Source organism: Roseovarius sp. AK1035 (genome assembly GCF_003288315.1).
GTDB lineage: Bacteria > Pseudomonadota > Alphaproteobacteria > Rhodobacterales > Rhodobacteraceae > Roseovarius > Roseovarius mucosus_A.
The window spans coordinates 1,817,501-2,045,897 of sequence record NZ_CP030099.1 but is presented as its reverse complement, the minus strand read 5'-3'; the positions used below and the strand labels follow the sequence as shown (position 1 = coordinate 2,045,897).

The window sequence follows — 228,397 nt, the reverse complement described above, 5'->3', positions numbered from 1 at the left end:
TCTCGCCCTTTTTCAGCGCCTCCTCGACCCGGCCATTATAGCCGTCGATATTGCGCACGCCCATCTTGGACATCTTGCGATAGCGGTCCTCCATCTCGGCCACCACCCATTTGAGCGCAACCACCGCCTTTTTCGGATCGGTCACAACAGGGGATAGCAGATGCGGAATGCCATCATAGACGCTCAGTTCCAGCATCTTGGGGTCAATCATGATCAACCGGCATTCTTCCGGCGTCAGCTTGTAGAGCAGGCTCAGGATCATCGTGTTGATCGCCACCGATTTGCCCGATCCCGTGGTCCCCGCAATCAGCAAATGCGGCATCTTGGCAAGGTTGGCCACAATGGGATCACCGCCAATATCCTTGCCCAAGGCCAAAGGCAGCTTTTGATTGCCATCGCCATAGGCCCGGCTTGACAGGATTTCCCGAAATCCAACCATCTCGCGGTTGTCATTGGGCAATTCGATCCCGATCACCGATCGCCCCGGCACGGTGGATACCCGCGCTGACAGCGCCGACATCGACCGCGCGATATCATCCGCCAGACCAATCACCCGGCTCGCCTTTAGGCCCGGTGCCGGTTCCAGCTCATACATCGTGACCACGGGGCCGGGGCGCACGCTGACGATCTCGCCCTTCACGCCGTAATCATCCAGCACATTCTCCAGCATCCGAGCGTTTTCTTCCAGCGACTCGTCGCTCAGATGATGGCGCTGAATATGCTCGGGGTCCGCCAATAGGCTGAGCGGCGGCAACTCATAAACCGGCTGCGCGGGGGCCTCAAAACGCAGCGCCGGCTGCGCTTCGGCCATGGCCCGCGACGACGGCTGCAAGGGCTTGCGCGGTGCATGTTGCACAACCTTGCGCGGCTCAGGCATCGGAATGCGCGGCGCAGGTGCCGCCATCTCGGGCGCATCATCTTGCCCAAATGCCTCGATCATCGCGTCGAAATCGTCGTCCTCCGTCACCTCCAACATGGGCGCGGCCATGCTCACCGGTGCGGCGGCGGCGCGCAGTAACGGCTCGGCCCTCAGCGGCGTTTGCACCACATGACGCGCCGTCAGCGGCGGCTCGGGCGGCAAAACACCACGCGGCGCAGTGTTCAGGATCAAAGGATCAGGCCCACGCCCCCGGCCCTTGGTCAGGGGGGCCACAGATGCGATCTGCACCGCCGGGCTTTGACGCACCCGCGCCTTGATCACATCGGAAATCTTGGCCCGGATCCGGTCATCACCGGGCATCTCGGCCTCGCCCTCATAGGTCGCGGCTTCTACCAATTCCGGCTCGGGCATGACCTCGGGCTTGCGCATCAGCATCGGCATCCGCGCCAATAGCCCACCGGGCTTGTCCACCGGCTGCGCAGGCTTGGGTGCGACCGGCGCGTGCCGCTGGGCTGTCAACGGAACGGGATCTGCGCGTCGCACCCGCGCGCCGTCCAGCGCAGGCTCTGCCCGCAGCGGCACCGCCGCGCGCGCAACAGCCGCCTCACCCCGACGTGCGCGCCGTTCCGCCATCATGGCCTGCATGACCTGCCCCGCTTGGGCTGCACCACCCGCGCCGCGACCCATCGCTTTCATCAGCGCGGCATAGCACAGGATCACCCCCACCAGCAGAAAGCGGCCCATGCGCTGCAACTCTACCCGTGTAAAGCCCAGCACGAACGCCCCCATCCCAAGCACGCCAACCCCCAGCACCAACGACAAAAGCTTGAGCCCCACACTCGCCCCGACCGGCAGAATACCCAGCAAGGCCCCCAAAACCGTGTCACCAAAAAGCCCGCCCAAACCGAAACTATGGGTCTGCGCCCACTCCGCCCCCGGCGTCAACGACGCGGCATAGAGCGCCAGTATCGCAAGCCAGATCGGCGCGAAAATAAGCCGACCCATCGCCCGGTCCTCGCCCCGGTGCAGCGCCATGCGCGCGCCCCAGACCCCCAGAACAATGGCAAATCCCCAGGATCCCCAACCGATGATCATGAACAGCGGCGCCGCCACCGACGCGCCCAAACGGCCCATCCAGTTCTGCACCGGCGCATCCGTGGCCGACATCCAGCTTGGATCGTCCGGAGTGTAAGAGACCACCATCGCCGCCGCCATCAGCGCCACCGCCATCAGCACAAGACCCAGCAATTCCTTGCCGCGTTTCTCGATTGCCTCAGCCATGTTGCTGTCCAGCAAGGGGTCGCGCCCGCGCGTCTGATATGCCATCTCGTCCCTCGTCCTCAATCATCCATAGAGACAGGCGCGCAGCCGTCTCAAACCATCTGCCATCTCATCCTTGGGGGCCACCATCGCGACCCGAATATACCCCTGACCGGGGTTCACGCCGCCTGCCTCTTGGCTCAGATAGGCCCCCGGCAACACCCGCACGCCGGTTTCCTGCCAAAGCCGCAGCGTCGCCGCCTCGCCATCCTCGACCGGCAACCACAGGAAAAATCCTGCCTCCGGGCTGCGATAGCCGGGCAGATTGCCCAGAATCTCATCGGCAATCTCATATTTCTCGCCATAAAGACGGCGATTTTCGATCACATGCGCCTCATCCGCCCAGAGCCGCGCGGCCGCATGCTGCAACGGCATCGGCAAGGGCGATCCGGCATAATTGCGCAACTGCTTCATCTGCGCGATATTCTTGGGGCCAGAGGCAACAAAGCCCGAGCGCAGCCCCGGCAGGTTCGACCGCTTCGACAGGCTGTGAAACGCCACGATCCGCTCAGGATCAGCCCCCATCTCCTGCGCGACCTCCAGAATACCCACCGGCGGCGTATCGCGGTAAATCTCGGCATAGCATTCATCGGCGAAAATGCGGAAATCATAACGCTCCGCCAGCCCGATCAACTCGGCCCAATAGGCGCGGCTCGCCACTGTGCCCTGCGGATTGGCGGGCGAACACAGATAGGCCACCGTGACGCGGTTCAACACCTCTTCGGACAGCGCCGCGAAATCCGGCAAATGCCCGGTTTCATGGGTGGCGTTCAGGAAAATCGGCTCCGCCCCCACGCTCAGCGCCGCCACCATATAGACCTGATAAAACGGGTTCGGTGCCAGCACGACCGGGCGCTTGCCGCCCTTCACTTCGGGGCTGAGCGCCATCATCGCATTATAAAGCCCCTCGCGTGTGCCGTTCAGCGCCATGATCCGGCTTGCCGGATCAAGCGTCACGCCATAGCGCCGCCCCACCCAATCGCCGGCCGCCTGCAACAACTCAGGCATGCCCTCATTGACGGGATAAGAGTTAAAGCCATCGGCATTTTCTGCAATGACATCAACGATCCAGCGCGGAAACGCGTGCTTTGGCTCGCCAATCGTCATATGCACGACCTCGCCGCCGGGCGCATGAGCGTCAAGCAGGGTCCGCAGACGCGGAAACGCATAGGCCGGTAGGTTCGCAAACCGCTCGGGAAACATCTGATACTGCCTCAAGGTTCGGGATCATTCGCGTCCCGTTTCCCTGAATCTACCCAAGCCCTGCCCTCAGGTCCAGCAAAACCAAGGGCCTAGCCCCCGAATTGTGGCATTTTTGGCAAGGCGCTCAGCTTTCATCGTTCTGAAAAACCGCATTGCGACCCGGCCTCATGCGCTCTGGCCACGGTATGAGCGCTTAGGCCGCCGTTAATTGCCCGCCCTGCCAGCCCGTGACACGCGCCCGCACAATCTGGCCTTCGGGGTGATCGCGGTCGAAAACCACCTCGGTGAATTGCTCGGTCCGGCCCATGCGCGGGGCCTCCATCAGCACGGCATGCTCGCGCCCCTGCTGTGCGGCCAGATGGGCGGCAACCCGCCCCTCACCGGCGGCCCGCAACCGCGCGGCGCGTGCCTTGATCGCCGGGCCTTTGACTTGCGGCATCCGGGCGGCTGGCGTGCCGGGGCGAGGCGAATAGGGAAACACATGCAGCCATGTCAAATGACACTCCTCGACCAGCCGCAGCGAGTTTTCAAACGCCGCTTCGGTCTCGGTCGGAAAGCCTGCGATAATATCCGCGCCAAAGGTCATCTCGGGCCGCAAGCGCCGCGCCTCTTCGGCAAAGCGGATGGCATCGTCACGCAAATGCCGCCGCTTCATCCGCTTGAGGATCAGATCATCGCCATGTTGCAGGCTCAGGTGCAGATGCGGCATCAGGCGCGGCTCTGTGGCAATCGCCTGCATCAGGTTTTCATCCACCTCGATGGAATCAATCGACGAAATCCGCAGGCGCGGCAAATCTGGCACCAGCCGCAAAATCCGCATCACCAGATCACCCAGTTTGGGTGCCGCGGGCAAATCCGCCCCCCAGCTTGTCAGGTCCACGCCGGTCAGCACAACCTCGTTATACCCCGCCCCCACCAAGCGCTTGATCTGCTCGACCACGACACCGGCGGGTACAGAGCGCGAATTGCCCCGGCCATAGGGGATGATGCAGAATGTGCAGCGGTGATCGCAACCGTTTTGCACCTGCACATAGGCGCGGCTGCGGCTGCCGAATCCGTCAATCAGATGCCCCGCCGTTTCGCGCACCGACATGATGTCATCGACCAGCACGCGCTCGGTCTCGCCGATAAAATCGCCCGCCAGCCGCGCCCATGTGTCCGCCGCCATCTTTTCGGTATTGCCGATGACCGCATCCACCTCGGGCATTGCCGCAAAGGTTTCCGGCTCGGTCTGCGCGGCGCATCCGGTCACGATCAACCGCGCCTCCGGGTTCTCGCGCCGCAAGCGCCGGATTTCTTGCCGCGCCTTGCGCACCGCCTCGGATGTCACAGCACAGGTGTTGACGATGACGGCATTGCCCAGCCCCGCTTGGCCCGCCAACTCCTTCATCGCCTCGGTCTCATAAGCGTTCAGGCGACAGCCCAGCGTGGTGAATTTCGGCGCTTGGCTCATCTCTGCGCCGCCAGAAACGCGGGCGTGAACACGCCGCTTGCCACATGCGCGGTCTCGCCGGTCATCCAGACGCCATCCTCGCGCCAATCCACATGGATCGTGCCACCATCCAGATCAACCCGTACCGCGCGCCCCGTTAGGCCCCGCCGCGCCGCCGCCACCGCCGTCGCACAGGACGACGAGCCAGAGGCCAGCGTCACCCCAACCCCCCGCTCCCAGACCCGCATGCGGATATGGTCGGGGCCAATCACCGTGGCCACCTGCACATTGGTCCGCTCAGGGTAAAGCGGGTGATGCTCATAGCGCGGCCCGAATTGCGCCAGCGGCACCGCCTCGGCATCAGCCACGAAAAACGTGCAATGCGGATTGCCCATGCCCGTGGCCACCGGCCCGCCCTCGATGGGCAATTCCAGCGTATCCATCGCCTCAGCCAGCGGGATCTCGGCCCAGTCAAGCTGCGGCTGCCCCATGTTCACCGATGTCAGCCCGCCACCGGCATCCACCGCCACCAGCGCGCCGCGCGCCGTGCTCAGCTCCAGCCGCGCCTTGCCGCTCTCGTCCATCAGGTGCCGCGCGATACAGCGCGTGGCATTGCCGCACGCCGCAGAGGTCGAACCGTCGGCGTTGTAAAAGGTCAAATGTGCATCGCCCATGCCTTGAGAGATCACCGCCAATTGATCGAATCCAATGCCCCGATGCCGGTCGGCGATGGCCATGATCAACGCAGGCGTCAGCCCCAGATCGCGGCCACGCCCATCCAGCACGACAAAATCGTTTCCCAGCCCATGCATTTTGAAAAAGGGCAGCCCGGTATGATCAAGTTGGTCCATGCTCTCGCATATAAACCGCGCCTCGCGACGAATCCAGCAGATCGCGGAATAATCTTGCACTTTCGGGGTTGACCCCCCGCCCCGCTCTTTCTAGATAGCGCGTCTAGTGGGCCGTTAGCTCAGTTGGTAGAGCAACTGACTTTTAATCAGTGGGTCGCAGGTTCGAATCCTGCACGGCTCACCACTACTCAAAAAATGGGCGTAAGAAACCCGATGCGATATGCCGTTCAGCGCGCGTGCAATAGCGCTGAATGGCCAAGAGCGGCGACCGTTAAGTCGCCGCCCTCGCGTGGTTTTTTTTTGGGCCTATCGGCTCAATCTGGGGCGCAGATCTGCGCCACGCCCCATATCGCCGCCCTAAGCCAGATCAATCGTCCAGACGCTCGACCACGGTTGTTGCATAGGCATCGACCAGGGCCGCGTAGAAATCGTCTTGCGACGGCTCGATCGTGACCCAACCTTCGGGGGCCGGGGTATCGCCGCTGACAGCGGTCATTTGCAACGCATAGCTGCCGATCTGTTCATCGGGATTCTCCAGGCTATCGGCATTGGTGGCAACGGCATCGTTAAGCCCCTCAAAGGTCGAAACCGTCCCTTCCAACTGGTTGAACTCGCCGGTATCCGGCAGGATGGTATCGCCATCAATCGCCACTTTGTTGATCTCAACTGCGATTCTTGGCGCGTCAGCGGTATCATTCAGCGTCACTTTCGACGCAATCGCCGTGGCAAGGTCCGCCTCAAGGGTCGGCCAATATTTCAGGACATTGTTGTCCGCGTAAGCGCTGAGGTCCACCTTGACGTCAAGGCCCGAGAGGGTCTTGTCCATGGCCAGAACTGGGCCAACGCTGGCCAAAGTCATCCCGGTGAAAAGTGCTGTCGTAAGAAGCCGTTTCATTGCAAAGTCTCCTTCTATGGGTCGTATCAAACCCGCAATGCATCAGATGCGGCGGGCCGGTGACACGCACGCCTGTGTGGCGTGATGTGCTCAAAGAACGCGCGCCCTCTGGTATGGTTCCCAAAAACCTGAATACTCCGCCAAAACCGATGCATACCGGACCCACCCAACGCCGGAACCACAGGGCCACCACGGCGTTATTCTTCCAAACAACGACTACAGGCCAGAGCAGGAGCACAGCGCCAGACATGCCAAAGGATGCAGCACCGGATCATGAAACAGCGGCCGATCTGGTCGAGCAGGGATGGGATGCGCTGACCGGGGATTACACCAGCGTGGGGGATATCGTGGATACCCTCGGCCGCGCCAATTTCGCACCTCTGCTGATTCTGCCCGCCTTGGCGCTGGTCTCGCCCCTCAGCGGGGTGCCCGGCTTTACCACCCTGTGCGGGCTGATCATCGCGGCGGTCTCTTTGCAGCAGATGGTCCACCGCTCATCGCTCTGGCTACCACGCTGGAGCCGCGCTGCCCGCCTGCGCACAAGCCGGGTGCGAGAGGTCTATCGCTGGTTTCGCATCCCCGCGCGCTGGCTTGACCGGGTCACGCGTCGGCGGCTGCACATTCTGGTGACAGAACCGCTGGTGATCCTGCCACAGCTGTTCTGCCTGATCTTGGGCGCGGTGATGCCATTCCTCGAACTGATCCCCTTCACCTCGTCGATCTTGGGCGTGGTGATTACCGCGCTCGCCGTTGGCATGTTTGTCGGCGACGGTCTCTTGGTCTTGCTCGGGATGCTCTTGGCCATCGGGGTCGCGACCGGCGTCGCAACCCTCGTGATGTCGTGACCGTGGCCCGCCCCTGAATGCACCTGAGGCGCCCATCAACCCGATGCGCGCCTCATATGTCTTGCAGGGTCGGATCAAACGGTCAGCTCTGCACATCCTGCGATGCACCCGTCACCGCCTGTCCGGCATCCTCGATGTCGCGACCGGCACCCTCGACCGTCTCGCAGCCTGCCAGAACGCCCATAAAGAGCAGCGAAATGAGGGAAAGTTTTGCACGTGTCATTGCGTTCTCCGTTTGATTTCTTGTGCAATGACAACGCAGCACGGCCTATTCGGTTCCCTCCGCTCCGCATGTTTCCGGCAAACTCAGGCGTCGTCCTCGTCTTGGGTGGGCCATGTCATCGGAAAGACAACATGCAGCTCATACCGGTCCGGCTGCGGCGAAATCTCAAGCGTGCCGTTCAACTGGGCCACAAAGGATTCAATCAGCTTCGATCCCAGCCCCGACCCATCAATCGGCGTGACCTCAGCCCCCTCCGCAGGCTGCCCATCTGGCGCGCGCGAATTCACAACGCTCAGGCAAAAACGATCCCCCGAGACCGCTTTCAACGCGATGTTGATCCAGGCATCGGTGCCGCTGGTCATGCCGCAATACTTCACGGCATTGATCGCAGCTTCTGTCGTCAAAAGAGACAGGGGCACCGATTGATCCGGGCTGATTTCCACAGGCTCCAGCGCGGTTGTCACCGCGATCTGCCGCCCCCTATCGTCCAAGGTTCCAACGATAACCAATTGCTGAATGATATCTTCAAGCAGCTTGTCGGCCCGCACCAGCGACAGCTTGCGCGCCAGATAAAGGTATCGGTGGATCGCCGACAGCGCCATCACCCGATCCTGCACCCGCCGCAAAAGATGCTTGGCCTCAAGACTGCCCGTCGCGCGGATCTGCATGTTGAGCATGCTTGAGATAAGCTGAAGATTGTTTTTGACCCGGTGATGCACCTCGCGCAACAGCACGGTTTTCTCGTTCAGGTCTTCTTCCAGCCGCCGCTCCTGCTCTGACAGCCGCCGCGTCATCGCCCGAAATGCCTCAGCCACCACCTCCAACTCTTCGGGCGCATTGTCCAGCCGGGCCTTGTCCAGATCGCCACGCCCCGCCGCGTATAGCCGCATCCAGGATCGCAGCCGGCGCACATGCCGGATCACCAGATGATTGACCCCGATATAGGCCACGATGATCGTGATCACCCACATCGCCAGCGGCAGATAAAGCGCAAAGGTGCCCTCATACCCCGGCAGCAATCCGCTCCTGTGTCGCGGCTCCCAACTGCCCAGCGCCAATACCCGGTCGCCCACAATCGGCACCACCGCAAAATCGCGGGTATTGCCATCCTGATTCACATCGCGAAACGTCTGCCGCCCGGTATCGGCCAGATCCTGCAACCCATGCGAGGCCGGCAAAACCGAGCGCCGAAAATCCGAAAACTCCGCCGTGGCGACAATCTCGCCCTCGGATTGAAACAGCACCAGATCAACATCGGGCACCACCGTCGACAGCTGGTCATTCAAGGCGCTGATCGGCACCGCGATCCAGACCGTTCCCCGAAATTGCCCCGCCGCGAACACTGGAACCGCCACGCTGACCGTGGCAATCCCCCCAATGAACTCCAGCGGATGCATCAAAATCTCGGTCCGCCGCCCCGTAAGCTCAGAGCGGATGGACGCAAGATTGCTCAGGTCCTGCCGCCCGCCGTTCGAGGCACAGACCAGCGACAGCGCGTCATCGACAAACCCCGCAAAACTATAGATCGGGCTCTCTTCCACAACCCGCGCCATCACCGCATCGCAGGTCGCCTCAGCGGTATCAAAGACCGATACCGTGATCGCCAGCGTCTCGGCTGTGCTCAGCGCGGATTGGATGATGTCGCGGCTCTCTGACACGGCCTGCTGGGTCTGCTCCAAAAGCGCGGTTTCCGACAGGGCCTGCCGTTCTTCCAGAACCTTATAGGTCTGATAGACTGACACAAAACCAAGCGGCAGAATGGCAAGGCTCAACCCAATGCCCAATTGCAGCGCCAGATTAGGCGTCCAGAGCCCGCTCAGCGCGGCCAGACGCAACCTCATGCAACAGAGGTTCCAGTTACGACGGCCATCGTCGCGGCATCGGTCATCGCCAACTCATCCTCATCGTCCAGATGCATCAACTCCGCCAGCCGTTTGCGCGCGCGGTTGGTGCGGCTCTTGATCGTGCCCACCGCACAGCCGCACATTTCGGCGGCCTCCTCATAGGAAAACCCTTCTGCGCCCACCAGAACCAGAACCTCGCGCTGCTCATCGGTCAATTGCGCAAAGGCCGCGTGGAAATCCGTCATCGCCAGATGCCCGTCATGCGCGGGCTTTTCCGACAATTGCCCAGCCATCTTGCCATCGGGGTCTTCAACCTCGCGGCGGCGCTTGCGATACAGGGAATAATAGGTGTTGCGCAGAATGGTGAACAACCACGCGCGCAGATTGGTGCCGGGCTTGAACTTGTCAAAATTGCCCCACGCCTTGACCACTGCATCCTGCACCAGATCATCCGCCGTCGCGGAATTGCGCGTCAAGTTCAACGCAAAGGCGCGCATCGCAGGCAAATGCCCGATCAATTCGTCGCGCGGGTCCATTTGGGGCGCCTGAGAATCCATCACGAGTCGTCACCAGACGGCTTTTGCTTCTCGCCCGACTGCTCGCGCAACTGCTCCAGCAGCTTGATAAAGCGGTCCGGTACGGGCTCCTTGGCCGTGTCCGCATAGGCACGCCGGAGATTCTCGTCGATCGTTTGCGTCAATTTCTTGGTCCTGCGATTCTTTTCCATTTCGCCTATTCATCTGCCACTAAGAGAACGGCACTTTTCTGCACCCGGTCGGGAACATAACACGCAGCTCGGCGTTTGGTTCCCTCAAAGGATACATTTTTGAGGACAGACATGACGGACACACCGCGCCAGCCAGACCTGAGCACTCAGATCGCCGAACACCTCCCCTATCTGCGCCGCTATGCGCGCGCCCTGACCGGCAATCAGCAGACGGGCGATCACTACGCGCTCGCCACGCTCGAGGCCCTGCTCGAGGATCGCACTGTCTTCAATGCCGGTCTTGCGCCGAAACCTGCGCTCTTCCATGCCTTTCATAAGATATGGATGTCCTCCGGTGCCCCCATCGCCGAGGCTGACAGCGCCTCTTCCCCCGAGGCACGCGCGCAATGGCGGCTGTCCACCCTCACCCCGAACACCCGCGAGGCGCTGTTGCTGCACAGCATCGAGGGGTTTCGCGTCTCGGATATCGCCCAGATCATCGGCGGCACCGCAGACGAGGTCAGCACGCTGCTAAGCATCGCCCGCACCGAAATGACCAATGCGATCAGCGGGCGGATCATGATCATCGAGGATGAGGCGATCATCGCCATGGATATCCGCGCCATTGTCGAAGATATGGGCCATGACGTCACCGGCATTGCCCGCACCCGCGATGAGGCCGTGAAACTCGCTCGTCGCGACCCGCCCGATATGATCCTCGCCGATATCCAACTGGCCGATAAATCCTCTGGCATCGACGCGGTCAATCACATCCTCAACGAACTGGGAGAGCGGCCCATCGTCTTCATCACCGCCTTCCCCGAACGGCTCTTGACCGGCGAACGGCCAGAACCGGCCTTTCTGATCACCAAACCCTATAGCGAGGAACAGGTGCAATCCGCCGTGAGCCAAGCCATGTTCTTTGCCAGCACCGAAACCCTTCAGGGCTGATCTGGCCAGAAAAAGACCCCGCGCAATGGGCGCGGGGTCTTATGCCGTCTCACTCACGGCGCGCGGCCACGCAAGGCCCGTGCGATCATCGCCACGACAAACAACACAAGAAAGACCACGAACAGGATCTGCGCAATCCCCGCCGAAGCCGAGGCAACGCCACCAAACCCCAAAACACCGGCGATCAGCGCGACCACCAAAAAGACAAGCGCCCAATACAGCATTGGAATCTCCTTTCAAAGCAACATGGTTTCGATTGCTAACCCAACGGTCACAGCCCTGTTTGGTTCCCGCCGCCCCGTCTTTTCCCTCAGAAACCGCTTTTTTCCAGAATTACCGGAACCTCGCGCGCCCCTCCGCGTTGACCCATCGTAACAACATGAAAGGACGCCCCAATGGCACAGGCAAAATCCGCCGACACATCGCCGCAAGACGAGATGGATCACCTCTCCCAGCAGATTTCGACCTTGCGAGAGGATATTTCGGCCATTTCCGAAACCCTCGCAGGCCTTGGCGGCACCACCCGCGATGCGGCGGTGGATGGCGCACGCCGCAAGGTGTCACAGCTGCGCGACGCCAGTTCCGAACAGCTGCACGCCGCACAGCACCGCGCCGAAGACATGGGCCAACAGGCGGCCGACGCCGTGCGCAACCAACCCGCAGCCGCGGTTGGCCTTGCGGTCGGGGTGGGCTTTTTGCTCGGGTTCCTCACAGGCCGGAAATAACCGATGAGCGGCCTTGTCTCTCACTTCCGCCGTCGGGCGCGCCATGCGGCGCGCGCGGCGGCCTTTACCGTCGCAGGCGTGATTTTTGGGATGGCGGGATTGGCCTTTCTGACCGTGGCGCTCTGGATTCTGATCGCCACCTATGAGAGCGCGCTTGTCGCCCATGCCGTGATCGGGGCTCTCTATCTGCTCCTTGGCATCTGCTTTCTGGCCTTTGGCGGTCAGTCCACCGGCGCAGAGACCGCCCCGCAGCCCGCCGCCCCCAAAGAACCGCTGCTCCAGGTCGCCGAGGCCTTTGCCGTGGGTTTGAACGCCGGTCGCGCCGCGCGCGGCCCACGCTCCTAGGCGCGTCACGCACCCTTGACCAAGGGCTGCAACACACCGCGCACCATGTCATCGGTAAACGGGCGCACAAGCATGGCCCAGCCTTGCTTGACAACCTTGATCTCGTCGTCTTCGCCCATGGTCAGCACGATCCGCGCGCCCCGCAGGGCAAGCGCGCGGTCCAGCTCCGCCTCCAGCACCTGATCATAGCGCATTTCCAGAAACGCCGCCGAAATACGCGCCTCTCCGTCCAGCACGCGAATCAACTCATCCGGGTGCGGCACATTGAGAACACGACAGGGGCCCGCCGCCTGCAGCGACCCGCAAAGATCCTCTGCAATCAATATGTTGCTGTCCATGACGATATAAACCGGCGGCTCCGGCGGCGTCGTCTCATCATAGGGCATAAGGGGCTCTTTCATCGTATCAGGTCCAAACATCCCTCATTCTGGAACATATTCCGACCTTCTGCATTAAACTATGACATCTCGACGGAGTTTTCCCATGGTTACAGATTGTCAGAATTGCCCGCTGCGCAGCCGCGCCATCTTTGCGCCAATGACGGACGCAGAGGTGGCCTTCATGCAAAGCTTCAAAACCGGCGAGCTTGAGGTTGAAGGCGGCGCCACCCTGATGATGGAGGCCTCCAACAGCCCGCAACTCTACACCGCCCTGCGCGGCATGGGCCTGCGTTACAAGACCCTGCTCTCGGGCGAACGACAGGTCATCAACTTCGTGATGCCCGGCGATTTCATCGGGCTACAGGCGGGGGTGATGCAGGAAATGCAACATTCCGTCGAGGCGACAACAGATATGAAACTCTGCGTCTTTGACCGCAAACGCCTTTGGGCCTTGTTTCGCGACCATCCCGACCGCGCCTATGACCTGACCTGGATCGCTGCCGTCGAAGAACACCTTCTAGGCGAGAGCCTTGCGATCCTCGGTCATATGAGCGGGATCGAGCGCATCGCGCGCGCCTTTGTGCGCCTTTTTGATCGCGGCGCGGCGATTGGCCTGACCCGTGGCGCAGACATGCCCCTGCCCTACCGGCAACAGGATCTCGCCGACGCGCTTGGCCTCTCGGTGGTGCATGTCAACAAGATGCTCAAACGCCTGCGCGAACAGGGGGCCGCCACATGGCAGAACGGTCGACTGACGCTGCATGATCGTGACCGTCTTTGCGATATTGCCCAACTTGACCGCGACCGTACCCCGATGACCCGCCCGCTGATCTAAAACCGTCACAGGTTCATTTTCCTGCACCACGGAACCAATCGCACGCTCATGCGTTCTCATCGTCATGCACAGATTATTCGTCAACGATGATCCGACTCTTCGCATGGCGGTGATCGTGATCGCCCTCATCCTCAGCTTTGCCGCCCTCAAGATCGGCGGGGATATTTTCGCACCGATGACCTTGGCCATCGTCACCGGGGTCATGCTCGCCCCTGTCACGGATGTCTTCGAGAGGATCGGCTTTTCCACAGGTCTCGCCGCCTCAACCGTGCTGATCCTCGGGGTCTCGGCCATTGGCATCTTGGCCATCCTGGCCGAACCCGTGATCTGGCAGATCGCCGAAGAATTGCCGCGCATCCAATACGAACTCCGCTCGATCATCGCGGAATTCAGCAACCTCATTCGCGGTCTGCAAGAAATCAACCGAGAGGTCGAAGCCGCACTTGGTGCCGCTCCAACCCCCGCAAAGGACGCCGGAGAAGGCGGCAGCCTCCCAAGCATCACAAGCGCGCTCTTCATGGCCCCTCTGGTTCTGGCGCAGGCGCTGGTTTTTTGTGGTACGCTTTTCTTCTTTTTGCTGACCCGCAAGGGCATGTATGCATGGCTGTCGCTCTGGATCGGCACCCCGGACGATACCGCCGACATTCTACGCCGCTTTACCAATGCCGAACGGCTGGTGGCCCGCTATTTCCTTGCAATTTCCAGCATAAACGCCGGCCTTGGCGCGGCCTTGGGCGGGGCGCTCTTGTTGATCAACCTGCCGGGGCCTTTCGTCTGGGCCATGGTCGCGGCCTTACTTAACTTCGTGCTCTACGTCGGGCCGATGACCGTAACTGCGGGGCTGCTCGTGGCAGGCATCGTGGCCTTTGACGATCTGATGGTTCTGGCCCCCCCGGCGATCTTTCTCGCGCTCAACATGCTTGAGGCCCAGTTTGCAACGCCCGCCCTTGTCGGACGCCACATTTCTGTAAACCCGCTCCTGATCTTCGTGTCACTGGTGTTCTGGCTCTGGCTATGGGGGCCCATCGGCGGCATCATCGCCATTCCGGTTCTGGTTATCGCCCTGGCCCTGCTCGACATCTTCGCAGTCGATGGGGAACCAGACAAGAGCGGGCCTTAAACCACCTCTTCGGGCATGCCCGGCAGGGGCATGGCAATCGCCTTGGCAACATCGGAATCGTAATCCACCAGAAATCCCTCACGATGCCGGGGCGGCAACACGCTATTGCTGCCAACCATGCCCTGCCACGCGCCAAAGGCCGTTTCGAGATCCAGAAACGAGGCATCCGCCTCTTTTGGCAACCAACAGCCCATGACCTTTGCCCGAATCTCGGCCACCTGATCGCGCCGGGTCACATGCAGCCCCGCTTCCGTGTCCCATCTCATGCTGCGCCCATTGAGATTGGCCGAAGACACAATTGCCTCCGCCTCATCAAAGATCGAAACCTTGGAATGCACATAGATCAGGGGCGCGCCCTCCAGCGCATCCCGCGCGGCGCTGTCGCTGGCGCGCGGCTGCACCGGCGACGCGATCACCAAACGCTCCGGCCCGAACGCCGCCTTGAGATAGGCCAGCGCGCGCGCCTGCTGATGCTCGCCAAACCGCCCATCCAGCCCCGGATCACTCGAAAACGCCACCTCCTCGGGGGCCGCCGGCAGCACAAGGATCAGGCGCAGCTCCGGGCATTGCCGCGCCCGCCGCGCCAAGGCCCGCGCCAGCGGCACATACCGAAAATACTGCGTTTCCAGATAAATCAGCCGCTCCGCCTTGGCGATGGCCGCCAAATGCGCGCTCTCGATCTCGCGCAGCACCGTATGCGGTGACAACCGCATCGGCGCGCTCAACCGGCGACGCGACAGCGTGCGCAAAAATCCCGGCACCGAGGGCGGCGGCGCGGATTTACGCGCAACCGCCGCCAGAAACCCCTCCAGATGTGCCTGTGCTGCCTTGGCAACCGGGCCCGTCGCCAGAACCTGCACATCATGCCAGGTCTGGTTCGGCTCTTGGCGATGTTGCTTGGTATCATACCGCCGCTCATTAAGATCGAGACCCCCGATATAAACCAGACGGCGGTCGAACACCGCCAGCTTCTGATGATGTGTCGCCGGGTGCAGGTCCATCAACCGCGCCGGAAAACACAGTTGATCCCGGTCATCCACCCGGCAAAGGCTGCGCAAGCGCGGCGTCTCAACCCGGAACCGCTCGCGTTCCGGCTTGGTCATGTGGCACCAGCGGTCCACCATCTCGCGGATTTTCATCCGCACCAGCGGATAGAACAGCACGCGGGGGAATATCCCGCTCTTGGCCTCATGCAATGCCACGGTAAAGTCGAGCCGCGCCTCTGGCTGCGCCATTTCCCGCACCGCCGCGATCTGGCGCAGTGTTTGCGACGCCAACCGATGCAGATGCACCGCCGCGATAGGATCGAAATCGGAAACCAGCAGACGGATCGACACCCCACGATCAAGCGTGTGAACGACAAGATCAAACCACGTCGCGCCAATCGCGCGCGCCTCGTCCGAGCGCAGCCGCGTCCGCAAATCAAACACCCGAAAACAGGCCGAAATCTCTGTCTGCGCCTCCAAAAAAGCACGCTCCAAAGCCGGATACGCCTCTTCTGCGGTAATCAGAACCTTGAGGTCTGTAATCGCATCTGCCGCTGTATCACCCTGCGCGGGCCTGCTCTGGGTCATGGTCCTGCCGATCAGAGGTTGAATCCAAGGCCGGTTTCCCGGACGATCTGTCGTAAATGCCCCCGCCGGGACAGGCGGGGGCAAGCACCCTAGGGACACGGGCCGGGTGCGGCAGAGCTTGGCTTGCATCTGGGGGATGACAGTCAGGCTCCGGACAGTCAGCGCCTCACGCTGACCATGCTCTTCTAACGCGCCTCTCCCCGTTCGGTTCCCTGAAAAATTCGGCAACACCAAAGACAAGCGGCCCTCGGCCTTGGCACAAAGACGGCGTCACACCCGCCCAGACCGCGGCCCGAACAACAACCACAGAATAAAGCCCAAGAGCGGCAGCAACAGGATCAACACAACCCAAAGCACCTTCTTGCCTGTCGTCGCCCCCGACCCAACAACGGAAATGATAGCCCAAATATCGAGGATCAACAGAATGATCCCGCCAATGCCGGTAATCTCAAGCATGTTCAAAACTCCAATCTTGCAGGGCGCGCCACATCTGGAACCCGCCAAGGCCAGCCCGCAGCAGGCGGGGGCACGTCCCCGAGGAACGCACAAAAGCCCTCAAAGTTCCCTCAGAATCACAAGTATATTTTGACCGTTTTTTGAAACCTTCTGCGCCTCTGACGGTTGGATTGACAGGGCGCCGCTTCTCTGCGGCCTCTCATCACAGCAGGACAAAGGAGTTCCTCCATGAAACGCATTCTCGCAACCACCGCAATCGTCGCACTCAGCGCAATGCCGGTTCTGGCGCAGTCGGACACCACCGATCAGACCGCCCCAAGCGCGACCGAATCCTCTGACATGACCACCGGCCAATCGGGGGCCAACTCGACCCCAGAGGCCAAAACTGGCGCCACGTCAGACACAACCACCAATGCCGACGCCGCAACCATGCCGGAACTGTCCGGCGAGGAACGCGCGGCCCTCACCGCCGAGGATCTGCAAGGCGTGGCGCTCTATGACAGCGCAGACGAGCATGTCGGCGAAATCTCGGACATTGTCGTGACCGATGATGGTCAGGTCGAGCATGTCATCGTCGATGTTGGCGGCTTTCTCGGGCTGGGCGAAAAGCCGGTCGCCGTAGACTTTGACGACATCACCCTGACCCATGACGCGGACAGCGTGACGTCTTCGATCCAGGCCACGACCAGCCTCACGGTCGAGGACTTCGAGACCATGCAAGAATGGCAAGGCTAACCCCCTCGCCACATCCTCTCTTGGTCGGGCCGGGCATCTTTGCCCGGCCCTTTTTCTTGACGCGGCGGCTTTCCTAAACCGTGACCCACATTGGCCTCAAAACGGCACCGCCGCCCGAAACTTGACGCCGGCACCGCCATCCGGATGGCGCAGACGCAATTCCTCGGAATGCAACATCAGGCGCGGATGCTCCCGCGCCGCGCCGCTCGCATAAAGAGGGTCACCCAAAATCACATGGCCCAGCGCCAGCATATGCACCCGCAACTGATGGCTGCGCCCGGTCTTGGGGCTCAGCCGCACCCGGCTTTCTTCGTCGCTCGCGCGCAGCACCCGCCATTCCGTCAGCGCCGCGCGCCCGGTCTCATGGCACACCTTCTGCAACGGGCGGTTGGGCCAATCCACGATCAAGGGCAGATCAACCACGCCCACCTCCGGTTCCAGCCGCCCCCAGACCCGCGCCACATAGGTCTTGCGCGTCTGCCGCTTTTCGAATTGCAGGCCCAGATGCCGCTGCGCATGCGGCGTCAGCGCAAAAATCATCACGCCCGATGTATCGCGGTCCAACCGATGCACCAACAGCGCGGTGGGAAACACATCCCGCACCCGCGCCATCAGACAATCGGCCAAATGCTCGCCCTTGCCCGGCACACTCAAGAGGCCCGCAGGCTTGTTCACCACGACGATCTCATGATCGTCATGCAGCACCTCGAGCGGATCGGTTGGCGGATCATAGTCACTCATGGCCGCGCCTTACACGACCCGCCCCGCCATGACCACTCCCACATTCATCTGGCCCGAAATACCTCGGGGGGCGTGGGGGGCTGGCCCCCCACCCTGCTCAGGCCTTCACGCGCTCGGATTTGGGATCATACATTGGTTTCAGTGACGCCTCCGCCTTTACCCGCACCCCGGCCACATCGACCTCATAGCTCGAGGCCAAAACCTGCTCCGCGCTCTCGCCCGCGCAGGGCACATAGCCCAGGCCCATCGCGCCCCCCAGATGATGGCCGTAAGCCCCCGAACTCAGATAGCCCACGATCTCCCCATCCCGCAGCAAGGGCTCATTGTGATAGAGCATCGGCTCAGGGTCCGTCAGGCGAAACTGAACCAAGCGCCGCTCCAACCCCGCCGCGCGCTTGGCCAGCACCGCCTCGCGCCCGATGAAATCGGCCTTTCCTGTCGCCACGGCAAAGCCAAGCCCGGCCTCCAGCACATGATCCTCGCAGGTGATATCATGGCCGAAATGCCGGAATGCCTTCTCGATCCGGCAACTGTCCATCGCGTGCATCCCGCACAGGCGCAGGCCATGATCCGCGCCCGCCGCATGCAGCACCTCGAACACATGGCCGCACATATCGGCACTTACATAGATCTCCCAACCCAACTCTCCCACATAAGAGACGCGGTGCGCCCGCGCGACCCCCATGCCAATCTCTATCTGCCGCGCCTGCCCAAAGGGATGCGCGTCGTTCGAGAAATCATCAGGCGAGACCGCGCGCAAAAGATCGCGCGCGTTCGGGCCCATCACCGCCAACACGCCCTCGCCCGCCGTTACATCGGTGATCACCACCGGGTGAGCCCCGACATGCCGCCGCAGCCATGTTTCATCCGCCAGCCGCGTTGCGGCCGGTGTCACCACCAAATAGGCCGTCTCGCTCAGCCGCGTCACCGTCACATCCGCCTCGATGCCGCCCTTGGCATTCAGGAACTGCGTATAGACAATCCGCCCCGGGGCCACAGACATATCCGCCCCGCAGACATGGTTAAGAAAGGCTTCGGCACCGGCTCCCTCAACCCGCAGCTTGCCGAAACTCGACATATCATAGAGACCGACAGCCTCGCGAAGGGCGCGCACCTCGGCTGCCGTGTTCTCAAACCAATTCTGCCGCTTCCAGCTATAGCGATACTCCCGCTCCTGCCCGGCCTCGGCATACCAATTGGCCCGCTCCCAGCCTGCCAATTCGCCCATGACAGCACCTTGGGCCAAGAGTTGCGCATGAAACGGCGTGCGCCGCACACCGCGCGCCGTGGCCTTTTGCCGGTAGGGGTAGTGATCGGCATAAAGCAGGCCCAGCGTCTCCTTGGAGCGCTCGAAAAGATACGTCTTATTGCCCTGAAAGGGCTGCATCCGTGCCACATCCACATCGCCCAGATCAAACGGTCGCTCCCCCGCATCCATCCAGAGCGACAGCGCATGCCCTGCCCCCCCGGCCGACTGAATACCGATCGAGTTGAACCCGGCCGCCACCCAGACATTGTCCATCTCGGGGCAAAGCCCCAGATGATAGGCATCATCAGGGGTAAAACTTTCCGGACCGTTAAAGAACGTGTGAATTCCCGCCTCGGCCAGCATCGGCATCCGGTTCACCGCCGCCTCCAAAATCGGCTCGAAATGGTCGAAATCCTCGGGCAGCTGGTCAAACTCAAAACTCTCCGGGATGCCCTTCATCCCCCAGGGTTTCGAGACGGGCTCGAACGCGCCCAGCATGATCTTGCCGGCATCTTCCTTGTAATAGGCGCATTCATCCGGCACCCGCAGTACCGGCAATTGGCGAAGGCCCGCAATCGGCTCGGACACGATATAGAAATGCTCGCAGGCATGCAGCGGCACATTGGTGCCCGCCATCCGGCCCACCTCATGCCCCCACATGCCCGCGCAATTGACGATCATCTCGCAGGCGATATGGCCGGCACTGCCATCCTCGCCCTGCCAATCCACGCCTGTCACCCGGCGGCCCGCACGGGCAATCCCCGTGACCTTCACGCGCTCCTGCACCCGTGCGCCCCGGTTGCGCGCGCCTTTGGCCAGCGCCAGCGCGATATTGGCCGGGTCCGCCTGCCCATCGGTGGGCAGCCAGACACCGCCCGTGACCCCGTCAAGGTTGAGATGCGGATAGCGCGCGTTGATCTCGGCCGGGCTCATTTCCTCGACCGGCACGCCAAAGGCGCGCGCCATCGCGGCATTGCGCTTGAGTTCCTCCAGCCGCTCGCCCGTCAGCGCGACCGACACCGATCCCACCTGCCGAAACCCGGTGGCGACGCCCGTCTCGGCCTCAAGCCCGGTGTAAAGCTCTGCCGAATAGCGCGCGAGCCGCGTCATATTGGCCGTCGCGCGCAACTGCCCGATCAGCCCCGCCGCATGCCAAGTGGTCCCCGACGTGAGCTGCTTACGCTCCAAAAGAACCACATCGCGCCAGCCCAGCTTGGTCAGATGATAGGCCACAGAACAGCCCACGACGCCGCCGCCGATGATGACCACACGGGCCTGAGTTGGAAGATCGGTCATTCATAACCCCATGAAACGATGATGAAAGATACGAGGGTGGGGGCGCTGCCCCCACACCCCCGAGGTATTTTCGGCCAGATGAACGCCTCAGACGATGTCATGCCCAGCCGCCCGCAACCGCCGCGCCAGTTCCTCGATATGCGCAGGCCCCACTTCGCAACAGCCGCCCACGATACTGGCCCCTTGATCCACCCACCCCATGGCAAACTCGGCATAGGCAGCCGGGGTCAGATCATGCCGCTGCTCCAGCGCGTCGACCGTGGGTGCCGCCCCAAGAAAGCCCGCGCTGATACAGGTGAACCCATTGGCATAGGCCCCAAAGGGCAGGCCAAACCCCTTCACGATCTCCAACCCCGCCGCCACCGATTCAGGCCGCGTGCAGTTGATCAACACCGCCTCGGGGCCAAACTCGGCCACCAGCGCCGCCAGATCCCCCAACGCCTCGCCCGAGCGCAGCCGCGTGCCGTCATCATCCATGACCGTCACCCCCAGCCAGACCGGCAAACCACTCAGCCCCGCCGCCATCAACCCGCCCCGCGCCTGATCGACCGAGGACATGGTTTCCAGCAGGATCAGGTCCACCCGATCCTTGAGCAGCGCAACATTCTCGGCATAAAGCGCCGCCGCTTCGGACGCAGGTGGGCAGAGATCGGGCCGATAGGATTGCACCAGCGGCCCGATGGCCCCCGCCACCCGGCCTGACCCATGCGCATCGCGCGCAGCCACTGCCGCCCCCACCGCAACATCCGTGAGCCGCGCCACCTCATCCTGCAATCCCACGCGCGCCAAACGATCCCGCAGAACCGCATAGGTATTGGTCGAGGCCACCGTGGCCCCCACCGCAAAATAATCGTCATGCACCAGGCGCACGATCCCGGGATGGTCGATCATCACCTGCGTCGACCAGAGCGGCGTCGCCCGGTCACCCGAGCGTTTCACCAATTCCTGCCCGATAGAGCCATCGAGCAGCGTGATTTCGGTCATTCTTTGTCCTCCGGGGGTAAAAGCACCAATTTCCCAGCATGGGTCTTGGCCTGAAAATCCGCCTGCGCACGGGCGATGTCGCGCAACGGGTAGGTGGCGGCGATCCGGGGGCGCACGCGCCCCGCGCGCGCCATCTCGATCAGCCGGGCAAAGACCTGCGGTGCCTGATAGGTGCAGCCATGCAGCGTGATATCGCTCAGGTAAATCCGTCGCAGATCAACCGTGATCATTGGCCCGGCAATCGCCCCCGCCACGGCATAATGCCCGCCGGGACGGAGCGCATCAATCAGCGCGACAACCCCCGCCCCGCCCACTAGGTCAATCACCGCGTGAAAATGGTCCTGCGGCAACGGCGCGTCGCGCGCGATCACCGCTGCTGCACCGTCAGCGCGCACCATCGCCGCCTTGGCAGGCGCGGCGATGCCGGTGACGCGCGCGCCCATCGCCGCTGCAATCTGCACCGCCGCAAGGCCGACATTGCCCGAGGCCCCGGTGATCAGCACCTCTTGACCCGGCCCCACACCCGCCCGCTCCAAGAGGCCCAGCGCCGTGCCAAACCCACAGGGCAAGGCCGCAATCTCGATATCCGAAAGCGGCACATCGCTCACGTCATAAAGATCAGACGCCGCCATCAGGCAATATTCGGCAAAGGCCCCGTCAATCTCGGACCCGAGCGCGACAAAACCCACCGGGTTTTCCTCGGTCGGGCGCGGGATGTTGATGGGGCAGGTCACACGCGCGCCCAGCGCCGGGGTCTCAACCCCCGGCCCCCGCGCCACCACAACGCCGCACAGGTCACCCCCTTGGATGCGCGGAAACCCCAGCGCGCCCGCCCAGCCGCCACGCGCCACACCATCCGCCGTTTCGCCCGTGGCCCCTGTCACCTCTGCCGCATACCACCCCTCGCGGGTGTTGATATCGGTGTTGTTGACGCCCGCCGCCCGTACCTGCACCAAAACCTCACCGCGGCCGGGCCGTGGCAGCGGGATATCCTCGCGCCATTCCAATGCCTCGGGTCCTCCATGACGGGTGAGGATCACACCGCGCATGGTCGCGGGCAGGGTCATGCCCGCAACCGTTCATTCTCAGGGTCCCAGAGCGGTGCATCCGCCTGCACCACAGCAGCGCAACGCTCGCCGTAGATTTCCACCTCGATCCGCGTTCCCTGCACCGCCAGATCGGCGCGCAACATGCCCAAGGCCACGCTGGCATTCACCCGGTAGCCCCAAGCGCCACTCGTGGTCTCGCCCACGATCTGCCCCTCATGCCAGAGCGTCGACATATAGGGCGCATCCGCCGCCTTGGCCTCGACGATCAGCGTGACAAAACGCTTCTTCACGCCCGCCTGTTTCTCGGCCAAAAGCGCCGCCTTGCCGGTAAACTCCTGCGGCTTGTCGAATTTGACGAACCGCTCCAGCCCGCCCTCCAACATCGAATAATCGGTGCTCAGATCGCCTTTCCACGCGCGATAGCCCTTCTCGATGCGCAAGGAATTCAGCGCGAACATGCCAAAGGGTTTCACACCTGCGCCAATCAACGCCTCATAAATCGCGGGGATCGCCGCGTTTTCGGCATGGATTTCCCAGCCCAACTCGCCGGTAAAGCTGACCCGCGCCAGAAACGCCTTTTGCCCCGCAACACTCGCATGTTGATGGCTCAGCCACGGCAGGCTCAGATCGGCATCGGTCAGCCCCGTCAGGATCTCGCGGCTTTTCGGCCCCGCCAGGAGCAGCGCATCGCGCTCCGCCGTTGTCTCGCGCAGGCTCAGCCCCTCGGGCAAGGCGCGGCGTACCAATTCGCCGTCATGCCATTGCGCGGTCGAGGCCGTGATCAGCACGAAACTATCCTCTTGCAGACGGATGCAAGAAAACTCCGTCACGATGCGACCGCGTTTATCGGCCACGTAAACAAGGTTCATCCGCCCGACCTTAGGCAACCCGCCGGTCACAAAGCCGCGCAGCCAGTCATCGGCCCCCGCCCCCTCGATCCAGAGCCGGGTGAACCCCGGCAGATCGAGCACGCCGCAGGCATCACGCACCGCCTCGCATTCCTCACGGATACGCGCCTCCCAGGGCCCCGCGCGGTCCCAGGTCTGCGTTGCCGCCTCTGACGTATCATCGCCCGGCTGCGCAAACCAATTGGCCCGCTCCCAGCCGTTATAGACGCCCATCACGCCACCCAAGGCCTTAACCTTGTCATGCACCGGCGACATCTTGCGATCCGGTGCCGCAGGCCAGCGATGCCACGGGAAATGCATCGCATATTCATGCCCATACACCTCCATCCCCTTGGCCACGCAATACTCTGGATCGGTGTAATCGGTGTAGCGGCGCGGATCACAGGCCCACATATCCCATTCCGTCGCGCCTTCCGTCACCCATTCCGCCAGCACCTTGCCGGCCCCCCCGCCCTGCGCGATGCCAAAGGTAAAGACACAGGCCTCGAACGCATTCGGAACCCCCGGCATCGGGCCAATCAGCGGCAGACCATCGGGCGCATAGGGGATCGGCCCGTTAATGACCTTGGAAATCCCCGCCTGTCCCAGCAACGGCACCCGCGCCATCGCATCCTCGATATACCACTCCAGCCGCTCCAGATCGTCGGGGTAAAGCTGAAAGCTGAAATCCTCCGGCATCGGATCCTCGGGCTTCACCCAATGCGCCTTGCAATTGCGCTCATAGGGCCCAAGGTTCAGCCCGTGCTTTTCCTGCCGCAGGTAATAAGAACTGTCGACATCGCGCAAAAGCGGCAATTTATGCCCCTGCTCCCGGCTCCACGCCTCTAATTCCGGGATTTCATCGGTCAAGAGATACTGATGGCTCATCACCATCATCGGCACGGTGCGCCCGCCATAGGGCTTGAACCATTCGCCAACCCGCTGCGCATAATATCCGGCGGCGTTGACCACATACTCACACCGGATCTCGCCCTTCTCGGTCGCAACAATCCATTCCCCGTTTTCGCGCCGCACCCCGGTCGCGGGCGTGAACCGCAGGATCGTCGCCCCCATGTCGCGCGCCCCCTTGGCCAGCGCCTGCGTCACCTGTGCGGGATCAATATCGCCGTCATTGGGATCATAGAGCGCGCCTTGCAGATCATGCGTTTCCAGAAACGGATAGCGCGCCGTGATCTCATCCACGCCCAGAATATCAAGGTTCATCCCCTGATACTTGCCCATCCCCCGCGCGCGCTGAAATTCCTGCATCCGCTCGCGGCTATGCGCCAGACGGATTGACCCCGTCTGGTGATAATTCATCGGATACTCCACCTCGGCCCCCAGCCGCGCGTAAAGCTCGGTGGAATAGCGCTGCATGTTCATCACCGACCAACTTGTCGAGAACGTCGGCACATTGCCCGCCGCATGCCAGGTACTCCCGGCGGTCAATTCGTTCTTTTCGAGCAGCACACAATCCGCCCACCCCGCCTTGGCCAGATGATAGAGGCAAGACGCGCCCACCACGCCCCCACCGATGATCACAACCCGTGCCGTGCCCGGAAACTCCGCCATGTCCCTCTCCCTCAATCCGTTTGCGGCACGCCGTCCGCGATATCGTAATAATCACCCTTGTCCTTGACAAAGATGTGCTTCTCCAACCGCAGCCCGGTCGGCGCCTCCAGCGCCCCTAGCGCGAAACTGATGGTGTCCTCCGCGTGCGCGGCCCAGAACAGGAACGCGCCGCATTTGGGGCAAAACCCGCGCTTGGCGATGTCACTCGCCGCATACCAGCTCACCGGTCCCGAAATGCTCAACTCCGCCCGCGCCACATAGGCCGAGGCCCAGACATGCCCCGATTGCTTGCGGCATTGCCCGCAATGGCAGGCACTCGCCCCTTCCGGGGGTGCGGTCACAACAAATGTCACATCTCCACACAGACACGATCCCTTGTGCATCATCCTCTCCCCGGTGTTGCGGCGCTGCCCAAGGCCACGCCATAGATCACGAAACAGGCGGCCATGCCCCGCCGCAGCCAGACATTGAACACAGCGCCCAGCGCGGCACGCCCCAGCCCTGCGCCCAAGGCGCAATAGCCCACATAACTCAGCGTCGTCAGGCTCAGCGCCGTGGGAAAGATCACCCACATCTGCGCGCCAATCGGCACATCGGGCTGCACGAATTGGCTGAATGCCGCGAGATACCCCGCCACGCTCTTGGGGTTGATCGTGGCAATCGCCAAGGCCCGCCAATAGACCGAGCCTTTCGGGGCCTCCCCCGCCTCAACAGGCCGCCGCGCCATGATCCAGCCGCGCACGCCAAGGTAAATCAAAAACCCCGCCCCGATCAGCTTGGCCACCTGAAACGCCACCGGCGAGGCCGCGATCAGCGCCGTCACCCCCGCCGCCGACAGGCTCAGGAACAGCGTCGCCTGCGTCAGGATCGCCAACACCCCCCACAGGCTGCGTCGAAACCCGATCGTCATCCCATTGGTGATGCAATTGACCGCATTCGGCCCCGGCGTGGTGACAAACACCACCCAGAACAACGCAAAGACGGTCCAGGCGTGATAGCTCATGCGCGCGCCCTCAATACACCGGCGGGGCGATCACCCAAATCGCCACGCACGGGATGTCATAGGGATTGGCCCAAGCATAGGGCTCACCGCGAAACCGGAAACTGTCGCCGGGGCCAACGGTGAATTTCCGCGCGCCGATGCTCAGGTCCAGCCGCCCCGACAGGATATACCCCACCTCCTGCGTCGGACGCTGCGCCGGGCGCTGCATCTTGGACCGGGGGCGGAATGTCGAATGGATCACCTCGAAATCATCGGTCAGGTCCGGCGAGAGCAACTCCTCGATCAACCCTTCCTCGCCCGATCCCATCGGCCGTCGCGCGCCCGCGCGCACCACATAGCCCTGTTCCTCGGCCGGCGCGCTCGCATGGCCAAAGAGCAGCGACATCGGCACGCCCAACACCTCGGCCACCTGCCGCAGATCGCTGATCGACGGTTCCGACAGATCACGCTCGACCTGTGACAGCCACCCGACCGACCGCCCCAGCATTTCGGCCAGTGCCGCCAGCGTCAGCCCGCGCGCCTTGCGCAAGGCGCGCAGGTCCGCGCCAAGGCTGCGCATCGCGTTGATCTCGGTCTGCTGCATGGAGGGTCTCGTGAAAATTTCCGCTCAATTTTCACGCTGCGCCGATTCCGTGAAAAAATCAAATGAAATTTCACGGGCGCATCGGCTTTCCTTCAGCCGCGCGGTCGCCGACCCGCGGGGTGGCGATCCGACGCGTGTGAGGGGCAGTTTATCTCGGCAAAGCCTGCCCTACGTCCGTGGGTGCCAAAACCTCAGCCAATCGCCGCCCCGGGGGGCGGGTCGGCGATCGCGCGGCGGCCTTCGGCCTTGTTCCGCGCGAAGAAAAACGCCGACCTTACAAAATCCCCTTACAAACCTTACGAATCGTAAGGTCTAGGCCTTCGCCGTCACCTTAGGCCGCAACACATGCGGCATGACCGGATCATAGAGCGCGCTATCCTTGAAATCCGTGATCTCGCCCAGAACTTTTCCTACCATAATCAAGGCAGTACGGGTGATTTTCTCGGCGCGAACCTTGGCGTGAATATCCGCAAGCGTACCCCGGATAAACATCTGATCCGGCCACCCCACCCGATAGGCCACCACAACGGGGCAGTCATCGCCATAGTAAGGTGCCAAAATTCTGTGTATTTCCCGTAGGTTACGGATACCAAGGTGGATCGCCAGCGTCGCCCCGGTGCGCGCGAAATTCTCCAGCGTCTCACCCTCTGGCATCGACGTGGACTTCATGGAAACCCTTGTTAAAACAATGCTTTGCGCGATTTCCGGCACGGTCAATTCCTGCCCCAGTGCCGCCGCCGCCGCCGCATAGGCCGGAACCCCCGGAATGATCTGATAATCAATCCCATCCGCCCGAAGTTTACGAATTTGTTCCGCAATCGCACCATAGAGTGACGGATCGCCTGAATGCACCCGCGCCACGTCCAAGCCCTTGGTATGGCTGTCTAAAATGACCGCATGGGTATCCTCCAGCGTCATCGGCGCGGTGTCCATCACCAGCGCGCCCTCGGGCGCACCGGCCACAACCTCGGCTGGCACAAGGCTCCCGGCGTAAAGGCACACGGGGCATTGCCCGATGATGCGCTCTGCCTTCTTGGTCAAAAGCTCCGGATCACCCGGCCCTGCACCGATGAAATAGACAGTCATTTCAATGCCTTCCCTGTTCTGACCTCAGCCAGATCACCATCAATCTTGCGCGCATAGCCGCGCGGCGTGAACATGCGCGGCCCTTCGCCCAACTGCGCCAAACGGCTGTTGGACGACCCCACCAGCACCACCGTTAACATATCCACCTCATCCACCTGCAAATCGGCCAAACGCCTGTAACGCAAGGATTCTTCCGGTCGCCCCAGCGAGCTTGCCAGTAGCACTGGCGTATCCGCCGGGCGGTGTTTGAGCAAAATATCCCGCGCCTCCGACAATAAAGTGCGCCGCGTCTTGGATACAGGATTATAGAAAGCGATCACAAAATCGCCCTCCGCCGCAGAATTCAACCGCCGAATGATATCTTCGCGCGGCGTTAATAGGTCACTTAGCGAAATCGTACAGAAATCATGCCCAAGCGGGGCCCCCGCCCGCGCTGCCGCCGCCTGAAGCGCCGACACACCGGGCGAGCACACAACCTCCACCCGCCGCGCCGCGTCACTCACGCCTTGCGCCTCCGGCCCTCGGTCGAGCAACTCGAAAACCAGCGCCCCCATCGCGTAAATACCTGCATCTCCTGAACAAATTAGCGCAACACTCTTTCCCTGCCCCGCCTGTTCCAACGCATATCGGCACCGCGCCTCCTCGCCTCCCAGCGGAAAATCACTGCGACTCTTACCCGCCGCCAAGGGTCCTAGCAGGTCGATATAAAGGCCATAGCCCACCAACTCATCCGCCTCAGCCACAAGCCGCGACACCTCCGGTGTCCGCCAGCTTGCCTGACCGGGGCCTATACCCAGCACGCTCAACCGTCCCCGCGCCCGCCCCGGCATCTCTGTAATGACTGCCTCAGAGCGGCTCAGCGCACAGGTTGCATTGGCAGTTTTCCGTTTTTCTACAACCAGTTGCCCACCACAAGCCAGCGCCGCCCCCTCAGACACGCCATGGCATCCGACCTCGGCAAAGACCACCTCGGATGGGTTCGCCAACTGCCCGGCATAGGCCTCCAACTCTGCCGCCGAGAACAGGCGAAACGGCACACCCAAGCGCCGCGCCACCGCATTCATCGCCGCCTCATCGGCCTTGAGATCAATTGACGCCACACAAGCAATCGCCCCCGGTGCAATCCCGCTCTCCTCCAGCGTCCGACAGACCAAATCCCACAGTTCCTCGGTCGCGCATCCCCGCGCACAGCCAAGGCCAAGCGCATAGCGCTGCGGATGATAGACCAGCCGCCGATCATTGCCCGCAACCGGTGCCTCGCTCACAACCAACTCAACAGCACCGCCCATATCCTTGATATCAAAGATATTCTCTCCAGTGACCCGGACACCTTCCCCCGCCAACATCGCCGCCATCGCCGCCTTGGCGTCGCCGGGATTGGCCAGCCGGTAACCCAGAGGGGGCGCATCGAGCGCCACGCCCATCGCCACATCGCCCGCCGTCGTCACCGCCGCCACGGCCCCCAACCCTCCGGCGATCACCGCCGCCAACCGATTGGCCCCCCTGTGCCCGCCCAACAGCGGCACCACAACCGCCCCGTCGTCACTGACCGACACCACCGGCGGCTCGCCGCGTTTATCGCTCAAGAGCGGCGCCACCGCCCGGATCAAGATGCCACTGGCACAAACCCCCACCACCGGAACCCCGGCGGCAAATAGATCGCGCGCGTGATCCAGCGCATTGGGAAACCACGCCGCGGCGTGGTCTACTCGCCCGTCGCGCCCATGCACATCGCCGTCAATCAACGCGGCTACACGGTGCGCGACGGCTTCACCCGACCGGCTCAGCACCAGAACAACAGGTCTCACAGCCATGGATCGGCCCCTTTCGTAAGCAGAATCATTGAAAAATATGGTGCTTTTTCCGGTGCTTGCGCCAAGGGGCAGACAATTTCCTCGGCAAGGCTCGCGCGTTCGACATAGACAGCCTCGGCAGTCAGGCCCAAACCTTCGATCACCCCCCGGATCTTGGACAGATGCCGCCCCACCTTCATGATGGCGACACTCTCGGCCCCTTCGATCCGTGCCCGCAACTCGGCCTCGGGCAAGGGGCCGGGCAACACCGTCAAGCGCTCGTTGCGCGCCACCAATGGTCGCCCCGCCCGCGCCGCACAAGCGGCGATCGAAGTGACACCGGGCACGACTTCGACCTCGTAGCGCCCGCTCAGCCGAGCAAAGAGATACATGAACGAGCCATAAAAGAAGGGGTCGCCTTCACAAAGGCACACCACATTGTCGCCCCCGTCAAGCGCGTCAGCTATTTCCGCGGCTCCCCGATCATATGCCGCCTGCGCCGGAGCGCGCTCGACACTCATCGGCACATCCATCACGATCTCGCGTGCGCCCGGCGCAATTGCGCCCGCGGCAATCGCCCGCGCGAAACTCTCGCCGCCCGCCAATGCCGGATAGGCCACCACTGTCGCGCCAGCAATCAGCCGATGCGCCCGCAGCGTCATCAACTCGGGGTCCCCCGGCCCAAGGCCCACGCCATAAAGCTTACCGGCCATGCGAGACCCTGCCTTTCATCGTTCCAGAACTACTCAAATCCGACGCCCACCGTTCATCGCTTCACCAGGCTCCATTGCGTGACCGGCATAAGGGGGCGCCAGCCGGTCAAGCCCCCCACCGGTTCGGCCCGGCTGATCTGCAACTTGACCAATTCGCCGCCGTGTCGCTTGTAGAGCGCCACCAGCACCGCCTCGCTCTCGAGCGTCACGGCATTGCACACCAGCCGCCCCAAGGGGCGCAACGCGGCCCAAGCGGCGTCAAACACCGCCTCGGTCAGCCCGCCACCGATGAAAACTGCATCAGGTGCCTCGAGACCGTCCAATGCCTCGGGCACGCGGCCTTCGATCAGTTCCAACCGTGGCACACCGAGTGCCAAGGCATTCGCCGCCGCCATCGCGCGCCGATCCGCGCGCGGCTCAATCCCGATCGCGCGGGCATAGCGCGCGCCGCGCATCCATTCCACCGCAACCGAACCACAGCCGGTGCCGATGTCCCACAGTAGCGCGCCGCGCATCGGCATCAGCTTGGCCAGCGTGGCGGCCCGCACCTCACGCTTGGTCATCGTGCCATCATGCTGAAAGAGGTCATCCGCCAGCCCCGGCACCCGTGGCATCAGCGCGGCATCAGGGGCGGCCACACAGTCGACGGCCAGCGTGTTGAAAGGCGGCACCACATGCGCCCAACTTTCGGCCAGCCCGTCAAACCGCGCCTCCTCAGCCCCGCCCATATTGGCCAGCACTGTCATCCGCGATTGTCCAAACCCCCGCTCGGTCAGAAACCGGGCGATCTGTGCGGGCGTTTCGGCCCCCGTGGTCAGGATCAAAAGCCGGGCATCGGGTTGAATAAACGCGATCATCTGCTCGACGGGGCGCCCATGCACCGTCAATGTCTCAAGGTCCGCCATGCTCCAGCCCATGCGCGCGGCCGCCAGTTGAAAGGCCGAAAGCTGCGGATGATACACGATCTCGGAGGGTGGCAAAGACCGCCCGATGCGCGCGCCGACCGAGAACCAGAGCGGGTCGCCCGTGGCCAGCACCACGACGCGCCGCCCCCGCAATCCCGCCAATAGGCCTGTCAGCGCGTCAAAAGGCGAGGGCCAAGCGATCCGCTCTGCCGTCACAGCCTCGGACAAAAGGTGATGCCGCTCACCGCCGACGATCACCTCTGCGGCCTCTAGAATGGCGCGGGTTGCGGGCAAAAGTCCGGCCATCCCATCCTCGCCAATGCCCACAATATGCAGCCAAGGTTCCGCTGTGGTCGTCATGCGCCCACCTCCGGCAAACCGGCAGACAGCGCATTGACCGCCGCACTTGCCATCGCCGATCCGCCGCGCCGCCCGCGCAGAGCGACAAATTCGCAGCCGCGCGGATTGTCTGCCAGTTCGGCCTTGCTCTCGGCTGCCCCAACAAATCCCACAGGAAAGCCAAGGATCAGCGCCGGACGCGGTGCCCCCTGATCGAGCAGTTCCAAAAGGTGGAAAAGCGCCGTGGGCGCATTGCCAATCGCGACCACGGCCCCCTCTAGCCGCTCTGCCCACAATTCAACTGCCGCTGCTGAACGTGTATTGCCGATCTCCGCCGCGATTCCCGGCACCCGCGGATCGTTCAGCGTGACAATCACCTCATTGTTGCAGGGCAGATAGCGGCGGATGATCCCGGCGCCAACCATCTCGCAATCACACAACACGGGCGCACCGGCCTGCAAGGCGGCATGGCCCGCGGCATAGGCCCCGCTGGAAAACGCCAGCCGATCCGCCACCTCGACCATTCCACAGGCATGAATGAGCCGTATCGCAAGGCTCTCCATCCCTGGGCCAAACCGATCCAGCCGCGCCTCTTGGCGTACCGTGGCAAAGCTCATCTCATAGATGGCCGAGGGGTTCTTTTCGTAGGGGCGCAAAATCAACCCTTTGCGATTGCGGCCGGTGTCGGAGCCTCCGGCGGGAGTATTGTCACCAAGAAGAAACGCAGTCAGGCCTTGGTCCGCCGCGCGCTTTCGGGCCCATGCGGATGGCGGGCATGGGGATAGGGCGCGTGGTGATGGTCGTGATCATGGTCATGGTGGTCATGGGGATGATCGTGATCATGGTGGTGGTGATGCCCGTGATCATGGTCATGGTGGTGATGCTTCGCCTGCGCCTCCAACCGACACAGACCGGTGCAGAAGGTGTCGCACAGCGTGCAATCCGCCACGTTCGAGCCAGGCGCAGAGGCCCCCTGCCCTTCGACATGGTGGTGATGGCTTTCTTGCACAGCGCCAACCTCGGCCTCAAAGCCCAGGATTTGCGTGCGATATTTACACATGACGCATGTGGGCGGCGGCACATCGCCAAAGGCCGGATGCCCGGTGCCCCGTGCCTCGGCCAAAGCGGCGCGCTGTTCGGGCGTGATCCGCTGCACCGCGCCACCCTCGATGGCGAGGATCTGCGTGCGATACTGACAGGTGCCACAATTGGGGGGCGGCACGGCGCTCAATTGCTCTGTCACACGCTCGGCAAAGGTTTCCAGCACCTTGGGATGGTCGCCCAAATACCCTGCTTTGACAAATTGCATGCCCGGATGTTCATCGGCGACGCGGTCGGTAAAGCCATAAATGCGGTCTATCAAGATGCCGGAAAAGAGGAAGTAGGGGAACACCACAACACGCTTGTAGCCCAGTTTGACCACATGTTGCAGGCATGGCTCGACCAGCGGGAAGGTGACACCGGAATAGCCCACTTCGCACCAGCCAAAGCCGATACCCTCATGCAAAAGGCGCGCAATCTTGGCGACATTGGCATTGGCATCGGGATCAGACGCGCCGCGCCCAATCACCACAAGGCACGTGTCATGCACCCCGACCTCGCCGTATTTCACATTGGCGCGGTCAATCGCTTCGCGTATCCGTGCCCCTGCGGCGGCGATCATCTTGGGGTCCACCCCCAATTCGCGACCATAGCGCACCTCGATACCATGCGTTGCGGCATAGGTATTAAGCACGGTGGGTATATCGTTTTTGGAATGCATCGCCGCAAAGAGCATCCCCGGCACAGCCAGAATTCGCTCGCAGCCAGCCGCGCGCAACCGGTCAAGACCGTCACGGATCACCGGATTGGCAAATTCGAGATAGCCATATTCCATCAGCCAGTCATCCGGCAGATAGCCCGGCAGTTTATCCGCCAATACGCTGAATTCATCCACCGCCGATTGACTGCGCGACCCGTGTCCGCAGATCATCACACCCGTCTTGACCATGCTCATGCCTCCTGCGGCGCCTCGTCGGCGGCCTCATCTTCGTTCTCTTGCGTCTCTGCCCGCTCTTTGCGCGCGCGCAAACCGGACCAGAGGCCAATGGCAATCGCGGCCCCAAGTGCGGCTGCTCCCAACCAGTGGCCATGCCCCGCAACCTCTGCCAGATGGCCCGGATGGGCATAGGCGGCAGTTCCGCTCAAGAGCGCGGTCAGAATGGTGGCAAGTCGCATGGCAGTCCCCTTATCCTCGGTCGCGCAACAGGGCGAAAAGGGGCGATCGGGCCAAACGGCCCCGACGACGCGCGATCTGCCCCCGACATGGGTCAGCCGATCCGTGCACACCTTTCCGGCCCGGTTGCGGGCTTCGTCATAGGCCGTGTATAGGCGCAGCGCCCCAAGGCTGCAAACGAAGAAACGAAGCCCCCGGCCCCGTTCGCGACATGTGCAGCCCTGCACGGGCGCTGCGCGGTGCTGCGGATTACTGGGGCCAGCCCATGCCCCTAGATTAATGCCAAAGAGGAGTAATCACATGGGTCAACTGGTCAACGGTAAATGGCAAGACACTTGGTATGACACCGAATCAACGGGCGGAAAATTCGTGCGCTCGACCGCGAAATTCCGCAACTGGATCACCGCCGACGGCACGGCTGGCCCCTCGGGCGACGGCGGCTTCAAGGCGGAAAGCGGGCGTTATCACCTCTATGTCTCGCTGGCCTGCCCCTGGGCGCATCGCACGTTGATCTTTCGCGCGCTCAAAGGGTTGGAAGATCACATCGACGTCTCAATCGTGCATCCCGATATGCTGTCAGAGGGTTGGGAATTTCGCACCGATTTCCCCGGTGCAACCGGCGACCGTCTTTATGGTCTGCCTTACGCACGTGACATCTACCTCAAGGCCGACCCCGACATTTCCGGTCGTGTCACCGTACCCATCCTGTGGGACGCAGAGCGTGAAACTATCGTCTCGAACGAGAGCGCCGAAATCATCCGGATGTTCAATTCTGCCTTTGACGATATCACCGGCAACACACTCGATTTCTGGCCAAAAGATCTGCGCGCCACCATCGAGCCTGTGAACGCGCGTATCTACGACACCGTGAACAACGGCGTTTACAAGGCCGGTTTTGCCACCAGCCAAGAGGCCTATGAGAGCGCCGTGCACCCGCTTTTCGACAGTCTCGACTGGCTCGAAGGCCGTCTTGGCCAACACCGCTACGTGATGGGCGACAACGCGACCGAGGCCGACTGGCGGCTTTTTACCACGCTCATCCGGTTTGATCCGGTCTATCATTTGCATTTCAAATGCAACCGGGCGCGTATCGTCGACTATCCGAACCTATGGGGCTATCTGCGCGACCTTTACCAATGGCCGGGCGTGGCGGGGACGGTCAATTTCGAGCATATCGTACGCCACTATCACTATAGCCATGACACCATTAATCCCAACCGGATCATCCCGATCAATCCGGTGCTGGATTTTGATGCGCCACATGGTCGGGGCTGAGCATCGCCCCGACCAAGGCAAAAAGGCTCAGGATGACGGCGGCCAAACGAAATCAGGGCGCAGCGCGGCATAGACTGGGCGGCCATCGCTGGGCTTGGGTACGCCTGTGGCCGGATCATAGAACGCATGATAGCTTGCGGCACCGATCTGGTCACCATAGCCCATCAGGTTGGGCACGATCACCCGGATGCGATGCTGCTTGTCATCCAGCATGATGGGCGCGCCGCACGTCCCGCAAGTGCAAAGCTCGAGCGGACCATCGGGATTGTTAGCATTGAACGGCTGGCGGTTCATCCCCGCCTCATTGTCCGCAACAACATCACCATGGTTGTAAAACACCACATGCGTGGTGTCTTGACCTGTCACGTTCTTGCAGACGGAACAGTGGCAGGTGTGATTGTCGATCGGCGCGTGTTTGGTATGGGTGTGAATGTGGTCGCAACCACCAGAACATTGGTCAGACATCGGCCTTCCTCCTCAAAGCGATGCGGATGGGTGATCCAAGGCGAAAGCCCTCGGCTCAACCCCGGCTCTGAACCTATCACGCTCCACGTCCGAGCCCGGCGCTGATTCTGGTGGGACGCGACTAAAGGATGACAGCGGCGCAAAATGCAAAACGCCCCGATCCTCTTGGACCGGGGCGCTTTTGTGCGATGGGCTGGGATACTCCAGCCGGAGCGGATTTAGCCGCGCTCTTCGATGATCTTAACCAGATGCGGCAGCTTGTTGACCATGCCACGCACCGAGGGGGTATCCTCGAGCTCGCGGGTCTTGTGCATCTTGTTGAGTCCCAGACCGATGAGGGTCTGACGCTGATCTTGAGGGCGACGGATCGGGCTGCCGATCTGCTTGACGACGATGGTTTTTGCCATTTGTCCGGTTCCTTACGCTTCTGCCGCTTCAGCAACCGGCGCTTCGTCACCCTTTTTCAGGATGTCAGCCACCTTCTTGCCACGGCGCTGCGCCACCATACGCGGGCTGGTCTCTTTGCGGAGACCATCGAGCGTGGCGCGGATCATGTTATAGGGGTTTTGCGACCCGGTCGATTTCGCGACCACGTCCTGAACGCCCAACATCTCGAACACGGCGCGCATCGGACCACCGGCGATGATGCCGGTACCATGCGGAGCTGTGCGCATCACGACTTTGCCGGCGCCATGGCGACCTTCCATGTCGTGGTGCAGGGTGCGGCCCTCGCGCAGCGGCACGCGGATCATTGCGCGCTTGGCAGCTTCGGTGGCCTTGCGGATCGCCTCGGGAACTTCCTTGGCTTTACCTTTGCCAAAGCCGACGCGGCCCTTTTGATCGCCCACGACCACCAGCGCCGCGAAGCCAAAGCGCTTACCGCCCTTGACTGTCTTGGACACACGGTTGATCGCGACGAGACGATCGGCGAACTCCGGGGCTTCCTCGCGTTCGCGACGGTCGCGGCGGTTGTCTTCTCTTGCCATTCTCTCGTCTCCTTAAATCTTCAGGCCAGCTTCACGCGCGGCGTCGGCAACTGCCTTGACACGCCCGTGAAACAGAAAGCCGCCCCGATCGAAATAGGCCTCGGTGATGCCGGCCTTTTGGGCCCGCTCGGCAATCGCGGTGCCAATCTTGGTGGCCGCCTCGACATTGCACTTGCCCACCAGGCCCAGATCCTTTTCGAGGGTCGAGGCCGCCGCGAGCGTCACACCGTTGACGTCGTCGATCAGCTGCACGCTGATGTTCTTGTTGGAGCGGAAAACGCTCAGGCGCACGCGCCCTGCATTGACCTTGCGGAGTTTGTTCCGAACGCGCAGGCGGCGTTTGAGGAACAGTTTTCTTTTGCTGTTTGCCATCTGTCGCGTCCTTACTTCTTCTTGCCTTCCTTCTGGAAGATGTACTCGCCTTTGTAGCGGATGCCCTTACCCTTGTAGGGTTCGGGACGCCGCCAGTCGCGGATATTTGCCGCGACCTGACCAACGAGCTGCTTGTCCGTGCCTTCAACCACAAGCTCAGTCTGCTTGGGTGCGGTCACGGTTACACCGTCCGGAATGGGGAAATCGACATCATGGCTGAGGCCGAGGTTCAGCTTGAGCACGTTGCCCGCCATCTGGGCACGATAGCCCACACCACGGATTTCCAGCTCTTTCTTGAAGACATCCCGAGCGCCGTGCACCATGTTGGCGATGACCGTACGGGTCATCCCCCACTGCTGGCGCGCGCGCTTGGATTTGCCGCGCGGCATTACCGAGATCGCATTTTCCTCGATGGTGATGGTGACATCATCCGTCGCGGTAAAGGTCTTGGTTGCCTTGGGGCCTTTGACTTCGATCTTCTGTCCCGACAGCGTCACAGTGACGTCGGAGGGCAGGGGTACGGGTTTCTTGCCGATACGTGACATGTCTGGTCTCCTTAGAAGACAGTGCAGAGCACTTCGCCGCCAACATTGGCTGCGCGCGCGGCTGCATCCGACATCACACCCTTGGAGGTGGAGACAATCGACACACCCAGACCCTGACGGACCTGCGGAATGTCATCGACGCCCAGATAGACGCGACGACCGGGCTTGGAAACCCGCTTCATTTCGCGAATGACAGGCGTGCCTTCATAGTATTTCAGGCTGATCTCGATGGCAGGATGGCCATTGGCATCCTGTGTCATCTCATAGCCACGAATGTAGCCCTCGGAGGCCAACACATCGAGAACGCGCACGCGCATTTTCGAGGCGGGGGTCAACACCGTGGACTTGCCACGCATCTGCGAGTTGCGGATACGGGTGAGCATATCGCCGATAGGATCGTTCATATCTCTGACCTCCTCACCAGCTCGATTTCACGACGCCGGGCAGCTGCCCGCTCGAGCCGAGCTCGCGCAGCATGATCCGGGACACTTTAAGTTTGCGGTAATACGCATGCGGACGGCCCGTAAGCTGGCACCGGTTGTGCAGCCGTGTGGCCGAGCTGTTGCGCGGCAGTTCCGCAAGCTTGAGAGAGGCGCGGAAACGCTCTTCCATCGGCTTGCTCTGGTCATTGATGATCACTTTCAGAGCGGCGCGCTTCTTGGCGAAACGGTCAACCAGCACCTGACGCTTCTTCTCGCGCTCGATCATTGATTTCTTAGCCATAGATCTATCCTCCCCCGGCTCAGCTGTTGAAGGGCATGTTGAAATGCTTCAACAGCGCCTTGGCTTCAGCGTCGGTCTTCGCCGTGGTTGCGATGACAATGTCCATCCCCCAAACTTCGTCGACCTTGTCGAAGTTGATCTCGGGGAAGATGATATGTTCCTTGATGCCCATGGCATAGTTGCCACGACCATCGAACGACTTGCCCGAAACCCCGCGGAAGTCGCGGATACGCGGCATCGCAATGGTGATCAGACGGTCAAGGAAATCATACATACGGTCGCCACGCAGCGTGACCTTGGCCCCAAGCGGCATGTCTTCGCGAACGCGGAAACCGGCGATGGAGTTGCGGGCCTTGGTGACGACAGCGCGCTGACCAGCGATCGTGCTCAGGTCTTCCTGAGCCGACTTCGCCTTTTTCGAGTCGCGCACAGCCTCGGCACCGCAGCCGATGTTGAGCACGATCTTTTCCAGACGCGGGATCTGCATGTCGTTCTTGTAGCCAAACTCTTCTTTCAGAGCAGGCTTGATGGCCTCACGGAAGTGGGCTTTCAGGCGCGGGGTATAGGTTGCGGTATCAAGCATCGATCACGTCCCCCGTGGTCTTGGCGTAACGGACTTTCTTGTCGCCTTCGATCTTGAAGCCAACGCGGGTCGGTTTGCCGTTCTTGTCAACAATCGCCAGATTGCTCAGGTCGATGGGCATCGCCTTGGGGATGCGGCCACCTTGGCTGGTCTGGCTCTGACGGGTGTGGCGGATCGCCATGTTCACGCCTTCAACCACGGCCTTGCCGGATTTCGGGTCAACATTGGTGATCGTACCTTTTTGGCCCTTGTCCTTGCCGGACAGAACGACCACGGTGTCACCTTTTTTCAGTTTAGCAGCCATCTTACAGCACCTCCGGGGCGAGCGAGATGATTTTCATGAAGTTCTTGGCGCGCAGCTCGCGAACGACCGGCCCGAAAATACGGGTACCAACCGGCTCACCTGCGTTGTTCAGGATCACGGCGGCGTTGCGGTCAAAGCGAATGGCGGTGCCATCTTCACGACGGACTTCCTTGGCGGTGCGCACGACGACGGCCTTACGGACGTCGCCCTTCTTCACGCGACCGCGCGGGATGGCTTCCTTGACCGAGACGACAATGATGTCGCCCACGGATGCGTATCTACGCTTGGAACCACCCAGAACCTTGATGCACTGAACTCGGCGAGCGCCGGAGTTGTCAGCAACATCCAGGTTGGTCTGCATCTGGATCATTTGGTTTCTCCCGACCTATGGGGGGCGATGCACTGCCTTGTCCCCAGGGTTTCGATTAATGCCAAAAGGCGCTAAAGGCTTATGCCTCCAGCACCTCCCAGCGTTTCGTCTTGGACTTGGGCGCGCATTCGATGATCCGAACGGCATCGCCCACTTTGAACGTGTTGTTCTCATCGTGAGCCCGGTATTTCTTGGACTTACGAATGGTTTTCTGAAGCACGGGGTGCTTGAAACGACGCTCGACCGATACGGTTACGGTCTGGGCGTTTGCGTCAGAGGTCACGACCCCTTGAAGAATACGTTTAGGCATATCTCGGGCTCCTTACTCTGCTGCCGCGTTGGCTTTTTCGTTCAGAATGGTCAGCACGCGCGCGGCGTCGCGGCGGGCAATACGCATTTGAGCGGGATTTTCCAACTGGCCGGTAGCCGCCCGAAAACGCAGATTGAACTGCTGCTTCTTCAGGTTGGTGAGTTCTTCCCGGAGCTGATCCGGGGTCTTGTCACGCAGTTCCTTGGCGTTCATCGCCTTTTCCTTTCTCAAAACACCGGCCAGCCCCTGACGGTTTGCTCAGGGTAACTCGAAACCCGGTGGATGAATTGCAAATACCCGAATCCCCAGACTGGCCGGGGTGTGCGGATTGGGGCTCTATACGGGAGGCGGTGGCAGAGGGCAAGCGAAACATCCGACAATCGCAAAACACTCAAATCCGTTTCCGCATAAAGAAACGGCCCCGGGTTTCCCCGAGGCCGTTCCCATCAGTTCAGATCGCTTATGCGAGCTGGAGGTTCGACGCGCTCTCACGGCCGTCACGGCCGGATTCGATGTCGAAGGTCACTTTCTGATTGTCGGCGAGGCCGGTCAGGCCTGCGCGCTCAACAGCGCTGATGTGGACGAAAACGTCCTTGCCGCCATTGTCGGGCGCGATAAAGCCGAAGCCTTTGGTGGAATTGAACCATTTCACGGTGCCGTTGGCCATCGTGATGTCTCCTCTGGTAGTGCTGCCCGCGGGAATGCGGCAGTCGCGGCGTGGTCGGTCTGGATCGAGATACTGACAGCCGGTTTAGAGGAGCAGATGATCGAAATAGAATAACGTTAGCACCCTGCACATGGGGGAGTTTGCCGCGTTTTACAAGGGGAAATCCCAAAAGACCGTAGATTCGGCGGAAAACGGGTGTTTTTGCACCCTCAATTCCAAGAATAATTGAAGCTGACGCTGATCCGGTCGTCTTCCGACATGTTCATCGGAACCTCATGACGCAGCCATGATTCCCACAACAGCACATCCCCTACCACCGGCTTGGCGTAGATAAAGGTGCGCAATTCCTGTCTCGCGTCTTTCCGGCGGACAGGGGCCGCCATCATCCGGGCCGACCTTGGGTCTTCCAGCTTGAGCGCGCTGGCGCCGTCAGGCATCGCCACATAGGTTGTGCCGGAAATCACGGAATGCGGATGGATATGGCTGGCGTGCATCCCGCCTTCGGGCAGGATGTTGATCCATATGTCCTCTAGCTTCAATTCCTTGCCGTCGAGATCGAACTCCAGATCCTGGGCGAAGGCCGCCACATGGGCATCCAGCACCTTGACCAGATCGGCAAAGATCGGGAACCGCCACGGCAGGTCGCTGAGCGAGGCATAAGAGGTATAGCCGGGATAGCCATTCTCGTCGCACCACTCCTGCCCCGCCTCGTCATCCTCGGCGATGGAATAGCAAGACGCCTCCAATTCCTTGGCATCAATGGCGGGGGCGTGCTCGCTCAGGGCGGCACGATAGAGGCGGGTCACGAAGAGGGAATCGATATTGGGCATGGCTCGCTCTTAGCGTGGTGCCAAGCAAGTGGCAAAGAAAAACCCCCGCGCGATCTCTCGCACGGGGGCCATCCGTAAGGCAGGTGTGAACCCGCTGATCTTACCAGTCTTCGCGGACCACGACGCGGGTTTTGATCGGCAATTTCATCGCCGCCAGACGCAGCGCTTCAAATGCGATCTCTTCGCTCACACCGTCGATCTCGAACATGACCCGGCCCGGCTTGACCTTGCAGGCCCAGTAATCGACCGAACCCTTACCTTTACCCATCCGAACCTCGGTGGGCTTGGACGAGACCGGTACATCCGGGAAAATCCGGATCCAGACACGGCCCTGACGTTTCATGTGGCGCGTCATGGCACGACGAGCGGCCTCGATCTGACGGGCGGTGATACGCTCGGGCTGGGTGGCCTTGAGACCGAAAGTGCCAAAGTTCAGATCAGAGCCGCCTTTGGCTTCGCCTTTGATCCGGCCCTTGAACTGCTTGCGGAATTTAGTGCGCTTTGGTTGAAGCATCTTTCATTCCTCCTTAACGGCGGCCGCCGGCGCCACGGGGCGCGGGACCATCCTGGAGTTCCTGGGCCTTGCGGTCACGGGCACCGGGATCGTGCTCCATGATTTCACCCTTGAAGATCCAGACCTTGATACCAATGATCCCATAGGCCGTGGTGGCCTCGACGGGAGCATAGTCGATGTCCGCACGTAGCGTGTGCAGCGGCACGCGGCCCTCGCGATACCATTCGGTCCGCGCAATCTCGGCACCGCCAAGACGACCCGAAACGTTGACCCGGATACCAAGAGCACCCATGCGCATTGCGTTCTGCACGGCGCGCTTCATGGCGCGACGGAAGGACACACGACGCTCAAGCTGCTGTGCAATGCTCTCGCCCACAAGGGCCGCATCCAGCTCGGGCTTGCGCACTTCGACGATATTGAGGTGCAATTCGCTTGCGGTCATTGCCGCCAGCTTCTTGCGCAGACCCTCGATATCGGCGCCTTTCTTGCCGATGATCACGCCCGGACGTGCGGTGTGGATCGTGACGCGGCACTTCTTGTGCGGACGTTCGATGATCACACGGCTGATCCCGGCCTGTTTGCACTCTTCGCCGATGAACTTGCGCATCGCAAGATCTTCGAGCAGCAGATTGCCATAGTCCTTGGTGTCGGCATACCAGCGGCTATCCCAGGTACGGTTCACCTGAAGGCGCATGCCAATCGGATTGACTTTGTTACCCATTAGGCTTGCTCCTCAATTTCACGAACCTTGATCGTCAGCTCCGAAAACGGCTTTTTCAGCGCGCCAAAGCGACCACGGGCACGCGGACGGCCCCGCTTCATCACAAGGTTCTTGCCGACATAGGCCTCTGCCACGATCAGACCATCCACATCGAGATTGTGGTTGTTCTCAGCATTGGCAATTGCGGACTGAAGACACTTCTTGACGTCCTGCGCGATGCGCTTGTTCGAGAAAGTGAGATCGGTCAGCGCCTTGTCGACCTTCTTGCCACGGATCATCGCGGCAACGAGGTTCAGCTTCTGCGGGCTGGTACGAAGCATGCGCAACTTGGCCATTGCTTCGTTGTCTGCCACGCGGCGGGGGTTCTTTTCCTTGCCCATGACTTACTTCCGCTTCGCTTTTTTGTCTGCGGCATGACCGTAATAGGTCCGGGTCGGTGAATATTCACCGAACTTCTGACCGATCATGTCTTCGCTGACGTTGACAGGGATATGCTTGTGGCCGTTGTAGACGCCAAACGTGAGACCCACGAATTGCGGCAGGATCGTCGAACGACGCGACCAGATCTTGATAACTTCATTACGCCCCGACTCGCGCGCTGCCTCGGCCTTTTTCAAGACATAGGCATCGACAAAGGGGCCTTTCCATACAGAACGTGCCATGTGTTAGCGGCCCTTCTTCTTGGCGTGACGCGAGCGCACGATGAGATCCTGCGACGCCTTGTTCTTGTTGCGGGTGCGCGCGCCTTTGGTGGGCTTGCCCCAAGGCGTAACCGGGTGACGACCACCCGAGGTCCGACCCTCACCACCACCATGGGGGTGGTCGATCGGGTTCATAACCACACCACGCACAGACGGGCGGATGCCCTTGTGGCGCATACGGCCCGCTTTGCCGTAATTCTGGTTCGAGTTGTCGGGGTTGCTGACGGCCCCAACAGTGGCCATGCATTCCTGGCGCACCAGACGCAGCTCGCCCGAGCTCAGACGGATCTGAGCATAGCCACCGTCGCGGCCCACGAATTGCGCATAGGTGCCAGCGGCGCGTGCAATCTGCCCGCCCTTGCCGGCCTTAAGCTCGATGTTGTGAATGATCGTGCCGATGGGCATGCCCGAGAACGGCATCGCATTGCCCGGCTTGATGTCGGCCTTGGCCGACGCGATGACCTTGTCACCAATCGCCAGACGCTGCGGCGCCAGGATATAGGCTTGCTCGCCATCTTCATATTTGATCAGCGCGATAAATGCGGTCCGGTTCGGGTCATATTCGATCCGTTCCACGGTTGCCGAGATATCAAATTTCGTCCGCTTGAAATCGACGATACGATAGAGGCGTTTCGCCCCGCCGCCTTTGCGACGCATCGTGATCCGTCCGGTATTGTTCCGGCCGCCATTCTTGGTCAAACCCTCAGTGAGAGATTTGACCGGACGTCCTTTCCACAGCTCCGAACGGTCGATCAGCACCAGCCCACGCTGGCCCGGCGTCGTCGGCTTATACGACTTGAGTGCCATGCTTTCTGTCTTCCGTTTGCTTACGGCAGGTAAACCCGCCTATGTTATAGCCCCCCGAGGGTGGCCAAGGTATGAGGCCCCGTAGGTCCCCGGTTAGAGTTGCCCTTGCGAACAACAGCGAAGCCCCGGACGAATCCGGGGCCTTGCGGATGGGGTCTGATAAGGGAGGCCACATGCGCGGTCAAGGGGTTTGCCCAAGATTTACAGGCGGAAACCACCAGTGATCAAAGGCCCAGACCGATCATCACCTCGTCCAGTGCCTCTGGCATTTTACGCATCAGCCTTGTTTAGCATAACGCGGCGTGTTTTCGGGGGCGAGTCGAGATCTGTCAGTGTGCCGAACGTCTCCAGCTTTTCGGCCTGCACCTTCGCCGTGCTCCGGCGCAGATCGAATATCGCAGCCCCACCGGGACGCAAAACCTTGTCGAGAAATGGCAGATACATATCCACAGGATAGTGGAACCCGCAGGAGAGAAAGCTGACAACCAGATCGACGGACTTGGCCGTCTCAGCGGGCTTTGTCATTGGATTGAGCGTTTCAATTCTGTCAGCCTTGATCCCGTTCGCCTTGAGCAACCCTTTGGCGCGGCTCAGCGAGGAATAGGCGGCACCTTCGGTGTTGAACCCGAAATGACGATGCGTGTTCTCCTCTAAGTCGATCAAGAGCACCTTGCACCCCAGATCCTGCGCCGCAAATAGATCAAAGAACCCATAGCCACAGCCAATATCCGCGATCCGCTTGGGATTGATATCCTGTAGGAGGCTCTTGATTAACTTGTATTCGGCGTGAATAACGCCTGCCGCACGACGCGATATCGTGTCGCCCATCTCATCCACCACGGCTTGGATCGGGGCATCGTCGCCCTCCTGCCAGGCTTTGATGATCCGCCCCGATTTGGGCCGATCAAACATCACCTCAGAACGCTGCAAGATCAGGTTCACATAATCGCCGCGATCAAAGCAGGTAAGGTCAAGTGACGCGATCCGATCCTCCATTGCCTCGGCGGCAATGTCTATTTCAAGCTGCATGTCGATCCTACTCTCTGCAACGCCGCCAACTTGCAGATAAATGCCAGCATTCCAGAGGAAAGTCGCCCCTTTTCGACAAGCGAAAAGCGATCAAAAGGGTCATACAAGACCGTGAAAAGCGAAACCCCGGCCACCTCTCGGCAGCCGGGGTTCACATATTAATGCGTAGCGTGGGTGCTAACCCACCACGATCAGAGACCGGTGGTCACGTCGATCGTGTTGCCTTCGGCAAGCGTCACATAGGCTTTCTTGACGTCATTGCGACGGCCAAGCTGACCCCGGAAGCGCTTTTGCTTGCCCTTGGTGATCGTGGTGTTCACAGCCGTCACCTTTACCCCAAAGAGCGCCTCAACGGCCTCCTTGATGGCAGGCTTGTTGGCGTCCATGTGGACTTCGAACACCACAGCCCCATTTTCCGAGACCATGGTGGCCTTTTCGGTGATGATCGGCTTGCGGATCACATCGTAATGTTCAGGTTTCGCGCTCATTTCAGACGAGCCTCCAGTGCTTCGACACCCGCTTTGGTGATCACGAGCGTGTCACGCTTGAGGATGTCATAGACGTTTGCGCCCATCGACGGCAGCACATCGAGACCCTCGATATTGGCTGCGGCACGGGCGAATTCTGCATTCACCTGTGCGCCGTCGATCACCAGCACGCGCTTCCAGCCGAGGTTCTTGACCTGCTTGGCCAATTCCCCCGTCTTGCCGTTCGAAGATGCCTCGTCAAGGATGACAAGCGCGCCTGCCTTGGCCTTGGCCGAGAGAGCGTGCTTGAGACCAAGCGCGCGAACCTTCTTGGGAAGGTCATGGGCGTGGCTACGCGGGGTCGGACCCTTGTAGATACCACCGTGGCGGAAGATCGGCGCGTTCTTGTCACCGTGGCGTGCGCCGCCGGTGCCCTTTTGGCGATAGATCTTCTTGGTGGAATAGCTGGTTTCCGACCGGGTCTTGACCTTGTGCGTGCCGGCCTGCGCCTTGTTGCGCTGCCAACGAACGACGCGGTGCAGGATGTCTGCGCGCGGCTCCAGGCCGAAGATGTCTTCGCCCAGATCGACCGAGCCGGCCGTCCCGCCGTCCAGTTTGATCACGTCGAGTTTCATTCTTCGCCTTCCTTCTTCTCAGCCTGAATGCTGGCCTCAGCCTCTTTCAGTGCAGCCTCCTCAGCGGCGGCGGCCTCTTCGGCCAGACGCTTGGCTTCAGCTTCTGCTTCAGCCGCAGCAGCAGCGGCCGCAGCCTCAGCAGCTTTGGCAGCCTCTTCAGCAGCAGAGCGCAGAGCAGCGGGCAGAATGGCGTTCTCGGGGAACGGCTTTTTCACCGCATCCTTGATCGTCACCCAACCACCTTTGGACCCCGGAACAGCGCCCTTGATCATGATAAGGCCACGGTCGGCGTCGGTCTTGACGACCTGAAGGTTCTGCGTGGTGACACGCACAGCCCCCATATGCCCGGCCATTTTCTTGCCCTTGAACACCTTGCCCGGGTCCTGACACTGACCCGTCGAGCCGTGCGAACGGTGGCTGATCGACACACCGTGGCTGGCCCGCAGACCGCCAAAGTTGTGACGCTTCATCGCACCGGCAAAGCCTTTACCGATCGAGGTGCCCGAGACATCCACGAACTGACCTTCAAAGTAATGGTCAGCAGTGATTTCCTCGCCCACATTGATCAGGGCCTCAGGCGCTACGCGGAATTCCGCGATCTTGCGCTTGGGTTCAACTTTGGCTGCGGCGAAGTGGCCACGCATGGCCTGCGTCGTCCGCTTGGCCTTGGCGGTTCCCGCACCGAGTTGCACGGCCGTGTAGCCGTCTTTCTCAGGGGTGCGCTGTGCCACCACCTGAAGTTTGTCCAATTGAAGAACGGTCACAGGAACCTGTTTGCCGTCTTCGAGGAAAAGCCGGGTCATGCCGACTTTTTTCGCGATCACACCAGAGCGCAACATCTCTTGCTCTCCTTAAACCGAAATCTGCACGTCCACGCCAGCGGCGAGGTCGAGCTTCATCAGCGCGTCCACCGTCTGCGGCGTGGGGTCGACGATGTCCAAGAGACGCTTATGCGTCCGGATCTCGAACTGGTCGCGGGATTTCTTGTTCACGTGCGGACTACGCAGAACCGTGAATTTCTCGATCTTGTTCGGCAGCGGGATCGGCCCACGCACCTGGGCACCGGTCCGTTTGGCGGTATTGACGATTTCCTGCGTGCTGGCATCCAGCACACGGTAATCAAACGCCTTGAGCCGAATGCGAATATTTTGGCTTTGCATTTGTCTTAGCCTTTCGCGGCATTGGAGTTGATAGGAGGAAGGCCGGACCATCCGGCCTCCCTCGTCGAACCCTTAAAGGTTGTTACTCGATGATCTTCGACACGACGCCGGCGCCGACGGTGCGGCCGCCTTCGCGGATGGCGAAGCGCAGGCCGTCTTCCATGGCGATGGGCGCGATCAGCTCAACCGTGAACTTCAGGTTGTCGCCCGGCATCACCATTTCGGTGCCCTCGGGCAGCATCACCGTGCCGGTCACGTCCGTGGTGCGGAAGTAGAACTGCGGGCGGTAGTTGGCAAAGAACGGCGTATGACGGCCACCCTCTTCCTTGGTCAGGATATAGGCCTCGGCCTCGAACTTGGTGTGCGGCTTGACCGAACCGGGCTTGCACAGCACCTGGCCGCGCTCGACACCCTCACGGTCCACACCGCGCAAGAGTGCGCCGATATTGTCGCCCGCTTCCCCACGATCCAAGAGCTTGCGGAACATCTCGACGCCCGTGCAGGTGGTGGTCTTGGTGTCGCGGATGCCCACGATCTCGATGCTGTCGCCGACGTTGATCACGCCACGCTCGATACGACCGGTCACAACCGTGCCACGGCCCGAGATCGAGAACACGTCTTCGATCGGCATCAGGAACGGCTGGTCCACGGCGCGTGCGGGCGTCGGGATATAGCTGTCAACCGCTTCCATCAGCGCGCGGATCGAGTTCTCGCCGATCTCCGGCTGGGTGCCGTTCATCGCATGCAGCGCCGAGCCGCGCACGATCGGAATATCGTCGCCGGGATAGTCGTAGGAGGTCAGCAGCTCGCGGATCTCCATCTCGACCAGCTCGAGCAGCTCTTCGTCATCCACCTGATCGACCTTGTTCATGTAGACGACCATGAAGGGGATGCCCACCTGACGACCAAGCAGGATGTGCTCGCGCGTCTGCGGCATCGGGCCGTCAGCCGCGTTCACAACCAGGATCGCGCCATCCATCTGGGCGGCACCGGTGATCATGTTCTTCACATAGTCGGCGTGGCCGGGGCAGTCGACATGCGCATAGTGACGCGCTTCGGTCTCATACTCCACATGCGCGGTCGAGATCGTGATCCCGCGCGCCTTCTCTTCAGGCGCCCCGTCAATCTGGTCATAGGCCCGGAACTCGCCGAAATACTTGGTGATCGCCGCCGTCAACGTCGTCTTGCCGTGGTCAACGTGACCAATCGTGCCGATGTTCACATGCGGCTTGTTACGTGCAAACTTTTCCTTTGCCATTGTTCTGGCTCCTTCTTGGTTCGAATGCGGTGCGCGATGGCGCACCCTACAGGGGTGGTAGGGTGGGCAAATTGCCCACCGCCGTTATGCGTATTTCTTCTGGATCTCTTCAGAGATGTTGTGCGGAACCGGCTCATAATGCGAGAATTGCATGGTGAACTGGGCGCGTCCCGAAGACATCGAGCGCAGCGTGTTGATATAGCCGAACATATTGGCCAGCGGCACGTTTGCATTGATCGCAATCGCGTTGCCGCGCTGCTCCTGACCCGAAACCTGCCCACGCCGCGACGTAAGATCGCCGATGACGTTGCCGGTATATTCCTCGGGCGTCACGACTTCGACCTTCATAACCGGCTCGAGCAGCTTGGCACCGGCCTTCTTGAGACCTTCGCGCATGCCCATCCGGCCAGCAATCTCGAACGCCATGACCGAAGAGTCCACGTCGTGATACTTGCCGTCGATCAGCGCGACCTTGAAGTCGATCACCGGAAAGCCAGCGAGCGGGCCGCTGTCCATCACCGAACGGATACCCTTTTCAACACCCGGGATATATTCCTTGGGCACGGCACCGCCAACGATCTTGCTTTCAAAGCTAAAGCCTTCGCCCGGTTCTGTCGGCGTGATGACCAGCTTGACCTCGGCGAACTGACCCGAACCACCCGACTGTTTCTTGTGGGTGTAGGTATGCTCGACCATATGGCTGATGGTCTCACGGTAAGCCACTTGCGGCGCACCGATATTGGCCTCAACCTTGAACTCGCGACGCAGACGGTCAACCAGAATGTCGAGATGCAGTTCGCCCATGCCCTTCATGATCGTCTGACCGGATTCAATATCGGTCTCGACGCGGAAGGAGGGGTCTTCTGCCGCCAGACGGGCCAGACCCGCCGACATTTTCTCTTGGTCGCCTTTGGTTTTGGGTTCAACCGCGATCTCGATAACCGGATCGGGGAAGGTCATGGTTTCCAGAACAACCGGCTTGGTCGGATCGCAGAGCGTGTCACCCGTGGTGGTCTCTTTCAGACCGGCCAGAGCGATAATGTCGCCTGCAAACGCCTCTTCGATCTCTTCGCGGTTGATGGCATGCATCATCATCATCCGGCCAACGCGCTCTTTCTTGCCCTTGGTCGAATTGAGCATCGCGTCACCTTTTTTCATTTGACCCGAGTAAATCCGGGTAAAGGTCAGCGATCCCACGAACGGGTCGTTCATGATCTTGAACGCGAGTGCCGAGAACGGCTCTGCATCGTCGGCATGGCGCGCGATGTTACGGGTCTCGGTCTCGTCATCCGGGCTAAAGCCCATATACGGAGGAACGTCGAGCGGCGACGGCAAGAAGTCGATCACGGCATTCAGAAGCGGCTGCACGCCCTTGTTCTTGAAGGCAGAGCCAACCAGAACGGGAACAAAGCTGAGAGACAGCGTGCCCTTGCGGATCAGCGAACGCAGCGTTGCCTCATCGGGCTCTTTGCCTTCAAGATACCCTTCCATCGCGTCGTCGTCCATTTCGACAGCGACTTCGATCAGGTTGGCACGCCATTCGTCGGCCATATCCTTGAGGTCGTCACGGATCGGCTGGCGAACCCAGGACGCGCCCAGATCTTCGCCCTTCCAGACCCATTCTTCCATCTTGATCAGGTCGATGATGCCTTCGAGTTGATCTTCGGCACCGATCGGCAGAGCCACAGGCGCGGGGATAGCCCCGGTGCGGTCCTTGATCATCTTGACGCAGTTGAAGAAGTCAGCGCCGATCTTGTCCATCTTGTTGACGAACACGAGACGCGGCACCTTGTAGCGGTCAGCCTGACGCCACACGGTTTCGGTCTGCGGCTCGACACCGGCGTTCCCGTCCAAAAGACAGATCGCGCCATCGAGAACCGCCAGCGAACGCTCGACTTCAATGGTAAAGTCGACGTGGCCGGGGGTGTCGATGATGTTGAAGCGGTACTTGGTATCCGACGCACCCTCTGCGCCCGGGTCTTCCTGACGCTGCCAGAAGGTCGTGGTCGCAGCCGAAGTAATGGTGATACCGCGTTCCTGCTCCTGCTCCATCCAGTCCATCGTTGCGGCGCCGTCGTGGACTTCGCCGATTTTGTGGGACTTGCCGGTGTAGAACAGAATGCGCTCGGTGGTCGTGGTCTTGCCCGCATCGATGTGGGCCATGATCCCGAAATTCCGGTAACGCTGGAGGGGATAGTCGCGTGCCATGATTCAAATGCCTCTGAGGTTTACCAGCGGTAGTGGCTGAACGCTTTGTTTGCGTCTGCCATCTTGTGGGTGTCTTCGCGCTTTTTCACGGCCGAACCGCGGCTCTGGACTGCATCAAGCAGTTCGCCTGCCAGACGCTCTTCCATCGTGTTCTCGTTGCGCGAGCGCGACGCGTTGATCAGCCAGCGGATCGCCAGTGCTTCACGACGCTCGGGGCGAACTTCGACGGGCACCTGATAGGTGGCACCACCGACGCGGCGCGAGCGCACTTCGACCGACGGTTTGATGTTGTCGAGCGCTTCGTGGAACACTTCCACGGGGGCGCGCTTGATCTTGCCTTCGACGCGCTCGAGCGCGTTGTAGACGATCGTTTCGGCGACGGATTTCTTACCGTCGATCATCAGGTTGTTCATGAACTTGGTCAGAACCCGATCACCATACTTGGCATCGGGCAGGACTTCGCGTTTTTCTGCGGCGTGACGACGAGACATCTGTGATTCCTCTTACTTCGGACGCTTCGCGCCATATTTCGAACGGCGCTGCTTACGATCCTTGACGCCTTGCGTATCGAGAACGCCGCGCAGGATGTGGTAACGCACACCGGGAAGGTCTTTTACACGGCCGCCACGGATCAGAACCACAGAGTGCTCCTGAAGGTTGTGGCTCTCGCCGGGAATATAGCTGATGACCTCAAAGCCGTTGGTCAGGCGCACCTTGGCAACCTTACGCATGGCCGAGTTCGGCTTCTTCGGCGTCGTCGTATAGACGCGCGTACAGACGCCACGCTTTTGCGGGCAGCCCTGAAGATGCTGTGACTTGGTGGTTCTGACTTTCGGCTGCCGCGGCTTGCGGATCAGCTGTTGGATCGTTGGCATTCCGGTTATTTCCCCGTCTCTCAACACATGTGTCTGCACAAGGACCAGCCCCATGCGGTTAATCAAAAGCGAATCACGCGTCCGCAATACGCAAAGACCGCAATCGCACCCTATCAATCGGGTCCGACGCGGTGGGTTTCCAGAGGATCGGGGCGCATTCGCCCGGATCTTGACCACTACAGTTCTGATACAGGCGACGGGGCGACCCCCTCAGCCATGGATGGGGCGCGTATAGGGGGAGTCGCGGGGGTTGTCAACAGGTCCAGACTTGCGTTCACAGCAGGCCAATGCCACAGTCGATAGCGGCAGTCTAAAGCATGCAGGGCAGGATGGAAAATGCAAATTCGCAGGTGATCGGCCTGTGCCGGTTTTCCTATCCAGCCCTTGGCGGATTTCAGGTCGAACATACTGAAACCGCCGAGCGTGAGGCCTATCTTTACGCCCCCGAACGGATGCAGGAACGCTTTCGCCTGTTTGAGCAGTTCACCCTGCCGCCCCTGCGCGCACAGAGCGATCCGGAATTCACCCTACTGGTGGTCATCGGCCCCAATATGCCGCGTCAGGACCACGCCCGCCTGATGGACAATCTCAGCGGCCTGCCACAGGCGCGCGTCATCGTCCGTGCCCCGGGGCGCCACCGCGACGTGATGCGAGAGGTCATCAACGAGGCCCTTATCGACAGCGATTTGCCATCGCTGCAATTCCGCATGGATGATGACGATGCGGTTTCTGTGCATTTTGTCGAACGGCTGCGCAAACTGGCCACCAACGCACGTGGGCTTTTGCGCAGCAATCGCCACGTCGCGATTGATTTCGTCAATGGATTTGTCGCAACGCCCACGCCCGATGGAATTCTGGCCTCGGCCACGTTTCAGCACATGTGGACACCGGCCCTTGCCCTTTCGGTGCGCCCCGGTGTGCGTCATACAATCATGAACTATTCCCACGCCCGCCTCTGGCAGAATGTGCCCACGCTTTCTTGGCCAGAGGAACCGATGTTCGTGCGCGGGCATAACGGCTATAACGACTCGCGCCAGAAAGAGGGGGTCAGAATGCCCAAACTGTCGCTGTTGGATGCCGAGGGCGAAGCACTCTTTCGCGCACAGTTTCATATTGATGCGGACAACGTCCGCGCCAGCTTTCGCTAGAGGTCAGGACAGGGCATGCGCGTGATCGGAATCTGCCGGTTTTCCTATCCCGCCTTGGGCGGGTTCAAACGCATGCATGACACTGTCAAAGAGCGCGAGGCCTATCTCTATGCCCCCGCCCGGATGGAGCTGCGCTTTCGCCATTTCGAATGCCTCACCCTGCCCTCGATTGCCGCCCAACAGAACCCCGATTTCACCTTCCTGGTGATGATCGGGCAGAACATGCCGAAACCCTACCTGGACCGGCTGCATGACCTGACCGCCCCGGTGCCCCAGATCAAGATCATCGAAAGCGAACCGATGAAGCATCGCCTCGCCATGCAACTGGCGATCAAGGAAGAACTGGGCGAGGATACAGACCTTTCCATGCAATTTCGCCTGGATGATGACGACGCGGTCGGCCTCAGCTTTGTGCGCAGCCTGCGCTGGTTCGAGAAACACACCCGCACCATGCGCAAGAGCTGGCGGCATTTGGCCATTGACTATAACCGGGGCTATTCCGTCACCCTCTCAGACCGCGGGATCATCGCCGAAGAGCTTCAGGCACCCTTTTGGGCCTGTGGCCTTGCGGTATTGTTTCGCCCCGGTGATCCGCTGACCGTTATGAACTTCGGCCATCACAAGCTGCATTTTGATATGCCCACGCTGATCCAGCCCGGCCCGCATATGTACTTGCGGGCCAAACATAGCGACAACGACTCGCATGCCAAATACCAGACCGGCCCGATGCATCCGATCGACGCACGCGAAGCGGCGTTCTTCAAGTCTCAGTTCAACGTGGACGAGGACCAAGTGAAAGCTGTCTTTTCAAATCCGCCTTGGCCCGTCGGCTGATCTGCGCCTCGCGGTAGAGGGTGAAAAGACCACTCGCCACCACGATTCCGGCCCCGACCAAGGTCAAGGTCTGCGGCCAGTCTCCAAAGGCCAGCCAGCCGAGGATCAGCGCCCAGATCAGGCTGGTATAGCGGAACGGGGCCACAAAACTGATCTCGCCCACGCGCATCACCATGATCGAAAACAGATAGCCGCCAATAATCATCACCGCGGCACCGCAAATCAAAAGAGCGGCCCGACCATCCAACGCCACCCATTCTCCGGTCAGGCTTCCCAGACCGAAAAAGGCCATGATGAAGAACGAATTGAACAGCGTCACCAGCATAGAGGGCACATCACGCGATAACCGCCGCGTTGCCAGATCGCGCAGCGTGACAAAGGCCACCGCCGCCAATCCATAAACCGAATAGATGTTGAACCCTTCGGTTCCCGGCCGCACGATCAGCATGACGCCGATGAACCCCGCCATGATCGCGGCCATCCGCCGCCAACCCACCGGCTCGCGGAAAAAGAGCGCGGCAGCCAGCGTCAGCGTCAGCGGCAGGGCCTGCATGATCGCGCTGATATTGGCCAGCGGCATGTGATAAAGCGCTGTGACAAAGAAATAGGCCGATCCGATCTCGCCCACCATGCGCCAGAACACCGGCCCCCAGTCCTCGCGCGGCAAATGCCGCTTGAGCGCGCCCATCTTCCAGGCAATCAACGCGACCAGGATCGTCGTCACCAATCCGCGCAGGAACATCACCTGAAACAGCGGCACCTGCCCGGCCAACGCCTTGATCATGGCGTCGTTCAGCGTAAACGCCGCCATAGAACCCATCATCAAGAGGGCGCCGGTCAGATTGTCGGAGCGGGGCATGATGTGCCTGTTTTTTGATCCTGTCGCCTGCGCATTAGACGTGGATCGCCGCTGGGTGCAAGGGGCATCACCCCGCCAATGCGGCGTGCAAAGCTCCGTGCAGCACCGGGTTCGCGGCCAAAACACCATCCACCATCGGCACCGGATTGTTGAACCGCAGCGGTGCGGCGCGGCGGTCGGAGGTCATCGCGCCTGCCTCGCGCAAAATCAGATCGCCCGCCGCGATATCCCATTCCCAGGACGGGCGCAGCGTCATCATCGCATCATAGCGCCCCTCCGCCACAAGGCTGAGGCGATAGGCCAAAGACGGCCGAAAGGCGCGCGCCACCTCGGGCACGCGGCCATCACGCCAATGCTCGGGCGCATAATTCGGCTTGGAGGCCAGGATAGACGCCCCCACCAGATCGGCCCGGCCCGTGGCCCGGATCGGCAGACCATTCAACGTGGCCCCCTCACCCGCAGCCGCGGCATAGAGTTTATCGCGCATCGGCAGATAGATCGCGGCGGCCACCACCACACCGCCCTGCGCCACAGCGAGCGAATGCGCCCAATTGTGATTGCCTTCAATGAAACTGCGCGTGCCGTCGATGGGATCGACAATGAACACCCGATCCGCCGCCAATCGTGCGGTCGTATCCTCGCTCTCTTCCGACAACCAACCATAGCCGGGCCGTGCGCTGCGCAATTGCTCCGCCAGCATCGCATTGACTGCGAGATCCGCCGCCGTCACCGGGCCTGCCCCCCCGGCCTTGTCCTGCACCTCTAATGGCCCACCGACATAGGCGGTCGCGATCCGGCCCGCCTCACGCGCAGCCTCGATCAAGAGTGCGAGGTCATTCCCCGGCAAGCGTCAGCCCCTCGATCAACAGCGATGGCACAACCCGCCCCAAATGCGTGCGCGCGTCATTGGCCGGAATCAGGCGGCGCAACATCTCTGGCAGACTGCCCGCGATCGTGCATTCATTGACCGAATAGGCAATCTCACCATTCTCAACCCAAAACCCCGCCGCCCCCCGCGAATAATCGCCGGTGTTGGGATTGATCGTCGAGCCGATCATCGACGTGACCAACAGGCCCGTTCCCATCGCGCGGATCAGATCATCGCGGCTCTGCGCGCCCTGCGTGAGAGCGATGTTCCACGTCCCCGGCGAGGGCGCAGAGGATGTGCCGCGCGTGGCATTGGCGCTGCTCTGCATCCCCAGCTTGCGCGCATTGGCCAGATCAAGCGTCCAGCCCATCAGCATGCCGTCCTGCACAATCGCCCGCTTGGCGGTCGGCAACCCCTCGGCATCAAACGGGCGCGACCCGCTTACGCGCGTACGGTGCGGGTCTTCCATCACCGAGAGCGCCTTGGGCAGCACCTGCTCGCCCAACCGCCCCCGCAGCCATGACGACCCCCGCGCCACCGACGCGCCATTCGCCGCAGCCAAGAGATGCCCGATCAACGTGCCAGAAATGCGCTCGTCAAACAGCACCGGATAGGCCCCGGTGCGCGGACGGCGCGCGCCCAGACGCTCCACCGCGCGCAGACCGGCCCTTTGCCCGATCTCCGCCGCATCCCGTAAATCGCTGGCGAAAATCCGGCTATCGCCATCATAATCGCGCTCCATACCGGTGCCTGTCCCCGCTATCGCCACGCAAGAGAGGCCGGTATCGCTGCGGGCATAGCCACCCGAAAACCCGTTGCTTGCCGCAATATGCACCGCGCGGTGGCTGTAACCTGCCGTCGCGGATTGCACCTGCGTCACACCATCAACCGCCAAGGCCGCCGCCTCTGCCTCCTGTGCCATCCGTGCCAAGGCATCGGGCGCAGGCTCGGGTGCCGGATCACACAGTTCCAGCGCCGCCACATCCCAATCTTTCGCCAGCTGCCCCGCATCGGCCAGCCCGGCATAGGGATCAACCGGGGCTTCCCGTGCCATCGCCACCGCCCGTTCGGCCAAGGCCGCAATCGTCATGGCCCCGGTATCCGAGGCTGAAACCGTCGCCTGCCGGCCCCCGATCAAGACCCGCAAACCGATGTCCACGCCCTCGGCCCGCTCTGCCTGCTCTAGCGTGCCACCGCGCATGTCGATTGTGATCGACTGCCCGCGCAGGGCTATCGCATCCGCAGACTCTGCCCCCGCCTTCAGCGCCGCATCAATCAGCGCGTGGGTCAATTCATCGAGCGCTTTCGCCATGGGCATCTCCTTGTTGCCGCCCTGAGGTAGACCGCCGCCCCCCCACGCGCAAGCCCGCGTCCAAGCAAAAGGGCCACGCGCCTGCGCCCGTGGCCCCTCTGTGCGATAATTTTCGCGTTATTTCAGACGCTGACCGTTGGCCAGAACCTGCCCGTCCTCGGTCACTTCGATGCGCGAGGTCAGCTCATCCTCGCCCGCCCCCGTGCGCGCAAACATGCCGGCCATCATCCGCACCATCATCGCCTGATCCTCGGCCACAAAACCCATGCCGATCAGCGTATCCAGCAGACCATTGCCCCCGACCAAACGCAGATCAATCGCGCCTTCCGGTGCGGGCACCCCGTCAAAGCTGGTCAAGTCCGACTGATCAAAGGTAAACGCCCCTGCCCCGGTCAGCTTGGCACCCGCAAGCTCCACCGTCAGGTCATTCAGAACAAGGCTTTCAACCTCGCCCGGCACCTCGTCGCTTTCCTCAAGCTTGGTCATCTGTTCCGGGTCCAGCAGATCGAAAAAGAGCCGGCCCTTACCCGACAGGTCGACATTGATCGTCGCGGGATCGCGCGGCAGCTGCGCAGCCGGATCGAACATCGCCCAAAGCGAGTCGGCCATGGTAAACCCGCCGAATTCCAGCCCCAAGGCGAAATCCTGCGTTTCGTCGCTCTTGGACACAGGCATCAATAGGTTGAACCCCATCCGCGCCATTTCGGCCGTCACCGGAAATGGCATCGCGCTGCCCTCCAAGGCCATGCGCACGTCGCGCCCCTCGCCGCCATAGAGCAAGCCGTCCGGCCCCATACCCACGCGCAGCTGACCGCCTTGCGAACTTTGCGTTCCCTCGACAACCCCGTCCTCACTGGTCAGCGTGTAGGCCGTGTTCCCCTCTTCATAGTCGATTAGGCTGTCCACCCGAAACCCGGCGCGCAAGGCCGCCGCCATGTCGGTGGTGTCAACGCCATCGACCATATCGCCATCCCCGGTCATGCTCAGCCGCGCCATCGTGCCTTGAATTTCGGCGCGCCCACCTTCCTCGGTGTCGGTGAAATCAATCTCATAGACCACTGGACCAGCCGTCAGCTCTTGTGTGACGGCGCGCATGCCCCCGTCCAGCACGCTCTGATGCCGCCCCGCCATATCGGCCATGCGGACCTCGGCAATGCCAATTTCAAGCGTATCCGCCCCGGCAACGGCATCATTGAGCGAAAAGGCCACCTCTTGCGCCGCATAGTCATAGGTCATGGCGCTTGGGTCCCCCGTCACGACCATTTCCATGCCTTTTTGCGCAACCTGCATCGTGATCGCCACCTGCTCGCCGGTCTCGTCCTTGAGGTCCATCGCAATCGGCATGACCTCGGGCAGGATCACGGCCACCGATCCGTCGCCTTGCTCGACCAGTTGCATCTCTCCCATGCGCAGCTCGACCGTGCCGCCCTCTTCGGGGACGGCCAACCGCATCGCCAGATCGCGGATCGTCAGCGTGTCGCCCGCCTGCGCGGTCTGGGCCGTCACGGTATAGCCATTGCTTTCCAGATAGCTCTGCCAATCCTGCCAGACTTCGGCGGCGGTTAGATCAGCAAATCCAGCTGTCGCCGACAGGCAAAGAACAGAGGTAGAAGCGGCAAGCGTGCGCATATAGGACATCGAGAGCACCTTTTTGAAAATCGGAGTTACCGACAACTTCGGTTGTCCCGGCATCATGGTCAAGGGATGATCTGACTGGAACTTGGCCCACCCCGGCGTTAGGACGGGGGCACTGATGAAGGGGAATACTATGGATATGCAAGGCAAATGCGTTCTCATCACCGGCGCCAGCAAAGGGATCGGTGCCGCCGCTGCGCGGGTTTTTGCCGCTGCGGGCGCGCAGGTGGCACTGGTCGCGCGCAACGCCGAGGCGATTGCCGAACTGGCCGGCGAAATTGGCCCTTCGGCCATCGCCATCCCCTGCGATGTCAGCCGCTACTGGGAAATGGAGGCCGCCGTCGCCGCCTGCCACACGGCCTTTGGTCAGTTGGATGTGCTCATCAACAATGCAGGCGTGATCGAGCCGATCACCAGCCTGTCAGAGGCCGACCCAGAAGCATGGGCGCGCGCCATCGACATCAACCTCAAGGGCGTGTTCAACGGCATGCGCGCGGCCCTGCCCGGCATGATCACGCGCGGCTCGGGCAGCATCCTGACCGTCAGCTCTGGGGCAGCCCATAGCCCGCTCGAGGGATGGAGCGCCTATTGCGCCTCCAAGGCCGGGGCCGCGATGCTCACCCGCTGCGCGGATCTTGAGGCCGCATCCGCTGGTGTGCGCATCATGGGTCTCTCGCCCGGCACCGTCGCCACCGACATGCAGCGCGAGATCAAGGCCAGCGGCGTGAATCCCGTCAGTCAATTGGACTGGTCCATACATATCCCCGCCGACTGGCCCGCCCGTGCCCTTTTGTGGATGTGCAGCCCTGATGCCGCTGAGTTTGCAGGACAAGAGATTTCCTTGCGTGACGAGGCCATCCGCCGCCGGGTCGGCCTGGTATGACCACGGCCCCTCTGGTCACGCTCGAACGCGACGGCGGGCTTTGGATTGCCATCCTCAACCGCCCGGACAAGGCCAATGCCCTGACCGAAGCGATGCTGACCGACTTGGCCGAAATCGCCGAAGCCGCGCAAGCGGCCCGCGTATTGATCCTGACCGGCGCAGGCCGGGTGTTTTCCGCCGGGGCCGATCTTGAGGCCGTGCATAGCGGCCTTGCCACCAGCCCGGTTTGGGAACGCCTTTCAGGCGCTATCGCGGCCCTGCCCGGCCTCAGCATCGCCGCACTCAACGGTACGGTCGCAGGCGGGGCCATGGGCATGGCGCTCGCCTGTGACATCCGTATCGCCGCCGAAGGCGCGGGCGCATTCTATCCGGTGATGAAACTGGGATTTCTGCCGCAACCCAGCGACCCGGCCCGCCTTGCCGCCCTGATCGGTCCGGCGCGCGCCCGGATGATCCTTTTGGCCGGGGCGCGGCTCAGCACGGAAGAGGCGCTCGGCTGGGGCTTTTTCGACCGCGTGGTCCCGCGCGACGGCGTATTGGCAGCCGCGCAGGAATTGGCCGCACCAGCCCTCTCCGCCTCAGCCGCCCATGCAACCACCCTCAAGGCGATGTGTCGCGTGATGGTCTGATCACCCGACCACAGGCATAGGAAATGGCCTGAGCCGTGTATCCTTGCGCAGGTAAAGCGGATGTTTGGCCGATCCGTCCTTGTTCAACCCAAGACACATCAGCGGCTTGCCCGTCGCGGCAATCTCGCACAGGGCCTGCCGCACAACCCCTTGATACCGCGCGTGAAGTTTCCCAAACGCCAGCACAACCACTTCGCATTGCTCCGCCATTGCCACCAGTGCCGGGATATTCGCTTCGCTGCACGCCTCATTGGGATCACGTGGCAGGTCTTTGGGCGAGGTCGCCCGCCAATCCAGCATGTTGCCCTTGAAATAAAACGAGTATCCCCAATCCTTGGCGAACATCACTTCTCGATGACAGGTCGGATCAGAGACCTCGGCGCTCGCGACTGACGGGTTCATCCCCACGAATAGCACCCGTCGCGGGGCCACCCCGTCAGCCGTCCAATCGCGGCTCAAAACCTGCCGATACCGCCCGCAGGCCGAGTATTCCGCCCCGCCGACCACCCCGTCAGGCAGGCGCAAGCGCACCTTGCCGCCCGGATCATGCAGATGATCGGGGGCAGTCCCACTCATTGATTAAACACCCGGCTAGGATGCAGTTCCCCCGCCTTGTAGCGCCCGACAGCCACAGCCTTGCCGTCAATCGCGGCCCAGCATTCGTCGCCATATTCAATGCCCTGCGCGATCACCATGCCGGGGTTGCCATTGCGCAGGCGCGCCGCGCCCTCGGGCGTGGCCGCAACCATGGGCACATCCGCGAGCCCCTCTTCAAGCGGGCGTACATGCGCCTCCAACTCCGGCGTGTGCGCCAGCTTGTCGATGTCCTCGATGCTCAACCCATCCTCGGCCTCGAACGGGCCCGACCAGACGCGCCGCAACCACGCCACATGGCCGAAACAACCCAGCTTCTCGCCCAGATCCCGTGCCACCGAGCGCACATAACCGCCCTTGCCACAGGTCATTTCCAACACCGCATGATCCGCATCAGGCCGGTCCACGAGCAGCAATTCCTCAACCCACAGAGGCCGCGCTGCCACTTCGAATTCTTCGCCCTCACGCGCCAACTTATAGGCGCGTTGCCCGTCAATCTTGACGGCGGAATACTTCGGCGGCACCTGCATCACATCCCCGACAAAGCTACCAAGCAGCGCCTTGATGTCCTCATCCGTGGGACGGCGGTCGCTCTCGGCGATCACCTCGCCCTCGGTGTCATCGGTGTTGGTCGCCTGCCCCAATCGCACGCAAAACGTATAGGCCTTGAGCGCGTCGGTGATATAGGGCACCGTCTTGGTCGCCTCGCCAAGCGCTACGGCCAAAACCCCCGTCGCCTCAGGGTCGAGCGTGCCGGCATGGCCCGCCTTTTGCGCCTGCAACGCCCATTTCACCTTGTTGACCACGGCGGTCGAGGTCATGCCAGCGGGCTTGTCCACCACCAGCCACCCCGAAATCTCGCGCCCTTTGCGTTTGCGTGCCATGCCCGGCCCTTTGCCTGTTGCCTAAGCCAGCAGCGCCTAATCCACCGCAGCATCCGCGTCAATCACCGCGCCCACCATCGGCCCCAGAGGAAAGCCGATGTCAGAGCGCCCCAATCCCGGCGCGAACAGACGCGATACCTTGCCATCAAAGTAAAGCGCTTGGCGCACTCTCAGGTGATCGCGAAAAAATCGCCCGAATGTGTGAAAATTCACCGCCCGGTCAGAGATCACGAACCAGGCCCGCCGCCCGTCTTCCGACGTGCCTACCCCGTTGCGGATATAGCGGCTGTCGCTTTCCACCAGAAACCGCGGATGCAGCGCGCCATCAATCACCAGCATCGGACCCGATTGGCTGGCATCACGACAGTGCGGACGCTCGCGCGCAAACCGCAGGGTCTCGATCACATCGGCGCGGCCATCACGGATGCAAAACACCCCATTGGGCAACAGCCCGAAATTGCCGGGGCCATCGCGGGTGACAAGGCCGCGCATCTCTTGGCCCGCCTCCACATACAGCCCCACCGGGCTGCGATCTGCGTGGTACATCCCTGCATTCATCGCAAAGACCAGCGTTTTGCCCTCGGCCTTCAGCTTGCCTTCAATTGCTCCAAAGCTGCCCAGCGGCGTGCCGGACTCGGCGCTGTTTAGAAAAAGCCGAAGGTCATCGCGCACCATGTCCACTGCGCAAACGGTATAGCTTTCGCCCTCGAACCGTTCGGCACGGCACTCTGCGGCCTGCCCTGCGCCAGAGCCGAACACCGCCACAAGCAAAAGACCGAGCCTAGCCTTCCACATCCCGACGCACCGTATCTTGATCAAAGAGGCGTCGCGTCTCATCCATCTGGTCAAAGGTCTCGTCCAGCCGAAACCGCAGATCGGGCGCGTATTTCAGCCCCACCTTCTTGCCGATCATGCGCCGCAACTCGTTCTTGTTGCGCGCAAGGAGCGCGATCAGATCGTCTTGCCCCTCGCCCCCCAACGGCATCACATAGGCCGTCGCGATCTTCAGATCCGACGAGGTGCGCACCTCGCCCACCGTCACCGAAATACGGTTGAGGTCGGGATCGTGGATGTCGCCGCGCATCAGCACCTCGGACAGCGTCCTGCGGATCAACTCGCCCACGCGAAGCTGCCGTTGCGAAGGGCCGGGCCCATCATGAAACTTGTTCTTTGCCATGCCCCGCATCTAATCGCTTGGACCAGCATTTCCAAGCAGAGAAATCCGCCCAGCTTCTTCTTGGCTGAAATACTCCTGCCCAGACCGTGCCGTCACCCGCGCCCTTGCCGCTTCAAGCCCGGCGCGCTATGCAGGCCCGCAATCACCACCAAGGAGCCACCAATGACCGACCTGCCGGGCATCGTGATCACAGGGGCCTCGGGCCGTATGGGCCAGATGCTGATCCGCACGCTGGCTGAGAGCCCGCGCGCGCAGCTGATCGGCGCGTTGGAGCGACCCGGACACGATTGGATCGGGCAGGATGTGGGCCGCGCCATGGGCGGGGCCGAGATCGGCGTCACAGTGACCGATGACCCGCTCGAGGCAATCGCGCGCGCCCATGCGGTGATCGACTTTACCGCGCCTGCCGCCACACTGGAATTCGCCATTCTGGCAGCTCAGGCGCGGGTCGTGCACGTGATCGGCACAACCGGGTTTGAGGCAGAGCACTTGCCGAAGCTGGACGCCGCCGCGCGCCATGCGGTCATTATTCGCGCGGGCAACATGAGCCTTGGTGTCAACCTGCTTACCCAACTGACCAAGCGCGTGGCAGCGGCCTTGGACGAGGATTTCGATATCGAGATCGTCGAGGCGCATCACAATCAAAAGGTCGATGCACCCTCGGGCACGGCGCTCATGCTGGGCGAAGCGGCGGCAGAGGGGCGCGGGGTGGCGCTCGAGCGGGCCAGCGACCGCGCCCGCGACGGCATCACCGGCAAACGCACGCGCGGGCATATCGGCTTTTCCGCCATTCGCGGCGGCGACATCGTGGGCGAGCATGACGTGATCTTTGCAGCGGCGGGCGAGCGGATCGTCCTGCGCCACATCGCCACCGATCGCGCGATATTTGCGCGTGGCGCGCTCAAGGCCGCACTCTGGGGGCTGGGGCGCAAACCGGGTAGCTATGACATGATCGACGTTCTGGGCCTCGGCGATAACTGATCCGATCCCGGCACTCCTGCGTAACCACCTTAGAAACCAACTTGGCTATGGTGTCCCGATGCGTGTTGCCCTTGCTGTTCTTTTGATCCTCGGCCTTGCCGCCCCTGCCATGGCAGAGGGCTTTGCCCCGGTGACAAAACGCGACCGCTTCGTTTCTCTGATCGAGGGGCGCGATCTAACGCGGTTCGGCATCACCTTGAACGTGACCTCAGATGGCCAGATCAAAGGCCGTGCCTTTGGGCGCGACGTGACCGGCGCATGGCGCTGGAACGGAGATTATTTCTGCCGTGATCTTTATTGGGGCAGCATGGATCTTGGCCCCAACTGTCAGGCCGTGCGGGTGCAGGGCAACACGCTGCGCTTCATCTCGGATCAGGGCGCTGGACAATTTGCCGACCTCAGCCTGAGATAACGCCGCGCGCCAGCCCCCTCAAAAGTCGATGGCAAGGCCCTTCTTCTCCCAATCGCCGTAGCGCACGGGTTCCAAACCTTCACGCCGGCCGCCCAATTCGCGTGGCAGGTCCAGTGCTTCGGCCGCTTTGCGCCGCGCCTCGGCTTCGGCAAGCGCACGCTGTGCTGCAGGGGGCAAATCACGGGACGGCGTCTGTGTATCATCGGTCATGGACGGGCTTTCCTTGGCAAGACCCCCCTGATATATCGCACAGCCAACCCTTCGCCAAGGACATGGCCCATGAAAAAGCCCAAGCTCACCGCCCGCTCCGCCGCGGCGCATCTGCTCGACCGCGTGTTGGGCGAGGGGCGGCTTATGTCCGATCTCATCGCGGGCGGCGCGCTTGAACCGCTTGCCCCCGCCGACCGCGCTCGCGCGCAACGGCTGGCCTCCGAAACATTGCGCGGGCTGGCGCGCGCCGACCGCCTCTTGTCGCGTCACCTGCGCAAGGGGCCTCCCCTGCCCGTGCAGAACGTGCTGCGTCTGGCAACCGTAGAGCTGGCACAGGGCGGCGAGTCGCATGGCGTGGTCAATGACGCTGTAGACATTATCGGCCAGAGCCCGCGTCATGCCAATCTCAAGGGGCTGGTCAACGCCGTGCTGCGCAAAGTGGCCGAAGAGGCCCCGCGCAGTTGGAACGACCTGCGCCAGCCCGGCCTGCCCGATTGGCTACGTGGCCCATTGGTCGAGGCTTGGGGCAAGGGGGCTGTCACCGCGATGGAACGCGCACATTTCGCCGGGGCAGCGCTCGACATCACCGTGAAATCCGATCCGCAGGGCTGGGCAGACCGTCTGGGTGCCACGCTTTTGCCTACGGGTTCCCTGCGACGCAGCGATCCGGGGCAGGTCTCGGCCCTGCCCGGCTATGCCGAGGGCGCATGGTGGGTGCAGGACGCTGCCGCCGCTCTGCCGGTGCAGGTTCTGGCTCCGCAGCCCGGCGAGACAGTGCTGGATCTCTGCGCCGCACCGGGGGGCAAGACGCTGCAACTGGCCGCGGCAGGGGCCGAGGTGACAGCGCTGGACCTGTCAGAGCGCCGCATGGCGCGTGTCGCCGAAAACCTTGCGCGCACCGGGCTTGAGGCCACCTGCCGTGTCGAGGATGCTCGCGCCCATCAGGGGGGACCCTATGACGCAATTCTGCTCGACGCGCCCTGTTCGGCGACCGGCACCATTCGGCGGCATCCCGACCTGCCCCATGCCAAGGACGGCTCAGACTTTGGCGCGCTCATCACCCTTCAGGCTGAGATGCTGGATCATGCGCTGACCCTCCTGAAACCCGGCGGGCGGCTTGTCTTTTGCACCTGTTCGCTTTTGCCAGACGAGGGCGAATGTCAGGTAGAGGAAGCGCTGGCGCGTCATCCCGGCCTCACAGTAGACCGCGCGGCCCTTGCGCAGCCGGGGATTGATCCCGCGTGGATCACCGAAGAAGGCGGGCTGCGTCTGCGGCCCGATTACTGGGCAGACTTGGGTGGAATGGATGGATTCTATATCGCCTGCCTCCGGTTTTAAGGCCAGAAAAGCCAACAAAGAAACGGTGACTTGATTCCCCCCCACCGCTATAGTGTGCTCATCAACGCCGCGAGAAGCGTCCAGAGGCACGGCATATGTCCACATCCGATCCCTTGCCAGAACGCTGGCCAGAGCGCTGGTCGCGCCTGCTGAACCGGCTGGCGGCACGCCGCGCCGCGCTCAGCCGCCCTGCCACCGCCTTTCTGTCGCAGCCGGAACCGCGCAGCATCGGCTATCTCGCGCGGGGCCGTCAGCTGTGCGCAGGAAATTTCGTCTTTGCGGGGCACCTCATAGAGGCCCCGGATACGCTCATCTGGAAACTTGACCCGCCCGACGCGGGTTTTGCCGCGCAACTGCACGGCTTTGGCTGGCTCGACGATCTGGCGGCGGCGGGCGATGCGGCGGCACGGGCGCGCGCGCAAGAATGGCTCTGGGCTTGGATCGACCTTTACGGCAACGGCACCGGACCGGGCTGGACCCCGGATCTGACTGGCCGCCGCCTGATTCGCTGGATCAGTCAGGCGCTTTTCGTGCTCAGCGGCCAGCCGTCACAGGCGTCTGGCCCCTTTTACCGCTCTTTGGCGCAGCAGACCGCCTTTCTTGCCCGCCGCTGGCAGGCCGCCCGCCCCGGTCTGCCTCGGTTCGAGGCGCTGACCGGGTTGATCTATGCCGGATTGTCGCTTGAGGGGATGCACCCGCATCTCGATCCGGCGCTGACGGCGCTGGCGCGAGAATGCGAGACGCAGATCGACGCGCAGGGCGGCGTGCCCACCCGCAACCCAGAAGAGCTGCTAGAGGTCTTTACCCTGCTCACATGGGCCGCCATGGCGCTCAGCGAATCCGGCAGGACCGCAGGCGAGGCGCATTGGCGCGCCATAGAACGGATCGCCCCCACGCTGCGCAGCCTGCGCCATGCTGATGGCGGGCTGGCCCGATTTCACGGCGGCGGGCGCGGGCTGGAAGGGCGGCTTGACAGCGCGCTTGCCACCAGCGGGGTCAAGACCCGGCGCACGGACGGGTTCGCCATGGGCTTTGCGCGGCTTGGCGCGGGCCGCACCAGCGTGATCATCGACGCGGCCCCGCCACCCACCGGCGCGGCGTCCTCGGGGGCGCATGCCTCGACCCTTGCGTTGGAACTGACCTCGGGCCGACGCCCGCTGATCGTCAATTGCGGCTCAGGCCATAGTTTTGGGCCAGAATGGCGAAGGGCAGGCCGGGCCACGCCCTCGCATTCGACGCTGGTGCTGGCCAATGGCTCCAGCGCGCGATTGAGCAATGACAAACGCCACCCCGACTGGCTGAGCGAAGCGCCGCGCCATGTGCCGGTCAACCTGACCAAGGCCCCCGACGGGCTGCGCTTTGAAGGGGCGCAGGACGGCTATCTGCGCGGTCATGGCCTTACCCATGTGCGTCAACTCGACCTTACCTTGGACGGGCGCGCGCTGGTGGGTGAGGATATGCTGCTCGCCATCGAAGAGACGGACAAACGCCGCTTTGACCGCGCCCTAGACGAGACCCGCATGAAGGGCATTGCCTATGATATCCGCTTTCATTTGCACCCGGATGTAGATGCCTCGGTCGATATGGGGGGGGCCGCCATCTCTCTGGCGCTGCGCAGCGGCGAAATTTGGGTGTTCCGCAGCGACGCGCGCGCCGCTTTGTCCTTGCAACCGAGTGTGTATCTTGAAAAAACGCGCCTCAAACCGCGTGCGACCAAACAGATCGTTTTATCCGGTCGCGCGATGGACTATGCGACCCATCTGAGATGGTCACTGGCCAAGGCGCAAGATACCCCGGTCGGCATCCGCGATGTCGAGGAGGAGGCGCTTGATCCCGTGGCCGATGAGTGAACCGACAAGGCAGGACCGCCCGATATGACCGATCACGCGCCCATCACCCGCGCCCTTCTTTCTGTTTCCGACAAGACCGGGCTTCTCGAGCTTGGCCAAGCGCTGGCCGCGCGCGGGGTCGAGCTCTTGTCCACTGGCGGCACCGCCAAGGCGCTGCGCGACGCCGGTCTTGCGGTGCGTGACGTGGCCGAGGTGACAGGCTTTCCAGAGATGATGGACGGGCGCGTGAAAACCCTGCACCCGATGGTGCATGGCGGCCTTTTGGCGCTGCGCGACAATCCAGAGCATCAGGCCGCGATGCAGGCGCATGGGATTGGTCCGATCGACCTTTTGGTCGTCAACCTCTACCCGTTCGAGGAAACCGTCGCCCGCGGTGGCGACTATGAGGACTGCGTCGAGAATATCGACATCGGCGGCCCGGCGATGATCCGCGCCGCGTCCAAGAACCACGGCTTTGTCACCGTGGTGGTGGATGTGGCCGATTACGCGCCGCTTCTGGCAGAGCTGGACGCGCATAACGGCCAGACCACACGTGCCTTCCGTCAACGACTGGCGCAAATCGCCTATGCCCGCACCGCCGCCTATGACGCAGCGGTCAGCACATGGCTGGCCGGGGCCATCGAAGATGCCGCGCCGCGCCGCCGCGCCTTTGCTGGCACGCTGGCGCAAACCCTGCGCTATGGCGAGAACCCGCATCAGGCAGCAGCCTTTTACACCGATGGCTCGGACCGGCCCGGCGTGGCCACCGCCCGGCAGGTGCAGGGCAAGGAACTGAGCTATAACAACATCAACGACACAGACGCGGCCTTTGAACTGGTAAGCGAATTCGCCCCGGCCGATGGCCCTGCCTGCGCCATTATCAAACACGCCAACCCCTGCGGCGTGGCGCGTGGCGCGACCCTGCTTGAGGCCTATAAACACGCCTTTGATTGCGATCGCACCTCGGCCTTTGGCGGCATCATCGCGCTCAATCAGCCGCTGGATGCCGCCACCGCAGAAGAGATTGCAGAAATTTTCACCGAGGTGGTGATTGCCCCCGGTGCCGACGCCGGTGCCATGAGTATTTTCGCCAAGAAGAAAAACCTGCGCCTCCTTTTGACATACGGGCTGGCTGATCCCGCCACGGCGGGGCGGATGATCAAGCAGGTGTCCGGCGGCTATCTGGTACAGGACAAGGATACCGGCCATATCGCCGCAGGCGACCTCAAGGTCGTGACCAAACGCGCGCCCGACCCGCGCGAATTGGCGGATCTGCTCTTTGCGTGGAAAGTGGCGAAACACGTCAAATCCAACGCCATTGTCTATGTCAAGGATGAGGCCACCGTCGGCGTGGGCGCAGGCCAGATGAGCCGGGTCGATAGCTGCCGCATCGCTGCGCGCAAGGCGGTGGACATGGCCGAAACCCTTGGTCTGGCGGCCCCCCTGACCCAAGGCAGCGTCGTGGCCTCGGATGCGTTCTTTCCCTTTGCAGATGGCCTGATGACCGCCGCAGAGGCGGGTGCCACCGCGATCATTCAGCCCGGCGGCTCGATGCGCGACGACGAGGTGATTGCAGCGGCGGATGCGGCGGGGTTGGCGATGGTCTTCACCGGCATGCGCCATTTCCGGCACTGACGCGCCGATGCGGATTGTTTTCTGGACAGCATTCTGGATCTTCCTGCTGGATCAGGCCACGAAATATCTTGTGGTACATGCGATGGACCTGCGCAGTCTCGGGGCGATTGACCTGTGGCCGCCGTTTATCAACCTCCGCATGGCGTGGAACTACGGCATCAATTTCGGGATTCTCGCCGGTGATGATCCGGTCACACGCTGGGTGCTGATCGCGGTAGCGCTGGTCATCGCAGGCGCAGTGCTCTGGTGGGTGCATACCGAACCCCTGGGCCGCTGGCACCGCTTGGCGGCGGGGCTGCTGGTTGGCGGCGCTCTCGGTAATGTGATCGACCGGCTGATCTATGGCGCGGTGGCGGATTTCCTTAATATGTCTTGCTGCGGCTTTACCAATCCTTATGCGTTTAACGTGGCCGACATTGCGGTTTTCGTCGGGGCCTTTGGTATGGTTCTGCTGCCGTCTGGCAAAAAGCCCTCGTGACCTCGGGCTTTGAATGCGATAAGGCTCCCATGACCTTGCAGGAGAGTGGCGATGGCGATGCCGCGAAAAACAGTTCTGACCCTTCTTGTGGCCACTTTCGTGGCCGGGTGCGGCGGGCGCGACGACGTCACGCTCAGCAAGATTCGTCATACCGGAAACGGGCCTGACGAGTTTTCCATTATTCCCGGCAAGCCCTTGCAAACACCCGAGGATTTGGCCAGCCTGCCTGCCCCGAACCCCGGTGGCGCAAATCTGACGGATCAAAACCCGCTCGCCGATGGTTTGGCCGCCTTGGGGGGCAATTCGGCAGGTGGGGTCGCAGGCAATGGCGCGCTCGTCAATCACGCGAACCGTTACGGGGCCACCCCCGCCATCCGCCAGACCCTCGCCGCCGAGGACAAGGCCCTGCGTCAGGCGCATGGCCGCGTCGACGTGCTGCGCTTCCTGCCCGGCGACGATTATGTTCAGGCCTACCGCCGCGAATGGCTGGATGCCTATTCAGAGGAACAACGTCTGCGCAACCGCGGCGTTCTCACCCCGGCAAGCCCGCCCCCGCCAGAGTGAACACCCAACCGCTTGAAACGGCGCGGCCAAGGCGTATCTACTTGATCAAATGCGACTTAGACCGGAGACCGTAAATGCGACATTTCCTTGCCGGGCTGACGCTGGCCCTCTTACCGCTCGCGGCCCCAGTATCAGCCTCGACCACCGATCAGGTGACGCATTTCACGCTCGACAACGGGCTTGATGTGGTGGTGATCAAGGATCACCGCGCCCCAGTCGTCACGCAAATGCTGTGGTATCGCGCCGGGTCTGCCGACGAAACGCCGGGCGTCTCGGGCGTTGCACATTTTCTTGAACATTTGCTCTTCAAGGGCACCAAGACCATGGAACCCGGCGAATTTTCCGCCACCGTGGCGCGCAATGGCGGCTCGGACAACGCCTTTACCAGCTATGATTACACCGCCTATTTCCAGCGTATCGCCGCCGACCGGCTGGAGTTGGTCATGCGGATGGAATCGGACCGTATGACCAATCTGCAGCTCGACGAGGCCGATATCCTGACCGAGCGCGATGTGATCATCGAAGAACGCAATCAACGGGTCGAAAACAGCCCCGGCGCGCTGTTCCGTGAGCAAAAGAACGCGACGCAGTATCTCAATCACCGCTACGGTGTGCCGATCATCGGCTGGCGGCACGAGATGGAGGCCCTCGATCTTGACGCGGCGCTTGACTTCTATCGAACATTCTACGCCCCCAATAACGCCATCCTGATCATCGCGGGTGATGTCACGCCTGACGCGGTGCGCGCTCTGGCCGACACCTATTACGGCCCCATCCCTGCCAATCCTGCCCTGCCCGAGCGCGCCCGCCCGCAAGAGCCGCCACAACTTGCCGAGCGGCGGATCACGATGCGCGACGCGCGCGTGTCGCAACCCTATGTGACCCGCTCCTATCTCGCCCCCGAGCGTGACAGCGGCGCACAGGAAAAGGCCGCAGCGCTGACCCTGCTGGCCGATATTCTGGGTGGCGGTCAAACATCCCTTCTGGCCGAGAAACTGCAATTCCAGAACCAGACAGCGGTGCAGGTTGGCGCGTCTTATTCGGGCCTGTCGCTGGATGACACCACCTTTGACCTCTTTGTCGTGCCCGCCCCCGGTGTCACACTGGAACAGGCCGAGGCGGCGATGGACGAGGCGCTTCTGACATTCCTGGAAACAGGCGTGGATGCCGAACAGCTTGAGCGTATCAAGACGCAATTCCGCGCCTCGGAAACCTATGCCCGTGACGATGCCGGCGGCTTGGCCAATCGCTATGGTCAGGCGCTGACACAGGGGCTGACCGTGGCCGATGTGCAGGCGTGGCCCGCGATCCTTCAGGCCACAACCGAAGAAGACATCCTGCAGGCCGCACGCGACGTGCTGGATCGCACGCAATCTGTCACAGGCTGGCTTATGGCACCGGAGGTCACGCAATGATCCGTTTCGTTCTGAGTTTCGTTCTTTTGCTGGCTGCGCTGCCCGCGCGCGCTGAAATCGAGGTCAGGGAAATCACCACGCCCGGCGGGCTTGAGGCTTGGCTGGTCGAGGATCACTCGATCCCCTTCGTGGCGCTTGAATTGCGCTTTCGCGGCGGCGGCTCTCTTGATCCGGAGGGCAAGCGCGGCGTGACCAATCTCATGGTCGGCCTGCTTGAGGAAGGCGCCGCCGAGATGGACGCGCAGGGCTTTGCGCGCGCCTCTGAATCCCTCGCCGCCGATTTCCGCTATTCCGTCAATGACGACCGCGTCAGCGTCTCAGCCCGGTTTCTGACCGAAAACCGCGATCAAGCGGTGGATCTCCTGCGGTCAAGCCTCGTAGAGCCGCGCTTTGATCCCGACGCCATCGAGCGTGTGCGCGCCCAGATCCTGTCGATCATCAACGCGTCGCAAACCGATCCGCGCGATATCGTCGGACAAGCGTTTGACAGCCTCGTGTTCGGCGATCATCCCTATGGCTCATCGCTTGACGGCACCATCGAGAGTGTCACGGCCCTTACCCGCGACGATATTTTGGCCGCACATCAGGGCGCTCTGGCCCGTGACAGGCTTTATGTCTCTGCCGTGGGCGACATCACCGAGGCAGAGCTTGCCGCCCTTCTCGATAGCCTGCTTGGCGACCTGCCCGAAAGCGGCGCACCGCTGCCGGGCAATGTCGCGCCCAATCTGCCGGGCGGTGTGAAGGTCACGGATTTTGCGACACCGCAATCCATTGTCGCCTTTGCCCAACCTGGCATCGACCGCGACGATCCCGATTTCTTTGCCGCCTATATCCTCAACCACATCCTTGGCGGTGGCGGCTTTGAAAGTCGGTTGATGAGCGAGGTGCGTGAAAAGCGCGGCCTGACCTATGGCGTCTATTCCTATCTTGCGGACAAGGACGCGGCCCAACTCTGGATGGGGTCTGTCGCCTCTGCCAACGACCGCGTCGCCGAGGCGATCACTGTCATTCGTGACGAGTGGGACCGTATCCACACAGAGGGTGTCACACCTGAAGAGCTGGAAAACGCCAAAACCTATCTGACCGGCGCCTACCCTTTGCAGTTCGAGGGGAATGGCCCCATCGCCGACATCGCCGTCGGCATGCAGATGGAGGGGTTGCCGACCGATTACATCGTAACGCGCAATGACAAGGTGAATGCCGTCACGCTCGACGATATCAACCGTGTCGCGCGGGAATTGCTCGATCCGGAAACGCTGACCTTTGTGGTGGTGGGTCAGCCTGTTGGATTGGACAGCACCCTCAACTGACGGATCATTTGTCCTGACGCAGCCCCACCTGCGTCAGGGCCGCATCCAACGGCGCAAGGTCTGGCACCTGCAAGCGCATCGGCAGGCTTAGCACCTTGCGCCGGAACGCCAGTGGTAACCGCACGGCATCCTCTTCTGTCGTCACCAGTTGGGCGCGGCGCAAAGACGCCTCTCGCTCCAACCGCGCCAATAGGCCCGGACCATAGGCTTCCTTGGTGGCCAACGCCTCAAAGCGCACAGGCTCTGCCCCAAGCCCCCGCAACATGGCAAAGAAAAGCGCCGGATCTTCGCCCCCCGCAAAGGCCAAGACCCGCGCGCCCGCCCAATCCATGCCCGTTTCCAGCGGTTGCAATTCGCCCGCCATCACCGGCGATGAAATCCGCGCGCCCCATAGCGCTGCAAACCGCGCCTGCGCGGCATGCGGCCCCACCGTCAGCATCAGGTGAACCCGCGCCAACCCAGCCTCCAACGGCTCGGCAAGTGGCCCAGCCGGACGACACCGCCCATTGCCAAAGCCGCGCACGGCATCGACCACCCCAATGGACAGGTCCTTGATCAACGCGGGATCGCGCAGCCCGCCCATCATCACCAGACAATCGGCAGACCCCTCCGCCAAGGCCGCCCGCGCGCCCTCAGCCCAGTCGGGCGCAACCCAAGTTGGCGCAAAATCGGCCGCAAGCAGCGCAGCGCCCCCAACCTCCTCTGCACCATGGCGGCGCGGATCAATCCGAACCGGCCCCGCCGCCCCGCGCGCAAGGATCACGGGCGCAAACCCAAGCCTCTGCACCTGCCCGATCACCGCCAGCACCGCAGGCAAATTGCCCACGCTCCCCGCCGCCAACATATCGACCGAGATCACCGGCACCGGCGCACGCCAGCCAACCTGATCTGCCCCCCCGCGCCGCGCACGCCAGAGCGCCCAAGGGGTCAAAAGCCGCGCGCGCAAACCGGGCCGATCCGGTGGCGTGAACCAATAGGCGGGCAGGCTCATCGCGCGGCGTCCAGCCTGTCCAGCCGATCCAGCAGCATATCTTGAATACGGTCAGTCACAGCCGCCCCACGCGAGGCCACATCCCACGCCGCATGCGCCATCACCGCCGCCTGATCCGGCGCAATCAACCGCTGCACCGCCGCTGTCAGCGTCGGGCTGTCGCGCACAATCCGCGCCGCCCCCGCCTCGGCATAGCGCGAATAGCGATTGAGATAGCGGCCCACATTGGGGCCGTAAAGGATTGCCGAGCCATGCGCGGCAGGCTCATTGGGATCGCGCCCATGTTGTCCAGACACCAGCGACGAGCCCATGAACGTCACCGGGGCCAGACGATACCACAGCCCCATCTCGCCCCGCGTATCGGCCAGAATCACCTGCGTTGTCTCGCTTGGGATCTCGCCCTCGGACCAGACCGCCACCCGCCAACCCTGCGCCTCCAGCGTGGCGCGCATCTCGGTGCAGTCCTGCAAATCGTCCGGCACAAGGATCAGTACGCTGCGATGCGCCAGACGGCTGACTTCACGGTGGGTTTCCAGCACGGTTGCCAATTCATCGCGGTGGATGCGCGAGGCCAACCAGATCGGGCGACTGCGCAAAAGGCCCGCCATCTCTTCGCGCTCGGCGGCATTAAACGGCAGCGTCATCGCGCCTTCTTGGAACGCGCCCGTGACGGTCACGATCCGTTCGGGTGCCCCAAAGCGGCGCACCAGCCGTGCCGCCGCTTCGGTCCGCGTCAGGATTTCCGTAAATAGCCCCAGCACCGCGCGCGGCATGTCGGGAAACCAACGCCAGCTTGCCCGGTCCAGATTTTCCTCGTCGGCATCAACCAGATAAAGCGGGGTCGCCATCCGCGAGGCACAGATCAGCAGCGCAGGCCGCAAATCGCCGCCCGTCCACACGCAGATATCAGGCCGCCAATGGGCCAAAAATGCCTCAGCGGCGGGTAGGTTATCCTCGGGCACTGTCTGCCAGATGACCGATGCCGCCATGTCGGTCCGGGCCGGGGTCGTGCTTGATGTGGTCAACAAAAGATGCAAGCCGCGCCGCTGCGCCGCCAACCGCTCCGCAAGATGCACCAGCGTGTCCGCGCGCGCCGCATCGACCGCATGCGCCCAAATCAAGGGTCCGGGCGGGCGCACCTGATCCGGCACAGGGCCCGCGCGCCCGGCGCGGCGCGCATAGGCCAAATAGGCCGATAGGCTAAGCGACCGGCTCACGCCAGCACCCCGGCAAGCGCCGCCAAGGCCGATGCAGTCAGACTTTCAGGCGCGACATGCTCGACCGGCGCCCCATGCTCTCGCAGCGCCCCGGCAAGGCCCTCTGCTTGTGATCCATCCGCAATCAGCACCACGCTTTGCCCCAGCCAATAGGGCCGCGCCGCCGCCAATTCCGCCGCCAACAGATGCCCGGTGATCGCGGCTGAATCCCCGCGCACCTCCGCCCCCCGCAGATGCGCCGCCAATCGTTCCGGACGGCTGAGCGTATCAGCCATGGCCTCAGCAGAGGGCAGCACCGCACCGCCCAAAAGACGCACCAGCCGGGGCGTCACAAAGCTCTGGCAACTCACCGCCTCGCCCGCGCTCAGATGCACCCAATGGCTCAGGTCGCGCCCGACCACCCAAGCCACCCCATCCCATTGCGCCCGCGCCTGCAAAAGACCGATCAGCAAAAGGCGCACCCAAGCGTCAATCACATCGGGCGGGGTGTCCTGAACCAGCGGGGCCAGACCCCGCCCACCTTGGGGGATCACCTGCGTGGGCAGGTGATCCCCCTGCCCCTCACCGATGCGAAACACCCGCTGCGGCATCGACAGCAGCTGCGCCCGCGCAGTTGCTTGATCCGGGGCTGCGGCCTGCTCGACGATCCGCGCGCCCTGCATCACAAAGGCGCGCGCGCACGCTCCGTCATGGCCGATGGCGGCCCAATCGGTCATTGTCGGCGTTCAAGCTGCGCCACAAGACCGGACATGTCATAGCCCGCCTTCGCGGTCGCGCGCAGGATCTCGTCCGCACCCAAGTCTTCGAACCGCGTGATGCTCCACAGCATCGTGCAGCGCGTGCCAGAGCGGCAATAGGCAAGGATCGGCTTGGGCATCTCCTCTAGCGCCACGCGAAACTCGTCCAGCGCAGCCTGCGTCATCTGCCCAGAATGGATGGGCACCCACCGCACCGCCAGCCCCGCCGCTTCTGCCGCCGCCGCAACGGCATCAAACGCAGGCTGCCCATAATCCTCGCCATCCGGTCGGTTGCACAGGATCGAACGATATCCGGCATCGACGAGAGCGGCCACATCCGCCACCTCGATCTGCGGGGACACAGTGAAATCTTGGGTAATCAGGCGCAAGTCCATGAGGCTCTCCAGCAGGGTTTGCCCCATCTATGCGCAAATCCCCCGCCGGATTCAATGGGACAGACGTCACCGTGACAGAGCGGCGCGCGGCGATACGCCACGCACGCAACTCTGCATCAAAGCCGAAGATTCTTGCAGGACATCCCGATTTTTGCCGAAATTTACAGCGTTCGGCCTGCAAAACCGGGAAATCCGGGAAAACCGCAGACGTAACCTCTGGTAGAGTAACCTACCGGGCGCCGTCAGGATGCCCGGACAAGCAACAACAACGAGGGAGATCCTGTCATGTCTGGAAAGTTCGTCGTCGGCTACGACGGCAGCGTGTCATCGCGACGCGCCTTGGAATTCGCGGTAGACCGCGCACGCGCTCAGGGCGGCACCATCGTTCTGGCGCATGTGCTTGAATGGTCGCCCTATTCCTTCCTGACCGCAAGCGAACTGGAAGAGCGCCACAAACGCCGCCGCGAAGAAATGGAACGCGCCGAAAAGGCGATCACTTCCACCGTCGTGGCCGAATTGCAGGACAGCGGGATGCCGGTTGAGACCATGATCCGCTACGGCAATACCGCCGATCTGCTCTGCCGTATCGCCAAAGAGGTGAACGCCGTTCAAATCGTGATCGGGCGCGATGGTCAGTCGGCGATTGGCGCGCGGGTGTTCGGATCAGTCGCCGGTGCGCTCGTGCAGACAGCGCCGGTGCCCTGCACCATTGTTCCATAAAATATAGAAACAACAGGGATGATAAAAATGAAACGATACGCATTTCCTGCGGCGGCTGCGGTCGGGGCGGCATTGCTTGCCATGCCCGCCCATGCACAATCCGTTGATGAAAAGGTCAATCAGATCTTCGCAAGTTCAACCGGCTGGTTCGTCAATCTGATCTTTTCCAACTTTCCGGGCACCTCCTTTCCTTGGATCGTGGCTTGGTTGGTGATTGGTGCCACCGTGTTCACGCTCTATTTCGGCTTTATCCAGTTTCGCGCGATCGGCCATTCCATTGCATTGGTCAAAGGCGACTACTCCGACCCCAACGATGCCGGTGAGGTCAGCCATTTTCAGGCCCTCGCGACGGCCCTCTCGGGCACTGTCGGCCTTGGCAATATCGCAGGCGTCGCCGTTGCGGTCAGCATCGGTGGCCCCGGTGCCACCTTCTGGATGATCCTTGCGGGCCTCATGGGCATGGCGTCTAAGTTTACCGAATGCACCTTGGGCGTGAAATACCGCAACGAATACCCCGACGGGCGCGTTTCCGGCGGCCCGATGTATTACCTGACCAAGGGCTTTGCCGAACGCGGCGTGCCGGGTGGCAAAATCCTCGCCGTGCTCTTCTCGATCTTTTGTATCCTTGGCGCGCTTGGCGGCGGCAATATGTTTCAGGCCAATCAGGCGCATCAGCAGATTGCGGGCATCGTCGGCGCATATCCGGGCTGGATCACCGGCGTGATTTTTGCCGGTGTGGTCTTTGCGGTGATCGTGGGCGGCCTGAAATCCATCGCGCGGGTCACCGAAAAGGTCGTGCCGTTCATGGGTATCCTTTATGTCGGCACGGCGCTTATCATCATCGTGATGAACGCGGATCAGATCGGCTGGGCTTTTGGCCAGATTTTCGAAGGGGCCTTTACCGGGCTTGGCGTTGCGGGCGGCATGGTCGGCGCGCTCATTCAGGGCTTCAAGCGCGCCGCCTTCTCGAACGAGGCTGGTGTTGGTTCGGCGGCCATCGCCCATTCGGCGGTGCGCACCAAGGAACCAATCACCGAAGGGTTCGTATCGCTGCTTGAGCCTTTCATCGACACCGTGGTGATCTGCACCATGACCGCTCTTGTGATCATCATCACCGGGCAGCTTGTTGCAGGACCGGATGGCAATTACCTGCTCAACGAAGCGGGCACCGCGATCCAAACCGTCGGCGGCACTTCGGGCGTTGGTCTGACCTCCGCTGCCTTTGGCAGTGCGATCAGCTGGTTTCCTTATGTTCTGGCAATCGCCGTCGTGCTCTTTGCCTTTTCCACCATGATCAGCTGGTCCTATTACGGCCTCAAGGCCTGGACCTATCTCTTTGGCGAAGGCGAGACCAAGGAACTGGTGTTCAAGGTGATCTTCTGCATCTTCGTGGTGATCGGTGCCGCCGCCAATCTTGGCCCGGTGATCGACTTCTCGGATGCGGCGATCTTTGCCATGGCAGTGGTCAATATCATCGGGCTCTACATCCTGATGCCCATCGTCAAACGCGAGTTGGACAGCTACCTCAGCCGGCTTAAATCGGGCGAAATCAAGAAGTTCGAGTAACTTTTCACCCGATTTGACAATCATGGGGGCCAGCGGATGTCCGCTGGCCCCTTTGGATTCATAGAGATCATGCATAGGTAGACGTCAGAACGACACGACGATTTTCCCTCAAGGAGGACCCGTTATGGACAAAGAGACATACCAGAACAAGCTGCAAGCCCAACTCGATCAATGGAAAGCCGAAATCGACAAGCTACAAGCCCAGTCGCGCGAGGCGTCTGCCGACATGCAGATCAAGTATCAGGAGCAGATCAAAGAGCTGCGCGAAAAACGCGCCGAGATGGCAGCCCAGTATGACAAGATCGAGGCCGCCAGCATCGAAGCGTGGAAAGATTTCAAGACCGGCGCAGACGAGGCTTGGGACAACATGTCCAAAGCCATGAAATCAGCATGGGGTCGGTTTGGCTGACTGTCTGCCCAGCCTTTTCAACTGCCGCCACGCAAGCGCCATAACAGGCGCTTGCGTGCTTTTTCAGAGGTAGAATGGCCTGCTCAGGCTGCCGCAAACCCGGCATCAAGCGCCGACAGGATCACGTTCACCTCAGCCTCGGAAATCACCAGAGGCGGCGACATCAGGATATTATGCGCCCCCAGACGCACCATCGCCCCCGCCTCATACGTCGCCTGATGCACCCGCTTCATGGTCGCGGCATCCATGGGCGTCTTTTTCGCGCGGTCGCTGACCAGCTCGATTCCCATCATCAAGCCATGACCGCCACGCACATCACCGATGATGTCGTATTTTTCGGCCAGCTTCTTGACCCCTTCATAAAGCTGCGTGCCGCGCACAGCGGCATTGCTCTTGGTATCCAGCCGCAGCGTTTCTGACAGGCAGGCCACCACCGCCGCCGCCCCCACGGGATGCGCCGAATAGGTGTAGCCGGTCCAGATGCTGCCCTCTGGCCCTGCCTTTTCAAATACCTCGGCGACCTTGTCGCCCAGAACCACGCCGCCCACAGGGAAATATCCACTGGTGATGCCCTTGGCGATGGTCATCATGTCGGGCTTGACGCCCCAATGCCGGGCTCCGGTCCAATCTCCCGTGCGCCCAAAGCCGGTGATCACCTCGTCCGAGATCATCAGAATACCGTAGCGGTCGCAGATGTCGCGCATATGCTTCATAAAGGACGCATCCGGCACGATCACACCGCCAGCGCCTTGAATAGGCTCCATGATAAAGGCGGCAATCGTGCTGGGGTCCTGAAACTCGATCTCATCCACCATGGCGGCGGCGATCTTTTCCGCCAGTTTGGCCCCATCGGTCTCATCGAACGGGTTGCGATAGGTATAGGGGCTGGGCAGATGAAAACAGCCCGGCAACAGCGGCTCATAGGTGATCCGGAACCGGTTGTTGCCATTGACCGACGCGCCACCCCAATGGGTGCCGTGATAGCCCTTTTTCAGGCTCAGGAACTTGGTGCGCGTGGGTTCCCCCCGCAGGCGGTGATATTGCCGCGCCATGCGCAGCGCCGTGTCCACGCTATCCGACCCGCCCGAGGTGAAAAAGACGCGCGTCATCCCATCCTCGGCAAAGAACTCCTGCACCGCATAAGAGGCTTCGATGGCCGCGGGGTTGGTGCTGCCGGCAAAGGCAGAATAATAAGGCAATTGCCAAAGCTGATCGGAAATCGCCTGCTTCACCACATCGTTGGAATAGCCAAGGTTGACGCACCACAGGCCCCCCACCGCATCCACCGGATCATGCCCGTCGATATCGGTGATCCGCACGCCTGCGGCACTTTTGATGATTTTCGGTGCATTGGCCTGCTGCTCACCGGGATGCCCCATCGGGTGCCACAGATGGCGCGCGTTCATCTCACGCAGGAAATTGTCGTCTTTCATGGGGTGCTCCGGCAGGTAGAGGGAATTTGATCAAATTCTGCCACTGCCGTGCGAAACTGTCCAGAGGGATAAACGGGCCGGGATACGCAATCCCGACCCAACCCCGCCCGGTGGATCACTCCGCCAGCTTTTCCTCGATGATCGCCTTGAGATCGTCATAGGCCATGTTGGCATATTTCTGCTCGTTGATCACCAGCGTCGGCGTCGACTCGACGCCATGGGCCTCGGCGTTCTCTTGATACCACGCGACCAGCGCCTTGGCCTTTTCGGTGTCATTGAGACAGGCTTCAACCGCATCCGGCTCCAGCCCTGCAACCTTGCCGATCCGGCGCAGGTTGTCGGCAATCGCGGCAGGCTCGCCTTGGGTCCATTCCCCCTGCTGCTCATAAATCATGTCCGAGATGCCAAAGAATTTCTCTGGCCCGCCACAGCGCGCCACCATCGACGCCCATAGGCCGAACCGGTCAAAATAGACATCGCGATAGATGAAATGCACCTTGTCCGTGTCGATATACTCAGCCTTCAACTGCTTGAGCGGCCCCTTGTGAAAATTGGCACAATGCGGACAGGTAAAGGACGCGTATTCGATGATCGTCACCTTGGCATCCTCTGGCCCCATCGTCATTTCGACGATTTGCGATGTATCCGGGGCCGCCTCTTGCGCCACGGCGGGGCCGGTAAGCATGGCAAGGGCCAGCGCCCCGGTTGCGATCAAGTGTTTCATATCATTATCCTTGGTCTGATGGGTCAGTCAGTGTTGTGACTTTGTTAACACGTTGCGCGCCAGCCTTTCCAGCGCCGCCCGCAATCCATCGTCGGTCACAGGTGCGGCAAGGCTCGTGGCGGTTTGCAACGTCTCGGGTGCCACGACGGGCAGGGCCGCCACTTTGGGCCGATGGGTGAACTCCACCTGCCCCTCTGCAAAGCCCACGGGCGCGGTCTGAGTGATGCGGATACGCGCGATGGCATTGTAGCCATAGACGGCATTGACCCGCTCGCGCAGCTTTTCGTTCTGCATCTCCAGCATCGGGGCCTGCGCGCCGGTCGTGAGCAGCGTGAGCGTCGCCCCCATCCCCTGCCGCGCATAGGACACTTCGACGGGCCGCGCGATGGCGGCGATGTCGTCGCCCACCACTTCGGCCCAATGCGTCAATAGCCGCGATTGCGCAAACCCACGGCTCTCGGAGGCGCGGCGTATGCTGGTCTGCAGCAACGCCGAGGTGCGTTTGAACCCGTATGTCGCGGCCTTGCGGCTGGTCATGGTTGGCGCTCTCCTCACTGGCGCTAATCTATGGCATGTGACAGGGGATACCAGAGCCGATTGCGCGGCAAGGGGGTAAACTATGCGTTATTTCGCCGAGGCCGAAAGCCTGCTTGCGTGGTATGATACCCATGCCCGCGACCTGCCTTGGCGGATCAGCCCCGCAGCCCGCGCGGCTGGTGCCCATCCCGATCCCTACCGTATCTGGCTGAGCGAGGTGATGCTCCAACAGACCACCGTCGCGGCGGTCAAATCCTATTTCCTGCGCTTCACCACGCTTTGGCCCACCGTCGCCGATCTTGCAGCGGCCGAGGATGCGCAGGTCATGGGGGAATGGGCCGGACTGGGCTATTACGCCCGCGCCAGAAACCTTCTGAAATGCGCGCGCGTTGTGGTGCGCGATCATGGCGGGCGATTTCCCGACACGCTTGACGGCCTGCGCGCCCTGCCCGGCATCGGGCCTTATACCGCCGCCGCCATTGCCGCGATTGCCTATGATCAGCCGCATGTGGTGGTGGATGGCAATGTCGAACGGGTGATGGCCCGGCTCTATGATATCCATACCCCCCTCCCCACCGCCAAGCGCGCGTTGACCGAGGCGGCAGCGCGCCTTACCCCCCGCTTGCGGCCCGGCGATTATGCTCAGGCGGTGATGGATCTTGGCGCCACCATTTGCACGCCCAAATCCCCCGCCTGCGGTCTTTGCCCGTGGCGTGCGCCCTGTGCGGCCCGCGCCGCAGGCACCGCCCAACATCTCCCCCGCAAACAGCCCAAAACGCCCAAGCCGGTGCGCCATGGTCACGCCTATGTCGCCCGTCGCGCCGATGGCGCGTGGCTCTTGGAACGCCGCCCCGATAGCGGCCTCTTGGGCGGCATGCTGGGCTGGCCCGGCAGCGACTGGGGCGAATCTCCGCTCCACACACCGCCCATCGCCGCCGACTGGCAGCAGCTAGAGGCCGAAGCGCGCCACACTTTCACTCATTTCCACCTCCGCCTCACCGTCCACGTGGCCATTGTGCCCGATGGCGTGCCCCCCGAACGTGGCATGTTCCTATCTGACGCAGCGTTTCGCCCCACAGAGCTGCCAACCCTCATGCGAAAGGTCTTTGACCTCGCGCGGGCTGCGCTAAACTATGCCCCATAACGCAAGAGCGAAACTTCTCAGGACCGTTCCATGATACCCGCCGACAAGGTTGCCCAACTGCACCGCGCCCTGCCCTTCTGGATGTCGCTTATCTTACTCCCTGTGGCCGTGCTGGGCGCATTGCAAGGCGGCTGGACTGTGCTTTTGTTGCCTATGACCACATGGTATTTTTTCTCGATCCTCGACGCCTTTCTCGGGCTCTATACCGAGAATGCCGATCTTGAGACGCGCGACGATCAACTGACCTGGTATCGCGCGATCACCCTGATCTGGGCACCGTTGCAATTTGGCCTGCTCTATTGGTTGATCTGGTATGTCACAGGCCCGGGCGACGCGCATCTCAGCCCGCTGGAAACCATCCTTCTGTTTTTTGGGGTGGGGGTGATCACCGGTACTGTGGGCATCAACTATAGCCATGAACTCATGCACCAGAAAAACCGAAGCGAGCGATTTCTTGGCGATGTTCTGCTCGCCATGGTGCTTTATTCGCATTTCCGGTCAGAGCATCTTTTGGTGCACCACCGCTACGTCGGCACCCCCCGCGATCCCGTCACGGCCCGCTATAACGAGGGGTTTCACCGCTTTTTCCCGCGCGTGCTGCGGCAAAGCTGGCAGTCAGCCTTCAAGGCCGAGGCCGAGATGCTCGCCCGCCGCAACTTGCCTTGGCACGACCTCAAGAACCCGTTTTTCAAATACTGGGCACTCCAGGGGTTCATGGCCCTTCTGGCCGTTCTGATCGGCGGCTGGATTGGGCTTGGCCTGTTTTTCTGGCAAGCCTTTGTCGCGATTTGGCAGCTAGAGCTTGTAAACTACATCGAACATTACGGCCTCACCCGCAAACATCTTGGTGGTGGCAAATACGAGCATGTTCAACCGCGCCATAGCTGGAACGCGGCACACAAGGCGTCAAATTGGCTGTTGATCAACCTGCAACGCCATTCGGATCATCACTATAAACCCGATCGCCGCTTTCCGCTCTTGCAGAACTATACCGAGGCGGACGCGCCGCAATTGCCCTATGGCTATCCGGTCATGACCATGGCCGCCATGGTTCCGCCCATTTGGCGGCGGGTGATGAACCCCCGCGTGCGCCGCTGGCGCGAGATGTATTACCCCGAGATCACCAATTGGCGGCCCTATAATCGCGCCAGCACCCCGATGCCGCGCTAGACGCAGATGGGCCGGGGCCAAAGGCCGCGCGCGTCGTGTCGTCATTGAAGTAAGCGGTATCCAACGGGTCAAACTGATGGAGTTTGACAAGGATCGTGCAGCCCTCTGAGAAAGAACTGCATGGATGCGCTTGGCGGCCCCTCTTGCACGTCAGAGAGGCAACGCACCGGCCAGGTCAAGCGCGCTCGATCACCGCCTGTGCCTCGGCAAAAGACAACAACCGGCGTCCCTGTTCATCCCACAGGTGGAGCCGCGCATTGGCGAGGCTCTCGCGGATGGTCATCCGGTTGATTTCCGCCAATTGCGCGTGATCGCGCAACGCCTCAGGCAGCCGATAAAACGGGATACGGCTGTTGACGTGATGCACGTGGTGAATCCCGATATTGGCGCTCAGCCATTGCAGCCAGCCGGGCAACACGTAATGCGAACTGCCCTCAAGGGCGGCATCATGCAATTGCCAGTTTTCCTCGGCCTCCCAATGGGTGGTCTCGAATTGATGCTGCACGTAGAACAGCCACACCCCCGCCGTCGCCGCCAGAACGGTCGAGGGCAAAAAGATCAAGAGGATCGGCATCAGCCCACCGAACCAGCCCACCAAACCCAGCACCAGCAACAAAGCGGCATTGGTGGCCATTGCGCTAACCCAATAGCGCGCCTTGCCCATGAAGCCGAGCGGCAGACGGTTTTCCAGCAAAAAGATATACCCCGGCCCCAGCCCGAACAGAACCAGCGGGTTGCGGTAAACCCTGTATTTCAGGCGCTGAAACGGCGTCAGCGCAGCATATTCCGCAACCGTCAGCGTGTCGATATCGCCAATCCCCCGCCGCCCCAGATTGCCCGAGGAACTGTGGTGGATCGAATGCGAATGCCGCCACACGTCATAGGGCGTAAGCGTCACAACCCCAAGCACCCGGCCAAGCCAGTCATTCATCGACCGGCTCTTGAAAAAGGCCCCGTGGCCGCAATCATGCTGGATCGCAAAGAGGCGCAACAGGAACGGCGCGGCACAAAGCGCCAGCACGACACTCAGCACATAACTCAGCGACAAAGCCCACCAAGCCAGCCCCCAAAGTGCGAGGAACGGACCAACGGTCACGGCCAATTCGAATGCAGCACGGGGCGAACTCGGCTCGCGGTATTTCGCAAGGAGTTGAGCCCATTCCCTGCCAGCACGTGTTTCGGGTGGCAGCGGGGCGGGGTGGGGTTGATCGAGCATGTGCCTGTTTTTTTTGGTACCGATTGCCAAACTCATAGAGGATTGACCAGCGTTTGCAAACGTTGCGTCACCCTAACCCCTGCGCTATTTGACCACGTTTGAGAAATTTATGACCCTACGTCACGCAAAAGCCCCGCAAGACGACCTTGCGGGGCTTTGCAGTTCATAAAATGGGTCGACTCACTCAGCTTGTCTTCTTGCCCTTGATCGGCGCCCAGATCCGCTTGTTGGTCAGATAGAGCAATACCGACAGGATCGTCAGAAAGATCACCCCGGTCAGGCCCGCATGCTTGCGCGCCATCATCTTGGGTTCTGCGGTCCACATCAGAAAGGCCGCAACATCCTCGGCCTGCTGTTCCAGCGTGGCAACGGTGCCGTCGTCATATTCGACATCGTCACCCCAGAGCGGCTGACCCATGGCGATCCAGCTACCGGGCACCGTGTGATGACCATCCTCATCCTTGCACTCGTCCGGATAGCCACCGGCGGTGAAGGCCGCGTTATACGTGCCGGTGAAATCCTCCGGCGCGCATTCCGGCGCTTCGTGATACCCGACCATCAGCGAGTATATATATTCCGCCCCGCCCATGCCGTTGAAAAGCTGGCTCAGACCGGTGCCGTAGGGGCCATGAAACCCCGCACGCTTTTTGGCCATAAGGCTCAGGTCCGGCGCACTGGCAGAGGTGACAGCCGGAAAATGGTCGGTCGGGGTGGCGGGCCGGAAATCGTCAAGCTCCGGGTCGAACACCTCGAACTGCTCGGAATAGGCAAAAACCTGATCCTGAGGCAGCTGCGGCCCCCCCTCGTCCCCCAAGGTCCGAAGCGGCACATATTGCAGGCCGTGGCACGCCGCGCAGACCTGCGTATAGACCTTCAGACCGCGCTGAAGCTGGTTCTGGTCAAACTTGCCGAACGGACCTTCAAAGGAAAAGGCGACGTCCTCGATATGCCCCTCGCCCCCGGCGGCCAATGCGCCGCCAGTCGAGAGGGACAGGGCCACAAGGGCCGCAATGCCTGTTGTCTTGAACATTGTCATCCGTCCTTTCTTATTCGGCGGGCGTGTGGGCCTTGCCATAATGCGCATCGAAGTCTTCCTCGATGGTGGCAGGCTGGGCCTCAGGTTTCTCGATCACGCCCAAGAGCGGCAGGATCACCAGGAAATAGGCGAACCAATAGGCCGACGCGATCAACGAGATGGTCGAATAGGGCGGCTCGGCGGGCATTGCGCCAACCCAGGTCAACACCACAAAGTCGATCACCAAAAGCCAGAACCACCACTTGAACATCGGACGATAGCGGCCCGACCGCACCGAAGAGGTATCAAGCCACGGGGCCAAAGCCATGACCGCAATCGCCCCGAACATCGCCAACACACCAAAGAACTTGGCGTCGATGATGCCACCGGTGATCCAGCTGGCGAACATCACCACCCAGACATCGCCGGTAAAGGCGCGCAGGATCGCGTAGAACGGCAGGAAGTACCATTCCGGCACGATATGCGCAGGCGTGACCAGAGGGTTCGCTTCGATATAGTTGTCGGGGTGGCCAAGGTAGTTGGGCATAAAGCCGACAACCGCAAAGAACACCACCATGATCACGGCAAGCGCGAACAGGTCCTTGATCACGAAATAGGGCCAGAACGGCACAGTATCGCGAGCGGCCTCATCCTTGGACGTGCGGCGCACATCAACCCCGGTTGGGTTGTTGTTGCCGGTGGTGTGGAACGCCCAGATATGCAGCGCAACCAGTGCGGCAATTACGAAGGGCAGCAGATAATGCAGCGAGAAGAAGCGGTTCAGCGTGGCATTGTCCACCGCCGGCCCGCCCAAAAGCCAAGTTTGGATCGAGTCGCCGATGAACGGGATCGCACCAAAGAGACCGGTGATCACCGTGGCCCCCCAGAACGACATCTGGCCCCAAGGCAGCACGTAACCCATGAACGCCGTACCCATCATCATCAGATAGATGAGCATGCCGATGATCCATGTCACCTCACGCGGGGCCTTGTAGGACCCATAGTAGAGGCCGCGGAAAATATGCAGATAAACCGCAACAAAGAACAGCGACGCGCCGTTCATGTGCAAATAGCGGATGAAGTGGCCGCCATTCACGTTGCGCATGATATGCTCAACGCTGGCAAAGGCCAGATCGACATGCGGCGTGTAATGCATCACCAGAATGATGCCGGTAACGATTTGCAGCACCAGACAGAAGGTCAGAACGATCCCCCAAATCCACATCCAGTTCAGGTTCTTGGGCGTGGGGATCATGATGGTGTCATAGAGCAAGCCGACGATGGGCAGGCGCGAATGCAGCCATTTCTCGCCGCTCGTCTTGGGCTCGTAGTGATCGTGCGGAATTCCGGACATTTGCGCGTTTCCTTATCCCAGTTGGATCGTGGTTTCGTCGAGGAATGTGGCGACGGGAATCCACAGGTTCTCAGGCGCCGGACCTTTGCGGATACGGCCAGCCGTGTCGTAATGCGACCCGTGGCAAGGGCAGAACCAGCCGCCAAAATCGCCCGATCCGTCGCCAATCGGCACGCAACCCAGATGGGTGCACACGCCGATCATCACGAGCCATTCGCCCGCCTCATCCAGCGTGCGGTTCTGGTCCGACGCATCAAGCGCGAGGTCATTACGGTTCTGTGCATTCTGGTCCGGCAGTTCCGCCAGCTCAACGGCACGGGCAGCTTCGATCTCTTTTTCCGTGCGGCGACGGATGAAAACCGGCTTGCCCAAGAATTTGACGCTGATCTGCGTGCCGGGCTCAACACCCGAAACATCGACGCGGATCGAGGACAGCGCCTGCACATCCGCCGAAGGGTTCATCTGGTTGATGAGCGGCCAGATGGCCGCACCTGCGGTCACGGCACCGACGCCTGCGGTCGCATAATAGAGGAAATCCCTCCGGGTGCCTTCGTGATCTTCTGCGTGGGACACGAGAATTACTCCCTATATATCAGAGCCGCAATCGGCCTCATACGATGTTAGGCCACGGGATTCCCATGGCCAGTCTGTGCGGCTATTTAGCGGGGCTTTGGGGGGCCGTCCAGCCTGCATTACCCCAAGATTTGGTCAGAGCGCGCATCTGTCGCGCTTGACCGGCTTCTATCGCGAAATCAGACAGCGCAATGGCCCCCCTCTCTCGCCTGTTGGCGGGGCTTATGCGGGGGCTGTTCGCATCATGCTGTCGCGCGCGGCCATCTTGGCATACCACGCCTCCAGCGCCGGATGCCCAACCCGCCAGCCGCGCGCATCATGGCGGAAATCAAGATAGCCCAGTGCACAGCCCAGCGCGATATGGCTCATATCGAGCGGCCCCGCGAGATGGCTCATCCAGCGGCCCTCAACGGCCTCCAGCGCCCGTGCAACCTTGGCCCATTGCCCCTCGACCCAAGGGGCATAGCGGATCTCTTCGGGCCGGAACCGCGCCTCATAGGTCATCGCAAGCGCCGCCTCCATGATCCCTTCGGCAATCGCCTCCAGCGTCAGCACCTCCCAGAGCCGCGCCTCGGGATAAAACCGCCCATCAGCGCGCGCATCCAGATAGCGGGTGATCACCCGGCTGTCATGGATCGCCGGGCCGTCCAGCCGCACCAGCGCCGGTATCTTGCCCAGCGGATTGGCCGCCGCCGCCTGCGGATCGGTCTCAAGCGGTGTGGTGGTCACATCGACCACCTCAACCTGATCGTCCAACCCGGATTCCAGCAAGAGCACGCGGACCTTGCGCACAAAGGGGGACAATGGCGAGGAAATCAGTTTCATGGCGCGCTCCTTTAGATGTTCGCCGCGACCCTAGGCGCAGCCCCCAACGCTGTAAAGCCGCTCAGGCAGGCGGCGCGCGCATCCACTCCGCCAACAAGTCACTCTCTTGCCCCTGCCCCGCCGGCCCCAGATGATCGGCGGCGCGCAGGCGCACCTCCTCGGGCTTGTTCTGCCCCAATTTCCACGTGCCTGCGATCTCGTCCACGCGCATCGCACAGGGCACGATCTGCCGCATCATCCGCTCCAGCACCTCGGGTGTCATCTTCTCGGCCCGCCATTCCGGCTTGGGCGCAAGCCGCGCCTCGAACTCCGCCGATTGCCGATCCAAAAGGTCGCGCATCCCCTCCTGCGGCTGCAACGTGACCTCGCCCACCAGATGCACAGCCACGTAATTCCACGTGGGCACCTGATCCTCGACCCCATACCAATCGGGCGAGACATAGGATTGCGGCCCCTCTATCGCCAACCGCGCGCGCAACGGCCCACTCAAAAGCCGCGCAATCGGGTTTGACCGCACCAGATGAAATTCGGCCCGCGTGCCATCGGCATTCAAAAGAAACGGAATATGGCTCATCAGCGGCCCCTCGGGGCTGCAAACAGCCAGAATGCCAAAGCCCCGCGCGCGGGCAAATTCTAGATTGCGCTCGCTCGGTGTCTGACGAAAAGCAGGATTGGGATGCATGGCCTTAGTCCTCGCGCCGGGGGCAGAGAATATCCTCAACGGCCTGCGCCACCCGCAACAGCCGCTCTTCGCCATAGGGCTGACCGCAGAGCATCAACCCACAGCTTGGCACCCCTGTGGGCAGCGTCACGGCACACAGCCCCAAAAGATTGCCCACCCGCGTATTGCGCAGGGTCAGCAGATTTTCGGTCACGTAATAGTCAGGGTCCGCCAAAAGCCGCGCCTGATCCGGCGGAAGGTTGGGGGCCGAGGGCATGAGCACCGCATCATAGCCCGCAACCCGCGCGGTCCACGCCGCCCGCAGCGCCTCTAACTTGCGCCAGCCCGCCACATAATCCGCCGCACTTATATCTTTGCCACTGCGGAACCGCTCCAGAATCGGCGCAAACATCTTGTCCGGGGCCGCCTCGATCACCTCGCGCCACAAACCATAGGCCTCGCCCGTGAACAGCACCGGCGACAGCGGTAGCGCCTCGGCCACCTCTGGGGCTTCGATCTCGTCGATCACCGCGCCCGCATCGCGCAGCATCTCCAGCGCCGCCGCATGCGCACGCGCAGGTTCGGGGCGAATATCCTCCATCACGCCCGTGCGCAGCACCGCAAACCGCAACCCCAAGAGCGAAGCCCCACGCAAATCGGCCGCTTTGCGCCCGTCCAGCGCCGCCAACATCAGTGCGCAATCCTCGACCGAGCGCGCCAGCGGTCCCACCGTGTCGAACCGCAGGCAGAGCGGCACCACCCCTTGCAAAGACACCCGCCCCGACGTGGTCTTTAGCCCGACCAGATCGTTCCACGCCGCAGGGATGCGCACCGACCCGCCAGTGTCCGACCCGATCCCGCAAGGGGCCAAATCAAACGCCACGCTCGCCGCCGCCCCCGAAGATGATCCGCCGGGCACAGCGTCGGGATCGTTCACGCAAGGCGGCGTTGCCGTCACCGGGTTCAGCCCCAGACCGGAAAACGCCAATTCGCTCATATGTGTCTTGCCAAGGCACACCAGCCCCGCCGCCGTGCCATTGCGCAACACCTCGGCATCTCGTTCCGGCACCCGGCCCTTCAACAGCGCCGATCCCGCCTCGGTCGCGACACCCGCGCTGTCAAAGAGGTCCTTCCAACTGACCGGCACCCCGTCCAGCAGGCCCAGACGTTGCCCCGCCTTGGCCCGTGCCGATGCCGCCGCCGCCTCAGCCCGCGCGCGGCTCTCTGTCACAGCGCTGTAGATGCGATCGCGCAGCGGATGGGCGGTGATCGCCGCCAGATAGGTCTCGCAGAGCGCCTCGGGGTCAATCTCGCCGCGCGCAATGCCGCGCCCCAGATCGCCCGCCGTCATCCTGAGCCAGTTCTGCATCGCGTCCCCCTATCCGTTCAAAAACCATTGCTAGCGGCAGAGCGGCGCATGGACAATCCCGCGCGCACGCACATATTGGGCGGCATGACACATGACAGCGATCTTCTCATCGTCGGCGGTGGCCTGAATGGCCCCGCTCTTGCGCTTGCCGCAGCACAGGCCGGGCTTTCCAGCACCGTGATCGACGCCCTGCCCGAACCGACCCGCAAAAACGCGGCCTTTGACGGGCGGTCCTATGCTTTGGCGCTCGCCTCCGTGCGGCTCTTGCAAAACCTCGGGATATGGGACCGTGTGGCCGAGCATGCCCAACCGATGTTGGAAATCAAGGTCTCGGACGGGCGCGCGGGCGAAGGGCCATCGCCCTTCTTTCTGCATTTCGACCATGCCGAGATCGAAGAAGGCCCCATGGGCCATATGCTTGAAGACCGCTTTTTGCGCCGCGCCCTGATCGAGGCCATGGCAGAGCAACCACTGATCACCCAAGTTTCCAACGACACGGTGACAGCCCAAGAAAGCGTCGCCACCGGCGTTACCCTTACGCTTGCCTCGGGCAAAACCCTGACCGGGCGGCTTTTGATCGGGGCCGATGGGCGTAGCTCAGGTACCGCCGCGCGCGCAGGTATCCGGCGCACCGGCTGGGGCTATGGTCAAACAGCACTTGTCGCCGCCATCGAACACGAATTACCGCATCACGGCATCGCGCATCAATTCTTCATGCCCCCCGGCCCGCTTGCCATCCTGCCGCTGCCCGGCAATGTCAGCTCGATCGTCTGGTCTGAAACAGACGCCACCGCCGCCCGGTTCGCAGCCCTGCCCGATGCAGATTTCATGGAGGTGCTGCGCCCCCGCTTCGGCGATTTTCTGGGCGCGATCAAGCTGCGCGGCGCGCGCTATACCTACCCGCTCAGCCTGACGGTGGCCAACAGCTTTGTCGCCGAACGCCTCGCTCTGATCGGCGACGCCGCCCACGGTATGCACCCGATTGCCGGTCAGGGGCTGAACGCAGGCCTGCGTGATGTGGCCGCCTTGGCGCAGGTGATGACCGAAGCCAACCGCCGGGGCGAGGATATCGCCGCACCCGATGTGCTTGCCCGGTATCAACAATGGCGGCGGTTCGATACCGCGACACTGGCCTTGGCCACCGACCTCACCAACCGGCTCTTCTCCAATGACAACCCGATCCTGCGCACCGCCCGCGACCTTGGCATGGGCGCGATCAGCCATATGCCACGCCTGCGCCGGGGCTTCATCCGCGAGGCCGCAGGGCTGACAGGGGATTTGCCAGAGTTGATGAAAGGGTAAGAGGGGCTGCCCATATTTGCACTGAGCCGCGCCGTCGCTGGGCCGGGGACTAGCGAAGCAACGGTCATGGCTGCCACTTTATAGCAGCAAAGTCCGTATGACCCGCCAGAGCAGCGCCACACCTCCAAATCGCTGGTCCGCGGGACGGCCCAGCGATCCGCGCGGCGGCGCTACGCGCCTTGATTCCGCGCGGGGCACATGGGGCAAAAGTCGGCATCAACCTACCTTACCCGCGCTCCAGAAACCGGATCATCGTATCGCCATAGCGCCGCTCTTCGATCATCCGCATCCCTTCAGGCGGGGTGATTGCAGCACTTTCCTCCCAGACAATCAGCGCCCCGTCAGAAATCCATCCCCCCTCCAGCGCCGCTGCCAGCGCCTCCTCGCCCAAGCCCTTGCCATAGGGCGGATCGAGAAAGACCAGATCATGCGGCACCATGGGATTATTCCCCGGCTTGCGCGCATCTAGAGGGAATACGCGCGTCTCCTCCTCTGCCCGGCAGAATGCAATGTTTTGCCGCAAGAGCGACTGCGCCTTGCGCCCGCTTTCGATGAAACTCACAGCCTGCGCCCCGCGCGACAGCGCCTCAAGCCCAAGCGCCCCGGTGCCCGCGAAAAGATCAAGCACCCGCGCGCCCGTCACGGGATCGCCATAGCCCCCGGCCAAGACGTTGAACAGCGCCTCGCGCACCCGGTCTGACGTGGGCCGCAAATGCGCCGCCACATCGCCCTTGCCGACACTGGCCAGAGCCCGCCCGCGATGCGCCCCGCCGATGATCCTCACCCCAGCAACACCTTGAGATCGGCACCCGCATCCGCGACCACCGCCGGATCGGCGGTCTTGCCCGCATCAATCAACCGCTTGCCCACCATATAGGCGCGTGGATCGTTCATCGCGTCCACCGCCAGCAACTGATCCCCCCGGAAATACCAGAACGACACCGAAGCCGCCCCATCGCGCGTCACGATCCGGTCATAGCCGGTGCTCAGCCCCGCAATCTGCAACTTTACATCATATTGATCCGACCAGAACCACGGCTTGGGCACATAGGCCACAGCGGCCCCCAGGATATTGCCCGCCACACAATCGGCCATGTCGATGGCATTGGGCACGCTCTCGAGCCGTAAACGCCCCTCGCCATGGGGAAAAGACGCGCAATCGCCAACGGCCCAGATTGTGGGATCAGACGTGCGCCCTTGGGCATCTACCGCGATGCCGTTGTCAATCTCTAGCCCCGCCGCCTCGGCCAGCGCGGTATCGGGCACGATCCCCACGCCGACAATCACCATATCCACGGCCACCTCGGTCCCATCGGTCAGGCGCGCACCGCTGACCTGGCCATCGCCAAGAAGCCGCTCCAAACCCACACCCTCGCGGATATCCACCCCGTGCCGCCCATGCAGCGCGCGGAAATAATCCGAAGTCTCTTTGGCCGCCACCCGTTGCAAGATACGCGGGGCCATCTCGACCAATACCACCTGCATCCCGCGCGAGGCCGCGACCGCCGCCGCCTCAAGCCCGATATAGCCGCCGCCCACAATGAGCACGCGCGCCCCCTGCACAAAACCCGGTGCCATCGCATCCACATCCGCCAGCGTGCGCACCACATGCACGCCCCCCAATTCCCCCCCAATCGCCGCAGGCAGGTGGCGGGGGCGCGATCCCGTGGCCAGCACCAGATGCGCATAGCCCAGCCGCTCGGTGCCGATGACAACCTCTTGCGCCGCGCGGTCAATCGCCGTGACGCGCGCATTCAAGCGCAGATCAATACCCGCTTCGGCATAATAGCTTTCGGGCCGCAGATAGAGCCGCTCCAGCGCCATATCGCCCAGCAGGTATTTCTTGGACAGGGGCGGGCGCTGATAGGGCGGCACCGGCTCTTCGCCGATCAGCGTGATGGGGCCGTCATAGCCCTCACTGCGCAGCTTTGCCACCAGCGAGGCCCCCGCCTGCCCCGCTCCGATCACCACGACACCCGTCATCTTGCTTTCCCCTTCTTTGGCATGGTCACTTGCCTATCACCGGCCTATACCTACATCCATCCCGAAACCCTCGACAGACAAGGAACGACCATGACCCTTTCTTCCGGCGACAAACTGCCCGATGCAACCCTTCTGAAACTGGGCGAAAAGGGCCCCGAAGCGGTCGATCTCAAGAGCCTGACCGCGGGCCGCAAGGTGGTGATCTTTGCTGTGCCCGGTGCCTATACGCCCACCTGTTCCGCGGCGCATGTCCCCAGCTTCATCCGCACCAAGGCGCAGTTCGACGCGGCAGGCGTGGATGAAATCATCTGCGTCTCGGTCAATGATCCCTTCGTGATGAAGGCCTGGGGCGAGGCCACCGGCGCCACAGAGGCCGGAATCACCATGCTCGCCGATGCCGAAAGCGCCTTCACCAAGGCCATCGGCCTTGATTTCGACGCGCCGCCCGCTGGCCTCTTGGCGCGCTCCAAGCGCTATGCAATGGCGGTCGAGGATGGCACCGTGACGGTGCTGCATGTCGAGGAAAGCCCCGGCACCTGCGAAGTGACCGCCGGCGAATCGCTGCTCGCGGCGATGTAAAGCGGGCCAAGGGTGCGAGGGGCCAGCCCCTCGCGCTCCCCGGAGTATTTGGGCCATAAAGAAACAGCCACGCCCAAACCCTACAGTCCCGGTGGCGTCAGGATGTGACGCAAGAGCGCCAGCGGATGCGCCCGCAGGCTGAGGCGCAGGGCGGTATAATCCTCGACCACCTCCTCGCCCAGCGTCATGGCGGGCAGATGCGCCGCAGGCTCGACAATCCCCTCTCCATCAATATCGCGCGCGAATAATGGCAAGGGCCGCTCTGCCCCAATCGCCCGCGCCTGCCAGAGTGCGTCGCGCCGCGAAAGCCCAAGCGCGGCAAAGACATCCGCCTCGGCCAGACGTGTCAGCGCCGCCGGGGCCACCCCCGCCCGCCGCCAGACATCCTCGGGGCCCACATAGCCATTGCCCCGCGCCGCCGCGATCCAGTCTGCCTCGTCCTGCGCCACGCCCTTGATCTGGCGAAACCCCAGACGCAGCGCCAACCGTCCCCGGCTGTCCGGCTCGATGGTATTGTCCCAATACGAGGCGTTGATACAGACCGGGCGCAGCGTCACGCCATGTTCGCGCGCATCCCGCACGATCTGGGCGGGCGCATAAAACCCCATCGGCTGCGAATTCAGCAGCGCACAGGCAAAGATCGCCGGGTGATGGCATTTGAGCCAGGCGCTCGCATAGACCAGATGCGCGAAACTGGCGGCATGGCTTTCGGGAAACCCATAGCTGCCAAAGCCCTCGATCTGGGAAAAACAACGCTCGGCGAAATCGCTGTCATAGCCATTGGCCTGCATGCCACGCAGAAACCGCGCGCGAAATTCACTGACATTGCCGTGCTTCTTGAAAGTGGCGAGCGACCGGCGCAAACGGTCCGCCTCTTCGGGGGTGAACCCCGCGCCGATGATGGCGATCTGCATCGCCTGTTCCTGAAACAGCGGCACGCCCAGCGTCTTGCCCAGCACCCGGCCCAGATCATCCGAGGGAAAGCTGACCGCCTCTTCGCCATTGCGACGGCGGATGAACGGATGCACCATATCGCCCTGAATGGGGCCGGGCCGGATGATCGCCACCTGAATCACCAGATCGTAAAAGGTGCGTGGGCGCATACGCGGCAGGAAATTCATCTGCGCCCGGCTTTCGACCTGAAAGACCCCCAGACTGTCGGCGCGGCTCAGCATCTCGTAGACTTGGGCGTCCTCGGGCGGCAGGGTGGCCAGGCTATAGACCTGCCCGCGATGCTGCCCCAAAAGGTCAAAGGCTTTGCGGATACAGGTCAGCATCCCCAGCGCCAGCACATCGACCTTGAGAATACCCAGCGCGTCGATGTCATCCTTGTCCCAGCAAATGACCGTGCGCCCCTCCATGCTGGCATTCTCGATGGGCACCAATTCATCCAGCCGCCCCTCGGTGATGACAAAGCCGCCGACATGCTGGCTCAGGTGCCGGGGAAAGCCGATGATCTCGCGGATCAGCGCCAGCGTTCGCGCCAGACGCGGATCGCGCGGATCAAGCCCGATCTCGGCCAGGCGCGCCGGCTCCAGCGCGCCCTCACCGCCATGCCCCCAGATCTGCGAGGTCATCGCGCCCAGCAAATCCTCTGACAGGCCCATGGCGCGGCCCACCTCACGGATCGCACGCTTGGTGCGGTAATGGATCACCGTGGCGCAGAGGCCCGCGCGATGCCGCCCGTAACGCTCATAGATCCACTGGATCACCTCCTCGCGGCGCTCATGCTCGAAATCCACGTCGATATCGGGCGGCTCGTCGCGCGCCTCAGAGACAAAGCGCTCGAACACCATCGTGCCGATCTCGGGGCTGACAGAGGTCACGCCAAGGCAATAGCAGACCACCGAATTGGCCGCCGATCCGCGCCCCTGGCACAGGATGCCGCGTGAGCGTGCAAAGGCAACCACGTCATGCACGGTCAGGAAATAGGGCTCGTAGCGCAGCTTGGCGATCAGGGCCAATTCATGCTCCATCATGCCACGCACCCGCGCAGGCGCCCCGCCCGGATAGCGCCACTCAAGCCCCGCCTCCGCCAACCGCCGCAGCCGCTGCGCGGGGGTCTCATTCTCGGCAACCTCGCTGGGATATTCATAGCGCAATTCATCCAGCGAAAAATCCAGCCGCGCCGCCAGTGCCGCCGCACGGCTGACCGCCCCCTCATGCCCCGCAAAAAGGCGGCGCATCTCCTCCTCTGACCGCAGGCGCTGTTCGGCATTGCGCAGCGCATGACGGCCCAGCCGGTCCACCGTCACCCCCAGGCGGATCGCGCTCAGCACATCGGCCAGACGGCGGCGATAGCCGCGATGCAGGATCGGTGCCGCCGCCGCCACCGTCGGCAGGCCCAGCCGCGCCGCCAGCCCCGTCAACCGCTCGAACCGCGCCGGATCGCGCCCGTCATAGCGCGGGCTGAGCAAGAGCGCGACAGAGCCCCCCCAGCGCGCCGCCAATTGCAGCACCTGCGCCTGCCACGCGCGCCCCGGTGCCGGGTGCACCAACAGATGCAGCCCCGCCGCCCCCGCCAGCACATCCGCCAACCCCAGATCGCACGCGCCCTTTATCGCCCGCTGCCGCCCAAGGCTGATGAGGCGACAAAGGCTGGCCCAGCCGCCGCGATTCACCGGCAGGGCGGTGATCTCGATCCCCTCGCGCAGCACCAGCCGCGCGGCAGGAATGAGGCGCGGGCAATTGGCCCAATCGGGCGGTGCTGCAGGCTGCGGCGCAGGTGGCCCGATGGGCCCCTGCCGTGCCTCCAGTGCCTGCCGCGCGGCGACCTCGCGCGCAATCTCGCGCGCTGCGGCATGGGCGCGCACGATGCCCGCAACCGAATTCACATCGGCAATCGCCACACCCGACAGGCCCAGCGCCGCGGCATGGCGGATATACTCCTCAGGATGCGACGCCCCGGTGAGAAAGGTGAAATTCGACGTGGCAGAAAGCTCGGCAAAGGGCATGGCGGCACTGATTCCCAGACCCATGCAGTATGTTCACTTTTTGTTCCAATTTCCAGCCCTGCTATGGCCGCCCTCAGCGGCGCTCCGCTGTGCAAGCGCCCCCTTGCAGACAGCGCAGCGCCTTGTCCAGCATCGCAGGCGTCGGCTCTGCATGGCCCATGCCGCCGCAAGGGTCCACCGCCAGCACATAACCGCCGTCCCGCCGCTCCAGAAATCCCAGATACTGGGTTCCCGGCACCGCCGAGGCGCACCACGGGCCAAAACATTGCACATCAAGCGTGATGGCACGATCAAACGCCTGATCGAACCCACCCTTTGTCAGCGCCTGCCCCGTCAACCGCGCCGGAATAAGCGTATGCGCGGGCTTTTGTTGCGGGATCATATCCGTGCTGGGCAGGCGCGCCGGATCAAAGGCCAACCGCCCATGCACCACGATATAAGTCTCCGCCGCCTCTGCCGCGCGCCGATAGGTCTCGGCCACATCCTGTGGAAAGCAACTCAGCGCAACCGCCGGTCCCGCCAACACCAAGCCCAGCGCAAGAACCGCCGCCCGGATCACAGCAACGCCCCGAATTCGTCCAGCACACGGGAATAAACCGCGCGCTTGAAGGGCACGATATTGGCCTCCAAATCACTGGGCGGCAACCAGCGCCATTCGGAAAACTCCGGGTGATCGGTGGCGATATTCACATCTGTATCTTGGCCCAGAAACCGCATCAGCACCCATTTCTGTTCTTGCCCCCGATACCGCCCCTTCCAGATGCGCGGCACCATCTCCTGCGGTAAATCATAAGTCAGCCAGCCGGTTGTTTCCGCCTCAACGCGCACCTTGTCCGCTGTAACGCCGGTTTCTTCCCACAACTCGCGCAGGGCGGCTTCGGTCACGCTCTCGCCCTTGTCGATCCCGCCCTGCGGCATCTGCCAGGCGGGAACCTCATTGTCGATCCGCTGGCCCACAAACACCTGCCCCGCCGCATTGACCAGCATCACGCCCACGCAGCGGCGATAGGGCAGTTTCGCAATCTCTTCGGGCGTCATCGTCGGGCCTCTCAGCTTGGGTCGCGGGCAGAGTGCGGCGTGCAGCCGTAGGCGTCAAGAGGCCAGCCCCCTCACACCTCGCGCGTGCCGACCATGCCCATGATCTCATAGGTCTGGCGCAGGATCGGCGCGGCAATCGTGCGCGCGCGCGCCGCACCATCCGCCAAAATCCGGTCAATCTCGGACAGGTCCTGCATCAGCCGCGCCATTTCCGTGGAAATCGGCGCGATGCGGTCAACGGCCAGATCCGCCAGCATCGGCTTGAACTCGGAAAAGGGCTTGCCGCCCGCCTCGGCCATCACCTGATCCACCGTCATATCAGCCAGCGCTGCATAGATATTCACCAGATTGCGCGCCTCTGGCCGCCCCTCCAGCCCCGCCGCCTCAGAGGGCAGCGGCTCGGGGTCGGTCTTGGCCTTGCGGATTTTCTTGGCGATGGTGTCGGCGTCATCCGTCAGATTGATGCGGCTCATGTCCGACGGATCGGATTTCGACATCTTGTTCGATCCGTCGCGCAGGGACATCACCCGCGTCGCCGCCCCTTCGATCACCGGCTCGGGGATCGGAAAGAACTCAACGCCGTAATCATGGTTGAACTTGATCGCAATGTCGCGCGTCAATTCCAGATGCTGCTTTTGATCCTCGCCCACCGGCACATGCGTGGCGTGATAGGTCAGGATATCGGCGGCCATCAGCGCCGGATAGGCAAACAGACCAAGCGAGGCGTTCTGCGCATTCTTGCCAGCCTTGTCCTTGAACTGCGTCATGCGTTGCATCCACCCCATGCGCGCCACACAGTTAAAGACCCACGCCATTTGCGTATGCTCGGCCACCTGAGACTGATTGAAGAGAATGGACTTGGCCGGATCAAGACCAGAGGCAATGAACCCCGCCGCCAATTCCCGCGTTGCACGGGCCAGATCAGCCGGGTTTTGCCAAACCGTGATCGCATGCAGGTCTACCATGCAATAGAGCGTCTGGATGCCCTTGTTCTGCGCCTCGGCAAACCGCTTCAATGCACCCAGGTAATTGCCCAGATGCAGGTTGCCCGAGGGCTGGATTCCCGAAAACACGCGGGGGGTAAAGGCCGCCTCGGTCATGACGCAACTCCGTGGTGGATTTCTCTGCCCGCCTCGCTTACCCATGCGCCACAGCCCCGTCAAGGAGAGGTGCCATGCCCGACCAAGGACCACCCGCCCCCGTCAACCCCCTGCCGCCCTTCCTGATCGCCCTCTTTCTGGTGATCATGGGGGTCGAAGCCGCCTTTACCTTGGGCGCGCGCGGGCTTGTGGGCGGCCCGGATGCCGTGGGCTGGCGCGCGGCGGCGATTCAGGATTACGGCTTCAACGGCGAAATCCTTGGCTGGATGCTGGAACACCATGCCTATCCGGCGGAACATCTGCGCCGCTTGCTCAGCTATGCCTTCATCCATGGCAGCTTTACCCACGCACTCTTCGCGGGCGTGCTGCTTCTGGCGATGGGTAAATTCGTCTCGGACGTGTTCCGTCACTGGGCGGTTCTGGTTCTCTTCGCGGTCAGCACAGTGGTGGGGGCCGTGATCTTTGGCCTTGTGGCACCGGGGCGGCCCTGGCTCATCGGGGCCTTTCCCGGCGTTTACGGCCTGATCGGCGGCTTTACCTATATCATGTGGCTCAGGCTGGGGCAGATGGGCACCAATCAGGTCCGGGCCTTCACCCTCATCGGCGTGCTGATGGGGCTACAACTGGTGTTTGGCCTGTTGTTCGGCGGCAATGCCACTTGGATCGCCGATGTCAGTGGCTTTGCCAGCGGATTTCTGGCGTCCTTCGTGCTCAGCCCCGGCGGCTGGTCCCGCCTGCGGGCCAAGCTGCGTCACGACTGAGGCGGCATTGCCCGCGCGGAATCAAGGCGCGAAGCGCCGCCGCGTGGATCGCTGGGCCGGGGACTAGCGAAACAACAGGCGTGGCTGCCACTTTATGCCTGCCAAGTCCGTATAATCTCTCAGCGAACCGCGCCTTCTCAAAATCGCTAGGCCGCGGGACGGCCCAGCGATCCGCGCGGCGGTGCCTACGGCACCTTGATTCCGCGCGTGAAGACGACCCCCTTACCGCCTCAACCTGCCCCGGATTTCCTGTATCCGAAACGCCCCCAGCCCTTGCCCAAAGAGCGCATAGGCCAGCGTCCCCACCGCGATCAGCACCAACAGCGCCAGCCACCGCCAGCCCCCCATGCCGAAAAGCGGCCCAAGCACCACACCCGCACCCCAGAGCACCGCCCCCATCAGCACCGAGGCCAGACAGATTCGCCACAACCGACGCCGGAATTGCGCATCAAACCGCGCCACCTCGCCAAACTGCCGCGCCCCGGCGGCCAGTTGCACCACCATGATCCATGCCGCGATTGTCGTGGCAATCGCCGCCGCAATCCAGCCGATCAGCATCGCCAGCCCCACCGCCAAAACCCCATTCACCGCCATCGCCCAAACCGCATAGCGGAACGGGCTGCGCGTATCCTCGCGCGCGAAAAACAGCGGTTGCAGGATCTTTTGCAACACGAACGCCGGCAGGCCCAACCCGTAAATCGCCACCGCCAAGGCAGTCGCGGCACTGTCATCCGCGCCAAACGCCCCGCGCTCGAACAGCACCGACACCAGTTGAATGGGGATCACGATCAGCGCCACGGCACAGGGAATGGTCAGCGCCAAGGCAATTTCGCCCGCCCGCGACAGCGCCATGCGCGCGCCCACATCATCCTGCGCCTTCAGCCGCCGCGAGAGATCAGGAAGCAGCACGATGCCCACCGCAATCCCCACAACCCCCAAGGGCAATTGATAGAGCCGGTCGGCAGAATAAAGCCAGCTCACCGCCTTTTCGGTGTTCGAGGCCACCAATTGCCCGACCACAAGGTTGATCTGCACCACCCCGCCCGCCAAAGCCGCCGGAATGGCAATCCGCACCAGTTGCGCCATCTCTGGCGTCCAGCGGGGCCGCACCAAGGGCAGGCTCAGCCCAGCCCGTCGCGTCGCATGCCACACGAGCGCCAGTTGTGCGACCCCAGCCACCGGAATGGTCCAGACCAGCGCCTGCGCCACCGCCCCGCCCGTCACAGCAGCAAAACTCATCGCGCCGATCAACAAGACATTCAGCAACACCGGCGCCGCCGCCGCCGCCGCGAAATGCCCCGCCGCATTGAGCATCCCTGAAAACAACGCCGCCAATGAGATGAAAAAGATATAGGGAAACACGATCCGCCCGAACTCGACCGTCAGGTCGAACCGCGCATCACCCACGAATCCCTCTGCCGTGGCCCAGACCAGCGCGGGCATGAACACCATGCACAGCCCCGTCAGCCCCAAAAGCACAAGGCTAAGCCCCGAACAGGCCAGCGCCGCAAAGCCCAAAGGGTTATCGCCCGCCTCCAACCGCTTGGAAAACATCGGCACAAAGGCCGCGTTGAACGCGCCTTCGGCAAAGAACCGGCGAAACATATTAGGCAGGCGAAACGCCGCGACAAAGGCATCCATCACAGCGCCGGGGCCGATATAGCTCGCGATCAGCACATCGCGGACGAACCCCAAAAGCCTGCTCAGCAGGGTCCAACCGCCAACGGTGAGAATGCCAGAAAGCAGGCGGACAGGTTTCATGCGGGGCCTTTCGCCGGGATCAGAGACGAGGATTAGACCATCACCACGCCGGGGGGAAGGGGGCGCAAACGGCGCAAACCGCCCGCATTTTCCGGCGCGCACGCATATTTCGCTACCCAGTCCCGCGACGACACGACAAGGTAAGGCCAGAGGACATCGGCGCACTCCCGTCCATGCCGACAGAAAGAGACGTGAAATGACCACTACCAATATCCGCCAATGGCTTCAGGAACGGCCCGAAATCGAATCCGTCTTTGCCTGCGTCTGCGATCTCAACGGCGCGATGCGCGGCAAACGCCTGCCGATTGAAAAGGCCAAGTCGATCATGGACGACGGGCTGCGCCTGCCGCTCTCGGTGCTCAGCGTGGATATCTGGGGCGAGGATATCGAGAATAACGAACTGGTGTTCGAAACCGGCGACTCGGACGGTATCTGCGAACATACCGGGCGGCCCATCGTCATGGTGAACTGGACAAGCCGCCCCTCGGCGCTGGTGATGTTCTGGATGCACACCGAGGATGGCAGCCCCTTTCCCGGCGACCCGCGCCATGCGCTCTCCAATATCGTGCAGCGCTACAAGGCGCGCGGCCTGACCCCCGTGGTGGCCACCGAACTCGAATTCTACCTCTGCGACCCGCGCGAGGCGCAGCCGCGCCCGCCCTGCTCGCCCGTGACCGGCAAACGGCTCGATTCCGACGGCGCGCTCTCCCTCGATGAGCTGGAACATTTCGACGAATTCCTCAACGACGTCTACGACGCCTGCCACGAACAGGGCATCCCCGCCGATGCCGCCATTTCCGAAAACGGCGCAGGCCAGTTCGAAATCAACATGGTTCATGTCGCCGATCCGCTACAGGCCGCCGATGATGCCGTTCTCTTCAAACGCCTCGTGCGCGGCATCGCGCGCAAACATGGCATGGCCGCTACCTTCATGGCCAAACCCTATGGCGACCGCTCGGGCAGCGGCTTTCACGTGCATTTCAGCCTTGTCGATGAAAACGGCGTCAACCTGTTTGACAATGGCGGTGACACCGGCACGCCGCTCCTTCTCAATGCCGTGGGCGGGCTGCTGGAAACGATGCACGAAAACACGCTCACCTTCGCGCCGCACCAGAATTCCTATCGCCGCCTTCTGCCCGGCACCCATGCGCCCACTGGCATCTCTTGGGGCTATGAAAACCGCACAGCGGCGATCCGCATCCCCGGCGGCAACCACAAGGCGCGGCGTATCGAGCACCGCGTCGCGGGCGCCGATGCCAACCCGTACCTCGTGCTGGGCAGCATTCTGGGCGGCGCGCTCATCGGCATCGAACAGGGAATAGCACCCTGCCCGCCCATCGACGGCGACGCCTATAGCCAGAAACTCGACCACCTGCCACTCGACTGGGCCACCGCCATTCAGGCCTTTCGCCGGGGGCGGCATGTGCAGGACATCTTTTCCAGACGCCTGCAAACCATGCTGGTGGAATGCAAGATGCAGGAACTCAAACGCTTCACGCGCTACGTGACCGATTTCGAGTATGACGCCTATCTCGAAAGCGTGTGACGCCCGGCCTCACCCGGCCACGCAATCCGCGAAATAGCGCGTCACGCCATCCTCGCCCACTTCCTGCACCAACCCGTGAATATCGGTCTCGAAACCGGGGCATTCGCGACCAAACTCGCGGTTGAACCGCAGGTATTGCACGATGGTCTTGTTGAACACCTCGCCGGGGATCAAAAGCGGAATACCCGGCGGATAGGGCGTCACAAGGCTGGTCGTCACCCGGCCTTCCAGATCGTCAATCGCCACCCGCTCGGTGGTGCGCCGCGCGATATGGGCAAAGGCCTCGCTCGGCGTCATCGCCGGGGTCAGATCGCTCAGATACATTTCCGTCGACAGGATCGCCACATCGTATTTCGCATAAAGCGTATGCACATGCTGGCACAGATCCCGCAGCCCCATGCCTTCATAGCGCGGCTGCTTGGCGCAAAACTCCGGCATCGCCCGCCACATCGGCTGGTTCTTGTCGTAATCGTCCTTGAATTGTTGCAGCGCGGTCAAGAGCGTGTTCCACCGCCCCTTGGTGATGCCAATGGTGAACATGATGAAAAAGCTGTAAAGCCCGGTTTTTTCGACCACCACCCCATGCTCGGCCAGATATTTGGTGACAATCGAGGCCGGAATCCCCGTCTGCTCGAACCGCCCATCCAGATTGAGACCGGGCGTGATGATCGTGGCCTTGATCGGATCAAGCATGTTGAACCCCGGCGCCATCTCGCCGAAATCATGCCAAGACTCCTCCCCATCCGAGGCTTGCACGCCATGCGCATCGGTGCGCTTGAGCACCCAGTCACGCATCTCACCGATCCCCTCCTCGTCAAGAACATCCGGCCCCCAGACTTGGAACCACCAGTCGTCATCGCCGAACTCGGCATCGACCTTCTGCATCGCCCGCCGGAAATCGAGCGATTCCGCGATGCTCTCCTCGACCAGCGCTGTGCCTGCAGGCGGCTCCATCATCGCCGCTGCCACATCGCAACTCGCAATAATGCTGTATTGCGGGCTGGTGCTGGTATGCATCAGATACGCCTCATTAAAGAGGTGGCGATCCAGCTTGGTGGTCTGACTGTCCTGCACCAACACATGGCTGGCCTGACTGATCCCCGCCAGCAGCTTGTGGATCGACTGCGTCACATAAGTCACCGAATGCAGCGGCCGTTCCCGCGACCGGCCCATCGCGTGAAAACTGCTATAGAACGGGTGGAAACTGGCATGCGGCAACCACGCCTCATCGAAATGCAGGTTTTCCACATAGCCATCAAGCAGATCCTTGATCACCTCGGTATTGTAGAGCACCCCGTCATAGGTGGATTGCGTCAAGGTCAGGATGCGCGGCTTGACCGTATCGGGATCAACCCCCTTCAACAGCGGATTGGCGCGGATCTTGGCCTTGATCGCGTCAATCTCGAACTCGCCGCGCGGAATCGGCCCGATGATGCCAAAGTTATTGCGCGTGGGCCGCAGGAACACCGGAATCGCCCCAGTCATGATGATGCTATGCAGGATCGACTTGTGGCAATTGCGGTCCACCACCACCACGTCACCGGGGGCGACCGTGTGATGCCAGACCATCTTGTTGCTGGTGCTGGTGCCATTGGTCACGAAAAAACAGTGATCGGCGTTGAAAATCCGCGCCGCATTGCGCTCTGACGCGCCAATCGCCCCGTCATGATCCAAGAGCTGTCCCAGCTCCTCGACCGAATTGCACACATCGGCGCGCAGCATGTTCTCGCCGTAAAACTGATGATACATCTGGCCAATCGGGCTTTTGAGAAAGGCCACACCCCCCGAATGCCCCGGACAATGCCAAGAATACGACCCGTCCTCGGCATAATCCAGCAACGCCTTGAAGAACGGCGGCTGAATGCCCTCCAGATAAATCTTGGCCTCGCGGATGATATGGCGCGCCACGAATTCGGGCGTATCCTCGAACGCATGTATAAAGCCGTGCAATTCGCGCAGGATGTCATTGGGCAAATGGCGGCTCGTCTTGGTCTCACCGTAAACATAGATCGGCACATCGGCATTCTTGCGCCGCACCTCCTGCACGAAATTGCGCAGATTGGTGATCACCGGATCAATATCGGGACCGGGGCTGAATTCCTCATCGTCAATCGACAGAACAAAGGCACTGGCGCGCGATTGCTGCTGCGCGAATTGCGACAAATCCCCATAGCTCGTGACGCCCAGAACCTCGAACCCCTCGTCCTCCATCGCCTTGGCCATGGCCCGAATACCAAGCCCGGAAGAGTTTTCGGACCGGAAATCTTCGTCGATGATGACAATGGGAAAGTGGAATTTCATCAACTTCTCCTTTCAGGAGACCAGCAGGGGGGCGATCACGCCAAACGTCGCGAGAGGACCCCCCAAACTCTGAGGGAATCCTACTCCGCGCAGCTTGTTTCTGCTGTGCGCCCCAAGGTCAAGCCCCGCTGCGACCCGAAGGCCGCTTTGCGCGCGCTCATGCCGCCTGCCGGGTCAAAGACCCAGTGTGCGGCGGCGTCCCTCGGCCATCTTGTTGATCAGATGATCCGCCGCCAAGCCGATAAAGGCCACGGCAAACCCCAGCACAAGGCCTTTGCCCACATCGGTGGAACTCAGTGCGCGCTGCATTTCCTGCCCCAGATCCTGCGTGCCGATAAAGGCCGCGATGATCACCATGAACAGCGAAAACATCAGCGATTGATTGATCCCCACCATGATCGTGGGCAGCGCCAAGGGCAGGCGCACATGCCACAGACTCTGGCCGCGCGTGGCCCCCGACATATCCGCCGCCTCGATCACCGCCTCAGGCACACCGCGCAGCCCCTCGATGGTATAGCGGATCAGCGGCACGGCAGCGAACAGCACCACCGCCCCCACCACCGCCACATCATTGACGCCAAAAAGCATGATCACCGGAATAAGATAGATGAAACTCGGAAAGGTCTGAAGACTGTCACACAGCAGCAAGACCCGCTTGGCCCGCGCCTCGTGCCGCGCCGCCCAGATGCCCAAAGGAAAGCCGAAGCTCGTCGCTACCGCCACAGCCACCAGCACCGTGTAGACCGTGATCATCGCCCGGTCCCACCAGCCGGTGATCGCGATATAGCCGATAAAGCCAACGCAGATCAGCGCCGAACGCCAACCACCCACCGCCAGCCCTGCCGCCGCGACCAGGGCAAGCACCGCCGTATAGGGCAACCACAAAAGCGCATCGCGCACCGGGATCAGAACCCATGTGATCAGGAACCACCGCAACCATTGCGTCACCGGATCAAGCGTCACGATCACCCAAGACATCATCGCATCCAGCGGGTCCGCCAGCGAAAGCGATTGCCCCCGCCCGACCTCGGCAAAGAACGGAACCACCGCCGACAGCGCAAACCCCGCCACCATCAATACGGCCCAAACGCTCATCACCCGGTGCCGTGCGGTCCAGCTCAGCCCCGGCTCATGATGCACCGGCTGCCGCTCGGCCCAGGCCTTGGAACACCGATCCAGTGCCACGGCCAACAGAACGATCGTGATGCCGATTTCAATCGAGCGCCCGATCTTGAGCGCCTGCAACAGTTGCAACAGCTTCTGCCCCAGCCCCGGCATGCCGATGAAACTGGCCAGAACCACCATCGCCAGACACTGCATGATCACCTGATTGACGCCCACCAAAATCTCGGTGCGTGCGGTCGGGATACGCACCCGCGTCATCAATTGCCAGCTTGTGCTGCCGCACATCTTGCCGCTCTCGATCACCTCGGGCGGCACCTTGCGCAGCCCCAGCAGGGTCATGCGGATCATCGGCGGCACCGAGAAAATGATCGTGACAATCGCCCCCGCCTTGGGGCCCACCCCGATAAAGACCACAATCGGGATCATATAGGCGAAATGCGGCAGCGATTGCGCGATGTTGAGAACCGGATTCATCACCGCCTCTACCCAGCGCCAGCGCCACGTCGCCACCCCCATCATCAGACCGAGCAGAACCGACACCGGGGCCGCAACCACGATCACCGACAGGGTTTCCATCGCCCATTGCCATTGCCCCATCAGCGCGATCCAGACAAACGTACCCCCCGCCAAAAGCGCCAGCCGCAAACCGCCCAGCCAATAGCCCAGACATCCCGCACTCAGCGCCACCACGATCCATGGCAGCGGGCCGATACGCGGCCAGCGGTTCTTGCCATAGAGAATATTCGCCGTCACATCGAGCAGCCACTCGATCCCATCGGCAAAGGCACGGGTCACATGGATAAGGCCCAGATCATCGCGCAGCCATGTGAAAACCGCGTTGATCCAATCCGCCAGCGGCAGGATCATCCCCTCGACCGGGCGCATCAGCCCCTCGGGCAAATAGGGCCGCGCAAGAATTAGGCACAGCGCAAGGCCCAGAACCACCCAAGCCGGATTGAGGCGCGGTTTGGCGGTGGTCGCCAGCGGCAGGGCGCTCTCGCTCATGCCTGCCCTCCCAGCAGCACATCCAGCGCCTCCTTGCGGCTCAGCACGCCGGTAATCCGCCCCGCCTCATCCGCCACGGGCAAGCTCTCGCGCGGATCGTCGATCAACTGCCGCGCCAGCGCGCGAATCGTGCTCTTGCCCGCCACCGGCAGCCCCTCGGGCGTCACGCCATTGATGGGCCGCGCCAAGCCGGACGCATGCACCACCCGCGCTTTCTCAATCTCTTCGGTGAATTTGCGCACATAATCGGTGGCCGGATTCAGAACGATCTGATCGGGCGTGTCGCATTGCTCGACCGCGCCGTCCTTCATGATCGCAATCCGGTCCGCTAACCGCAGCGCCTCGTCGAAATCATGGGTGATAAAGACAATTGTCTTACCCAGCATCCCCTGCAAACGCAGGAATTCATCCTGCATTTCGCGCCGGATCAGCGGATCAAGCGCCGAAAACGGCTCGTCCAGAAACCAGATATCGGGCTCGATGGCGAGAGAACGGGCAATCCCAACCCGCTGCTGCTGCCCACCTGACAATTCACGCGGAAAGTAATCCTCGCGCCCGCCAAGCCCCACCAGCTCGATCACCTCCAGCGCCCGCTTGCGCCGCGTGGCCCGATTCTGCCCGCGCATTTCCAGCGGAAAGGCCACATTCTCCAGCACCGTGCGATGCGGCAGCAGGCCAAAACTCTGGAATACCATGCCCATCTTGTTACGCCGCAATTCGATCAACTGCGTCTCGCTCAGCGCACCAATGTCCTGCCCCTCGACAGACACCGTGCCGCCGGTAATCTCGATCAACCGCGACAGGCACCGCACCAGCGTGGATTTGCCAGACCCCGAAAGGCCCATGATCACCAGCATCTCGCCCCGCGCAATATCAAGCGACACATCACGCACCGCCGAGATATAGCCCGCCTGCCGAATAACCTCGAACCCCGGATCGCCCTTAAGGCCGCCCAGATACGCCTCGGGCGCAGGGCCAAATAGTTTCCAGACATTGCGGCATGAAATCACGGGTTCAGAAACCGGCACGCGACACCCCCTTGTTTGTTATGGAAAACCCCACCCATGGCGCACCACGGGCGGGGCAGATTTTAAGATCGGATCAGTTGATCCAGACCTTCCAGACATCGCCATTCTCTTCCAGCCAATGCGTCGCGGCCTCTTCTGGCTCCATCTCGTCGATGTCCACCAGCTTGGCCATTTCCGCGATCTGCGGGTTGGTAAAGCTGATCTTGGTCAGCATTTCATAGGCGTCCGGCCATTTCTCTTTCATCCCATCCCAAGCGGCTTTTTTCATGTAGCCATTGGCGGGATTGCCGCAATCATAGGTCTTGTCCGGGTTCGGCCCAACCGCCGGGTCCTTGTCGCACCCTTCCACCCAAGTCGGGAACTCGACGAATTCGCCCGGCCAAACGGCTTCGGCAAAATTCGGCGTCCAGTTAAAGACCACGATGGGCTTTTTGGTCTTTTCAGCGGCCCCGATTTCCGCCCAGAGGGCTGCGGCAGAACCGGCATTGACCACTTTGAAATTCATGCCCAGCCCATCAACCCGCTCTTGGTCATGCTTGAGCCAGTCCACCGGCCCCCCAAGGAACCGCCCGGCGTCCCCGGTCTCCGGCGTCGCAAAAAGAGCAGCGCACTCATTCAGCGCCTGCCAGTCAGGCAGACCCGGACAGGCCTCTTTGGTCCACATCGGATACCACCAATCCTCGCGCGTCACCGCGTTGTGATCGCCCGCATCATGCAACCCGCCCTTTTCCAGCGCGGCACGGAATGAGGCACCAAATGCCCCCTCCCAAACCTCCATCTCCAGCGCCACATCGCCCAGACGCACCGATTCATAGACCGACTGACTATCCGTCGAGACATATTCCACATTGTTGCCCATGGATTCGAAAATCTGGCCAACCACATTGCTCATCACGATCTGGCTCGACCAGTTGTGAATGGGGATGACGATCGGATCTTCGGAATCCGCCAAGGCGCCAGTCGCCGCTAGGGCGAGCACGGCGGCCCCGCCGATCAGTCGTAAACGCTGTGTCATTCTTGAAACTCCCTGTGTTGATGTATCCCGCCCGTTTTCCGGGCTTTGGTAAGGGAAGCTTAGGGATCGGATATGAACACGTCAGAGGGGCGGCATGAACGAACTGGACTTAATTGTGAAAAAATATTAACAGGAGGAAACCTTGCAAAGGGCTCCAACGTGCCAAGAGCCGCCCATATCGTCATCATCGAGGATGAGCCCGTTACCCGCACCACGCTGGCGGAGTATCTGATGTCGCATGGCTATACCGTCACCGCCTTTGACAGCGCTGAACGGGCCGAAACAATGCTGGGCAGCGACCGCGCCGACCTTTTGCTTGTCGACATCACGCTCGATGGCAAGGACGGGCTGCAGATCACCCGCGAACAACGTGCGCGCTCGGATATCGGCATTATCCTCACCACCAGCCTCAGCGATGACGTGGACCGTATCGTTGGGCTGGAACTGGGGGCCGATGATTATGTTTGCAAACCGTTCAATCGCCGCGAATTGTTGGCCCGGATCAAGAACCTCTTGCGCCGAACCGAGGCCCAGCGCCGCCTCTCACGCCAAAACCTGCGATTTCACGGCTTCAGCTTTGCCTTTGCCACCCGGCAACTGACCGGCCCGGATGGGCAACCCATCCGCCTCACCCGCGCCGAATACGAGGTGCTGGCCGAACTCTTGCGCCATCCCGGTGCCGTGCTCAGCCGCGACCGGCTGATGACCGTGATCACCCACCGCCAAGAGCATCCCGATACCCGCACCGTCGATGTCATCATCCGCCGCCTGCGCACCAAGCTGGAAGAAGACCCCGGCGCGCCGCGCCTCATCACCACCGCCCATGGCGAAGGTTATGTATTCACCGCCACCTTGGACTGATCCGCCAACCCATCTGTCGCGCGCAAAAGCGTGGCACGCGCCGCTGCAATCTCTGCAGGCACAGCGGCCATAGCGCCCCGCATCGCCCCCGCGTCACCCGCGCGCGCCGCCTCTTCCAAGGCCCGCAATCCAGCGCTCAGCCCCGGCAAGCTGAAATTGCCCGCCGCCCCCTTCATCCGGTGCGCCACTTTGGCCACGCCCGCCGCATCCTCTGCGTCCACCGCCGCCGCCAAGGCCCGCGCCTCTTCCCCGACTCCATCCAGATAAAGCCGGATCGCCGCAGCCGTCTGCTCTGGCCCCAGATCGGCCAGCATGGCACCCAGCCCGTCGCGCGCGCCGCCCATGGGCAAAGAGACCGAGCGCGGCGAGAGAAACACACCCCGGCGCTGCCCGCCCGTCACCTGCGCAATCGCGGCGGCCAGCCTCTCGGGCGAAACCGGCTTGGCCACGAAACAATCCATCCCCGCGTCCAGTTGCTGTGCCACCTCTTCCTCCTGCACATGGGCAGAAATTCCGATCACCGGCAGGTCTTGGCCCTCAGGCAACCCGCGCAACCGCCGCGTCGCGTCGGTGCCCGACAGGCCCGGCAGGTTCACATCCATCAAGACCAAGTCGAACCGCTCCCGCTTGAGCAGGTCCAGCGCGTCCTCACCACTGTCCACACAGACCGCCGTATGCCCCATCCGCTCCAGATAACTGCGCGCAACCATCTGGTTGACGCTGTGATCCTCGACAATCAGCGCATGCAGACTGCGCCCCGCCCGCTCAGGGGTCCACTCGGGCACGCTCTCAGCCAAAAGCGCCGGATCGGCCAATTCAAAATCTGCCATGAAGGTAAAAACCGATCCCACATGCGGCGTGCTTTCCACGCTCAGCGCGCCGCCCATCACCTCTGCGAATTTGCGACAGATCGCCAATCCCAACCCGGTGCCGCCATAGCGCCGCGCCGTCAAACCGTCTTCCTGCTCGAATGCCTCGAAAATACGCTGCCGCGCCTGCGCTGAAATCCCCTTGCCGGTATCGCTGACCTCAAGGATTAGCGTCACCCGCCCGGCCCCTGCAGCCCGCACTCGCAGCCGCAAAACCACCTCGCCCTCTTCCGTGAACTTGACCGCGTTTGAGACAAGATTGAACAGGATCTGCCGCAGCTTGGCCATATCACCCATCACGGCAGCGGGCGCATCCTCGGGCAGATCAAGCCAGAGCACGATCCCCTTCTCCCGCGCGCCGGGGTCCAACAGGGTTACGATCACCTGCATCACCTCGGCCACTGAAAACACCAGCCGCTCCAGATGCGCGCCGCTCAACTCGGTCTTGGAATAGCTCAAAATGTCGTTGAGGATCGTCAGCAGGCTCTCACCCGAGGCCCGCGCCGCGCGCAATTGCTCCAACTGCGCGTCTGGCAAGCCCTCAGCCGAAAGGGTGCGCAACATGCCCAGAACCCCGTTCATCGGCGTGCGGATCTCATGGCTCATCATCGCAAGGAATTCCGATTTCGCCCGATCCGCCGCCTCCGCCTTTTGCCGCGCCACGGCATGCGCCTCGACCTCACCGCGCAGCGCCTCGGTCTTTTCCGCCACCAACTCCTGCAAGGCATTGCGATGCCGCGCCAGTTCCTCTTCGTTGCGCCGCCGCGCCTCCTCCAACGTGCGGTTGGCGATGGCCTGACGCCGGAATACCTCGACCGCGCGCTCCATGCCCGCAATCTCATCATTGCCACGCGGGGCCACGCGCATATCAAGCTGCCCCGCCGCCAGCCGCGTCATCATGTCCGACAGGTTGTCCAACCGCCGCGAGATATTGCCGCGCACGTAAAACCACAGCACGGCCAAGGACAGCAACAGCGCCAGCCCCGCCGCTCCGGCGCTGCGCAACCGCGTGGCCCGGATCACCTCAAGCGAGGCCGCACCGGCGCGCTGCGCCTCCGCCTGCACCCGGCTCGCCAGATCCGTCACCGCCACATGCAGCCCGTCCGCCGACACGCGCAGCGCCGCCTGCGCGCTCTCGATCCGGCCATCCAGTTCCAATATGCCCTCGGTCAGCCCCAAAAGCCCCCCCGGCCCCGCCGGATCACTCAGCGACAGGATCGTACCCAACAAGGTTTGCGCCTGCGCCGCCCGCCCCGGATCGCGGATCGCCGCCACGCGCCGCGCGACAATCTCTGTCCGCTCGCCCAACGTGGCCCGGATCGGCACCAAACCCGCGGCATCGCTCAGCCCGGCAATCCGGTTGAAGAGCAGCCCGATTTCCGCCGTGCGCGACCGCAACTCGAACATCAACCCCAACTCGAACAGATCAACCTCGATCAGCTTGTCCAGCGTCGCCAGATGCTGCGCACTGCCGGTGTCATCGTCATAGAGGTTGGAAATCACCGCCGCCGTGCTCATCTCGGCATTGGCCACCAAAGTATCAGCCATATTGAGCAACGCCGACGTCGCCCCAAGCGCACGGTCCAGCCCCTCGCGCCGCGCCTGCACCAGCGACAGACGTTGCTTGACCAAGCGGTCAAGCTCGGCAATCCCCGCCTCCATCGCCACAACGGCGCGGGTCAACTCGCCCCCGCTGCCGCCGCCATGCTCCGCCTGAAACCGGCTCAGATGATCCGAGAGCGCCGCCACCCGCGCGCCCAAATAGGCCGCCCGGTCGCGCCGCGCCGCCTCATCATCCACCGCCGCCAATTCCGGCGCCACCGTGATGATGGCCGAACTTTCCTCGGTAAACCGCCGCATATCCGACAGCACCGGGATCGAGCGGTCATAGAGCTGCTGTTGCGCCTGCGTGACATCGCGCAGCTCGAACCAGCCAAAGAAACCCGCCAGCGCGGGCAGGCCGGCAATCACGAGAAAGGCCGCCAACAGGCGCGCGCCCAATCCGGTTCTGCTCTTCATCCGGCTCTTCCCGCTCCGCTTTTGTTGCAGTCCTGCCGCGACAGTCTATAGTAATTTCCGCAGAGGAGTGAGTGTTTCATGCAAAGAATAATCGCCTGTATGCTCGCCCTCTTGGCACCTCTGCCCCTCGCCGCAGACCCATGGGCGCTGCAAACCCATACGGTGCCCTTCGACTATACCAGCCCGGCGCGTCCGCTCACCTATACGCCACTCGATCGTGCCGCGTCCCCTTGGACGCTTTGCATCTCCTATCCGCATCTCAAGGACGCCTATTGGCTCTCGGTCAATTTCGGCATGGTCGAAGAGGCCCAGCGCCTTGGCGTGGGCTTTCGTCTGGTCGAGGCGGGCGGCTATCCCAATCTTGACCGTCAGATCGAACAGATCACCAATTGCGTGGCCCAAGGCGCGGATGCGCTGGTGGTCGGTACCGTGTCTTTCGAGGGGCTGACCCCCACCGTTCAGGCGCTCTCCGAACAGGTGCCAGTCATCGCCACGGTCAATGACATCGCCGATCCCGGCATCGCGGCCAAGGCGGCGGTCTCTTGGTATGACATGGGTGCCATCACCGGGCGCTTCATCGCCAAGCGCCACCCCAAGGGCAGCGCCCCGGTGCGCCTGGCGTGGTTTCCCGGTCCCCAAGGGGCCGGTTGGGTCAGCTTTGTCGAGGCGGGCTTTCGCGACGCCATCGCCGAGAGCGCGGCAGAGATCGTGCTTACCAAATACGGCGACACAGGCCGCGAAATCCAAGTGACGCTGGTCGAGGAAACGCTCGATAGCGGGGTTGCCATCGACTACATCGTCGGCAGCGCCCCCACCGCCGAAGTGGCCGTGTCGATCCTGCGCGCGCGCGGGCTCGAAGGGCAGATCAACATCGTCTCGGATTACATGAGCCACGCGGTGTTTCGCGGCATTCGTCGCGGCCGCATCCTCGCCGCGCCCACCGATTTCCCGATCATGCAGGGCAAACTCGCCATCGAAATGGCCGTGCGCGCCATCGAGGGCACGCTCGAGACCCGCCATGCCGGCCCCCAAATCATGCTCGTAACCCCCGATATGGTCGGCAATACCGACCTTGCCGAAACCCTCGCGCCCGCCAGCTTTATCCCCGTGTTCGAACTGGACTAGCGCACCGCTTGCGGTCATCATGGCACCAAGGCCGGATATAGGGGCCGCAGACGGGACCAAAGGGGCAATACGGGGCCGAAAACCCCGTCCAAAGACCACCTTCCTCCGCTGAGCCCCCGCCGTCCTCGTTAATGGGTATTCTTGGGCAAGAGGCAGAGCATGGCAAAAAGCGCAACGATCAAAACCGCCCCGACGCCGGTCGCGGCGGCTCCGGTGCCGGTGCTCAATCTGCCGATGTCGCGCGGCAATCCCTACCAACCCCTGCTTTATGCCGCCCCCGACGCCGGTTTCCGCACCGAACCCTTGGCCAAGACCGAAATCACCGATCTGCCCCGGTTGTTGGCAGAGGGGCATCGCCTCTTGCACCTGCATTGGGACGACCTGATCTTTGGTCGTTCTCGCGACAGCGCCGCCAATGCCAACGAGGCCGAGCGCGATCTGGCCGCCCTTGCAGCCTTCAAGGCCGGTGGCGGCCGTATCCTCTGGACGGTTCACAACCGAACCCCGCATCGCGACATGGACCCAGAGACCTTTCGTGCCGCCCGCGCCCGCGTCGTGACCCTCGCCGATCTGGTGCATGTACACACGCCCGACGCGGCGCTGTATATGCAACGCGACTGGGGGGTTGATCCCGCGCGCCTGCGCATCCTGCCGCATCCCAGCTATCTTGGGCATTACGAACCTGCCGAAACCAGCCTCGGTCGCGATTTGCCCGATTGCGCCGCGCGCGCCTTTCTCTTCTTCGGGGCTTTTCGCGCCAACAAGGGGCTGGATACGCTGGTCGATACCGCCCGCACGCTCATCCGGCGCGACGTGCCTTTTCACCTGCATCTTTGTGGCCGCGCCGCGCGCAGCCATCAAAAGCTCTTTCGCGCACTGCAAGACACCGATTGCGTCACCCTCACCGACGAGGCCGTGCCGGATGAACAGGTCGCCGGCATCTTTGCCCGCGCGCAGGTCTTTGTTGCGCCCTTTGGCAACCTCTTTACCTCCGGCTCGGTGATGCTGGCGCAGGGCTTTGGCCTGCCTGTGATCGGCCCGGATACCGAGGCTCTGCGCGCCCATGTGGCCCCGGAAAACCACGATCTTCTCTATGATCCGGGCGCGCCGCGCGGCCTCTTGCGGATGATGACCCGGCTGGTCGAGATGCCCAATGACGAATTGCGTAGCCGCCGCGCCGCGGCCCTGGCCCTCGCCCAAGACCGCGCGCCCGCGCGCATCGCCGCCCAGATGATGCAGGTGCTCGCCGACCTGCGCGATGGCACCGGTGCCAGCCTGCAAGCGGTGCAGCCGACGCCCATCGCCGCCGCCCATCCCGCTACACCTGCCCCCTCTGCCCAGGCGCGCGCGCAGCAGCGCCTGGCCGATCTGACGCGCACTTTGGGCCTCACGGACCCTCTGCGCATCCTCGATATCGGGGCCAACCCGATGAACCATGACGCCCCCTACAAAGAGCTGCTCGCCGCAGGTCACGCCCATGTCACCGGGTTTGAACCCCAGCCCGAGGCGCTGGCCGCCCTCAACGCCCGCAAATCCCCGCAAGAGACCTATTTTCCCGACGTGGTCGGCGATGGGGCGACGCATCGGCTCAACCTCTATCGCGGCTCCGGCCTCGCCTCCCTGCTCGAAATCCGCCAGCCCACACTCGACCACCTGCTCGGCCTGCGCCGCGCCGCGCGCCCCACCGGCCATGTCGATCTGCCCAGCCGCAAACTTGACGAGATCGAGGGCATTGGCCGGGTTGATTTCCTCAAGATCGACGTGCAGGGGGCCGAAGCGATGATCTTCACGCACGCCCAAACCGCGCTCTCGCAAACGCTGGCCGTGCAAAGCGAGGTCAACTTTTTCCCCCTCTACGACAACCAGCCCTCCTTCGGCGAGATCGACCGCCTTCTTCAGGCGCATGGGCTGGTGCCGCATTCCTTCCTGCACATCGAGAAACGGCTCCTGCGCTCCCGCTGGTTGGGCCGGATCGCGGATGCCACGCCGCAACAGATGCTCGACGGCGATATCCTCTACCTGCGCGACCTCTCTCGCCCCGACACGCTCGACAGCACCGACTTGCGCAAAATCGCGCTGCTCTGTGATACCTGCTACGGCTTTACCGACATCACCCTGCGCTGCCTCGAGATTTTGGTTGAACGCGGCGAGATCAAGCCGCGCGTGGCCGAACGCTTCATCGACAGCCTCTGACCGCGCGGCCCGGGTTACCCAACCCGATAGGGCAACACGCCGCGCTCGTCCGGGGTAACCTGCAAGCGTCGCTCCAGCGGCGGCACCGATCGCTGATGGCACTCCGCCCGCTCGCAGATCCGGCAGGAAATGCCAATCGGCTCGAACGCCCGCGCGCGGCTCACATCCAGATCGTCGGCATACACCAACTCGCCCGCATGTTTCACCTCGCAGCCCAGCGCAATCGCAAACCGCCGCACCGGCGCGCCAAAGCTGCCACCGGGTTTCGAGACATCGCGCGCAAGGCTGATATAGCGCACGCCATCCGGCGTCTCGGCCAATTGCCGCAGGAACCGCCCCGGCGTCTCGAACGCCCGATGCACGTTCCAGAGCGGACAGGCCCCGCCGAACCGCGCGAATTGCAACCGCGTCGCCGAATGCCGCTTGGTGATCGTGCCGGCCTGATCGACCCGCACAAAGAAAAACGGAATCCCCTTGGCCCCCGGCCGCTGCAAGGTCGAAAGACGGTGACACACCTGTTCGATCGAGGCACCAAACCGATGCGCCAAAACCTCCAGATCGTGTCGCACCTCCTGTGCGGCGGTCAAAAACCGGCCATAGGGCATCATCGCCGCCCCGGCAAAATAATTGGCCAATCCAATCTTGGCGATGGACCGTGCCGCGTCTGACTGGAACCGCGCGAAATCCAGCGTCGCCTCCAGCAATTGATCCTGCATCACCAACGCCAGTTGCAACAAAAGCTGAAACCGTCGGCTCTCGGGGGCGGCGCGCGACGAGAGCGTCAGCACCCCGGCGGCGCGGTCGTAATGCCGCAACTGTGCGGTATCCGCCTCGACCACCGAAATGCCCAACGCCGCCAACCGCGCGCAGGCCAGATCCGAAATCGCCGGCCCGCCGCCCGCTTCGGCAAAGCGCTCGGCGGCATGGTCCACCGCATCTATGTAATTGTCGCAATAATGAAAAAAGTCGCGCACCTCGTCCCAAGGGCTCGATTGGTTGCGCGCATCCTCGCGCCCCAAGGCCTCGTCGAGGCTCGCCAATCGCTCGTGGGTCTGGCGATAGGCGCTGTGCAACTCCAGAAACGCCCGCGCCAGCGCCGGGGCATTCGACGCCGTCAGCCGCAGATCGGCCAGGGGCGGCGGATCGTCGCCAAACACCGGATCGGCCAGCGCCTCGCGCATGTCGCTCACCATCCGCTCGGCATCGCCCGTGCTCAACTCTGTCACGTCGAAGCCGAATTCCTGCGCCAAGGCCAGAACCACCGTCGTGCTCACAGGGCGGTTGTTGTTCTCCATCTGGTTGAGATAGGGCAGCGACACCCCCAGCTTGCCCGCGAAATCCTTTTGCGTCAGGCCCAGCCGCTGCCGCGTCTCGCGCAGCTTGGCCCCGGCATAGAGTTTCTGGATCGCCATGGCGCGCACCCTTTGCAACTTCGCATAGGGGCGAGACTACATTTGCAAAGACACGCCGGCAATCCCCCGCCACGCGCAGCCCCATAGACAGCACCGCCACAACCGCTAATCTACCCCATATGCACACCGCCAAAAGGACTGCGCGCCGATGCCAGAGCCCGCGATCCTTCTCGAATGGGCCGGATTTGCCGCCCGCTGGCTGCATGTCATCACCGCCATGGCCTGGATCGGCACGTCTTTTTACTTTATCGCGCTTGATCTCGGCCTGCGCCGCGCGCCCGATTTGCCCATGGGCGCGCAGGGCGAAGACTGGCAGGTGCATGGCGGCGGCTTCTACCATATCCGCAAATATCTCGTGGCGCCGCCGCAGATGCCGGATCACCTGACTTGGTTCAAATGGGAAAGCTACGCCACCTGGCTCTCGGGCGCGGCCCTGCTCATGCTGGTCTACTGGGCCTCTGCCGATCTCTACCTGCTCAGCGCCGAAAGCCCGCTCACCCAATCGCAGGGCATCGCTCTCTCGGCGGGCTCGCTGGCCCTTGGCTGGCTCATCTATGACCGGCTTTGCAAATCCGGGCTGGCCGCGCAGCCGACCCGCCTGATGCTCGTGCTCTTCGCGCTTCTGACCGCGATGGGCTGGGCCTATACACAGGTGTTCACCGGTCGCGCGATGATGCTGCATTTGGGGGCCTTCACCGCCACCATCATGACCGCCAATGTCTTTCTCATCATCATGCCCAATCAGCGCATCGTGGTGGCCGATCTGCGCGCCGGGCGCACACCCGAGGCACGCTATGGCCAGATCGCCAAGCTGCGCTCGACCCATAACAATTACCTCACCTTGCCCGTCATCTTCCTGATGCTGTCCAACCATTACCCGCTTGCCTTCGCCACGCCCTACAACTGGCTCATCGCCTCTCTTGTTTTCCTGATGGGCGTCACCATCCGGCATTTCTTCAATAGCCTGCACGCCGGGCGTGGCCGCCCTTGGTGGGCATGGGGCGTCACTGCGCTGATCTTCGCCGCCATTGTCTGGCTCTCAGCTTTGGGCGGCCCGAACACCGCAGACACCACCCCAAAGACCACGCGCCTCAGCCCTGCCCAGACCCGCCTGAGCGAGGCCCCCGGCTTTGACACGGTGCAAGAGATCGTGGCCCTGCGCTGCGCCATGTGTCATGCCACCGAACCACTCTGGCCCGGCATGATCCACGCCCCCAAAGGCGTGATCCTCGAAACACCCGCCGACCTCGCCCGTCAGGCCCGCGCCCTCTACCTCCAGGCCGGGCTCAGCCATGCCATGCCACCCGCCAACCTCACCGCGATGGCACCCTCGGAACGCGCCACGCTCATCGCTTGGTATCGGGCGGGCCGTACCGCGCCCTAGCTTCCAGCCGTGCCGAATCAAGCCCTGCCTTCAACAGGCCAATGTCCCGCAATCGCGCCTGCGCGCGAATCGCATGATGCTCCATCCGCGCCTGATCCGCCTGTTCCAGCGCCTGTAGATCGCTGACCGAGACAAGGCCCGCCACCGCCACCCCGTTGCGCAGCACCATCACCCGCTGACCACCCGCCGCCAGATGATCCACCACCCGACGCAGACGGGTTCGCACCCGATGGACCGGCATCTCATCATACATCGCCCGCCTCTTGCCTTGCCTGACCTGACCAACTTGGCAGGCAGAGGTTAAGAAAACGTTGCCCACAGCGCGCGACCCAAGCAAAACCAATCGAGACCTTACAAAATCACCTCCAAAACCTTACAAAGCGTACAAAATACCCCAGCCCGGAGCGCGCCCCATGAAAATCGCCACCGCCGCCTATCCGCTCGACCCGCTCACCTCTTGGGCCGACTACCATCGCAAGCTTACCGATTGGGTGGCCGAGGCGGCCGCACAGGGTGCCGAACTCGCGGTCTTTCCCGAATATGGCGCGATGGAATTGGCCATGCTCGCGGGCACCGAGGCCGCGGGCGATTTAGAGCGCTCACTGCATGCCGTTTCTGGCGTGATGTCAGAGGCTTACGATCTGCATGCCGAGCTTGCGACGCAGTATAATCTGCATATTCTGGGGGCTTCAGCCCCGGTCTTTGACCCAGATCTTGGCCCCCGCCCGGTCAACCGCGCCATGCTTTTTACCCCCACCGGGGCGCGCGCCGCGCAAGACAAACAGATCATGACCCGGTTCGAGCGCGAGGAATGGCACGTCGCCCCCGGCGGCCCCCTGCGCCTCTTTGACACAAGCCTCGGCAAGATCGGCATCCTGATCTGCTACGACAGCGAATTTCCCTTGCTGGGCAAGGCTTTGGCCGATGCCGACCTGATCCTTGTGCCCTCTTGCACCGAGGCTCTGACCGGCTATTCCCGCGTCCGGATCGGTGCCATGGCCCGCGCCCTCGAAATGCAATGCGTCACCGTCATGGCCTCGACCGTGGGCACGGCGGATTGGTCCCCGGCGGTCGATACCAATTGTGGTATGGGTGGCGTCTTTGGCCCACCAGATACAGGGTTCCCACCCACCGGCGTCCTCGCCGAGGGCACGCTCAACCGCCCCGGCTGGACCTATGCCGAGGTCGATCTGGACCGTATCACCCATGTTCGCGCCGACGGCGTTGTGCTCAACCGCCGCCATTGGGAAGACCAACTGGGGCGCGACGTCACGGTCACATCTGAACCTCTACGGTGATTACACCCTTGAAAACCGCGCAAAACCGGCGCATTTACTAGCGCGTTCCGCAAAACGGCGGGGCGCCATATCAAGGAGAGACCATGGCCAAGGAAGACACGCTCGAATTTCCCGGTGTCGTCAAGGAACTCCTGCCCAACGCGACATTCAGGGTCGAGCTTGAAAACGGCCATGAGATCATCGCACATACGGCAGGCAAAATGCGCAAGAACCGCATCCGCGTTCTTGCTGGCGACAAAGTTCAGGTGGAAATGACCCCCTATGATCTGACCAAGGGTCGGATCAATTATCGCTTCAAGTAAACTTGGCCTGCAGCGCCGAGTATGGTCAGGCATATCGTGCGGCCTCCAAGGAGGCGGTCGCGTATCTGCATGAATTGACTGAGGAAATGAACGATCCGCAGGCAAAGGCAGTGCTTAACACCGCTGCGTTTTCCTTGGGCGCGACCTTGCGCGCACACGCCACCGCGCTGCAAGACAAGGCAGATCTGGAATGAGACTCATCCTCGGTTCTGGCAGCCCGCGCCGGCGCGATCTGTTGGCACAAATCGGGGTGGTGGCGGATAAAATCCTGCCCCCCGAGATCGACGAAACCCCGGCCAAGGCTGAATTGCCCCGCCCATATTGCGCCCGCATGGCGCGGGAAAAGGCGTGGACGGTTGTGGCCGAGGACGATGATATCGTGCTCTGCGCCGATACCACCGTGGCGCTTGGCCGTCGCATCCTTGGCAAACCTCAAGATGTTGGCGAAGCAGCACAATTCCTGCTCGCCCTGTCCGGGCGGCGGCACCGGGTGATCACGGCCGTCGCTGTCCGGCGCGGATCGCGGATATGGGAGCGGGACGTTGTAACCACCGTGCAGATGAAACGCCTCTCGGATGAGGAGCTGAACGCCTACCTTGCCACAAATGATTGGCAGGGCAAGGCAGGCGGCTACGCCATACAAGGCCCCGCAGGCGCGCTAATCCCTTGGATTCAAGGATCTTTTACTGCCGTCGTCGGCCTGCCCCTGACTGAAACCGCGGGCCTCTTGCGCGCCGCTGGCTACCCGCTCTGGAAGGACACCCAATGACCCTGCGGACCATCGCGCTCGACCACATAAACGACGCCGAGGCCGCAGCCCTGCTGGTGGGTGGGCGGCTTGAGGACTTGCTGATCGACTCGGATCAACCGCGCCCCGGCACCATCTATCGCGCCATCGCCGATCGCCCCGTCAAAGGGCAAGGCGGCATGTTCCTGCGCACGCCCGACGGTTCCGCTTTCCTTCGCCAGATCAAAGGCTTGACGCCCGGTCAGCCGCTACTCGTACAGGTCACTGGACACGCCGAACCGGGCAAGGCCCTGCCGGTCACGACTCGACTCTTGTTCAAGAGCCGCTACGCCATCGTCACACCCGACGCGCCCGGTCTCAATGTATCGCGGTCCATCAAGGACGAGACCCTGCGCGATTCTCTCTTGGAAATCGCCCATGCCGAAATGGGCGACAGCCCCATGGGCCTCATCCTGCGCTCCTCATGCGAAAGCGCCGAAGCCGCTGATATCGCAGAGGATGTTAACGCCATGCGCGATCTGGCCGAGGCGGTTCTCGCCGATGCCACCGGCCCCGAGCCAGAGACCCTGACCGAAGGCGACGGCCCCCATACCCTCGCCTGGCGTGACTGGGTAGAGCCTGCTGATGTGCTGACTGATCCGGGCTCTTTCGCGGAAAACGGCGTGCTTGATCAACTCGACGCCCTGCGCGAGGCCTTGGTCCCCCTGCCCGGCGGCGCATCCTTTTACATCGAGCCCACGCGCGCCCTTGTAGCTGTGGATGTCAACACCGGCGGCGACGCCAGTCTTGCAGCGGGGCTCAAAGCCAATATCGCCATGGCCCGCGACCTACCGCGCCAATTGCGCCTGCGCGGCCTTGGCGGGCAGATCACCCTCGATCTTGCCCCCATGCCCAAAAAGGACCGCAGAACGTTCGAAGCCTCCCTGCGCGCCGCGCTACGCCAGGACACGACCGAAACCACTCTCGCGGGTTGGACGCCCTTGGGGCACTTTGAATTGCAACGCAAACGCGACCGACAGCCGCTTACGGACCTGCTCAAATGAGCTGCCCGATCTGCCAGCGCAAGACCGACGCCCGCTACCGCCCCTTTTGCTCGCGGCGCTGCGCCGACGTGGATCTGGGCAAATGGTTCGCGGGTGATTACGCCGTGCCCTCCTCCGATCCGGCCGACATCGAAGAGGCCCTCGACGCGCTGGAACAAGAGCAGCAAAAACCCCATTGATTTTTGCTGATACCCTCTAGACACCCCGCCCGCGCTCGCCTAGAACGCATCCACCCGAAGGCGCAGCCTTCTCCCATGCCCGGGTAGCTCAGGGGTAGAGCAGTGGATTGAAAATCCTCGTGTCGGTGGTTCGATTCCGCCCCCGGGCACCATTTTGCAAAGCAAAACCAGCATTAAGGTGCTGATTTGCAATTAGAATTTTGATTTTTGTGGAGCTGTGCCCCCAGAATGTGTATCACATTTTGTATCACATTCGGTTCTGATATTAGTGAAATATCCTTTGATGGAGGGCCGAGTTTGACGCAACGCGAGCAGTTTCTGGGCACGCGATAGCTGTATCGGCAAAAGCGCAGCAAGGTCCCGCATGGCTGATCGCCAACTCCGAAAAGCGCTGCCAACTGGACCCGTCTGAGCCTCCCTCAAAGCAGTCACAATTTTACCAAAGTGGCCTACTAAAGCTTCGAGAAGTTAAACTTGGAGTAATAATGAAAGAACTTGGCCCAGATAATGCTTTTTGGATCGACGGAGAATGGCTGGATTGGGATAGCATTATCGACCCAGAAGAAGTCAGGTATAGCCGTCTTGCTGAACTGGAACGGGAAGCCCGCCTGCGGCTCAAATATCCGAACGCTGACCTTACTTTGATCCCATACTTTCAAGACCTGTTGACGCTTGCAGAATCTTACTTTCAAGAAACTGGGCAGCATCTCAACGTCTACGGTGACATCGGCGAGCTTTTTGGCGCGATAATGTACGGAATTAAGCTCCACAGGAATTATGCCCAAGGTTCTGATGGCAGGCTCGGAAATGACTTTGTTGAGATAAAAACAATCTCTCCGCTCAACAGCAAAGAGCAAATCAACGTGCGTCTTGACAGGCACTTCAACAGACTTCTCATTGTAAAGATTAGTGCCGATTTCGAGGTTGCCGGACGTCTTGTGAAACGGGTGAATTTGCCAAGAAGAACAGGAAAGAATTTGCGGCTCGCATGGACACACATGCCTGAACTCTAACGGCATCTTTGTCCGCGCAACCGATACCCGATCTCCGGCCCGTTCAATGCTGCATCTTCAATGAACGCCAGATGTGCGCCGTTCGAATCGGTGGCGCGAGGCCCAACAAATGGGCGGAGGGCGGAAGTTCGCTGCGCATTTAGCCAATGGCTGCTGTGGCGAAGGTTTTCTGATGCGGGTCGCGGCGGCACGTTGCGAACTGGCGCTACCACGACCCGCGTTGGGAAATCTCCCAAGTTGGAAGCTGCACGGCTGAGGGTACCCGACATGACGTTGGCACCGCTCGTGGGTTGGGACGGTGCGGGTTTGTTGGAAGTATAACATTGCCTGTGATCTGCGGGCCGATGCAGAGATTATGGATGCCAAAAATATCTACAGCGTTTCAACCGATCCATCAGAACTGATGCAAATCACAGGGCCAACCAACTTGTAAACATCGCTGTCTCGCGAAATCGCCGCCAAACGCCGGTGAACCAGTTCGTAATCCATAAGCGAAAAATCTGATGTTTCATGGCTGCCGATGGGTTCAAAACCTGCATCAACTCGGATGCCACCTTTTTCTGTAAGCAGGTACCTTGCATGAAAATCTTCGCCGGCATCTTTTTCACACCAACAAAAGAAAGTAATCCTTATACCAGGAGGGATAATATCCTTCGAAAGGACGGCTGCTTCACGTTTGAGAATATCGTTTGAAAGGCCTTTCTTCGTATCGTTTCGGTAATGTATCTCACAAATGGCGCGTGGATTAAGCTCAGCTACAGTCCGAAATAGCTCGCGAAATAGTTTCTTCTGCCGAGTGTTGAAGGGATCGAAATACGCGTCAACGAAAACCAGTCTAGACCCAAAATGAAGCAATCCTCTCAGCGCGGTGGCTATGGACCCAATATCCCTGACAATGTCCTCTTCATGAGGAACCTTCATCAGTGGTGCGCTCTCATCCAGAGTATCCATAGATAGAGCTGAAGCTTCACCTTTCGGAGCTTCGCTGGCGATAATTGCATGGAAAGGTTGCCGCTTATGTTCGACAAGAGCGTTTTCTAGCCACGATCCGATTGTTGGGTCATATGGTCGGCCGCTTCGAACAACTTTGTTTTTCTTTGCATGGTTGAGCGCTTCCTCGACCCTCTTCCTTTGCATTGGAGATAGAGTGTCCGCTGCTTCGTACACTTCACGAAACCAGCTCTTAGGAAATTGTGAGATTAGCCGGCCCTTGTCGAAGCCAAATTTTTCAATGAGATACCTAAAATTCTCCCAGCTCGAGCCAATGGCCTGCGGTTCAACCGCATATTCATAGTGCATTAGAAGAGCTCCTCGGCGCGCTCTTCGAAAAAGCCCTTAGGCCAGCTATCGATGAAATCTCCATCCTCGCTGACCCTAAGTTTTTTGAAAACCGGCCCTTGCTCTGTCGCCTCAACATAGACGACTGAGAGATCATTGGGCGTTAACCCCAGTATGCCCGGTGGCAATTCGTTTTCACTCTGCTCTCTAATTCTTCTTAGAAGACGCAGCATGATGTGCTCGCTATGCGTTTCCACTAGCAGTGAACGCTCGGGGCCCGTGGCCGGCTGGTATGTACTTGTCGCCGAAATAAATAGATCGCCAAGCCCAACTTGAATGGCCGGATGGATGTGGAGTTCTGGTTGTTCAATTGCTACAAGCCCGTCGGGTTCCATCAAGCACGCAACCACGACCGGTACCATCTGAGAGATTCCCACCCCTACATCGCTGGGGGCTACAGGAATACTTCGCACCACATCCATCAGGCCAATTTCAGACTTGGTTGGAATTGCTTCGTAGAGCTCCTGCAGGTCGCCAAGATCATCTTCGTTGATCCCACGCTTGAATAACTGATGAAGACCCTCAGCAGTCGATATCTGCTTGTAGCTAGATTTAACCAAAACATAGCCAGTGCGAAGTCGTTCTTCTGATGACATCCATTCGTTGACACTGTCCAGAAGCCCTTCCTCAGGCTGCGTGTAGAGCAAATCCCAAGCGGCAAGTCCTTGGGCCCACCTGGACTCGTCTGGCGAAAGGCGGGGGCGGTAGCCCCTGCTCGGGATCTCACGCAGCGGCCCGATGTAGGTCACGGACGCCAGGTAGTCCCGAACTATGCGCACAGGTCCGAGGATCAGCTCGTCCATGATGGCGGAAAGGCCAGCGACTGTGTCGAGCTGCTGTTTGTAATGTTTCAAAGCATTGTCATACGCGTCGTTTTCGTCACGTGTCATGCGCGAGGAACGGCCAAATGTTCTGTCCATTATCTTATCGGCGGCGGATTCGCCCGCCATCAACGCGCGCATCGAAAGATCGCGATCTGGGTCCACGAAGTCCGAGGCGAGTGGCTTATCGATTTCTGGAAGCGCGCCGAGCTCGGTTTCAATGCCAACTCGGACATCTGTATCCCACGCAGAGCCGTCGGCGGAGTCTTCGAGCTCTTGCTCGCTCATTTCCTCCATGACCGAACTCATTTCACGCGAGTTGTGCCATATGGCTTCCAGCAAGTCGGTTGAAAGTGCCCGTTCTTTGTGGACCTCGCCATCCTCGCTCAGAACATTTAGGAAACCGAGCGTCTCGTCTTCTTCCGGATAATCGTATGGGTACCTAATCGGCTGAAGGAGAGAGTGTTCGAAGTTGAAATCTGTTGCCATCGCCCGACCGACTTGCGCCGGCGACACCACTGAGCACAGGGCCTCCTCGTCCATTTCGACGTCAAGACAGGACACATAGGGGGCGTTGATCAGATCACTCCAGCGCACTTCGATCCCGATGCCAACCTCCTGGACAACCGCGTAGTCGCGCAATTCGGTGTTCTCGCCAACTAAATAGCGAATGCCAAGTTCGTTGAAGCGATCGTCACGAAGGCTCGCACCCGAATTAAGAGGAAGCCGCTCGCTACCCTGATCCTCTGTCATGTCGATCCGGACCTTGATGCGGATTGGGCGGGAGAGGTCGTGGTTGTGGACGAGCGTGGCGAAGCCGCCAAGGTCGGTCAGGCCGCCGGCGATGGTCTGGTCGGGGTCGGGGTTATTGCGTTCGAGGATCTCGCGCAGGTAGTGCAGCGCCTGCAGGATCGTGCTCTTGCCGGCGCTGTTGGGGCCGAAGAGGAGCGTGATCGGAGCGAGGTCGATGCTCTGCTTCGTGCCGATCCCTTTGAAGTTTTCGATTTCGATGTGGCTTAAACGCATATTGAAATCCTAGAGTTCGCCACGAAAAGCGCGTTGAGAAAGAGATGAAAACAAATCCGAAAATCCAGCCAACTGATCACCTTGCCGTCGAATGGAGTGTTGAACTCTGTGCAAAATTGACACGAACCGCTTTTGCTGTGTCATATCAGGAATTGGAATTTCTATTTCTTTCAGTGTCTTTGGGTTCAAGAATGTGAACGCGTCATCTTTGTTATTGGCCTTTAGGGCACCCACTCTCCCGGGAAGATAACTGAAAAGAGAAACGAAGTACTCAGCAGTCAGGGATGCTGGGTCAAGGGCAACTCGAATGAGGTTTGTACTAATGATCGACCGCTCTTCCGACGTCGACGCGATGCACATCCGTCCGACTGTGCCAGCGCGCGAAATCAAAATGTCGCCGTGTTGCACGCTGTAGCGCAGCAGGTCGTTGAACTTATCTTCCGTGATAAAGAGCCGAGGCTTGTCGATGAAACGGTTGTATTGAACGTTTTCAACTCCCCATACAGGTATGCCTTCAGGAACATACTCGTGCTTTTTCAAAGCTGCACCAAAAGGGCCAGACTGCGTTCCAGCGCGAGACTTGCTTAGGTGCAGCTTGACCTTTTCTTTTGGAAAATTGTGGGGGTTTTCGATCGGATCCCCAAACATCTCAAGGAACACAGACATCAGAAATTCATCCGCCAGGTTGAGGGCCTGCTCGCGTTTGCGGCGGATGGCGTCGGCCTTGTCGAGAATCGCCGCGATCCGGCGTTGTTCATTCAGAGACAAGTCCGGAAAAGGCAGAGACTTGAGCAGGTCAAGTTTGATCCCCTTCACAGTGGCGCCCTGTGCCTGGCTCTCAAGGAAATTGCTTTTGGACAGCAAGAAATGCAAAAGAAACCGAGTATCAATCTCTCCCTTCGGCAACAGTGCCTTAAGGTCCTGATTGATGGCCACGTCGATCGTGTTGATCGCAGCTTTGCCAACCGCCATGCGCGTAGGCACGACAATCGAACCTGCAGGAACAATGTTCGTCGCGGACTTCCTGACGCCATCTTCAGTGATGGATTCCAGTGTTGAATCGAGCGAAGTTGTCTTGAAGTCTTTGACGGTCGCCCATGGAATTGGGCCACCCCAGAACTCTTTCTTCCCGCGGCTGGGTGTGCCGCCCCCGCGAATAGATACGAGCTCGCCTAGTGGTATCGTCGCGGTCATCCGAGCATTCCTTCAAGCTCAGCGAGATCGCGCGCGATATCATCGTTCAAGCTTTTCATTCGTGCCAGGATCTCGGCAGGCGGATCGTAAGCCTCTTCTTTGTAGAGCCGTTCTTTGTATTTGCTCAGTGACAGGTCGTAGTTCGACTGTCGGATTTCCTCAGCAGGCACAAAGAAGGCCTTTTGTGTGCGATCCGTGAGTCGCTGCGCGTCGCGGTTCTTCCAGGCCTCTACACAGCCCGGCAGATCATCTTTGTCAGGGGTCGGGTCTCTTTTGTCGTCGAGTGTGAAGCCATCATGCTCCACCTCAAAAAAGAAGACATCATCCGTTCGACCGCCTTTGCGGAACACGAGGATCCCTGTCGAGACACCGGCATAAGGCTTGAATACCCCACTGGGCAGCGAGATTACGGCCTCCAGTTGATTGTCGTCGATCAGCATGCGGCGCAGGGCAACATGCGCTGTCGATGAGCCGAACAGAACCCCATCCGGCACAATGGTGGCTGACCGTCCGGAGTTGTCTTTGAGCATCCGTAAGATGAGGACGAGGAAGAGAAGCTCTGTCTTTTTGGTCTTTACTTTTCTGAGCAGCCCCGGATGCACATCCTCGAAATCGAGGGTACCCTTGAACGGGGGATTGGCCAGAATGACATCGAAGCCATCGCTTGCGGATTGAGGATACTTGTCGCTGAAGCTGGTGCTAAGCGTGTCCTGGTAGTGGATGTCTGGGTCATCCACGCCGTGCAGCATCAGGTTCATTGCCGCGATCCGCAGCATGGTCGCGTCAAAATCAAACCCGTGGAACATTTTGCTGCGGATGTGCTCGCGGTGATCTTCCAACAGATCGCCCGTGTAAATCTTTTCGGTTTTACCGGTTTCAGGGTCTGTGACCTCGTCGATGCCTTCCTCTGACGTGTGCTCTTTCATCAGGTATTGCATTGTCTCGACGAGAAAGCCGCCCGTGCCGGCCGAAGGGTCACCGATAATCTCGTTCGGCTGTGGGGCGAGCAGTTCGATCATCAGCTTGATGATATGGCGCGGCGTGCGGAACTGCCCGTTGATGCCAGCAGTGGTCAGTTTGCTGAGCAGGTATTCGTAGAGGTCGCCCTTGGTGTCGCCCTCGGTCAGCGGCAGCTTGTCGATCATATTGACCGCTTTCACCAGAAGGCTTGGCTTCTGGATCATCAGCTGGGCGTCTTTCATGAACTCCGCAAAAGCCGAGCCACTGGTGGAGGACTTTCTGAAGTGCGGGAAGACCTCGTCACGTATCAACGGAAGCATTTCATCAGCGCCGAGGTGCCGGAAGTGAGACCAGCGCAGATGCTGTTCGTCCTCTTTGAAACGTGGAGGATTGTCCCGTTTACCTGCTCGCTTCAGTCGGTTTTCATCACGAGTCTCGTTTATATCGAGAAGCCGTGCGAACATCAGAAACGTGATCTGCTCAATCACCGTCAGCGGGTTCGTGATCCCGCCCTGCCAGAATTCCGTCCAGAGCGCGTCAATGTCGCGTTTGAGGGCACCTGTAATCATTGGTCTTTCGTCCTTTCAGAGGCTTCTTGTTGGTCGCCGCTCGCTGTCGCTGGCGGCGCAAACTGGTCGACAATCTCCATGAGTTCATCGACGTCTTTTTCATTTGCAAAAACACCGTCCGGCCCGTCGGCATCGACAACCGTGAAGGGGTCTTCATAAAGCTTCGCACGGGTAATGGACCCATAGCGTGCGATGTGGTTTTTCAGGAGGCCGAGGAACCGCGTTTGCTTGGCTTTGAGGCTCGGGTGCGTTCGTGCGAAATCCGCGAACTTGGCTTCGACGGTTTCGGGATCAAGACCGATGATCGAACGGATCACGAAATCCAGCGGAGCTGCCGTCTCAGAGAAGAACTCCTCCAGAATTTCCCGATTGACGCCAGGGGTCTGGGCCAGGATCAGCGAGACAAGCTTCTCGATATCAGCCTGAGCTACCGGCTCGCCCCGGCTGATCCTCTGAAGCGTTGGGTTCTCATCGAAATGCTTGCGTAACTCTTCTTCAACGACGTTACGGTAGGCCTTCATGTTCACCGCGTCGAGACTGACCTTGCGGCGGGCCGATTGGACCTCGGACTTGGTTTCAGTGACATCGATGATCTTTGGCGGCACTGCGGGGCCCGTCGTGCGTTCCCGATACCGCATGATTTCGCGAAGAGGCGTTCTGACCTCCTCGAGTTTCTCGACGGTGAGATCGTCCCAGAAGGCATCCGATTTGACTGTCTTGATGACGTCGGCCTTCTCCCGGACGGGGTTCAGATGCATCTGAAGCGCACCGAGGCGTTCAAGCATGTCGATCTTCAGATCGCCGACCGTGTTTGATTGGCGCAGAACGGCAATTTGGATTCGGGCGATGAGGAGGTCGAGCGCATAGGCGTCGCCGTGCCCACGGATGTTTCGCCACTGCATGAGCGGCGCGATCACCTGACGCAGGGCAACGACCGACGCCGGCGCAAAGGCCTTCAGCGTTTCTGGTGCCCCCAGTGATCGCTTCTCGCGCCACTTCTCGCGGACAGCGACAGACTCTTCCGGCAGGTCGTTGATGTCCTTGCCGATCAATTCAATGATCGCTTCGAAGGCGGCAATTTCGCTTTTCTGAAGCGCCAGTTTAGCAAGGTTGATCCGTTCTTCAAAGACGAGCTGCAATAGCGACTTTGACTGAGTTGGTTCTGCTGGACGATAGCCCGTCTCAAAGCGTTCGAAGTTCCCCCAATGGTCAAAGATCCGGAACACGCTCTTGTGTTCCCCGGGCCCAAACAGGTCTTCGCAGAGCCGCGTGCCGCGCCCGATCATCTGCCAGAATTTGACTGGCGACTTGACGGGTTTTGCAAACACAAGATTGAGAATCTCGGGGATATCGATCCCTGTATCGAGCATGTCGACGGAGATCGCGATCGTGAGCTCGTCGTTCTTACCGTCATCGTTGCCCTTGAAGTCATCGATCAACTGCTCGGCACGGGGATCATAGTTGTCGATGACCTGGCAGAAGCGGCCGCCATATTGCGGGTACATCTCGTCGAAGAGCTGACGGAGAAGGACCGCGTGCTGATGATTGCGGGCGAAGATGATGCTCTTCCCTGGGGTCTGTCCCGTCGCATCCCTCAACCCGTTTTCCATAAGGTTCCGCAGGATCGCTCGGTTGGTGTCCTTATTGTAAATGACGTTGTCGATCTGGGCGGCAGCGAAATCATACTGGGACGGATCTTCACCCTGATCTTCGAGCTCCTTGATCTGCTCGGCCGTCAGCGTGTCGAGCGTGATTCCTTCGCGCATGAACTGGGTCGTGTGCTCGAACACTTCAAAGGGCGTCAGAAACCCATCGCGCACAGCTTCTTCAAGATCGTAGTTTGCGGTCGGGAGCTGCCCTTCGCATTGGAACAGATCGAAGGTGCTCCGCGTTACGAAATCAACAGGGGTTGCAGTCAGGCCGATCTGAAGACTGTCGAAGTAAGTGAAGATGTCGCCGTAGACGTTGTAAATGCTTCGATGAGATTCATCGGCAATGATGAGATCGAAGTATCCCACATCAAACGACTGAAACACCTTCTTCATCGCCGGGTAGGTTCCGATGAAGATACGTTCCTTTGCTGTGCTGTCGATACGCCCACTGACAACCCTGATTGGCTCAGAGGCAAGGAAATCCCCGAAAGCGTTCTTTGCTTGCTTCCTGAGCTCTCGGCGGTCGCATAGGAAAAGTACGCGTTTAACCCATCCCGCCCGAATCAGGAGTTCGGTCAGGGCGATGGCAACACGCGTTTTCCCGGTGCCAGTAGCCTGCACGACAAGCGATTTGCGGTGGTTCCCGGTGAACCGCTCTGAAACGCGCTTGATTGCTTCAATCTGGTAGAGGCGATTGACGATGTCTGAGCGCGGCTCGATCGTATTGAGTGCCTTCCGGCTCTTGCGCTGGAATTTCACGAGATACTGAAGACTGTCCTTGGAATAGTATCCATAGGTTTTCCTGGGTGGGTAGCCTCCGGCGTCGTCCCACATCCAGATGTCGTAACCATTCGTATAAAAGATCACAGGACGTTGTCCATGAACCTTCTCCAGGCCATCTGCATACAATTTTGCCTGCTGCCGTCCCGTTTCAGGATCAACCGATGTCTTCTTCGCTTCAACAACCGCCAGTGGGCTGCCATCATCATCCCAAAGTACATAGTCGGCATATCCTATGCCGGTCGCCGTCGGTTGGGACGGAATCTGGACCTCTTTGCCGACTTCGCTTGTGCTGACCTCTCCATTGGCGACATTCCAGCCGGCTGACGCGATCAGGCTATCGATAATGCGGGCCCGCGTGGTCGCTTCGTCAAACTTCAGCAGGTTCGCCGTTTCCGCAGCGGACGACGCCAGGGCCGCGATCTCGGAAGCTTCCTTCTCAGCGGCCGTAGCCGTTTGACGGGCTTCCTCAAGCTCCTGAAGAAGCTTCTCCATTTGAGCTTCCTGGCCCGCCAGTTTTTCGAGCAGCTCGCGCTTTTCGCGCTTCAGCTTGCCTTTCGTGTCGTCTCCGGCCGACTGCAGGATCTCAGAAAATTTGGGCAGCTCATCCGACATGCCCTTGCGTGCCTGAACGAATATCCAGCGAGAGAGATCGAATGCTTCTTTGATCAGCCAAAGAGCGTTCTTTGTACTTGCTGGGTCACCATGCGCCGCCTTGTTTCCGTGAATGCGAAGCGCATGCAGCTTATCGAGTACCACCTTCGGCACGATCGCTGAAAAAGACTCGTTGCGAAGCAGGTCTATGAACGTTGCCTGATCCGGCTTGGGAAGGCGCAGGTCGCGATAAATGTCTTTGGTGAGGTTTTCTGCAAAGAGCCTGAGCTTTACCAGCGCACTTGCGGGGTCAGCATAGGCGTAAGCCTCGGCGAGTGCGCCGAGTTCCGCCAACTCCTGCCACTCCGGGCGGAGGAATTCGAAGTTGCGCGATTTCATGTTCGCCCCCCAACGGAATGAAAGGGTCGTGCCGAGGCGAGCCTCAGGCGGCCGTGGTCAGCCGATGTATCTACAAACCTATGATACGCCATATTTCGTCATCCAGTTTGTCAGCGTTTGATAACTCGGTAGTCCAATCAGTTTTGCAGCGTTTGTCTTATTGCCCTCAGCCTGCGCGATTGCGCGCGTAATGTAGTGTCGTGCTACGTCAGCCAGGATTTCCTGGAGATTTACACCCTCGTCGATTGGCTTATCGAGAATGCTGTCCTGTGGCGCAGCCGGCCTTGGTGCGGTAAAGACGGCATCCCAGACATCGTTTTCTGTGATCTGGGAGCCCTCGCTCCAAATTGCGGCCCGTCGCAGTGAGTTTTCAAGCTCACGGAGATTGCCGGGCCAGGGGCGCTGAAGAAGCACATTTTTTGCCCCAGGAGAAAGCGTCTTCGTCACAAAGCCGGGCTCGTCTACGCTTTGCTCATTGATGCGTTCGAGAAGCATCTCGATGAGCGGCCCCAGATCTCCCATGCGCTCTCGAAGAGGAGGGATCTTCAGAACCAGCACAGCCAGCCCAAAGAAGAGTTCCTCGCGAAAGTCACCGGCGGTGACAGCGTTGATCAGCTGCTTTCTTGTTGCAGCAATGATCCGCACATCCGCATTTCCACTATTGGAAGTCGTGATATCGTCGCCGACCATCTCATCGAGAAGAACTTGCAAGCGGACCTGCGCTTGAGGCGGAAGAAGTTCGACCTCATCGAGATAGAGGGTGCCACCTGCCGCCTGGGCGAGCGCGCCGGTGCCGTTGGAGCCCGGGTCGCCTGAGCCAAATATCTGGGCGTCGATCTGTTCGGGCTTGAGGGCACCGCAGTTCAACGAAACGAATGGCTGTTCGCGCCGCGGGCCATATCCATGAATGGCACGCGCGAGAACTTCTTTCTCTGTGCCAGCTTCGCCCTCAATCAGAATGGGCACGTTGCGCATGGCGGCTTTTGTCGCTTTGCTTGCCATGCGCTCCATGGCGGGGCTCCTGAAGATCAGATCGCCGAACGTTTTGACATCCAGACCGCCGCTGAGCCTTGTGAGTTTGGCATCCGCCGACTCCATTATCTTTGGAAGGAGTTCGGCAGAGACATCAAACGGAATCTCTATCGTTTGGACGCCGCCTTCCCTGGACGACTGCAGCAGCTCAGCCGGAAAGCGTGTTGCCCCCAGTATGGCCCAAACAAGCGCCATGGCCCAGGTTCCTGGGCTCAAATGAAAAGTGAATTCAGGAATGTGAGGGGCAGCGGCCCGCCGGCAACCCTCCACGACATCTACTGCAATCGCGTGGATCGCGTCGATATCCGTTGGGTCTTTTAGCTGGACGCTCTCGACAATGATTTCCGCCGACGCCCGCTGGCGCAGCCAGCCTGTGTAAGCCGCAACCTTCGCGCTGTCCTGGTTCGCAATAAGAACCAAGCGATCAAAGCGCCGCGCTTCTACTGCACTGCAGATCGGGCCCGTTTGCCTCTCAGTGTGGGTCGGGGCGTCGAGGTCCTGCGTGCCTATCCATGCCATAAGAATCTTCATGAAGATCCAAATAGAAGGAATCTTACGTTCATGCAAGACCTTTTGTGCTTTTCTTTTTGTGGGGAAGTGTGGGCCATGATGGGCATCAAAATACACAAAAACAACTATTTATGGCCATCTCCGCGCGGTGTTCTGCTCGAATGCATAAAAAAATTTGTGGCAAATCACAAAAAATATCTTGTAATGATGCGCAAGCTTTCTTATCTCAAGGTCAGCAGCGGCGATGGCCGCAAACTTTGGGGATGTCAGAAGATGGCACAGCGAGAAAAAGACGAACTGGAGGGGGTCACCGCCAAAGTGAGTGCGCTCACAAAGGCGCTTCTCGACGAGGGTATAGGCCCCTCGATGATCGCCTTTGCGCTGACCTCTGTGGCAGCCGACATGGGGCTGCAGGCTAGTGGCGACCCCATGCGGGTCTTCCCGGTGCTGCTCGGCGCGATCTCTGAGCAAGCGCGCTTGCGTTTTGAAGGTAGCGCCGAAGAAGAGGGCGAAGGGCCGGCGTGTGTGCCGCTCGGCGCAACCGTCCATTGAGCGGGTTTGACGTGGATCGACAGGAAGGGAGAAGAGATATGAAGACCAAGCAAAAGCTTCAGGGCGTGTCCCTTCTTTCGGCGATCTTTGGAGAACTGTCGCAACAGCTGCCTGAGGGCGTTGTGTCGACCGAAGAGCTGCTCGGGGCAGCCCAGAAGCTGATCGAGTTGTCGAAGCGGGAGTACGTAACTGACGGGCATCCCGACCAACGGCGCCATCAGGGATACTATTCTTACGATCTCTGTACAGCATTCGATAAATTCCAAGGCCGGATACTCGAAACAGAAACTGGCCTGATGGAAGATCCGCTTGCGGGCCGTGGTGGAAGAAATGGTTTGAAAGAGCTGCTACTTGGCAGTCAGGAAGATATGATTTTGGAGGAAGTTTATGGCTGAGTACAAAGCAGCATCCGCCTTGCGGGAGCATATGCTCGAGGGCAACCCCGTCACACTTTTGGAGGCCATTCTCCTCTTTGGTGTGCGAAATCCGAATGCGGAATTTACCCGGATAAAAAAAGACCGCTTTTTGATTGAGTCACGAGAAGTGCCAATGGCGAAGGTCATCCGTCGCATCAACGAATACGCGGTCTGCAAGGTTCCAGAGGAGCTTCCCTACAAGGAAATCCAGCTGACCGAGTACTGGATCAAGAAATGAGACGTGTCTTCACACCTCGGCAACGCCGCGTCTTGCGGATGCTTGCGGGCAACCTCTGCCAGAAATGTGGCGAGGTGCTTGATGCGAGTTTTCATGCAGATCACGTGCATGCGCATTCGAGGGGTGGGGCAACAGTTCTGAAAAATGGGCAGGCGCTGTGCGCGACCTGCAACTTGAAGAAAGGCGCAAGCAATGACGACTATTAACCTGAGACCCTGGCAGGCTGCCTGCGCCAACAAAGCTATGGATTGGCTTCAAGCCGGCGAGGACCGCCATTTCCTTATCAACGCGGCACCTGGAGCGGGTAAGACTATCTGTGCGTCTGTAATCGCCCAACGTCTTCTCGAAGCGGATATGATTGACCGGGTCATCGTAATCGCCCCGCGAAAAACAGTCGTGAATCAGTGGGGTGATGAATTCAATTTCGTAACTGGGCGCTCGATGCTAAAAATCACTGGTGCCGATGAGGAACCAGAAGAATATGGCGCTGATCTGTGTGCGACATGGTCCGCTGTTCAGGGCTCGCTGGATGGTCTGCAGGCGGTTTGTCGCAAAGATCGGACGCTCGTTATCTGTGACGAGCATCACCATGCGGCCGTTGAGGCTGCCTGGGGTGATGGCGCAAACGGGGCGTTTGCCGATGCGAAATTCGCTCTGATCCTGACCGGAACGCCCATTCGCTCGGATGGAAAAGAATCCGTTTGGTTAGCTTATGACAATCAGGGTCAAATTGATCATCCGGAAGATGGTTCCTACACGCTCACTTATGGCGAGGCCGTTGATCTTGAGTACTGCCGGCCGATCACGTTCCATCGCCATGAGGGTAAGTTTTCCGTTAAGCTGGATGACGGCGAAAACATCAGCGTTTCAGGAACGGAAGAGACGCAATTCTCCGACGGCCTGAAGCGCATCAAGGGTCTCCAGCAAGCGCTGGATTACTACAAGCTTGCATGCACGCCAAAATACCTGCCGTCGGGTGCTGCAGATCCCGTTTCTTACCAAGCGAGCCTGCTACAGTGGTGCATCGATAAGCTGAATGATCTCCGGCTTCGGATGCCAGAGGCCGGCGGCCTTGTTATTGCCCCAAATATTCCGGTTGCGGAGTATATGGCCGAGCTTCTCGAGCTGCTTGATGGTGAAAAGCCTGTGGTGGTTCACAACCGAGTCGCAAACCCGGATGGAAAAATCGCGGCGTTTCGCAACAGTAAGAAACGCTGGCTGGTGTCGGTCGCCATGGTCTCCGAAGGGGTCGATATTCAGCGGCTGCGCATCATGGCCTATCTTCCCAATGCTCAGACAGAGCTCTCCTTTCGTCAGGCCATGGGGCGCGTCGTTCGGAACTTCGGACCGCAGGACGATTCCCGAGCTTACGTTGTCATGCCAACGCATCGTATTTTCGAGGAATATGCCCGACGGGTTGAGGCAGAGATGTCGCCAACAAAGCGGCGTCCCTCGGACACGCCGGACACCAAGGTGTGCCCGGACTGCGGGGCAGAATGTCCGAAAGACGCCGCCGCCTGCCATGTGTGTGATGCCGAATTCCCGGTCCGTCCGCCCCGCATGAAAACCTGTGATGCCTGCGGGTCACTGAATCCGCTCAGCGCTAAGAACTGTCAGTCATGTGGCGAAGGGTTCGGACACGATTTCGAGATCTCTCTCAGCGATGCCCTGCGCGTTGGAGCCATCATACGTGGGATGGATCTCGACGAAGAGGAGGTTCAGGAAGGTGAAGCCATCCGCGATGTGTTCCGCAAGGGCGTTCTGAGCAGCGGGGATGATCAGTTGATCAAGATACTGAAGCTTCTGCCCGAAGAAAGTTATGGACGCCTGGCCCGCATGTTCGAGGAGAACAAGTGATGGGCCATTGTTCAAAATTCATTTTTGATGGGTCGGAGAGCCCAGCTTTGCGCTTCCGGGAGATTGGTAGGTGAATCGCCCCGAGTTTGTCGGAGACCATCAACTTAAGTAAGGATGATGGTTATGACAAAAAGCAAAATGGCAAATCGCTACTCGCCCGAGGTCCGCGCACGAGCGGTCCGGATGGTGTTTGAGCATCAAGGCTCATACGAAACGCAGGCGGGCGCGATTGCGGCCATTGCACCCAAGATTGGCTGTATTCCTCAGACCCTGCGCGAATGGGTCAAGCAGGCCGAGAAAGACAACGGCATGCGCGATGGTGTGACCATTGAGGAACGGGACCGGATCAAGGCCTTGGAACGTGAGGTGCGCGAGCTGCGTCAGGCGAATGAGATCCTGCGCAAGGCGAGCGCGTATTTTGCGCAGGCGGAACTCGACCGCCCACTGAAGCGATGATCGGCTTCATTGAAGATCAGCGCGTTGTCTACGGCGTCGAGTCGATCTGCAGAGTCCTGCCGATCGCGCCGTCGACAGATTATCATCACCTGGCATGCCAAGCGGACCCGACCAAAGCTTCGACCCGGCATCAGCGTGACATGGAGCTGCGTCCGGAAGTCAAACGGATCTGGGATGAAAACTATCAGGTCTATGGGGTCCGCAAGGCGTGGCATCAGCTAAAGCGCGAGGGTTTTGAGCTTGCGCGCTGCACGGTGGAACGCTTGATGAAACAGATCGGCATCCGCGGCGCTGTGCGTGGAAAGGTGGTCAAAACAACCGTCCCTGACACGTCAGCGCCTTGCCCGCGTGACAAGGTGAACCGCGTGTTCCGGGCACCAGCCCCAAATCTGCTATGGATCAGCGACTTTACCTACGTGTCGACATGGCAGGGCTTTGTCTATGTGGCCTTCGTCATCGACACATTCGCTGACCGTATCGTCGGATGGCGGGTCTCGCGGTCTGCCAAGACAGACTTTGTGCTCAATGCTCTTGAACAGGCCCTGCACGATCGACGGCCCGTCCAGAAGAGCGGATTGGTTCATCACTCGGATCGCGGCGGGCAATATCTGTCCATTCGATACACCGAGCGTTTGGCCGAAGCTGGTATTGAGCCATCGGTCGGCAGCGTCGGCGACAGTTACGATAATGCCCTCGCCGAGACGATAAACGGTCTCTACAAAACCGAGCTGGTCCACCGCTAAGGTCCATGGCGCAACATGCAGGATCTGGAAATGGCCACGCTCGGATGGGTCGACTGGTTCAACAACCGCCGCCTGCTTGGCCCCATCGGAAATATCCCGCCAGCCGAGGCCGAAGAGAACTTCTATGCACAGCGCGACGTGCTCGATATGGTCGCGTAAAATGAAGCTATAGGTCTCCGGCAAACCCGGGGCGATTCATAGGCGGTCAATGGCTTCATGTTCGGCATCCGACGCAACCGAGGTGGCGCAATGAACGATTACAGCCTATTCGCGATCGACGAAAAGCACGTCGTCCAGCCCGCTGCGCATGAGTGCGAAGACGACTGGCGCCTCCTTCGCCGGCTGGCGCTGCCACGCCGCCTGAACAATCCGCATGGTGGCACCGTGAAGCATGCCTTGGTCCTCGATGTCGAGACTACTGGGCTGTCGCATGAGGCTGACGAAGTCATTCAGCTCGCTATGCTGCCGTTCACCTATGAACTCAACACCGGGCGGATTCTTGAGATCGACCATGATCGAGGCTTTGAAGGTCTTCGTGAGCCAGGCGTTCCGATTTCCGAAGAAGCCAATCTCGTAACCGGCCTGACTGCTGAAACGGTTGCAGGACAGACAATCAACGGCGCAATAGTGGAGGCGCTGGTCGCCGATGCGGATCTGGTCATCGCCCACAATTCCAGCTTTGATCGGGTCATGGTTGAAAAGCTCTGGCCCTGTTTTGCAGAAAAGCCTTGGGGCTGCACGCTCACGAGTATCGACTGGCTGCGTTAGGGGTTTTCTGCTGGCAAGCTTGATTACCTCGGCATGCAGTTCGGCTGGTTTTTCGATGGACACCGCGCTCTGGCGGATTGCGAAGCGTGTCTGGCGCTTATGGCTCAGGAACTGCCTCAATCGGGCCAGCGAGTCATGTCGGCCGTCCGGGACGCGGCCCTGCAAGATGAATATCTTATTCGGGCAGTAGATGCGCCCTACGATGAACGGCTGAAACTGAAAGAACGCGGCTATCGCTGGCGTCCGGCGGAACTCCCGCTTGGCAAGGTCTGGTGGACAATCACCGCTGATCCCTCGGCTGAGATCGAATGGCTTCGGTCAGAGGTCTACGGCCGGGACGCCAACGTGCCGGAATACAAAGTAACGGCACTGAACCGTTTTTCTGAGCGGCTTTGGCAAGAGGTGACATCGAAATGACAAGACAAACCCGTTCCACCCTGGTTGTCCACGGCCGTCACGCCATGAGGGAAGCCCACCTTGCAGCGGCTCGCGCGGGCCGCCACGGTCTTCAGGTTATGTCTTTTGAGCAATTAGCCGTCCGGCTAGCGGGCGGCTTCATCCAACACATCGATGAAGAAAGCCTTCGAGCCGCCATCCAGGCTGCTTTGCCTGTGACCGCTATGGGCGAGCTGGAGAGCATAAAGGGCCTCCCGGGCATGATCGATGCCGCTGCCGACACGCTCAAAAAGGCTTGGCGCGCGGGCATCGAACCCGCGGCGCGTGCGCCTAAACATCTGCGCATTGACGCCATTGCAAGCCTTGAAGAAGCCGTCCTCGACGAGCTTCCGCCGGGAATGATGCGCCCTGCCGACATTGTCGCGGCCGCGACCGACCGCATCAAGCATTCGCCCGCCGTCCTCGGCCCAATTGAGATCGTCGGTCTCACCGAACTGTCGCCCTGTTGGCGGCCGCTGCTTGGTGCGTTGACGGCACACGTACCAGTGCAATGGACGGCAGGACCGCGGAGCGCTCCTGCGTGGTTGGAGGCTACTGGCGTCAACATCTCGCGGGCGCCTGCGAATGTGCCAGGCATCAGTGCCGTGAGTGCAGCGACAGCCTACCATGAAGCGGTCGATGCCATGCGTTGGGTGCGGTCGCTTCTCGCTTCGGGCGTCTTGCCATCGGAGATCGCCATCGCCACCGCTTCGCCCACTGATTATAACGACTACTTTCTGGCTCTGCGCGCGGACTCCAATATCGACCTGCACTTCGTCCACGGCGTCAGGGCTATCACAACGCGTGACGGTCAGGCGGCTGCGGCACTTGCCGACATTGTCGCGCGCGGACTTTCGCAGTCACGTCTCCGGCGCCTGGCCACCCTTTGCTGGGACTCCGGTCTCCTCGAAGCCTTGCCCAAAGGCTGGCTGAGCATCTTGCCGACAGATGCGCCCCTCTCAACGCCAGTTGCCTGGGATCGTCTACTGAAAAAGCTGATGCAGGAACAAGAGTCTGATGGTACGGATCACGCGCCGGAACTCCGCGTCGCGGTCGAGTTGCTTATGAAAGGGTCCGATGCTGCGGAGGAGATCGGTGAGGCCTTTCTCAAGGGGCGAGCGCTCACGATCTGGCGCAAGTCGCTGCTTGCGGGATCGGCTGCAACGATTGATGCAACGATCGAGACCTTGAAGCAGGATGATGGACTGGAAGCCTGCGTCTCCGTGGCCTGGATGCCAGCAAGCGCGCTCGCCGCGTCGCCTCGCCGCTTCGTTCGTTTGCTTGGGCTGAACTCCTCGCGCTGGCCGCGTGGTATCGAGGAAGATCGACTGATCCCTGAGCACATCATCCCTACCGATGTGCTTGATCCACTTCCCGTGAATCTTGCCGACCGGCGGGATTTCGAGACGATTCTGACGACAACCGACGGCGAGGTCTGCCTTTCGCGCGCCCGGCGCGACAGCGACGGACGACTGCTTGGGCGCAGCCCGCTGCTCGATGGGCACGGCGAGGAAATCTATCTCCGCGGCAACTCAGTACCGGAGCATTCCTTCAGTGAAACTGACCGTTTAATGGCACGGCCGCAGGAGTTCGCGTCCGACCCGCAAACTGTCGGCGCTCGAGCATGCTGGCGAGACTGGCAAAGCCCGGAACTCACAGCGCACGACGGACTCATTAGAGCGGATCACCCCCCTCATTCAGGCAATCCTAGACCGCACTCAGTCGGCTAGTCCGAAAGACAGGAACCACCCAAAAAGAAATGCCTCACATTCCAAGCGAATTGATTGTCCAGCCAAACCTTCGAAATCACTAATCAAGAAGTACTCAAAGCCTTGGTTGCCAGTTGCTTTGACTCGTACGCATAGCTCACTCGTCCGCCGAAGCTGGTTATCGCGTGCTGTTCCACGACGCATTGCATTGGCCCACGCCGTCGCTTCTCGAAGTCGATTACGGATATTCGAGCTTTGGCCAATGCGAGCTGCATGCTCAGGCCAATATATTTGGGCGTAAAGACCCGGTGATCCAGGCGCATCCGAGGCCAGAAATCCTTCGCCTTTGATCCAGTTTACATGGAGCGGAATATCTCGAAACATCTTCAGCTATGGCCATTGTTCATCTGAGCTACAGTGCGCGACCAAACTTCCACGTCAGCTCGGTGCTCCAGAAGCCAGTCACGCAATTTCTCTGTGGCTTTGATACCCTGAACGATAGCCTCCCGCTGCTGGTCAAAATCCGCGAACTGATAGACCTTGGGCGTCTCGGCCACGACCATCAATCCAGCGCGCCCCCCGCGCCGCTTATTTACGGTCGGCACGAGGCGAAAATCCGTGCCTTGCAAAGCAGGTGCCATTGCTTGAGCTAACGCCGGGAAGTGATCGCCCCAAGTGTAAAAATTGATGTTGGCATTGGCTTCACGGAGTTGATGCACAATCCGCATTTGCGGCAGAAAGGGCCATTTTGGCAGTGTCTTGGGCGCAAATATCATAGTGACGCTTTCTGCACCGCTATCTTTCTTCATGCTTGGCCCTGGGATCAACGTAGACCCAAGCTCTTTCAGAAGCGCAACGTAGTGATTGCTGAACGCCCGCTTGCCCGGATGGACCACCTGGACATAACCACGGCGGCTCTTTCCTATAGCCTGTTCAATCAAGCTCGCCCGATGAAGGCAACGCGCACCAATTTCACCGGGTGCTGTCTGGGCTCTGTTTCTGAAATGCTGGCAAACTGATTCATACGTCACAACCCTGTCGAATGCGTTAGCGAAACGATGGTGGCTGGCGATATAATGCTCGGGACAGACCAACACGGTCAACACGCAATGATACTCGGACGTCCGCAGTTCCGCCTCGTCTCGGTACGATTTGGCCTGGTCTGGCTGCTCGTTTGTATCTAGCTTGTTTTCCACCAAAAGAAGCACCCGACCTGCATCTGTAGAAATATCGACAGAGATGTCGATCTCCCGCCGGTTATGCATCCGCCGCGTCGAATGGAAAACTGATACCGCGCCCATTCCCTCAACATTCAGCCCTAGTTGTTCAAGAAACCAGGAGGAAAAGGTCGCGGAAGCAGAAAATTCCTCTACCAAGAGCAGGTCTATGTCCCGTTCGGTCGCGTGTGTCAGAGTAAGCATTTGTTCCATCAGTTTCCCCTCACGCTTCCGGTCCGCGCGTCCAGCGCATTTCAGCTTCCGCCTCGACTTCATCTATCCGCTGGCCCAGTGAGTTGCGAAATAGCACCACCTTGTCTGCACAATCCCGGCAGGCGGCTGCCAAATCTTTTTCGAGTTCTCCGGTTAAAAGGTATGCATTCAGATAGAATCCTGCCGACCCGTGTGGAAATCGACTTGGCGGCATTTCCTGCACATAGACCTCCCTCTCCCGAAAAGTAATGTCGAAGGGGCGCTCAATTTCGCCAAACAGCGAACGAAGAAGTGCCGAGCTTACCTCCCTCCAGGCAAAATACACATGTTCTAAGCTATCTTCTCGCCACTCGGCCTCAGGAACATCAAGTAACGGAAACTCGGCAATCTCGACCTCCACTCCGTTGATCAAAGCTGACCTGATAGTGTCCGATCCGCCAGAACCATCGGAATGCATGTTGTCGAATACAATCCTGCCTTCCGTTTCGCTAAAAGCGTCAAGTCGGCTCCTGAATTCGATCATTGGTCCCGGGAGACCGTCTTGGTTCACAGGTGCCAGTGCCAAGCGCGCCTCAAGATAGAGGCTGAACTCGGCTTCAATCTGACGGCCACCCTTCAATACCAGGATATCTTCGTGGGGTTCCATCATCAGTCGCTGCCCGATCAGGACCGACGGTATTGGTGGCAGCTCGTCCGGAACCGAGTTCCATCCCGCTAAGCCGGTCTCACAGCCAACAGAATCCAGGGCGGTATTTGATTGATGAAGATGCCCAGTCTTGATGTCATAGCAACCATTGAGCTTGACGACATCTAGCCAGTACCTTGACATATCTTCGTCTCGGATGACCGCCGCCGCCATACGGCGCAGCAGATTGGCAAGACGGACCCATCCTTCGTCTTCCCAATCCGGCTCAAACTCCCGGCCAGTACCGAAACTACATCCTTCGAAAATCTGACAGACATATCCTTCCATCGGCTCCTCCAATATTCGTGCGATGGCTTCAGCAATCTCGAAGTATTTCCCAGGCTTCTTTGCGAGACGCCTAACTCGGCTTTCACTTGCGCCTTCTGGCAGGGTGTAGGGGTCAAGGCGCTTCGTGGAATCCACATCCCCCGAGCCACCTAAGCCAGACTTTTGAGCGATCTGGCGCTTGGGCAAGCCACGATCCTCATTCAAATGTTCGAGGATCCGGTGAAGGTTAGCAGCTACCCGTTCTTGATCCTCAATGGAAAAAACCGCACGCTGATCGAACGACGCTCGAAGCGCTTTTGCTCGTTTTATCTTTGCTGCGAACGCTTCATACGACGACGCCGGTCGGCGCTGTCCGGTCTTTAATTCAAACACATTATTCATTTTATTTCTCCTCAGGCGTCCGCACGGTAACGGCTGGATTTTCCTGTATCGTGAAAAACAGTTACGACTTGCCCTGTGGTGTCACTCAAGATCACCGCGAGACGCTCAAGTTGGGCAGAAATCTGGGGGCCGAATCTCTGGCCTTCCCGCCGGGCTTTCTTCCGGCTCATTCTCAGAACACGGCAATTGCCGCCTACTTCGCGGTCCAGATCATGATGATCCAACAGAACCTTTAGTACATTCTGTTTAATTCCGCGTTGCTGGCACCGTGCGGTCGCATGGCTTGAAAAGTGAATATTGTCGATATGATCCATGTGCATCTCCTTCTCGATGCATCCAATGTGCTACTTCAAAAAACGCTGTGCATTCCTAAATTAGGAATTAGGCTATCATAAATTTCGGAAATTTTTACTTTATAATTCGGAAGTAGGTGAGCACGGCGACAGGCGGGCATTTACATGTTGGCAGTGGACGTCCGTTTTGTCGGCCGACTTGCGAGTCGAGCATTCTTCATCGCTGCGCCGCGCAGGAATGGCTAGTTTCTTCAACGCATGACAGCTCTCCAACTTATACAAATGCAACAGAAATTGCGGTGCGAGCGCGCGCAGCGAGGAAATCGAATTTGCGGGTTGGGGCTGATGCTGTTGAAAAACTCCATGGCGACTTCGACTTGGTTTTCGCTCTTCGTGCATTTTCTACTGAAAGTTCGCCACTTTGAGCAGCCGCCAGATCGGTTTTCTCAGCCGATCGGCGCCGATGGGGCTGTTGTCGGGCAAAGCTTGGCCAGTTTTCGGAGGTTTTGGGCGGTGGCGGCGAGTGTAAACTCGTCTTTCACCCCTGATGTACCTCTCAAACGCAGTCGGGTGAGGCCCAGGATACGTTTCAGATGCGCGAAGAGCATCTCGACTTCCTTGCGACGTTTCTGGGCGGTCTCGTTGAATGCGGAGGCCATACAACTGCGGGCAAAATCACGCACCACCTCGTATTTTCCACGCTGGAGGCTGCGCGTGTCGCTGTTCGGGCAGCATTGCGCCTTCAACGTGCAAGCCTGACAGTCCGCCTTTGTCGCGCGATACCTGCGTGGCTTCATCTCGGTCGAGATGCGGTCCGGATCGGAATAGTTCCGCCGCGCGTGCCGCAGATCTTTCCCCTCCGGACAAATGTATCGGTCATTCTCGTCATCCCAGCTGAAGTCGGAACGCGACAAGGTTCCGTCCGTGCGCTCCCCTTTGTCGATGACGGGGATGAAGGGCAGAATCTGCCGCTTCAGGACGAGCTCGACCAAGCTCTCCTCGGACCCATAAGCTGTGTCGGCAACCAGCCAGTAGGGACGCAAGTCGAAGTGTTTGCCGTGCGGTCCAGCATCGTGAGGTTGGCGCCCACCTCGGCCTGCCTGACTGATCGGGTCGCTTCCACATCCATGATGATCCCGTGATCAGTGTCGATCAGGTAATTATCGGAATAGGCGAAGAAAGCGGGACCCTTGCGCGCCGCTGTCCACTGGCTGGCAGGATCGGCATGGGCCGTAAACTTGGGCTTTACGGGCGTGGCCGCGCTGTAGGCTTCTTCGTCGAGCGTATCGAGATATTCGCGCACCGCCCTCGGGGCATCGTTTGGATCGATGGTGGTCGCATCCCATTTATCCTGACGACTGGAGCTCTTCTTCTGGACATCGGCGCTGATCAGGCGCGCATCGACCGCAAAGCCCTTGCCGCCGACCAGACCACGGGCGATGCACTGGGCCACCACGCGCTCGAAGACGAGGCGAAAGACATCGCTGTCGCGAAACTTGCCGTGCCGGGGCTTCGAAAAGCTCGATGATCCGGCACCTTGTCCTCGAGCCCCAGACGGCAGAACCAGCGGTAGGCTAGGTTGAGATGCACCTCCTGGCACAGGCGACGCTCAGACCGTAGCCCCATGACATAGCCAACGACCAGCATCCGGATCATGAGCTTAGGATCAATCGAGGGCCGACCGGTGTGGCTGTAGAAGCTGCGCATCTCTTCGTGCAGACCATCCAGATCCAGAAAGCGGTTTATGCCCCGCAGGAGATGATCGGCAGGGATATGCGTCTCGAGATTGAACTCATAGAACAACCGGGCATGAACCTTCTGCGTCCCCAGCATCGCGAACCCTCCAAATCCCAATAATCCAATGGAATCAGAAGCCCTTGCCCCGATCAAGCGCAGAGTTTTTCAACAGCATCAGCCGGTTTTGGCTTTCCGACAGCCAGGGCGGGAAGCTTCTGTTCGCTATGCTCGCAAACCGAGGCAAAGCACATCGCCAAGGCTTTCGTTACAGCCAAAGCGTCTTCAAGTTCTTCAGCCAGGCAACGGACGCGGTGGTTCAACTTGCCTTGTCAGGTACAACCCAATTGCATCCAGAACACCGAGTTTCCCGTCTTTGTCACCTGTGGCTCACGGAAGTCGAGGTTAGTCTGAAAGGCATTGGCACCAGTAAATGAAAGGAAGCTGACCGATGGCAAAACATGATGATGACAATCGCGCAAACCAGATGAATCCCAACAACGATGCCTACTGGGACAGCCGAGAGTATGACGGACGCCCTGACGACTGGGAAGACCGTCTCGAAGATGGTGATTCCCACGACTACACGCCGCTGACATCAACGCATTGATCGGCTTGCGCTTAAGCCATTACCCGTGGGGGTGGCAGGTGCCACCCCCTTTTGCAAAAAGGTCGTAAACGGCTTGGCACGGCCTCTCGGGCACCCCACCGAACTTCTTGATCGACCGCGCTGAATTAGCCACCAAAAGTACGAACATCAATCCGAACTCACGGGAATCAAGCTCGGCCTTCCACTTGTCCAGTTGACCTTCTTCTAGCTCAGGTCGGAGGGAGCGCAGGCATTCTTGTGTCTTGTGAAACGTAGGAACTAGATCACCGTTGCGATACCTGCGCGCATTGCGAATTAGGTTTCTTGGGTCCCGTTCTAAAAGTGTCTCGGTTTTGCAAACTGGATGCACGAAGCCATCCAAGAGCAACTGGTCCTTGGCGTATCCAGTCCGAGCCTCGAGCCGCTCAAGCCAATTGGAAAAAGATCGGAGGGGATTGACGCGACCTTGATGAGCGACAAACAGCTTCGTCAAGCTGTCGCAAAACGCTTCGACAGAAGTTTCGCTATCATGAAAGTATTCGGCAGACAGCAACAATGCTCCGAATGCGGACAGCTCGACCCGCGCGACCTCCTCGTTCCCTTCTTTCATCAGCATAGTCATCTCGGCGAGGAACTGGCTTTGAGCAACCCCAGCCAAAGGACTCTCGCCAAACCTGCTCAACGTCGGGGCGACGGTTTGGCTTCCATTTCCCCGATAGTCTCTGTGCAGTTCCGTGGATATCAGGATCAGCTCATCAAGAAGCTTTCGGGTTTTTGCGTGCGTCTTGGGAAGGTACTTCGCCAAATAGCTCCAAAGCAGCTGCGCGCCTTCCCGGTTAAAATCAACCTGAACGTAATGTTTCTCACCCTTCTGCAATCTTCGATGTGTTTTATGAAGTCTGCTTCGATGTAAGTCGTCGTTTTGGCACCATTTCCCAATTATTGCACTAAACAATGTTTCGACCCGTTGGATCGAAACACGCTTACCAGATTGCAAATCATTCAGGATCTTATGCTCTGTGGCGTGCGCTTCTCGGTCGTGTAATTCCTTGTCTATCAGCAATGCGCCGAGAGAACGATGACCGACCCATTTCGGGACGGTTTCTAAGTCGGGAAGCAGCATGAGACCTCAAACAGTAATAATTCTTGCGCAACAAAAACGGACCCGGCGGCTAAATGCAATCTTTGGCATACGGTCAGCGCGCCTGCAGCAACGAATAAGTTCACGATCGACATCCCCACAAGTGGAATTCACCTGATCAGCGCTTTTACAAGCGCTTCGAATCAAGGCAGGCTCATTTGATACCGTGTACAGGGCGCGAGTACCCGCCAAATCAGTTGTCAGTGACAATCAAGAGCTTGCAGCCTAAAAATTGGTCTGCCCCCATCGGGTGGTCCGATTTGATTGTTAGTGCATTGTGGGCCTTTGATCCAGCGGAACGATGCTTTCGGGCGCGGGTGGGCGATAGCCCAATGCGCTGTGCGGCCTGACCGTGTTGTAGTGAACCCGCCATTGCTCGATCAGGATTTGGGCTTCCTTCAAGCTGTAAAAGATTTCGCCGTTCAACAGCTCGTCACGGAACCGGGCGTTGAAGCTTTCGCAGTATCCGTTCTCCCAGGGTGATCCCGGCTCGATATAGGCCGTCTTCGCTCCGACGGCGGCGATCCAGTCCCGCACCTTCTGAGCGATAAATTCCGGGCCATTGTCGGATCTGATGTATTCAGGCGGGCCGCGGAGGATGAACAGATCGGTCAGTGCATCCAGCACGTCCGTTGAGTTGAGCTTGCGATCGACGCGGATCATGAGCGCCTCCCTGGTGTATTCGTCGATAATGTTCAGTGTCCGGTAGACACGGCCATCTGCGGTGCGATCCTGGACGAAGTCATAGGACCAGACATGGTTGGGGCGCTCGGGCCGCAGACGCACGCACGACCCGTCGTTCAGCCAGAGCCGCCCCTTTCTCTTCTGCTTTTGAGGGACCTTCAGCCCTTCACGCCGCCAGATGCGTTCGACCCGCTTATGGTTCACACACCAACCTGCATTGTTGAGCAGGCCAGTGACCATGCGATATCCATAGCGCCCGTACTGATCAGCCAATTCAATGATGTCGTCGGTCAGACGCTGCTCGTCAGCACGGCCTTGCGGCATCTTACGCTGCGTGGATCGGTGCTGCCCCAGTGTGCGACAGGCCCGGCGCTCTGATACGCCAAGTTCCCGCCGCACATGGTCGATGCATTTCCGGCGACGCGAAGGGCTCAGAAGTTTCCCTTTGCTGCCTCGGTCAGGATCAGCTTGTCCAGGGTGAGGTCGGACACAGCCCGCCGCAATCGCTGGTTCTCTTTCTCAAGCTCCTTCAGGCGTGCGAGCTGAGACCTCCCCATCCCGCCATAGAGCTTACGCCACCTGTAGAACGTCTGCTGTGTCACGCCGATCTGGCGCACCGCCTCGGCGATCGTCGCGCCTTGTCCTTGCAGAACTTCAACCTGCCGAAGCTTCGATACGATCTCTTCGGGCTTCTCTCGTTTTCCAGCCATCGCTGATCCTCCAATTCACGGGACAATCTATCCCAGTTGGTGGACCACTTTCAGGGGGCTACTCCAAGTCCAACGCCAAGGTGGTTGATAACATTGAGATCAACTTCGAATCTGAAATCGTGCTTGTTCTGCAATCTGTGACCTGCGTGTGAAAGGATGGTTTGCGCTTCCCAAACTCTCTAAGTCGCTATTGTTTCTACAGCAAGTGCCGTCCGACAACAGAATGGCGGCTAGATATAGTTGTCTTCAGCTTGGTGGCGCCGATGCCTCCGGTGCCATCACTGCATAAGTTCGGCTTGCGGGTCACTGAGGAACCGAGTGAGCCGGTCCAGCAAAGGTTCAAGCGGCTTGCTTAGTATCTCGCATTCTCAGACAACCTCAACGCGCCAACCCAAGGCCTCCAACTCGGCGATCTTGCGAGCGTCGCGCTCGATGTTCCGCTTGAACTTCTCGGTCCAGAAGGCCTCGTTGGTTGCCGGTGTCGTTGCCTTTCGGCACTCGTCGTGCCGATACCAAAAACAGACGTGAACGAACAGGACCGCCCTGCGGCGCGGGAAGACGAGATCCGGCGTTCCCGGAAGTCCGCGTCGGTTCACAAGGCACCGAAAGCCCCGTGCGTGGAGCGCCTTGCGAAGCGTCACTTCCGCCTTCGAGTCCTTGCTACGGACCCGTGCCATTATCTTCGATCTGACTTCGCTGGTGACAGTATCGGTCATGCTATTGTGTTTGCCATATACCCTTTCTGGTTGCCAACAACACCAAGATATAGCAGCCTTTGCGGCACCAATTCGCGTCGATGTCGCCCGCATATTCTACGAATACTCCACCGGTTTTGCGCGGCTCTCCTGTAAAAAATTTTGATTTTTTTGAGCAGTATTCGAGAAATACTGTTGCGCATCTTGGATCTCTACCCTAAGTGCGAGTGAGCTCAGCCTGCCGCGAAGAAGTTGGTGCGGTCTGGCGCAAACGGAGGTTCGGCAATGGATACGGCCAAGCATGAGAAGTTCCGCCAACTGGCGGAGAGCAGAACGAACAAAGCGATCGAAGCGATCTCTCGTATCGGAAACCTTTCCAATCGATCGCTCTATGAATGGGAAGAAGCCGAGCTCCGCAAGGTGATTAAGGCGTTGCGTGACAGTGTTTCGGAGGTGGAGCAACGCTTTGCCACACCGAAGAGCCGAACGGGTGGCAGTTTCAAGCTTTGAGTGCTGGGGGCGTTCAGGATTGCACATGAATTTGAAGGGTAGCCGAGAGTGGTAGAAAGAAATTGGTTTTACAAACGTGTCGATCCTGACGGCGGCGCTGGCGGAGAAGTCTTCAAGTCGATTTTCAACGGCAGTGGATTGGACGCCGCTGAACGCCTGGCGCGCGAGGCGCTGCAAAACAGCGTCGATGCGGCGCGAGAAGGTGAAACGCCGCAAGTTTCGTTGCAGATGAATGCCTATTCAGACGCCGATCTGGATCGTTTCTGGCATGGCGCTGGATTGGATGCGTTTGCCGCAAGGGTCGGTGTGCTCGGCTTACACTCAGAGAACGCTTTCGAGACGAAACCGGAGACGCTTCGTGTTCTGCATGTCGTTGATTCCGGCACAACCGGGTTGGCAGGGGATCCGACGTCTCCGAGTTCGAAGATGCGCAAGCTGCTCATGGAGATCGGGGGCAGTCAAAAGGTTGTCGAAGATAAGAATTCCGGTGGTTCTTATGGTTTCGGCAAAGCGGTCTACAGCGCATCATCCCGGGTTGCTGTGATCTTTGCTTACTCTCGGACACATGATGCAAGTGGGCAACCACTCTCGGTTCTGATGGGGTGTGCCTATCACCGAGAGCACGAATTCGATGGACAGACCACGAGTGGTCGCGCGTTCTTCGGGAAGCGGATCGAGGAACATGGCATTCCCATCCGACACGATCCCTTCGTTGGAGACGAGGCCGACGAGTTGGCGGCGGAACTCAACATGTCGCGTGAAGAAGGCGACATCGGCACGACGATCGCCATCGTGGATTGTCCGCTCAAGATGGAGGACATCAAACGAGGCGTCGAACGCTCCTGGTGGCCGAAGATCCGTCGCGAAAACTTCCGCGTAAACATCACCGATGAAGACGGACAGCGGCTGCACTTGCGACCTCTTCAAGATCCTGAGTTGAGGCCTTTCATCGATGCACTCGATGTCGCACTAGGCCGTTCGCCGGAACAACGTGGAAAGTCCCGGCGGAAGGCTGACTTCAACAAATTGGATGGAAAGAAAATTGGTCAACTCGGGCTGTTCGCATGGGCGGATGAGCAAGAGGTGGATGAAATGTCCGATCAGATAGACCGGCGAGACACAATCGCTTTGGTGCGTTCGCCGGGTATGGTCGTTCAATACTACCGGCGTGGATTCCCAAGTCATCCGCCTGTTGTCGGTGTGTTTCTGGCAGACGACGATATCGACGACATTCTGCGTCGATCAGAGCCACCGGAACATGACCAGTGGGATGCGAATGCCGACAGATTGGATCCTTCGAGTAAGGAGAGCGAAATTGTCCAATCGGTTCATTCGCGAATTTGGCGAGAATTGCGGACTTTCCAAAAATTTGCGCGTCCGCCCGAGAAATCCGATGGCAATCGCTTTCTCCAACTGGAGCGTGAGCTTGCGAAGCTGTTCGGCCCGACTGGCAAACGGGAGCCGATCGGCGGGGGAAAAGTTGAGACCCCGGTTTCGCTAAGGCCAGATGTGCTGATCGAACAAGCTGCGGATGGCCTGAAGGTGAAAGGCCGTGTGACGATCCAACTCAAGGAAGATCACGAGGGTGATTTGCCGGTGGTGGTCACGATGCAGCTAAGTTCGATTGATGAGGGCCACCGTCACCTCGATCCGATTGCGTTGACGGCCTCCTTCAATGGTGCCGATGTCGAAAAGGTCGATGAAGCGGAGTGGCACCTGACATTGTCGCCAGGTGAGAAGGTCGAAGTGGAGTTGGAGAGCGCGGTTTACGAGCCGGATTGGACGGTCGATTTTGTGCCTAGGGTCAAGCCGCTCGTCACGGAGGTCAAGCAATGAACGCGTGGGTCAGATCACAACCGAAGACGCTCCGTCCCTATTTCGGGGCGCAAGCGGCCGAAGGTTTGCTCGACGAGATGGAGCTGTTCCTGAAGTTTGGGGATGCACCGGTACAAGGAAACCGACTGATCGTCGATGATAGCCAAATGGCGGATATGGCTCCGCGCTTGTATCCCAAGCTATCGGAAGAACGGATCAATGCAGTATTCGGGGAACGGCGCGCGGCGTTCGATTTGATCGTCACCTTGCGAACCCCGCAGATGCTGCGCCGCGAGCTGATAGATAGGTTCTCGCTTGGCGATGAGGCACCGGAATGTATCGAGGTTCCTAAACACATGCTCAAGGATGCCAAGTTGACCGGCCTGTTCGAACTTGGCATTTCGATCTGCCTTGCAGAAGAAATCGATCTCGGCGCTGGATGGCCAAGCCATTTGGGAAGCTGGGTGACAAAGGAGGTCTACACGATCGGACTCGATAGAAGGCAGTCGACCTTCCGCATCCTCCCCCTCACCGAGGAGTTGGCCAAGAGTTTGCATTTGCCGAAAGGCACGTTTGTGTATGTCGATGATATCGAAGACCTGAACACTGTCTATGACGAGGGAACTTCGTGCGCGACGGCGTATGTTTCGGAAAAAGTACTTTTGAGTTCCGCGTCTGGGAAGTCGGCGGCCGCCGTTGCCGCACTGATATGGTCAGAGATCGCATCTGCAATTCTGTTGGCGGACGGAAACGGTGTCAGCGAGGCCGAAGAGGTTACTGGAGGGAGCCCACTAGAGGCGATCCTTGAAAACCTGCGGGCGGATCAATCTTTGTCGCTTTCTGAACTGAAGAACCTCATCAAAGACCCGGTACGATTGCGCGCTGCAGTCCATGACAGCCGTGGCCTAGTCAAAGACTTGGAGAAAGTCTGATGCCCTATCCGATCGTATCCGAGGAATCAGCCAAAGACTGGTTCAAGAAGTGGCAAGATGCTTGTGAGGAAGCGTCGGCCAGAGTTTCGCCCATTGAAGCTCCCAAGGTCGAAAAGCAACCAATCGGAGATGAGTTCGATTGGGAAATGGAGATTCAGGCAATCGTCGACAGCCTGGCGGCTCTTTTGGAGAAAGAGGGTGAAAAAGCCTTTGAATCGAAGGGCGCCGTTATGCTGCACAAGGCGCTCCCGGATCATGAGGCATTGCGTGATCCGGAGTTCTGGTATTGGTTCGCGACTGTACCCGGTCGGACATTGGTCGAAAATCGATACCCATTCAAAGAAAACGCCCAGGTTGATCTTGAATTGGAGGACAATGAGCGGAAAGCACCGAATTACCTTCCGGGCCGCAACAACTTCGTAGGTCAGCATGCGAAAGAAGTGCTCTTCTTCAGGCTTTGGATCAGAGCCGAAATGGGAAGATTGGTTGATGGGGCTGATGATACTTCGAAGGTTTACGAATATGCTAGGGGTGGATCTGTCGAGTTCTGGCGAAGCCATCTTCTGCGGGTGCTTTACGCCCAACACCGCCCGTTTCTTCAAGCTTTCGTCGATTTCCAGTTTCCCGGGCCGGATCGGGACAAGCCAAGGCTAACCATTCCCGAGATACGTCAGCTTGCCAAAGACTTGGCCAAGGCTTGTGCCAATGTGTCCGTTGAGTTACTGGACATTAATCAGAGCAAAGCGTTAATTGAACGCGTGTGGACGAGAACGTCCAGTGTTAGGGCTTGGGTCAAAGACTGACCGGCCTGACGTCACGAAAGTGGTTGTATGAACGTAGAAGTGGCAACAGATTGCCACTCTTCCGAAGCCGACACAGAGCATTCGGAATGGTGGCGGGGATTCTTACGGGGAGATCATCTTTGGGATGATCCCACCAAGAAGCCATTGTCGGTTGTCGATTTGTTCTGCGGTTCCGGTGGCTTCGGATTGGGAGCAGCCCTTGCAGCCAGTTGCTTCGATCGCCGTGCGGTTTTCCATGCGATAGCCGATGCGGATGTTTCCGCAATGGAGGTCTACGGTCGGTCCTTGCCGGTAAGAAAGAAGATCGCCGACTCCTTGGCGACGATCGTCGACTATTCGGTCAATCAAATGGGCGATACCGCAGCGTTCGACTATCCCCCCGAAATCATTCAGCATGACCTCGCCACAGAGGTGGGCAAGACGGATCTGCTTATCGCGGGTCCGCCATGCCAAGGGCATTCGAACCTGAACAATCACACCCGTCGAAATGATCCTAGGAACGATCTATTCGTCGCGACTGCAGCGATCGCGGTCGCCCTAGAGGCGAAAGCCGTGGTTATCGAGAATGTTCCAGGCGTGGTTCGCTCCCATAGCGACGTCGTCGAACTCGCACGCCGCCTTCTCGCGTCCGAAGGCTATGCTGTGGCCGACCGTGTCCTTAGGATGGACGATCTCGGCGGATGGCAGACCCGCGCGCGATATTTCATGATCGCGGTCAAAGATGCGGAGCAAGAAATCTTGCAAGAAACTCTGAGCCAATTGGCAACTGAGGATTCTGGAGCATGTTTCGGGAAACGGGACCCACGCGACGTCCTTTGGGCGATCGCCGACCTTGGGGACAGCGGGGGCAATTCTGTTTTCGACACGTCGCCTGTCCAGGGACCTGAGAACATCAGGCGGATAGACTTCCTCTTTGACGAGGGAATCTACGACCTCCCGAACAGCGAGCGGCCCGACTGCCACAAAGATGGAACGACTTACACGTCGGTCTATGGCCGAATGCACCCTGACCGGCCCGCGCCGACGATCACGACCGGCATCGGTACGCCTGGTCAAGGCAGGTTCATCCATCCGACCCGGCGTCGCCTGGTCACGCCGCATGAGGCTGCTCGCATTCAATCCTTTCCAGACGGCTACGGCTTCATGGGTGGAGACGGCGAACCGCCTCGAAAAGCGTTGGCGAAATGGATCGGTGATGCAGTGCCCCCCTACCTCGGCATGTCAGCCGTTTGCGCTGCGCTGTCGGTCTTGACGGGCGCTGCTCCCAAGGTTCCGTGGGAAGTCAGATAGCAAAAGACATCCCCAACCATTGCATGAACGGTCGCAAAGGAATTCACGTGCTATGGAGTGCGCCACCTTGGCTCTCGTTCTCAAATCTCCCTCGGAAAAGTGGGACACAAATCCGAGAAAATCCAATAAACATGGTGAAAGAAAAAAGTCCCACAGGCTCGTAACTTATTATAATAAAAGCAACAGGTTACGCCGCCCCCGGGCACCACTTATATCGATGTAAAAATCGTCAAGTATTTGGCATATATGTGAAATTATAACTACAGCAGGCTATTCCTCATAAAATCTGTATCTCATTTTGTATCACATTCAGTTCTAATTGCGTGAAGCACCTTTGTTTGGAGTGTCGAGTTTTAGGTCCGGTTTAAAGCGGCCATTCGAAACAGCTGGCGTTAGTGGCAGTGATGCGTAGAAAAACAGACGATTAGTGCGCCATTTTAATCAGATGGGCTTACATAGTAGCGAACAATTTACATATCAGGCTGATCGATTTGACGGCAGACGCAAGCGACTTCGGCCATAGGTCCTTGGGGTGGTGCGGAATGGCACTCACAACATCGCAAACCCACTGAAGAATTGTTCATAAGAATGAGAACCGCATGGTTGGCGCATTTTAGTGCTTTCAATACGTTTTGCAGTGGCAAACCGAACCATTGTTTCATAGGGGCTTAGACGGGATGATGATAAGAAAATCAATAGCGGCCATCCTCGAAGGTCACTCCCCAGGAGAAGCACAGCTTCTGTCAGCTGCTGCCGCTGGAGTGCCGCCTGGTGTTAGAGAGACCTCGGCGAACATTTGGGGGCTCTGGTTGGAGGCGGGGTAAAGCTCTGGCGCACCAGCAACTTAACATGCGGGCTTGAAAAACCGCAGAACATGTTAAGAAAAAGGGGTTAGACCTGTCTAAAGCGAAGCCCCTGCCTTACGGGTATATGCTCGTTCTGGGCCGAGCACATCTGAGGCACCGCTCGACTGCGCAAAAGGTGGAAACCTGACGGTCGCCGCCCATGCAAGCCGTAGTATAAAAGCGACGAAGCGGCCATTACCTTGCGAAGTCAGAGCGGGTGAAACGGCCGCCTGCCCGTGGCGCATGGAACCCTGTAACCTCGCTCGCGTCGCACCTCACCGAACGGCGGCTTTCGGTTCGAACCAAAAACGTGCCGAAACATGACAGGTTGTGCCTCAGGATTTCGCCGCAATTCGTCGCGCTAAACCATTCTGTTTTGCTCTCCTCTGCTCAAAAGTGCCTTTGGCGCGAAGATGCGCGTCTGAGACGAGCGGCAAGCATTTGCCCCAAGTCAGTCGGGACGGGTTGAGCACGGATATCCATGACATCCACCCATAGATCGGATGCGGCATCAGCTGGTCGCTTGCAGCAAAGTCCCAACCGCCATCGATAACTCCACCCTTTCCAGGGCGCGGGGGCGGAGGACCGAACAGTTCGAAAAACACTTCCTTGCTGACCCCCAAGTTCAGACGCCAGACACCACTGCGATCAAGCTGTGACGCGCGATCATTGGCACCGTCCTTTTGCTTGATGGTCGCAAAATAGGTGCCACGTTGAAAGACATGGCCCGGGTTGTAGAAATAAGAAGTTTCGCCCCACGCGTCTTTCGGCACGACGCCGTCCAGTTCATTTGTGATGAAGCTATGAACGGTCTCGATCTCGATCCATTTGGTTTGCGACATGTGTCAAGTAATCCTCAATCGTCTTGCCCACTTCAGGTTTGAAGCCCCGCCCCGTGACCTCGCAGACCTGCATGCGGTCGATGCGGAAGGCCCGAAACCCGTCCCGCAGTTCGCACCAAGCTGAACATGTCCAGACCCGGCCCCAATACTCGGTCTGCAGCGGCCGGATCACACGGCTTGTCATCTGATCATCCAGCGACCGGTAGTCGATACGCAGCTTCAGCCCCTCACGGATTGCGCGCCGGATCAGCGGCATGTGACGAAAGCCTTCCCGCGCTTTTTCAAAGGCGTAAACGCCGAAGCCCCAGGATTTTGGGGCCTGACGGCGGTTGGATGCGTGTTCGCCGATCTTGGCCATCACACCCGCTGCGGCCACCTGCAACTCGGCGTCTGCGGCCTCTTGGACAATAGCCATACCCAGGCTCAGCGCCTCAAGCTCGACCAGCGACAGTGACATGGGCGGCAGGAACACCGGCTCGCGCAGTATGTAGCCGACGCCCCGCTCGCCATCTAGCGGCACGCCGGCCGCCACCAGCGTGCCGATGTCGCGGTAGACTGTGCGCACAGAGACCTCGAGCGCATCAGCAATGTCACGGGCAAGGTGGAGCCGCCCGTCCCGGACGATCTCTACAATATCCGCAAGTCGTCTGCCGCGCTCCAGCATCCGGTCAGTTGATGGCCACTGCCAGCTCGGAATGCATGAGCTGGACGGTTTTGCCGTCGATCGCGGACAGAAAATCGGCATTTCCCGGCACCTTGCCGATCTCGGCAGCCGCCGCTTTGGCCGAGGGCATGTCCTGCCACTGGATGTGCTCGATCCAGGTGCCGTCTTCGGTGCAGGACAAGCGGCGATGCACGAAGCCGGGACACGCCACGACCCAGGCATTCATGCCCTTGGCAGCGGCTAAAAAGGCGTCGTGGCTGACGCCCTCGTTCAGTTTGAAGGTGACGCTTTCGATGATGGCGTTCGACATTGGATTCTCCTGATGGGTTTGTAGGCGATCCGCTGTCATTACGCCATCTCAACTGCCACAGTCTGTCAGTTGAAAGGCGCCATTGGGGAAGGAGATCAAGAGACCAAGGAAAAATCCATGAAGATCCTACACATTGACGCCTCCGCCCGAACGGAGGGCTCTTACTCCCGCCGCCTGTCGTCGCATTTCATTGACTGCCTTCACGAGAACGGGTTGGCCATCACCGTGGACCGGCTTGATCTGGCCGTGCATGCCCTACGGCATTTCGGGGCGCTGGAAACCGCCGCGATCACGCTTCCCGAAGCGGAGCATTCCGCAGAAATGAGGCAAGCAATCGCGCCATCTGACGCGTTGGTCGCCCGCGTGCTGGCGGCGGACGGCATCGTCATCGGCACGCCGATCTACAATTTCGGCATGCCATCAACCCTGAAGGCATTTTTCGATCATGTGTCGCGCAACGGAAAAACCTTTCTCGCCGACGGGACCGGCATGAGGGGTTTGCTGGGCGACACGCGCGTTGCAGTCCTGAGCGCAACCGGGGGCACCTACGGTCCTGGCGATGTGTTCGACGGCCTTGACTGCCTGACACCACATATCCGGGCCATCCTCGGCTTTCTCGGCGTTACCGATCTGAGTTTTGTGGCTGCACAGTCCATGATGTTTGCAGGGCCGGACGCCGCCGCCATGTCCCTTGATGCCGCCAAGACAGAGGCCGCGTCCCTTGCCAAGACATGGAGCACCGCATGGAACTGACCGCACAGGACCGCCGCCTTAGCCTCGGTGCGGTCATGCTCCATATGCTCGGCATCGGGCTGACGCTCGGCTTGACCTTTCCCCTTACCTCCCTGACGCTTGAGGCTTGGGGGAGTGCGGCATGGGTGGTTGGTCTGGCCGGGGCAATGGCCCCGCTGGCGATCTTGCTATTCATGCCAGTGTTGCCGTCTGTGGCACAGAAACTTGGCGCGGTCCGGGCGATGATACTGGGCTGCGGGATCGGGATCGCGGGCCTGGTCGTGATGTATCTGGTGCAAACCGCGCCCGTCTGGGTTGCGATGCGGTTCGTGATTGGTGCGGGGCTGGCGCTGCCCTGGCTTGCGGGCGACATCTGGGTCAATTCGGTTGCGCAGGAGGAAAGCCGGGGACGGGTCATTGCGGCTTACGTCGCCTGCCTGTTCATCGGGTTTTCCGCTGGCCCGCTGCTGCTGGACTACACCGGGATCACCGGGATTGCCCCTTTCGCGATGGGTTGCGGTGCCCTGGCGCTCGCCGTCCTGCCGCTGATCGCCGTTGGCCGCCTCGCACCGACCATCGTGGCCGAACAGGGGTCAGGCGTTCTGTCGGCTGCGCGCGCCGTGCCGGTCATGGCCGTTGGCGCGTTTGTGGCTGGTTTCACCGAGGCCCTGATCTTTTCGCTGCTGACACTCTGGGGGCTTGAAACCGGGCTGGATGAAACCGGCGCGCTGCGGTTGCTGACGACCTGCATCATCGGGGGCGTCGTGCTGCAATTTGCAGTCGGTATCATGGCAGATCGCATTGGCCGCCAACGGTTGCTGGGGTTGATTGGACTAGCCCTGATCGCGATTGGGGCGCTGCTTCAACTTTCAACAGGCGGTCTGGTTTTCGTCGCGGCATTCATCACGGGTGGGCTGATCCTGGCCCTGTATGGCTTGTCCCTGATACTTCTGGGAGAACGTTTTTCTCCAGCGCAGTTGGCCGCTGCCTCAGCCGCCTTTCTGATCTTGTATCAACTCGGTTCAGTGACAGGTCCACTTGTTGCAGGCGCAGCAATGGATCTGGGGGGTGCGGCTGGTTTCGTCTTTTCCCTCTCCGGCGCAGGCCTGGCCATCGCTCTTGTAGCGTTCACCACACGCACTCGGACCAAGGAGATTTGAGGGCGACCGACCACCAGGCACCTTCCGGCTGGTGGACGGTCGCCACGCGTGTTTGACCAGTAAGAAGGACTTTTTCGACGGTGACGCTCCTCGAGAAACAGCCAGCCAAAAGACCCCCATCCTCAAAGACAATATGCGCCGCCTCTGTCTTCCCTCTCGAAAGCCGCCGTTCGTCATACGGCGGCTTTGTGCTTACGACTGACTTTACGTCGTCAAGATTGGCGCGCCCGATATAAATGGCCAGTCCGGGGAAGATACGCGATCGCTGCCTTCATGTAGCGACCGGCAGCAACGGGCCGAGTGCGTTGATGCTGCGCGGACTCGGACCGACGATGTTAACGGTGACGTCCTCCATTGGGGCACACTGCGTTGCCGCTTGGCTGATTGCGGGCCCTATATCTGCTTCCCAAGGATCACCGGACGGGGTAGGCAGTCCGATCCTTGGAGGTTTGGGAAAGATCATGGCGCAGAATGCCACCATTTACAAAATTGAACTGTCGGTCTCTGACATGGATCGCCACTATTACGAGACCCATAAACTGACCGTTGCAAAACACCCCTCGGAGACGGACGAGCGACTGATGGTGCGCATCGTCGCCTTCGCACTGAATGCCCACGAGCATCTGGAAATGACCAAGGGGCTTTCGACGGACGACGAGCCTGACATCTGGCAGAAGAGCCTGAGTGGCGAGATCAATTTATGCGTGGCACTTGGACTTCCGAGCGAGAAAGTCATGCGGCAGTCCTGCAACAAGGCCGCAAAGGTGATTGTCTACCCCTATGGCGGCAGAATTGCCGAAATGTGGTGGGACAAGGTCAAGAACGGCACCACTCGTTTCGACAATCTCCGTGTCGTCAATTTCTCGGAGGCCGATACGGCCACATTGGCAAAACTGGCCAACCGCGCGATGAAGCTCCAGGTCAATATTCAGGACGGGGATGTAATGGTCAGCGTCGATGAAAGCGTCGTCTACGTCACGCCCGACACATGGAAGGACGTAACATAGGTTGCCGTAACTGTCGCATACTGGACCGGAGGAGCCCGAATTGAACACAGTTAACTCCAGCGCGCCAATGTCCGCACTGGGTAAGCTGCACCACAGCGCCGATCACGGTGACACACGGCGGCTTTGGGCCGGCGGGGTGCTATAGCGCCCTGCATTGCCTTAGATATCCGGCTCGATTCTTCCTTAGTTGCTCCACCATATGCTGCACTTGGATTCGGGCAATTTCTTCAGCATTTAAGCGTGTCAGTTCACTACCACTGCCAACGGATGGCGCCGGGCCTCCTTCCTGGGTGCTGTGCGGTACCATGGACAGGTAGAGGCCCGGACAACTGTGAATGATTAGCTCACGCGGGCTGAACCGTTTCATGTAGATCATGTCCGCGAGGCCCAGATCCTGATCGAGAAATGGCGGCGCCACTACAACACTGTCAGACCGCACAGTGCTCTGGGATACCGTCCACCGGTACCCGAAAGCATCGTCCCGATAGACCAGAGACCGACCATGCACTAACAGTCAAACCAGACCACTCAATGGGGGCAGACCACTTCCAGGTGAGCGCCTCTCGGTTCCAAGTGTCGCTAAGGCAAAATACTTCGTTACCGGAATGGACAAACGGAGGGATGGAATGATCGAAATATCCACTCGCCGCGATGGTCCTTCTGGAAAGTCATTCGCCATTCGGTTGGTCCAATGCGAGCCGCTGCGGTTCGGATACATTGCTGAAGGCGACTCTGAGGCCGATCTTGTCCGTGACCCAGCGCCGAAACTCACACTATTGGTCAACGGCTCAATCTCCGATGTTGTTGCTAAACACGCCTGCGTGAGGCACGATGAGCCTAAGTCCGCCATGTCCGCCTTAGAGCCGACTGAGACCACACAAAATCCCGATGCCGAAAAGCGAGTAAAGTTAGAAGAAGACGTGCGGAAAGCTGTCGAGTACACCGACCTCTCGGTCCAAATCACTGGGTACGGTTCAGGGTACTCATTCTTCGCGGAAGGCCTTCTCAAATTGATCCATGAGAGGCCGTGCGAAATAGGCCGCCGCAGTTTGCTCTTGGGTGGAGAGATAGACTTCAGTTGGCATTCCCGGCATCAAGGCTAGACCGTTCAGCCTTGCAAACTCTTCTGGCGATATATCGACATAGCCGATGTAGAATGGCTCCCCGGTGGATGCGGAAATGGTCGTTGCCGGTGAAATGTGCGAAATCGTGCCGAGAATTTCAGGTGTCGTACGGTGGTTGAAGGATGAAAACCGGACACGGGCCGTCTGATCAAGATAGACTTGATCTATTGCTGTGGTCGGCAATTGAACCTCTATCCGCAACTCGGCAGAGGCCGGAACAATCGTTGCCAATATCTCGGCTGGCGTGATGACCCCGCCTTCGGTGAACACCGACAGTTCGTTGATCCGCCCCGAAATCGGTGCGCGTATTTCCGTCCGTGAAAGTTTGTCCTGCACCGCTGTTAACCGGTCGGACAGTTCCTGAATGCGTGCCTCGACCACCGTAAGCTCCCGTTGCGCTTCATTTCTTGCAACTTCGTCCACGGAAAGAATCCGCATCTCGATCTCGCTGATCCGCGACCGGGACCGCGCAATATTGGCGTCAAGCTCGCCAAGTTTGCCACGCATCTGAACCAGTTCGCGTTTTGCTTCATCCACCCGAGGCATTTGGATCAAACCTTTCTCGAACAGGTTTACAACACGCGAGTGGCTTTCTTCCACAAGGGCCAATTCATCTGTCAACGCCGAGCGCTGCGAAACGAGCGCCACAATCTCATCGTTCACCTGAGCGATACCGAGTTCAAGCTGCTCGCGCTGATTGTCGCGGTTCACGATATTCCCAGCATGGAGGCGCAGTTCACCTGACATCAACTCGCTTTGTTGTGGATCAGACATCGAGAGACGCTTGGGAAATCTGACCTCAGCGGCACCTTCACGGTCTGCAACGAGACGCGCGCGCCGAACCTCAGCCTCGTCCAATTGAGCAGAGAGAATTGATAGCTCTGCCCGTGATTGCGCGTCATCGAGACGAAACATGACTTGACCCGCCTCGACCTCGTCGCCCTCGCGCACGGAAATTTTCTCAACGATCCCACCGTCGCGGTGCTGAACCTGCTTTAGGTTCTGGTCAACCTTGACCGTCCCCAATGCTATGACAGCTCCGGTTAAGTTTGCATTGAACGCCCATGCGCCCACACCACCCAACAGTCCAAACATCATGAGAACGCCAAGAATAATGCGCCCGCGGAGCCGGTCGAATGCCGCTGGGGATTGTGGTGCGTTTTTGACAGAACCAGATTTAGTCATTCCAATAATCCTTCTGTTCAGCGCGTCAGGCGTGTTCAATCAAGAGGATGTGGTCACCCTCGATCCGCAACTCTAGATCAATGATCCTGTCGCGATTAAAATCGACCTCTACGACGGTTCGGCGATAATCGTCGGTCCAATCGTGGTAATAGGTCAGCCGGGGTTCATCCACATCGAGCGCGTCGGCATAATCATCCAAGTCATCCTCGATACGTTCCTCAAGGGATTTCTGCGCTTTGCGGATTTCCCGATGACTCGAGCCCGAGCCAATCCAGATCCGGTCATCGCTATTGAAATCATTGATCTGATAAACTGACCTGATGATATCAACGGTATCGCCCTGTACAAAATTGTATAGGTCTGACCCGCCGTTGCCTGTCAGGGATGCCTGACCAGACCCTGCGCGGAAATGGTCGTCGCCTGTGGAGCCGACATAGTCCTCGAACCCGGAGAAACTGTCGTCACCGATGCTCTCGCCAGAGGCCATACCCGTGATCAGATCAAGTTCGACACCGTCTGTCGCGCCGGAATAGTTCAGTTGATCGTGGCCCGCGTCACCGGAATAAGTATCGGAGGCGCTATCATCGTCGGCTACGACAATGTCATCACCCGCCCCACCCAAGACAGTATCTTCGTCTGCCCCTCCCGAGAGGATGTCGTTGCCGTCACCCCCATAGAGGCTATCCTGACCCGCATCGCCAGATACAATGTCGTCGTCATCTCCACCATCCAGAAGGTCGTCTCCGTCTCCTCCGAACAGCACATCATTGCCAGCTCCGCCGTGGGATATGTCGTCGCCTTCGTCTGAGAAAATCACATCGTCGCCACTGTCGCCTGCAAGCTGATCATCACCGGTGCCCCCTGACAAGGCGTCATCGCCGGTGCCACCAAGGATCTCGTCGTCGCCCACTCCGCCGTCGAGGACATCATCGCCTGCGTTGCCATGGATTAGGTCGTCGCCATCCTCTCCCTGCACGTCGTCATCACCGGCCCCCGCAACGACGGTATCATCGCCAGTGCCGCCAAGGATCTGGTCGTCGCCCGCCCCGCCGTCGAGGACATCATCGCCTGCGTTGCCATGGATGAGGTCGTCGCCGTCCTCGCCCCACGCTTCATCATCACCGGCCCCCGCAACGACGGTATCATCGCCGGTGCCGCCAAAGATTTGATCGTCGCCCAATCCGCCGTCGAGGGCGTCATCGCCTGCATCCCCATGGATCAAGTCGTCGCCGTCCTCGCCCCACGCTTGGTCATCACCGGCCCCCGCAACGACGGTATCATCACCGGTGCCGCCAAAGATTTGATCGTCGCCCAATCCGCCGTCGAGGGCGTCATCGCCTGCATCCCCATGGATCAAGTCGTCGCCGTCCTCGCCCCACGCTTGGTCATCACCGGCCCCCGCAACGACGGTATCATCACCGGTGCCGCCAAAGATTTGATCGTCGCCCAATCCGCCGTCGAGGGCGTCATCGCCTGCGTTGCCATGGATGAGGTCGTCGCCGTCCTCGCCCCACGCTTCATCCTCACCGGCCCCCGCAACGACGGTATCATCGCCAGTGCCGCCAAGGATCTGGTCATCGCCCGCCCCGCCGTCGAGGGCGTCATCGCCTGCGTTGCCATGGATGAGGTCGTCGCCGTCCTCGCCCCACGCTTCATCATCACCGGCCCCCGCAACGACGGTATCATCGCCGGTGCCACCAAAAATCTGGTCGTCGCCCGCCCCGCCATCGAGGACATCATCGCCCGCGTCGCCATGGATCAAGTCGTCGCCATCCTCGCCCTGCACGTCGTCATCACCGGCCCCCGCAACGACGGTATCATCGCCAGTGCCGCCAAGGATCTGGTCATCGCCCGCCCCGCCATCGAGGGCGTCATCGCCTGCATCCCCATGGATCAGGTCGTCGCCATCCTCGCCCCATGCTTCATCATCACCGGCCCCCGCAACGACGGTATCATCGCCGATGCCGCCAAGGATCTCGTCGTCGCCCAATCCGGCATCGAGGACATCATCGCCCGCGTCGCCATGGATCAAGTCGTCGCCATCCTCGCCCCACGCTTCGTCATCACCGGCCCCCGCAACGACGGTATCGTCGCCGATGCCGCCAAGGATCTCGTCGTCGCCTGCCCCGCCGTCGAGGACATCATCGCCTGCATCCCCATGGATCAAGTCGTCGCCATCCTCGCCCCACGCTTCATCATCACCGGCCCCCGCAACGACGGTATCGTCGCCGGTGCCACCAAAAATCTGATCGTCGCCCACACCGCCTTCGAGGACATCATCGCCTGCATCCCCATGGATCAGGTCGTCACCGTCCTCGCCCCATGCTTCATCATCACCGGCCCCCGCAACGACGGTATCGTCGCCGGTGCCGCCAAGGATTTGGTCGTCGCCTAATCCGCCGTCGAGGACATCATCGCCTGCGTTGCCATGGATCAGGTCGTCGCCATCCTCGCCCCATGCTGCATCATCATCGGCCCCCGCAACGACGGTATCATCGCCGGTGCCGCCAAAGATTTGATCGTCGCCCAATCCGCCGTCGAGAGCGTCATCGCCTGCATCCCCATGGATCAAGTCGTCGCCATCCTCGCCCCATGCTTCATCATCACCGGCCCCCGCCATGACGGTATCATCGCCAGTGCCGCCAAGGATCTGGTCCTTTCCTCTTCCGCCATCGAGATGGTCATTGCCAGCGTCTCCGTGGAGGATGTCGTCGTCTGCTCCCCCGCGCACCTCGTCATCGCCATCACCCGCCTTGACGGTATCGTCGCCGGTGCCGCCGAAAATCTTGTCCTCGCCGTCGCCACCGTAAATTTCGTCATGGCCAGCGTCTCCGTAGATCACGTCGTTGCCGCCCTCGCCAAAGAGACGATCGTCGCCCGCACCGCCTGAGATCCAATCGTCGCCATCTCCTCCGGCAATGAGGTCATCACCATCGTTGCCAAATAGGCTATCGTCGCCGTCGCCGCCGGAAATATTGTCATCACCTGCGCCACCGTAAATTCTGTCACGCCCGCCAAACCCGGCTAGATTATCGTCATCGTTCAATCCAAAAATTGCATCGCGCCCTCGCGTGCCAACGATCAGGTCTTCGCCATCAGTCCCCGTAAAGACGTTTTCGATTACGTTCAAAATTGCAGTCTGATCAATGCTGAGCGCGCCGTCAGTGATCGAGTATTTGATTTGGACCTCGCCCAAAGCATCTGTATCTGCGAAATAGAGCCAGCCATCGCCTTTGGGGTCCATATGACCGACAGTGCTGCCGTTGATTGAAACCCCCAGAAGATCGCCATCGTGATCCTTTGTCTCAGACAGAAGATGAGCCAGGGAAATAGCGAGGACGGCACCGCTGCCGAGATCCCCAAGGTAAACGGCGCTTGAGTTGCGCGGGCCACGGTTGCGATCCTGTTCTGGATCGGTCTCATTTTGATCAGGGTTTTCTTCCTCTGCCACTGTCGGAGGATCGTCCGGTTCCGTCTCGTTGCTTGGATCGGGGATGAAGGGTGGAGACCCCGGTTCCACACCGTTGTCTTGGGGAAACTTGTTTATGCCTGGGAACAAGTTGAACGGCGGAAGAATGGTGTTCGCCGTGACGCGTGTAATCTCGGTGCCAAAAACCAAGTCTGGCAGCGGTTCAATGAACATGCTCTCAAAGCGGCCTAAAACCACCGGATATCGGAATGAAACGATCGTTGGTCCTTCTTCAACCCAAGAGTCCCCGGGTCCTCCAACGCTGTCATCAGGGGCATTTTCATGTAGCGCCAGCCCCGAAGTGTTACGGCTTTCAGTGATATCTTTGCTGTCTTCTTCCGGCGGTTCGTCTTCTGCCACGGCAGCAACATGTTGGTCTGACCATAGAAAAGAGCGAAGGTAGAGGCCCAAGCCTAGGAGACCGGCGAACCAGCCGCTGAGGAGCTTGGTTTGACTGCGTTCGGGGTGTTCCAATCCCAAGGGGTCGGCGGGGTCCGATTGCGCGGTCGTTGCGGAGCGGAAACTTTTGACATCAATCACGATCAGCCTCCCTTCTTCGCCTTGCGTCCCTCATCCAACATGTGGCATTCGACAGGTGTCTCTGTCGAATGCCGTTCTGAGGCCACAGAAGGCTTGGTTGCGCTGGCAACCGAAACAGGTTTCGGGTTCAGAATTTGCTCTCGTGGACCGAATGCGGTCAGCTTTCCAGCCTGGATCACGCCAATCAGGTCACATGCCTGAAGCGCTGATGGTCGGTGAGCGATCAGCACAACGATGCCGCCGCGCTTTTTGACCCCCTCAATGGCCGCGGTAAGAGCGGCCTCTCCTTCGGGGTCAAGATGCGCATTAGGCTCGTCCAGCACGACCAAGAACGGTGATTTGTAGAGCGCACGCGCCAATCCCAGACGCTGCCGCTGTCCGCCCGAAATCGACGTGCCCATCGGTCCTAGGTATGTCCGGTATCCGTCTGGAAGCCGCACAAGCATCTCATGCACATTTGCGGCGCGTGCAGCAGCAACGATCGCCTCTGGGTCAGGCGTTTCAGCAAGACGCGCGATGTTCTCTTCAACCGTCGCGTCGAGCAGGGCGACATCCTGAGGCATGTATCCGATATGCGCCCCGCGGTCGTCGTCACTCCATTGCGTCAACTCGGCACTGTCCAGTCGCACTGATCCCCGCAACGGGGGCCAGATACCGGTCAATGCGCGGGCCAGCGTGGTCTTTCCGCCACCACTCGGCCCAATGAATCCGACAGCTTGTCCTGCCGCAGCCTCAAAGGTGATGTCGCTGAGCAAAACTCTTCCGGTTGCTGGCGCAGCGACAGTCATGCCCTCCACTTTCAGGTTATACTTCGGTCCCGGCAGCCACATCGGCTTGGGTTGATTTTCGAGCACTTCGACAGTGTTCCGCAGGCGACGCCATGACGTGCGCGCAGATTCCATATTCTTTGCATTTCCAATCGCTAGATCTATCGGAGCCATGGCACGAGCCGACGCAATGGTTGCCGCAATGATAGCCCCGGCCGACAATTCACCGCGAATGGTGAGATAAGCCGCAAGCCCGAGGATCGACGACTGCAACAACATCCGAAGCACCCGCGAAATGGCACTATAGGTGCCTGATATGTCACTGGTGCGAGTTTGCAGTTCCAAATGCCGATCATTGGCGGCTGAGAAACGCGCAACGGCGCGCGACGCAAAGCCCATCGCCTTCAAAACCTCGGCGTTGCGTGCGTTCGAATCCGCGATTGCATTGCGCTCAATCGTCGCTGACACGGTGGAACTGCTCCAACTCCGTGTCCGCAATTCTGCCGCGATCGCGAGTGTAGCCAGAGTAAATGCGCCACCAATCGTCAGGGCACCCAACATTGGGTGCAGGAAGTAGACGAATGCGAGAAAAATCGGCATCCAAGGCAGGTCAAACAATGCAATCGGTCCCTGAGACCCGAAGAAACCACGCAGTGTATCGACATCTCGACCGCGTTCGAGCGCCTCGGAGGTGGAATATCCCAGGCGGGGCATGTCGACGACCAATTGATGCGCGACGGGTGCCAATCGACGGTCCAGCCGCGCGCCGACACGAATGAGAATTTGGGTGCGAATGACGTCGAAGACGCCTTGAAAGAGATAAAGCCCAATTGCCAGAAAAGAAATTGCGACAAGCGTCGGGATGCTCCCGCTGACCAGCGCTCGGTCATAGATCTGGAGCATGTAGAAAGCGCCGGTCAATGCCAGAATATTGATGACCCCTGAAAGCAGGAGCAGAAAAACAATCAATCCCTTGATACTACCGAGCGCTTTGGCTGCCGCATTCCCGGACGTGTTCTTTTGATTTGCCATGATGTGCTCTCGCGTCTGAAAAATGAAATATGACCGAGCCAATCACTCCGGGCAGGACAAGACCCGCCCGGAGCTATTGTCAGCCTGACTCAGAGCTGAAAATCGTCCTGAGTCAGATCGTGGCGTCCCCGTATCGAAATGCTGAAATCAGGCCCGTTATCTCCTTCGATGTTGCCCTGAATTACGGTCACATCACCATTCGCACCGGTCTCGTGGGTCACGAGAATCTGACCGCCGCCCGAAAAGGCCTCAGAGACGAGTGTGAAGGTGCCCTTGCCAGGCCCAGAACCGTTCGCGTCGATCTGAGAAAGGTCGATCTTGTCGCCGGGTTCAAAGGAGCTGATCGTATCACCATCGGCATCCGAGGCTGACAGAAAGCGATAGACATCATTGCCCACGCCGCCGTCCATCTCGTTTTGCGCACTGCCTGCGGTGATGGTATCGTTCCCTGCCCCCCCGATGAAGCTCTCGATACTCCACAACACGTCGTTCCCAGATTGGGCACTTGACGCATATCCTCTTCCACCGGAGGCGCTTCCAAGATCGACACTGGTATCTGCTGTGATCTGCGACATGTCGAGCGTATCGGAACCTGATCCGCCCGTTACGTCATCGCCGTAATAAACGTCGTCACCGTCATTCATTGTCGCCACGAACAGATCAGCACCGGCACCCCCTACGACGAAGTCATTGCCAGCCCCGCCCTCGATGAAATCGTCACCGCCTTCACCGAAGAGCCTGTCATTGCCGCCATCGCCAAAGATCATGTCCCGTCCGCTGCCCGCCAGAACATTGTCGTCACCGTCGCCAGCAAAGATCATGTCACGTCCAGCCAAGGCCAGGATATTGTCCCCTTCGGCACCGCCAAAGAGCGCGTCGGCAGCCGCCGTTCCAATCACATTGCCTGACGCTGCAAGCGGCGGGGTGACGTTGCTGTCATTGTCTTCAGGCTCGTCGTCGTCCTCGTCGCCTTCGGTGTCGTTGTCACCGGCAGTATCGTCTTGGTCGTCACTGGCGGTATCCTCATCGCCATCGGCAGTGTCGTCGTCACCGTCTGTGGCGTTGTCCTCATCGCCACCGGCAGTGTCATCGTCACCGTCTGTGGCGTTGTCATCATCGCCACCGGCAGTGTCGTCGTCATCCTCTGTGGCGTTGTCATCCTCTGTGGCGTTGTCATCCTCTGTGGCGTTGTCATCATCGTCGTCGATACCGTTGGCATCGAAGAGGTTGTTGTCGATATCCGTAAGGCTGGTGTTTCGAGCGACAATGCTGGCAAAGGTCGTGTCCTCTCCGAACTCCTGATAGAAGTCGAAGTTGTCAAACCGGTCGATGTAGTAGAACCGGTCGCCCTCTTGCAGGCGGTCGAGCTGTTCGTGGAGCACGACCCAGAAAGTCTGACCAACCATACCTCCATTGACGTGCTTTTCAGCAAGTCCGCCGGTCCAAAGATCGACCCGGTCGATACCCTTGACGATCTTGGCGCCGTTCGCACCGTCTTCGAGCACGACGTCCGGGTTCACCGCGACAAAAGCAGCAATCTGAGCCGGCGTTTCCAGAACCAGATCTGGATAGGCTTCCATCAGCCGCGCCATATCTTCGTCACTCACATCATTGCGCGCCTGGAAATCCGCCCAGCTGCTGTAAGGTGACAGATCGCCCGCCATGTCCACAGCTTGGGAAACATAGGGGTCAGTCGAAGCCGCAAGCTGAGTGCGAACTTGGTTCATCGTCCCAAGTCCAACATCCCAGCCACGGGCGACGTTGAAAGAGAAGAGATCGGCATTGATCCGAACAAGATCGGATCGGATCGCCTCAACGATCTTTAGATCGACTTCTTCCGCCGCTTGCACCGCCGTGCCGCCGATAATGGCTGCAACGCCGTATTGTGCATAGCCAGGAGCGGGAACGTAACCTTGTGGTAGTGGGCCATTGAAAACTGACGGATCATTGCTCGGGTTGAGGAAGGCGTCGTACAGGGGCACCTGAATAAGTTCTCCATTTGGCCCCTGAACCTGTAGGTTCTCTCCAACCAGCGAGTGACCAAAGCGATAGGCTGCGGCCGCGAACTCGTGACTGATCCGAGCGTCCACATCGGGATTGTAGCCATCCCAGCCGTGATCTTCTCTGTCGCCGTCTGCATTGCGCAAACCGCCAAGAAGCTTGTCCGCGAACTCTTGGAACACAACGCGCTGATAATCGCTCTCGTTGAGCATCTTGGCAGCCTGGAAAATCTCCTCGTCGCTTCCCTCAAATCCCTGCGCGAGCATATTCTCGACGTGGAAGTTATGATTCCGCGCCCAGACTGTGTGCACCGATGTCAGCGCGAAATTCTCGTTCGCGCGGCCATCGCCCGCCATCCGGTGGTCAAGCAGGTCGATGAACGGATTGGCGTCGAGCAGTAGAGGTTGCCCGGAGCCAAGGAAATCCGAAGCGAGCGCCTGCACCATGTCCGGGTCAATCTCCCCGGTGATCTCATCGACCAGATCCGGGAAAACGTCCTGAAGCCTTGCCGCGCCACCCGGCAACCCTGGATCCTCAAAGTATGTTTCCGCCTCCCAATGGTGCAGGATCAGATCGCGCAACGTTGGCAAGAGCGTGAATGCCGGATCCGAAGGATCGGCCTCGCCCCCCAAAAGCCGCATGCCAAACCCATGTGCCCCATCACTTTCGCGCAAGAACTGGCCAACAAGCTCATGGCTGCCATAGGCTTGGTTTTGGTCGACGAAGGGCGACGTCATGTTGGTGTGTTGCGGCACGCCGTCTTCGTCATAACCCGCGACTTCTGCGCGCGTCAGGTCAGCCGGATTGTCAGATGTCGGGCTGCGTTCCGCACCTGGCCCCCCGATTTCAATCGTACCGAAGGCGGGGTTCTTGGCGATGAAGTCGAGCCCGTGGTCGAAGTACTGACCGAAGGCCATGAAAAGCGCACTCGCATTCATTGCATTTGGGGCCGTCGTATCATCATGCGGGCCGAGAATGTTAGAGATTGCACGCGGATCGAGACCATCAAAGATTGGGTTGATCTGCCGGTTCCCATTTTCATCCGGATCACCGTAACGTGCCTCGGTCAACCGGATGAAAGGTTCACCCGCCGCCCCATACGCTGGATTGGCCTCATTGTTGCCCTCACCACTCAGCGTTCTGACGCCGGTGGCTTCTTCGGTGTCATCGTCGCCGTCAAAGGCCAACTCGCCGTTGACGAGGTTCTTCAAACCTTCCAGATCGCGGGCGCTCAGCGAGAATGACCCATCGGCGACGTCATCGTCTGACGTTGTACCACCCCCAATACCGGGCAATCCGCTCGATCCGTCAAAGGTGACACTCGATCCACCCCGGCTTACCGTGACCATGCCGTCTTCGTTGACAGTCACGACCGGATCGCCGATCCCGGGCAGTTCGATCACGTCTTGTGGACGCAGCGTGCCAATGATCGTGTCGTTGCCACCCTCGCCTCGGAACACGATCCGGTGTGCCGATGTCAGAGCAGATATATCGATAGTGTCGTCGGCGGCCGTGCCATTGACGGTGATTGTGCTGAAGTTAAGGCTCGTTGGAACAAAGTTTCCAACAATCGCGACCGTGTCTCCGCCGACAACGCCGCCGTTTGGTACGCCGTTGCCGTCATTTGCAGACACGGCGAGTGTGTCGACAGCGATCTCTTCAATGTTGTCCAACTCGGCGACCACCGTGGTCGTCGTGCCGACAGTGCGCGTGATCACGATCTCGGTCGATGCGAGGAAAGACGTCCCGAGGCTGGCAGCAAGGCCAGCGTTCTGGCCACCTGACATGGCGTAGACAGTGAAGGTTTCAGCCTCGGCGTTGCCTTGAACGCGGAAGGTGTCGTTGCCAGTTCCGCCATCCACCACATCGCGCCCATCGGTCGATGCCTGAATGATGGTGTCAGTGCCACCGCCAGCAATGATGATGTCGTCATCCGCGCCGCCGTTGAGAACATCAGCGCCGCCGCCGCCGTCCAACTGGTCAAAGCCTGCTCCACCGTTCAAGACGTCATTACCAGCCTGTCCGTTCAGGATATCGTCGCCACCGTTGCCGTTGAGTGTGTCGTTTCCGCCGACTCCGAAGAACGGGCTGACACCGGTCAGCAAATCATTGCCAGCGCTACCGTTGAGGGAGTTGTTTGAAAATGTTGTTCCATTCAGCGTCACACCAGTATTCTCGGCCACCGCAAGGGTCGGCTCGGAATACACGGTCTCGAGCGTGCCGACTCCGTCAGTAAAGCTTACCTCGACTCGAAGTTGACGACCGATCTCGCTGATGTCGCCCAAAAGCTGCTGAATGAAGTTTGGGTCATTCGGCGTGAACGTCGCATCAGTCGCACCGGGAATGTCGGTCCAGACCGCACCATCAAGAAACTGCCACTGAAAGCTGAAGGCCCCAAGACCATTCACGTCGGCGATGCCGCTCGTATCCACCGTCAGAAGTTGGCCCTCGACTGGCGAGACTTGGCCATTGGTCGGGGTCGGGTCATTGATGACAGGCATGCCTGTCGCCGGCCGGGGAAGCGCAAAGTCTCCATCCGCAAAGCGCAACAGCTCTATGTTGTGGAGCGTGTCGATTCCGTCGTCGATCAGGATGGCAGGATTGGTGCCAAACCCGGTATGTTCCACCTGAAAGACATCGTTGCCAAGGTTGGTGATCGTGTACTGGTCCCGGTTATCGCTGAACACGGCGATGTCGATGTCATCCTCTTGTCCACCGTCGAGAATTTCGCGCACGATGTTCATCTGGGCCGGCACGATGGTGCGCGAAACCAGCAGTTCGAACAGGCTTTGTCCCACCCAAGCGGGATCCACCCCATCCTCTTCGGTAAAGATATGCCGAAGCGTATCAACCGTCGCAATTTCGTTCGCTGCGGTATTCTCGTCGGTCGGATCGCCAGTGATACGAATGCGCACATTTAGCCAGCGGTCGCCGTCGATGATATCGTCGCCACCATTGCCGGTGATCAGGTCAGAGCCACCACCACCCATGATGATGTTACCATTTTCCCAGAACTCTTCGCCGTTCAAGAGCGTGACAAGATCTGAAAGGCCGTCAATCCGGTCAATGCCTGCCTGATCAAGCCCATCGTTAAAGAGTTCAGCTTCTGCGCCCTCTCCGGTTCCGGGCGCAACGCGGTCGTCACCGATCAGCGTGTCGTTCATCTGCCACCCTGACAACCCTTCGACCTTGTCAAAGCGATTGCGCAGGATGTCCTCCTCGTCGGTGGTGAAAATCTTGATACGCATATCGGCATATGCGTCGATTGCCACGCCCTTGTACGAGACCCAGTCAAACCCGAACATGCCCTCGTTGCGCATCACGCTCTCGCCTTGGACCATGATGTCGTCACCGGATTCGGCGTCGAAATCATGCTCGTCAGATCCCGCGAACATAACGTCATGGCCGATAATCTTACTATTGAAGAACAGTTCGGAGTTATCACCGGCTGTCGTGTCAAAGCCGCCATCGGCTTCCATCCAGTCGTCACCTTCGTTGCCCAACAGGAAGTCAGCGCCGGCTCCACCCATGATGAAATCGTCGCCTGATCCCCCGAACACCTCTGACGAGTCGACCCCGAGGAAGATGACATCCTTGCCTGTGCCGCCCATGAGAACGTCAAGCCCGTTCGCAGAGGCCATAACGTCGTCGCCACCTTCCCCCTTGAGGAAGTCGCCTTCATCCCCAGAGTCGAGGATGATGTCATTGCCCCCACCGCCGTTCACAAGGTCAACGCCAAACCCTGACTCGATGAAATCGTCGCCGTCATCCCCCCAGATGCCGTCGTCACCGTCAGAGGTGATGATCGTGTCATTCCCGTTGGTGCCGCCCACCGCGAGATGCTCTCCGCCGGTGACGCGAATGTAGTTGGTTTCGACTTCGCTCGTTGTGGGATCATCCCGCACGACCTTGCCCATGCCAAGGCCTTCGAGTACCGGATCGTTCCCTACGGGATCGTCAATCAACTGGTTGGCCTGATTGACTTCTAGAACAAAGTCATAGCGCGCAAAGGAATCCACACCAATATGGTGGCGCACAACGTCGTCTTCGGTTCCGCGGATACCGTCTGCGCCCGGATCAGCCAAGCTGGTGTTGGCCAGAAGCATCTTCGAGAACGAGTTCTCTTCGAGTTCGTTGAGGAAGTTCTGCCCTTGGGTCCGTGTGAGATAATAGAACCTGTCTCCGTCCTGAAGCGCCTCCATCTGCGCCTCGAAAATAGCGGTGAACGTCGATCCAAGCATGCCGCCGAACGGCATGATCCTTTCGGCCAGACCACCGACCCAGAGATCAATCGTATTCAGGCCATTGGTGTCAGACGTCCAACCGTTGCGCCCAAGCAGGAAGTCAAAGCGATCGGCATCTGACACGCCCCCCCCGCCAAACACGAGATCAAACGCGGCATCACGTTTCTCTTCAAGCGTGTTTGCCGCGAGGATTGTCGAATGGGTTCCATAGGCTGCCAGCAGGTTCACAATCGTCATTGGAGTCTTCAGGTTGGCCGCCAACTCGACCCAGTTTTCATAGGGTTTCAGCCAAACAGAATTGGTCTGCTGAAAAAGCTCTGCCCGCGCATCGTTGAATGAGGGAATACCGGTGTCGCGGCCTCGCGCGATGTTGATCGCGGCTAGGTCAAGCGGCAGACCGAGCAGATTGCTGCGCAGCGCGGGGACAATGAATTCGTCAATCTGACTGCCCTGTTCCGTCGTCATGCCAAGGATCACGGCGGCTGCCGCCGCATCCGCGCTCATCGCGCCATCGTTGTCATAGGCCACCGGATTGAGGAAGGCGGCGATCAGGCCCATGTTGTCAGTAGTGACCTCGCCGGTCAGCTCGTTCACCAAGACACGCGGCATGTTCTCGGTCAGCATTGAATGTCCGAACCGATACACAACGTTGGCAAATTCGGCAAAGATGGACGGATTGATGTCTGTGACCGCGTTGAAGACGAAGGGATCAATATTCGGGTGGATCTTGCGCCCGAACTCTTCGAAGACAAGGTGCTGATACTGCATTTCGGTCGCGAAGCGCCCTGCTTGGAACAGGCGTTCGCCATCCCAAGTCAACGCAGTGGGATCGGTTGGAATTGGGTCGCCTGCCGCGAGATCGACAAGAAGCCATTCGTTGATAAAATCAATATCGCCCGACTCCAGAATGGTTTTCTTTTGGGCCACAACCTGACGGTTGTGCTCGGAGTGGAAGACGTGGTGGACCGCGGTCAGGCCGATATTCTCGTTACCTCGGCCATCACCGGTGACGAAATGGCGGTCAAGCAGTTCATTGTCATAGGTTCCGGCTGTGCTGACACTATCGGAGAGACCTACCGCAGTGTCGTCGTCTGCAGTTTTGAGCATACCGCTTTGCGAGTCGAACGGATTTGCGGCATGTGCGATATCATCCAAGAACGCATGCCCGATGCGGATCGCGCCTGCCGTGAATGTGTTTACGGGGGCTGCCAAGTTGCCTTCGACCACATCATCGTCAGCAGTATTCGGAATGCCATCCGCGCCAATACCCACCACGATCTGAGGCAGGCCGTTGGGACCGCGAATGAATTCGCCATAGTCATCAGTCCGCAAAAGTGGGATGTTCAGGACATCGCCATCGGTCAGCTCAATCCCGAGAAGATCGCGCGCCTGCGCCTTCACTTCCGCCCAGGTTGGAATTCCGCCATTTGCGCCATCCAAAAGCTTGCCAGTTGAGACCGGGTTGCCATTGGTATCAAATGCATACTCGCGCAGGAATACCTGATGCGAGGCGTGCGACGTGTAGGTCTGGTTTTGATCAACAAAGGGCGTGGTGGTGTTCTGCCCCTCATGCTGCGTGTCATCTGCTGTACCCAGCACCCCATCCGCACCGGGCCCGTCAACGGGCGTCGACCGGGTGAGCGCCATAAAGCGCAGATGGTTCGGAAGATCGTCAGCAGTTCCAGCAATGCCGTCCGCCCCGAGAACGAGCGGATCGTCCGCTTGTAGCGGAATAAAGACCGTTCCATTGTCGCCCTTGGTGATAAGATCAAGGCCATGGTCGAAGAACTGGCCGAAGAAAGTCATCCAGGCATTGAACGGGGCCGAGATGCCGTCATCAGGCGCAATATTGGGAATCGTTGCAAGGTCGATGTTGTCGATCTCAATCTCGTTGCCGTTCGAGGTCGACAGCGCAACATTGTCCACGAGCACTTGCGAGCCGCCGGTTTGCTGAATCTCGACACGCAGCGTCTGGCCCGCAAGACCCGCAGAGATCGGACCTGAATTAAGCGTCAGATCGGCCCACTGCCCATCTGCGGGTTCTGGCAGGGTAACAGAGGAAATGACCGTGGTCACGCCGCCAGCGCCTACGGCAACAAGGCGGGCGGTGCCGCCGGACCAAACCTGATCGGTGCGATCTCCGACACTCAGGCTCAGTTGATAGCTCGCACCCTCGGTCAGAGTGCCGCTGTCCTGAGACAGTGTGGCACCACCGGTCAGCCACGCAACGTTTGGACCGGGATGACCAGCGGTTGAACTTACGCTGTCCACTGGTGCAAATAGACCGCCTGATCCTCCTGTAATCGTCCAATCACTGGGCGCAGTCGTGGTGAAATTGCCAAGCGGGTTCGACGTAACCCCGGGTGCGCCATCAAGGAGCGGTTGATCCTCGAAACTTGTGTTCAAGAGTTCCAAGGCCTCGGGGCCTTCGCCGGGACGAATTGGAATTGCATCTTCGCCATAGCGTTCGTGGAACGCCGCCAGTGCGGCGTCATTCGCAAACCATGCCTCGACCACGGCCGGGTTCGCCGTACTCTGATCTACAACGAGGTTAGAGATGATCCGCGGATCGGCATCGGCGACGTTGCCGGTATGTCCTCCATTGGTGCCCGACGGTGTGCCGATCACGCCATAGTCCGTGTTGGTGACAAGCGGCCCGCCAGGCGCACCAAGCGGCATCTCGTCGCCATCCTGATCGTTGAGGAAGGTTTGGCTGAGAAGCCGCGGCATAGGAGTATCCGCTGCGCCCCATGTTTCGCGTCCTTCAATCAGATTGTTGTATCTGCCGTCGACTGTGCGCAGACCGTTGGGCACAAGGGCCTCTGGAATAGCAAGAACAGCGCCCGGTGTCCCTTCTGGTACGACATTGCCGTCAGCGTCGACATAGATTTCGGTAAGCGGCGTTCCGCTCGCATGCGCTTCGCTGATCTTGACCTGCCGAAGAAAGAACTCGAGGTCCGCGATATTCAGTTTGACAGCCATGACACATCTCCCCATGTGGCCCGCCGCAGTGTTTGCGCGAGCAGATTTTGTTTTATCTCAATGCCTTGGAGCCAGGTTCTGAACCTGGAAAACAGAAATACGAAAATGACATAAATAGCCCCAAGTATCCTGATTAGGGTCTCATCGTTGTCGAATTATCACCACGGGCAGAGGTCTCTCGCTTCGCCAGCACGAAAGCCCGCAGGATGACTGGGACCAAGGCTCAAGAAATTTTCAGACCAAAGACCCTATTAAACTGGGCTCAAAGTCCATTGAATGGTCAGCGGCGTGTAGCGTAGGAATTGGTTAACTATAGATTAATCATTGGTAATCGCCTGAAGCGCGCATAGGCGTACTTGAATGAATTTTTTACTATTCGGCGCTGCGTGCAACCAAGTGGCCCCGAACATCCCCAGAAGTCATTATGCCCAAAAACAAGAATCAAACGCCGAATCATTCCAGAGAATCATCGAACGCCATCCTGGGCTGGTTCCATGTGGCACCCAGCCCTCTGGCAGCGATTTTCACCGTGATCGTTATCGGTGTCATGTGTGCGCTCGGGGCCTTCATCATATTCGAATACCGCTCGCTACAGGTTCAATCGCATGGTCGGGTTGGAAGCGCCTATATTGACAACTTGCTCGCGCCGCTGGCGTTGAGCCATTTTGAGAGCCTCGGCAATTCAGGCCGCGGTTCCGATCAGGCTTTCAGCTACGTTGCTGAGAAGAATCCAAATCTGGTAATGCGAGTCTGGGCACTTGACGGCGCACTTCTGTACTCGACACTTAACAGGCTGCTGAAGAAGTCAGCCTTGAAGGACGTTATTCTTCCCCCACGGTTTGAAGGTGGCTCTTTGCGACTGCGGACGCCGGGTCGGGTTTGACCCCTTCGTCAGGGGGCAAGGAGTTTCGGTAGTCTGGCCAGATTGCAGGCTGCCATGGTCATTGTGAATTGGGCGCGGACCCTGTCGAGGCCGCGATGAACAGTCTGGGCCATGCCGCCCACGGTCTTGGCCCAGCCGAAGGGTTCCTCGATCTTCTTCCGGCGCCGCTGTGACAAGGCATAACCGGGATGCTGGGTGGTTCGCCCGTCGATTGCGGAACTCCGGGCCTTCTGCGCGACATGTGGCGTCACAACCATGCGCCTGAGTGCGGCAACAAAGTTGGCGCTGTCATATCCCTTGTCTGCTCCAAGCGTCAGGCGCCGGGTCGAGCCAGGGGAGTGTCGGTTGATCATCTCGAGGGCCGCCTTGCGCTCGCCGTAACCATCGGCATGGGTCAAATCGGCCTGCACGATCAGCCCGTTGCGGTTCTCCATCAGCGTATGTCCCATGAAGCACAATGTCGCCGCGGCACCCGGTGCTTTCTTGTAGAGACGGGCATCGGGGTCCGTCACAGAGATGTGGGTTGCGTTCGAGCGCTTCTGGCCCCGGAAGTTCACTGCGGCGTTGCGGATATGGCGGGGCGTGTCGGGCATCGGCTGCGTTTCTGTCTGCTGGGGCTGCGGTTCGGTGTTTGCGAAGGTCGCGTCGGCCGGTGGTGGCGGTCCGCCAGGATCATCGTCATGCGGTGGCGGCGCGCTGTTCCTGGGCTGAAAGCTCTTCATGGACGCCCACGCCTTGACCAAAGTGCCGTCTACCGAGAAGTGTTCATCCGAGAGGAGCGGACGGACCTCCGGGTGCGCCAGGATCGCCGCCATCAGCTTGCGCGACATGTCGGTCGTCAGCAGCCGATCGCGGTTCTTGGTAAACACCGTAGGAACCCAGACCGGATCGTCGATGCCAAGGCCGACGAACCACCGAAACAGCAGGTTATAGTTCATCTGTTCCATCAGCTGCCGTTCCGAGCGGATCGAGAACAGGAGCTGAAGAAGGCTCGCACGGATCAGTCGCTCCGGCGCGATGGAGGGGCGGCCAAAATCGGTGTAGAGCGCGGCGAACTCGGCATCCAGGCTGGCCAGCGCGTCATTGACGACCCGACGGATCAACCGCAGCGGATGACGATCCGGAACCCGCTGCTCAAGATCAACATAGCTGAACAGCGACCCGCTTGCCTCGTCCGTCCCACGCATCGCCACCTCCTGCTGCCGCTGCCATGCCGGAAGTGAATCATGTTCTCATAACCGCGTCGAGGGCCGACTTTTTCAGCAGCCTGTTAACGGTGCCGGTTACGGAAGACCCCTCCATGTTGCAGGCGGTGCTGCCATCGACTCCGGCGGTCTGCGAACCGGAGTTATCTTGAGTGTTGTTCAATGCCTGATCCGTGACACCGTTCGCCACGTCTCCGAAACTGTTTTCAATGCTGCTGTTTCCGATCGTTGCGACAACTTCACCAGAGTTCGTCTGATCACTCGTCTGTGTTGTCGAACCGCTGCTAGACGGGTCATCTGCTGCAGTGCCTGAATCGGTATTGCCAATACCCTCAGCGGATATGGATGGGGTTCCATTCGACTCGGTGTTCGGTCCTGCCTGCCCGTTGTCGGCTATATTTCCGGTTGCATTGGCATTATTGTTGCAGTTTATCTGCGAGCCGATGTTGGTTTCATTGTGAATGTTCGTTGTGAACCCGTCGTAAAATCCGCCCTTTTTTCTTTCAATCAGATCGAGCACCACCGCTTTGTTCGCACGGTCCGTGGTCGTCTGAAATTGCCAAGGCCGATTTTCCAGATAGCCATTTGCGAGTGCTAGAATGGGCGCACATGCCGCCAACCCCGCGAGCGCCCCCGTTCTTAAAAGTTCCAACTTGATCATCGAGCCCTCGCACAAGTTTTATTTCTCCATACCCATGGAGAAATTTTGGCATCAGTGTTTTGCATCAGCGCCGGCCGCACCCCTTTCAGGATGCCGCAAAAAGAGAGCTAAAGCACTAATATAAAAGGATTTTTATTGAACTTTCGGAAAGGGCTAGCCGGATCTTATGCCGCTGTCCTTACCAATATGTCGGCCTTTGGTACCGCTATGGCATTCTTGACCCCTCGTGGGACCGTAGCTGGCATCAAAAGGTGGTACGCGCCCCGCCATTCAAGCGAAAAAGAACCTTACGATAGCCAATCGGCTTGCGCCAAGATGAGGGTACTTCTCAGTTTGGTCGACTGGGGGCCTTGGTGCTGAGGGCTATCAGTTCGTTAAAAGCACCAATTGATCACGGCATCCCACGCCATTGTTTATCTTAGAACGCTCGTCGGGGTGGTCCCCGGACCATTTGGAAGACAAATCAGTGAAACGGCTGTCACCGGGTTCAGATACTTCGCGATCCCAGAGGCTTGAGCCCCGAGGAGAATCTATGAAATGGATTGCGAGTTGCTGATGTGATCGGAAGGCTGGGGCGTGGCGCGCATTCCTGAACCGGGTGCACGCACAGGGCAGAGACACCACCAAGGCCCTGAGCACGCCGGTGGGGCTGGATCACATCGCGCGGGTGCAAGCCATGCCAAAGCAAGCAATCGCCCACAACCGGCGAAAGACCGTTAGACATCGAACTAACCGCAGGAAAACGCTGCCGTCAGTCAGCCAGGTTTTGCCAGTGGATCAACCCTAGCTTATCTGACATGCCGTTTTGCGTTAAAGTCCTGAAGGAGGGTCTTCGCCTCTTCTCTGAGGTGAATAACCAAGCCATCCATTTCGTTAAGAGCAGTTTCGTCTATCGAACGCGGAAGAACAATTTCGTCTATTTTTATAATGGTTTTTAACAGGTTTTCTAAGCCGAGAGAAAACTTCTGATACTCATCGTAGCTTAATTTAACGTGGTCACTCATTGATGTATCTCCGATCAAAACCGACCTCTACTATCGACGAGGGCAAACCAAACACATGCCCAAACGGTACAAAAGGTCGCAGTCTGGATTTTGAGTAGATCACATTGTAACACGATCTCGAATGCTCATTCGTATAGGTTTGGTGAAAATCCTTTAGGCTTTGAAAGGCTGATAGGCAGGCATTCTTGAGGCCCGAGTGCAAGCCTGCAGGGATGCCAAATTGCACACATTCGGCTTTCGAATAATTGCCTAAACTCTCGCACTTTCGGCAGTCGATAACAGTCTCCAAAAAGGAGCTATAAGTCGACCAACCCAACTCAGCTAAAGAGAAAGTTGCAGCGCCAGATTTGCGGCTTGGGGCAATTGTGCAATCTGACGCTGCAATAACGAGCATTGGCTACTGTAACCCCAACACCCGTGTCCACGTTTTGATGCCCCGTCCAAATCTCTAGGAAACAAGGATCAAAAGCAAAACGCTACCTACCATTGATGGCAATGTCAGATGCGACTTCGATCGCCAAGCCCAGCGTGTGCTGAGAGACCGGGCTCTGCAGGGAAACATCCCAGTTATCACTCCAAGACAAATCGAAATCGTTGACCCGAAAATCCCTAGACAGGACAATCATCGGCACCTCTTCACACATCTCGCGCGCAATTTTTGCGAAACGTTGGAAAGAAGACTGCTCACCCCCAAAACTGTCTTTATCGATGATAATCAGACCAGCCTCGGTCGCGTAACGAAACAGCCACTCATGATAGAATGTGGTGTTCCTTGGGACCATGACACGCAAATCAAACATGCCTTCTAACCAGCGTTCAACGTTTTGCGTGTTGAAACAGGGCTGTGCGAAAAACAGAACTTGGCGGGTAACAAAAGCGCCCTCAGGTGCCATTTCCTTTGCTCCCTTTGGTATTGTGCCGTGCTCTGCGTGACCTTCGCGAAGCTCGCATTCATGAAAGAGCCGCTGCTCAAGTTTCTGATCTAAAGCATCTCGGAAACTAAATATTTGCGCGCCGTCAGAGGCAGAGCCAACCTTGACCCGATGCCGGGCGCGCCCGAAATCACGAGAAAAAGGGGCAGCCGTTTGCTTATTCATCGCAATCATCCTCAAGCACGGAGTGGGTAACACCGACCCGGATGATGACGCAGGGCGCTGCCTTCAGGTAGATAACTTTGGGATCAAAAGACGTGCAATTCGGCACCATTGGCGCAAAAGCGCGGGGCATGACCATGCTTACGCGCCTTTTTCCGCAGCGATGCATCATGGCGCACCCAGAGAGCGAGGGCCCACCTTACCAGCCGAGCGGCAAAAACTGCGTGCTCATGGGTTAAGGTCATCTGAGAAAACACACCGCCTAGACAGACGCTCCCATTGCCCGATCCTATCCTTTGACACTTCAGGTTACATTCTGCGCTCCGAACCTCAGCGGTTTGATATCACGCTATACAAAAAGTCAGACCCGCGACCGGAGGATGATTTGCGGCGTGGCGCGACAGTCAGACATGCTGAAGTTGCGTGTGAGATGAATTGTCGTACCTGCAACAATTCAGGCAAGATTGCTCATGAGCCTCGCCACATGCAACTTGGCCACGCCGGAAACGGCGTGGTCTTTTTGTTGGGATGAGAAGGTAAGGCGGCGGCTCTAAAAGCGTCCCCGTGGTCGCCGTTAGCGACCTTAGGAGAGAGTTAAGTCGGGCCACAATCCAGACGGTGCGGCCCAAATGACGCAGAGGCAAGATCAAAGGCTACCCCACCCCAACTATGGCAACGGCAACTGGATATAGACGAGACGCACCCCAAACTCTCAATCTTTGGGGTATTTTTTCTTGTTCGGTGTCTGTTGCGGATTACAATGTATTGTATAATACGAGTTGTATTGTGACCGCAGAGCCCCCGCGCGCGAACTTTTGTGCTTTCGCTGTGCTGTTTCCGTATTTACCGTCCCCCGGAACCCGACGCCTTACCAAAAGATATTTGTCGAGGCACCGAGGTTAGTTTGATCTCCAGGTTTTGCTGTGTGTTTAAAGGCTCGAAGATGAGCCTAAAGATGTTGAGGCACATCCAAATGCTTTAGCAGACTAAGATGTCAGCTGAAGGTTTAGAAAACCGAGAAGAGAACACGATGAACAATCAGGAAGAGCCGACGCTGTCCATTCTAGTGGTCGATGACCACAAGCTAGTGTCAGAAGCAGTCGCAAACTTCTTATCAAGCTCAAGCGATTTCAACGTCGCCTTGTGCAACTCTTTCCAAGAGGCAGAAAGTTTTATCAAAGAAAATGGGCCTATTGACGTCGTGCTACTTGATCTCGTCATGCCAGACATGAAGGGCATGGATAGCATTGCGTCGATTATAAAGCTTAATGAGCCGGGAGCCGTCGTTCTTTTCTCCGGAACCGCTAATCCCCATGATCTTAACGCGGCGTTAGAGCTTGGGTGTATGGGCTTGATCCCCAAAAGCCTACCGCTCAAATCTCTCGAAAGCGCCATACGCCTCGTGTCCACTGGCGAGGTTTTTGTTCGCGCGTCTCAGAATGAGCCTAGTGCCAAAGGAAGCACGGAGTCATTCACGGAACGTGATTTGCTGGTGCTAAGTAAAATCGCAGAGGGCAAAACGAACAAGGAAATAGCCTGGATGATCCAAGTGTCAGAGGTTAGCGTTAAATCCTATGTTCGGAAAATCTGCATGATATTGGGTGCAACCAATCGGGCAAGCGCCGCCGTCAGAGCAAAACAACTCGGTATAATCTGAGGTCATTCTAGTCTCCTGCTTCTACGGCTTAGGCGTAGGGGGGTTCTGGGCGCTCATCCGGAGCATGGTCTCATTGGGCGATGCAATCAGAGGAGCGCAGCCGCCCCCCGCCGTGCGGTGCCCGAAGGCCAGTGATCCCAGCAGCGCCAGACAGGTTTACGGCCAGATCAGTATCAATATACGCCTCCTGCGGCAGCATCAGGGCGGTCGCTACAGTGAAGGCCTTGGCGGGCTTGCGGGTGTTATGGCTTTGGCGTCATCAGAAACGACAAAGCCCGCGCGAGGTGCACGGGCAGGGTCGGACACGATGCATGCGCGGCATTCTTCGAACGCGGCCAGTCGACGACACCCGTTGACGCCCTCATGACACGGAAACTGTCAGTTTACTCATCTGCCCCGCGAAATCGCGCCCAATGCCGATATCAGAGCGTCCGCGTCCATGGGCCCAACATCGAGATGCGTCACCATACGTATGCGTCTATTCCCGACAACGGTCACTGTCACGTTCTTTTCCCGCAATAGCCGCGATGTTTCACGGGCATCCGGCGCCTGTGGGTCAAGATCGGCGATCACGATGTTCGTCTCGACCGGCATCACGCTGGCAATTATCGGAAGATCCGCAAGGCGCGCGGCAATGGATTGCGCGAGCAAATGATCCTCTGCCAAGCGTTCGACATGGTGATCAAGCGCGTAAAGACACATGGCGGTCAAGACACCAGTCTGGCGCATGGCACCGCCCCAACGCCGTTTCAGGAGCCACGCCTCTTCCACAAAGCCCCTTGAGCCTGCGAGCACTGCCCCGACCGGACAACCGAGCCCTTTGGTGAAGGCGATCCACGCGCTGTCAAATCCGCGCGCAAAATCGCGTGCGGGAATGCCGGTTGCGACCTGAGCATTCAAAAGCCGTGCCCCATCGAGATGTGTCGCAAGCCCCGCCGCTTTCGCGGCCGAGGCCACGGTATTCAACTGGTCCAGCGGCCAAATCGCACCGCCCGCAAGGTTTGCGGTCTGCTCGGCAACCAAAAGGCGGCTGCGTGGGGCATGGGCGGAGCGTGGGCGGATGGCGTCGCTCAGCTGTTCTTGCGTCAACATTCCGCGCTTGCCATCAATCGGATGCATCATGACGCCCGAAAGCGCGGCTGGCCCCCCACTTTCAGCAAAGATGATATGGCTCTCACGGGTGCAAATCACCTCGTCACCGGGGCTGGTATGCACCGCGATCGCGATCTCGTTGCACATCGTACCCGAAGGCAGAAAAACTGCCGCTTCCATACCAAGCATGTCAGCGACCCGCGCGCATAGCTCCAACGTTGATGGATCTGCATCGTGCCGTTCGTCGCCCAACGGGGTATCAAGGGCGGCTTCCCGCATGGCACGCGTTGGCCGGGATTGTGTGTCGGAATAGAAATCGTGCATTGAGCCCGCCATTTCGGTGAAGAGATTTTGACGGTACATAGCGTTTTACTGCACCGTGTCGACGGGAATGCACAACAGCTTGGGGGCGCGACAGAAAAGGCCGGTCCATCTGGACCGGCCTTTCCCTGCATTCATGTGGCGGTGATCAGTCGGCGCCGCGGATCACCTTGTTAGGATCAACAAACCGTTTTTGCACCAGCCAGACACCGATGGCCACGCTCAGGCCGATGGCGTCAGTGAACCACCCTTGGGCGATCATCGACAGCGCAGCGATCAGCAGGACGGCGCGCAGCGGCATCGAAAGCAGACCAAAGAACCAACCCTGCACCGCCGAGGACAGCAGGTAGATCCCGAACAAGGCCGAGATGACGACATGGATAATCTCGAACCAGCTGCCCTCCATGAGCAATGCGGGCGACGAGAAGAACATGAACGGCACCACAAAGGCGGCAAGCCCGATGCGGAAGCTTTCCACGCTGGTTTTCATCGGATCAGACTGTGCAATCGCGGCCCCGGCATAGGCGGCAAGGGCCACGGGCGGGGTGATCGCGGACATGACCGCATAGTAGAAGATGAAGAAATGCGCGGTCAGGGGCGGGATGCCCAGTTGCACCAGACCCGGCCCGATCACGCTCGCCGCCACCGCATAGGCCGCAGTGGTCGGCATGCCCATCCCGAGAATAATCGACACGATCATGGCAAAGAATAGCGCGATTGCTTGGTTCTGGTCGGCCAGCCCCAGCAGCATCGAAGAAAAGCGCGTGCCGATCCCCGTCAAGGCGATCACACCCACTATCACCCCTGCTGCGGCACAGACAGCCACGAGTTGCAGCGTCATCTTGGCTGCGATCTCGAAGGCAAAGAGGATCTGGCGCGGGCCCATCGGATAGGGGGTTAGCCAGCTCACCACTGCGGCCGAGGCCATCCCCAAGGTTCCTGCACGGATCACGGAATAGCCCATGAACAGCGCCCCGATCAGGATGAAGATCGGCAGGAACAAAAAGGCTTGGCGGGCCAGCTTGTCAAAGCGCGGCAGCTCCGAGCGGGGCAAGCCCTTCATCCCGAACTTTTGCGCCGCTAGATCGACGTTAAAGTAGATCGAGGCGAAGTAGAGCATCGCCGGGATGATGGCTGCGGTCACGATCTCTGCATAGGGGATGCCCGTGATTTCGGACATGATAAAGGCCCCTGCGCCCATGATCGGCGGCAGAATCTGCCCACCCGAAGAGGCGGCAGCCTCGACGCTGGCGGCGGTTTGCGGCTTGTAGCCGACCCGCTTCATCAGGGGGATCGTCAGCGAGCCGGTGGCCACCACGTTGCCCGCCGAGGTTCCATTGATCATCCCCATCAGACCCGAAGAGAAGACTGCCACCTTGGCCGGACCACCGCGCGCACCACCAGCCACGGCAAAGGCGAAGTTCACGAAATACTCGCCCACGCGGCTGGCTTGAAGAAAGGCGGCGAAGGCCACGAAGAGGATGATATAGGTCGAGGAAATCGCAGTTGTTGGCCCTAGGATACCCTGATCTGTATACACATAGCTGAAGAAACGGGTCATCGAATAACCGCGATGCTCCAGAATACCCGGCAGCCATGGCCCGACAAAGGCATAGAGCACGAAGATCGACGCGATGATGACAAGGGCTAGGCCTGCCAGACGCCGCGCCAGTTCAAGGATCAGCACAGTCCCCGCAAGGGCTGCATACATGTCGGCCGATTTTGCCAGCGCCGTGCCGCCGCGCAGACGCAAGAAGGGGGCGTGATAGATCAGATACATCGCCACCGTGATGGCGGCCAGTGCCAGAAACAAATCAGCGATATCAAAGGTTGCGCGTCGGCGGTCGGGCCAGAACCAACCCACCACAATCAGCCAGAACGTGCCAACAACCAAGGGCAGGCCAAAAGTCATGGAATAGGCATTGGCGGCGGCCGCCTGATCGACGGCCATGCCGGTGGTCCAGAACAGCGCGGCCTGACCAAAGGCCAGCGCAACAAGGGCGGCACCCGGCAACACAGCCAGAAGGCGGCGCGGGTCTGCGGTGCCGCTCCGTTCCTCCGAGAACAGGGTCGACGAAAACAGCAGGAAGCCAAGCGCAAGCCCGCCACCGACATGGATCAGACGATATCGCCAAGGCTCTGTCAGGTCGACCGAACCGATGCCAAGCAAGTCTGTTAATCGGTCATGCAGGCCGTTCATCACACCCACATGGAACAGGGTATAGGCGATACAGAGAATCACCGCGATCTTTGCAGCAAGACCGACGGGCTTGCGTTGATTGGATGTGTAGATTTCCGCATCCACCCCATCGGCAATGCTGGCTTGGTTCTGAGCAGCCGTGTCCTGCTGCGCCTTTTCTGTTTGCGTCGTCATGAAAAATTGCCTCTGGCAAGAGGTCCAACCCATAGCGGGGGCCCGGACGAAAATTGGCGGCCCTTGCGGGCCGCCGCCCGTTCTAAAACTGTCGGCTTAGCGCAGGGTGTCGGGAATGGTGATCCCGATCTCCTCGAAATAGCGTACAGCACCGGGGTGGAAGGGCATGAAGGTGTTCTTGTCCCAGTTCTCGCTCAGCGTTTCTTTTGCTGCGGCGTGAATCTGGATCATGCGGTCAGAATTGCCCATGGCGAGCTTGGTGATCTCATAGGCCAGGCTTTCGGGCATGTCTTGATGCGCGATGGCAAAGTTCCACAGGGCGACGGTGGGCTGGTCATAATCATGACCGGCATAGGTGCCCGCCGGGATCGTCAGGGGGGCCATCGCCGGATAGGCGGCCAGAACCTTGGGCAGTTCTTCCTCGCTCAGGCCGAACATCACCACATCCTGGCTCGCGGCCAGTTCGGCAAAAGCCGAAATCGGCATGCCTGCGGCAAAGGCGAAGGCGTCGATCAGACCATCCTGCAACTGGCCTGCGGCGTCAGATGCGCCAGCGTTGGATATAGTCGCTTCCACGTCGAGGGCTTGCATGAACAACGGCCAATAGGTGCCGGGTGTGCCGCCTGCCGGACCAACCGACACGCGCTTGCCTGCCAGATCGGAGACCGAGTTGATCCCCGAGGATTTCAGCGCGATAACCTGAAACGGGGTCTGATACATCGGGAAAAGCGCGCGGATCGACTTATGCTCCAGACCGGGGGCCAATTCCGATTTGCCGTTCCATGCATCATAGGCGGGGCCCATAGTCACCAGACCCATCAGGTGGTCGCCGGTTTCCACCAGTGTCACGTTCTGCACCGGGCCGCCGGTCACTTCGCCTGTTGCAGCAACGCCGAGCGTTTCAGCGATATAGCTGGCAAAGCCGTTGCCATAGACGAAGTAGGTGCCGCCTTGGCTGGCGGTGCCGATGGTCATGCTATTGGGCCAATCGGAACGATCCTGTGCGCCTGCTGCTGCACCGAATGCGATGGTTGCCGCGGCCGTCAGGGCCGCGAGAGTACGTAATGGCATGTGACTCCTCCCAGAGTTCAACAAGGTGATCGTTGTCTTGCTTTTGCACCGCCGCCGTTGCTTCATGGCGGGGTTAGCAGCAATAAAGCGGTTTTCCGAAAGTCATCAACCTATTTCAAAGGAGGCCGCGCAGATAACGGGCCTCAAATTGGCGTGATGGGTGTAAAAGGGGACATTGGACCAAAAAAGCGTTACGAAATCCGCCTATCCGTCCTGATCCCGCCCCTCGGCATCCAGAATGAAGGCTGTTTTGTCGATTCCAAGTTTCTGGATTTTTTCGTAAAGCGACTTCCGACTAAGCCCAAGAGCCTCGTAGACGGGTTTGAGGGAGCCACCATTGGCTGCCAGTACCGCCTCGATCTCGCGCCGTTCGAAGGCTGCGACGCGGTCGGCAAGGCGCTGCGGCGCGGGTGTTTTCTCGTCATCGGTTTGCAGGCCCAAACCCAGCGCGAAGCGATCGGCTGCGTTGCGCAGCTCGCGCACGTTACCGGGCCATTCGCGGGCGGCAATGTTGGCCAAAAGGGCGGGCGGAACCTCTGGTACGGTATCAACCCTGTGACGGGCCGCAGCTTCTGCCAAGAGACGCAGGAATAACAGCGCGATATCCTCGCGCCGGTCGGCCAAGGGGGGCACGTCCAGCGTCACGACATTCAGACGATAGAGAAGGTCGGCGCGAAAACGGCCCGCATCAACTTCGCCGATCAGGGGCACGCGTGCCGTGGCGATGATACGGATATCGAGCGTATACGCCTCGTTCGAGCCAAGGCGGGTGACGACGCGATCCTCGACCACGCGCAGCAGTTTGCCCTGAAGTGGGGGCGGCAAGGCGGCAATGTCGTCAAGCAGCACGGTTCCGCCCGATGCGTGTTCAAACTTGCCCGTCCGGGCCCGCATCGCCCCGGCAAAGGCACCCTGTTCATGGCCGAACAATTCGCTTTCAATCAGGGGGGCCGGGATCGCTGCGCAGTCGATGACGACAAAAGGCCGCCGCGCCCGTGGCGACAGATCATGCAGCGCGCGCGCGACCACTTCCTTGCCCGCCCCGGTTTCACCCACGATTAGCACATCGGTTTCGGCGGGGCCAATGGTGCGGATGCGGCGGCGCAGGTCGATCATCGCGTTCGAGCGCCCGATCAGCCGCTGCTCCAGATCATCGGCCTGCCCTACCGCCGCGCGCAACACCCGGTTTTCCAGCACCAAGCGGCGGAAGCTGAGGGCACGGGCAACCAGTTCGGTCATCTGACTTGCGGAAAAAGGTTTCTCGATGAAGTCATGCGCCCCTTCGCGCATCGCGCGCACAGCGAGTTGCACATCGCCATGCCCGGTCATCAGGATCACCGGAATCTCGCGGTCGATCTCGTGGATGCGGCTCATCAGTGTCAGCCCGTCCATGCCGGGCATGCGGATGTCGCTTAGCACCACGCCGGGAAAGCCAAAGCTGATGAAATCCAGCGCGCGTTCTGCCGAGGACAGATCCTGAACCGCAGCGCCCGCAATTTCCAGCGCCTGCACGGTCGAGGCCCGCAGGTCTGCATCATCGTCGACGATAAGCACGCGCGGGATGAAAACGGGAAGGCTCATTCTGCAGCAAGGTCCTGTTTGGGGGCCGACATCAACCGCACCTCAAAGGCCGCGCCGCCAAGTGTGCCGGGCACCAAGGCAATGGCGCCGTCAAAATCCTTGATGATGTTGTAGGTGATGGACAGACCCAGCCCAAGGCCATTGCCCACGCCCTTGGTCGAGAAGAAAGGATCAAAGATACGCAGCGCGATATCGGGCGGCACGCCTGTGCCACTGTCTTCGACCCGCAGAACGACGGCTTCGGCCTCGTCGCGGGCGGTCAGCAGAATGCGCCGCTCGGCGCGGTCGGCGACCGCGTCGGCGGCATTGGTCAACAGATTGACCAGCACCTGTTGCAGCCGCACCGGCCCCGCCCGCACCAATGACAGGCCGGGCGCAATGTCCACGCTCAGCGTGGCCCCGACCTGACGCAGCCGCGGACCTGCGATTTCCTGCGCCGCCTCGATCGCTTCGGTGACGTCGACCGCGCCCAATTGCTGCCCCGGCCTGCGGCCAAAAGTATGCAGCCGTCGGGCGATGGCGCTGATGCGGTCCGCCATGTCCAGAATACGCTCCAGCGCGGTCTGCGTCTCGGCTTTGCGATCACGGGTCAACAGCGCCACGGCGTTTTCGGCATAGTTGCGCAGCGCGCCCAAAGGTTGGTTCACCTCATGGCCAAGGGCTGCAGACATCTGGCCCAACGCCGCCAGCTTGGCCGCCTGCACCAGATCATCCTGCGCGCGGCGCAGATTGACCTCGACCAGACGTCTTTCGGCAACCTCGGCCCCAAGGGCCTCGTTCACATCAGCCAGTTCGCGGGTGCGTTCGGCAACCCGCGCCTCAAGCTGAACCTTGGCCGTCGCCTGCATCACCAGCAGGTCGCGCAATCGCGCGCGGCGTTGCCGCACGACCGCAACCATCATCCCGATCAGCGCCAGCGCCAGAACCGCACCCGCCGTGAAGGTCAGGGCCTGGGCCCTTGCAGGCGCGGTGTTTTGCATGACGGTCAGTGTCCAATCCGCCTCGGGCATCGCGGCAGAGGCCAGAAGATACTCGCCCTGCCCCTGCGCGCCGGGCAGAGTGGACAGGGATATTTCCCATAGGACATGGCCCTGTGCGGTGGTCTGCGCGCGCAGCGGGATGTCGAAGAGGGGTGAATCTGCATAGCGGCGCGTGGTTTCAAGCAGATCCTGCCCCTCAGAGGTCAGGGGCCGTGTCATGCCAAAACGCCAGGCCGGGTTGCTGGACAAAAAGACGACACCTTTGGGATCGGTCACAATCACATGGTAATCCGCGCCAGACCACGCGGCCTCGACACTTTCCACGTCGATCTTGAGGGCGACCACCCCCAGCAATGTGTCACCATTGCGAACAGGCGCGCCAAAGTAATAGCCCCGCTTGCGCGACGTTGTTCCCAGCGCATAAAAACTGCCAGCGCCAGAGGCCACGGCATCGCTGAAATAGGGGCGGAATGCGAAATTGCCGCCAACAAAGCTGCGCGGCAAATCAAAGTTGCTGGCGGCGCGTGTCAGGCCGGTGGTATCCATGAAATAGATGTCCGATGCGCCCAGAACGCCGGTTACATCGCGTAAGAAACGATTGGCGGCGTCGACCCGCGCCGGATCATCGGGGGCTTCGGCCAGATCAAGAATGGGCTGTTGCCGGGCCAGCAATGGCGGCAACCTCTCGAACCGCTCCAGATACCCATCCAGCGCTGTCGTCGCAAGCTGTAGCGTTCCCTCGGCGCGCCCTGCGGCCTCGTTCAGAAAGACGCGGGTGGCCTGTGCATGCACCAAGGCACCTCCGCCCCACAGAACGATCAGGCCAAGCACAAGCCAGACCAGAAAACCCGAATGCCGCCGCATCTGTGCGGCCTGAGCGATACCTTGCACCATACAGAGATATGTATCACCACGTCCGGCCATGCGGCAATCCGTCCTGTCACCTGGAGGATCTTAGGCCTTGCGCGCCCTCTGAGGGCCGGGCGACCGTCTTAAGCAGGAAAGCATGACCGTGTGAGAGCGGAGTGTTGACCGCCACAGCGCCTTGGCCCCGGTACGCCGCCGCCAAGATTGCCACAGCACAATCTGTCCGTCATAGGCCCGCGCCAACTGCCAGTGCCGGGTCAGTTCAAGCCCGCTGACCGGTAGCGCGTGTTCGGCTGGTGTACCACCGGCTTGGAAGAGCGTTTGAAGGGCACCTTCGCCCAACTCAAAACGACGGTTTGGAGAGAGAAAGAGGGCCAGCGCAATCACGTGATGCCAAACAACGTCACACCCGTCGACGTCGACTTTGTCCGCGAGAAATCCATCCTGCATGAGAGGGAAAATTTCAAAACCCAGACCATCCGCCAACGCCGCTTGGAACATCAAATACAAGCCGCATAATCAATCACACAAACGGACCTGAACCTCACATGCTCAAACCCGTCTGATGTCCCATTTCATTTGGCGACGGACATTTTCCTCAATAGTTGGTGCCCTGCCAAAATCATCAGCAATGTCAAAGACACCAACTTCGCCTATTTGGCCATGCCGTAAGATTGGCGGGTCGCCTAAAAGTGGCCATTTGCATAAGCCGCTGAAACATCATCTAAAACTGGGTGCCTAATCAATCTGCACAGCGCGCTGACCCGATCGAAAAGGCAGTGCTGACTGGGATCATTTTATCCAAGTATCCGCAACCTTGATTTGAAATCACAATAAGCGGTTGTGTTATTGTCAAAGACTCTGCACGCTGTTTCACAAATTAAATTGACAGATGTTGGAGGTCTTTATGGCGATCACGAGCAATGTTCTTGACGGTGGTATTGCGTTCAACGAGTGGCATTCGATTTCATTCACGACGGATTACAACGGCGATGGTCAAGCGAATGGCGGGGTCGAGGCCTATGTCGAGTTAGTGAACACCAGCGCGTCCTCGATCGACATCAGTGGGTATCAATATTTCCATATCAATAACGGGCTTGTGTCTCAGTTGGCCCACACCGTGCCGGGAGGAACCACCCTCGCAGCCGGAGAGACCTACACGATAGTCTCCAACAACGGCAGCCTCACTGCGACCATGCCGTCGAACATCACTGGCCAAGGCGCAGTTGCCGACATCGCAATGAACCAGAGCGCCGATGTCAATTTGTTCCTGGCAAACCCCGAGGGCGATTTCATCGTCTTGCAAGAGAACGGTGGGAATGCATTTCTGGGCGACGACATCATCGCTGCAGGATTAAATCCAGCCAATCAGGTTGGCATTGACGTCGTCACAGCCGCAGGCGCGGATCAAAGCATTGCGCGCGTGACGGATGGTGAAGATACCTTTGAGACCCAAACGCCGAGCCCCGGAGAGCCGAATTGCTTTTTTGCAGGCTCTCGGATCGCGACACCGTCAGGCATGAAGGCAATAGAAGAGCTCGCCGTCGGTGATCAGATCATGACGGCCTCCGGTCGTATTGTTCCAATTGTCTGGTTGGCCAGACAGACCTTGTCCACGAAATTTGGCCGTCCCGATGCCCTGCCAGTTCGGATCATGGCGGGCGCACTTGGCGAAGGGTTGCCCATCGCAGACTTAACTTTGACGGCTGATCATGCTGTGGTGATCGACGGCGTGTTGGTGAATGCAGGCGTTCTGGTCAATGGAACGACTATCGTCACCGTTCCCCTAACCGAGTTAGAGAATAGCTATACCGTTTATCACATTGAGATTGACGAACACGATGTCATTCTCGCGGAGGGTCTTCCGACAGAGAGCTTCGTTGACTACACTGGACGAGATGCGTTTGACAACCACGCAGAGTACCTCGCCATGTACGGCGGCGACAGGCTGATACGGGAAATGGCGTTGCCGCGCATTACGGCACGCCGCCTAATGCCACCGTCATTGCGTGCCCTTCTGGGTATCAACCACGTCACAGCCGATAGTCCTGAAACCTCTCGTCTGAATACGCGCTGCGCGGCTTGAACGCCTGTGGCGCTCAGGCCATACGCGGCAGCGACATGATGCTTCGATAGTGTCTACTATTCGGTGATGACCTATTGTTCACACGCCGGGATCACGCAAGAAGCCGTCCGGAGGGGCGGCTCTTAAACCGATGATCAAGAGTTAGTCGCCGCTTGAATGGCTTTAATCACCGAGCCTTCTTGAACACGGATAACTCGGGTTTACTGCTGCCCCAGTTTACAGCGCAGGAAATTGTCCAACAGGCGCGAGACATCATTGTCGAAGCCGTTCCATGGCAAGCTGCCGCAAAAGGTGATCGACCCGACCGAAAAGACCGATCCACCTTTTGGCAGGTCGAAATAGATCAGATCTGCGTGTTTGGCGTCTTCCTCGGACCCACCGGTCAGGTTGGTCAGGTGGGTAAGCTGCTCTTCGGGGACCAGCATGAAGGCCTGATTGTCGCCTGCGGAGCGTGCCAGCAAAACGTGGTCCAGCGGCGAGCCGATGCGATGGTCGACATGGTCAAGCTCAAACCCCGCCGCGCCATTGCCACTGAACCCGTAATCGCCAAAGAGATCCTCGGTCACCCCCTCGAAGAGCCAGTCAAACTTCGGATCAAAGCACATCCGCTGATAAGGTGCGCCGTAAAACTCGCCTTGCGCGGCAAAGCCGATCCCGACGAGGGCCTGCGGTGCCCGCCCACTGCGCCGCCAAAGACCGCCATAGGTGCCATCGAAGGCGTTGTAATACTCGCCCGGTTCCGCGGCCCATGCGCGGATACCGTCCTCGGCCCGGCGGATTTCGAGAAGGCTGTCATTCTCTGTATGCCGCGCGATGCGCCAGTAGAATCCGTTGCCCCCCAGATAGAGCAGATTGCCGCCGGAATCGCGGTAATCACGCAGCGCGTCCAGCGTCTCGGCAGTGTGGTATTCGGGGTGGGTGGTGGTGGTAACGGCCTTGTACCCCGCCAGAACCTCAGCCCCTTCGGCATGCAACTCGTGATCTGTAACGATATCATACTCTAGGCCCTTGGCATGCAGCCAGCTGATCAGGTGGCTGTCGGCCGCGAAATGCCGCAGTCCAGAGCATCCCGTCGCGCCGAAGGTCAGAAATCCGGGCCGCAGATTGAAGAGCGGCCGCCGATGCGAGGCGTGGCAAATGCCCGACCCGTCGGAATGGGTGTTGTAGGTCGACAGGCCATACTCGCGATATTCCGCCGGATTATGCGGATAGGCACCCCAGTCGCGCATACGGCTCTGCCATGCCGGGTCGTAATCGGGCCGGGCATGGTTGCCGTAGACCACATAGGTGAAGGTCGGGATCAACACGCAGAGATCGGCGCGCCGTATGCCCTTAGGTGGACAGATATAGAACGGTAAGGCGTCGCTGCCATGATCGCCCTCGATATACATGATATAGACGCCCGAGGGCATGCCCTCAGGGACGGTCAGGGTGAAATCGGTCTGCCAGCCGAAATCATAGATATCGTCCTCGTGGAAATGGATCGCACCGTAATGTTCGGGCTTGTGCCGCCAGCACATCTCGGAGGCGTCCCATTGCGAGCCGGTCATCGCACGGGTGGGAAAGTTGACTAGCGACAAGGCCGGTCCGGTCAGCGCGGGCACGCGGGCAGACGGAATCGCCGTGGCCAGATCCCAGACCGCGATCAGCCCGTCTGGGCCTGTGATGGTCGGGCCCTCGATCTTGCCGTTGAAAAAAGTCGTCGCCCGGGTATCAGCCCAACCTGCGGCAAGAACGACAGGGGCCGTGATCGCGGCGCGCGGCAGCGCACCGCTTGCCTCATGCGTCTCGCAGCTGTGATGCCCCAGAACTGTCTGGACAAGTGTGGCACGCCCCTCCGTCAGCCGTACCTCGAGCTGCGCCCAGCGATGCGTCGGCAGCGGCACCGGTGACGTGACCCGTGCCGCACCCGCCGCTACGAAAACGCAGCCCTCTGCATTGAGCCCCATTGTCAGTGGACCGCAGGACAGAACCGCCTGATCGCCTCCATTGAGGTGCGTGGGTTGGATCGTGGCGGACAGAGTGACGTTGCCCTGAGCGGGCAGCGTGATGGCCGCGTCGCTCAGGCCGTAGGAGCCGGGAAAGAACGGCTGATGCCGGGCGGGCAGGTCGCGCGGTGCGAACCACGCGCTGGCATCCTCTTCGGTGATGCCCATGCCATCTGGGTTCGGATCGGCGCAGGTCGACCGGGCCAGCCATGCGCGATAGCGGCCACCACTGGTCGACGAGACCTTGAAGGCGATCTCTTCGCCCGGCCGCGCCGAGAGACGGTCGGTATAGCCGGTTAGGGGGACTTCATTCATGCGCTTACCTCAGTTGCGGGCCGTAGACGAGATTGGGAAGCCAGGTCACCCAATCCGAGAAAAAGACGAGTATCAGGATCATCAGTATGTATGGAATGAGCAGCGGCAGCACTCCGACAGATATATCTTCGATCGAGATTTTGCCGATCCGAGCTGCGACGAAGAGATTGACGCCAATGGGCGGTGTCAGAAAGCCGATCTCGCAGGTCATTACGGTGAAGATGCCGAACACCACCGGGTCGATGCCGAGGCTGGTCACCAGCGGAAAGAACACGGCGGTGAAGATGATGATCTGCGGAATGCTTTCCAGCCACATGCCGACGAGGATGTAGAAGATCCCGATGAACAGCATGATCAGCCACGGATAGGCGATCAGCCCCTGAAACAGCGTGAGGATATCGCTGGGAATGTCGAAGATCGTCACCAACTGGCCGAACGCCTTGGTGGAGCCGAGGATAAACAGCACCGTGCCTATGACGATGGCGGTGAACTTGAACGCGTGCAGCAGCTTGACCCATGTCAGGCCCTTGTAGACGAAAAGCCCGACAAAGAGACCATAGGCGACTGCCACTGCCGCCGCCTCGGACGGGGTGAAGATACCGGCATAGATGCCACCAAGGATCAGGATCGGTGCGAAAACCGCCCATTTGCCATCCCATAACGCCCAGAGCAGCGGACCCCAGCGAAACCGCTCTTCGGTGCCGCCATAGCCATTCTTCCACGAGATGACGAAAACCACGACCATCAGCATCAGCCCCAGGATAAGACCCGGCAGGATCCCCGCCAGAAAGAGGCGCGGAATGGAAACATCGGTGACCAACGCAAAGATGATCAGGAGGTTGGAGGGCGGGATCATGCTGCCAAGCGCACCCGCCGAGGCGGCGATGGCCCCGGCAAAGCGCGAACGGTAACCCTCTTTCTGCATTGCGGGGATTGTGATCGAGCCGATAGCGGCGGTGGTCGCGGGACCCGACCCCGAGAGCGCGGCGAAGAACATGCAGGCCACCACCGTCACCAGCCCCATGCCGCCCTTGTAGGCGCCCACAAGGCGCTTTGCGATGGTGACCAGCTTTTCCGACATGCCGCCCTGTTCCATCAACTGTCCCGCAAGGATGAAGAGCGGGATGGTCACCAGCGGAAACGGCTCGAACGCTGTCCAGGCCGCCTGCGCCATCAGGGTGAGGGGAATGTCCGCGATCAGCAGGCCTGCGACCGTGGCCAGCCCGGCGGCGAAGGGAATGGGCACGCCGATCGCCATCGCAAAGACGAAGGCCGCAGCCATGACAAGGGGGCCATTCATAGCGGCAGATCCTTCCAGCCGTCACGCCCCCACCGCCAATAAACTTGCAGGATACGAAAAAGCATGAGGCCGAACGCCATCGGGATGATCATCTGCACCCATCGCTGCTCGATCCCCAAACCGGGGGTCATGTAGGTGACGTTGAACAAAAGCTGGGTATAGATCGTGGTCTGCACGATCATGAAAATCACGAAGCCGGCCCAGAGCGCATCGGCCAGTACCACGGCCCCTACCTGCAAGGCGCGCGGCAGGCGGCTAACCAACAGGGTGATGCGGATATGCGCGCGTTCGCGGACCGCCATCGTGGCCCCGAGATAGACCGCGAAGATCATGCCGTAGACCGCGGTTTCCTCGGCCCAGGCGGCGGCGGTCGAAAAGAAGTAGCGCAAGATGACCTGAAGCAGGACAGACCCCACCACAACCGTCAGGCAGATCGTGCAAATCACCTCTTCGAAATACCTGTCTAGCTTGGACAGCATGGCCCCGCCTCCGCCTTGAAGGTGTAAAATGGCACGGGGTAGCGCTGCCCCCCGTGCGGTGGTTCAGAATGAGTTACTCGGCTTCCGCGCGGATAGCATTCACAAGGGCAATGAAGTCATCCCCTTTGTCGGCGGCATAGCGATCCTGCACGCGCAGTCCCGCCTCGATAAAGCCAGAGCGGTCGACGTTGGTTGTTTCCATGCCGCCCTCGCCCGTCAGGAAGGCGCGGATTTCGTCGGTCTGCGCTGCCATTTCCTTGCGGTGATAAACACCCGCCTCGGCGGCCGCCCGCATCACTGCGTCGCGCTGCGCCTCATCGAGCTTGTTCATCACGCGGTCGCTGGCAAAGAGCGGCGAGAAATAGGTGAAATGCTCCAGAACCGTGAAATAGGGCATGATCTCGTAGAACTTCTGCGATTTGATGAATGAGGTGCCGTTATCCGCCCCTTCCACCGTGCCGGTCTGAAGCGCAGTTGGCGTGTCGGCCCAAGGCAGCGGAATGGGTGCCGCGCCAAATTCCTCGTAGGTGTCGATCATCACCTGGTTCTTGGGGACACGCACCTTGAGCCCCGCCATGTCCTCGACCGAGGCGATTGGACTTCTGGAATTGTAGAAATCGCGATCCCCAACAAAACCGTAGGTCAGCAGATGCACGTTTGTCGCGGCCTGAAGCTGCGCTGCGAAATCGCGCCCCACCTCACCTTCGAGCACGCGGTAAGCATGCTCCTTGTTTTGAAAGATGTAGGGCAGAACGAACGCGTCCATCAGCGGAAAATGCGGCGAGATGTTGTTACCGGTGATAACGAACATATCCACGGTTCCAAGCTGCATCGCCTTGAATGCCTCGTCCTCGCCCATGAGTTGGCCGCAGCAGCGCACCTTAACGTCAACGCTGCCTTCGGTATATTCCTCAACCAGCTCCTCGAACTTGTCGGCGAGCACGGCATAGGTGCTGGTCTCGGAGGCCGCATAGCCGAGATTGATGGTGACGTCTTGCGCCGAGGCCGTGCCCGCGACGACGGTCAGGGCCGCAAGTGGCCCGGCGAAGATCTGAAAGGGTGAATGTGACATGATCGCTCCCGGTTGCATGTGGAATTTTTGTTTTTGTTATCCAATCACGGTAGCCGGGCTAGGCCTGCAAGTATAATATCAATTGATTAGTTTCTGATGCATAAAAGGTATCATGAAAATCGGTCTGCGCCATATCCGCTATTTTCTGGTCCTTGCTGAGGACTTGAATTTCCGACGCGCCTCGGAACATCTTCACATATCGCAACCTGCCCTCACCCGGACGATCCAGCACCTTGAGGCGGAGTTGCAGGTTACGTTGTTCGACCGTTCACAGAACTTCGTGCGCCTGACCGATGCGGGCCGCGCCTTTCGCGAGGGCGGTCAGCGCGTGCTAAACGGAGTGGAGGCCACCATCGATCTGACGCGCCGGGTCAGCATCGGCGAGGCCGGTGCGCTGCGGGTGGGCTATACTGATTTCGCGATCGCCGATGCGCTGCCCGAATTGCTCAAGCAGTTTCATCAAAGGCACCCCGGCATCACCGTGCGCCCGCATCACGGGGTTACTGCTGCACAACTTCAGCAGTTGAGGGACGACAAGCTCGATATTGGATTTGTTACCGGGCCGGTGCGGCAACCAGGATTTCGAAGCCGCGTCGTGCAGACCGACCGTCCGATCTGCATCGTGCCCGAAGGCCATCGCCTGGCATCGCGTTCCTCTGTTGAGCTGGCCGATCTGGCTGATGAGGATTTCGTGCATGGGCCGACCGAGGCCTGGGCGCATTTTTACGACTATCTCTTTCCGCATTGCCGCAAGGCTGGCTTTCAGCCGCGCATCGTGCAGGAGGCTTTCAACTCGGTTGGAATTCTTGGTCTTGTGTCCTGCGGAATGGGCATCACCATCTTGACCGAAAGCATCTACGACTTCGCCACTGGCGGCTTGGTGCCCTTGCCGATCTCTGACATCGACGACGTCATGGTCACGGAGGCCGTCTGGGCATCTGAAAACCTGCGCCTCCCGACCCAACACTTTGTTGATTTCCTTGAGCAGTCGGATAGTCACAGACTTCAAGGCGCTCAGCGGCTTAAATAGAAGAAGAGGCTTGCGAAAGCCGGCTATTCGGCCTCTGCCACTCTCGCCGGGATAAAGACGCCAACATGACCCGCAAAGGGCAATTCAAGAACAAAGACATGATCGCATTCCAGCAGGTCGTCCATCGCGCAGCATGATTATGTCCAGCGTAAGCCTGATCTCAACTTGACTGAAACTTTGCGACAGACGCTGTTGAAGTCGTTTGATGATCATACTCGCAACTCCTGTCTGTGTTTGTCGATCTCAATCATGTTTTTGGCGATGATCCAGCGGGTCTGCGAACTGAGAGTGAGCCCTAGAGCAAAGGGCGATGTTGCAGACCGCCACAGGCTTGGCGCTCGGGCGGGCGTTACCCGAGCGCGCTTGCTTCAAGACCTCGCCAGACCTCAACCTTCAGCCTGAACAGCGGGCGGAAACGCTTTTTCGCCCGCGCCGTGCGACATTCCGAAGACTGCACCATTTGGCCCAAAAAGATACGCAGGCTCCGGACGCAGAATGAGCATAGCAGTGTAGACGGGTCCTGAGACTAGGATGGATACGAAAGACCCGATATCGGCCCCTCCGAGCATCTCACCCATCGCTGCCACATCTTCGAGACAGGAATTAGCAGCTACCGCTTCAAGGCCAGCACCGAAACAGCAAAGAAAAAGCGAAAGGAGGCAACAGCATTGACGCCATCATAATCAGAAGATCATTACGACTAGGTGGCTCAGATCTGGATGAAAATGCCGGGTCAGCGCTCAGTGACACTCCACAAACATGGCAAACACAGTTTTCGCGCCGCCTCTCAGAGACCAAATCGCGTCGCAACACCTGTCTCGGCAAGATCCGTCAAGAAAGCTTCGGACGCGAGATAGGCAAGCTCCTGTGGGCGATGGAGATGGATCGGGTCAGGCGGATCGCCTGCTGCAGGCACTGATGCCCGTCCCGGATGGCACATGATGAGCGCGCCGCTCTCGCCGCTGTTCGCTAGCGACAGCCAACGGCGCATCCGGGGGCCAAAAGGCACCTCTGGCGAGAACTCCGTCACGCCGAAAAAGCGCGGATTCGTCACCATGCCGGCTTCATCATGCGAGGGCGCGGCGGCACGGCTCATCAGGCTTAGCACGCGGGATTTGAACTGGGCCGACGGCAGCTGGGCGAGGTCTCGCTCCGGCGCGCCGCAATACCGGACCCAGCCCGGCCGCACGTTCCAGTCCTTCCAGCTTGCCGCCACCGCATCGCGTATTCCCGGAAGAAGATGCACATGTTGATGGCCATCCACGAAATCGGGCACCCGGCCCATCAGCGCAGAAAGGCAGGCCATCTGCCGGTCAATCTCCATCCGGATAGCGGGCACATCCAATCGGCGCAAATATGCCTGCCTCATCACCCTCCCAATCCCCGGCAGGGCGCACTCAGGCGCAAGGCCGCGGATCGGCCCCAACGTGGTATACTCAGTCAAAGTCACGTGGAGCCCGATCTGAACGGGCCGGGGCGCATCGCTGACCGCAGCCAATAACCGGGGGATGTCGCGCGTAATTTCCACTCCCCCCGCCATGCAGCTGACTGCCGTCAGCCGACCAAGGTGCACGAGGTCCAGAATCCCTTCATCGACCGCCGCGTTCAACCCGAAATCATCAGCACAAAGATGAATGCGCCCGCCCCAGGTCATCGGTGTTTCAATAATCTTGTCCATGATACCTGCCTTAACACCGAACACCTTTGGACACTGACTTGTGATCCGCTGAAGTGAAGTTACCCTATAAACCCTTCACTCCATTATGCATATAAACGTTCTGATATCGGGCTTCGTCTGGTTATGTCGGGGGGAATATTATGAACGACAACGAGTTTGTATTCGAACAGGACATCCCCCTGATCGATACAACACCCGCCATCCAGAACGGCAGCGCACGCAGTGCCGCGTCACTCTCTGTCGTCGTGCCAGCCTATAATGAAGCGGGGAATATCCGTGCCTTTCTCGACCGCCTGCTTCCCTGTCTCGAAAGAACGCGCGCTGCATGCGAAATCATTTTCGTTGATGATGGCAGCGCCGATAAGACACCGGTGTGCGTGGCGGAGCAGTGTGCACTGGATGCCCGTATCAAGCTGATCCGCCTCAGCCGGAATTTCGGCAAGGAAGCGGCGCTGAATGCAGGTCTGTCCCATGCCATAGGCGATCTCGTGATCCAGATTGACGTCGATCTTCAACACCCGCCCGAGACCATCGACGCGATGATAAAAGAATGGAGCCTTGGTGCCGACATTGTCTATGCCAAACGCAACTCTCGCCAGGATGAAAGCTGGATGCGCCGTTTTCTGGCGCGTAGCTTCTATCGTGTCTTTGGTCTGATCTGCGATGTCAAACTGATGGAGGGGGCGGGCGATTTCATCCTCCTCGACCGCAAGGTCGTCGATGCTCTGATGCAATTGCCTGAGCGCGGAAGGTTCACAAAGGGGCTTTATGCTTGGGTCGGGTTTCGGCGTAAGGCGGTGCCTTTCGATGTCGCGCCGCGCGCTCATGGCCAGTCTGGCTGGCCGCTGCTAAAGCTGGCCCGCTTCGCAATGGATGCCTTGACGGCCTTCGGCTCCCTTCCGCTTAAAGTCTGGACCTATATCGGCCTCCTGCTCGCCTTCGCCTCCACGCTCTACGGTGCAGTGATCTTCGTGCAAAAGCTCGCCTTCGGAATCGACGTGCCCGGCTATGCCTCGCTGATGGTTGCGGTCTGTTTCCTCTCTGGTGTTCAGTTGCTGGGGCTCGGCATCATGGGCGAATATGTCAGCCGTATTTTCGCAGAGGTAAAGCAACGCCCGATGTTTCTGGTGCAGGAGCGGATCGGCTTTGATCAGCGTCCCTACATGCCGCAGACATCCCTCCAGATGCCACCGTCTGTCGTCGCCCCGTCCAAAGCTCAGTCGCGCGGGCTGGACACGTTCGTCTCTTGATCCGTCCTGACCCGTTCCCGCAGGGCGGCTACCGCCTCGCGGCGGTCTTCATCGCAACGGCATGGCTTGTGTTTTGCTGGCCTTGGCTTGGCGGTGGCCAGATCATCCCCCATGACGCGAAGAACCATTTCTACCCCATGGTCCGCTTCCTCGCCCTCGCCTGGCACAGCGGCGAAAGCCCGTTCTGGAGCCCCTATCATTTCGGCGGCTTTCCCATGGTCGCCGACCCACAATCAGTGATCTTCACACCCAGCTTCTGGCCCGCCGTTCTCGCCGGTCCTGCCCCCTCTATGCGGCTGGTAGACGCGATTCACCTTCTGCATCTGCTTGTGATGGGCCTCGCCATTCTCGGCTTTGCCCGCCTGCGTGGCTGGCGAGTTGAGGCGGGCGCTGCTGCCGCCATCTGCTTTATGCTGTCAGGCGCGCTAACCGTCCGGCTCGAACACCTTCTGATGACCGTCAGCATGATGTGGCTCGCAGTTTGCCTCTGGAGGCTGGAAGCGGTGCTAACCCACGGAGGCATCTGGCGAGGCATCGCCTTTGGCGTGGCGCTGGGGTTGATGCTGATCGACCGCAATCACGTGGCGTATCTTGCGGCGTGGTTCCTCGGGTTCTACTGGCTCAGCCGAAGCTGGCCGGGATCGGGCCAAACGGTACCGCTTCGCCATCAGACGCCGGTGATCCTCGGCGGCATCACAGCGCTTTGCCTCGCGGCGATCCCGATACTTCTTCTCCTGCAACTGGCTGAGATCAGCAACAGGCCCAGCTTCGATTATGAGGGCGCAAGCCTTCAGTCCCTGCATCCCGCCGCGCTGGCGACGCTGTTCATGGTCGACATCTTCGGCCCGCTAGACCGCGCCGGGGCCTATTGGGGCCCGGCGAGCCATGCGTGGGGCGGGCAGTTCTTCGTGCATCGCGGCATGCTTCATGGGTATGTCGGCGCGCTGGCGCTCGTGCTGATCCTCTGGCACGGGATCGGCGCGGGGCGTCTCTGGCGGCGTGAGGCGCTGGTCTTTACGCTGCTGGCAATTCTCTTCCTGATCTATGCGCTGGGGCATTACACGCCCGTCTTTGAATGGCTTTATGACACCGTGCCGGGGATCGACCTCTTTCGACGCCCTGCCGATGCGCTCTTCCTGTTCGGGGCCTCAGCGGCGCTTTTGACAGGGGCGCTGATGAACGACATGCTGCGTGCGCCGTCGCGCCTGAGTACCGTCGGCAGTCTCGCGGCATTGGTCCTGACCATCAGCGGGGCCGTGTTTGTTGGCCTCCTCGGGGCGAAACAGGGACACCTTGCCGATCTTGGTCTGCCCGCCGCACGCGCCCTTGCCTATAGTGCAATTCTCCTCGCATTGCTCATCATGGCGGTCCGGGTGCGGGGAACCTTGCAGCGATCCCTCCTCGCAGCAATCCTGTTGATTAGCGCCGTTGATCTGATCACGGCCCATAGCAACATCAGGCTGAACGCCAGCCTTCCGCAATTTTACGATCAGCTGGAAACCCCTGCCGCCTACGATCACATCGCGCGCCTCGCAGCGCTCTCGAAAGCAACCGACCCGAGCGGCGCACCGTGGCGGGTAGAAACGATAGGCCTTGGTGCCTCATCCCAGAACATCGGTCAGGCAGCGGGGATAGAGGCGCTGCTCGGCTATAACCCTATCCGCCTCAGGGCATTTGACAGCCTTATAGCACCCAAGCACCAGAACAATGCATCGGCCAACCGCAGGTTCGGAACAGCTATGACGTCATATGACAGTGTGATGGCCGACCAGTTGGGACTGCGCTATATCATGACCGGCAAGCCAGTGGAAAAGATTGACGGCACCCTTCCACAAGATGCGCTGCAAGAGGTCGCCGTCATTCCCTATCTTGACCGGAATTTCTACCTATATGAAAATCGCGATGCAAAGCCCCGCGCCGTTCTCCTGCCCGCCACCGATGCTGGGGCTACACCTGGCCCACAACCCCGCATCACCCGCTACACGAATGTCGTGGTAGAGGTCAGCGCCGAATGCACGTCTCCTTGCCGCTTGGTGCTGCATGATTTCGCCTATCCCGGATGGACCGCTACTGCCAACGGTGTGCCTGTGCCCCTAGTGATTCAGGACGGCCTCTTTCGTGCGGTCGATCTTTCAGTCGGGCAAAACGAAGTGACCTTTACATTCTCTCCCCTCGCGCTCGAAAATCTTCAGGCCGCCCTGATCGGCGTTCTCGGCGGTGAAGGAACGCCATGAGCCGCCAGTTCCTCAGCTTTGCGGGCGTCGGCGCAGTTGCGACAGCGGCACACTATCTCACCCTCCTCGCACTTGTTGAAGGCAGCCTCGCGCATCCTGCCCCTGCCTCCGCCGCCGGTGCCGCGGTTGGGGCTCTTGTCAGCTACGCGCTGAACTATCGTCTCACGTTTGCGGCCCAAAGCCCGCACCGCAAAGCCCTGCCGAAATTCCTCGCTATCGCGGTTTTCGCCATGATCCTGAACTTCGTCCTGATGCACGCTCTCATCACCTTGCTGTCCCTTCCCTACATTGCCGCGCAGGTCGCCGTCACCGGCGTCATGCTCCTCCTGACGTTCAACGCCAACCGCAACTGGACCTTTGGCAGAGAGTGAAAAAGCACTGATGAAGCGCCCTTTTCGACATCCGGGTTAGTGATCACTCAAAACGCGCATCGCTACCGAATGGTTGATCGCAAACGTCTGTTCTTGATCCGAGTATCCTGAAGGATTGATGGTTCTCACCTGCCGCAGCGCCTATCGAAGGACGCAATATGCTCTCGTTCAAGGAGCAGCATTTTCGTAAGCGGTTCGCCAGCACCGTGGTGTCGGCTTGATGTGATTGCGGGCATGCTGTCGTTCACCTGAGTTTACAGGACGCTGGCCGTGAGGCACCAAACCCTGCGGAACGTCGACGCTGTCGATGTTGGCGACAAAATGGCAGCGCGGGCCGTCGTGATAGGGTGCAAGAGCAAGCGTTGCCATGGCGGGGCCAAGTTTGGAGCTGCCGATGCCGATATTGACCACATCGCTGAAGCGCGCGGCTTTTGCGGTCTGGTTGTCTTTCAGCCTGTTCCAGATATCTGTCAGGGTGCGGCCCTCAATTTGGCAGCTTCGCGGGCGAGCTCTTCGATTTCGTCCCATTTGCCCATGGCGACGAGAGCTTCAGGCGCGACCCAACTGCCACCGGCGCAGACGACATTGGAGAGCGACAGATAGCTTGGCGCATTGTCGGGGTTGATCCCGCCTGTAGGGCAAAACGAAATCTGCGGCAAAGGCGCACCGATGGCTTTGAGAGCGGCTACGCCGCCCGCCGCCTCGGCGGGGAAGAACTTGAGCATGTCATAGCCACGCTCCAGGAGGGCCATTGCCTCGCTTGCCGTGGCCGCACCGGGGAGGAGCGGCAGCCCTTCGGCTTCGCAGGCGGCGAGAAGCTTTTCGGTAGCGCCCGGGGCGACACCGAAGGTTGCACCTGCGGCTTTGGCGGCGCGCACATCATCGGGTGTAACCAATGTGCCTGCGCCGACGTGACCGCCTCTAACCTGCGCCATGGCGCGGATCGCATCAAGCGCGGCAGGGGTGCGCAGGGTCACCTCAAGAACAGGTAGGCCCCCGGCCACAAGAGCCTCTGCCAGAGGGCGGGCGGCGGCGGCATCGTTGATCACAAGAACAGGCACGATCGGGGCGAGTTCGCAGAGCGCGCGGGTCTGGCGGCTGGCGTTTTTGGGGGACAGGGTCAAGGTTTACTCTCCAAAAATAGATGCGCCCTTATCGGCCGTGCCGACACTGCGCCGGAAGGCTGCAAAAAGCTCGCGGCCGAGTCCGTGATGATTGCTGCTCAGATCGGGTGCTGCTGCGGGGCGTTCCCCCACACCTTCGGTGAGGCATTGAAGCACCCCTGTCGTGGCATCGACGCGCAGGATATCGCCATCCTTGAGCTTGGCAATCAGGCCACCATCAAGCGCTTCGGGGCTGACATGGATTGCCGAGGGAACCTTGCCTGAGGCACCCGACATGCGCCCATCTGTAACCAGCGCCACCTTCTGGCCGCGTCCCTGAAGGATCGACAGGATCGGGGTAAGGCTGTGAAGCTCTGGCATGCCGTTTGCCTTGGGCCCCTGAAAGCGCATGACAACCACAAGATCGCCCGTAAGCTCACCTGCCTTGAAGGCGGCCTTCACATCGTTCTGGTCATGAAACACCCGCGCGGGCGCTTGAACGATCTGGTGCTCGGGTGCCACCGCCGAGACTTTCATCACCGCTGTGCCAAGATTGCCCGAGAGGCGCGCGAGCCCCCCTGTGAGCTGGAACGGGTCGGCCACGGTGCGCAGGATTCTGTCATCGAGGCTTTTGCGAGCGCCGGGTTGCCAGCTCAATCTGCCGTCGGCGAGCTTTGGCTCTGTCGTGTAATGCTCAAGGCCCTCGCCTGCCACTGTCTTGGTATCGGGATGTAGAAGGCCAGCGCCAAGGAGCTCGCCGATCATGTAGCCAAGCCCGCCTGCGGCGTGAAAATGGTTCACGTCAGCCAGTCCGTTGGGATAGACCCGCGCGATAAGCGGTGTGGCTTCGGAAAGATCGGAGAAATCTTCCCAATCAAGGATGATCCCGCCGGCGCGGGCCATGGCGATCAGGTGAATGAGAAGGTTGGTCGAGCCGCCCGTAGCATTAAGCCCGACGATCCCGTTTACAAAGGCCTTTTCGCTTAGAATATCGCAGACGGGCGTATAGCTCTCACCAAGCGCGCTGAGCGAGAGTGCGCGCTTTGCGCCTTCGGCTGTGAGAGCGGCGCGCAGGGGCGTGTTCGGTGTCACAAAGCTGGCACCCGGCAGATGTAGCCCCATGAACTCCATCAGCATCTGGTTGGTGTTGGCCGTGCCGTAGAAAGTGCAGGTACCTGGGCCGTGATAGGCCGCCATCTCGGCTTCCATGAGCGCGGCGCGGTCGACTTCGCCAGCGGCAAAGCGTTGGCGCACCTTGGACTTCTCGTCATTGGGTAAGCCACTTGTCATGGGGCCTGCGGGCAGAAAAACAGCGGGTAAATGGCCAAAGGCCTGCGCAGCGATCAAAAGGCCTGGTACGATCTTGTCGCAGACACCCAGAAAAACCGCCGCGTCATAAGTGTTGTGGCTGAGCGCGACCGATGCGGCGAGCGCGATCACGTCACGCGAGAAGAGGCTAAGCTCCATGCCGGCTTCGCCCTGAGTGACACCATCGCACATCGCCGGTACGCCGCCCGCAACTTGCGCCGTGCCGCCGATTTCGCGCACAGCATGCTTGATGATGTCCGGGTAGGTGGCGAAGGGCTGATGTGCAGAGAGCATATCGTTATAGGCCGTTACGATTCCGAGGTTGCCTGAGACGTCCTCGACCAAGCGCGCCTTGTCGCTTTCGGCGGCGGCATAGGCATGAGCCTGACCGCTGCAAGCCAAGTGCGACCGGGCCGGCCCCTTTGACTGCGCCGCGCGCATGCGCTTCAGGTAGGCGTCGCGTGTCTTGGAACTGCGTGCGATGATCCGGTCAGTTACGGCTTCGATAGTTGAATTGAGAGTCATTTGTCCTCCACTCGGCCAATCTCGCGCCAGCGCCGGCCATCCCGATGCATCAGCATCAGGGCCTCTTCGGGGCCCGAACCGCCTGCATCATAGGGCTCGGGTGCATGACGCGCCTCTTCCCAGCGCGCGATAATAGGGTCGACCCAGGCCCACGCCGCCTCAACCTCGTCGCCGCGCATAAAGAGCGTCTGGTCGCCACGGATGACATCCATGATCAAACGCTCATAGGCGTCCTGTGAATCGGTCTGGCCCCCCAGCGCATTTGCAAAGGTCATGTCCAACGTTACCTCCGCAAGGCGGAAACCACCAGGACCCGGCTCCTTGATGGTATTGTGCAGCGTGATGCCCTCGTCCGGCTGAAGGTGTATGATCATTTGATTGCTGCGTCGGTTTTCCATCTCGGGGAAAATCATGTGCGGAGGCTCGCGAAACACAACGGCGATCTCCGAAGTCCGCGCGCGCAATCTCTTCCCGGTGCGGAGGTAGAAAGGCGTTCCAGCCCATCGCCAGTTGGCGATAGCAACTTTCATCGCCACGAAACTTTCTGTTCGCGAGGTCGGATCGCCCGCATGCGCGCGGTAGCTGCCCTGACCCTCCTTGTCCCGATACTGTCCCCGCACGATTTCCTGAGGCTTGGCAGGTGCGAGCGCCTCGATCACCTTTACCTTCTCGTCACGCACGGCGTTCGGCTCAAATCTCGACGGCGGTTCCATTGCCGTCAAACACAAGAGCTGCATGAGGTGGTTCTGAACCATGTCCCGCATCGCACCGGCACGATTGTAATACTCACCACGCCCCTCGACACCGAGACTCTCGGCCACGGTGATCTGAACATGGTCTATGTGTGTCGAATTCCAAAGCGGCTCCCACAGCGCATTGGCAAAGCGCAGAGCCATCAAGTTCTGCACCGTTTCTTTTCCAAGATAGTGGTCGATGCGATAGATTTGGCTTTCCTCGAAACCCTGACGCAAATCCGCGTTGAGTGCCCGTGCAATGGCCAGGTCATTTCCGAAGGGTTTTTCAACGACGATGCGGCTCTCAGGTGTTACGGCCCCATAGCTGCTCAGCCTGGATGCGATAGTGCCGAAAAGGGAAGTGGAGACCGACAGATAGAAGGCGCGCACCGCTGATCCGCGCAGCAAGCCAACCAATTCGGACCAGCCCTCTTGGCTCATTACATCAAGATGAATGTAAACAATCGTCGCAAGGAACTGGTCCAGCATTTCCGCATCGCCCGAACTGCATGGCGCAAACTCGGCGAGGCTCGTCCTGAGATCAGCCCGGAACATGTCCGTATCGATTTCTGACCGAGCCGTGGCAATGATGCGCGCGTCTCTCGGCATCTGGCCAACTGAAAAGCGGCGGAAAAGACCCGGCAGGATCTTGCGTTGTGCCAGATCGCCAGTGGCCCCGAAAATGACCAGATCAAAGGATGATACTGGGATGACGCGAGAGACCATTCCCTCAGCTCGCCAATTTCAGGGGACGGCCATGTATCAAGGCGCGCAGGACACAACGTCCAATCCGCCCAAATCCGTTGATTGCGAGTCTGGTGGCCATGCTTTTCTCCTCCCTATTTCTGGTAAATGTTAGCGCTAACATACCTTTGAGACAAGCTACCTTTTGGGGTTCTGCCTAAATCCGTGTGGTGCCACTATCCTGAGACAGGAGAATTCAGGAGGGATAGCCGTGAATTCGAAAAGCTCTGGTCGCCCGGGTGCGAAGTTTCGGTTCAAACCGGTGAGCGAAATGTTTCAGGCAGGTGGATTCTATCCGGCAGCTTGACGCCAATCGGCATCTACCCAGACTGTGAATTCCAGTCTCCATGACGTCACGGCTGGCGATGTCGGCAGCTGCAGGATTATCCCGCGCATGGAGACGAGGCAACGGTTGATCTCGCAGTTTGCTCGTCGCATCGCCTGAATCAACGAAGAAGTCGTTGCGGGTGCCGCACAGACTCTCGTCATCGGAAACGCCAATTACCGATCAAAAACCCCGCCACATAGCGATCAAGCTCCCAAACGGGCGAGGTAATTGCTCGACGTTATGTCGCCCTTTTCAGCTGGCCAGATGCTCGAACAAACGGGCGACAGCCTCGGCACCCGGATCGATATGGCCCTCCAGTTGCTCGGCATTGATATAGCTCGCACGGCCAGCCTTTGCCGATGTCAGCGTCGCGGTGTATTTCGCCCCCTTGCGCGCCGCAGCAGCCGCTTGCGGCAAACCAGCACTCAGTGCATCCAGCGCGGGCAGCAAGGCATCGACCATCGTCCGGTCGCCAGGGTTGGCACCACCGATCTGGCGCATCCGGTCAAGGCCCGCCATCAGCGCATCCCGCATCGTCATCCCCGACGATGACGCATCCCCCGCTGCCGCAAAGAAAATCGCAAGCAGCACCCCCGACGATCCGCCCATGGTCTGGCTCAGCTCCAGCCCGATCGCACGGTAAAGCTGCGTGTGATCGGCCAAGGGCAGCCGGTCCATCGCATCAATCAACGCCCTTGCCGCACCAGCCAGAGTCGAGCCTGTATCCCCATCCCCGGATTTCGCATCGAGAAGGTTCAGATCGTTCTCGGCTGCGATCAGCACCTTGCAGCAATCGGTCAGAAATTCCCGTGTCGGCGCATGTGCTGACGCAGGCGCGCGGATCGGGGTCAAGCCATCCGGCAGCGGTAGAACGGCAGGTGCTGTCACGCTGTTACACCCCGGCCAGCCCGTCACCTTGGCAGGCGCTTTCAGGAACCCTTCGTCTCCGTCCGCGAGTTCGCATAGCGAAATCGAAAATCCGTGCATATCGAGCGCCGTCATCATCGCGCTGGGACCAACGACCAGCCGAATATACTGGCCAATCTCCGAGCCAAGCAGATTGTTGGTCAGAATCGCCATTTCAAGGCAGGACGCCCCGCCAAGGTTGTTGATCAGCGCCACATGTGGCGTCCTTGGCATATCCGCAACAAGAGCCTCAATCATCTTGGCAATCGCATCCGCTGCGCCCGCGGAGGCGACTTGCGCCACACCAGCTTCGCCATGAATACCCAGCCCAAGCTCGGCCATGCCAAATGGAATACGGTCTTCTTTCAGCGATCCGGGAACCGAACAGGTATCAAGCGAAAGCCCGATACTGCGCGAGCCTGCAATCACCCGCTTGGCGGCAATCGTGCAGGCCTCCAGGTTGGCCCCCCCTTCGGCCATCGCCCCCACGATCTTGTGGACAAACAACGTCCCCGCAAGACCGCGCGCCTGTGGCAGGCTCGGCAAGGCGACATCATCATCCACGATCACCACGCTGACCTTGTGGCCAAAGGCCCGCGCCCGCTCCGCCGCCAGACCAAAGTTCAGCCGGTCGCCCGTGTAATTCTTGACGATAAGCAGACACCCCGCCGTCCCGGTCACCGCAAGGATCGCCGCCAGAACAGCATCCACCGAAGGCGAGGCAAACACGTCGCCGCAGACCGCTGCCGTCAACATGCCCTCGCCCACAAAGCCCGCGTGGGCAGGTTCGTGGCCCGAACCGCCGCCCGAAACCAGCGCAACCTTGGATTTGTCCCAATCGGACCGCACCACCACGCGGATATGCGGATAGCCATCCAACCGCGTCAGCTTGCCCCCCGAAGCCGCAATCGTGCCGTCGATCGCTTCGGTCACCATGTCGTGCTTTTCATTGATAAAATGTTTCATGGTGGATCTCCTAGGATATGCGAGCGCCAGAGGCGTCAAAAAAGAAGGGATTGTTCGGGCGGATCTGGATGATGTCGCCTTCCTTGAGCGTTGTATGGGCATCCGTAACCGTGATCAGGTCGTGCGACTTGAACTTCAGATGCAGGCGCGTCTGGTCACCAAGGTGTTCGACCCGCTGCACAAAGCTGTCCTCGCCCTCGCCCTGCACGATCTGCTCGGGGCGCAGACCGATCTGGGCCGCCCCGCGCGGAGCCCCACCGAACACGTCTGACGGCAACACATTGATGCGCGGCTGACCCAGACGGCTGGCGGCATACACGCTCACGGGGTTTTCATATATCTCGCGCGGGCTACCGAATTGGACCAGCTTGCCGCTGTCCAGTACCCCCACATGCGTGGCCATGGTCATGGCTTCGGTCTGGTCATGGGTCACATAAAGCATGGTTGCACCTGAATCGGCCTGAATGCTTTTCAACTCGATACGCAGGTCAGAACGCAGTTTCGCATCAAGCGAACTTAGCGGCTCGTCCATCAGATAGACCGACGGTTCCCGAACCAACGCCCGACCAATCGAAACGCGCTGCATCTCGCCCCCCGACAAGGCGGTGGCCTTGTTGTCAAGCTTGTGACTGATTTGCAGGACCTCCGCGACCGCGCCTACCTTGCGATCAATCTCTGCCTGAGGGGTCTTTAGGATCGGAGACTTCAAAGGAAACTCAAGGTTCTGGCGCACCGTCAGATGCGGATAGAGCGAATACTGCTGGAACACCATCGCCACATCCCGCTGGGCAGGCGTGAGCGCGGTGACATCGCGGCCCCCGATGGTCACCGATCCGCTGTCAGGCTTGTCCAGACCAGAGACCATCCGCAGCGTCGTCGTCTTGCCTGCGCCGGTTGGCCCGAGCAGTACCACAAAGGCTCCGTCTGGAATGGTCATGGTCACTTCATCAAGGGCCATTTGGGCGCCAAAGGATTTGGAAATCCCCTTTAAGGTCACTTCAGCCACGGAACAGCACTCCTTGATTGGCTTGCGAGCGCAGCGCGGCACCGGTGTCTGCATTAAACAGCGTGATCGTGCGCGCATCGAACGCCAGTCCGGTCTGGTCGCCCGCACTGATCCGGTCCGAACTGGCCACGCGGGCTTTGACCTCGCCGTTGGCGGTCTCCAAGGTGACGATCTGGGTGGTGCCGAGGTATTCGGTTGCCTTGACGCGCCCGCGGTAAGGGGCTGCATCGTCCAGTCTCACATGCTCGGGGCGCACCCCGAACGTCAGCGCGCCATTGGCACCGTCAAGGCTGGCGGGCACAGCCAGAGCCACATCATTCAGCCGAACCTCGGTTCCGCCCTTGCCGACCATTCCGTTGAATTCGAGGAAGTTCATCGGTGGCGATCCGATAAACGCTGCCACGAACTTTGTCGCGGGCCAGTCGTAGATATCTTGCGGTACGCCGAACTGTTCAACAACACCGTGGTTCATCACCACGATCTTGTCACCCATCTGCATGGCTTCAAGCTGGTCATGCGTCACATAAACCGTGGTCGCGCTCATCCGGTCATGTAGGGCGCGCAATTCCTTGGACATATGCTCGCGAAACTCTGCATCCAGTGCGCCCAACGGTTCGTCCATGAAGAACGCCTTTGGATCGCGGACGATCGCCCGCCCAAGCGCCACCCGCTGCCGGTCGCCACCGGACAAACCGCCGACAGGCTTGTTCAGAATGTCCGTAATGCCGAGGATCTCGGCAATCTCGTCAACCTTCTTCTTTATCTGGACCTTGGGCATCCCTTGGGACCTTAGCGGATAGCTGATGTTCTTACCGACGTTCATATGCGGATAGAGCGCGAACATCTGGAACACAAAGGCGATATCGCGCTGGGACGCGGGCTTCATTCCTACCTCTTCATTGTCGATGTAAATCTCGCCAGAGGTCGGCAGCTCAAGTCCCGCCATCATCCGCAGCGTCGTGGTCTTGCCACAGCCCGAGGGCCCCAGCAGCATAAAGAACTCGCCGTCCTCGATGGTGAATGTTGACGACTTCACCGCATTGAACGCTCCGAAGTCCTTGCGCACGTTTTCTATTCGTATCTGTGCCATGACTACTCCGGGAAATGGCTGACGATGATGAACATCACCGTGCCGACAAGGGTGACAATGAACGAATAGCTATAAAGGCCAATCGCGAAGGGCTGCATCAGCATGGTGACCCCAAGTGCAATCAGAATGGTTGCCAGCATTTCCCAGGGGCCACGGCGAAACCGCAGCATGCGGTAGATGATGTTCATCATTTGCGGACCGCTCCGAATGTGATCCCGCGCAGCAGGTGCTTGCGCAACAGGATGGTGAAGACCATGACCGGCACGAGAAAGATCGTCGCCCCCGCCGCAACGGCAGGCCAGTCCTTGCCACTTGTCCCGATGATAGTCGGAATGAACGGTGGCGCGGTTTGCGCAGTGCCCGAGGTCAGCAGAACCGCAAAGGCATATTCATTCCACGCAAAGATCAGACAGAAGATCGCCGTTGATGCGATGCCTGTGGCCGCCTGCGGTAGCACCACCTTGTAGAATGCCTGAAACCGTGTGTAGCCGTCGATCAGGGCTGCTTCTTCGTATTCGATAGGGATTTCATCAATGAAGCCCTTGAGCAGCCAGACCGACAGCGAAAGGTTGACCGCAGTATAAAGCAGGATCATTCCAAGATGCGTGTCATTCAGCCCCAGCGTCCGAAACATCAGAAAAATCGGGATCGCGACCGCAATGGGCGGCATCATCCGCGTCGAGAGGATAAAGAACAGCAGATCATCCTTCAGCGGCACCTTGAACCGGCTGAATGCATAGGCCGCCATCGTGCCAAGGATCATGCACAGCGCGGTCGAGCCGAAGCCGATGATGACCGAATTCAGAAACCGCTCACCATAGCGCGACGGGCCGGAAATAACCGTGCCACGATCCCGCGCAATCTGGTCATACCATGTCTCGGCAGGACCAGCAGCTTCAAGCATATCCTCGGTAGCGCGGGTCCGGTCGGTGAACAGGTTGACATATCCCTCCAGCGTCGGCTCGAACACCACAACCGGCGGATAGGCGATTGAATCCGTGGGCGATTTGAAACCCGTCGCAATGATCCAAAGCAGCGGAACGAGGGTGATGCAGGCATAGGTAACGACCAGAATTCCGGCGAACCACTTGGTGCCCTTTGTCGGTTCTGTGACGGAAAAGCTCATCTTTCTTTCACCTTGTTCAGGGCTTTGACATAGATGCTGGCAAGGCCGAAGACGGTCACGAACAGGATCACCGCATAGGCCGAGGAATAGCCCGTGCGCCATTTCTCAAAGGCTTCCCGTTTCAGATCAATCGAGGTCAGCGTGGTCGTATTCCCCGGCCCGCCGCCTGTAAGCTGCACCACCAGATCGAACATCTTGAAATTCTCGATCCCGCGGAACAGAACGGCCAGCATCAGGAACGGCAAGGCCATCGGCAGGGTTATGGTCCAAAACTGCCGCCATTTGCTCGCGCGGTCGCACTCGGCTGCCTCATAGATACTGTCGGGAATGGATCGCAACCCCGCCAGACAGATCAGCATCACAAAGGGTGTCCACATCCATGTGTCGGCAATAATGATCGCCCAAGGGGCCAGATTGACATCGCCGATCATCGAAAAACTGGCCGGATCAGCACCGGTAAAGAACGCGACCACATAATTGAACAAACCGATCTGCGGCTGATAAAGGAACGTCCAGAAATTGCCGACCACAGCGGGCGACAGCATCATCGGAAATACGATGATCGTCGTCCACATGTCGTTACCCCTGAACTTCTTGTTGATCAGATAAGCGAGGGTAAAGCCGATCAGCACCTGCAGCGCGATCGTCCAGATCAGGAAATGCGCCGTCGCCTGCATCGTGTTCCAGACGTCAGGGTCGCTCAGAATGCGCTCGTAATTGCGCAAGCCGACCCACTCCACATCGTTATTGGGGCGGTTGACGCGAAAATCGGTAAAGCTCAGCCGGATCGTCCAGATCAGCGGAAAGATATTGACGGCCAGCAATAGAAAAATCGTAGGCGCCACGAAGATCCAGGCGATGGTCCGGTCAGACAGGCCGCGAATGCGTTTCGCGATGCCGTCGGGCGTTTTTGCCGCCGCTCTTTCCATGGGGGGAAGTGTCATGGTGTGTGTCCTTTTCGCGAGGTGAACCCCCTCGCAAATGTCCATGAAGGGTGGTCCAGCCAATCCGCAGATCGGCTGGAGCATACGTCGTCCACCCCCTCAGGAAGGGCGCCCGACAGAGAGGAGGATTACAGCTTGCCTTCGTCCTCGAACACTTCGGTCCAGTCACGCACCAGGCCGTCAAGCGCCTCTTGCGCTGTGCCTTCGCCGGCAATGACGTAGTTGTGCATCCGCTCCTGCATCGGGATCAGCAGGTCCGCATAGGCAGGTTCGGCCCAGAAATCCTTGACGATGGCCATGCTGTCCAGAAACGCCTGTGCATAGGGCTGGCTGGCCGCAAAGTCCTCGGCCTCAACAACCGCGCGCAGTGCTGGTGCGCCGCCCAGATCCCACCAGCGCTGCTGGATTTCAGGCTGTGCGAACCACTTGATGTATTCCAGCGCGGCGTCCTGTTTCTGGGAATACGCCACCACCGAAATGCCCTGCCCGCCCAACTGCGCGAACTGGCCCGCTGGCCCTGCGGGGTTCGGGAAATAGCCTGATTTGCCTCCGCCCACGTTTTCATCCGCTTCAACACCCGGCCAGATGAAAGCAAAGTTCATCTGCATCGCGACCTGCCCCGAGCGATAGGCGTCGATGTTCTCGCCCATATACCAGTTCGACGATCCCGGAGGGGTGCCTGTGTCGTAGATCTCTTTGTAAAGCTCCAGACCGGCGACCGCCCCTGCCGAGTTCACGAACCCCTCGAGGTCATAGGGCTTTTCTGGGTTTTCATATTCGAACCCGTAGTTATAGAGCACATTCGTCACGCCCATCGTGATCCCTTCGGACCCACGCTCGGTGTAGATCGCAGCGCCGTAAACGGTCGTGCCGTCAATCTCGCGCCCCTGAAAGAATGCGGCGATGTCGCGCAATTCCTCAAGCGAGGCCGGAACATCCAGTGCGCGGCCGTATTTTTCCATGAATTCAGCCTGAAGCTCGGGGCGCTCGAACCAGTCCTTGCGATAGGTCCAGCCCACAACGTCTGCATAAGCAGGCAGCGCATAGTAGTTCGGCGTGCCCTTGGGCCATTCGGCATAGCCCGTCACGGTGGCCGGCAAGAAATCATCCATGCTGATCCCGTTGGCCTCAAAGAAATCGTTGAGCTTGACGTAATGGCCGTTCTCGGCACCGCCGCCGATCCACTGGCTGTCACCGATCATCAGATCACACAGCTGCCCGCCCGAGTTCAGCTCGTTCAACATACGATCAGCAAAGCTGGTCCATGGCACGAATTCAAAGCTCATGGTGTGGCCGGATTGCGCCTCGAAATCCTTGGACAGCTCGATCAGCGCATTCGCAGGGTCCCATGCGGCCCAACACAGGGTCAGGTCCTCGGCCATAGCGGTTGTCGCCACACCGGATGCAACAATTGCACCCGCCGCAGCCGTGGTGAACAGGGTCTTTCTCATCGGGTAACTCCTCCCAGTTATGGCGGGCGCGGCTCCCCGCCACGACTCTCGCTCGCAATATTGCTAAATGAGACACGTGCCTCACTGCAAGATATTTTTGAGACACCTGCCTCATTTTGAGCTATGCAGTACTTTGAAGCGTCGTCGAAAGCCGCTATTGTGGCAGAACAAGGGTCTGATAAGTTCATGAAATTCGCGCTGATCAACGCCAAGGACATCATGCAAAGACCGACGACAAAAGATCTCGCCAAGGCTGCCGGGGTTAGTCGCGCGACCGTTGATCGGGTACTCAACAATCGCGAGGGCGTCAAAAAGCACACCGTCGATCGCGTAAACAAGGCGATCGAAGAGCTCGGATTCGTCCGGAATATCCAAGCCGCCAATCTCGCGCGATCACAACGCTACCGGTTCGTGTTTGCTCTGCCCCGCTCTGGCGATCTGTTCCTGGAAGAGATCATTCGCCACATCAACGAAGCCAACGAAACCTTCGCCGCCGACCTCATCTGGTGCGATGCCGAGCATATCAACGAAAACGACCCCCATAGCATTTCCGCGTTCCTCGCAACCCTTGATGCAAGCGAGACAACCGGCGTAGCGATCATGGCGCCGGAATCCCCTCAGGTTCGCGATGCGATCTACCGGCTGCAACAGCGCGGCGTCGCGGCCCTGCCCTTCATCGCCGACCAGTCCAGCATGGAAGAACACTGGGTCGGCACCAACCACACCGCCGCAGGTGCCACAGCGGCAACGCTCATCGGTCGGTTCAGTGCTCGTGCCCATGGCGCAGTTCTCGTAATCTCGGAAAGCATGCGATCGCGGGACAGCCTCGAGCGGCGTATTGGGTTTGACGCAGAACTCAACCGGTATTTCCCAAATCTCACCGCGCTCCCTTCGCTAGAGACCTACGGGGATGAAGCCCGCGCCGAGCAGGTCATCCAGAACGCGCTCAAGAACAACCCCGATCTGGTGGGCGTCTACATCTTGTCATCCGAGGCGCGCATCCCGTTGACGATCCTCAACGGGATTGGCGGCACATCGAGCCTCATCAAGATTGTCCATGAAAGAACACCATTTACCGAGACCGCACTGCGAGAAGGCAAACTGGACGCAGTTATTGCACAGGATCCGGGGCACCTTGTGCGAAGTGCGGTCCGGAAACTCAAGGCCATCACCGACAAGCGCGTCGCAAAAGGTTCCCAAGAGCGGATCCGTGTCGAGGTCTTGATGCGGACGAACATTTAGTTGAATCTATGCTCGTCGGACTGGCCGCACGGATTTTCGTCGCAGGCGCTACGAAATCTCATCCTACGTCTTCGCACCGCCCGATAACCTGGGCATTCGGCCTGTTCGATTGCCGGCCTGGTACGCACTTGCAAAGACACCAGAGGAAGAGACGACAGTAAGCGCCGCAGCAGTACGGCTCGAGGGCAAAGCTCTCTTTCGTCATGTAGACGCGTTGCATGACCCGATGGGTGATCCGCCGTTTGAGGGGCCCGAGATTTGCAGGCGCTTCGCTTGGTAGTTTTGGAACCAAGATGAGTCCACGCCGAGTCCCGAATGACCGCCTCGGCAACCCCGCGCCGCAGTGCCGACGAGGACAGCGCGTGTCAGTTCAGGGACGTTTGTGGCGGTTCCAACCTCGCTTTAGCGGGTAATAATGCCCGGCAGAGAATGACGGCATGGGCGCGACGTCACGGATGCTGCACGTCGCAGCAATGTCGGGTTTGGCGATGTCGCTTTGGGCATGGCGACCATGCGCGATGTCCAATCGCATCTGGCTCATTTGCCCGTTCTGACCAACCGCACCGGCCTCTTGCCGTCACGCGCGATCACGCCCTTGGCCTCAAGATCGAGCTGCACGGCCTTCAGCCACCAGCCTGCCTTCTCACCGCCGGGAAACAACTCCTGCGACAGGTTTGGCAGCAAGGCGGCTTTCGCCTCGGCGACAGTCATGCCGGGGCCCTCGGACGGCAACACCGGAAGCAAGGCGTCGCGCATGGCCATGAATTTCGCCTTGTTCACCCGTTGGACGTGGTTCGGCGATGTGATGCTCTCGATTTCGATCTTCTCGTCGGTGTCAGACATTGATCTCTCCCGTATTGGACATTTTCGGGCTACGGAACCCCATGGCGACCCAAGCCCCGAAGAGCTTGGCGAAGAAGCCAAGGCTATGCTTCTTGGCGTTGGGGATGTCGTCTGGCAGAGTGCTACCTTCCGGCAGATCCGAGGTCATCGTACGCATCGTGGGCGCAGGCTTTGTGCCGGCCGGCCAAAGTCCACTGTAGAAGCTCAGCCAATGACCGCCTTTGAACTCCAGATAGACTGGCGTGTTGCAGCAGGTAGCGATCACCCGCCTGCTTGAGGCCTCAGGCGACAAGCGGAACCCGGCCAAGGTGTCGGCCCCCGCAAGAAAACGCACGCGATCCTTGCGATACATGACGAAGGGCGTCGTGCCGTGATCCGTCACGGTTCGGGGCGCGCCCTCAAGGCGCTGCATCCGGACTGCTGCTTCGCGGCAAGATGTGCAGCAGCATTCGACGCTTTTGATCGGCTTGCCCTCGACTTCAAGGCGGGTCTGGCCGCATTTGCAAGCGATGCGTGTTGTCTCACCCATGAGCTGGCCCCTTCGCGGCAACAGCATCGAGGGCGGCAATGTCGATCTTGCCCATCCGCATCATGGCCTCGCTCACACGGACCACCACGCCCGGATCGTCACTGGCCAACAGGTCCGGCATCCGCTTCGGCACGATCTGCCAGGACACACCAAAGCGATCCACGAGCCAACCGCAAGGCCCGGCCTCGCCTCCATTTCCAGTCAGGGCACCCCAAAGCCGGTCTGTCTCGTCCTGATCCTCGGTCAACACGCTGATCGAGACAGCGGGCGTCAATTTGTGGTGAGGCCCTGCCGTCAGAATCATCATTGGCGCACCGGCCAGCGTGAACTCGACAATCATCGGATCGTTCGGCTGGCCGTTCTCGCGCACGGCTTCGATCCGACTATCTGGCACGAGCGCAACGTATTCCTGCGCGGCATCATGTCCGCCCTTCTCGAACCAGAGGCAGGTTCGAACTTTCGAGGCATGTTCCATTGTTCTGTTCTCCCGTGTAGTGGTTTGGGGTGCAGCATCAAAGCCGGACCGCCCCGCACGCAATTCAGCCCTCCTTACCGTCTACGTGGGCCTTGAAATTGTTCAGGATAGCCTGCCACCCGTCGCGCTGCATGTCGGTTGGGTTCTGTGTCTCGGCGTCGAACGCGGTAGCGACCTTGGTCGTGCCACTGTTTTCGGTGAAGGTCGTGCGGGACTTGCGGCCGTCACCGAGAACAAGTGAGAGTTCCTTGTGTGGCTCGATCTTCTCGTAGGTTCCCTGGAAGTCGAAACCCATACTGCCGTCCTTCGCCTCCATGCGAGCGATATACTTGCCGCCGGGGCGCAGATCGCTTTCGACGCGCGGGCAGCACCAGTCGTCGTTTGCGAAATTCCACTGTGTGATGTCATCCGGGGTCGTATAGGCACTCCAGGCTTCTTCCACAGAAACGGAAACGGTCGTTTCCACGGTGATCTGCTGGCGGGTCATGATCATCTCTCCCCCTTGCTGATTTCGGATGTATTTGGCCCCAACCCGAACAGGCCGCGCACATAGCGGACCAGGTGGTCGACGCTCTCACGGGCCAGGTCCGAGTCTCCGGTGGCCTTGGCGAGGATGAAGCCGCCCTGAAGGACCGCCTGTGTATGGCGGGCAAGGCTGGCGGCAGTCCAGTCCGCTTCAATCCCGCGCTGCGCTCTGGCCGCTTCGATGTCGGCCTCCAGCGTGGCGGCATGGCCAAAAATGCTGGCGGCGCAGGCATCCCGGATCGCGGGCGCGCTGTCATGTACCTCCTGCGTCATGGTCCCGACGAGGCAGGTGTATTCAAAGGTCTCGCCGCCAATGATGTCTCTGCGGAAATCCAGATAGGCCAGAACCCTGTCCAGCGGATCGTCCGGCTCATGGTAAGGCGCGCTCGCAAATAGTGCGCTGGTTGTCTCGGCCCAGAAATTCGCTGCCGCCACACCGAGCGCGTCCTTCGTCTTGAAGTGATGGAAGAACGCACCCTTCGTGACACCGGCCGACTGGCACAGGTCATCGACTGAGGTTGCGGCAAAGCCCTTACGGCGGATCACGTCGCGCGCGGCTTCCAGAAGGCGGGTACGCGCATCGCCGCGCTCGGGGAATTGCTTGGTTGGTCTTGGCATAGTCGATATATACCTTACAGTTGGTATGTTATCAACACGATTGAAAAAAGCCATCTATCGCGCAACCGGAGGCACCGAGGCTGGCACCTGCGTATTTGAGGCGCGATACCACGCGTTCAATCGGAAGCAGCTTATTCAACTCTCGTGCAGATCGACATTGCGCCCGGATGGCTTCGCCTTGAGCCCCCGCCATTGCGCCGCCTGGGAACACATGCTGGAGGCCAAAGAGGCGATCCGTGGCCTGATCGAGAAGAGCGTGCTGCATCCAGACCCCACCACTGGGCGGATGTCTGTCCACCTTCACGTCGCACTTGCGGGCATCCTGGCGCTGAGCCTTGGGGGTGCGGGGAAGTCCGGACAGCAAAAAACCTCCCTTGAACAGGAGGTTACGCAAAGTATAGAATTTTTGGTTGCGGGAGTAGGATTTGAACCTACGACCTTCAGGTTATGAGCCTGACGAGCTACCGGGCTGCTCCATCCCGCGACGGTGTATAGTCCTGATTGGTATTGGTTTTCGGACTATTTTAGGCGCATGTTTATGCGCTGTTTTTTGACGCCTATTTTATGGGAATAGGGTTTGATCGTTTTTGAGAGATACATGAGTTTTACGAGGCTTTTACCAGGTTTGGCAGCGACCTACTCTCCCACGTCTTGAGACGCAGTACCATTGGCGCGACAGCGCTTAACGGCCGGGTTCGGGATGGGACCGGGTGTTTCGCTTGTGCTATGGCCACCAAACCGGGAAAAAGCCTCGTTATGTTTGTCCTACCGCCCGGAGGGCTACTTGAGGACATTTTTTGTCCTATCGCCTATCGGCTAGTTGAGGACGGGTATCTCCAACCGTCTTGCTCCGGTTGGGGATTGGTTTCCAAGTCAGTACTCTGTGTTTTGTGTATGCTTTTGATTTGTTCTGTAACAGTCTTGCTATTACTGGATCAAATCAAGCCTATCGGGCCATTAGTACCGGTCAACTGAACGCATTGCTGCGCTTACATCTCCGGCCTATCGACGTGGTGGTCTACCACGGCCCTCAGGGATACCTTGTTTTGAGGGGGGCTTCCCGCTTAGATGCCTTCAGCGGTTATCCTGTCCGAACATAGCTACCCTGCACTGCGGCTGGCGCCACAACAGGTCCACCAGTGGTTCGTTCACCCCGGTCCTCTCGTACTAGGGGCAACTCCTCTCAAGTATCCTACACCCACGGCAGATAGGGACCGAACTGTCTCACGACGTTCTAAACCCAGCTCACGTACCTCTTTAAACGGCGAACAGCCGTACCCTTGGGACCTGCTCCAGCCCCAGGATGAGATGAGCCGACATCGAGGTGCCAAACACTGCCGTCGATATGGACTCTTGGGCAGTATCAGCCTGTTATCCCCGGCGTACCTTTTATCCGTTGAGCGATGGCCCTCCCACTTGGGACCACCGGATCACTATGGCCGTCTTTCGACTCTGCTCGACTTGTCAGTCTCGCAGTCAGGCTGGCTTCTGCCATTGCACTCAACGAGCGATTTCCGACCGCTCTGAGCCAACCTTCGCGCGCCTCCGTTACGCTTTAGGAGGCGACCGCCCCAGTCAAACTACCCACCACGCAGGGTCCCGGACCCGGATAACGGGCCGCGGTTAGACATCAAGAGTGCGAAGGGTGGTATCTCAAGGGAGGCTCCACAGGGACTAGCGTCCCTGCTTCAAAGCCTACCACCTATCCTGCACATCACAATCCTGATGCCAGTGCGAAGCTATAGTAAAGGTGCACGGGGTCTTTCCGTCTAACCGCGGGAAGCCTGCATCTTGACAGGCAATTCAATTTCGCTGAGTCTATGTTGGAGACAGCGGGGAAGTCGTTACGCCATTCGTGCAGGTCGGAACTTACCCGACAAGGAATTTCGCTACCTTAGGACCGTTATAGTTACGGCCGCCGTTTACCTGGGCTTCAATTCAGAGCTCTCACCCCTCCTTTTAACCTTCAGGCACCGGGCAGGCGTCAGACCCTATACGTCGTCTTGCGACTTCGCAGAGCCCTGTGTTTTTAGTAAACAGTCGCCACCCCCTGGTTTGTGCCCCCAGCCTCTAGTTGCCTAGAAACCGGGCCTCCTTCTCGCGAACTTACGGAGGTATTTTGCCGAGTTCCTTCAACATAGTTCTCTCAAGCGCCTTGGTATTCTCTACCAGTCCACCTGTGTCGGTTTCGGGTACGATCTAGCGATGGAGCTATTTCCAGGAACCTCTGAGCGGCCCGTTCAATCCGATAAGAACGAACAACCTTTGAGATCCGTCACTTCCATCTGGCCCAGGAATATTAACCTGGTTCCCATCGACTACGCCTTTCGGCCTCGCCTTAGGGGTCGGCTTACCCTGCTCAGATTAGCTTTAAGCAGGAACCCTTGGACTTTCGGCGAGGGTGTCTCTCACACCCTTTATCGCTACTCATGTCATCATTCTCACTAGTGATCTCTCCACGGGATCCCTCACAGGCCCGCTTCATCGAAGATTTCTTCTCCTCCATGGTGTCCCGAAGGACACTAAAGAGGATAGAAACCATGTCACACTACGCTCTGCTACCATGCCTTACGGCATCCTCGGCTTCGGCTCATGGCTTGAGCCCCGTTACATCTTCGCCGCAGGACAACTTATTTAGACCAGTGAGCTGTTACGCTATCTTTAAAGGATGGCTGCTTCTAAGCCAACCTCCTGGTTGTTTTGGTCGTCCCACCTGCTTTCCCACTTAGCCATGAATTGGGGGCCTTAGCCGGAGGTCAGGGTTGTTTCCCTCTCGACGACGGACGTTAGCATCCGCCGTCTGTCTGCCATCTAGTACTCCTCGGTATTCGGAGTTTGGTTAGGATCAGTAAGCCTGTGGGGCCCCATTACCCATCCAGTGCTCTACCCCCGAGGGTATTCGGATGACGCTCTACCTAAATAGATTTCGCAGAGAACCAGCTATCTCCGAGTTTGATTGGCCTTTCACCCCTAGGCACAACTCATCCCGACCTTTTTCAACAGGTGTGGGTTCGGACCTCCAGTTGGTGTTACCCAACCTTCATCCTGGTCATGCCTAGATCACTCGGTTTCGGGTCTGATCCATCTAACTCAACGCCCTATTAAGACTCGCTTTCGCTGCGCCTACACCTAACGGCTTAAGCTTGCTAGATAGACCAAGTCGATGACCCATTATACAAAAGGTACGCCGTCAGGGCTTATGCCCCTCCGACTGATTGTAGGCGTTCGGTTTCAGGTACTGTTTCACTCCCCTCGTCGGGGTGCTTTTCACCTTTCCCTCACGGTACTGGTTCGCTATCGGTCAGTAAGGAGTACTTAGCCTTCGAAGGTGGTCCTCCGATCTTCAGACAGAATTTCACGTGTTCCGCCCTACTTGATACGTCCCTCAAAGCTTCCCATACGGGGCTGTCACCCGCTATGGCTGCGCTTCCCAACGCATTCTGGTCACTTATTGGGCTCGGCTGGTCCCCGTTCGCTCGCCGCTACTAGGGGAGTCGCTATTGCTGTCCTTTCCTCCGGGTACTTAGATGTTTCAGTTCTCCGGGTTTGCTCTTTAAGACCTATGTATTCAGTCAAAAAGTACCTGTTTCAGCCCGTTATAAACTGCCAAAAGGCAATTATAACAAACTGTCAGGTGGGTTGCCCCATTCGGAAATCCATGGATCACAGCTTATTCTCAGCTCCTCATGGCTTATCGCAGAGTATCACGTCCTTCATCGCCTCTTACTGCCAAGGCATCCACCAAACGCCCTTCTCGCGCTTGATTTGATCCAGAACTAGCAAGACTTGCGCCTTGCGCGACAACAGAAGCTGGTAAGAAACTGTTGCCATAATTCCGGTATCAAAAGCATACTTTTCCCGCCTGGTTCTTGG

207 protein-coding genes, 3 tRNA genes, 2 rRNA genes, 5 pseudogenes and 1 other annotated feature (1 of these 218 only partly in view) are annotated in these 228,397 nt (G+C 60.0%); of the genes and pseudogenes, 71 read left to right on the top strand and 146 right to left on the bottom strand.

Features of this window, described 5'->3' with window-relative positions:
• The 4 genes from RAK1035_RS09735 to dapF form a co-directional block, all read right to left on the bottom strand.
• Positions 1-2,206: the 5' portion of a DNA translocase FtsK gene (locus tag RAK1035_RS09735; protein ID WP_008283231.1), read on the bottom strand. The gene continues 755 nt to the left of window position 1, outside the view; only the first 2,206 of its 2,961 coding nucleotides appear in the window; its start codon is at positions 2,204-2,206; its stop codon lies beyond the left edge, outside the window.
• Between the two features lie 18 nt (positions 2,207-2,224).
• Positions 2,225-3,403 (bottom strand): aminotransferase class I/II-fold pyridoxal phosphate-dependent enzyme, encoded by a 1,179-nt coding sequence (locus RAK1035_RS09730; protein ID WP_008283230.1) that lies wholly within the window; start codon positions 3,401-3,403, stop codon positions 2,225-2,227.
• Positions 3,404-3,596: 193 nt separating this feature from the next.
• The gene (gene mtaB, locus RAK1035_RS09725; protein WP_008283229.1) at positions 3,597-4,856 is read right to left on the bottom strand and encodes a tRNA (N(6)-L-threonylcarbamoyladenosine(37)-C(2))-methylthiotransferase MtaB; all 1,260 of its coding nucleotides are present in this window, start codon (positions 4,854-4,856) and stop codon (positions 3,597-3,599) included.
• Positions 4,853-5,686, bottom strand: a complete 834-nt coding sequence (gene dapF / locus RAK1035_RS09720) for a diaminopimelate epimerase (RefSeq protein WP_008283228.1) — start codon at positions 5,684-5,686, stop codon at positions 4,853-4,855. Before dapF ends, mtaB begins: the two co-directional genes overlap by 4 nt.
• A gap of 108 nt (positions 5,687-5,794) precedes the next feature.
• Between dapF and RAK1035_RS09715 the strand changes: the two genes are divergently transcribed.
• Positions 5,795-5,870, top strand: a tRNA-Lys gene (locus tag RAK1035_RS09715).
• A gap of 183 nt (positions 5,871-6,053) precedes the next feature.
• Here RAK1035_RS09715 and RAK1035_RS09710 read toward each other — a convergent pair.
• Positions 6,054-6,581, bottom strand: coding sequence for a hypothetical protein (locus RAK1035_RS09710; RefSeq protein ID WP_008283227.1), 528 nt, complete (start codon positions 6,579-6,581; stop codon positions 6,054-6,056).
• Between the two features lie 248 nt (positions 6,582-6,829).
• Here RAK1035_RS09710 and RAK1035_RS09705 point away from each other — a divergent pair, with 248 nt between their 5' ends.
• Complete coding sequence (locus RAK1035_RS09705; protein WP_008283226.1) at positions 6,830-7,426, top strand: exopolysaccharide biosynthesis protein; 597 nt, start codon at positions 6,830-6,832, stop codon at positions 7,424-7,426.
• Positions 7,427-7,508: 82 nt separating this feature from the next.
• On the opposite strand, the gene RAK1035_RS09700 is transcribed toward RAK1035_RS09705, so the two are convergent.
• The 4 genes from RAK1035_RS09700 to RAK1035_RS09685 form a co-directional block, all read right to left on the bottom strand.
• Positions 7,509-7,649, bottom strand: coding sequence for an entericidin A/B family lipoprotein (locus RAK1035_RS09700; protein WP_008283225.1), 141 nt, complete (start codon positions 7,647-7,649; stop codon positions 7,509-7,511).
• Between the two features lie 83 nt (positions 7,650-7,732).
• Entirely contained in the window at positions 7,733-9,490 is a 1,758-nt protein-coding gene (locus RAK1035_RS09695; RefSeq protein WP_008283224.1) for a sensor histidine kinase, read from the bottom strand.
• Positions 9,487-10,029 carry an RNA polymerase sigma factor gene (locus tag RAK1035_RS09690; RefSeq protein WP_037299000.1) on the bottom strand — a complete coding sequence of 181 codons (543 nt, stop codon included), beginning with the start codon at positions 10,027-10,029 and terminating at the stop codon, positions 9,487-9,489. Before RAK1035_RS09690 ends, RAK1035_RS09695 begins: the two co-directional genes overlap by 4 nt.
• Before the next feature lie 20 nt (positions 10,030-10,049).
• Positions 10,050-10,220, bottom strand: a complete 171-nt coding sequence (locus RAK1035_RS09685; protein WP_008283222.1) for a NepR family anti-sigma factor — start codon at positions 10,218-10,220, stop codon at positions 10,050-10,052.
• Positions 10,221-10,331: 111 nt separating this feature from the next.
• Here RAK1035_RS09685 and RAK1035_RS09680 point away from each other — a divergent pair, with 111 nt between their 5' ends.
• Positions 10,332-11,150 (top strand): response regulator, encoded by an 819-nt coding sequence (locus RAK1035_RS09680; RefSeq protein WP_008283221.1) that lies wholly within the window; start codon positions 10,332-10,334, stop codon positions 11,148-11,150.
• A 53-nt stretch (positions 11,151-11,203) separates the two neighbouring features.
• Here the strand turns inward: RAK1035_RS09680 and RAK1035_RS09675 are convergent, their stop codons facing one another.
• Positions 11,204-11,374 (bottom strand): DUF1328 domain-containing protein, encoded by a 171-nt coding sequence (locus tag RAK1035_RS09675; RefSeq protein ID WP_008283220.1) that lies wholly within the window; start codon positions 11,372-11,374, stop codon positions 11,204-11,206.
• Positions 11,375-11,545: 171 nt separating this feature from the next.
• On the opposite strand from RAK1035_RS09675, the gene RAK1035_RS09670 reads away from it, so the two are divergent.
• Both RAK1035_RS09670 and RAK1035_RS09665 read left to right on the top strand, forming a co-directional pair.
• The gene (locus RAK1035_RS09670) at positions 11,546-11,875 is read left to right on the top strand and encodes a DUF883 family protein (RefSeq protein WP_008283219.1); all 330 of its coding nucleotides are present in this window, start codon (positions 11,546-11,548) and stop codon (positions 11,873-11,875) included.
• A gap of 3 nt (positions 11,876-11,878) precedes the next feature.
• On the top strand, positions 11,879-12,220 hold the full coding sequence (locus RAK1035_RS09665; RefSeq protein WP_008283218.1) for a phage holin family protein: 342 nt from the start codon (positions 11,879-11,881) through the stop codon (positions 12,218-12,220).
• 5 nt (positions 12,221-12,225) lie between these two features.
• On the opposite strand, the gene RAK1035_RS09660 is transcribed toward RAK1035_RS09665, so the two are convergent.
• Positions 12,226-12,621, bottom strand: coding sequence for a hypothetical protein (locus tag RAK1035_RS09660; RefSeq protein WP_232279273.1), 396 nt, complete (start codon positions 12,619-12,621; stop codon positions 12,226-12,228).
• An 82-nt stretch (positions 12,622-12,703) separates the two neighbouring features.
• On the opposite strand from RAK1035_RS09660, the gene RAK1035_RS09655 reads away from it, so the two are divergent.
• Both RAK1035_RS09655 and RAK1035_RS09650 read left to right on the top strand, forming a co-directional pair.
• Positions 12,704-13,435, top strand: coding sequence for a Crp/Fnr family transcriptional regulator (locus RAK1035_RS09655; protein ID WP_008283216.1), 732 nt, complete (start codon positions 12,704-12,706; stop codon positions 13,433-13,435).
• Positions 13,436-13,499: 64 nt separating this feature from the next.
• Positions 13,500-14,555 (top strand): AI-2E family transporter, encoded by a 1,056-nt coding sequence (locus tag RAK1035_RS09650; RefSeq protein ID WP_037298994.1) that lies wholly within the window; start codon positions 13,500-13,502, stop codon positions 14,553-14,555.
• Here the strand turns inward: RAK1035_RS09650 and RAK1035_RS09645 are convergent.
• Complete coding sequence (locus tag RAK1035_RS09645) at positions 14,552-16,129, bottom strand: phospholipase D family protein (protein WP_008283214.1); 1,578 nt, start codon at positions 16,127-16,129, stop codon at positions 14,552-14,554. The two genes, RAK1035_RS09650 and RAK1035_RS09645, sit on opposite strands and share 4 nt — an antisense overlap.
• A 270-nt stretch (positions 16,130-16,399) precedes the next feature.
• On the bottom strand, positions 16,400-16,585 hold the full coding sequence (locus RAK1035_RS09640) for a PLDc N-terminal domain-containing protein (RefSeq protein ID WP_008283213.1): 186 nt from the start codon (positions 16,583-16,585) through the stop codon (positions 16,400-16,402).
• 228 nt (positions 16,586-16,813) lie between these two features.
• Between RAK1035_RS09640 and RAK1035_RS09635 the strand changes: the two genes are divergently transcribed.
• The gene (locus RAK1035_RS09635; RefSeq protein WP_008283212.1) at positions 16,814-17,320 is read left to right on the top strand and encodes a PRC-barrel domain-containing protein; all 507 of its coding nucleotides are present in this window, start codon (positions 16,814-16,816) and stop codon (positions 17,318-17,320) included.
• 96 nt (positions 17,321-17,416) lie between these two features.
• Here RAK1035_RS09635 and RAK1035_RS09630 read toward each other — a convergent pair whose 3' ends face one another.
• From RAK1035_RS09630 to RAK1035_RS09560, 15 genes are all read right to left on the bottom strand, one after another.
• Positions 17,417-18,061, bottom strand: coding sequence for a pseudouridine synthase (locus RAK1035_RS09630; RefSeq protein WP_008283211.1), 645 nt, complete (start codon positions 18,059-18,061; stop codon positions 17,417-17,419).
• Positions 18,062-18,158: 97 nt separating this feature from the next.
• Positions 18,159-20,606: a GcvT family protein gene (locus tag RAK1035_RS09625; RefSeq protein ID WP_008283210.1), complete on the bottom strand. Its 2,448-nt coding sequence runs from the start codon at positions 20,604-20,606 to the stop codon at positions 18,159-18,161.
• Between the two features lie 87 nt (positions 20,607-20,693).
• Positions 20,694-21,590 carry a homocysteine S-methyltransferase family protein gene (locus tag RAK1035_RS09620; protein WP_008281905.1) on the bottom strand — a complete coding sequence of 299 codons (897 nt, stop codon included), beginning with the start codon at positions 21,588-21,590 and terminating at the stop codon, positions 20,694-20,696.
• Positions 21,587-22,657: an alcohol dehydrogenase catalytic domain-containing protein gene (locus RAK1035_RS09615; protein ID WP_008281904.1), complete on the bottom strand. Its 1,071-nt coding sequence runs from the start codon at positions 22,655-22,657 to the stop codon at positions 21,587-21,589. Before RAK1035_RS09615 ends, RAK1035_RS09620 begins: the two co-directional genes overlap by 4 nt.
• A complete protein-coding gene (locus tag RAK1035_RS09610; RefSeq protein WP_008281903.1) occupies positions 22,654-25,098 on the bottom strand; it encodes a GcvT family protein in 2,445 nt (814 codons plus the stop codon). The genes RAK1035_RS09615 and RAK1035_RS09610 overlap by 4 nt, the downstream gene beginning before the upstream one ends.
• Before the next feature lie 11 nt (positions 25,099-25,109).
• A complete protein-coding gene (locus tag RAK1035_RS09605) occupies positions 25,110-25,484 on the bottom strand; it encodes a GFA family protein (protein WP_008281902.1) in 375 nt (124 codons plus the stop codon).
• On the bottom strand, positions 25,481-26,101 hold the full coding sequence (locus RAK1035_RS09600; RefSeq protein ID WP_008281901.1) for a LysE family translocator: 621 nt from the start codon (positions 26,099-26,101) through the stop codon (positions 25,481-25,483). The genes RAK1035_RS09605 and RAK1035_RS09600 overlap by 4 nt, the downstream gene beginning before the upstream one ends.
• Positions 26,102-26,111: 10 nt before the next feature.
• The gene (locus RAK1035_RS09595) at positions 26,112-26,684 is read right to left on the bottom strand and encodes a helix-turn-helix domain-containing protein (RefSeq protein ID WP_008281900.1); all 573 of its coding nucleotides are present in this window, start codon (positions 26,682-26,684) and stop codon (positions 26,112-26,114) included.
• A gap of 312 nt (positions 26,685-26,996) precedes the next feature.
• Positions 26,997-27,770, bottom strand: a complete 774-nt coding sequence (cobM, locus tag RAK1035_RS09590) for a precorrin-4 C(11)-methyltransferase (RefSeq protein WP_008281899.1) — start codon at positions 27,768-27,770, stop codon at positions 26,997-26,999.
• Positions 27,767-29,584 carry a precorrin-3B C(17)-methyltransferase gene (gene cobJ / locus RAK1035_RS09585; protein ID WP_008281898.1) on the bottom strand — a complete coding sequence of 606 codons (1,818 nt, stop codon included), beginning with the start codon at positions 29,582-29,584 and terminating at the stop codon, positions 27,767-27,769. The genes cobM and cobJ overlap by 4 nt, the downstream gene beginning before the upstream one ends.
• Positions 29,575-30,276 carry a precorrin-2 C(20)-methyltransferase gene (cobI, locus tag RAK1035_RS09580; RefSeq protein WP_008281897.1) on the bottom strand — a complete coding sequence of 234 codons (702 nt, stop codon included), beginning with the start codon at positions 30,274-30,276 and terminating at the stop codon, positions 29,575-29,577. The genes cobJ and cobI overlap by 10 nt, the downstream gene beginning before the upstream one ends.
• A gap of 53 nt (positions 30,277-30,329) precedes the next feature.
• Complete coding sequence (locus RAK1035_RS09575) at positions 30,330-31,541, bottom strand: bifunctional cobalt-precorrin-7 (C(5))-methyltransferase/cobalt-precorrin-6B (C(15))-methyltransferase (RefSeq protein WP_008281896.1); 1,212 nt, start codon at positions 31,539-31,541, stop codon at positions 30,330-30,332.
• On the bottom strand, positions 31,538-32,176 hold the full coding sequence (locus RAK1035_RS09570) for a precorrin-8X methylmutase (protein ID WP_198133594.1): 639 nt from the start codon (positions 32,174-32,176) through the stop codon (positions 31,538-31,540). The genes RAK1035_RS09575 and RAK1035_RS09570 overlap by 4 nt, the downstream gene beginning before the upstream one ends.
• Positions 32,177-32,247: 71 nt before the next feature.
• On the bottom strand, positions 32,248-33,516 hold the full coding sequence (locus tag RAK1035_RS09565; protein ID WP_008281894.1) for a sirohydrochlorin chelatase: 1,269 nt from the start codon (positions 33,514-33,516) through the stop codon (positions 32,248-32,250).
• Positions 33,513-33,737: a DUF6732 family protein gene (locus tag RAK1035_RS09560; protein ID WP_008281893.1), complete on the bottom strand. Its 225-nt coding sequence runs from the start codon at positions 33,735-33,737 to the stop codon at positions 33,513-33,515. The genes RAK1035_RS09565 and RAK1035_RS09560 overlap by 4 nt, the downstream gene beginning before the upstream one ends.
• A gap of 298 nt (positions 33,738-34,035) precedes the next feature.
• On the opposite strand from RAK1035_RS09560, the gene RAK1035_RS09555 reads away from it, so the two are divergent.
• Positions 34,036-35,010 carry a glutathione S-transferase family protein gene (locus RAK1035_RS09555; RefSeq protein WP_008281892.1) on the top strand — a complete coding sequence of 325 codons (975 nt, stop codon included), beginning with the start codon at positions 34,036-34,038 and terminating at the stop codon, positions 35,008-35,010.
• A gap of 27 nt (positions 35,011-35,037) precedes the next feature.
• On the opposite strand, the gene RAK1035_RS09550 is transcribed toward RAK1035_RS09555, so the two are convergent.
• The 28 genes from RAK1035_RS09550 to rpsL form a co-directional block, all read right to left on the bottom strand.
• Positions 35,038-35,475, bottom strand: a complete 438-nt coding sequence (locus tag RAK1035_RS09550) for a GFA family protein (RefSeq protein WP_008281891.1) — start codon at positions 35,473-35,475, stop codon at positions 35,038-35,040.
• Between the two features lie 218 nt (positions 35,476-35,693).
• On the bottom strand, positions 35,694-35,882 hold the full coding sequence (gene rpmD, locus RAK1035_RS09545; RefSeq protein WP_008281890.1) for a 50S ribosomal protein L30: 189 nt from the start codon (positions 35,880-35,882) through the stop codon (positions 35,694-35,696).
• Positions 35,883-35,894: 12 nt separating this feature from the next.
• Positions 35,895-36,461: a 30S ribosomal protein S5 gene (rpsE, locus tag RAK1035_RS09540; protein WP_008281889.1), complete on the bottom strand. Its 567-nt coding sequence runs from the start codon at positions 36,459-36,461 to the stop codon at positions 35,895-35,897.
• A gap of 12 nt (positions 36,462-36,473) precedes the next feature.
• A complete protein-coding gene (gene rplR / locus RAK1035_RS09535; protein ID WP_008281888.1) occupies positions 36,474-36,833 on the bottom strand; it encodes a 50S ribosomal protein L18 in 360 nt (119 codons plus the stop codon).
• 11 nt (positions 36,834-36,844) lie between these two features.
• A complete protein-coding gene (rplF, locus tag RAK1035_RS09530; protein ID WP_008281887.1) occupies positions 36,845-37,378 on the bottom strand; it encodes a 50S ribosomal protein L6 in 534 nt (177 codons plus the stop codon).
• An 11-nt stretch (positions 37,379-37,389) separates the two neighbouring features.
• A complete protein-coding gene (gene rpsH, locus RAK1035_RS09525; RefSeq protein WP_008281886.1) occupies positions 37,390-37,782 on the bottom strand; it encodes a 30S ribosomal protein S8 in 393 nt (130 codons plus the stop codon).
• 13 nt (positions 37,783-37,795) lie between these two features.
• The gene (gene rpsN / locus RAK1035_RS09520) at positions 37,796-38,101 is read right to left on the bottom strand and encodes a 30S ribosomal protein S14 (protein WP_008281885.1); all 306 of its coding nucleotides are present in this window, start codon (positions 38,099-38,101) and stop codon (positions 37,796-37,798) included.
• A 19-nt stretch (positions 38,102-38,120) separates the two neighbouring features.
• The gene (rplE, locus tag RAK1035_RS09515; protein WP_008281884.1) at positions 38,121-38,684 is read right to left on the bottom strand and encodes a 50S ribosomal protein L5; all 564 of its coding nucleotides are present in this window, start codon (positions 38,682-38,684) and stop codon (positions 38,121-38,123) included.
• A complete protein-coding gene (gene rplX / locus RAK1035_RS09510; RefSeq protein WP_008281883.1) occupies positions 38,677-38,988 on the bottom strand; it encodes a 50S ribosomal protein L24 in 312 nt (103 codons plus the stop codon). Before rplX ends, rplE begins: the two co-directional genes overlap by 8 nt.
• Before the next feature lies 1 nt (position 38,989).
• Positions 38,990-39,358 carry a 50S ribosomal protein L14 gene (rplN, locus tag RAK1035_RS09505; RefSeq protein ID WP_008281882.1) on the bottom strand — a complete coding sequence of 123 codons (369 nt, stop codon included), beginning with the start codon at positions 39,356-39,358 and terminating at the stop codon, positions 38,990-38,992.
• Positions 39,359-39,437: 79 nt separating this feature from the next.
• The gene (gene rpsQ / locus RAK1035_RS09500; protein ID WP_008281880.1) at positions 39,438-39,668 is read right to left on the bottom strand and encodes a 30S ribosomal protein S17; all 231 of its coding nucleotides are present in this window, start codon (positions 39,666-39,668) and stop codon (positions 39,438-39,440) included.
• A gap of 12 nt (positions 39,669-39,680) precedes the next feature.
• Positions 39,681-39,881: a 50S ribosomal protein L29 gene (gene rpmC / locus RAK1035_RS09495; RefSeq protein ID WP_008281879.1), complete on the bottom strand. Its 201-nt coding sequence runs from the start codon at positions 39,879-39,881 to the stop codon at positions 39,681-39,683.
• A gap of 247 nt (positions 39,882-40,128) precedes the next feature.
• Positions 40,129-40,335 carry a cold-shock protein gene (locus RAK1035_RS09490; protein ID WP_008281878.1) on the bottom strand — a complete coding sequence of 69 codons (207 nt, stop codon included), beginning with the start codon at positions 40,333-40,335 and terminating at the stop codon, positions 40,129-40,131.
• A gap of 209 nt (positions 40,336-40,544) precedes the next feature.
• Positions 40,545-41,165, bottom strand: a complete 621-nt coding sequence (locus tag RAK1035_RS09485) for a 2OG-Fe(II) oxygenase family protein (protein ID WP_008281877.1) — start codon at positions 41,163-41,165, stop codon at positions 40,545-40,547.
• 100 nt (positions 41,166-41,265) lie between these two features.
• Positions 41,266-41,679, bottom strand: coding sequence for a 50S ribosomal protein L16 (rplP, locus tag RAK1035_RS09480; RefSeq protein ID WP_008281876.1), 414 nt, complete (start codon positions 41,677-41,679; stop codon positions 41,266-41,268).
• Positions 41,680-41,692: 13 nt separating this feature from the next.
• Positions 41,693-42,400: a 30S ribosomal protein S3 gene (gene rpsC / locus RAK1035_RS09475; RefSeq protein WP_008281875.1), complete on the bottom strand. Its 708-nt coding sequence runs from the start codon at positions 42,398-42,400 to the stop codon at positions 41,693-41,695.
• Positions 42,400-42,780, bottom strand: coding sequence for a 50S ribosomal protein L22 (gene rplV / locus RAK1035_RS09470; protein WP_008281874.1), 381 nt, complete (start codon positions 42,778-42,780; stop codon positions 42,400-42,402). Before rplV ends, rpsC begins: the two co-directional genes overlap by 1 nt.
• Positions 42,781-42,783: 3 nt before the next feature.
• A complete protein-coding gene (gene rpsS / locus RAK1035_RS09465) occupies positions 42,784-43,062 on the bottom strand; it encodes a 30S ribosomal protein S19 (RefSeq protein ID WP_008281873.1) in 279 nt (92 codons plus the stop codon).
• A gap of 3 nt (positions 43,063-43,065) precedes the next feature.
• Complete coding sequence (gene rplB, locus RAK1035_RS09460; protein ID WP_008281872.1) at positions 43,066-43,908, bottom strand: 50S ribosomal protein L2; 843 nt, start codon at positions 43,906-43,908, stop codon at positions 43,066-43,068.
• Positions 43,909-44,178: 270 nt separating this feature from the next.
• Positions 44,179-44,937, bottom strand: coding sequence for a class I SAM-dependent methyltransferase (locus RAK1035_RS09455; RefSeq protein ID WP_008281871.1), 759 nt, complete (start codon positions 44,935-44,937; stop codon positions 44,179-44,181).
• Positions 44,938-45,128: 191 nt separating this feature from the next.
• Positions 45,129-45,425: a 50S ribosomal protein L23 gene (locus RAK1035_RS09450; protein ID WP_008281870.1), complete on the bottom strand. Its 297-nt coding sequence runs from the start codon at positions 45,423-45,425 to the stop codon at positions 45,129-45,131.
• Positions 45,422-46,039, bottom strand: a complete 618-nt coding sequence (gene rplD, locus RAK1035_RS09445) for a 50S ribosomal protein L4 (RefSeq protein WP_008281869.1) — start codon at positions 46,037-46,039, stop codon at positions 45,422-45,424. Before rplD ends, RAK1035_RS09450 begins: the two co-directional genes overlap by 4 nt.
• Positions 46,036-46,878 (bottom strand): 50S ribosomal protein L3, encoded by an 843-nt coding sequence (rplC, locus tag RAK1035_RS09440; protein ID WP_008281868.1) that lies wholly within the window; start codon positions 46,876-46,878, stop codon positions 46,036-46,038. The genes rplD and rplC overlap by 4 nt, the downstream gene beginning before the upstream one ends.
• A gap of 12 nt (positions 46,879-46,890) precedes the next feature.
• The gene (rpsJ, locus tag RAK1035_RS09435; RefSeq protein ID WP_008281867.1) at positions 46,891-47,199 is read right to left on the bottom strand and encodes a 30S ribosomal protein S10; all 309 of its coding nucleotides are present in this window, start codon (positions 47,197-47,199) and stop codon (positions 46,891-46,893) included.
• Positions 47,200-47,281: 82 nt separating this feature from the next.
• Positions 47,282-48,457, bottom strand: coding sequence for an elongation factor Tu (tuf, locus tag RAK1035_RS09430; RefSeq protein ID WP_008281866.1), 1,176 nt, complete (start codon positions 48,455-48,457; stop codon positions 47,282-47,284).
• 84 nt (positions 48,458-48,541) lie between these two features.
• Positions 48,542-50,665, bottom strand: coding sequence for an elongation factor G (gene fusA / locus RAK1035_RS09425; protein ID WP_008281865.1), 2,124 nt, complete (start codon positions 50,663-50,665; stop codon positions 48,542-48,544).
• A 20-nt stretch (positions 50,666-50,685) separates the two neighbouring features.
• Positions 50,686-51,156, bottom strand: a complete 471-nt coding sequence (gene rpsG / locus RAK1035_RS09420) for a 30S ribosomal protein S7 (RefSeq protein WP_008281864.1) — start codon at positions 51,154-51,156, stop codon at positions 50,686-50,688.
• A 12-nt stretch (positions 51,157-51,168) separates the two neighbouring features.
• On the bottom strand, positions 51,169-51,540 hold the full coding sequence (gene rpsL / locus RAK1035_RS09415; RefSeq protein ID WP_008281863.1) for a 30S ribosomal protein S12: 372 nt from the start codon (positions 51,538-51,540) through the stop codon (positions 51,169-51,171).
• 329 nt (positions 51,541-51,869) lie between these two features.
• Here rpsL and RAK1035_RS09410 point away from each other — a divergent pair, with 329 nt between their 5' ends.
• Positions 51,870-52,688 carry a putative rhamnosyl transferase gene (locus RAK1035_RS09410; protein ID WP_037298103.1) on the top strand — a complete coding sequence of 273 codons (819 nt, stop codon included), beginning with the start codon at positions 51,870-51,872 and terminating at the stop codon, positions 52,686-52,688.
• Positions 52,689-52,703: 15 nt separating this feature from the next.
• Positions 52,704-53,522 carry a glycosyltransferase gene (locus RAK1035_RS09405; protein WP_008281860.1) on the top strand — a complete coding sequence of 273 codons (819 nt, stop codon included), beginning with the start codon at positions 52,704-52,706 and terminating at the stop codon, positions 53,520-53,522.
• Here RAK1035_RS09405 and RAK1035_RS09400 read toward each other — a convergent pair.
• The 4 genes from RAK1035_RS09400 to RAK1035_RS09385 all read right to left on the bottom strand — a co-directional run bounded on the left by RAK1035_RS09400 (position 53,461) and on the right by RAK1035_RS09385 (position 58,199).
• Entirely contained in the window at positions 53,461-54,381 is a 921-nt protein-coding gene (locus RAK1035_RS09400; protein WP_008281859.1) for a DMT family transporter, read from the bottom strand. The genes RAK1035_RS09405 and RAK1035_RS09400 overlap by 62 nt on opposite strands.
• 67 nt (positions 54,382-54,448) lie before the next feature.
• On the bottom strand, positions 54,449-55,228 hold the full coding sequence (locus RAK1035_RS09395; RefSeq protein WP_008281858.1) for a 3'(2'),5'-bisphosphate nucleotidase CysQ: 780 nt from the start codon (positions 55,226-55,228) through the stop codon (positions 54,449-54,451).
• Entirely contained in the window at positions 55,215-56,567 is a 1,353-nt protein-coding gene (locus tag RAK1035_RS09390; protein ID WP_008281857.1) for a TldD/PmbA family protein, read from the bottom strand. The genes RAK1035_RS09395 and RAK1035_RS09390 overlap by 14 nt, the downstream gene beginning before the upstream one ends.
• A gap of 111 nt (positions 56,568-56,678) precedes the next feature.
• Entirely contained in the window at positions 56,679-58,199 is a 1,521-nt protein-coding gene (locus RAK1035_RS09385) for a DUF2125 domain-containing protein (protein ID WP_008281856.1), read from the bottom strand.
• A 130-nt stretch (positions 58,200-58,329) separates the two neighbouring features.
• On the opposite strand from RAK1035_RS09385, the gene RAK1035_RS09380 reads away from it, so the two are divergent.
• Both RAK1035_RS09380 and RAK1035_RS09375 read left to right on the top strand, forming a co-directional pair.
• Positions 58,330-59,079 carry an SDR family oxidoreductase gene (locus RAK1035_RS09380; RefSeq protein WP_008281855.1) on the top strand — a complete coding sequence of 250 codons (750 nt, stop codon included), beginning with the start codon at positions 58,330-58,332 and terminating at the stop codon, positions 59,077-59,079.
• Positions 59,076-59,708 (top strand): enoyl-CoA hydratase/isomerase family protein, encoded by a 633-nt coding sequence (locus RAK1035_RS09375; RefSeq protein ID WP_008281854.1) that lies wholly within the window; start codon positions 59,076-59,078, stop codon positions 59,706-59,708. Before RAK1035_RS09380 ends, RAK1035_RS09375 begins: the two co-directional genes overlap by 4 nt.
• Here RAK1035_RS09375 and RAK1035_RS09370 read toward each other — a convergent pair whose 3' ends face one another.
• From RAK1035_RS09370 to rbfA, 4 genes are read right to left on the bottom strand one after another with little or no spacing between them, the layout of a single operon-like run.
• Entirely contained in the window at positions 59,709-60,284 is a 576-nt protein-coding gene (locus RAK1035_RS09370; protein ID WP_008281852.1) for a DUF1643 domain-containing protein, read from the bottom strand.
• Positions 60,281-61,186 (bottom strand): tRNA pseudouridine(55) synthase TruB, encoded by a 906-nt coding sequence (gene truB, locus RAK1035_RS09365; protein ID WP_008281851.1) that lies wholly within the window; start codon positions 61,184-61,186, stop codon positions 60,281-60,283. The genes RAK1035_RS09370 and truB overlap by 4 nt, the downstream gene beginning before the upstream one ends.
• A gap of 36 nt (positions 61,187-61,222) precedes the next feature.
• Entirely contained in the window at positions 61,223-61,981 is a 759-nt protein-coding gene (locus RAK1035_RS09360) for a phosphodiester glycosidase family protein (RefSeq protein WP_050775775.1), read from the bottom strand.
• Positions 61,968-62,363: a 30S ribosome-binding factor RbfA gene (gene rbfA / locus RAK1035_RS09355; RefSeq protein ID WP_037298203.1), complete on the bottom strand. Its 396-nt coding sequence runs from the start codon at positions 62,361-62,363 to the stop codon at positions 61,968-61,970. The genes RAK1035_RS09360 and rbfA overlap by 14 nt, the downstream gene beginning before the upstream one ends.
• Positions 62,364-62,525: 162 nt before the next feature.
• Here rbfA and dapB point away from each other — a divergent pair, with 162 nt between their 5' ends.
• Together dapB and RAK1035_RS09345 are read left to right on the top strand one after the other, a co-directional pair.
• Positions 62,526-63,344 (top strand): 4-hydroxy-tetrahydrodipicolinate reductase, encoded by an 819-nt coding sequence (gene dapB / locus RAK1035_RS09350; protein ID WP_008281848.1) that lies wholly within the window; start codon positions 62,526-62,528, stop codon positions 63,342-63,344.
• 58 nt (positions 63,345-63,402) lie between these two features.
• Positions 63,403-63,756, top strand: a complete 354-nt coding sequence (locus RAK1035_RS09345; protein ID WP_008281847.1) for a hypothetical protein — start codon at positions 63,403-63,405, stop codon at positions 63,754-63,756.
• Between the two features lie 18 nt (positions 63,757-63,774).
• On the opposite strand, the gene RAK1035_RS09340 is transcribed toward RAK1035_RS09345, so the two are convergent.
• Positions 63,775-63,966 carry a DUF1674 domain-containing protein gene (locus tag RAK1035_RS09340; RefSeq protein WP_008281846.1) on the bottom strand — a complete coding sequence of 64 codons (192 nt, stop codon included), beginning with the start codon at positions 63,964-63,966 and terminating at the stop codon, positions 63,775-63,777.
• Positions 63,967-64,035: 69 nt separating this feature from the next.
• Here RAK1035_RS09340 and RAK1035_RS09335 point away from each other — a divergent pair, with 69 nt between their 5' ends.
• The 7 genes from RAK1035_RS09335 to RAK1035_RS09305 all read left to right on the top strand — a co-directional run bounded on the left by RAK1035_RS09335 (position 64,036) and on the right by RAK1035_RS09305 (position 72,535).
• Positions 64,036-65,304 carry an RsmB/NOP family class I SAM-dependent RNA methyltransferase gene (locus RAK1035_RS09335; protein WP_008281845.1) on the top strand — a complete coding sequence of 423 codons (1,269 nt, stop codon included), beginning with the start codon at positions 64,036-64,038 and terminating at the stop codon, positions 65,302-65,304.
• Positions 65,305-65,399: 95 nt separating this feature from the next.
• A complete protein-coding gene (locus tag RAK1035_RS09330; RefSeq protein WP_008281844.1) occupies positions 65,400-67,154 on the top strand; it encodes a heparinase II/III family protein in 1,755 nt (584 codons plus the stop codon).
• Between the two features lie 24 nt (positions 67,155-67,178).
• A complete protein-coding gene (gene purH / locus RAK1035_RS09325) occupies positions 67,179-68,768 on the top strand; it encodes a bifunctional phosphoribosylaminoimidazolecarboxamide formyltransferase/IMP cyclohydrolase (RefSeq protein WP_008281843.1) in 1,590 nt (529 codons plus the stop codon).
• A 7-nt stretch (positions 68,769-68,775) separates the two neighbouring features.
• Positions 68,776-69,246: a signal peptidase II gene (gene lspA, locus RAK1035_RS09320; RefSeq protein ID WP_008281842.1), complete on the top strand. Its 471-nt coding sequence runs from the start codon at positions 68,776-68,778 to the stop codon at positions 69,244-69,246.
• 51 nt (positions 69,247-69,297) lie between these two features.
• A complete protein-coding gene (locus tag RAK1035_RS09315) occupies positions 69,298-69,810 on the top strand; it encodes a DUF3035 domain-containing protein (protein WP_008281841.1) in 513 nt (170 codons plus the stop codon).
• A 74-nt stretch (positions 69,811-69,884) separates the two neighbouring features.
• A complete protein-coding gene (locus RAK1035_RS09310) occupies positions 69,885-71,225 on the top strand; it encodes a M16 family metallopeptidase (RefSeq protein WP_008281840.1) in 1,341 nt (446 codons plus the stop codon).
• Positions 71,222-72,535 (top strand): M16 family metallopeptidase, encoded by a 1,314-nt coding sequence (locus tag RAK1035_RS09305; protein WP_008281839.1) that lies wholly within the window; start codon positions 71,222-71,224, stop codon positions 72,533-72,535. The genes RAK1035_RS09310 and RAK1035_RS09305 overlap by 4 nt, the downstream gene beginning before the upstream one ends.
• Before the next feature lie 4 nt (positions 72,536-72,539).
• Here the strand turns inward: RAK1035_RS09305 and RAK1035_RS09300 are convergent, their stop codons facing one another.
• The 4 genes from RAK1035_RS09300 to RAK1035_RS09285 are packed head-to-tail and all read right to left on the bottom strand — an operon-like array spanning position 72,540 to position 75,902.
• The gene (locus tag RAK1035_RS09300) at positions 72,540-73,526 is read right to left on the bottom strand and encodes a tetraacyldisaccharide 4'-kinase (protein ID WP_008281838.1); all 987 of its coding nucleotides are present in this window, start codon (positions 73,524-73,526) and stop codon (positions 72,540-72,542) included.
• On the bottom strand, positions 73,523-74,743 hold the full coding sequence (locus RAK1035_RS09295; protein ID WP_008281837.1) for a 3-deoxy-D-manno-octulosonic acid transferase: 1,221 nt from the start codon (positions 74,741-74,743) through the stop codon (positions 73,523-73,525). The genes RAK1035_RS09300 and RAK1035_RS09295 overlap by 4 nt, the downstream gene beginning before the upstream one ends.
• Positions 74,740-75,459, bottom strand: a complete 720-nt coding sequence (locus tag RAK1035_RS09290) for a 2-dehydro-3-deoxygalactonokinase (protein ID WP_008281836.1) — start codon at positions 75,457-75,459, stop codon at positions 74,740-74,742. The genes RAK1035_RS09295 and RAK1035_RS09290 overlap by 4 nt, the downstream gene beginning before the upstream one ends.
• Positions 75,456-75,902, bottom strand: a complete 447-nt coding sequence (locus RAK1035_RS09285) for a TIGR01244 family sulfur transferase (RefSeq protein WP_008281835.1) — start codon at positions 75,900-75,902, stop codon at positions 75,456-75,458. Before RAK1035_RS09285 ends, RAK1035_RS09290 begins: the two co-directional genes overlap by 4 nt.
• Positions 75,903-76,160: 258 nt before the next feature.
• Between RAK1035_RS09285 and RAK1035_RS09280 the strand changes: the two genes are divergently transcribed.
• The 3 genes from RAK1035_RS09280 to RAK1035_RS09270 all read left to right on the top strand — a co-directional run bounded on the left by RAK1035_RS09280 (position 76,161) and on the right by RAK1035_RS09270 (position 78,570).
• Entirely contained in the window at positions 76,161-76,595 is a 435-nt protein-coding gene (locus tag RAK1035_RS09280; RefSeq protein ID WP_008281834.1) for a universal stress protein, read from the top strand.
• A 27-nt stretch (positions 76,596-76,622) separates the two neighbouring features.
• The gene (locus tag RAK1035_RS09275; protein ID WP_008281833.1) at positions 76,623-78,161 is read left to right on the top strand and encodes an alanine/glycine:cation symporter family protein; all 1,539 of its coding nucleotides are present in this window, start codon (positions 76,623-76,625) and stop codon (positions 78,159-78,161) included.
• A 124-nt stretch (positions 78,162-78,285) separates the two neighbouring features.
• Positions 78,286-78,570, top strand: coding sequence for a hypothetical protein (locus RAK1035_RS09270; protein WP_008281832.1), 285 nt, complete (start codon positions 78,286-78,288; stop codon positions 78,568-78,570).
• Positions 78,571-78,653: 83 nt separating this feature from the next.
• On the opposite strand, the gene RAK1035_RS09265 is transcribed toward RAK1035_RS09270, so the two are convergent.
• From RAK1035_RS09265 to RAK1035_RS09255, 3 genes are all read right to left on the bottom strand, one after another.
• Positions 78,654-80,003, bottom strand: a complete 1,350-nt coding sequence (locus tag RAK1035_RS09265; RefSeq protein ID WP_008281831.1) for an aminotransferase class III-fold pyridoxal phosphate-dependent enzyme — start codon at positions 80,001-80,003, stop codon at positions 78,654-78,656.
• Between the two features lie 115 nt (positions 80,004-80,118).
• On the bottom strand, positions 80,119-80,727 hold the full coding sequence (locus RAK1035_RS09260; protein ID WP_008281830.1) for a DsbA family protein: 609 nt from the start codon (positions 80,725-80,727) through the stop codon (positions 80,119-80,121).
• Positions 80,728-80,754: 27 nt separating this feature from the next.
• On the bottom strand, positions 80,755-81,264 hold the full coding sequence (locus tag RAK1035_RS09255) for a DUF721 domain-containing protein (protein ID WP_008281829.1): 510 nt from the start codon (positions 81,262-81,264) through the stop codon (positions 80,755-80,757).
• Between the two features lie 82 nt (positions 81,265-81,346).
• Here RAK1035_RS09255 and mutY point away from each other — a divergent pair, with 82 nt between their 5' ends.
• Both mutY and RAK1035_RS09245 read left to right on the top strand, forming a co-directional pair.
• Entirely contained in the window at positions 81,347-82,408 is a 1,062-nt protein-coding gene (gene mutY / locus RAK1035_RS09250) for an A/G-specific adenine glycosylase (RefSeq protein ID WP_008281828.1), read from the top strand.
• A 30-nt stretch (positions 82,409-82,438) separates the two neighbouring features.
• Entirely contained in the window at positions 82,439-83,578 is a 1,140-nt protein-coding gene (locus RAK1035_RS09245; protein WP_008281826.1) for an alkane 1-monooxygenase, read from the top strand.
• A 175-nt stretch (positions 83,579-83,753) separates the two neighbouring features.
• Here the strand turns inward: RAK1035_RS09245 and RAK1035_RS09240 are convergent, their stop codons facing one another.
• The 7 genes from RAK1035_RS09240 to RAK1035_RS09210 all read right to left on the bottom strand — a co-directional run bounded on the left by RAK1035_RS09240 (position 83,754) and on the right by RAK1035_RS09210 (position 90,591).
• Positions 83,754-84,794, bottom strand: a complete 1,041-nt coding sequence (locus RAK1035_RS09240; protein WP_008281825.1) for a fatty acid desaturase — start codon at positions 84,792-84,794, stop codon at positions 83,754-83,756.
• 184 nt (positions 84,795-84,978) lie between these two features.
• A complete protein-coding gene (locus tag RAK1035_RS09235) occupies positions 84,979-85,830 on the bottom strand; it encodes a cytochrome c1 (protein ID WP_008281824.1) in 852 nt (283 codons plus the stop codon).
• A gap of 10 nt (positions 85,831-85,840) precedes the next feature.
• On the bottom strand, positions 85,841-87,163 hold the full coding sequence (gene petB, locus RAK1035_RS09230) for a cytochrome b (protein ID WP_008281823.1): 1,323 nt from the start codon (positions 87,161-87,163) through the stop codon (positions 85,841-85,843).
• Between the two features lie 12 nt (positions 87,164-87,175).
• Positions 87,176-87,736 (bottom strand): ubiquinol-cytochrome c reductase iron-sulfur subunit, encoded by a 561-nt coding sequence (gene petA / locus RAK1035_RS09225; RefSeq protein ID WP_008281822.1) that lies wholly within the window; start codon positions 87,734-87,736, stop codon positions 87,176-87,178.
• 222 nt (positions 87,737-87,958) lie between these two features.
• Complete coding sequence (locus RAK1035_RS09220) at positions 87,959-88,561, bottom strand: glutathione S-transferase (RefSeq protein ID WP_008281821.1); 603 nt, start codon at positions 88,559-88,561, stop codon at positions 87,959-87,961.
• A gap of 61 nt (positions 88,562-88,622) precedes the next feature.
• Positions 88,623-89,243: an FMN-binding negative transcriptional regulator gene (locus RAK1035_RS09215; RefSeq protein WP_008281820.1), complete on the bottom strand. Its 621-nt coding sequence runs from the start codon at positions 89,241-89,243 to the stop codon at positions 88,623-88,625.
• 4 nt (positions 89,244-89,247) lie between these two features.
• A complete protein-coding gene (locus tag RAK1035_RS09210) occupies positions 89,248-90,591 on the bottom strand; it encodes an amidase (RefSeq protein WP_037298094.1) in 1,344 nt (447 codons plus the stop codon).
• Between the two features lie 48 nt (positions 90,592-90,639).
• Here RAK1035_RS09210 and RAK1035_RS09205 point away from each other — a divergent pair, with 48 nt between their 5' ends.
• Positions 90,640-91,893 (top strand): FAD-dependent monooxygenase, encoded by a 1,254-nt coding sequence (locus tag RAK1035_RS09205; protein WP_008281818.1) that lies wholly within the window; start codon positions 90,640-90,642, stop codon positions 91,891-91,893.
• 226 nt (positions 91,894-92,119) lie between these two features.
• Here RAK1035_RS09205 and rsmD read toward each other — a convergent pair whose 3' ends face one another.
• Positions 92,120-92,677: a 16S rRNA (guanine(966)-N(2))-methyltransferase RsmD gene (gene rsmD, locus RAK1035_RS09200; RefSeq protein ID WP_008281817.1), complete on the bottom strand. Its 558-nt coding sequence runs from the start codon at positions 92,675-92,677 to the stop codon at positions 92,120-92,122.
• On the bottom strand, positions 92,674-93,876 hold the full coding sequence (locus RAK1035_RS09195) for an NAD(P)/FAD-dependent oxidoreductase (RefSeq protein ID WP_008281816.1): 1,203 nt from the start codon (positions 93,874-93,876) through the stop codon (positions 92,674-92,676). The genes rsmD and RAK1035_RS09195 overlap by 4 nt, the downstream gene beginning before the upstream one ends.
• Positions 93,877-93,966: 90 nt before the next feature.
• Between RAK1035_RS09195 and RAK1035_RS09190 the strand changes: the two genes are divergently transcribed.
• On the top strand, positions 93,967-94,455 hold the full coding sequence (locus tag RAK1035_RS09190) for a peroxiredoxin (protein ID WP_037298091.1): 489 nt from the start codon (positions 93,967-93,969) through the stop codon (positions 94,453-94,455).
• Positions 94,456-94,535: 80 nt separating this feature from the next.
• Here RAK1035_RS09190 and RAK1035_RS09185 read toward each other — a convergent pair whose 3' ends face one another.
• The 4 genes from RAK1035_RS09185 to trpS form a co-directional block, all read right to left on the bottom strand.
• Entirely contained in the window at positions 94,536-97,433 is a 2,898-nt protein-coding gene (locus tag RAK1035_RS09185) for an error-prone DNA polymerase (protein ID WP_008281814.1), read from the bottom strand.
• A gap of 49 nt (positions 97,434-97,482) precedes the next feature.
• Positions 97,483-97,968: a hypothetical protein gene (locus tag RAK1035_RS09180; protein WP_008281813.1), complete on the bottom strand. Its 486-nt coding sequence runs from the start codon at positions 97,966-97,968 to the stop codon at positions 97,483-97,485.
• Positions 97,965-98,447, bottom strand: a complete 483-nt coding sequence (locus RAK1035_RS09175) for an RNA pyrophosphohydrolase (RefSeq protein WP_008281812.1) — start codon at positions 98,445-98,447, stop codon at positions 97,965-97,967. Before RAK1035_RS09175 ends, RAK1035_RS09180 begins: the two co-directional genes overlap by 4 nt.
• Before the next feature lie 71 nt (positions 98,448-98,518).
• Positions 98,519-99,547 carry a tryptophan--tRNA ligase gene (gene trpS, locus RAK1035_RS09170; protein ID WP_008281811.1) on the bottom strand — a complete coding sequence of 343 codons (1,029 nt, stop codon included), beginning with the start codon at positions 99,545-99,547 and terminating at the stop codon, positions 98,519-98,521.
• A gap of 74 nt (positions 99,548-99,621) precedes the next feature.
• Between trpS and RAK1035_RS09165 the strand changes: the two genes are divergently transcribed.
• Positions 99,622-100,308 (top strand): rhomboid family intramembrane serine protease, encoded by a 687-nt coding sequence (locus RAK1035_RS09165; protein ID WP_008281810.1) that lies wholly within the window; start codon positions 99,622-99,624, stop codon positions 100,306-100,308.
• 222 nt (positions 100,309-100,530) lie between these two features.
• Here RAK1035_RS09165 and murJ read toward each other — a convergent pair whose 3' ends face one another.
• A complete protein-coding gene (murJ, locus tag RAK1035_RS09160) occupies positions 100,531-102,069 on the bottom strand; it encodes a murein biosynthesis integral membrane protein MurJ (RefSeq protein ID WP_008281809.1) in 1,539 nt (512 codons plus the stop codon).
• A 196-nt stretch (positions 102,070-102,265) separates the two neighbouring features.
• Between murJ and RAK1035_RS09155 the strand changes: the two genes are divergently transcribed.
• The gene (locus tag RAK1035_RS09155; RefSeq protein WP_008281808.1) at positions 102,266-103,615 is read left to right on the top strand and encodes a glutamine synthetase family protein; all 1,350 of its coding nucleotides are present in this window, start codon (positions 102,266-102,268) and stop codon (positions 103,613-103,615) included.
• A 9-nt stretch (positions 103,616-103,624) separates the two neighbouring features.
• On the opposite strand, the gene RAK1035_RS09150 is transcribed toward RAK1035_RS09155, so the two are convergent.
• The 4 genes from RAK1035_RS09150 to RAK1035_RS09135 form a co-directional block, all read right to left on the bottom strand.
• Complete coding sequence (locus RAK1035_RS09150) at positions 103,625-105,916, bottom strand: arginine/lysine/ornithine decarboxylase (protein ID WP_008281807.1); 2,292 nt, start codon at positions 105,914-105,916, stop codon at positions 103,625-103,627.
• Between the two features lie 174 nt (positions 105,917-106,090).
• Positions 106,091-108,046, bottom strand: a complete 1,956-nt coding sequence (locus RAK1035_RS09145; RefSeq protein ID WP_008281806.1) for an ABC transporter permease — start codon at positions 108,044-108,046, stop codon at positions 106,091-106,093.
• Positions 108,043-109,074, bottom strand: coding sequence for a quaternary amine ABC transporter ATP-binding protein (locus RAK1035_RS09140; protein WP_008281805.1), 1,032 nt, complete (start codon positions 109,072-109,074; stop codon positions 108,043-108,045). The genes RAK1035_RS09145 and RAK1035_RS09140 overlap by 4 nt, the downstream gene beginning before the upstream one ends.
• A gap of 73 nt (positions 109,075-109,147) precedes the next feature.
• Positions 109,148-110,089, bottom strand: a complete 942-nt coding sequence (locus RAK1035_RS09135; RefSeq protein ID WP_008281804.1) for an ABC transporter substrate-binding protein — start codon at positions 110,087-110,089, stop codon at positions 109,148-109,150.
• Between the two features lie 159 nt (positions 110,090-110,248).
• Here RAK1035_RS09135 and RAK1035_RS09130 point away from each other — a divergent pair, with 159 nt between their 5' ends.
• Positions 110,249-110,950: a winged helix-turn-helix domain-containing protein gene (locus RAK1035_RS09130; protein ID WP_008281803.1), complete on the top strand. Its 702-nt coding sequence runs from the start codon at positions 110,249-110,251 to the stop codon at positions 110,948-110,950.
• Here RAK1035_RS09130 and RAK1035_RS09125 read toward each other — a convergent pair.
• Positions 110,923-113,838, bottom strand: coding sequence for an ATP-binding protein (locus RAK1035_RS09125; RefSeq protein ID WP_008281802.1), 2,916 nt, complete (start codon positions 113,836-113,838; stop codon positions 110,923-110,925). The two genes, RAK1035_RS09130 and RAK1035_RS09125, sit on opposite strands and share 28 nt — an antisense overlap.
• Before the next feature lie 78 nt (positions 113,839-113,916).
• Here RAK1035_RS09125 and torT point away from each other — a divergent pair, with 78 nt between their 5' ends.
• Together torT and RAK1035_RS09115 are read left to right on the top strand one after the other, a co-directional pair.
• Entirely contained in the window at positions 113,917-114,963 is a 1,047-nt protein-coding gene (gene torT / locus RAK1035_RS09120; protein ID WP_112303076.1) for a TMAO reductase system periplasmic protein TorT, read from the top strand.
• 159 nt (positions 114,964-115,122) lie between these two features.
• The gene (locus RAK1035_RS09115) at positions 115,123-117,156 is read left to right on the top strand and encodes an FkbM family methyltransferase (RefSeq protein ID WP_008281800.1); all 2,034 of its coding nucleotides are present in this window, start codon (positions 115,123-115,125) and stop codon (positions 117,154-117,156) included.
• Between the two features lie 14 nt (positions 117,157-117,170).
• Here RAK1035_RS09115 and RAK1035_RS09110 read toward each other — a convergent pair whose 3' ends face one another.
• On the bottom strand, positions 117,171-118,568 hold the full coding sequence (locus RAK1035_RS09110; RefSeq protein ID WP_008281799.1) for a helix-turn-helix domain-containing protein: 1,398 nt from the start codon (positions 118,566-118,568) through the stop codon (positions 117,171-117,173).
• 148 nt (positions 118,569-118,716) lie between these two features.
• Between RAK1035_RS09110 and RAK1035_RS09105 the strand changes: the two genes are divergently transcribed.
• Positions 118,717-119,952 carry a urate hydroxylase PuuD gene (locus tag RAK1035_RS09105; protein WP_008281798.1) on the top strand — a complete coding sequence of 412 codons (1,236 nt, stop codon included), beginning with the start codon at positions 118,717-118,719 and terminating at the stop codon, positions 119,950-119,952.
• Here RAK1035_RS09105 and RAK1035_RS09100 read toward each other — a convergent pair.
• Complete coding sequence (locus tag RAK1035_RS09100) at positions 119,915-120,205, bottom strand: type II toxin-antitoxin system Phd/YefM family antitoxin (RefSeq protein ID WP_008281797.1); 291 nt, start codon at positions 120,203-120,205, stop codon at positions 119,915-119,917. The genes RAK1035_RS09105 and RAK1035_RS09100 overlap by 38 nt on opposite strands.
• A 160-nt stretch (positions 120,206-120,365) precedes the next feature.
• Here RAK1035_RS09100 and RAK1035_RS09095 point away from each other — a divergent pair, with 160 nt between their 5' ends.
• The 7 genes from RAK1035_RS09095 to RAK1035_RS09060 all read left to right on the top strand — a co-directional run bounded on the left by RAK1035_RS09095 (position 120,366) and on the right by RAK1035_RS09060 (position 124,535).
• A complete protein-coding gene (locus RAK1035_RS09095; protein WP_008281796.1) occupies positions 120,366-121,250 on the top strand; it encodes a carbon-nitrogen hydrolase family protein in 885 nt (294 codons plus the stop codon).
• A gap of 83 nt (positions 121,251-121,333) precedes the next feature.
• Entirely contained in the window at positions 121,334-121,552 is a 219-nt protein-coding gene (gene infA / locus RAK1035_RS09090) for a translation initiation factor IF-1 (protein WP_005978431.1), read from the top strand.
• A gap of 190 nt (positions 121,553-121,742) precedes the next feature.
• A complete protein-coding gene (locus RAK1035_RS09080; RefSeq protein WP_008281791.1) occupies positions 121,743-122,321 on the top strand; it encodes a Maf family protein in 579 nt (192 codons plus the stop codon).
• A complete protein-coding gene (locus RAK1035_RS09075; RefSeq protein ID WP_008281790.1) occupies positions 122,318-123,343 on the top strand; it encodes a ribonuclease E/G in 1,026 nt (341 codons plus the stop codon). The genes RAK1035_RS09080 and RAK1035_RS09075 overlap by 4 nt, the downstream gene beginning before the upstream one ends.
• On the top strand, positions 123,340-123,522 hold the full coding sequence (locus RAK1035_RS09070) for a DNA gyrase inhibitor YacG (protein WP_008281789.1): 183 nt from the start codon (positions 123,340-123,342) through the stop codon (positions 123,520-123,522). The genes RAK1035_RS09075 and RAK1035_RS09070 overlap by 4 nt, the downstream gene beginning before the upstream one ends.
• A gap of 77 nt (positions 123,523-123,599) precedes the next feature.
• Positions 123,600-123,674, top strand: a tRNA-Phe gene (locus tag RAK1035_RS09065).
• 333 nt (positions 123,675-124,007) lie between these two features.
• Positions 124,008-124,535 carry a hypothetical protein gene (locus tag RAK1035_RS09060; protein WP_008281788.1) on the top strand — a complete coding sequence of 176 codons (528 nt, stop codon included), beginning with the start codon at positions 124,008-124,010 and terminating at the stop codon, positions 124,533-124,535.
• Positions 124,536-124,907: 372 nt separating this feature from the next.
• Here the strand turns inward: RAK1035_RS09060 and RAK1035_RS09055 are convergent, their stop codons facing one another.
• From RAK1035_RS09055 to RAK1035_RS09030, 6 genes are all read right to left on the bottom strand, one after another.
• On the bottom strand, positions 124,908-125,834 hold the full coding sequence (locus tag RAK1035_RS09055; protein ID WP_008281787.1) for a hypothetical protein: 927 nt from the start codon (positions 125,832-125,834) through the stop codon (positions 124,908-124,910).
• Positions 125,834-127,720, bottom strand: a complete 1,887-nt coding sequence (locus RAK1035_RS09050) for a DUF3696 domain-containing protein (protein WP_008281786.1) — start codon at positions 127,718-127,720, stop codon at positions 125,834-125,836. Before RAK1035_RS09050 ends, RAK1035_RS09055 begins: the two co-directional genes overlap by 1 nt.
• 9 nt (positions 127,721-127,729) lie before the next feature.
• Positions 127,730-128,914, bottom strand: a complete 1,185-nt coding sequence (locus tag RAK1035_RS09045) for a restriction endonuclease subunit S (protein ID WP_008281785.1) — start codon at positions 128,912-128,914, stop codon at positions 127,730-127,732.
• Complete coding sequence (locus tag RAK1035_RS09040) at positions 128,911-130,443, bottom strand: type I restriction-modification system subunit M (protein WP_008281784.1); 1,533 nt, start codon at positions 130,441-130,443, stop codon at positions 128,911-128,913. The genes RAK1035_RS09045 and RAK1035_RS09040 overlap by 4 nt, the downstream gene beginning before the upstream one ends.
• Positions 130,440-133,868 carry a DEAD/DEAH box helicase family protein gene (locus RAK1035_RS09035; protein WP_008281783.1) on the bottom strand — a complete coding sequence of 1,143 codons (3,429 nt, stop codon included), beginning with the start codon at positions 133,866-133,868 and terminating at the stop codon, positions 130,440-130,442. Before RAK1035_RS09035 ends, RAK1035_RS09040 begins: the two co-directional genes overlap by 4 nt.
• A 78-nt stretch (positions 133,869-133,946) precedes the next feature.
• The gene (locus RAK1035_RS09030) at positions 133,947-135,431 is read right to left on the bottom strand and encodes a sigma 54-interacting transcriptional regulator (RefSeq protein WP_008281782.1); all 1,485 of its coding nucleotides are present in this window, start codon (positions 135,429-135,431) and stop codon (positions 133,947-133,949) included.
• 30 nt (positions 135,432-135,461) lie between these two features.
• Between RAK1035_RS09030 and RAK1035_RS09025 the strand changes: the two genes are divergently transcribed.
• From RAK1035_RS09025 to RAK1035_RS08985, 9 genes and pseudogenes are all read left to right on the top strand, one after another.
• Entirely contained in the window at positions 135,462-135,962 is a 501-nt protein-coding gene (locus RAK1035_RS09025) for a hypothetical protein (RefSeq protein WP_037298083.1), read from the top strand.
• A 38-nt stretch (positions 135,963-136,000) separates the two neighbouring features.
• Positions 136,001-136,357, top strand: coding sequence for a hypothetical protein (locus tag RAK1035_RS09020; protein WP_008281780.1), 357 nt, complete (start codon positions 136,001-136,003; stop codon positions 136,355-136,357).
• Complete coding sequence (locus RAK1035_RS09015; protein WP_008281779.1) at positions 136,350-136,616, top strand: hypothetical protein; 267 nt, start codon at positions 136,350-136,352, stop codon at positions 136,614-136,616. Before RAK1035_RS09020 ends, RAK1035_RS09015 begins: the two co-directional genes overlap by 8 nt.
• Positions 136,613-136,822 (top strand): HNH endonuclease, encoded by a 210-nt coding sequence (locus RAK1035_RS20690; protein ID WP_083803333.1) that lies wholly within the window; start codon positions 136,613-136,615, stop codon positions 136,820-136,822. The genes RAK1035_RS09015 and RAK1035_RS20690 overlap by 4 nt, the downstream gene beginning before the upstream one ends.
• Positions 136,809-138,473 (top strand): DEAD/DEAH box helicase, encoded by a 1,665-nt coding sequence (locus RAK1035_RS09005; protein WP_037298080.1) that lies wholly within the window; start codon positions 136,809-136,811, stop codon positions 138,471-138,473. Before RAK1035_RS20690 ends, RAK1035_RS09005 begins: the two co-directional genes overlap by 14 nt.
• A gap of 123 nt (positions 138,474-138,596) precedes the next feature.
• A pseudogene (locus RAK1035_RS09000) lies at positions 138,597-139,831 on the top strand (IS3 family transposase).
• Positions 138,884-139,000 (top strand) — a sequence feature (AL1L pseudoknot). It overlaps the preceding pseudogene by 117 nt.
• Before the next feature lie 90 nt (positions 139,832-139,921).
• A complete protein-coding gene (locus RAK1035_RS08995; protein ID WP_008281773.1) occupies positions 139,922-140,440 on the top strand; it encodes an exonuclease domain-containing protein in 519 nt (172 codons plus the stop codon).
• A 135-nt stretch (positions 140,441-140,575) separates the two neighbouring features.
• Positions 140,576-140,857, top strand: a complete 282-nt coding sequence (locus tag RAK1035_RS08990) for a hypothetical protein (protein WP_050775772.1) — start codon at positions 140,576-140,578, stop codon at positions 140,855-140,857.
• Positions 140,854-142,605 (top strand): hypothetical protein, encoded by a 1,752-nt coding sequence (locus tag RAK1035_RS08985; RefSeq protein ID WP_232279221.1) that lies wholly within the window; start codon positions 140,854-140,856, stop codon positions 142,603-142,605. The genes RAK1035_RS08990 and RAK1035_RS08985 overlap by 4 nt, the downstream gene beginning before the upstream one ends.
• 365 nt (positions 142,606-142,970) lie before the next feature.
• On the opposite strand, the gene RAK1035_RS08980 is transcribed toward RAK1035_RS08985, so the two are convergent.
• From RAK1035_RS08980 to RAK1035_RS08965, 4 genes and pseudogenes are all read right to left on the bottom strand, one after another.
• Positions 142,971-144,014 carry a PD-(D/E)XK nuclease family protein gene (locus tag RAK1035_RS08980; protein ID WP_157132415.1) on the bottom strand — a complete coding sequence of 348 codons (1,044 nt, stop codon included), beginning with the start codon at positions 144,012-144,014 and terminating at the stop codon, positions 142,971-142,973.
• 10 nt (positions 144,015-144,024) lie between these two features.
• The gene (locus tag RAK1035_RS08975) at positions 144,025-145,368 is read right to left on the bottom strand and encodes a hypothetical protein (RefSeq protein WP_008281768.1); all 1,344 of its coding nucleotides are present in this window, start codon (positions 145,366-145,368) and stop codon (positions 144,025-144,027) included.
• Between the two features lie 11 nt (positions 145,369-145,379).
• A complete protein-coding gene (locus tag RAK1035_RS08970; protein ID WP_112303075.1) occupies positions 145,380-145,682 on the bottom strand; it encodes a hypothetical protein in 303 nt (100 codons plus the stop codon).
• Positions 145,683-146,107: 425 nt separating this feature from the next.
• Positions 146,108-147,494, bottom strand: a pseudogene (locus tag RAK1035_RS08965) (IS1182 family transposase).
• Positions 147,495-147,846: 352 nt separating this feature from the next.
• On the opposite strand from RAK1035_RS08965, the gene RAK1035_RS20375 reads away from it, so the two are divergent.
• Positions 147,847-148,005, top strand: a complete 159-nt coding sequence (locus RAK1035_RS20375) for a hypothetical protein (RefSeq protein ID WP_008281763.1) — start codon at positions 147,847-147,849, stop codon at positions 148,003-148,005.
• A 19-nt stretch (positions 148,006-148,024) separates the two neighbouring features.
• On the opposite strand, the gene RAK1035_RS08960 is transcribed toward RAK1035_RS20375, so the two are convergent.
• From RAK1035_RS08960 to RAK1035_RS08950, 3 genes are all read right to left on the bottom strand, one after another.
• Positions 148,025-149,107, bottom strand: a complete 1,083-nt coding sequence (locus tag RAK1035_RS08960) for a hypothetical protein (RefSeq protein ID WP_008281762.1) — start codon at positions 149,105-149,107, stop codon at positions 148,025-148,027.
• 285 nt (positions 149,108-149,392) lie between these two features.
• Positions 149,393-150,519, bottom strand: a protein-coding gene (locus RAK1035_RS08955; protein WP_085976969.1) for an IS3 family transposase whose coding sequence is annotated in 2 segments (ribosomal slippage) — positions 149,393-150,255 and positions 150,255-150,519 — 1,128 coding nt in all. Because the reading frame shifts where the segments join, the coding sequence is not laid out codon by codon here.
• A 368-nt stretch (positions 150,520-150,887) separates the two neighbouring features.
• A complete protein-coding gene (locus RAK1035_RS08950; RefSeq protein WP_008281760.1) occupies positions 150,888-151,235 on the bottom strand; it encodes a very short patch repair endonuclease in 348 nt (115 codons plus the stop codon).
• A gap of 264 nt (positions 151,236-151,499) precedes the next feature.
• On the opposite strand from RAK1035_RS08950, the gene RAK1035_RS08945 reads away from it, so the two are divergent.
• From RAK1035_RS08945 to RAK1035_RS08925, 5 genes are read left to right on the top strand one after another with little or no spacing between them, the layout of a single operon-like run.
• Positions 151,500-151,724 (top strand): hypothetical protein, encoded by a 225-nt coding sequence (locus RAK1035_RS08945; protein WP_008281759.1) that lies wholly within the window; start codon positions 151,500-151,502, stop codon positions 151,722-151,724.
• Positions 151,725-151,772: 48 nt separating this feature from the next.
• Entirely contained in the window at positions 151,773-153,560 is a 1,788-nt protein-coding gene (locus tag RAK1035_RS08940; protein WP_008281758.1) for a competence/damage-inducible protein A, read from the top strand.
• Positions 153,557-154,471 (top strand): hypothetical protein, encoded by a 915-nt coding sequence (locus tag RAK1035_RS08935; RefSeq protein ID WP_008281757.1) that lies wholly within the window; start codon positions 153,557-153,559, stop codon positions 154,469-154,471. The genes RAK1035_RS08940 and RAK1035_RS08935 overlap by 4 nt, the downstream gene beginning before the upstream one ends.
• Positions 154,471-155,274, top strand: coding sequence for a hypothetical protein (locus tag RAK1035_RS08930; protein ID WP_008281756.1), 804 nt, complete (start codon positions 154,471-154,473; stop codon positions 155,272-155,274). The genes RAK1035_RS08935 and RAK1035_RS08930 overlap by 1 nt, the downstream gene beginning before the upstream one ends.
• A 27-nt stretch (positions 155,275-155,301) precedes the next feature.
• Positions 155,302-156,564 carry a DNA cytosine methyltransferase gene (locus RAK1035_RS08925; protein ID WP_083803332.1) on the top strand — a complete coding sequence of 421 codons (1,263 nt, stop codon included), beginning with the start codon at positions 155,302-155,304 and terminating at the stop codon, positions 156,562-156,564.
• Positions 156,565-157,744: 1,180 nt separating this feature from the next.
• On the opposite strand, the gene RAK1035_RS08920 is transcribed toward RAK1035_RS08925, so the two are convergent.
• The 3 genes from RAK1035_RS08920 to RAK1035_RS08910 are packed head-to-tail and all read right to left on the bottom strand — an operon-like array spanning position 157,745 to position 159,225.
• Positions 157,745-158,251 (bottom strand): DUF6194 family protein, encoded by a 507-nt coding sequence (locus tag RAK1035_RS08920; protein ID WP_008281753.1) that lies wholly within the window; start codon positions 158,249-158,251, stop codon positions 157,745-157,747.
• Complete coding sequence (locus RAK1035_RS08915) at positions 158,211-158,915, bottom strand: helix-turn-helix transcriptional regulator (RefSeq protein WP_008281752.1); 705 nt, start codon at positions 158,913-158,915, stop codon at positions 158,211-158,213. The genes RAK1035_RS08920 and RAK1035_RS08915 overlap by 41 nt, the downstream gene beginning before the upstream one ends.
• Before the next feature lie 4 nt (positions 158,916-158,919).
• On the bottom strand, positions 158,920-159,225 hold the full coding sequence (locus RAK1035_RS08910) for a hypothetical protein (RefSeq protein WP_037298068.1): 306 nt from the start codon (positions 159,223-159,225) through the stop codon (positions 158,920-158,922).
• Between the two features lie 117 nt (positions 159,226-159,342).
• Here RAK1035_RS08910 and RAK1035_RS08905 point away from each other — a divergent pair, with 117 nt between their 5' ends.
• The 4 genes and pseudogenes from RAK1035_RS08905 to RAK1035_RS08890 form a co-directional block, all read left to right on the top strand.
• The gene (locus tag RAK1035_RS08905; protein ID WP_037298065.1) at positions 159,343-159,978 is read left to right on the top strand and encodes an FMN-dependent NADH-azoreductase; all 636 of its coding nucleotides are present in this window, start codon (positions 159,343-159,345) and stop codon (positions 159,976-159,978) included.
• Positions 159,969-161,117 (top strand): MFS transporter, encoded by a 1,149-nt coding sequence (locus RAK1035_RS08900; RefSeq protein ID WP_008281749.1) that lies wholly within the window; start codon positions 159,969-159,971, stop codon positions 161,115-161,117. Before RAK1035_RS08905 ends, RAK1035_RS08900 begins: the two co-directional genes overlap by 10 nt.
• A 461-nt stretch (positions 161,118-161,578) precedes the next feature.
• Positions 161,579-162,124: a YaeQ family protein gene (locus tag RAK1035_RS08895; RefSeq protein WP_008281748.1), complete on the top strand. Its 546-nt coding sequence runs from the start codon at positions 161,579-161,581 to the stop codon at positions 162,122-162,124.
• 382 nt (positions 162,125-162,506) lie between these two features.
• A pseudogene (locus RAK1035_RS08890) lies at positions 162,507-162,635 on the top strand (integrase core domain-containing protein); the annotation flags it as partial.
• A gap of 472 nt (positions 162,636-163,107) precedes the next feature.
• Here the strand turns inward: RAK1035_RS08890 and RAK1035_RS08885 are convergent.
• The 4 genes from RAK1035_RS08885 to RAK1035_RS08870 all read right to left on the bottom strand — a co-directional run bounded on the left by RAK1035_RS08885 (position 163,108) and on the right by RAK1035_RS08870 (position 179,468).
• The gene (locus RAK1035_RS08885) at positions 163,108-164,433 is read right to left on the bottom strand and encodes an HlyD family type I secretion periplasmic adaptor subunit (RefSeq protein WP_008281747.1); all 1,326 of its coding nucleotides are present in this window, start codon (positions 164,431-164,433) and stop codon (positions 163,108-163,110) included.
• A gap of 25 nt (positions 164,434-164,458) precedes the next feature.
• Positions 164,459-167,953: a calcium-binding protein gene (locus RAK1035_RS08880; protein ID WP_162655207.1), complete on the bottom strand. Its 3,495-nt coding sequence runs from the start codon at positions 167,951-167,953 to the stop codon at positions 164,459-164,461.
• A 491-nt stretch (positions 167,954-168,444) separates the two neighbouring features.
• Complete coding sequence (locus RAK1035_RS08875; RefSeq protein ID WP_008281744.1) at positions 168,445-170,241, bottom strand: type I secretion system permease/ATPase; 1,797 nt, start codon at positions 170,239-170,241, stop codon at positions 168,445-168,447.
• Between the two features lie 89 nt (positions 170,242-170,330).
• Positions 170,331-179,468 carry a peroxidase family protein gene (locus tag RAK1035_RS08870; RefSeq protein ID WP_008281743.1) on the bottom strand — a complete coding sequence of 3,046 codons (9,138 nt, stop codon included), beginning with the start codon at positions 179,466-179,468 and terminating at the stop codon, positions 170,331-170,333.
• A gap of 424 nt (positions 179,469-179,892) precedes the next feature.
• On the opposite strand from RAK1035_RS08870, the gene RAK1035_RS08865 reads away from it, so the two are divergent.
• Complete coding sequence (locus RAK1035_RS08865; protein WP_008281742.1) at positions 179,893-180,351, top strand: hypothetical protein; 459 nt, start codon at positions 179,893-179,895, stop codon at positions 180,349-180,351.
• 8 nt (positions 180,352-180,359) lie between these two features.
• Here the strand turns inward: RAK1035_RS08865 and RAK1035_RS08860 are convergent, their stop codons facing one another.
• The 4 genes from RAK1035_RS08860 to RAK1035_RS08845 all read right to left on the bottom strand — a co-directional run bounded on the left by RAK1035_RS08860 (position 180,360) and on the right by RAK1035_RS08845 (position 184,318).
• Positions 180,360-181,538 (bottom strand): IS5-like element ISRssp10 family transposase, encoded by a 1,179-nt coding sequence (locus RAK1035_RS08860; RefSeq protein WP_008281741.1) that lies wholly within the window; start codon positions 181,536-181,538, stop codon positions 180,360-180,362.
• A 37-nt stretch (positions 181,539-181,575) separates the two neighbouring features.
• The gene (locus RAK1035_RS08855) at positions 181,576-182,217 is read right to left on the bottom strand and encodes a hypothetical protein (protein WP_008281740.1); all 642 of its coding nucleotides are present in this window, start codon (positions 182,215-182,217) and stop codon (positions 181,576-181,578) included.
• A gap of 788 nt (positions 182,218-183,005) precedes the next feature.
• Entirely contained in the window at positions 183,006-183,221 is a 216-nt protein-coding gene (locus tag RAK1035_RS08850; RefSeq protein WP_008281739.1) for a hypothetical protein, read from the bottom strand.
• A gap of 476 nt (positions 183,222-183,697) precedes the next feature.
• Entirely contained in the window at positions 183,698-184,318 is a 621-nt protein-coding gene (locus RAK1035_RS08845) for a hypothetical protein (protein WP_157132413.1), read from the bottom strand.
• A 988-nt stretch (positions 184,319-185,306) separates the two neighbouring features.
• Between RAK1035_RS08845 and RAK1035_RS08840 the strand changes: the two genes are divergently transcribed.
• Positions 185,307-185,972: a response regulator transcription factor gene (locus tag RAK1035_RS08840; protein ID WP_008281735.1), complete on the top strand. Its 666-nt coding sequence runs from the start codon at positions 185,307-185,309 to the stop codon at positions 185,970-185,972.
• Positions 185,973-186,359: 387 nt separating this feature from the next.
• Here RAK1035_RS08840 and RAK1035_RS08835 read toward each other — a convergent pair whose 3' ends face one another.
• From RAK1035_RS08835 to RAK1035_RS08815, 5 genes are all read right to left on the bottom strand, one after another.
• The gene (locus tag RAK1035_RS08835) at positions 186,360-187,388 is read right to left on the bottom strand and encodes a threonine aldolase family protein (protein WP_037298055.1); all 1,029 of its coding nucleotides are present in this window, start codon (positions 187,386-187,388) and stop codon (positions 186,360-186,362) included.
• Positions 187,389-187,533: 145 nt separating this feature from the next.
• Positions 187,534-189,759 (bottom strand): TRAP transporter permease, encoded by a 2,226-nt coding sequence (locus tag RAK1035_RS08830; RefSeq protein ID WP_050775770.1) that lies wholly within the window; start codon positions 189,757-189,759, stop codon positions 187,534-187,536.
• A 96-nt stretch (positions 189,760-189,855) separates the two neighbouring features.
• The gene (locus RAK1035_RS08825; protein ID WP_037298052.1) at positions 189,856-190,830 is read right to left on the bottom strand and encodes a TAXI family TRAP transporter solute-binding subunit; all 975 of its coding nucleotides are present in this window, start codon (positions 190,828-190,830) and stop codon (positions 189,856-189,858) included.
• A gap of 204 nt (positions 190,831-191,034) precedes the next feature.
• The gene (locus RAK1035_RS08820; RefSeq protein WP_008281731.1) at positions 191,035-192,411 is read right to left on the bottom strand and encodes a sigma-54-dependent transcriptional regulator; all 1,377 of its coding nucleotides are present in this window, start codon (positions 192,409-192,411) and stop codon (positions 191,035-191,037) included.
• Positions 192,408-194,315: a sensor histidine kinase gene (locus RAK1035_RS08815; protein WP_050775769.1), complete on the bottom strand. Its 1,908-nt coding sequence runs from the start codon at positions 194,313-194,315 to the stop codon at positions 192,408-192,410. Before RAK1035_RS08815 ends, RAK1035_RS08820 begins: the two co-directional genes overlap by 4 nt.
• 252 nt (positions 194,316-194,567) lie before the next feature.
• Between RAK1035_RS08815 and RAK1035_RS20175 the strand changes: the two genes are divergently transcribed.
• A complete protein-coding gene (locus RAK1035_RS20175; RefSeq protein ID WP_157132412.1) occupies positions 194,568-194,777 on the top strand; it encodes a hypothetical protein in 210 nt (69 codons plus the stop codon).
• Between the two features lie 388 nt (positions 194,778-195,165).
• Positions 195,166-196,344, top strand: coding sequence for a Hint domain-containing protein (locus RAK1035_RS08805; protein ID WP_162655206.1), 1,179 nt, complete (start codon positions 195,166-195,168; stop codon positions 196,342-196,344).
• Positions 196,345-196,544: 200 nt separating this feature from the next.
• Here RAK1035_RS08805 and RAK1035_RS08800 read toward each other — a convergent pair whose 3' ends face one another.
• From RAK1035_RS08800 to RAK1035_RS08785, 4 genes are all read right to left on the bottom strand, one after another.
• Positions 196,545-198,647, bottom strand: coding sequence for a N,N-dimethylformamidase beta subunit family domain-containing protein (locus RAK1035_RS08800; RefSeq protein ID WP_008281727.1), 2,103 nt, complete (start codon positions 198,645-198,647; stop codon positions 196,545-196,547).
• A gap of 4 nt (positions 198,648-198,651) precedes the next feature.
• Complete coding sequence (locus RAK1035_RS08795; RefSeq protein WP_008281726.1) at positions 198,652-199,947, bottom strand: TRAP transporter large permease; 1,296 nt, start codon at positions 199,945-199,947, stop codon at positions 198,652-198,654.
• On the bottom strand, positions 199,944-200,426 hold the full coding sequence (locus RAK1035_RS08790) for a TRAP transporter small permease (protein ID WP_008281725.1): 483 nt from the start codon (positions 200,424-200,426) through the stop codon (positions 199,944-199,946). The genes RAK1035_RS08795 and RAK1035_RS08790 overlap by 4 nt, the downstream gene beginning before the upstream one ends.
• A 73-nt stretch (positions 200,427-200,499) precedes the next feature.
• Positions 200,500-201,498: a TRAP transporter substrate-binding protein gene (locus tag RAK1035_RS08785; protein ID WP_232279219.1), complete on the bottom strand. Its 999-nt coding sequence runs from the start codon at positions 201,496-201,498 to the stop codon at positions 200,500-200,502.
• Positions 201,499-201,610: 112 nt separating this feature from the next.
• Between RAK1035_RS08785 and RAK1035_RS08780 the strand changes: the two genes are divergently transcribed.
• Both RAK1035_RS08780 and RAK1035_RS20500 read left to right on the top strand, forming a co-directional pair.
• Entirely contained in the window at positions 201,611-202,528 is a 918-nt protein-coding gene (locus RAK1035_RS08780) for a LysR family transcriptional regulator (RefSeq protein WP_008281723.1), read from the top strand.
• A gap of 563 nt (positions 202,529-203,091) precedes the next feature.
• Positions 203,092-203,211, top strand: a pseudogene (locus RAK1035_RS20500) (ATP-binding protein); the annotation flags it as partial.
• Between the two features lie 104 nt (positions 203,212-203,315).
• Here RAK1035_RS20500 and RAK1035_RS08765 read toward each other — a convergent pair.
• Entirely contained in the window at positions 203,316-204,206 is an 891-nt protein-coding gene (locus RAK1035_RS08765; RefSeq protein ID WP_008281721.1) for a ChbG/HpnK family deacetylase, read from the bottom strand.
• A gap of 140 nt (positions 204,207-204,346) precedes the next feature.
• Between RAK1035_RS08765 and RAK1035_RS08760 the strand changes: the two genes are divergently transcribed.
• From RAK1035_RS08760 to RAK1035_RS08750, 3 genes are read left to right on the top strand one after another with little or no spacing between them, the layout of a single operon-like run.
• The gene (locus RAK1035_RS08760; protein ID WP_008281720.1) at positions 204,347-205,456 is read left to right on the top strand and encodes a glycosyltransferase family 2 protein; all 1,110 of its coding nucleotides are present in this window, start codon (positions 204,347-204,349) and stop codon (positions 205,454-205,456) included.
• Positions 205,453-207,690: a hypothetical protein gene (locus RAK1035_RS08755; protein ID WP_008281719.1), complete on the top strand. Its 2,238-nt coding sequence runs from the start codon at positions 205,453-205,455 to the stop codon at positions 207,688-207,690. The genes RAK1035_RS08760 and RAK1035_RS08755 overlap by 4 nt, the downstream gene beginning before the upstream one ends.
• Entirely contained in the window at positions 207,687-208,061 is a 375-nt protein-coding gene (locus tag RAK1035_RS08750; protein WP_008281718.1) for a GtrA family protein, read from the top strand. Before RAK1035_RS08755 ends, RAK1035_RS08750 begins: the two co-directional genes overlap by 4 nt.
• Before the next feature lie 273 nt (positions 208,062-208,334).
• Here the strand turns inward: RAK1035_RS08750 and RAK1035_RS08745 are convergent.
• The 11 genes and pseudogenes from RAK1035_RS08745 to RAK1035_RS08690 all read right to left on the bottom strand — a co-directional run.
• Positions 208,335-208,493 (bottom strand): annotated as a pseudogene (locus RAK1035_RS08745) (hypothetical protein); the annotation flags it as partial.
• A 38-nt stretch (positions 208,494-208,531) separates the two neighbouring features.
• Positions 208,532-209,185 carry a bifunctional 4-hydroxy-2-oxoglutarate aldolase/2-dehydro-3-deoxy-phosphogluconate aldolase gene (eda, locus tag RAK1035_RS08740; RefSeq protein WP_008281717.1) on the bottom strand — a complete coding sequence of 218 codons (654 nt, stop codon included), beginning with the start codon at positions 209,183-209,185 and terminating at the stop codon, positions 208,532-208,534.
• A 3-nt stretch (positions 209,186-209,188) separates the two neighbouring features.
• Positions 209,189-210,997 carry a phosphogluconate dehydratase gene (gene edd, locus RAK1035_RS08735; protein ID WP_008281716.1) on the bottom strand — a complete coding sequence of 603 codons (1,809 nt, stop codon included), beginning with the start codon at positions 210,995-210,997 and terminating at the stop codon, positions 209,189-209,191.
• Positions 210,994-212,457: a glucose-6-phosphate dehydrogenase gene (gene zwf, locus RAK1035_RS08730; RefSeq protein ID WP_008281715.1), complete on the bottom strand. Its 1,464-nt coding sequence runs from the start codon at positions 212,455-212,457 to the stop codon at positions 210,994-210,996. Before zwf ends, edd begins: the two co-directional genes overlap by 4 nt.
• 598 nt (positions 212,458-213,055) lie before the next feature.
• On the bottom strand, positions 213,056-214,675 hold the full coding sequence (locus RAK1035_RS08720) for a dihydroxyacetone kinase subunit DhaK (RefSeq protein ID WP_008281714.1): 1,620 nt from the start codon (positions 214,673-214,675) through the stop codon (positions 213,056-213,058).
• 10 nt (positions 214,676-214,685) lie between these two features.
• On the bottom strand, positions 214,686-215,681 hold the full coding sequence (locus RAK1035_RS08715; RefSeq protein ID WP_037298045.1) for an ABC transporter ATP-binding protein: 996 nt from the start codon (positions 215,679-215,681) through the stop codon (positions 214,686-214,688).
• Positions 215,674-216,771, bottom strand: a complete 1,098-nt coding sequence (locus RAK1035_RS08710) for an ABC transporter ATP-binding protein (protein ID WP_037298043.1) — start codon at positions 216,769-216,771, stop codon at positions 215,674-215,676. Before RAK1035_RS08710 ends, RAK1035_RS08715 begins: the two co-directional genes overlap by 8 nt.
• Before the next feature lie 2 nt (positions 216,772-216,773).
• Positions 216,774-216,962, bottom strand: coding sequence for a hypothetical protein (locus tag RAK1035_RS08705; RefSeq protein ID WP_008281710.1), 189 nt, complete (start codon positions 216,960-216,962; stop codon positions 216,774-216,776).
• Entirely contained in the window at positions 216,959-217,897 is a 939-nt protein-coding gene (locus RAK1035_RS08700; protein ID WP_008281709.1) for a carbohydrate ABC transporter permease, read from the bottom strand. Before RAK1035_RS08700 ends, RAK1035_RS08705 begins: the two co-directional genes overlap by 4 nt.
• Positions 217,894-218,841, bottom strand: coding sequence for a carbohydrate ABC transporter permease (locus tag RAK1035_RS08695; RefSeq protein WP_008281708.1), 948 nt, complete (start codon positions 218,839-218,841; stop codon positions 217,894-217,896). The genes RAK1035_RS08700 and RAK1035_RS08695 overlap by 4 nt, the downstream gene beginning before the upstream one ends.
• A gap of 128 nt (positions 218,842-218,969) precedes the next feature.
• Complete coding sequence (locus tag RAK1035_RS08690) at positions 218,970-220,292, bottom strand: ABC transporter substrate-binding protein (protein ID WP_037298039.1); 1,323 nt, start codon at positions 220,290-220,292, stop codon at positions 218,970-218,972.
• A gap of 186 nt (positions 220,293-220,478) precedes the next feature.
• Between RAK1035_RS08690 and RAK1035_RS08685 the strand changes: the two genes are divergently transcribed.
• Entirely contained in the window at positions 220,479-221,534 is a 1,056-nt protein-coding gene (locus RAK1035_RS08685) for a LacI family DNA-binding transcriptional regulator (protein WP_050775768.1), read from the top strand.
• Between the two features lie 537 nt (positions 221,535-222,071).
• On the opposite strand, the gene RAK1035_RS08680 is transcribed toward RAK1035_RS08685, so the two are convergent.
• The 8 genes from RAK1035_RS08680 to RAK1035_RS08645 all read right to left on the bottom strand — a co-directional run bounded on the left by RAK1035_RS08680 (position 222,072) and on the right by RAK1035_RS08645 (position 228,290).
• Positions 222,072-222,377 carry a DUF6958 family protein gene (locus RAK1035_RS08680; protein ID WP_008281705.1) on the bottom strand — a complete coding sequence of 102 codons (306 nt, stop codon included), beginning with the start codon at positions 222,375-222,377 and terminating at the stop codon, positions 222,072-222,074.
• A complete protein-coding gene (locus tag RAK1035_RS08675; protein ID WP_008281704.1) occupies positions 222,370-222,906 on the bottom strand; it encodes a GFA family protein in 537 nt (178 codons plus the stop codon). The genes RAK1035_RS08680 and RAK1035_RS08675 overlap by 8 nt, the downstream gene beginning before the upstream one ends.
• The gene (locus tag RAK1035_RS08670) at positions 222,899-223,381 is read right to left on the bottom strand and encodes a VOC family protein (protein WP_008281702.1); all 483 of its coding nucleotides are present in this window, start codon (positions 223,379-223,381) and stop codon (positions 222,899-222,901) included. Before RAK1035_RS08670 ends, RAK1035_RS08675 begins: the two co-directional genes overlap by 8 nt.
• Positions 223,382-223,445: 64 nt before the next feature.
• Positions 223,446-223,874, bottom strand: coding sequence for an SRPBCC family protein (locus RAK1035_RS08665; protein WP_008281701.1), 429 nt, complete (start codon positions 223,872-223,874; stop codon positions 223,446-223,448).
• Positions 223,871-224,524, bottom strand: coding sequence for a TetR/AcrR family transcriptional regulator (locus RAK1035_RS08660; protein ID WP_008281700.1), 654 nt, complete (start codon positions 224,522-224,524; stop codon positions 223,871-223,873). Before RAK1035_RS08660 ends, RAK1035_RS08665 begins: the two co-directional genes overlap by 4 nt.
• Before the next feature lie 407 nt (positions 224,525-224,931).
• Positions 224,932-225,008, bottom strand: a tRNA-Met gene (locus RAK1035_RS08655).
• 139 nt (positions 225,009-225,147) lie between these two features.
• Positions 225,148-225,262, bottom strand: a 5S ribosomal RNA gene (gene rrf / locus RAK1035_RS08650).
• A gap of 198 nt (positions 225,263-225,460) precedes the next feature.
• Positions 225,461-228,290 (bottom strand): 23S ribosomal RNA (locus RAK1035_RS08645).
• Between the last annotated feature and the right edge of the window lie 107 nt (positions 228,291-228,397).

Bases quoted from the DNA above. Each gene is read 5' to 3' on its own strand.
- RAK1035_RS08695 (WP_008281708.1), bottom strand. From the start codon at position 218,841: ATGACACTTCCCCCCATGGAAAGAGCGGCGGCAAAAACGCCCGACGGC.
- RAK1035_RS09380 (WP_008281855.1), top strand. From the start codon at position 58,330: ATGGATATGCAAGGCAAATGCGTTCTCATCACCGGCGCCAGCAAAGGG.
- RAK1035_RS08895 (WP_008281748.1), top strand. From the start codon at position 161,579: ATGGCGCAGAATGCCACCATTTACAAAATTGAACTGTCGGTCTCTGAC.
- RAK1035_RS09280 (WP_008281834.1), top strand. From the start codon at position 76,161: ATGTCTGGAAAGTTCGTCGTCGGCTACGACGGCAGCGTGTCATCGCGA.
- RAK1035_RS08780 (WP_008281723.1), top strand. From the start codon at position 201,611: ATGAAAATCGGTCTGCGCCATATCCGCTATTTTCTGGTCCTTGCTGAG.
- RAK1035_RS09095 (WP_008281796.1), top strand. From the start codon at position 120,366: ATGAAAATCGCCACCGCCGCCTATCCGCTCGACCCGCTCACCTCTTGG.
- RAK1035_RS09560 (WP_008281893.1), bottom strand. From the start codon at position 33,737: ATGCGACTTGCCACCATTCTGACCGCGCTCTTGAGCGGAACTGCCGCC.
- RAK1035_RS08825 (WP_037298052.1), bottom strand. From the start codon at position 190,830: ATGCCATTACGTACTCTCGCGGCCCTGACGGCCGCGGCAACCATCGCA.
- RAK1035_RS08920 (WP_008281753.1), bottom strand. From the start codon at position 158,251: ATGTCGCAAACCAAATGGATCGAGATCGAGACCGTTCATAGCTTCATC.
- RAK1035_RS09605 (WP_008281902.1), bottom strand. From the start codon at position 25,484: ATGATGCACAAGGGATCGTGTCTGTGTGGAGATGTGACATTTGTTGTG.
- rpsL (WP_008281863.1), bottom strand. From the start codon at position 51,540: ATGCCAACGATCCAACAGCTGATCCGCAAGCCGCGGCAGCCGAAAGTC.
- cobM (WP_008281899.1), bottom strand. From the start codon at position 27,770: ATGACTGTCTATTTCATCGGTGCAGGGCCGGGTGATCCGGAGCTTTTG.
- RAK1035_RS09190 (WP_037298091.1), top strand. From the start codon at position 93,967: ATGACCCTTTCTTCCGGCGACAAACTGCCCGATGCAACCCTTCTGAAA.
- RAK1035_RS09265 (WP_008281831.1), bottom strand. From the start codon at position 80,003: ATGAAAGACGACAATTTCCTGCGTGAGATGAACGCGCGCCATCTGTGG.
- cobJ (WP_008281898.1), bottom strand. From the start codon at position 29,584: ATGGCTGTGAGACCTGTTGTTCTGGTGCTGAGCCGGTCGGGTGAAGCC.
- RAK1035_RS09005 (WP_037298080.1), top strand. From the start codon at position 136,809: ATGACGACTATTAACCTGAGACCCTGGCAGGCTGCCTGCGCCAACAAA.
- RAK1035_RS09105 (WP_008281798.1), top strand. From the start codon at position 118,717: ATGCCAGAGCCCGCGATCCTTCTCGAATGGGCCGGATTTGCCGCCCGC.
- RAK1035_RS09255 (WP_008281829.1), bottom strand. From the start codon at position 81,264: ATGACCAGCCGCAAGGCCGCGACATACGGGTTCAAACGCACCTCGGCG.
- RAK1035_RS09240 (WP_008281825.1), bottom strand. From the start codon at position 84,794: ATGCTCGATCAACCCCACCCCGCCCCGCTGCCACCCGAAACACGTGCT.
- RAK1035_RS08820 (WP_008281731.1), bottom strand. From the start codon at position 192,411: ATGAGCCTTCCCGTTTTCATCCCGCGCGTGCTTATCGTCGACGATGAT.
- RAK1035_RS09215 (WP_008281820.1), bottom strand. From the start codon at position 89,243: ATGCATCCCAATCCTGCTTTTCGTCAGACACCGAGCGAGCGCAATCTA.
- RAK1035_RS09060 (WP_008281788.1), top strand. From the start codon at position 124,008: ATGAAAGAACTTGGCCCAGATAATGCTTTTTGGATCGACGGAGAATGG.
- RAK1035_RS09610 (WP_008281903.1), bottom strand. From the start codon at position 25,098: ATGGCGGAGTTTCCGGGCACGGCACGGGTTGTGATCATCGGTGGGGGC.
- RAK1035_RS08665 (WP_008281701.1), bottom strand. From the start codon at position 223,874: ATGATCATGACCCGCCAGCAGATCACCGTGGAAACGACCGTTTCCGTT.
- RAK1035_RS09155 (WP_008281808.1), top strand. From the start codon at position 102,266: ATGACCACTACCAATATCCGCCAATGGCTTCAGGAACGGCCCGAAATC.
- RAK1035_RS09145 (WP_008281806.1), bottom strand. From the start codon at position 108,046: ATGAGCGAGAGCGCCCTGCCGCTGGCGACCACCGCCAAACCGCGCCTC.
- rpsJ (WP_008281867.1), bottom strand. From the start codon at position 47,199: ATGCAAAGCCAAAATATTCGCATTCGGCTCAAGGCGTTTGATTACCGT.
- RAK1035_RS09245 (WP_008281826.1), top strand. From the start codon at position 82,439: ATGATACCCGCCGACAAGGTTGCCCAACTGCACCGCGCCCTGCCCTTC.
- dapB (WP_008281848.1), top strand. From the start codon at position 62,526: ATGACCGACCTGCCGGGCATCGTGATCACAGGGGCCTCGGGCCGTATG.
- RAK1035_RS09310 (WP_008281840.1), top strand. From the start codon at position 69,885: ATGCGACATTTCCTTGCCGGGCTGACGCTGGCCCTCTTACCGCTCGCG.
- RAK1035_RS08980 (WP_157132415.1), bottom strand. From the start codon at position 144,014: ATGGAACAAATGCTTACTCTGACACACGCGACCGAACGGGACATAGAC.
- RAK1035_RS08995 (WP_008281773.1), top strand. From the start codon at position 139,922: ATGAACGATTACAGCCTATTCGCGATCGACGAAAAGCACGTCGTCCAG.
- RAK1035_RS08835 (WP_037298055.1), bottom strand. From the start codon at position 187,388: ATGCACGATTTCTATTCCGACACACAATCCCGGCCAACGCGTGCCATG.
- RAK1035_RS09600 (WP_008281901.1), bottom strand. From the start codon at position 26,101: ATGAGCTATCACGCCTGGACCGTCTTTGCGTTGTTCTGGGTGGTGTTT.
- RAK1035_RS08720 (WP_008281714.1), bottom strand. From the start codon at position 214,675: ATGAAACATTTTATCAATGAAAAGCACGACATGGTGACCGAAGCGATC.
- RAK1035_RS08850 (WP_008281739.1), bottom strand. From the start codon at position 183,221: ATGAGTGACCACGTTAAATTAAGCTACGATGAGTATCAGAAGTTTTCT.
- RAK1035_RS08785 (WP_232279219.1), bottom strand. From the start codon at position 201,498: ATGTCACATTCACCCTTTCAGATCTTCGCCGGGCCACTTGCGGCCCTG.
- RAK1035_RS09150 (WP_008281807.1), bottom strand. From the start codon at position 105,916: ATGAAATTCCACTTTCCCATTGTCATCATCGACGAAGATTTCCGGTCC.
- RAK1035_RS09620 (WP_008281905.1), bottom strand. From the start codon at position 21,590: ATGACCGAAATCACGCTGCTCGATGGCTCTATCGGGCAGGAATTGGTG.
- RAK1035_RS08960 (WP_008281762.1), bottom strand. From the start codon at position 149,107: ATGCTGCTTCCCGACTTAGAAACCGTCCCGAAATGGGTCGGTCATCGT.
- RAK1035_RS09390 (WP_008281857.1), bottom strand. From the start codon at position 56,567: ATGCCCATGGCGAAAGCGCTCGATGAATTGACCCACGCGCTGATTGAT.
- rplP (WP_008281876.1), bottom strand. From the start codon at position 41,679: ATGCTTCAACCAAAGCGCACTAAATTCCGCAAGCAGTTCAAGGGCCGG.
- RAK1035_RS08885 (WP_008281747.1), bottom strand. From the start codon at position 164,433: ATGACTAAATCTGGTTCTGTCAAAAACGCACCACAATCCCCAGCGGCA.
- RAK1035_RS08870 (WP_008281743.1), bottom strand. From the start codon at position 179,468: ATGGCTGTCAAACTGAATATCGCGGACCTCGAGTTCTTTCTTCGGCAG.
- RAK1035_RS08685 (WP_050775768.1), top strand. From the start codon at position 220,479: ATGAAATTCGCGCTGATCAACGCCAAGGACATCATGCAAAGACCGACG.
- rpsN (WP_008281885.1), bottom strand. From the start codon at position 38,101: ATGGCTAAGAAATCAATGATCGAGCGCGAGAAGAAGCGTCAGGTGCTG.
- RAK1035_RS09340 (WP_008281846.1), bottom strand. From the start codon at position 63,966: ATGACCGATGATACACAGACGCCGTCCCGTGATTTGCCCCCTGCAGCA.
- RAK1035_RS08800 (WP_008281727.1), bottom strand. From the start codon at position 198,647: ATGAATGAAGTCCCCCTAACCGGCTATACCGACCGTCTCTCGGCGCGG.
- RAK1035_RS09695 (WP_008283224.1), bottom strand. From the start codon at position 9,490: ATGAGGTTGCGTCTGGCCGCGCTGAGCGGGCTCTGGACGCCTAATCTG.
- RAK1035_RS08855 (WP_008281740.1), bottom strand. From the start codon at position 182,217: ATGATCAAGTTGGAACTTTTAAGAACGGGGGCGCTCGCGGGGTTGGCG.
- RAK1035_RS09330 (WP_008281844.1), top strand. From the start codon at position 65,400: ATGTCCACATCCGATCCCTTGCCAGAACGCTGGCCAGAGCGCTGGTCG.
- RAK1035_RS08765 (WP_008281721.1), bottom strand. From the start codon at position 204,206: ATGGACAAGATTATTGAAACACCGATGACCTGGGGCGGGCGCATTCAT.
- RAK1035_RS08690 (WP_037298039.1), bottom strand. From the start codon at position 220,292: ATGAGAAAGACCCTGTTCACCACGGCTGCGGCGGGTGCAATTGTTGCA.
- RAK1035_RS09115 (WP_008281800.1), top strand. From the start codon at position 115,123: ATGGCAAAAAGCGCAACGATCAAAACCGCCCCGACGCCGGTCGCGGCG.
- fusA (WP_008281865.1), bottom strand. From the start codon at position 50,665: ATGGCACGCGACTATCCCCTCCAGCGTTACCGGAATTTCGGGATCATG.
- RAK1035_RS09270 (WP_008281832.1), top strand. From the start codon at position 78,286: ATGGACAAAGAGACATACCAGAACAAGCTGCAAGCCCAACTCGATCAA.
- RAK1035_RS09195 (WP_008281816.1), bottom strand. From the start codon at position 93,876: ATGACGGGTGTCGTGGTGATCGGAGCGGGGCAGGCGGGGGCCTCGCTG.
- RAK1035_RS09015 (WP_008281779.1), top strand. From the start codon at position 136,350: ATGGCTGAGTACAAAGCAGCATCCGCCTTGCGGGAGCATATGCTCGAG.
- RAK1035_RS08845 (WP_157132413.1), bottom strand. From the start codon at position 184,318: ATGAATAAGCAAACGGCTGCCCCTTTTTCTCGTGATTTCGGGCGCGCC.
- murJ (WP_008281809.1), bottom strand. From the start codon at position 102,069: ATGAAACCTGTCCGCCTGCTTTCTGGCATTCTCACCGTTGGCGGTTGG.
- truB (WP_008281851.1), bottom strand. From the start codon at position 61,186: ATGGCACGCAAACGCAAAGGGCGCGAGATTTCGGGGTGGCTGGTGGTG.
- RAK1035_RS09045 (WP_008281785.1), bottom strand. From the start codon at position 128,914: ATGACCGCGACGATACCACTAGGCGAGCTCGTATCTATTCGCGGGGGC.
- RAK1035_RS09335 (WP_008281845.1), top strand. From the start codon at position 64,036: ATGAAAAAGCCCAAGCTCACCGCCCGCTCCGCCGCGGCGCATCTGCTC.
- RAK1035_RS09080 (WP_008281791.1), top strand. From the start codon at position 121,743: ATGAGACTCATCCTCGGTTCTGGCAGCCCGCGCCGGCGCGATCTGTTG.
- RAK1035_RS09285 (WP_008281835.1), bottom strand. From the start codon at position 75,902: ATGGGGCAAACCCTGCTGGAGAGCCTCATGGACTTGCGCCTGATTACC.
- rplX (WP_008281883.1), bottom strand. From the start codon at position 38,988: ATGGCTGCTAAACTGAAAAAAGGTGACACCGTGGTCGTTCTGTCCGGC.
- RAK1035_RS08675 (WP_008281704.1), bottom strand. From the start codon at position 222,906: ATGGGTGAGACAACACGCATCGCTTGCAAATGCGGCCAGACCCGCCTT.
- rpsE (WP_008281889.1), bottom strand. From the start codon at position 36,461: ATGGCAAGAGAAGACAACCGCCGCGACCGTCGCGAACGCGAGGAAGCC.
- RAK1035_RS09205 (WP_008281818.1), top strand. From the start codon at position 90,640: ATGGACAATCCCGCGCGCACGCACATATTGGGCGGCATGACACATGAC.
- RAK1035_RS09370 (WP_008281852.1), bottom strand. From the start codon at position 60,284: ATGAGTGGGACTGCCCCCGATCATCTGCATGATCCGGGCGGCAAGGTG.
- RAK1035_RS09630 (WP_008283211.1), bottom strand. From the start codon at position 18,061: ATGAGTGACTATGATCCGCCAACCGATCCGCTCGAGGTGCTGCATGAC.
- RAK1035_RS09275 (WP_008281833.1), top strand. From the start codon at position 76,623: ATGAAACGATACGCATTTCCTGCGGCGGCTGCGGTCGGGGCGGCATTG.
- RAK1035_RS08990 (WP_050775772.1), top strand. From the start codon at position 140,576: ATGTCGGCCGTCCGGGACGCGGCCCTGCAAGATGAATATCTTATTCGG.
- RAK1035_RS08750 (WP_008281718.1), top strand. From the start codon at position 207,687: ATGAGCCGCCAGTTCCTCAGCTTTGCGGGCGTCGGCGCAGTTGCGACA.
- RAK1035_RS20690 (WP_083803333.1), top strand. From the start codon at position 136,613: ATGAGACGTGTCTTCACACCTCGGCAACGCCGCGTCTTGCGGATGCTT.
- rplR (WP_008281888.1), bottom strand. From the start codon at position 36,833: ATGGCAAACAGCAAAAGAAAACTGTTCCTCAAACGCCGCCTGCGCGTT.
- RAK1035_RS08670 (WP_008281702.1), bottom strand. From the start codon at position 223,381: ATGGAACATGCCTCGAAAGTTCGAACCTGCCTCTGGTTCGAGAAGGGC.
- RAK1035_RS09100 (WP_008281797.1), bottom strand. From the start codon at position 120,205: ATGTATGATGAGATGCCGGTCCATCGGGTGCGAACCCGTCTGCGTCGG.
- mutY (WP_008281828.1), top strand. From the start codon at position 81,347: ATGCGTTATTTCGCCGAGGCCGAAAGCCTGCTTGCGTGGTATGATACC.
- RAK1035_RS09075 (WP_008281790.1), top strand. From the start codon at position 122,318: ATGACCCTGCGGACCATCGCGCTCGACCACATAAACGACGCCGAGGCC.
- RAK1035_RS09135 (WP_008281804.1), bottom strand. From the start codon at position 110,089: ATGACACAGCGTTTACGACTGATCGGCGGGGCCGCCGTGCTCGCCCTA.
- RAK1035_RS09110 (WP_008281799.1), bottom strand. From the start codon at position 118,568: ATGGCGATCCAGAAACTCTATGCCGGGGCCAAGCTGCGCGAGACGCGG.
- RAK1035_RS09125 (WP_008281802.1), bottom strand. From the start codon at position 113,838: ATGAAGAGCAGAACCGGATTGGGCGCGCGCCTGTTGGCGGCCTTTCTC.
- purH (WP_008281843.1), top strand. From the start codon at position 67,179: ATGACCGATCACGCGCCCATCACCCGCGCCCTTCTTTCTGTTTCCGAC.
- RAK1035_RS09655 (WP_008283216.1), top strand. From the start codon at position 12,704: ATGGTTACAGATTGTCAGAATTGCCCGCTGCGCAGCCGCGCCATCTTT.
- RAK1035_RS09375 (WP_008281854.1), top strand. From the start codon at position 59,076: ATGACCACGGCCCCTCTGGTCACGCTCGAACGCGACGGCGGGCTTTGG.
- RAK1035_RS09345 (WP_008281847.1), top strand. From the start codon at position 63,403: ATGCGTGTTGCCCTTGCTGTTCTTTTGATCCTCGGCCTTGCCGCCCCT.
- RAK1035_RS09210 (WP_037298094.1), bottom strand. From the start codon at position 90,591: ATGCAGAACTGGCTCAGGATGACGGCGGGCGATCTGGGGCGCGGCATT.
- RAK1035_RS09385 (WP_008281856.1), bottom strand. From the start codon at position 58,199: ATGTCCTATATGCGCACGCTTGCCGCTTCTACCTCTGTTCTTTGCCTG.
- RAK1035_RS09040 (WP_008281784.1), bottom strand. From the start codon at position 130,443: ATGATTACAGGTGCCCTCAAACGCGACATTGACGCGCTCTGGACGGAA.
- RAK1035_RS08945 (WP_008281759.1), top strand. From the start codon at position 151,500: ATGGATACGGCCAAGCATGAGAAGTTCCGCCAACTGGCGGAGAGCAGA.
- RAK1035_RS08900 (WP_008281749.1), top strand. From the start codon at position 159,969: ATGGAACTGACCGCACAGGACCGCCGCCTTAGCCTCGGTGCGGTCATG.
- RAK1035_RS08705 (WP_008281710.1), bottom strand. From the start codon at position 216,962: ATGATGAACATCATCTACCGCATGCTGCGGTTTCGCCGTGGCCCCTGG.
- rpsC (WP_008281875.1), bottom strand. From the start codon at position 42,400: ATGGGTAACAAAGTCAATCCGATTGGCATGCGCCTTCAGGTGAACCGT.
- RAK1035_RS08865 (WP_008281742.1), top strand. From the start codon at position 179,893: ATGCCCAAAAACAAGAATCAAACGCCGAATCATTCCAGAGAATCATCG.
- RAK1035_RS09670 (WP_008283219.1), top strand. From the start codon at position 11,546: ATGGCACAGGCAAAATCCGCCGACACATCGCCGCAAGACGAGATGGAT.
- RAK1035_RS09400 (WP_008281859.1), bottom strand. From the start codon at position 54,381: ATGCCCCGCTCCGACAATCTGACCGGCGCCCTCTTGATGATGGGTTCT.
- RAK1035_RS09410 (WP_037298103.1), top strand. From the start codon at position 51,870: ATGGAAAATGCAAATTCGCAGGTGATCGGCCTGTGCCGGTTTTCCTAT.
- RAK1035_RS09690 (WP_037299000.1), bottom strand. From the start codon at position 10,029: ATGGACCCGCGCGACGAATTGATCGGGCATTTGCCTGCGATGCGCGCC.
- RAK1035_RS09260 (WP_008281830.1), bottom strand. From the start codon at position 80,727: ATGAAACACTTGATCGCAACCGGGGCGCTGGCCCTTGCCATGCTTACC.
- RAK1035_RS09730 (WP_008283230.1), bottom strand. From the start codon at position 3,403: ATGTTTCCCGAGCGGTTTGCGAACCTACCGGCCTATGCGTTTCCGCGT.
- RAK1035_RS09705 (WP_008283226.1), top strand. From the start codon at position 6,830: ATGCCAAAGGATGCAGCACCGGATCATGAAACAGCGGCCGATCTGGTC.
- RAK1035_RS09030 (WP_008281782.1), bottom strand. From the start codon at position 135,431: ATGAAGATTCTTATGGCATGGATAGGCACGCAGGACCTCGACGCCCCG.
- RAK1035_RS08840 (WP_008281735.1), top strand. From the start codon at position 185,307: ATGTCAGCTGAAGGTTTAGAAAACCGAGAAGAGAACACGATGAACAAT.
- RAK1035_RS09405 (WP_008281860.1), top strand. From the start codon at position 52,704: ATGCGCGTGATCGGAATCTGCCGGTTTTCCTATCCCGCCTTGGGCGGG.
- lspA (WP_008281842.1), top strand. From the start codon at position 68,776: ATGCGGATTGTTTTCTGGACAGCATTCTGGATCTTCCTGCTGGATCAG.
- RAK1035_RS09680 (WP_008283221.1), top strand. From the start codon at position 10,332: ATGACGGACACACCGCGCCAGCCAGACCTGAGCACTCAGATCGCCGAA.
- RAK1035_RS09490 (WP_008281878.1), bottom strand. From the start codon at position 40,335: ATGGCCAACGGCACCGTGAAATGGTTCAATTCCACCAAAGGCTTCGGC.
- RAK1035_RS08950 (WP_008281760.1), bottom strand. From the start codon at position 151,235: ATGACCGATACTGTCACCAGCGAAGTCAGATCGAAGATAATGGCACGG.
- RAK1035_RS08905 (WP_037298065.1), top strand. From the start codon at position 159,343: ATGAAGATCCTACACATTGACGCCTCCGCCCGAACGGAGGGCTCTTAC.
- zwf (WP_008281715.1), bottom strand. From the start codon at position 212,457: ATGGTCTCTCGCGTCATCCCAGTATCATCCTTTGATCTGGTCATTTTC.
- RAK1035_RS08930 (WP_008281756.1), top strand. From the start codon at position 154,471: ATGCCCTATCCGATCGTATCCGAGGAATCAGCCAAAGACTGGTTCAAG.
- RAK1035_RS09565 (WP_008281894.1), bottom strand. From the start codon at position 33,516: ATGAGCATGGTCAAGACGGGTGTGATGATCTGCGGACACGGGTCGCGC.
- RAK1035_RS09020 (WP_008281780.1), top strand. From the start codon at position 136,001: ATGAAGACCAAGCAAAAGCTTCAGGGCGTGTCCCTTCTTTCGGCGATC.
- rpmD (WP_008281890.1), bottom strand. From the start codon at position 35,882: ATGGCAAAAACCATCGTCGTCAAGCAGATCGGCAGCCCGATCCGTCGC.
- RAK1035_RS08875 (WP_008281744.1), bottom strand. From the start codon at position 170,241: ATGGCAAATCAAAAGAACACGTCCGGGAATGCGGCAGCCAAAGCGCTC.
- RAK1035_RS09360 (WP_050775775.1), bottom strand. From the start codon at position 61,981: ATGTGGAAGGCTAGGCTCGGTCTTTTGCTTGTGGCGGTGTTCGGCTCT.
- RAK1035_RS09025 (WP_037298083.1), top strand. From the start codon at position 135,462: ATGCAAGACCTTTTGTGCTTTTCTTTTTGTGGGGAAGTGTGGGCCATG.
- rplC (WP_008281868.1), bottom strand. From the start codon at position 46,878: ATGTTGCGCTCTGGTGTGATCGCGAAAAAAGTCGGCATGACCCGGCTT.
- RAK1035_RS08700 (WP_008281709.1), bottom strand. From the start codon at position 217,897: ATGAGCTTTTCCGTCACAGAACCGACAAAGGGCACCAAGTGGTTCGCC.
- RAK1035_RS08710 (WP_037298043.1), bottom strand. From the start codon at position 216,771: ATGGCACAGATACGAATAGAAAACGTGCGCAAGGACTTCGGAGCGTTC.
- rpsS (WP_008281873.1), bottom strand. From the start codon at position 43,062: ATGGCACGTTCTGTATGGAAAGGCCCCTTTGTCGATGCCTATGTCTTG.
- RAK1035_RS09290 (WP_008281836.1), bottom strand. From the start codon at position 75,459: ATGACCGATTGGGCCGCCATCGGCCATGACGGAGCGTGCGCGCGCGCC.
- RAK1035_RS08925 (WP_083803332.1), top strand. From the start codon at position 155,302: ATGAACGTAGAAGTGGCAACAGATTGCCACTCTTCCGAAGCCGACACA.
- RAK1035_RS08660 (WP_008281700.1), bottom strand. From the start codon at position 224,524: ATGCCAAGACCAACCAAGCAATTCCCCGAGCGCGGCGATGCGCGTACC.
- RAK1035_RS08795 (WP_008281726.1), bottom strand. From the start codon at position 199,947: ATGAATGGCCCCCTTGTCATGGCTGCGGCCTTCGTCTTTGCGATGGCG.
- rplV (WP_008281874.1), bottom strand. From the start codon at position 42,780: ATGGGCAAGGAAAAGAACCCCCGCCGCGTGGCAGACAACGAAGCAATG.
- RAK1035_RS09675 (WP_008283220.1), bottom strand. From the start codon at position 11,374: ATGCTGTATTGGGCGCTTGTCTTTTTGGTGGTCGCGCTGATCGCCGGT.
- RAK1035_RS08790 (WP_008281725.1), bottom strand. From the start codon at position 200,426: ATGCTGTCCAAGCTAGACAGGTATTTCGAAGAGGTGATTTGCACGATC.
- rpsG (WP_008281864.1), bottom strand. From the start codon at position 51,156: ATGTCTCGTCGTCACGCCGCAGAAAAACGCGAAGTCCTGCCCGATGCC.
- RAK1035_RS09455 (WP_008281871.1), bottom strand. From the start codon at position 44,937: ATGCAGCTTGAAATAGACATTGCCGCCGAGGCAATGGAGGATCGGATC.
- rplF (WP_008281887.1), bottom strand. From the start codon at position 37,378: ATGTCACGTATCGGCAAGAAACCCGTACCCCTGCCCTCCGACGTCACT.
- RAK1035_RS09640 (WP_008283213.1), bottom strand. From the start codon at position 16,585: ATGCTTGAGATTACCGGCATTGGCGGGATCATTCTGTTGATCCTCGAT.
- RAK1035_RS09070 (WP_008281789.1), top strand. From the start codon at position 123,340: ATGAGCTGCCCGATCTGCCAGCGCAAGACCGACGCCCGCTACCGCCCC.
- petB (WP_008281823.1), bottom strand. From the start codon at position 87,163: ATGTCCGGAATTCCGCACGATCACTACGAGCCCAAGACGAGCGGCGAG.
- RAK1035_RS09485 (WP_008281877.1), bottom strand. From the start codon at position 41,165: ATGCCCAATATCGATTCCCTCTTCGTGACCCGCCTCTATCGTGCCGCC.
- RAK1035_RS09650 (WP_037298994.1), top strand. From the start codon at position 13,500: ATGCACAGATTATTCGTCAACGATGATCCGACTCTTCGCATGGCGGTG.
- RAK1035_RS09055 (WP_008281787.1), bottom strand. From the start codon at position 125,834: ATGCACTATGAATATGCGGTTGAACCGCAGGCCATTGGCTCGAGCTGG.
- RAK1035_RS08760 (WP_008281720.1), top strand. From the start codon at position 204,347: ATGAACGACAACGAGTTTGTATTCGAACAGGACATCCCCCTGATCGAT.
- RAK1035_RS08805 (WP_162655206.1), top strand. From the start codon at position 195,166: ATGGCGATCACGAGCAATGTTCTTGACGGTGGTATTGCGTTCAACGAG.
- RAK1035_RS09555 (WP_008281892.1), top strand. From the start codon at position 34,036: ATGGGTCAACTGGTCAACGGTAAATGGCAAGACACTTGGTATGACACC.
- rplD (WP_008281869.1), bottom strand. From the start codon at position 46,039: ATGAAACTCGACGTGATCAAACTGGACGGCGGGACGGCCGGCTCGGTC.
- rpsQ (WP_008281880.1), bottom strand. From the start codon at position 39,668: ATGCCTAAACGTATTCTTCAAGGGGTCGTGACCTCTGACGCAAACGCC.
- rpmC (WP_008281879.1), bottom strand. From the start codon at position 39,881: ATGAACGCCAAGGAACTGCGTGACAAGACCCCGGATCAGCTCCGGGAA.
- RAK1035_RS09635 (WP_008283212.1), top strand. From the start codon at position 16,814: ATGAAACGCATTCTCGCAACCACCGCAATCGTCGCACTCAGCGCAATG.
- RAK1035_RS09185 (WP_008281814.1), bottom strand. From the start codon at position 97,433: ATGGGTCTGGGAATCAGTGCCGCCATGCCCTTTGCCGAGCTTTCTGCC.
- RAK1035_RS09165 (WP_008281810.1), top strand. From the start codon at position 99,622: ATGCCCGACCAAGGACCACCCGCCCCCGTCAACCCCCTGCCGCCCTTC.
- RAK1035_RS08815 (WP_050775769.1), bottom strand. From the start codon at position 194,315: ATGGCCGGACGTGGTGATACATATCTCTGTATGGTGCAAGGTATCGCT.
- RAK1035_RS09615 (WP_008281904.1), bottom strand. From the start codon at position 22,657: ATGACCCTGCCCGCGACCATGCGCGGTGTGATCCTCACCCGTCATGGA.
- RAK1035_RS09050 (WP_008281786.1), bottom strand. From the start codon at position 127,720: ATGCGTTTAAGCCACATCGAAATCGAAAACTTCAAAGGGATCGGCACG.
- cobI (WP_008281897.1), bottom strand. From the start codon at position 30,276: ATGGCCGGTAAGCTTTATGGCGTGGGCCTTGGGCCGGGGGACCCCGAG.
- RAK1035_RS08915 (WP_008281752.1), bottom strand. From the start codon at position 158,915: ATGCTGGAGCGCGGCAGACGACTTGCGGATATTGTAGAGATCGTCCGG.
- RAK1035_RS09235 (WP_008281824.1), bottom strand. From the start codon at position 85,830: ATGACAATGTTCAAGACAACAGGCATTGCGGCCCTTGTGGCCCTGTCC.
- RAK1035_RS08935 (WP_008281757.1), top strand. From the start codon at position 153,557: ATGAACGCGTGGGTCAGATCACAACCGAAGACGCTCCGTCCCTATTTC.
- RAK1035_RS08970 (WP_112303075.1), bottom strand. From the start codon at position 145,682: ATGGATCATATCGACAATATTCACTTTTCAAGCCATGCGACCGCACGG.
- RAK1035_RS08830 (WP_050775770.1), bottom strand. From the start codon at position 189,759: ATGACGACGCAAACAGAAAAGGCGCAGCAGGACACGGCTGCTCAGAAC.
- rpsH (WP_008281886.1), bottom strand. From the start codon at position 37,782: ATGAACGATCCTATCGGCGATATGCTCACCCGTATCCGCAACTCGCAG.
- RAK1035_RS09305 (WP_008281839.1), top strand. From the start codon at position 71,222: ATGATCCGTTTCGTTCTGAGTTTCGTTCTTTTGCTGGCTGCGCTGCCC.
- RAK1035_RS08680 (WP_008281705.1), bottom strand. From the start codon at position 222,377: ATGTCTGACACCGACGAGAAGATCGAAATCGAGAGCATCACATCGCCG.
- rplB (WP_008281872.1), bottom strand. From the start codon at position 43,908: ATGGCACTCAAGTCGTATAAGCCGACGACGCCGGGCCAGCGTGGGCTG.
- RAK1035_RS09575 (WP_008281896.1), bottom strand. From the start codon at position 31,541: ATGACGACCACAGCGGAACCTTGGCTGCATATTGTGGGCATTGGCGAG.
- RAK1035_RS09685 (WP_008283222.1), bottom strand. From the start codon at position 10,220: ATGGAAAAGAATCGCAGGACCAAGAAATTGACGCAAACGATCGACGAG.
- RAK1035_RS09595 (WP_008281900.1), bottom strand. From the start codon at position 26,684: ATGCAGCAGACCGAGATCAACGCGATGCGCAGCCTTGGCGCGGACCTG.
- RAK1035_RS09550 (WP_008281891.1), bottom strand. From the start codon at position 35,475: ATGTCTGACCAATGTTCTGGTGGTTGCGACCACATTCACACCCATACC.
- RAK1035_RS09660 (WP_232279273.1), bottom strand. From the start codon at position 12,621: ATGAAAGAGCCCCTTATGCCCTATGATGAGACGACGCCGCCGGAGCCG.
- trpS (WP_008281811.1), bottom strand. From the start codon at position 99,547: ATGACCGAGGCGGCCTTTACCCCCCGCGTGTTTTCGGGAATCCAGCCC.
- RAK1035_RS09175 (WP_008281812.1), bottom strand. From the start codon at position 98,447: ATGACGCCCGAAGAGATTGCGAAACTGCCCTATCGCCGCTGCGTGGGC.
- rbfA (WP_037298203.1), bottom strand. From the start codon at position 62,363: ATGGCAAAGAACAAGTTTCATGATGGGCCCGGCCCTTCGCAACGGCAG.
- dapF (WP_008283228.1), bottom strand. From the start codon at position 5,686: ATGGACCAACTTGATCATACCGGGCTGCCCTTTTTCAAAATGCATGGG.
- infA (WP_005978431.1), top strand. From the start codon at position 121,334: ATGGCCAAGGAAGACACGCTCGAATTTCCCGGTGTCGTCAAGGAACTC.
- edd (WP_008281716.1), bottom strand. From the start codon at position 210,997: ATGACTCTCAATTCAACTATCGAAGCCGTAACTGACCGGATCATCGCA.
- RAK1035_RS08985 (WP_232279221.1), top strand. From the start codon at position 140,854: ATGACAAGACAAACCCGTTCCACCCTGGTTGTCCACGGCCGTCACGCC.
- RAK1035_RS09450 (WP_008281870.1), bottom strand. From the start codon at position 45,425: ATGAGCGCGAAACCTGAACATTACGATGTGATCCGCAAGCCGATCATC.
- torT (WP_112303076.1), top strand. From the start codon at position 113,917: ATGCAAAGAATAATCGCCTGTATGCTCGCCCTCTTGGCACCTCTGCCC.
- RAK1035_RS09700 (WP_008283225.1), bottom strand. From the start codon at position 7,649: ATGACACGTGCAAAACTTTCCCTCATTTCGCTGCTCTTTATGGGCGTT.
- RAK1035_RS09220 (WP_008281821.1), bottom strand. From the start codon at position 88,561: ATGAAACTGATTTCCTCGCCATTGTCCCCCTTTGTGCGCAAGGTCCGC.
- RAK1035_RS08860 (WP_008281741.1), bottom strand. From the start codon at position 181,538: ATGCGTGGGACGGACGAGGCAAGCGGGTCGCTGTTCAGCTATGTTGAT.
- RAK1035_RS08910 (WP_037298068.1), bottom strand. From the start codon at position 159,225: ATGTCGAACGCCATCATCGAAAGCGTCACCTTCAAACTGAACGAGGGC.
- RAK1035_RS09710 (WP_008283227.1), bottom strand. From the start codon at position 6,581: ATGAAACGGCTTCTTACGACAGCACTTTTCACCGGGATGACTTTGGCC.
- RAK1035_RS09300 (WP_008281838.1), bottom strand. From the start codon at position 73,526: ATGAGCCTGCCCGCCTATTGGTTCACGCCACCGGATCGGCCCGGTTTG.
- rplN (WP_008281882.1), bottom strand. From the start codon at position 39,358: ATGATCCAGATGCAGACCAACCTGGATGTTGCTGACAACTCCGGCGCT.
- tuf (WP_008281866.1), bottom strand. From the start codon at position 48,457: ATGGCAAAGGAAAAGTTTGCACGTAACAAGCCGCATGTGAACATCGGC.
- rplE (WP_008281884.1), bottom strand. From the start codon at position 38,684: ATGCTTGATACCGCAACCTATACCCCGCGCCTGAAAGCCCACTTCCGT.
- RAK1035_RS09035 (WP_008281783.1), bottom strand. From the start codon at position 133,868: ATGAAATCGCGCAACTTCGAATTCCTCCGCCCGGAGTGGCAGGAGTTG.
- RAK1035_RS09625 (WP_008283210.1), bottom strand. From the start codon at position 20,606: ATGACCGATCTTCCAACTCAGGCCCGTGTGGTCATCATCGGCGGCGGC.
- RAK1035_RS08975 (WP_008281768.1), bottom strand. From the start codon at position 145,368: ATGAATAATGTGTTTGAATTAAAGACCGGACAGCGCCGACCGGCGTCG.
- RAK1035_RS09645 (WP_008283214.1), bottom strand. From the start codon at position 16,129: ATGACCCAGAGCAGGCCCGCGCAGGGTGATACAGCGGCAGATGCGATT.
- RAK1035_RS09315 (WP_008281841.1), top strand. From the start codon at position 69,298: ATGGCGATGCCGCGAAAAACAGTTCTGACCCTTCTTGTGGCCACTTTC.
- RAK1035_RS09665 (WP_008283218.1), top strand. From the start codon at position 11,879: ATGAGCGGCCTTGTCTCTCACTTCCGCCGTCGGGCGCGCCATGCGGCG.
- mtaB (WP_008283229.1), bottom strand. From the start codon at position 4,856: ATGAGCCAAGCGCCGAAATTCACCACGCTGGGCTGTCGCCTGAACGCT.
- RAK1035_RS20375 (WP_008281763.1), top strand. From the start codon at position 147,847: ATGGCAAAACATGATGATGACAATCGCGCAAACCAGATGAATCCCAAC.